207 protein-coding genes, 11 pseudogenes and 7 riboswitches (2 of these 225 cut by a window edge) are annotated in these 227,450 nt (G+C 71.6%); of the genes and pseudogenes, 126 read left to right on the top strand and 92 right to left on the bottom strand.

Going from position 1 to position 227,450, the window contains the following annotated elements:
• Positions 1 to 91 carry the 5' end (the start) of an FKBP-type peptidyl-prolyl cis-trans isomerase gene (locus NMK34_RS02465; RefSeq protein WP_318332040.1) on the bottom strand. It extends 662 nt beyond the left edge of the window, so only the first 91 of its 753 coding nucleotides appear in the window; it begins with the start codon at positions 89 to 91; the stop codon falls past the left edge of the window.
• Between the two features lie 63 nt (positions 92 to 154).
• On the opposite strand from NMK34_RS02465, the gene NMK34_RS02470 reads away from it, so the two are divergent.
• Positions 155 to 547: a PPOX class F420-dependent oxidoreductase gene (locus tag NMK34_RS02470; RefSeq protein WP_318332041.1), complete on the top strand. Its 393-nt coding sequence runs from the start codon at positions 155 to 157 to the stop codon at positions 545 to 547.
• A 48-nt stretch (positions 548 to 595) separates the two neighbouring features.
• Here the strand turns inward: NMK34_RS02470 and NMK34_RS02475 are convergent, their stop codons facing one another.
• Positions 596 to 1,588 carry a Ku protein gene (locus NMK34_RS02475; protein WP_013473609.1) on the bottom strand — a complete coding sequence of 331 codons (993 nt, stop codon included), beginning with the start codon at positions 1,586 to 1,588 and terminating at the stop codon, positions 596 to 598.
• A gap of 86 nt (positions 1,589 to 1,674) precedes the next feature.
• On the opposite strand from NMK34_RS02475, the gene ligD (NMK34_RS02480) reads away from it, so the two are divergent.
• Together ligD (NMK34_RS02480) and ligD (NMK34_RS02485) are read left to right on the top strand one after the other, a co-directional pair.
• Positions 1,675 to 2,613, top strand: a complete 939-nt coding sequence (gene ligD, locus NMK34_RS02480) for a non-homologous end-joining DNA ligase (protein WP_318336256.1) — start codon at positions 1,675 to 1,677, stop codon at positions 2,611 to 2,613.
• A complete protein-coding gene (ligD, locus tag NMK34_RS02485; protein WP_318332042.1) occupies positions 2,603 to 3,511 on the top strand; it encodes a non-homologous end-joining DNA ligase in 909 nt (302 codons plus the stop codon). Before ligD (NMK34_RS02480) ends, ligD (NMK34_RS02485) begins: the two co-directional genes overlap by 11 nt.
• Before the next feature lie 4 nt (positions 3,512 to 3,515).
• On the opposite strand, the gene NMK34_RS02490 is transcribed toward ligD (NMK34_RS02485), so the two are convergent.
• Both NMK34_RS02490 and NMK34_RS02495 read right to left on the bottom strand, forming a co-directional pair.
• Positions 3,516 to 4,538 (bottom strand): hypothetical protein, encoded by a 1,023-nt coding sequence (locus NMK34_RS02490; RefSeq protein ID WP_318332043.1) that lies wholly within the window; start codon positions 4,536 to 4,538, stop codon positions 3,516 to 3,518.
• 95 nt (positions 4,539 to 4,633) lie between these two features.
• Positions 4,634 to 5,008, bottom strand: coding sequence for a DUF4267 domain-containing protein (locus NMK34_RS02495; RefSeq protein WP_318332044.1), 375 nt, complete (start codon positions 5,006 to 5,008; stop codon positions 4,634 to 4,636).
• A gap of 87 nt (positions 5,009 to 5,095) precedes the next feature.
• On the opposite strand from NMK34_RS02495, the gene NMK34_RS02500 reads away from it, so the two are divergent.
• From NMK34_RS02500 to NMK34_RS02525, 6 genes are all read left to right on the top strand, one after another.
• The gene (locus NMK34_RS02500) at positions 5,096 to 5,674 is read left to right on the top strand and encodes a TetR/AcrR family transcriptional regulator (RefSeq protein ID WP_318332045.1); all 579 of its coding nucleotides are present in this window, start codon (positions 5,096 to 5,098) and stop codon (positions 5,672 to 5,674) included.
• 27 nt (positions 5,675 to 5,701) lie between these two features.
• Complete coding sequence (locus NMK34_RS02505) at positions 5,702 to 6,391, top strand: TIGR03089 family protein (protein ID WP_318332046.1); 690 nt, start codon at positions 5,702 to 5,704, stop codon at positions 6,389 to 6,391.
• 401 nt (positions 6,392 to 6,792) lie between these two features.
• Positions 6,793 to 7,650, top strand: coding sequence for a GNAT family N-acetyltransferase (locus NMK34_RS02510; protein ID WP_318332047.1), 858 nt, complete (start codon positions 6,793 to 6,795; stop codon positions 7,648 to 7,650).
• Positions 7,643 to 7,966: a hypothetical protein gene (locus NMK34_RS02515; RefSeq protein ID WP_318332048.1), complete on the top strand. Its 324-nt coding sequence runs from the start codon at positions 7,643 to 7,645 to the stop codon at positions 7,964 to 7,966. Before NMK34_RS02510 ends, NMK34_RS02515 begins: the two co-directional genes overlap by 8 nt.
• A gap of 92 nt (positions 7,967 to 8,058) precedes the next feature.
• Positions 8,059 to 9,015: a zinc metalloprotease gene (locus tag NMK34_RS02520; RefSeq protein ID WP_318332049.1), complete on the top strand. Its 957-nt coding sequence runs from the start codon at positions 8,059 to 8,061 to the stop codon at positions 9,013 to 9,015.
• Between the two features lie 150 nt (positions 9,016 to 9,165).
• Complete coding sequence (locus NMK34_RS02525; RefSeq protein WP_318332050.1) at positions 9,166 to 12,072, top strand: hypothetical protein; 2,907 nt, start codon at positions 9,166 to 9,168, stop codon at positions 12,070 to 12,072.
• A 48-nt stretch (positions 12,073 to 12,120) separates the two neighbouring features.
• On the opposite strand, the gene NMK34_RS02530 is transcribed toward NMK34_RS02525, so the two are convergent.
• A complete protein-coding gene (locus NMK34_RS02530) occupies positions 12,121 to 13,800 on the bottom strand; it encodes a DNA repair helicase XPB (protein ID WP_318332051.1) in 1,680 nt (559 codons plus the stop codon).
• Between the two features lie 216 nt (positions 13,801 to 14,016).
• Here NMK34_RS02530 and NMK34_RS02535 point away from each other — a divergent pair, with 216 nt between their 5' ends.
• Both NMK34_RS02535 and NMK34_RS02540 read left to right on the top strand, forming a co-directional pair.
• Positions 14,017 to 14,892: a L,D-transpeptidase family protein gene (locus tag NMK34_RS02535; protein WP_318332052.1), complete on the top strand. Its 876-nt coding sequence runs from the start codon at positions 14,017 to 14,019 to the stop codon at positions 14,890 to 14,892.
• A gap of 123 nt (positions 14,893 to 15,015) precedes the next feature.
• On the top strand, positions 15,016 to 15,252 hold the full coding sequence (locus NMK34_RS02540) for a hypothetical protein (protein ID WP_262015385.1): 237 nt from the start codon (positions 15,016 to 15,018) through the stop codon (positions 15,250 to 15,252).
• A 1-nt stretch (position 15,253) separates the two neighbouring features.
• Here NMK34_RS02540 and NMK34_RS02545 read toward each other — a convergent pair whose 3' ends face one another.
• Positions 15,254 to 17,716 carry a helicase-associated domain-containing protein gene (locus tag NMK34_RS02545; protein WP_318332053.1) on the bottom strand — a complete coding sequence of 821 codons (2,463 nt, stop codon included), beginning with the start codon at positions 17,714 to 17,716 and terminating at the stop codon, positions 15,254 to 15,256.
• Positions 17,717 to 17,753: 37 nt separating this feature from the next.
• Here NMK34_RS02545 and NMK34_RS02550 point away from each other — a divergent pair, with 37 nt between their 5' ends.
• Both NMK34_RS02550 and NMK34_RS02555 read left to right on the top strand, forming a co-directional pair.
• Entirely contained in the window at positions 17,754 to 18,377 is a 624-nt protein-coding gene (locus NMK34_RS02550) for an HAD family hydrolase (protein WP_318332054.1), read from the top strand.
• Between the two features lie 28 nt (positions 18,378 to 18,405).
• Positions 18,406 to 18,792 carry a cold-shock protein gene (locus tag NMK34_RS02555; RefSeq protein WP_030503574.1) on the top strand — a complete coding sequence of 129 codons (387 nt, stop codon included), beginning with the start codon at positions 18,406 to 18,408 and terminating at the stop codon, positions 18,790 to 18,792.
• On the opposite strand, the gene NMK34_RS02560 is transcribed toward NMK34_RS02555, so the two are convergent.
• Positions 18,753 to 19,583: a 1,4-dihydroxy-6-naphthoate synthase gene (locus NMK34_RS02560; protein WP_318332055.1), complete on the bottom strand. Its 831-nt coding sequence runs from the start codon at positions 19,581 to 19,583 to the stop codon at positions 18,753 to 18,755. The genes NMK34_RS02555 and NMK34_RS02560 overlap by 40 nt on opposite strands.
• Before the next feature lie 34 nt (positions 19,584 to 19,617).
• Entirely contained in the window at positions 19,618 to 20,328 is a 711-nt protein-coding gene (locus NMK34_RS02565; RefSeq protein ID WP_318332056.1) for a TetR/AcrR family transcriptional regulator, read from the bottom strand.
• Positions 20,329 to 20,445: 117 nt separating this feature from the next.
• Here NMK34_RS02565 and NMK34_RS02570 point away from each other — a divergent pair, with 117 nt between their 5' ends.
• Positions 20,446 to 21,429, top strand: a complete 984-nt coding sequence (locus tag NMK34_RS02570; protein ID WP_318332057.1) for an NAD(P)-dependent alcohol dehydrogenase — start codon at positions 20,446 to 20,448, stop codon at positions 21,427 to 21,429.
• A gap of 56 nt (positions 21,430 to 21,485) precedes the next feature.
• Here NMK34_RS02570 and NMK34_RS02575 read toward each other — a convergent pair whose 3' ends face one another.
• Positions 21,486 to 22,181 carry a futalosine hydrolase gene (locus tag NMK34_RS02575; RefSeq protein ID WP_318332058.1) on the bottom strand — a complete coding sequence of 232 codons (696 nt, stop codon included), beginning with the start codon at positions 22,179 to 22,181 and terminating at the stop codon, positions 21,486 to 21,488.
• The gene (locus tag NMK34_RS02580; protein ID WP_318332059.1) at positions 22,178 to 23,794 is read right to left on the bottom strand and encodes an MFS transporter; all 1,617 of its coding nucleotides are present in this window, start codon (positions 23,792 to 23,794) and stop codon (positions 22,178 to 22,180) included. The genes NMK34_RS02575 and NMK34_RS02580 overlap by 4 nt, the downstream gene beginning before the upstream one ends.
• Positions 23,795 to 23,881: 87 nt before the next feature.
• Here NMK34_RS02580 and NMK34_RS02585 point away from each other — a divergent pair, with 87 nt between their 5' ends.
• Positions 23,882 to 24,721: a DUF3027 domain-containing protein gene (locus NMK34_RS02585; protein WP_318332060.1), complete on the top strand. Its 840-nt coding sequence runs from the start codon at positions 23,882 to 23,884 to the stop codon at positions 24,719 to 24,721.
• 4 nt (positions 24,722 to 24,725) lie between these two features.
• On the opposite strand, the gene NMK34_RS02590 is transcribed toward NMK34_RS02585, so the two are convergent.
• A complete protein-coding gene (locus tag NMK34_RS02590; RefSeq protein ID WP_228531417.1) occupies positions 24,726 to 24,944 on the bottom strand; it encodes a DUF2530 domain-containing protein in 219 nt (72 codons plus the stop codon).
• A 134-nt stretch (positions 24,945 to 25,078) separates the two neighbouring features.
• Here NMK34_RS02590 and NMK34_RS02595 point away from each other — a divergent pair, with 134 nt between their 5' ends.
• The 5 genes from NMK34_RS02595 (at position 25,079) to thpR (ending at position 29,579) form a co-directional block, all read left to right on the top strand.
• On the top strand, positions 25,079 to 26,560 hold the full coding sequence (locus NMK34_RS02595; RefSeq protein ID WP_318332061.1) for an NCS2 family permease: 1,482 nt from the start codon (positions 25,079 to 25,081) through the stop codon (positions 26,558 to 26,560).
• A gap of 61 nt (positions 26,561 to 26,621) precedes the next feature.
• Complete coding sequence (locus NMK34_RS02600) at positions 26,622 to 27,071, top strand: MarR family winged helix-turn-helix transcriptional regulator (protein ID WP_030274920.1); 450 nt, start codon at positions 26,622 to 26,624, stop codon at positions 27,069 to 27,071.
• Between the two features lie 68 nt (positions 27,072 to 27,139).
• Positions 27,140 to 28,426 (top strand): MFS transporter, encoded by a 1,287-nt coding sequence (locus tag NMK34_RS02605; protein ID WP_318332062.1) that lies wholly within the window; start codon positions 27,140 to 27,142, stop codon positions 28,424 to 28,426.
• Between the two features lie 75 nt (positions 28,427 to 28,501).
• A complete protein-coding gene (locus tag NMK34_RS02610; protein ID WP_013283716.1) occupies positions 28,502 to 29,011 on the top strand; it encodes a hypothetical protein in 510 nt (169 codons plus the stop codon).
• 4 nt (positions 29,012 to 29,015) lie between these two features.
• Complete coding sequence (thpR, locus tag NMK34_RS02615; RefSeq protein ID WP_318332063.1) at positions 29,016 to 29,579, top strand: RNA 2',3'-cyclic phosphodiesterase; 564 nt, start codon at positions 29,016 to 29,018, stop codon at positions 29,577 to 29,579.
• A gap of 102 nt (positions 29,580 to 29,681) precedes the next feature.
• Here the strand turns inward: thpR and NMK34_RS02620 are convergent, their stop codons facing one another.
• From NMK34_RS02620 to NMK34_RS02635, 4 genes are all read right to left on the bottom strand, one after another.
• The gene (locus NMK34_RS02620) at positions 29,682 to 30,668 is read right to left on the bottom strand and encodes an aldo/keto reductase (RefSeq protein ID WP_318332064.1); all 987 of its coding nucleotides are present in this window, start codon (positions 30,666 to 30,668) and stop codon (positions 29,682 to 29,684) included.
• A gap of 63 nt (positions 30,669 to 30,731) precedes the next feature.
• The gene (gene sepH, locus NMK34_RS02625; RefSeq protein WP_318332065.1) at positions 30,732 to 31,820 is read right to left on the bottom strand and encodes a septation protein SepH; all 1,089 of its coding nucleotides are present in this window, start codon (positions 31,818 to 31,820) and stop codon (positions 30,732 to 30,734) included.
• 191 nt (positions 31,821 to 32,011) lie between these two features.
• Entirely contained in the window at positions 32,012 to 33,139 is a 1,128-nt protein-coding gene (gene serC / locus NMK34_RS02630) for a phosphoserine transaminase (RefSeq protein WP_318332066.1), read from the bottom strand.
• Between the two features lie 282 nt (positions 33,140 to 33,421).
• Positions 33,422 to 34,528, bottom strand: a complete 1,107-nt coding sequence (locus NMK34_RS02635) for a citrate synthase 2 (protein WP_013283721.1) — start codon at positions 34,526 to 34,528, stop codon at positions 33,422 to 33,424.
• A gap of 273 nt (positions 34,529 to 34,801) precedes the next feature.
• On the opposite strand from NMK34_RS02635, the gene pdxH reads away from it, so the two are divergent.
• The 7 genes from pdxH (at position 34,802) to NMK34_RS02670 (ending at position 40,706) form a co-directional block, all read left to right on the top strand.
• Complete coding sequence (gene pdxH / locus NMK34_RS02640; protein ID WP_209310504.1) at positions 34,802 to 35,431, top strand: pyridoxamine 5'-phosphate oxidase; 630 nt, start codon at positions 34,802 to 34,804, stop codon at positions 35,429 to 35,431.
• Positions 35,428 to 36,720, top strand: coding sequence for an MFS transporter (locus NMK34_RS02645; protein ID WP_318332067.1), 1,293 nt, complete (start codon positions 35,428 to 35,430; stop codon positions 36,718 to 36,720). The genes pdxH and NMK34_RS02645 overlap by 4 nt, the downstream gene beginning before the upstream one ends.
• A 16-nt stretch (positions 36,721 to 36,736) precedes the next feature.
• A complete protein-coding gene (locus tag NMK34_RS02650; protein WP_318332068.1) occupies positions 36,737 to 37,663 on the top strand; it encodes an aldose 1-epimerase family protein in 927 nt (308 codons plus the stop codon).
• A gap of 2 nt (positions 37,664 to 37,665) precedes the next feature.
• The gene (locus tag NMK34_RS02655) at positions 37,666 to 38,268 is read left to right on the top strand and encodes a nitroreductase family protein (protein WP_262015400.1); all 603 of its coding nucleotides are present in this window, start codon (positions 37,666 to 37,668) and stop codon (positions 38,266 to 38,268) included.
• Between the two features lie 53 nt (positions 38,269 to 38,321).
• On the top strand, positions 38,322 to 38,627 hold the full coding sequence (locus NMK34_RS02660; RefSeq protein WP_013283726.1) for a type II toxin-antitoxin system VapB family antitoxin: 306 nt from the start codon (positions 38,322 to 38,324) through the stop codon (positions 38,625 to 38,627).
• A 31-nt stretch (positions 38,628 to 38,658) separates the two neighbouring features.
• Entirely contained in the window at positions 38,659 to 39,819 is a 1,161-nt protein-coding gene (locus NMK34_RS02665) for an acyl-CoA dehydrogenase family protein (protein WP_318332069.1), read from the top strand.
• Between the two features lie 116 nt (positions 39,820 to 39,935).
• A complete protein-coding gene (locus tag NMK34_RS02670) occupies positions 39,936 to 40,706 on the top strand; it encodes a DUF4230 domain-containing protein (protein ID WP_318332070.1) in 771 nt (256 codons plus the stop codon).
• 32 nt (positions 40,707 to 40,738) lie between these two features.
• Here the strand turns inward: NMK34_RS02670 and NMK34_RS02675 are convergent, their stop codons facing one another.
• Positions 40,739 to 41,650: a dCTP deaminase domain-containing protein gene (locus NMK34_RS02675; RefSeq protein ID WP_318332071.1), complete on the bottom strand. Its 912-nt coding sequence runs from the start codon at positions 41,648 to 41,650 to the stop codon at positions 40,739 to 40,741.
• 219 nt (positions 41,651 to 41,869) lie between these two features.
• Here NMK34_RS02675 and selD point away from each other — a divergent pair, with 219 nt between their 5' ends.
• Positions 41,870 to 42,946, top strand: coding sequence for a selenide, water dikinase SelD (gene selD, locus NMK34_RS02680; protein WP_318332072.1), 1,077 nt, complete (start codon positions 41,870 to 41,872; stop codon positions 42,944 to 42,946).
• Positions 42,943 to 43,452 (top strand): NUDIX domain-containing protein, encoded by a 510-nt coding sequence (locus tag NMK34_RS02685; protein ID WP_318332073.1) that lies wholly within the window; start codon positions 42,943 to 42,945, stop codon positions 43,450 to 43,452. Before selD ends, NMK34_RS02685 begins: the two co-directional genes overlap by 4 nt.
• 33 nt (positions 43,453 to 43,485) lie before the next feature.
• Here NMK34_RS02685 and NMK34_RS02690 read toward each other — a convergent pair.
• Positions 43,486 to 43,617, bottom strand: a pseudogene (locus NMK34_RS02690) (IS5/IS1182 family transposase); the annotation flags it as partial.
• Positions 43,618 to 43,808: 191 nt separating this feature from the next.
• On the opposite strand from NMK34_RS02690, the gene NMK34_RS02695 reads away from it, so the two are divergent.
• Positions 43,809 to 43,931 (top strand): hypothetical protein, encoded by a 123-nt coding sequence (locus NMK34_RS02695; RefSeq protein WP_255348685.1) that lies wholly within the window; start codon positions 43,809 to 43,811, stop codon positions 43,929 to 43,931.
• A gap of 29 nt (positions 43,932 to 43,960) precedes the next feature.
• Here NMK34_RS02695 and NMK34_RS02700 read toward each other — a convergent pair.
• Positions 43,961 to 44,200 (bottom strand): annotated as a pseudogene (locus NMK34_RS02700) (MFS transporter); the annotation flags it as partial.
• 588 nt (positions 44,201 to 44,788) lie between these two features.
• Positions 44,789 to 44,973, top strand: a riboswitch (cobalamin riboswitch).
• 41 nt (positions 44,974 to 45,014) lie between these two features.
• Here NMK34_RS02700 and NMK34_RS02705 point away from each other — a divergent pair.
• The 6 genes and pseudogenes from NMK34_RS02705 to NMK34_RS02730 all read left to right on the top strand — a co-directional run bounded on the left by NMK34_RS02705 (position 45,015) and on the right by NMK34_RS02730 (position 49,473).
• On the top strand, positions 45,015 to 45,998 hold the full coding sequence (locus NMK34_RS02705) for an ABC transporter substrate-binding protein (protein WP_013476127.1): 984 nt from the start codon (positions 45,015 to 45,017) through the stop codon (positions 45,996 to 45,998).
• 26 nt (positions 45,999 to 46,024) lie between these two features.
• Positions 46,025 to 47,062 (top strand): FecCD family ABC transporter permease, encoded by a 1,038-nt coding sequence (locus NMK34_RS02710; RefSeq protein ID WP_013476128.1) that lies wholly within the window; start codon positions 46,025 to 46,027, stop codon positions 47,060 to 47,062.
• A pseudogene (locus tag NMK34_RS02715) lies at positions 47,062 to 47,569 on the top strand (ABC transporter ATP-binding protein); the annotation flags it as partial. The gene NMK34_RS02710 and the pseudogene NMK34_RS02715, both read left to right, overlap by 1 nt.
• A gap of 484 nt (positions 47,570 to 48,053) precedes the next feature.
• On the top strand, positions 48,054 to 48,461 hold the full coding sequence (locus tag NMK34_RS02720) for a hypothetical protein (protein ID WP_318332074.1): 408 nt from the start codon (positions 48,054 to 48,056) through the stop codon (positions 48,459 to 48,461).
• Positions 48,419 to 48,613 (top strand): annotated as a pseudogene (locus NMK34_RS02725) (cobyric acid synthase CobQ); the annotation flags it as partial. The gene NMK34_RS02720 and the pseudogene NMK34_RS02725, both read left to right, overlap by 43 nt.
• Before the next feature lie 131 nt (positions 48,614 to 48,744).
• Positions 48,745 to 49,473 carry a cobalt-precorrin-6A reductase gene (locus tag NMK34_RS02730; RefSeq protein WP_013476131.1) on the top strand — a complete coding sequence of 243 codons (729 nt, stop codon included), beginning with the start codon at positions 48,745 to 48,747 and terminating at the stop codon, positions 49,471 to 49,473.
• 22 nt (positions 49,474 to 49,495) lie between these two features.
• Here the strand turns inward: NMK34_RS02730 and NMK34_RS02735 are convergent, their stop codons facing one another.
• The 6 genes from NMK34_RS02735 to NMK34_RS02760 form a co-directional block, all read right to left on the bottom strand.
• Entirely contained in the window at positions 49,496 to 50,278 is a 783-nt protein-coding gene (locus tag NMK34_RS02735; RefSeq protein WP_114920800.1) for a CbtA family protein, read from the bottom strand.
• A 111-nt stretch (positions 50,279 to 50,389) separates the two neighbouring features.
• A complete protein-coding gene (locus tag NMK34_RS02740) occupies positions 50,390 to 50,599 on the bottom strand; it encodes a CbtB domain-containing protein (protein WP_013476133.1) in 210 nt (69 codons plus the stop codon).
• Positions 50,598 to 50,738, bottom strand: a riboswitch (adenosylcobalamin (AdoCbl) riboswitch). (Overlaps the previous gene by 2 nt.)
• Positions 50,738 to 51,760, bottom strand: coding sequence for a uroporphyrinogen-III C-methyltransferase (cobA, locus tag NMK34_RS02745; RefSeq protein WP_318332075.1), 1,023 nt, complete (start codon positions 51,758 to 51,760; stop codon positions 50,738 to 50,740). Its footprint overlaps the riboswitch before it by 1 nt.
• Before the next feature lie 13 nt (positions 51,761 to 51,773).
• Positions 51,774 to 53,135 carry a cobyrinate a,c-diamide synthase gene (locus NMK34_RS02750; RefSeq protein WP_030502029.1) on the bottom strand — a complete coding sequence of 454 codons (1,362 nt, stop codon included), beginning with the start codon at positions 53,133 to 53,135 and terminating at the stop codon, positions 51,774 to 51,776.
• Entirely contained in the window at positions 53,129 to 53,743 is a 615-nt protein-coding gene (cobO, locus tag NMK34_RS02755; protein ID WP_030275079.1) for a cob(I)yrinic acid a,c-diamide adenosyltransferase, read from the bottom strand. Before cobO ends, NMK34_RS02750 begins: the two co-directional genes overlap by 7 nt.
• A complete protein-coding gene (locus tag NMK34_RS02760) occupies positions 53,743 to 55,725 on the bottom strand; it encodes a magnesium chelatase subunit D family protein (RefSeq protein WP_187691259.1) in 1,983 nt (660 codons plus the stop codon). Before NMK34_RS02760 ends, cobO begins: the two co-directional genes overlap by 1 nt.
• A 46-nt stretch (positions 55,726 to 55,771) precedes the next feature.
• A riboswitch (cobalamin riboswitch) is annotated at positions 55,772 to 55,916 on the bottom strand.
• A 54-nt stretch (positions 55,917 to 55,970) separates the two neighbouring features.
• Between NMK34_RS02760 and cbiE the strand changes: the two genes are divergently transcribed.
• A complete protein-coding gene (cbiE, locus tag NMK34_RS02765; RefSeq protein ID WP_318332076.1) occupies positions 55,971 to 57,179 on the top strand; it encodes a precorrin-6y C5,15-methyltransferase (decarboxylating) subunit CbiE in 1,209 nt (402 codons plus the stop codon).
• A complete protein-coding gene (locus tag NMK34_RS02770) occupies positions 57,176 to 57,931 on the top strand; it encodes a cobalt-precorrin-4/precorrin-4 C(11)-methyltransferase (protein WP_013476139.1) in 756 nt (251 codons plus the stop codon). Before cbiE ends, NMK34_RS02770 begins: the two co-directional genes overlap by 4 nt.
• On the opposite strand, the gene NMK34_RS02775 is transcribed toward NMK34_RS02770, so the two are convergent.
• The 3 genes from NMK34_RS02775 to NMK34_RS02785 are packed head-to-tail and all read right to left on the bottom strand — an operon-like array spanning position 57,932 to position 60,971.
• Positions 57,932 to 59,434: a precorrin-2 C(20)-methyltransferase gene (locus tag NMK34_RS02775; RefSeq protein WP_318332077.1), complete on the bottom strand. Its 1,503-nt coding sequence runs from the start codon at positions 59,432 to 59,434 to the stop codon at positions 57,932 to 57,934.
• Positions 59,431 to 60,096, bottom strand: coding sequence for a precorrin-8X methylmutase (locus tag NMK34_RS02780; protein ID WP_013476141.1), 666 nt, complete (start codon positions 60,094 to 60,096; stop codon positions 59,431 to 59,433). Before NMK34_RS02780 ends, NMK34_RS02775 begins: the two co-directional genes overlap by 4 nt.
• Positions 60,093 to 60,971 carry a sulfite reductase subunit beta gene (locus NMK34_RS02785; RefSeq protein WP_318332078.1) on the bottom strand — a complete coding sequence of 293 codons (879 nt, stop codon included), beginning with the start codon at positions 60,969 to 60,971 and terminating at the stop codon, positions 60,093 to 60,095. Before NMK34_RS02785 ends, NMK34_RS02780 begins: the two co-directional genes overlap by 4 nt.
• Positions 60,972 to 61,016: 45 nt before the next feature.
• Positions 61,017 to 61,198, top strand: a riboswitch (cobalamin riboswitch).
• Between the two features lie 89 nt (positions 61,199 to 61,287).
• On the opposite strand from NMK34_RS02785, the gene NMK34_RS02790 reads away from it, so the two are divergent.
• The 4 genes from NMK34_RS02790 to NMK34_RS02805 all read left to right on the top strand — a co-directional run bounded on the left by NMK34_RS02790 (position 61,288) and on the right by NMK34_RS02805 (position 66,907).
• Positions 61,288 to 61,932, top strand: coding sequence for a (2Fe-2S) ferredoxin domain-containing protein (locus NMK34_RS02790; protein WP_318332079.1), 645 nt, complete (start codon positions 61,288 to 61,290; stop codon positions 61,930 to 61,932).
• Positions 61,929 to 65,528 carry a cobaltochelatase subunit CobN gene (gene cobN / locus NMK34_RS02795; protein ID WP_318332080.1) on the top strand — a complete coding sequence of 1,200 codons (3,600 nt, stop codon included), beginning with the start codon at positions 61,929 to 61,931 and terminating at the stop codon, positions 65,526 to 65,528. The genes NMK34_RS02790 and cobN overlap by 4 nt, the downstream gene beginning before the upstream one ends.
• Entirely contained in the window at positions 65,525 to 66,304 is a 780-nt protein-coding gene (gene cobF / locus NMK34_RS02800) for a precorrin-6A synthase (deacetylating) (RefSeq protein ID WP_318332081.1), read from the top strand. Before cobN ends, cobF begins: the two co-directional genes overlap by 4 nt.
• Before the next feature lie 219 nt (positions 66,305 to 66,523).
• Positions 66,524 to 66,907, top strand: coding sequence for a hypothetical protein (locus NMK34_RS02805; protein ID WP_318332082.1), 384 nt, complete (start codon positions 66,524 to 66,526; stop codon positions 66,905 to 66,907).
• Between the two features lie 100 nt (positions 66,908 to 67,007).
• Here NMK34_RS02805 and NMK34_RS02810 read toward each other — a convergent pair whose 3' ends face one another.
• From NMK34_RS02810 to NMK34_RS02840, 6 genes and pseudogenes are all read right to left on the bottom strand, one after another.
• The gene (locus tag NMK34_RS02810) at positions 67,008 to 67,814 is read right to left on the bottom strand and encodes a M23 family metallopeptidase (RefSeq protein WP_030502021.1); all 807 of its coding nucleotides are present in this window, start codon (positions 67,812 to 67,814) and stop codon (positions 67,008 to 67,010) included.
• 264 nt (positions 67,815 to 68,078) lie between these two features.
• On the bottom strand, positions 68,079 to 70,109 hold the full coding sequence (locus NMK34_RS02815) for a beta-galactosidase (protein ID WP_047892854.1): 2,031 nt from the start codon (positions 70,107 to 70,109) through the stop codon (positions 68,079 to 68,081).
• Between the two features lie 155 nt (positions 70,110 to 70,264).
• A pseudogene (locus NMK34_RS02820) lies at positions 70,265 to 71,481 on the bottom strand (low temperature requirement protein A).
• A 115-nt stretch (positions 71,482 to 71,596) separates the two neighbouring features.
• Positions 71,597 to 72,601 carry an L-dopachrome tautomerase-related protein gene (locus NMK34_RS02830; protein WP_316250379.1) on the bottom strand — a complete coding sequence of 335 codons (1,005 nt, stop codon included), beginning with the start codon at positions 72,599 to 72,601 and terminating at the stop codon, positions 71,597 to 71,599.
• A 374-nt stretch (positions 72,602 to 72,975) separates the two neighbouring features.
• Positions 72,976 to 73,359, bottom strand: coding sequence for a hypothetical protein (locus NMK34_RS02835; RefSeq protein WP_141722639.1), 384 nt, complete (start codon positions 73,357 to 73,359; stop codon positions 72,976 to 72,978).
• A 337-nt stretch (positions 73,360 to 73,696) separates the two neighbouring features.
• On the bottom strand, positions 73,697 to 74,254 hold the full coding sequence (locus tag NMK34_RS02840; protein WP_318332083.1) for a GNAT family N-acetyltransferase: 558 nt from the start codon (positions 74,252 to 74,254) through the stop codon (positions 73,697 to 73,699).
• Between the two features lie 246 nt (positions 74,255 to 74,500).
• Between NMK34_RS02840 and NMK34_RS02845 the strand changes: the two genes are divergently transcribed.
• The 8 genes from NMK34_RS02845 to NMK34_RS02880 are packed head-to-tail and all read left to right on the top strand — an operon-like array spanning position 74,501 to position 83,806.
• A complete protein-coding gene (locus NMK34_RS02845; protein WP_318332084.1) occupies positions 74,501 to 75,211 on the top strand; it encodes a siderophore-interacting protein in 711 nt (236 codons plus the stop codon).
• The gene (locus NMK34_RS02850) at positions 75,211 to 76,452 is read left to right on the top strand and encodes an MFS transporter (protein ID WP_318332085.1); all 1,242 of its coding nucleotides are present in this window, start codon (positions 75,211 to 75,213) and stop codon (positions 76,450 to 76,452) included. The genes NMK34_RS02845 and NMK34_RS02850 overlap by 1 nt, the downstream gene beginning before the upstream one ends.
• Positions 76,453 to 76,498: 46 nt before the next feature.
• Positions 76,499 to 76,645, top strand: a complete 147-nt coding sequence (locus NMK34_RS02855; RefSeq protein ID WP_167796912.1) for a hypothetical protein — start codon at positions 76,499 to 76,501, stop codon at positions 76,643 to 76,645.
• A gap of 38 nt (positions 76,646 to 76,683) precedes the next feature.
• Positions 76,684 to 78,213 carry an MFS transporter gene (locus NMK34_RS02860; RefSeq protein ID WP_318336258.1) on the top strand — a complete coding sequence of 510 codons (1,530 nt, stop codon included), beginning with the start codon at positions 76,684 to 76,686 and terminating at the stop codon, positions 78,211 to 78,213.
• Positions 78,214 to 78,253: 40 nt separating this feature from the next.
• Positions 78,254 to 79,429, top strand: a complete 1,176-nt coding sequence (locus NMK34_RS02865; RefSeq protein ID WP_030502015.1) for an ATP-grasp domain-containing protein — start codon at positions 78,254 to 78,256, stop codon at positions 79,427 to 79,429.
• Complete coding sequence (locus tag NMK34_RS02870; RefSeq protein ID WP_318332086.1) at positions 79,426 to 81,048, top strand: IucA/IucC family protein; 1,623 nt, start codon at positions 79,426 to 79,428, stop codon at positions 81,046 to 81,048. The genes NMK34_RS02865 and NMK34_RS02870 overlap by 4 nt, the downstream gene beginning before the upstream one ends.
• The gene (locus NMK34_RS02875; protein WP_318332087.1) at positions 81,045 to 82,637 is read left to right on the top strand and encodes an IucA/IucC family protein; all 1,593 of its coding nucleotides are present in this window, start codon (positions 81,045 to 81,047) and stop codon (positions 82,635 to 82,637) included. Before NMK34_RS02870 ends, NMK34_RS02875 begins: the two co-directional genes overlap by 4 nt.
• Positions 82,634 to 83,806 carry an alanine racemase gene (locus NMK34_RS02880; RefSeq protein ID WP_013476163.1) on the top strand — a complete coding sequence of 391 codons (1,173 nt, stop codon included), beginning with the start codon at positions 82,634 to 82,636 and terminating at the stop codon, positions 83,804 to 83,806. The genes NMK34_RS02875 and NMK34_RS02880 overlap by 4 nt, the downstream gene beginning before the upstream one ends.
• A 94-nt stretch (positions 83,807 to 83,900) precedes the next feature.
• Here NMK34_RS02880 and NMK34_RS02885 read toward each other — a convergent pair whose 3' ends face one another.
• Positions 83,901 to 86,333, bottom strand: coding sequence for a low temperature requirement protein A (locus tag NMK34_RS02885; RefSeq protein WP_318332088.1), 2,433 nt, complete (start codon positions 86,331 to 86,333; stop codon positions 83,901 to 83,903).
• Positions 86,334 to 86,946: 613 nt separating this feature from the next.
• Positions 86,947 to 87,167: riboswitch (cobalamin riboswitch) on the top strand.
• A gap of 143 nt (positions 87,168 to 87,310) precedes the next feature.
• On the opposite strand from NMK34_RS02885, the pseudogene NMK34_RS02890 reads away from it, so the two are divergent.
• Both NMK34_RS02890 and NMK34_RS02895 read left to right on the top strand, forming a co-directional pair.
• Positions 87,311 to 87,924, top strand: a pseudogene (locus NMK34_RS02890) (hypothetical protein).
• A gap of 375 nt (positions 87,925 to 88,299) precedes the next feature.
• Positions 88,300 to 90,777: an ATP-dependent Clp protease ATP-binding subunit gene (locus NMK34_RS02895; RefSeq protein WP_047892988.1), complete on the top strand. Its 2,478-nt coding sequence runs from the start codon at positions 88,300 to 88,302 to the stop codon at positions 90,775 to 90,777.
• Between the two features lie 345 nt (positions 90,778 to 91,122).
• On the opposite strand, the gene NMK34_RS02900 is transcribed toward NMK34_RS02895, so the two are convergent.
• The 4 genes from NMK34_RS02900 to NMK34_RS02915 all read right to left on the bottom strand — a co-directional run bounded on the left by NMK34_RS02900 (position 91,123) and on the right by NMK34_RS02915 (position 95,380).
• Entirely contained in the window at positions 91,123 to 91,893 is a 771-nt protein-coding gene (locus NMK34_RS02900; protein ID WP_047892987.1) for a hypothetical protein, read from the bottom strand.
• Positions 91,890 to 92,909: a cytochrome d ubiquinol oxidase subunit II gene (locus tag NMK34_RS02905; protein ID WP_030275000.1), complete on the bottom strand. Its 1,020-nt coding sequence runs from the start codon at positions 92,907 to 92,909 to the stop codon at positions 91,890 to 91,892. Before NMK34_RS02905 ends, NMK34_RS02900 begins: the two co-directional genes overlap by 4 nt.
• Positions 92,906 to 94,276, bottom strand: coding sequence for a cytochrome ubiquinol oxidase subunit I (locus NMK34_RS02910; protein WP_123111532.1), 1,371 nt, complete (start codon positions 94,274 to 94,276; stop codon positions 92,906 to 92,908). The genes NMK34_RS02905 and NMK34_RS02910 overlap by 4 nt, the downstream gene beginning before the upstream one ends.
• Positions 94,277 to 94,369: 93 nt before the next feature.
• Positions 94,370 to 95,380, bottom strand: a complete 1,011-nt coding sequence (locus NMK34_RS02915; protein WP_041784248.1) for a mechanosensitive ion channel family protein — start codon at positions 95,378 to 95,380, stop codon at positions 94,370 to 94,372.
• Between the two features lie 206 nt (positions 95,381 to 95,586).
• On the opposite strand from NMK34_RS02915, the gene NMK34_RS02920 reads away from it, so the two are divergent.
• Positions 95,587 to 95,889, top strand: coding sequence for a nucleotidyltransferase family protein (locus tag NMK34_RS02920; RefSeq protein WP_082931039.1), 303 nt, complete (start codon positions 95,587 to 95,589; stop codon positions 95,887 to 95,889).
• Positions 95,890 to 96,031: 142 nt separating this feature from the next.
• Here NMK34_RS02920 and NMK34_RS02925 read toward each other — a convergent pair whose 3' ends face one another.
• Positions 96,032 to 96,769, bottom strand: a complete 738-nt coding sequence (locus tag NMK34_RS02925) for a response regulator transcription factor (RefSeq protein WP_318332089.1) — start codon at positions 96,767 to 96,769, stop codon at positions 96,032 to 96,034.
• Between the two features lie 275 nt (positions 96,770 to 97,044).
• Here NMK34_RS02925 and NMK34_RS02930 point away from each other — a divergent pair, with 275 nt between their 5' ends.
• The 8 genes and pseudogenes from NMK34_RS02930 to NMK34_RS02965 all read left to right on the top strand — a co-directional run bounded on the left by NMK34_RS02930 (position 97,045) and on the right by NMK34_RS02965 (position 106,363).
• Positions 97,045 to 99,624, top strand: a complete 2,580-nt coding sequence (locus NMK34_RS02930; RefSeq protein ID WP_318332090.1) for a collagenase — start codon at positions 97,045 to 97,047, stop codon at positions 99,622 to 99,624.
• 108 nt (positions 99,625 to 99,732) lie between these two features.
• Positions 99,733 to 100,695 carry a LysR family transcriptional regulator gene (locus NMK34_RS02935; RefSeq protein ID WP_318332091.1) on the top strand — a complete coding sequence of 321 codons (963 nt, stop codon included), beginning with the start codon at positions 99,733 to 99,735 and terminating at the stop codon, positions 100,693 to 100,695.
• A 105-nt stretch (positions 100,696 to 100,800) separates the two neighbouring features.
• A riboswitch (glycine riboswitch) is annotated at positions 100,801 to 100,890 on the top strand.
• A 138-nt stretch (positions 100,891 to 101,028) separates the two neighbouring features.
• The gene (gene gcvT / locus NMK34_RS02940) at positions 101,029 to 102,156 is read left to right on the top strand and encodes a glycine cleavage system aminomethyltransferase GcvT (RefSeq protein WP_318332092.1); all 1,128 of its coding nucleotides are present in this window, start codon (positions 101,029 to 101,031) and stop codon (positions 102,154 to 102,156) included.
• Between the two features lie 31 nt (positions 102,157 to 102,187).
• Positions 102,188 to 102,565 carry a glycine cleavage system protein GcvH gene (gene gcvH / locus NMK34_RS02945; RefSeq protein WP_128138908.1) on the top strand — a complete coding sequence of 126 codons (378 nt, stop codon included), beginning with the start codon at positions 102,188 to 102,190 and terminating at the stop codon, positions 102,563 to 102,565.
• A gap of 6 nt (positions 102,566 to 102,571) precedes the next feature.
• On the top strand, positions 102,572 to 103,840 hold the full coding sequence (glyA, locus tag NMK34_RS02950; RefSeq protein WP_318332093.1) for a serine hydroxymethyltransferase: 1,269 nt from the start codon (positions 102,572 to 102,574) through the stop codon (positions 103,838 to 103,840).
• 92 nt (positions 103,841 to 103,932) lie between these two features.
• On the top strand, positions 103,933 to 104,859 hold the full coding sequence (locus tag NMK34_RS02955; RefSeq protein WP_151012858.1) for a proline dehydrogenase family protein: 927 nt from the start codon (positions 103,933 to 103,935) through the stop codon (positions 104,857 to 104,859).
• 105 nt (positions 104,860 to 104,964) lie between these two features.
• Positions 104,965 to 105,627, top strand: a pseudogene (locus NMK34_RS02960) (serine dehydratase beta chain); the annotation flags it as partial.
• Positions 105,628 to 105,752: 125 nt separating this feature from the next.
• Positions 105,753 to 106,363: pseudogene (locus tag NMK34_RS02965) on the top strand (transposase).
• A gap of 15 nt (positions 106,364 to 106,378) precedes the next feature.
• Here the strand turns inward: NMK34_RS02965 and NMK34_RS02970 are convergent.
• The 3 genes from NMK34_RS02970 to NMK34_RS02980 form a co-directional block, all read right to left on the bottom strand.
• A complete protein-coding gene (locus NMK34_RS02970; protein WP_318332094.1) occupies positions 106,379 to 106,975 on the bottom strand; it encodes a class I SAM-dependent methyltransferase in 597 nt (198 codons plus the stop codon).
• A 22-nt stretch (positions 106,976 to 106,997) separates the two neighbouring features.
• Positions 106,998 to 107,537 carry a nicotinate-nucleotide adenylyltransferase gene (locus tag NMK34_RS02975; RefSeq protein ID WP_318332095.1) on the bottom strand — a complete coding sequence of 180 codons (540 nt, stop codon included), beginning with the start codon at positions 107,535 to 107,537 and terminating at the stop codon, positions 106,998 to 107,000.
• Between the two features lie 252 nt (positions 107,538 to 107,789).
• Positions 107,790 to 107,996, bottom strand: a complete 207-nt coding sequence (locus NMK34_RS02980) for a PspC domain-containing protein (protein ID WP_318332096.1) — start codon at positions 107,994 to 107,996, stop codon at positions 107,790 to 107,792.
• Between the two features lie 617 nt (positions 107,997 to 108,613).
• Here NMK34_RS02980 and NMK34_RS02985 point away from each other — a divergent pair.
• The 6 genes from NMK34_RS02985 to NMK34_RS03010 all read left to right on the top strand — a co-directional run bounded on the left by NMK34_RS02985 (position 108,614) and on the right by NMK34_RS03010 (position 117,284).
• Entirely contained in the window at positions 108,614 to 109,984 is a 1,371-nt protein-coding gene (locus NMK34_RS02985; RefSeq protein WP_318332097.1) for an L-serine ammonia-lyase, read from the top strand.
• Positions 109,985 to 110,050: 66 nt separating this feature from the next.
• Positions 110,051 to 110,878: an ABC transporter permease gene (locus tag NMK34_RS02990; protein ID WP_318332098.1), complete on the top strand. Its 828-nt coding sequence runs from the start codon at positions 110,051 to 110,053 to the stop codon at positions 110,876 to 110,878.
• On the top strand, positions 110,879 to 111,622 hold the full coding sequence (locus tag NMK34_RS02995; RefSeq protein ID WP_013283732.1) for an ABC transporter ATP-binding protein: 744 nt from the start codon (positions 110,879 to 110,881) through the stop codon (positions 111,620 to 111,622).
• Positions 111,619 to 113,613 (top strand): DUF5941 domain-containing protein, encoded by a 1,995-nt coding sequence (locus NMK34_RS03000; RefSeq protein ID WP_412098846.1) that lies wholly within the window; start codon positions 111,619 to 111,621, stop codon positions 113,611 to 113,613. Before NMK34_RS02995 ends, NMK34_RS03000 begins: the two co-directional genes overlap by 4 nt.
• A 16-nt stretch (positions 113,614 to 113,629) precedes the next feature.
• A complete protein-coding gene (locus NMK34_RS03005) occupies positions 113,630 to 115,813 on the top strand; it encodes a bifunctional glycosyltransferase family 2 protein/CDP-glycerol:glycerophosphate glycerophosphotransferase (RefSeq protein ID WP_318332099.1) in 2,184 nt (727 codons plus the stop codon).
• A 157-nt stretch (positions 115,814 to 115,970) separates the two neighbouring features.
• On the top strand, positions 115,971 to 117,284 hold the full coding sequence (locus tag NMK34_RS03010; RefSeq protein WP_318336260.1) for an ABC transporter ATP-binding protein: 1,314 nt from the start codon (positions 115,971 to 115,973) through the stop codon (positions 117,282 to 117,284).
• 47 nt (positions 117,285 to 117,331) lie between these two features.
• Here the strand turns inward: NMK34_RS03010 and NMK34_RS03015 are convergent, their stop codons facing one another.
• Both NMK34_RS03015 and NMK34_RS03020 read right to left on the bottom strand, forming a co-directional pair.
• Positions 117,332 to 117,679, bottom strand: a complete 348-nt coding sequence (locus NMK34_RS03015; RefSeq protein WP_318332100.1) for a hypothetical protein — start codon at positions 117,677 to 117,679, stop codon at positions 117,332 to 117,334.
• Positions 117,676 to 117,975: a hypothetical protein gene (locus tag NMK34_RS03020; RefSeq protein WP_318332101.1), complete on the bottom strand. Its 300-nt coding sequence runs from the start codon at positions 117,973 to 117,975 to the stop codon at positions 117,676 to 117,678. Before NMK34_RS03020 ends, NMK34_RS03015 begins: the two co-directional genes overlap by 4 nt.
• Positions 117,976 to 118,132: 157 nt before the next feature.
• Between NMK34_RS03020 and NMK34_RS03025 the strand changes: the two genes are divergently transcribed.
• Positions 118,133 to 118,933 carry a helix-turn-helix domain-containing protein gene (locus NMK34_RS03025; protein ID WP_151012868.1) on the top strand — a complete coding sequence of 267 codons (801 nt, stop codon included), beginning with the start codon at positions 118,133 to 118,135 and terminating at the stop codon, positions 118,931 to 118,933.
• Positions 118,924 to 119,112: a DUF397 domain-containing protein gene (locus NMK34_RS03030; protein WP_318332102.1), complete on the top strand. Its 189-nt coding sequence runs from the start codon at positions 118,924 to 118,926 to the stop codon at positions 119,110 to 119,112. Before NMK34_RS03025 ends, NMK34_RS03030 begins: the two co-directional genes overlap by 10 nt.
• 16 nt (positions 119,113 to 119,128) lie before the next feature.
• Here NMK34_RS03030 and NMK34_RS03035 read toward each other — a convergent pair whose 3' ends face one another.
• Together NMK34_RS03035 and NMK34_RS03040 are read right to left on the bottom strand one after the other, a co-directional pair.
• Positions 119,129 to 119,512: a nuclear transport factor 2 family protein gene (locus NMK34_RS03035; protein ID WP_318336261.1), complete on the bottom strand. Its 384-nt coding sequence runs from the start codon at positions 119,510 to 119,512 to the stop codon at positions 119,129 to 119,131.
• Between the two features lie 27 nt (positions 119,513 to 119,539).
• Positions 119,540 to 120,246 (bottom strand): annotated as a pseudogene (locus NMK34_RS03040) (hypothetical protein); the annotation flags it as partial.
• Between NMK34_RS03040 and NMK34_RS03045 the strand changes: the two are divergent.
• Positions 120,245 to 121,201, top strand: coding sequence for a sulfotransferase (locus NMK34_RS03045; RefSeq protein WP_318332103.1), 957 nt, complete (start codon positions 120,245 to 120,247; stop codon positions 121,199 to 121,201). The pseudogene NMK34_RS03040 and the gene NMK34_RS03045 overlap by 2 nt on opposite strands.
• Positions 121,198 to 121,677: a hypothetical protein gene (locus tag NMK34_RS03050; protein ID WP_318332104.1), complete on the top strand. Its 480-nt coding sequence runs from the start codon at positions 121,198 to 121,200 to the stop codon at positions 121,675 to 121,677. Before NMK34_RS03045 ends, NMK34_RS03050 begins: the two co-directional genes overlap by 4 nt.
• A 46-nt stretch (positions 121,678 to 121,723) precedes the next feature.
• On the opposite strand, the gene NMK34_RS03055 is transcribed toward NMK34_RS03050, so the two are convergent.
• Both NMK34_RS03055 and NMK34_RS03060 read right to left on the bottom strand, forming a co-directional pair.
• Positions 121,724 to 122,248: a hypothetical protein gene (locus tag NMK34_RS03055; RefSeq protein WP_318332105.1), complete on the bottom strand. Its 525-nt coding sequence runs from the start codon at positions 122,246 to 122,248 to the stop codon at positions 121,724 to 121,726.
• A gap of 87 nt (positions 122,249 to 122,335) precedes the next feature.
• Positions 122,336 to 123,514: a Fic family protein gene (locus NMK34_RS03060; protein ID WP_318332106.1), complete on the bottom strand. Its 1,179-nt coding sequence runs from the start codon at positions 123,512 to 123,514 to the stop codon at positions 122,336 to 122,338.
• A 131-nt stretch (positions 123,515 to 123,645) separates the two neighbouring features.
• Between NMK34_RS03060 and NMK34_RS03065 the strand changes: the two genes are divergently transcribed.
• From NMK34_RS03065 to NMK34_RS03075, 3 genes are read left to right on the top strand one after another with little or no spacing between them, the layout of a single operon-like run.
• Positions 123,646 to 124,113 carry a DUF4442 domain-containing protein gene (locus NMK34_RS03065; protein ID WP_262015889.1) on the top strand — a complete coding sequence of 156 codons (468 nt, stop codon included), beginning with the start codon at positions 123,646 to 123,648 and terminating at the stop codon, positions 124,111 to 124,113.
• Positions 124,114 to 124,160: 47 nt separating this feature from the next.
• Positions 124,161 to 124,913, top strand: a complete 753-nt coding sequence (locus tag NMK34_RS03070) for a beta-phosphoglucomutase family hydrolase (RefSeq protein ID WP_318332107.1) — start codon at positions 124,161 to 124,163, stop codon at positions 124,911 to 124,913.
• The gene (locus NMK34_RS03075) at positions 124,910 to 127,285 is read left to right on the top strand and encodes a glycoside hydrolase family 65 protein (RefSeq protein ID WP_318332108.1); all 2,376 of its coding nucleotides are present in this window, start codon (positions 124,910 to 124,912) and stop codon (positions 127,283 to 127,285) included. The genes NMK34_RS03070 and NMK34_RS03075 overlap by 4 nt, the downstream gene beginning before the upstream one ends.
• A gap of 42 nt (positions 127,286 to 127,327) precedes the next feature.
• On the opposite strand, the gene NMK34_RS03080 is transcribed toward NMK34_RS03075, so the two are convergent.
• The 3 genes from NMK34_RS03080 to NMK34_RS03090 all read right to left on the bottom strand — a co-directional run bounded on the left by NMK34_RS03080 (position 127,328) and on the right by NMK34_RS03090 (position 128,319).
• The gene (locus NMK34_RS03080) at positions 127,328 to 127,507 is read right to left on the bottom strand and encodes a hypothetical protein (RefSeq protein ID WP_071097001.1); all 180 of its coding nucleotides are present in this window, start codon (positions 127,505 to 127,507) and stop codon (positions 127,328 to 127,330) included.
• A gap of 102 nt (positions 127,508 to 127,609) precedes the next feature.
• Complete coding sequence (trxA, locus tag NMK34_RS03085) at positions 127,610 to 127,957, bottom strand: thioredoxin (RefSeq protein WP_318332109.1); 348 nt, start codon at positions 127,955 to 127,957, stop codon at positions 127,610 to 127,612.
• Positions 127,927 to 128,319, bottom strand: coding sequence for a MerR family transcriptional regulator (locus tag NMK34_RS03090; protein WP_318332110.1), 393 nt, complete (start codon positions 128,317 to 128,319; stop codon positions 127,927 to 127,929). Before NMK34_RS03090 ends, trxA begins: the two co-directional genes overlap by 31 nt.
• A gap of 409 nt (positions 128,320 to 128,728) precedes the next feature.
• Between NMK34_RS03090 and NMK34_RS03095 the strand changes: the two genes are divergently transcribed.
• Entirely contained in the window at positions 128,729 to 129,382 is a 654-nt protein-coding gene (locus NMK34_RS03095; RefSeq protein WP_318332111.1) for a dienelactone hydrolase family protein, read from the top strand.
• 9 nt (positions 129,383 to 129,391) lie between these two features.
• Here NMK34_RS03095 and NMK34_RS03100 read toward each other — a convergent pair whose 3' ends face one another.
• Positions 129,392 to 130,543 carry an AI-2E family transporter gene (locus NMK34_RS03100; protein ID WP_318332112.1) on the bottom strand — a complete coding sequence of 384 codons (1,152 nt, stop codon included), beginning with the start codon at positions 130,541 to 130,543 and terminating at the stop codon, positions 129,392 to 129,394.
• Positions 130,544 to 130,673: 130 nt separating this feature from the next.
• Here NMK34_RS03100 and NMK34_RS03105 point away from each other — a divergent pair, with 130 nt between their 5' ends.
• Entirely contained in the window at positions 130,674 to 130,856 is a 183-nt protein-coding gene (locus tag NMK34_RS03105; RefSeq protein WP_043327099.1) for an antitoxin, read from the top strand.
• A 51-nt stretch (positions 130,857 to 130,907) separates the two neighbouring features.
• On the opposite strand, the gene NMK34_RS03110 is transcribed toward NMK34_RS03105, so the two are convergent.
• The 8 genes from NMK34_RS03110 to eccB form a co-directional block, all read right to left on the bottom strand.
• Positions 130,908 to 131,516, bottom strand: coding sequence for a C39 family peptidase (locus NMK34_RS03110; protein WP_318332113.1), 609 nt, complete (start codon positions 131,514 to 131,516; stop codon positions 130,908 to 130,910).
• Positions 131,517 to 131,662: 146 nt separating this feature from the next.
• Positions 131,663 to 132,076 (bottom strand): pyridoxamine 5'-phosphate oxidase family protein, encoded by a 414-nt coding sequence (locus NMK34_RS03115; protein ID WP_318332114.1) that lies wholly within the window; start codon positions 132,074 to 132,076, stop codon positions 131,663 to 131,665.
• 30 nt (positions 132,077 to 132,106) lie between these two features.
• Positions 132,107 to 132,442: a YkvA family protein gene (locus tag NMK34_RS03120; RefSeq protein ID WP_013283759.1), complete on the bottom strand. Its 336-nt coding sequence runs from the start codon at positions 132,440 to 132,442 to the stop codon at positions 132,107 to 132,109.
• Between the two features lie 200 nt (positions 132,443 to 132,642).
• Complete coding sequence (locus NMK34_RS03125; protein ID WP_318332115.1) at positions 132,643 to 133,473, bottom strand: hypothetical protein; 831 nt, start codon at positions 133,471 to 133,473, stop codon at positions 132,643 to 132,645.
• Positions 133,474 to 133,629: 156 nt separating this feature from the next.
• Positions 133,630 to 134,031, bottom strand: a complete 402-nt coding sequence (locus NMK34_RS03130; RefSeq protein ID WP_318332116.1) for a hypothetical protein — start codon at positions 134,029 to 134,031, stop codon at positions 133,630 to 133,632.
• A 160-nt stretch (positions 134,032 to 134,191) separates the two neighbouring features.
• Complete coding sequence (locus NMK34_RS03135; RefSeq protein WP_318332117.1) at positions 134,192 to 135,478, bottom strand: WXG100 family type VII secretion target; 1,287 nt, start codon at positions 135,476 to 135,478, stop codon at positions 134,192 to 134,194.
• Entirely contained in the window at positions 135,471 to 135,842 is a 372-nt protein-coding gene (locus NMK34_RS03140) for a hypothetical protein (protein ID WP_013283763.1), read from the bottom strand. Before NMK34_RS03140 ends, NMK34_RS03135 begins: the two co-directional genes overlap by 8 nt.
• A 116-nt stretch (positions 135,843 to 135,958) precedes the next feature.
• On the bottom strand, positions 135,959 to 137,428 hold the full coding sequence (eccB, locus tag NMK34_RS03145) for a type VII secretion protein EccB (RefSeq protein ID WP_318332118.1): 1,470 nt from the start codon (positions 137,426 to 137,428) through the stop codon (positions 135,959 to 135,961).
• Between the two features lie 162 nt (positions 137,429 to 137,590).
• On the opposite strand from eccB, the gene NMK34_RS03150 reads away from it, so the two are divergent.
• Entirely contained in the window at positions 137,591 to 138,763 is a 1,173-nt protein-coding gene (locus NMK34_RS03150) for a type VII secretion protein EccE (RefSeq protein ID WP_318332119.1), read from the top strand.
• Here NMK34_RS03150 and eccD read toward each other — a convergent pair.
• A complete protein-coding gene (eccD, locus tag NMK34_RS03155; protein ID WP_318332120.1) occupies positions 138,747 to 140,144 on the bottom strand; it encodes a type VII secretion integral membrane protein EccD in 1,398 nt (465 codons plus the stop codon). The two genes, NMK34_RS03150 and eccD, sit on opposite strands and share 17 nt — an antisense overlap.
• 168 nt (positions 140,145 to 140,312) lie before the next feature.
• On the opposite strand from eccD, the gene eccCa reads away from it, so the two are divergent.
• The 7 genes from eccCa (at position 140,313) to NMK34_RS03190 (ending at position 146,948) form a co-directional block, all read left to right on the top strand.
• Positions 140,313 to 144,278 (top strand): type VII secretion protein EccCa, encoded by a 3,966-nt coding sequence (eccCa, locus tag NMK34_RS03160; protein ID WP_318332121.1) that lies wholly within the window; start codon positions 140,313 to 140,315, stop codon positions 144,276 to 144,278.
• Positions 144,279 to 144,351: 73 nt separating this feature from the next.
• Positions 144,352 to 144,762 carry a YbaB/EbfC family nucleoid-associated protein gene (locus NMK34_RS03165; RefSeq protein ID WP_318332122.1) on the top strand — a complete coding sequence of 137 codons (411 nt, stop codon included), beginning with the start codon at positions 144,352 to 144,354 and terminating at the stop codon, positions 144,760 to 144,762.
• A gap of 16 nt (positions 144,763 to 144,778) precedes the next feature.
• Positions 144,779 to 145,072 (top strand): hypothetical protein, encoded by a 294-nt coding sequence (locus NMK34_RS03170; RefSeq protein ID WP_135243013.1) that lies wholly within the window; start codon positions 144,779 to 144,781, stop codon positions 145,070 to 145,072.
• A 31-nt stretch (positions 145,073 to 145,103) separates the two neighbouring features.
• Positions 145,104 to 145,832 (top strand): hypothetical protein, encoded by a 729-nt coding sequence (locus NMK34_RS03175; protein ID WP_318332123.1) that lies wholly within the window; start codon positions 145,104 to 145,106, stop codon positions 145,830 to 145,832.
• Positions 145,833 to 145,844: 12 nt separating this feature from the next.
• The gene (locus NMK34_RS03180; RefSeq protein WP_318332124.1) at positions 145,845 to 146,114 is read left to right on the top strand and encodes a hypothetical protein; all 270 of its coding nucleotides are present in this window, start codon (positions 145,845 to 145,847) and stop codon (positions 146,112 to 146,114) included.
• A gap of 215 nt (positions 146,115 to 146,329) precedes the next feature.
• Positions 146,330 to 146,638: a WXG100 family type VII secretion target gene (locus tag NMK34_RS03185; protein WP_013283772.1), complete on the top strand. Its 309-nt coding sequence runs from the start codon at positions 146,330 to 146,332 to the stop codon at positions 146,636 to 146,638.
• Positions 146,639 to 146,666: 28 nt separating this feature from the next.
• A complete protein-coding gene (locus tag NMK34_RS03190; RefSeq protein ID WP_013283773.1) occupies positions 146,667 to 146,948 on the top strand; it encodes a WXG100 family type VII secretion target in 282 nt (93 codons plus the stop codon).
• Between the two features lie 61 nt (positions 146,949 to 147,009).
• On the opposite strand, the gene mycP is transcribed toward NMK34_RS03190, so the two are convergent.
• On the bottom strand, positions 147,010 to 148,248 hold the full coding sequence (gene mycP, locus NMK34_RS03195) for a type VII secretion-associated serine protease mycosin (RefSeq protein ID WP_318332125.1): 1,239 nt from the start codon (positions 148,246 to 148,248) through the stop codon (positions 147,010 to 147,012).
• A 57-nt stretch (positions 148,249 to 148,305) separates the two neighbouring features.
• Positions 148,306 to 148,647: a helix-turn-helix domain-containing protein gene (locus NMK34_RS03200; protein ID WP_318332126.1), complete on the bottom strand. Its 342-nt coding sequence runs from the start codon at positions 148,645 to 148,647 to the stop codon at positions 148,306 to 148,308.
• Positions 148,648 to 148,814: 167 nt separating this feature from the next.
• Here NMK34_RS03200 and NMK34_RS03205 point away from each other — a divergent pair, with 167 nt between their 5' ends.
• Complete coding sequence (locus NMK34_RS03205) at positions 148,815 to 149,468, top strand: carbonic anhydrase (protein WP_318332127.1); 654 nt, start codon at positions 148,815 to 148,817, stop codon at positions 149,466 to 149,468.
• 55 nt (positions 149,469 to 149,523) lie between these two features.
• Here the strand turns inward: NMK34_RS03205 and NMK34_RS03210 are convergent, their stop codons facing one another.
• The 4 genes from NMK34_RS03210 to NMK34_RS03225 all read right to left on the bottom strand — a co-directional run bounded on the left by NMK34_RS03210 (position 149,524) and on the right by NMK34_RS03225 (position 152,915).
• A complete protein-coding gene (locus NMK34_RS03210; protein WP_318332128.1) occupies positions 149,524 to 150,552 on the bottom strand; it encodes a hypothetical protein in 1,029 nt (342 codons plus the stop codon).
• 3 nt (positions 150,553 to 150,555) lie between these two features.
• Positions 150,556 to 150,687: riboswitch (cyclic di-AMP (ydaO/yuaA leader) on the bottom strand.
• Positions 150,688 to 150,841: 154 nt separating this feature from the next.
• Positions 150,842 to 152,116 carry a YibE/F family protein gene (locus NMK34_RS03215; protein WP_318332129.1) on the bottom strand — a complete coding sequence of 425 codons (1,275 nt, stop codon included), beginning with the start codon at positions 152,114 to 152,116 and terminating at the stop codon, positions 150,842 to 150,844.
• A gap of 163 nt (positions 152,117 to 152,279) precedes the next feature.
• The gene (locus NMK34_RS03220; protein ID WP_030503502.1) at positions 152,280 to 152,489 is read right to left on the bottom strand and encodes an SHOCT domain-containing protein; all 210 of its coding nucleotides are present in this window, start codon (positions 152,487 to 152,489) and stop codon (positions 152,280 to 152,282) included.
• A 126-nt stretch (positions 152,490 to 152,615) separates the two neighbouring features.
• Positions 152,616 to 152,915, bottom strand: a complete 300-nt coding sequence (locus tag NMK34_RS03225) for a metal-sensitive transcriptional regulator (RefSeq protein ID WP_013283780.1) — start codon at positions 152,913 to 152,915, stop codon at positions 152,616 to 152,618.
• 80 nt (positions 152,916 to 152,995) lie between these two features.
• Here NMK34_RS03225 and NMK34_RS03230 point away from each other — a divergent pair, with 80 nt between their 5' ends.
• The 4 genes from NMK34_RS03230 to NMK34_RS03245 all read left to right on the top strand — a co-directional run bounded on the left by NMK34_RS03230 (position 152,996) and on the right by NMK34_RS03245 (position 156,733).
• On the top strand, positions 152,996 to 153,202 hold the full coding sequence (locus tag NMK34_RS03230; protein ID WP_013473785.1) for a heavy-metal-associated domain-containing protein: 207 nt from the start codon (positions 152,996 to 152,998) through the stop codon (positions 153,200 to 153,202).
• Positions 153,203 to 153,238: 36 nt separating this feature from the next.
• A complete protein-coding gene (locus NMK34_RS03235; RefSeq protein ID WP_318332130.1) occupies positions 153,239 to 154,219 on the top strand; it encodes a hypothetical protein in 981 nt (326 codons plus the stop codon).
• Between the two features lie 17 nt (positions 154,220 to 154,236).
• Positions 154,237 to 156,492 carry a heavy metal translocating P-type ATPase gene (locus NMK34_RS03240; RefSeq protein ID WP_318332131.1) on the top strand — a complete coding sequence of 752 codons (2,256 nt, stop codon included), beginning with the start codon at positions 154,237 to 154,239 and terminating at the stop codon, positions 156,490 to 156,492.
• A 67-nt stretch (positions 156,493 to 156,559) separates the two neighbouring features.
• Entirely contained in the window at positions 156,560 to 156,733 is a 174-nt protein-coding gene (locus tag NMK34_RS03245; RefSeq protein WP_281943306.1) for a CsbD family protein, read from the top strand.
• A 66-nt stretch (positions 156,734 to 156,799) separates the two neighbouring features.
• Here the strand turns inward: NMK34_RS03245 and NMK34_RS03250 are convergent, their stop codons facing one another.
• From NMK34_RS03250 to NMK34_RS03260, 3 genes are all read right to left on the bottom strand, one after another.
• Positions 156,800 to 158,050: an RNA polymerase sigma factor gene (locus NMK34_RS03250; protein ID WP_318332132.1), complete on the bottom strand. Its 1,251-nt coding sequence runs from the start codon at positions 158,048 to 158,050 to the stop codon at positions 156,800 to 156,802.
• Entirely contained in the window at positions 158,047 to 158,409 is a 363-nt protein-coding gene (locus NMK34_RS03255; RefSeq protein ID WP_221489463.1) for a YciI family protein, read from the bottom strand. The genes NMK34_RS03250 and NMK34_RS03255 overlap by 4 nt, the downstream gene beginning before the upstream one ends.
• 101 nt (positions 158,410 to 158,510) lie before the next feature.
• Positions 158,511 to 159,701 carry a DUF2786 domain-containing protein gene (locus NMK34_RS03260; protein WP_318332133.1) on the bottom strand — a complete coding sequence of 397 codons (1,191 nt, stop codon included), beginning with the start codon at positions 159,699 to 159,701 and terminating at the stop codon, positions 158,511 to 158,513.
• 203 nt (positions 159,702 to 159,904) lie between these two features.
• Between NMK34_RS03260 and NMK34_RS03265 the strand changes: the two genes are divergently transcribed.
• Positions 159,905 to 160,687 carry a DUF3152 domain-containing protein gene (locus NMK34_RS03265; RefSeq protein WP_318332134.1) on the top strand — a complete coding sequence of 261 codons (783 nt, stop codon included), beginning with the start codon at positions 159,905 to 159,907 and terminating at the stop codon, positions 160,685 to 160,687.
• Positions 160,688 to 160,715: 28 nt separating this feature from the next.
• Here NMK34_RS03265 and NMK34_RS03270 read toward each other — a convergent pair whose 3' ends face one another.
• From NMK34_RS03270 to NMK34_RS03280, 3 genes are all read right to left on the bottom strand, one after another.
• Positions 160,716 to 161,141 carry an ATP-binding protein gene (locus tag NMK34_RS03270; RefSeq protein WP_318332135.1) on the bottom strand — a complete coding sequence of 142 codons (426 nt, stop codon included), beginning with the start codon at positions 161,139 to 161,141 and terminating at the stop codon, positions 160,716 to 160,718.
• A gap of 38 nt (positions 161,142 to 161,179) precedes the next feature.
• Positions 161,180 to 161,935, bottom strand: coding sequence for an SAM-dependent methyltransferase (locus tag NMK34_RS03275; RefSeq protein ID WP_318332136.1), 756 nt, complete (start codon positions 161,933 to 161,935; stop codon positions 161,180 to 161,182).
• 116 nt (positions 161,936 to 162,051) lie between these two features.
• Positions 162,052 to 162,735 carry a hypothetical protein gene (locus NMK34_RS03280; RefSeq protein ID WP_318332137.1) on the bottom strand — a complete coding sequence of 228 codons (684 nt, stop codon included), beginning with the start codon at positions 162,733 to 162,735 and terminating at the stop codon, positions 162,052 to 162,054.
• A gap of 172 nt (positions 162,736 to 162,907) precedes the next feature.
• Here NMK34_RS03280 and NMK34_RS03285 point away from each other — a divergent pair, with 172 nt between their 5' ends.
• The 10 genes from NMK34_RS03285 to NMK34_RS03330 all read left to right on the top strand — a co-directional run bounded on the left by NMK34_RS03285 (position 162,908) and on the right by NMK34_RS03330 (position 174,256).
• On the top strand, positions 162,908 to 163,327 hold the full coding sequence (locus NMK34_RS03285; RefSeq protein WP_318332138.1) for a hypothetical protein: 420 nt from the start codon (positions 162,908 to 162,910) through the stop codon (positions 163,325 to 163,327).
• A gap of 184 nt (positions 163,328 to 163,511) precedes the next feature.
• Positions 163,512 to 163,601 (top strand): K(+)-transporting ATPase subunit F, encoded by a 90-nt coding sequence (gene kdpF, locus NMK34_RS03290; RefSeq protein ID WP_036311210.1) that lies wholly within the window; start codon positions 163,512 to 163,514, stop codon positions 163,599 to 163,601.
• The gene (kdpA, locus tag NMK34_RS03295; protein ID WP_318332139.1) at positions 163,601 to 165,256 is read left to right on the top strand and encodes a potassium-transporting ATPase subunit KdpA; all 1,656 of its coding nucleotides are present in this window, start codon (positions 163,601 to 163,603) and stop codon (positions 165,254 to 165,256) included. Before kdpF ends, kdpA begins: the two co-directional genes overlap by 1 nt.
• Before the next feature lie 20 nt (positions 165,257 to 165,276).
• Positions 165,277 to 167,466 (top strand): potassium-transporting ATPase subunit KdpB, encoded by a 2,190-nt coding sequence (kdpB, locus tag NMK34_RS03300; RefSeq protein WP_318332140.1) that lies wholly within the window; start codon positions 165,277 to 165,279, stop codon positions 167,464 to 167,466.
• Complete coding sequence (locus NMK34_RS03305) at positions 167,466 to 168,347, top strand: potassium-transporting ATPase subunit C (RefSeq protein WP_318332141.1); 882 nt, start codon at positions 167,466 to 167,468, stop codon at positions 168,345 to 168,347. The genes kdpB and NMK34_RS03305 overlap by 1 nt, the downstream gene beginning before the upstream one ends.
• Positions 168,348 to 168,427: 80 nt before the next feature.
• Positions 168,428 to 170,974 (top strand): DUF4118 domain-containing protein, encoded by a 2,547-nt coding sequence (locus NMK34_RS03310; RefSeq protein ID WP_318332142.1) that lies wholly within the window; start codon positions 168,428 to 168,430, stop codon positions 170,972 to 170,974.
• Positions 170,971 to 171,651 carry a response regulator gene (locus NMK34_RS03315; protein WP_114919363.1) on the top strand — a complete coding sequence of 227 codons (681 nt, stop codon included), beginning with the start codon at positions 170,971 to 170,973 and terminating at the stop codon, positions 171,649 to 171,651. Before NMK34_RS03310 ends, NMK34_RS03315 begins: the two co-directional genes overlap by 4 nt.
• A 58-nt stretch (positions 171,652 to 171,709) precedes the next feature.
• A complete protein-coding gene (locus NMK34_RS03320; RefSeq protein WP_091330297.1) occupies positions 171,710 to 172,816 on the top strand; it encodes a magnesium and cobalt transport protein CorA in 1,107 nt (368 codons plus the stop codon).
• A gap of 180 nt (positions 172,817 to 172,996) precedes the next feature.
• Positions 172,997 to 173,875: an ion transporter gene (locus NMK34_RS03325; RefSeq protein ID WP_318336262.1), complete on the top strand. Its 879-nt coding sequence runs from the start codon at positions 172,997 to 172,999 to the stop codon at positions 173,873 to 173,875.
• A 111-nt stretch (positions 173,876 to 173,986) separates the two neighbouring features.
• On the top strand, positions 173,987 to 174,256 hold the full coding sequence (locus tag NMK34_RS03330; RefSeq protein ID WP_184977422.1) for a GlsB/YeaQ/YmgE family stress response membrane protein: 270 nt from the start codon (positions 173,987 to 173,989) through the stop codon (positions 174,254 to 174,256).
• A gap of 60 nt (positions 174,257 to 174,316) precedes the next feature.
• Here NMK34_RS03330 and NMK34_RS03335 read toward each other — a convergent pair whose 3' ends face one another.
• The gene (locus NMK34_RS03335; RefSeq protein WP_318332143.1) at positions 174,317 to 175,903 is read right to left on the bottom strand and encodes a mucoidy inhibitor MuiA family protein; all 1,587 of its coding nucleotides are present in this window, start codon (positions 175,901 to 175,903) and stop codon (positions 174,317 to 174,319) included.
• A gap of 271 nt (positions 175,904 to 176,174) precedes the next feature.
• On the opposite strand from NMK34_RS03335, the gene NMK34_RS03340 reads away from it, so the two are divergent.
• Positions 176,175 to 176,525, top strand: coding sequence for an STAS domain-containing protein (locus NMK34_RS03340; RefSeq protein ID WP_255348693.1), 351 nt, complete (start codon positions 176,175 to 176,177; stop codon positions 176,523 to 176,525).
• Here the strand turns inward: NMK34_RS03340 and NMK34_RS03345 are convergent.
• Complete coding sequence (locus tag NMK34_RS03345; RefSeq protein WP_318332144.1) at positions 176,508 to 177,779, bottom strand: PP2C family protein-serine/threonine phosphatase; 1,272 nt, start codon at positions 177,777 to 177,779, stop codon at positions 176,508 to 176,510. The genes NMK34_RS03340 and NMK34_RS03345 overlap by 18 nt on opposite strands.
• Before the next feature lie 203 nt (positions 177,780 to 177,982).
• Between NMK34_RS03345 and NMK34_RS03350 the strand changes: the two genes are divergently transcribed.
• Genes NMK34_RS03350 through NMK34_RS03370 form a run of 5 tightly spaced genes read left to right on the top strand, consistent with a single transcriptional unit; the run spans position 177,983 to position 183,104 of the window.
• Complete coding sequence (locus NMK34_RS03350; protein WP_318332145.1) at positions 177,983 to 179,578, top strand: ABC transporter substrate-binding protein; 1,596 nt, start codon at positions 177,983 to 177,985, stop codon at positions 179,576 to 179,578.
• Positions 179,575 to 180,579 (top strand): ABC transporter permease, encoded by a 1,005-nt coding sequence (locus tag NMK34_RS03355; protein ID WP_318332146.1) that lies wholly within the window; start codon positions 179,575 to 179,577, stop codon positions 180,577 to 180,579. The genes NMK34_RS03350 and NMK34_RS03355 overlap by 4 nt, the downstream gene beginning before the upstream one ends.
• Complete coding sequence (locus NMK34_RS03360) at positions 180,572 to 181,438, top strand: ABC transporter permease (RefSeq protein ID WP_318332147.1); 867 nt, start codon at positions 180,572 to 180,574, stop codon at positions 181,436 to 181,438. Before NMK34_RS03355 ends, NMK34_RS03360 begins: the two co-directional genes overlap by 8 nt.
• Positions 181,435 to 182,397 (top strand): ABC transporter ATP-binding protein, encoded by a 963-nt coding sequence (locus NMK34_RS03365; protein WP_318332148.1) that lies wholly within the window; start codon positions 181,435 to 181,437, stop codon positions 182,395 to 182,397. The genes NMK34_RS03360 and NMK34_RS03365 overlap by 4 nt, the downstream gene beginning before the upstream one ends.
• The gene (locus NMK34_RS03370; protein WP_318332149.1) at positions 182,394 to 183,104 is read left to right on the top strand and encodes a dipeptide/oligopeptide/nickel ABC transporter ATP-binding protein; all 711 of its coding nucleotides are present in this window, start codon (positions 182,394 to 182,396) and stop codon (positions 183,102 to 183,104) included. Before NMK34_RS03365 ends, NMK34_RS03370 begins: the two co-directional genes overlap by 4 nt.
• 7 nt (positions 183,105 to 183,111) lie before the next feature.
• Here NMK34_RS03370 and NMK34_RS03375 read toward each other — a convergent pair whose 3' ends face one another.
• Both NMK34_RS03375 and NMK34_RS03380 read right to left on the bottom strand, forming a co-directional pair.
• Positions 183,112 to 183,552, bottom strand: coding sequence for a hypothetical protein (locus tag NMK34_RS03375; protein ID WP_318332150.1), 441 nt, complete (start codon positions 183,550 to 183,552; stop codon positions 183,112 to 183,114).
• 84 nt (positions 183,553 to 183,636) lie between these two features.
• Positions 183,637 to 184,794: a peptidoglycan DD-metalloendopeptidase family protein gene (locus NMK34_RS03380; protein ID WP_318332151.1), complete on the bottom strand. Its 1,158-nt coding sequence runs from the start codon at positions 184,792 to 184,794 to the stop codon at positions 183,637 to 183,639.
• A 170-nt stretch (positions 184,795 to 184,964) separates the two neighbouring features.
• Between NMK34_RS03380 and NMK34_RS03385 the strand changes: the two genes are divergently transcribed.
• On the top strand, positions 184,965 to 185,462 hold the full coding sequence (locus tag NMK34_RS03385) for a TspO/MBR family protein (RefSeq protein WP_318332152.1): 498 nt from the start codon (positions 184,965 to 184,967) through the stop codon (positions 185,460 to 185,462).
• A 107-nt stretch (positions 185,463 to 185,569) separates the two neighbouring features.
• The gene (locus NMK34_RS03390; protein ID WP_318332153.1) at positions 185,570 to 186,637 is read left to right on the top strand and encodes a DUF2855 family protein; all 1,068 of its coding nucleotides are present in this window, start codon (positions 185,570 to 185,572) and stop codon (positions 186,635 to 186,637) included.
• 406 nt (positions 186,638 to 187,043) lie between these two features.
• On the opposite strand, the gene NMK34_RS03395 is transcribed toward NMK34_RS03390, so the two are convergent.
• Positions 187,044 to 188,336, bottom strand: a complete 1,293-nt coding sequence (locus NMK34_RS03395) for a GAF domain-containing protein (RefSeq protein ID WP_318332154.1) — start codon at positions 188,334 to 188,336, stop codon at positions 187,044 to 187,046.
• Between the two features lie 156 nt (positions 188,337 to 188,492).
• Between NMK34_RS03395 and NMK34_RS03400 the strand changes: the two genes are divergently transcribed.
• Both NMK34_RS03400 and NMK34_RS03405 read left to right on the top strand, forming a co-directional pair.
• Positions 188,493 to 189,878, top strand: a complete 1,386-nt coding sequence (locus tag NMK34_RS03400; protein ID WP_318332155.1) for a glycoside hydrolase family 6 protein — start codon at positions 188,493 to 188,495, stop codon at positions 189,876 to 189,878.
• Positions 189,879 to 190,608: 730 nt separating this feature from the next.
• Positions 190,609 to 190,931 (top strand): annotated as a pseudogene (locus NMK34_RS03405) (LysR family transcriptional regulator); the annotation flags it as partial.
• 58 nt (positions 190,932 to 190,989) lie between these two features.
• Here NMK34_RS03405 and NMK34_RS03410 read toward each other — a convergent pair.
• Complete coding sequence (locus NMK34_RS03410) at positions 190,990 to 191,667, bottom strand: LysR family substrate-binding domain-containing protein (RefSeq protein WP_318332156.1); 678 nt, start codon at positions 191,665 to 191,667, stop codon at positions 190,990 to 190,992.
• A gap of 124 nt (positions 191,668 to 191,791) precedes the next feature.
• On the opposite strand from NMK34_RS03410, the pseudogene NMK34_RS03415 reads away from it, so the two are divergent.
• A pseudogene (locus NMK34_RS03415) lies at positions 191,792 to 192,038 on the top strand (bacteriocin biosynthesis protein); the annotation flags it as partial.
• 33 nt (positions 192,039 to 192,071) lie between these two features.
• Complete coding sequence (locus NMK34_RS03420) at positions 192,072 to 192,506, top strand: NUDIX hydrolase (protein ID WP_318332157.1); 435 nt, start codon at positions 192,072 to 192,074, stop codon at positions 192,504 to 192,506.
• 194 nt (positions 192,507 to 192,700) lie between these two features.
• Here NMK34_RS03420 and NMK34_RS03425 read toward each other — a convergent pair whose 3' ends face one another.
• The gene (locus NMK34_RS03425; protein WP_318332158.1) at positions 192,701 to 193,963 is read right to left on the bottom strand and encodes an ATP-binding protein; all 1,263 of its coding nucleotides are present in this window, start codon (positions 193,961 to 193,963) and stop codon (positions 192,701 to 192,703) included.
• A gap of 1,015 nt (positions 193,964 to 194,978) precedes the next feature.
• Between NMK34_RS03425 and NMK34_RS03430 the strand changes: the two genes are divergently transcribed.
• Positions 194,979 to 195,641, top strand: a complete 663-nt coding sequence (locus NMK34_RS03430; RefSeq protein ID WP_318332159.1) for a DUF433 domain-containing protein — start codon at positions 194,979 to 194,981, stop codon at positions 195,639 to 195,641.
• On the top strand, positions 195,598 to 196,053 hold the full coding sequence (locus tag NMK34_RS03435; RefSeq protein ID WP_318332160.1) for a hypothetical protein: 456 nt from the start codon (positions 195,598 to 195,600) through the stop codon (positions 196,051 to 196,053). Before NMK34_RS03430 ends, NMK34_RS03435 begins: the two co-directional genes overlap by 44 nt.
• Before the next feature lie 184 nt (positions 196,054 to 196,237).
• Here the strand turns inward: NMK34_RS03435 and NMK34_RS03440 are convergent, their stop codons facing one another.
• Positions 196,238 to 197,425: a PP2C family protein-serine/threonine phosphatase gene (locus NMK34_RS03440; RefSeq protein ID WP_318332161.1), complete on the bottom strand. Its 1,188-nt coding sequence runs from the start codon at positions 197,423 to 197,425 to the stop codon at positions 196,238 to 196,240.
• Positions 197,426 to 197,654: 229 nt separating this feature from the next.
• Here NMK34_RS03440 and NMK34_RS03445 point away from each other — a divergent pair, with 229 nt between their 5' ends.
• The 3 genes from NMK34_RS03445 to NMK34_RS03455 all read left to right on the top strand — a co-directional run bounded on the left by NMK34_RS03445 (position 197,655) and on the right by NMK34_RS03455 (position 200,685).
• Positions 197,655 to 197,999 (top strand): ArsR/SmtB family transcription factor, encoded by a 345-nt coding sequence (locus NMK34_RS03445; protein WP_318332162.1) that lies wholly within the window; start codon positions 197,655 to 197,657, stop codon positions 197,997 to 197,999.
• Positions 197,999 to 198,754, top strand: a complete 756-nt coding sequence (locus NMK34_RS03450) for a cation transporter (protein WP_318332163.1) — start codon at positions 197,999 to 198,001, stop codon at positions 198,752 to 198,754. Before NMK34_RS03445 ends, NMK34_RS03450 begins: the two co-directional genes overlap by 1 nt.
• A 740-nt stretch (positions 198,755 to 199,494) precedes the next feature.
• Positions 199,495 to 200,685, top strand: a complete 1,191-nt coding sequence (locus NMK34_RS03455; protein WP_318332164.1) for an IS110 family transposase — start codon at positions 199,495 to 199,497, stop codon at positions 200,683 to 200,685.
• 289 nt (positions 200,686 to 200,974) lie between these two features.
• On the opposite strand, the gene NMK34_RS03460 is transcribed toward NMK34_RS03455, so the two are convergent.
• The 3 genes from NMK34_RS03460 to NMK34_RS03470 all read right to left on the bottom strand — a co-directional run bounded on the left by NMK34_RS03460 (position 200,975) and on the right by NMK34_RS03470 (position 204,783).
• Entirely contained in the window at positions 200,975 to 201,298 is a 324-nt protein-coding gene (locus NMK34_RS03460) for a hypothetical protein (RefSeq protein WP_318332165.1), read from the bottom strand.
• Positions 201,299 to 201,335: 37 nt separating this feature from the next.
• A complete protein-coding gene (locus tag NMK34_RS03465) occupies positions 201,336 to 202,835 on the bottom strand; it encodes a tyrosine-type recombinase/integrase (protein WP_412098940.1) in 1,500 nt (499 codons plus the stop codon).
• A gap of 475 nt (positions 202,836 to 203,310) precedes the next feature.
• Complete coding sequence (locus NMK34_RS03470) at positions 203,311 to 204,783, bottom strand: CARDB domain-containing protein (protein WP_318332167.1); 1,473 nt, start codon at positions 204,781 to 204,783, stop codon at positions 203,311 to 203,313.
• 682 nt (positions 204,784 to 205,465) lie between these two features.
• Between NMK34_RS03470 and NMK34_RS03475 the strand changes: the two genes are divergently transcribed.
• Both NMK34_RS03475 and NMK34_RS03480 read left to right on the top strand, forming a co-directional pair.
• Positions 205,466 to 206,425 carry a zinc-binding alcohol dehydrogenase family protein gene (locus tag NMK34_RS03475; protein ID WP_318332168.1) on the top strand — a complete coding sequence of 320 codons (960 nt, stop codon included), beginning with the start codon at positions 205,466 to 205,468 and terminating at the stop codon, positions 206,423 to 206,425.
• 222 nt (positions 206,426 to 206,647) lie between these two features.
• Complete coding sequence (locus tag NMK34_RS03480; RefSeq protein ID WP_318332169.1) at positions 206,648 to 208,840, top strand: HelD family protein; 2,193 nt, start codon at positions 206,648 to 206,650, stop codon at positions 208,838 to 208,840.
• A gap of 410 nt (positions 208,841 to 209,250) precedes the next feature.
• On the opposite strand, the gene NMK34_RS03485 is transcribed toward NMK34_RS03480, so the two are convergent.
• The 5 genes from NMK34_RS03485 to NMK34_RS03505 form a co-directional block, all read right to left on the bottom strand.
• Entirely contained in the window at positions 209,251 to 209,805 is a 555-nt protein-coding gene (locus tag NMK34_RS03485; protein ID WP_318332170.1) for a GNAT family N-acetyltransferase, read from the bottom strand.
• Complete coding sequence (locus NMK34_RS03490) at positions 209,802 to 210,086, bottom strand: acyl carrier protein (protein ID WP_318332171.1); 285 nt, start codon at positions 210,084 to 210,086, stop codon at positions 209,802 to 209,804. The genes NMK34_RS03485 and NMK34_RS03490 overlap by 4 nt, the downstream gene beginning before the upstream one ends.
• Positions 210,079 to 211,284 carry an acyl-CoA dehydrogenase family protein gene (locus NMK34_RS03495; protein WP_318332172.1) on the bottom strand — a complete coding sequence of 402 codons (1,206 nt, stop codon included), beginning with the start codon at positions 211,282 to 211,284 and terminating at the stop codon, positions 210,079 to 210,081. Before NMK34_RS03495 ends, NMK34_RS03490 begins: the two co-directional genes overlap by 8 nt.
• A 5-nt stretch (positions 211,285 to 211,289) precedes the next feature.
• Positions 211,290 to 213,050 carry an AMP-binding protein gene (locus NMK34_RS03500; RefSeq protein WP_318332173.1) on the bottom strand — a complete coding sequence of 587 codons (1,761 nt, stop codon included), beginning with the start codon at positions 213,048 to 213,050 and terminating at the stop codon, positions 211,290 to 211,292.
• Between the two features lie 748 nt (positions 213,051 to 213,798).
• Entirely contained in the window at positions 213,799 to 214,581 is a 783-nt protein-coding gene (locus NMK34_RS03505; protein ID WP_318332174.1) for a helix-turn-helix transcriptional regulator, read from the bottom strand.
• 254 nt (positions 214,582 to 214,835) lie between these two features.
• On the opposite strand from NMK34_RS03505, the gene lanL reads away from it, so the two are divergent.
• The 3 genes from lanL to NMK34_RS03520 all read left to right on the top strand — a co-directional run bounded on the left by lanL (position 214,836) and on the right by NMK34_RS03520 (position 221,149).
• The gene (gene lanL / locus NMK34_RS03510; RefSeq protein WP_318332175.1) at positions 214,836 to 217,505 is read left to right on the top strand and encodes a class IV lanthionine synthetase LanL; all 2,670 of its coding nucleotides are present in this window, start codon (positions 214,836 to 214,838) and stop codon (positions 217,503 to 217,505) included.
• A gap of 303 nt (positions 217,506 to 217,808) precedes the next feature.
• Positions 217,809 to 219,395 (top strand): ABC transporter ATP-binding protein, encoded by a 1,587-nt coding sequence (locus NMK34_RS03515; protein ID WP_318332176.1) that lies wholly within the window; start codon positions 217,809 to 217,811, stop codon positions 219,393 to 219,395.
• Entirely contained in the window at positions 219,395 to 221,149 is a 1,755-nt protein-coding gene (locus NMK34_RS03520; RefSeq protein ID WP_318332177.1) for an ABC transporter ATP-binding protein, read from the top strand. Before NMK34_RS03515 ends, NMK34_RS03520 begins: the two co-directional genes overlap by 1 nt.
• Before the next feature lie 171 nt (positions 221,150 to 221,320).
• Here the strand turns inward: NMK34_RS03520 and NMK34_RS03525 are convergent, their stop codons facing one another.
• Both NMK34_RS03525 and NMK34_RS03530 read right to left on the bottom strand, forming a co-directional pair.
• Positions 221,321 to 221,878, bottom strand: coding sequence for an RICIN domain-containing protein (locus NMK34_RS03525; RefSeq protein WP_123111362.1), 558 nt, complete (start codon positions 221,876 to 221,878; stop codon positions 221,321 to 221,323).
• 191 nt (positions 221,879 to 222,069) lie between these two features.
• The gene (locus tag NMK34_RS03530; RefSeq protein ID WP_318332178.1) at positions 222,070 to 222,639 is read right to left on the bottom strand and encodes a hypothetical protein; all 570 of its coding nucleotides are present in this window, start codon (positions 222,637 to 222,639) and stop codon (positions 222,070 to 222,072) included.
• A 280-nt stretch (positions 222,640 to 222,919) separates the two neighbouring features.
• Here NMK34_RS03530 and NMK34_RS03535 point away from each other — a divergent pair, with 280 nt between their 5' ends.
• Positions 222,920 to 223,597, top strand: a complete 678-nt coding sequence (locus tag NMK34_RS03535) for an anti-sigma factor (RefSeq protein WP_318332179.1) — start codon at positions 222,920 to 222,922, stop codon at positions 223,595 to 223,597.
• A gap of 489 nt (positions 223,598 to 224,086) precedes the next feature.
• Complete coding sequence (locus NMK34_RS03540; protein WP_318332180.1) at positions 224,087 to 224,557, top strand: Rieske (2Fe-2S) protein; 471 nt, start codon at positions 224,087 to 224,089, stop codon at positions 224,555 to 224,557.
• Between the two features lie 57 nt (positions 224,558 to 224,614).
• On the opposite strand, the gene NMK34_RS03545 is transcribed toward NMK34_RS03540, so the two are convergent.
• Positions 224,615 to 225,730, bottom strand: a complete 1,116-nt coding sequence (locus NMK34_RS03545; RefSeq protein WP_318332181.1) for an FUSC family protein — start codon at positions 225,728 to 225,730, stop codon at positions 224,615 to 224,617.
• Positions 225,731 to 225,875: 145 nt separating this feature from the next.
• On the opposite strand from NMK34_RS03545, the gene NMK34_RS03550 reads away from it, so the two are divergent.
• Positions 225,876 to 226,265: an SCP2 sterol-binding domain-containing protein gene (locus tag NMK34_RS03550; protein ID WP_318332182.1), complete on the top strand. Its 390-nt coding sequence runs from the start codon at positions 225,876 to 225,878 to the stop codon at positions 226,263 to 226,265.
• 12 nt (positions 226,266 to 226,277) lie between these two features.
• On the top strand, positions 226,278 to 227,450 hold the 5' portion of the coding sequence (locus NMK34_RS03555) for a glycogen debranching N-terminal domain-containing protein (protein WP_318332183.1). Its footprint extends 858 nt past the window's final position; 1,173 of the gene's 2,031 nt are visible here — the first part of the coding sequence; its start codon is at positions 226,278 to 226,280; its stop codon lies off the right edge, out of view.

A 227,450-nucleotide genomic window follows, 5' to 3' on the forward strand; every position in this document is an offset into this window, starting at 1 on the left:
CGACTCCCTGCAGGGTGGGTGGGTGCGCCCCCGGCGGGCCGCCGCCGAGGCCAGCGCACACGGTACCCGCCCGGAGCCCCAGCGTGCCCATACGGCCGCCACGATCAGGACACGATGCCCGATACGGGGGCACCGCACGGGGTACGTTCCGACCATGGCGATCCTCAGCGAAGAAGACCTGACCCTGCTCGGCGAGCCGCAGCTCGCGCACGTGGCGACGATCGAGGCCGACGGCACCCCGCACGTCACCCCGGTCTGGGTCGACACCGACGGCGAGCACATCGTGTTCAACACGGCCAAGGGCCGGCAGAAGTACCTGAACATGTCCCGTAACCCGGTGGTCGCGGTGTCGGTGGCGGACAAGGCCGACGACTTCCGCACGCTCTGGATCAAGGGCACCGTCGAGTTCGTCACCGAGGGCGCCGACGAGCACATCGACCGGATGGCGAAGAAGTACCTCGGCCAGGACACCTACCCCTGGCGCCGGCCCGGCGAGGAGCGCGTCATCGTCCGCGTCACCCCGACCGAGAAGCTCGGCCGCGGCTGAACGGCGGAGCCCCGCCCGCCACCGGGGGCGGGGCGAAAGCCGTACGCGTCAGGCGGTCTTCTTCTTCGCGGGCGTCTTCTTGGCGGCGGTCTTCTTGGCCGGTTCGGCCTTCTTCGCCGCCGTCTTCTTCGCGGGCGCCTTCTTGGCAGTGGTCTTCTTGGCCGGTTCGGCCTTCTTCGCCGGCGCCTTCTTCGCGGCCTTCTTCGCGGAGCGCGCCGACGAGATCGGCGTCGGCTCGGCCCCGCCGCCGGACGGCGCCTCGCCCCGGGCCGCGCGGGCCCGCTCCACCGACGCCTTCAGCGCGGCCATCAGGTCGACGGCGGCGGCCGGTGCCGCCTCTTCCTCCTCCGGCTGCACCACCTCGCGGCCCTCGACCTTCGCGTCGATGACCTCCTGCAACGCGGCCCGGTAGTCGTCGGTGAACGCGTCCGGCTCGAACTCACCGGCCATCGAGTCGATCAGTGAGCTGGCCATGGCCAGCTCGGGCGGGCGTACCTTCAGGTCCTCGTCCAGGAAACCGAAGTCGGGCCGGCGGATCTCGTCCGGCCACAGCATGGTGTTCAGGAGCAGCACGCCCTCGCGGACCCGCAGCGTGGCGAGCTGCTCCCGCTGGCGCAGCGCCACCTTGACGATCGCCACGCGTTCCGAGTCGGACAGCGCGTCGCGCAGCAGCACGTACGGCTTCGTCGCCGAGCCCTCCGGCTCCAGGAAGTACGCCTTGTTGTAGAGGATCGGGTCGACCTGCTCGGCCGGTACGAACTCCAGCACGTCGATCGCGTGCGACGTGCTCAACGGCAGGTCGGCGAAATCCTCGTCGGTGAGGATCACCATCTCGCCGCCGCCGATGTCGTACCCCTTGGCGATGTCGTCGTAGGTGACCTCCTCGCCACAGACCGAGCAGGTGCGCTTGTAGCGGATCCGGCCGCCGTCCTCACGGTGCACCTGGTGGAAACGGATGTCCTTCTCCTCGGTGGCCGAGTAGACCTTCACCCCGATCGACACCAGGCCGAACGACACCGCTCCTTTCCAGATCGCCCGCATTTCGCGCTCCTCTCCCCGGTTGACCACCAGAATCGCAAACGATCGAACGGGACGCACGCGCTTCCGTGCGCAACTACAGTCAGGAGGTGCCCGGCGCGCCGTTGAAGCCGATGCTCGCGACGACCGGGCAGCTCCCGGCCGGCGCCGCCTGGTCGTACGAGTTCAAGTGGGACGGCGTCCGCGCGCTCGCCGACATCTCCCGCGGCGACAGGCACTTCTACGCCCGCTCCGGCGTCGAGATCACCACCGCGTACCCGGAACTGCTCAACCTGGCCGAGCAGGTGGACGATGCGCTGCTCGACGGCGAGGTGGTCCTCTTCACCGACGGGCAGCCCTCGTTCACCGCGCTCGCCGAGCGGATGCACGTCCGCAACCCGGCCAAGGCGGCGCGGCTGGCCGCGACCGTACCCGTCACGTACATGATCTTCGACCTGTTGCGGCTCGACGGAGTCGACCTGACCGCCCGGCCGTGGCGGGAGCGGCGGGCGGCGCTGGAGTCGCTCGGGCTCGGTGCCGCCCGGTGGGCGGTGCCGCCGGTCTTCGGCGACGGCCCGGCCACCTACGCGGCGGCCGGCGAGCACGGACTGGAGGGGGTGATGGCCAAGCGGGTCGACTCGCTCTACCGGCCCGGCGTGCGCTCGCCGGACTGGGTGAAGGTCAAGCTGGAGGTCACCGCCGACTTCGTGGTCGGCGGCTGGCGACCCGGCGCGCGGCGCGTCGGTGGCCTGCTGGTCGGCGTGCCCGGCCCGGACGGGCGGCTCGTCTACCGGGGTCGGGTCGGCGGCGGGATCGGCGCGGCCATCGAACGGGAACTGCTGCGCGAGCTGGAACCGCTGCGCGCCACCGACTCGCCGTTCGCGGCCGGCGTGCCGCGCGAGGATGCCCGGGGCGCGATCTGGGTAACTCCCCGGATCGTGGTGGAGGTCAAGTACGGCCAGCGCACGCCGGACGGCCGGCTGCGCTTCCCGCGCATCCTGCGCCTGCGCCCGGACAAGCCGCCCGAGGAGGTCGACGATGCCGTCTGACCGGCTCAAGGTCGAGGTCGAGGGGCGCTCGCTGGAGCTGTCCAACCTGGACAAGGTGCTGTTCCCGAAGGCCGGCTTCACCAAGGGCGAGGTGATCGACTACTACACCCGGATCGCCCCGGTGTTGCTGCCGCACCTGAGCGATCGGGCGCTGACCCGGATCCGGTTCCCCAACGGCGTCGACGGCGGCTCGTTCTTCGAGAAGAACGCACCCGCCGCGACCCCCGGTTGGGTACGCACCGAGAACCTGCCCGCCCCCGGGTCGACGAAGGGGCGGGAGACCATCGACTACGTGGTCTGCGACGAGCTGCCCACGCTGGTGTGGCTGGCGAATCTCGCCGCGCTGGAGCTGCACACTCCGCAGTGGAAGATCGGCGCGCACCCGGACATGATGGTCGTCGACCTGGACCCGGGCGCCCCGGCCGCGCTCAAGCAGTGCTGCCAGGTGGCGCTGCTGATGCGCGACCGGCTGGCTTCCGACGGCGTCGAGGCGTACCCGAAGACGTCGGGAAAGAAGGGCATGCAGCTCTGCTGCCCGATCGCCGGCACGCAGGACGCCGATTCCGTCTCCGACTACGCCAAGCGGATCGCGCAGGAGCTGGAGCAGGCACACCCGAAGCTGATCGTGTCGAAGATGGCGAAGAACCTGCGCCCCGGCAAGGTCTTCATCGACTGGAGCCAGAACAACGCGGCGAAGACGACAGTGGCGCCGTACTCGCTGCGGGCCCAGCCGGTGCCCTCGGTGTCCACGCCGCTGACCTGGGACGAGGTGGAGGCCGGGGCGGCGGGGAAGCGGCCGTCGACGCGGCCGTACACCGCCGGCGAGGTGCTCAAGCGGGTGGAGAAGCAGGGCGACCTGCTGGCGCCGCTGCTCGACGGCGGTCCCGAACTGCCGTGACCCGTCACCACGCGCCGCCCACCAGCAGCAGCACGATCACGCTGATCGCCACGTCACCCACCAGCGCCGCCGCCGGGCTCGCCGGGGCATAGGTCGGCACGGTGTACGCGAGCGCCGCCGCGACGACCAGGCCTGCCGAACCGGTGGCGAGCACGTGCCGCTGCCCCCAGCCGGGCCGCCGGGACCAGCGCGTCAGCAGGACGGCGGCGATCCCGGCGAGTGCGAGGGCGAGCACCACTCCCGGCCAGCCCGGGGCGATCGTCGATCCCACGTACGCCACCGCCACGACCAGCGCGGGCCAGAGCGGCCGGGGCGGGCCGGCTTCGGTGTGCGGTCGGCCTCCGGGCGTCGGCCCGGTGGACGTCGGCCCGGGCGTCGGTGCGGCGGGCGGTGGCCCGGCGTGCCGGCGGCGGAGCAGGGCGGCGGTGATGAGGACCAGTGCCACGCCGGCGGCGACCGCCAACTGGACCGGCGAGGCCAGGAAGTTCTTGCGGCCACCGTCGTCGGCGAACACCAGCAGGCTGCCGCCGAGCCAGAGCAGCGCCGACGCGGTCAGCCCCGGCCGGCCCAGCCAGGTCCGCGCCCGGCGGCCCGCACCGAGGTACGACTCGACGAGCGCGATCGGCGCGCAGATGGTCAGCACCACGTGGTTGCCCACGTAGTCGACCGCCTGCCGCGCGCTGAACCCGAGGCTGGGCACCAGCGTGGCCTCCGCCGCGGCCCGGGTGCCGGCGAACTCGGTGTCGTCGAGGAAGCCGGGGTTGAACAGCGACTGGTCGACCAGGCCGGCCTGGATCACGCCGAACGCGGCGGCGAGCAGCGCGATCCCCGGCCAGCCGAGCCCGAGCCGCCGGGCCGTCTCGCGGATCAGCAGCGCGGCCCCGCCGTACATCGGGGCGAGCACGAGCACCACGAACGGCATGCCGGTGAGGGTGAAGCCGCCCCAGGAGCACTCGGCGGTCCACGGGGCGAGCAGCAGCAGCGCGATCGCCGGCACCAGCCGCCGGCGCGGGGGTTCGGTCGTCATGCCCGCACCGTCCCGCAGCCACCCGGCCCTTCGATACGGCCGTCGGACGACCGGGCCCGCGACCGAAGTCGACGGTGGCGGGCCGGTGGGCCCGGCTAGAGCGCGAACAGCAGAGCGGCGTCGAGGAGGACGACCACCGCGGTGGCGAAGTGGATGCCGAAGGCGGTCGCCCGGGAGCCGCCGTGCCGCAGCACGACGAGGGTGTCGCCCAGCGGAGCGAGTGCGACCACGAGCATGAACCACGCGACGGCGTCGGCGCTGGTGAAGGCGATCAGCGCGAGGCCGACCAGGCCGTAGGTGAGATCACGCAGCCCTTTGATCGTGAGGTACGCCGGATCTCCCGTCCCCTCCGCGGCCGGGACGCCGTAGCCGGCGGCTGCGGCCTGGGGAGTCAGGAGGAAGCGTGCGCCGATCAGGACGATGAAGAGGCTGAGGACGACGGCGAGCCCGTAGGCGATGGGGGTGAGCATGTCGGCTCCATTTTCTAGCAGTGCTAGGGATTAGAGCGAAGCTAGCAGATCATTGATAGATTGGCTAGCGGTGCTAGAGTGCTGGTCATGTCGATTCGGGCCCGCCGGGAGCGGGAGCGGGCGGACCGCGAACGGGCGATCATCACCGCCGCCCGGGACCTCGCCGAGTCGGAGGGCTGGGACGCGGTCACCACCCGCCGCCTCGCCGCCGAGATCGAGTACAGCCAGCCCGTCCTCTACAGCCACTTCAAGGGCAAGGACGCCATCATGGCGGCCGTCGCCCTGGAGGGCTGCGCCGAACTGGCAGTCGAACTCGCCGCCGCCCGGGCCGCCGCCACCGACCCGCGGGCCGGGGTGGCCGCCATCGCCACGGCGTACGCCGCGTTCGCCGAACGCCGGCCTGCGCTCTACGACGCGATCTTCACCCTCCCCGTCGCCCTCTCCTTCGCCAGCCAGGACACGCCGGTCGAGCTGGTCCGGGCCTTCGCCGAACTGGCCGAGACGCTGCGCCCGTTCGCCGGCGACGACGACCTCGAGACGTTCACCGAGACGTTCTGGAGCGGGCTGCACGGCCAGGTCACGCTGATGCGCGGCGGCCGTCTGCGGCGCGACGAACACGCGCGGCGGCTGGCTCTCCTGGTCGACCGGTTCACCCGGCTAGGGTGAGCTGACCGTCAGGGAGGAGCGCATCCGATGGCCACCCGCACACCCGCCACCATCGCGTCCGACGAGCCGATGCTGACCTACCTCGACGACGCCACGGGCGAGCGCACCGAGCTGACCGGGCCGCAGCTGGGCCAGTGGGCGGCCCGCAGCGCCGGGCTGCTGCGCGACGCATGCGGGCTGCGTCCCGGCGACCGGGTGGCGGTGCTGCTGCCGCCGCACTGGCGTACCGCGGCCGTCCTCATCGGGGCCTGGTCGATCGGGCTCACGGTGTCATTCCGTCCCCGTGCGCTGGCCGGGCTGCCGGTCCTCGAACCCGGCGCGGACCGGCCGTACGACGCGGTGTTCGTGACCCCGGAACGCCTCGACGACTGGCTGGAGGACGTGCCCGAGGGGACGCACCGGTACCTGGTGGGCACCGGGCCGGGGCAGCTGGCCGAGGTGCCACCGGGCTGGCTGGACTGGTCGGCCGAGGTGCTGCGGCACCCCACCGACCCGCCGGACTACGTCGCCGTCGACCCGGCTGGCCCGGCCACGCCCGACGGCACCAGCTTCGGCGCGTGGCGCCGTCTGGCCGCCGAGATCGCCACCCAGATGAACCTGCACCAAGGTGATCGCCTCGTGATCGACCCGACCGAGGACGAGCAGCCCCTGAAGTGGCTGCTGGCCCCCCTCTCGGCAGGCGCCACGATCCTGGTCCACGCCACCCCCACCCCCTAGCCCTTAGCCCCGCCCTCCCCGCCCGCGCCGCGCCTACCGCCCTCGCTCTCGCTCTCGCTCTCGTCGATCTTGCGGTTTCGGCCCTCCTGATGCCCGGGTTGCGACTTTTGTCAGGGCAGCAACTGCATGATCAACGGGGTGATGGGGCTGCTTCCGTCGATCTTGGAGTTGTGGCGCCCAGATGGTCGGATTAGCGGTATTCGTGAGGTGCCACAACTCCAAGATCGCGGAGGGTGCTTCCAAGATCTCGGCGGATCCCGGTCCGTGGGGCGTCTGTCTCAAGGTGGGTGGCCCGGAGGGCCGGGGTGGATGGGGAAAGTGGTTGACCTCGGGGGGAGTGGTGGGGCCTACTGCGTCGGTGTGCTGGACCGTGGGGGTCGGGCGGGGTGGCGGGAGCGGGCGTGGACGGGACGGATGCGTTGGTCTGGCGGGAGTTCGGCGAGGACGACCTGCTCGCCCTGACCGGCCTGGCGCAGGCGTGCCTCGCCACTGACGGCGGGCTGCCGCTGTTCGGGCGTACCCCGTTGGCGCGGGCGCGACTGCTGCAGACGCGTACCCACGGCGCCTGGTCCGGCGGCGACCTGGTCGCGGCCGTCGGGGTCGGCACCGGGCGGACGCCGGCCACCGCCACCGGCCTGGTGCACCCGGCGTGGCGCGGGCGTGGGCTCGGCGGCGCGCTGCTGGACTGGGCGGAGAAGCAGGCGGGCGACGCGGGCCTGCTGGTCACCACGGAGACGTGGACCGCGGGCGGGGAGGAGTTGTTCGCGGCGCGCGGGTACACGCGGACGTTCCTGGAGTGGGTGCTGCGCCACGACCTCGACGTGCTGCCCGAGGTCGCCGCGCCGGACGGCGTGACTGCGGAGCCTGCGACGCCGGGGGCGGAGCTGTTCGCCACCTACCGCGCGTCGTTCGCCGACCGGCCCGGATTCGTGGAGCCGGAGGCGGACGAGTGGCTGGGCGACCTGCGCGACGACGAGGACTTCCGGCCGGAGCTGACGCTGCTCGCACGCGGCCCGGACGGCGCGGCGGCCGGCTTCGTCACAGTGCTCGACAACTGGATCGACCAGGTCGGCGTGGTGCCCGGGTGGCGCGGGCGACGGGTCGGCGCGTACCTGGTGGCGCGCGTGCTGCGCGGCCTCGCCGACGCGGGTGCGGACGCCGGGTGGCTCTGCGTCAACGACGACAACCCGGCCGCCGGGCTGTACCGGCGGCTCGGCTTCCGCGACTTCGGCCGCCGCGCCCGTTATCTGCATGGCTGACCCGACGCGGGAGGCGATTCTGCGGGCCCTCGCCGACCTGTGGGCGAACGGCTGCCCGGTGCCCGCGCCCGAGCTCCACGAACGGCTCGCCGACGTCGGTCTGCGCCGCTGGCGCAGCGTCGCCCGCCGGCACCGGGGGCGGCGGCTCGGCCCGGACGACCGGCTGAGAGATCTGGTACGCGGACTGGTCGCCGCGTTCGAGCCGGACCCCAAGCTGGTCGGGCCGCTGGTGCGCGACTACGAGTGCGTGGCGCGCGCCATCGCCGACGCCATGACATCGACCGAGCCGCCGGGGGCTGTTGCGGATGCGCGGTGACGTGGTCTCATGGCGGGACGACGACGTCATCGACCCGCAGCTTTGACAACCCCGCGTCGGTACTCCTTTCATGCCTCTCGAAAGGTGCAACGATGCACAGGAAACCGACGATCCACCTGGCAGTGCTCGTCGCTGCCGCAGCCACCTTCCTGACCGCGGGCGGAGCCCCCGTCGCGGCCACGGCCGCACCCGTGACCGCCTCTCCCGCCGCCGAGTGCGAGCCGGGCGCCGACACGCACAGCGCCGCCCGGGTACGCGAGGGCGCCACCGCCAAGGAGCCCGAGCTCTACTCGACGAACGAGGCCAAGGCGTACGGCGTCATCAAGGACTCACCACGTCTGGCGAACGGCAGCGTCACCGTGCCGACGATCTTCCACATGATCTCGGACCACGAGCTGAGCGCGGCCGAGAAGGCCCGCTGGAACACGCTCATCTCGGCGCAGATGACGGTGCTCAACGACTCGTTCGCGGGTCGTACCGCGGCCGACGCGTCGGACACGCCGTTCCGGTTCTCGCTCGTGGACACCACCTGGACCGTGAACAGCGCCTGGTACACGGTGGTGCCGGGCAAGAACGAGCGGGACATGAAGAAGGCGCTCTACACCGGTGACTCCCGCACCCTCAACGTCTACGCGGCGAACATCGGTGACGGGCTGCTCGGCTGGGCGTACTTCCCGAAGGGCTACAACAACGGCCGCGACTACATCGACGGCGTGGTGATGCTCGACGAGTCGATGCCGGGCGGTACGGCCGGCAAGTACGCGCTCGGCGACACGCTGACGCACGAGGTGGGCCACTGGCTGATGCTGGAGCACACGTTCGCGCACGGCTGCTCCGCGTCCGGCGACTTCGTGGCCGACACGCCGCGTGAGGCGGCGCCGCAGTTCAACTGCCCGATCGGGGCGGACACCTGCACCGCGCCGGGCCTGGACCCGATCCACAACTTCATGGACTACACGCAGGACTCCTGCATGAACATGTTCACCCCGGGCCAGGCCGACCGGATGAGCGACGCCTGGGTCGCGTTCCGCGCCGGCGGCAAGGGCTGACCGCCGGACCGGGCGGGCCGCGCCGATGCGGTCCGCCCGGTCGGATCAGGCCACCCGAATCGGCGTACGCCTCTGTCGTCCCCCTTCGATACCCTCATGCGACTCGACGGCGATGCACGCCGTTGTCCTACGGGGGGAAGGGGCATCGTCGTGCGCGCACGAAGAATGCTCGCCGCGTCACTGGGCATAGTGCTCGGTGCCGGCCTGATCAGCGTCGGCACCGCTCCGGCGCAGGCCTATGAGCACCGGACCACCGGCAAGTCCGGCTGGGCCTACACGGATTCGCAACAGCCGAGGAAGTCGTTCGTCAACACGGACGGGGACGCGCCGGTCGGCGCCTGGACGGACGCGACCGGCACGAAGCACAAGTCCCGGTCCTACTTCACCTTCGACGTCTCGCGCTTCCGCGGGACCGTCATCCACAAGGCGGACCTGGTCGTCGCGGAGCGCTCCGCGGCGGACTGCTCGATCACCCAGCCGGTCGAGCTGTGGCGTACCGACCCGGTCACCGCGACCACGAGCTGGGCGTCGAGCCCCCGCCGTCGCGAGCTGCTCGGCACGGTCCAGGCCGGCGGGGAGGCGGCCTGCCCCGGCTATCTGGCGTGGGACATCATGCCCGCCCTCCAGAAGCTCGCGGATCAGGGCAAGCAGACGCTCACCGTCGAGATCCGGCTGCCGCACGGCTCCGAGGGCAAGCTCTCCCACGGTCGTAAGCTCCGTCCGTTCCCGGTGATCAACAGTGAGGCGAACCACGCGCCGACGGTCGGGCAGATCGGGATCGACTTCCCGGCCTGGGCCTGCGGGACCAAGACCAAGCCGCAGCCGGTGGGCCCGCGCAACCACGGCCTGATGGTGAAGGGCGCGGACGCGGACAGCAACGACGCCAACTACCGGGGGCAGTTCGCAGCATGGCCGGTCGGCCACGAGGACCAGCGCGCCGAGCAGTTCGGATACAGCTACGGCGGTGCCCTCTCGAAGCTCGACTGGGACATGTCGCAGTACCCGCACGGGTCCGTGGTGGCCTGGACCGCCCGCGCCTACGACGATCACGACTTCTCGCCGTGGGCCGAGCCGTGCTACGTCAAGGTTGACGCGCAGCGACCCGCCGCCCCCGTGGTGACCTCGGAGAAGTACCCGAACGACGGCCTGCCGCACGGTGGGTCGGGGGTGCCGGGGACGTTCACGTTCAAGGCCAACGGCTCGCCGGACGTGGTCGGTTACTACTGGGGCCGCTTCGGCGACGCGTACCACTACATCCCCGCGCCGTCGCCCGGCGCCGACGTGACGCTCGAATACACCCCGACCTCGTTCTCCGACTCGCTGAGCGTGCGCAGCGTGGACAGCGCGTCCAACTCGTCCGAGACGGTCCACTACGAGTTCCGGGTGAAGTCGACCGCGCCGCAGGTCGAGGTGACGATGGCCGGCATCGGGCTGCCCAGCAGGCTGGCCGTCTCCACGAACGTGGAGGGGGTCACCGAGTTCGGGTACCGCATCGGCGACGGCGCCGAGACCCGGGTGCCGGTGAACCCCGACGGCCCGACCGAGATCCCGGTGACGTTCGCCGAGGGGGGCCTCGTCAAGGTCGAGGTCCGCAGCTACGCCGGGAGCGAACTCGTCGGCGGGTACACCGAGAACGTATCGGTCCGCGACCTCCCGACCGTGGAGTCGGACGACTTCGACTTCCCCGAGCACGACGGGGTGGTGGACCGTCCCGGCACCTTCACGTTCCGGCCCGGCCGGACCGGTGTGGTGGCGTACGAGTACACGTTCGGTGGTGGCGACCTGCTGCGCGTCGACGCGGCCGCGGACGGCACGGCGGTGCTGCACTGGACGCCCACCGAGGGTGGCTGGCACGTGCTGAACGTCCGGAGCATCAGTGCCGACGGCACGGTCTCGGAGACCCAGGAGCAGCAGTTCAACGTCATCGACACCAAGCCGTACGTCTCCTCCAGCACCTACTACGAGAACGGCGCCTGGGGCGGCGTGGGCATCCCCGGTGAGTTCAACTTCGACACCGGCATGCCCGACGTCGACGCCTACCTCTACCGCCTCAACGACGGGCCGGAGCAGGTCGTCGACCCGGACTACAGCTGGGCGCGGGTGACGCTCACCCCGGACCGTTCCGGCAGCAACACGCTGACGGTGCGTACCCGGTTCCAGAACGGCTCCTTCTCCCCGGCCCGGACGTACACGTTCGAGGTCAGCGACGCGCCGGTGGTGACGTCCGAGGACTACCCGGCGAACGGTGAGGGCGGCCAGCCCGGGCAGACGGGCCGGTTCACCTTCAACCCGGGCCGCTCCGGCGTGACCGAGTACCGCTACGTGCTGGAGTACACCGGCGAGGAGCAGGTGGTGGCCGCCGGCGCGGACGGCCGGGCCACCGTCGAGATCACGCCGACGCACTCCGGCTACACGCTGCTGACTGTCACCAGCCGGACGGCCGACGGCACGGTCAGCCCGGAACGCCGGTACTACTTCCGGGTCCGCGACGCCCGGGTGAACGTGAGCAGCGCGTACGACGAGTACAGCCCGCGTGGCGGGATCGGATCGGTCGGCACGTTCGGGGTCTACACCGAGATCAGCGAGGTGACGACCTTCGAGTACCAGCTCAACGGCGGCGCCTGGCAGAGCGTGCCGAAGAAGCCCGACGCGTTGGCCACGGACATCACGGTGACCATGGACCGCAACGGCGCGAACCTCATCTCGTTCCGGGGCCGTACCGCCGCGGGGGACTACACGCCGCAGACCGACTACCCGTTCCTGGTCGGCACGGCGCCGCTCGTCAGCTCGGGCACCTACCCGGCCGGTCAGTGGTCCGGCGGCATGGGCGTGGCCGGTGAGTTCACCTTCACCCAGGGCAGCCCGGGTGTGACCGAGTTCGAGTACACCGTCGAGGACGGGCAGCCGGTGACCGTGGCCGCGAACGCCGCCGGAGTCGCCACGGCGACCTTCACGCCGACCTCGGCCGGCTCGTACACCATGCGGGTGCGCGGCCGGACCGCCGACGGCGTGTGGACCGACACGACGAGCTACTACTTCCTGGTCAACTACTCCTGACCCGGTGGTGACGGTGGGCCGCCCGGAAGGGGGCGGCCCACCGGTCGCTCAGTCGACTGTGGGCAGCGACGGCCCGAGCACGTCGTCGGCGTCCACGATGGTGTACGCGTACCCCTGCTCGGCCAGGAACCGCTGCCGGTGCGCGGCGTACTCGGTGTCGATGGTGTCCCGCGAGACCACCGTGTAGAAGTGCGCCTGCCGGCCGTCGGCCTTCGGGCGCAGCACCCGGCCCAGCCGTTGCGCCTCCTCCTGCCGGGAGCCGAACGTGCCGGACACCTGGATCGCCACCGCCGCCTCCGGCAGGTCGATGGAGAAGTTGCCGACCTTCGAGAGCACCAGGGTCCGCAACGAGCCGGAGCGGAACGCGTCGAACAGCCGCTCGCGTTCCTTGTTCGTGGTGGAGCCCTGCACGATCGGCGCGTCCAGGTATTCGCCGAGCTGGTGCAACTGGTCGAGGAACCCACCGATGACGAGGACCTGCTCGTCCGGGTGCCGCTCCACGAGGGCCCGCACCACGGGCAGCTTCGTGCGAGCGGTCGCCGCCATCCGGTAGCGCTCCTCCGCCTCCGCCGTCGCGTACGCGAGTCGTTCGGCGTCGGTGAGCGTCACCCGTACCTCGGTGCACTCCGCCGGGGCGATCCAGCCCTGCTGCTCGATGTCCTTCCACGGCGCGTCGTACCGCTTCGGGCCGATCAGGCTGAACACGTCGCCCTCACGGCCGTCCTCGCGTACCAGAGTCGCGGTGAGGCCGAGCCGGCGGCGGGCCTGGAGGTCCGCCGTGAAGCGGAAGATCGGCGCGGGCAGCAGGTGCACCTCGTCGTAGACGACCAGGCCCCAGTCGCGGGCGCCGAACAGGTCCAGGTGGGTGAACGCGCCGCCGCGCCGCGAGGTGAGCACCTGGTACGTGGCGATGGTGACCGGGCGGATCTCCTTGCGCTCGCCCGAGTACTCGCCGATCTCCTCCTCGGTCAGCGAGGTGCGGGCGATCAGCTCCCGCTTCCACTGCCGTCCCGCCACCGTGTTGGTGACCAGGATCAGCGTGGTCGCCTTCGCCTCGGCCATCGCCGCCGCCCCGACGAGGGTCTTGCCGGCGCCGCAGGGCAGCACCACCACGCCGGACCCGCCGGCCCAGAACGCCTCGACCGCTTCCCGCTGGTACGACCGCAGCGTCCACGGCTTGCCGCCGTCGGAGCCGGACTCGGCCAGCTCGATCGGGTGCGCCTCGCCGTCCACGTACCCGGCCAGGTCTTCCGCTGGCCAGCCCAGCTTGAGCAGCGCCTGCTTGAGCCGGCCCCGCTCGGACGGGTGCACCGCGATCGTGTCGTCGTCGATCCTGGCGCCGAGCATGCCGGCGAGCTTCTTGCTCTTGGCGACCTCGATGAGGACCACCCGGTCCAGCGCGCGCAGCACCAGGCCGTGCACCGGGTCGTTGGCGAGCTGGAGCCGGCCGTACCGGTCCATGGTCTCGGCCACGTCGACGAGCAGCCCGTGTGGCACCGGGTAGCGGGAGTACTTGATCAGCGAGTCCACCACGCCCTCGGCGTCGTGGCCTGCGGCCCGGGCGTTCCACAGGCCCAGCGGCGTGAGCCGGTACGTGTGCACGTGCTCGGGGGAGCGCTCCAGCTCGGCGAAGGGCGCGATCGCCATCCGGCACGCCTGCGCGTCGGGGTGATCCACCTCCAGCAGCAGCGTCTTGTCCGACTGCACGATCAGTGGTCCACCGCTCACGCCAGCGTCCTCTCGCATCGCCCGGAACCCGCTGCCCGGAGACTCGTCGCCCGGAACCCGGTCGCCCGGCATCCCGTCCACACCCCGGCTGACCTGCCGCAGGCCGACCATCCAGTGTTGCACGCCGGAGGGCGCCGCAAAAAAGTCTCGCTGGACAGGCAACGTCATACTCGTCCCACACGTCTAGCAAGCGGGACGACTGTCCAGGGAGGGCCCATGCAGCGTGTCCGGTTTCTCGCACGGGCCACCGCTCTGGCGGTGGTCGTGCTGGTCGGTGTCGGCGCCTGCGCGCTCGATCCGCAGGCGGAAGGCGCCGGGGGCAGCACCCCCGGCCCGGTCGGGCTGACGGAGGGAGCATCGGGGGCGAGCGCGTCGCCCACGCCGGAGCAGCCGGTCACGTCCCCGTCGGCGCAGCCGAGCCGGACAACCTCGCCGAAACCCTCCCGGTCGCCCGAGGCGACGAAGACGACGAAGCCCAAGCCGAAGCCGAGCGCGTCCACCGGGTGCCCGCAGGGGGAGCACCAGCGGGCCGTGGAGACGTACCTGACCCGGCTGGGCGGCTTCGGGACGCTGACCGTGGACGGCGAGCAGTCCGCCGCCGACTGCGCCGCGATCAAGAAGTTCCAGATCCGGTACGGCATCAGCCCGTCCTCCGGTCGCGCGGGCCCCACCACGTACGACGTGGCGAAGCGGCTCGCCGCCACCGACACCGCGCGGTGCAAGGCCGGTTCCCGGCTCACCTTCTGCGTCGACCTGACCCGGCAGACGGTCTGGGCGATGCGCGGCGGGAAGGTCGTAATGGGCCCGACGGTCACCCGCACCGGCATGTCCGGCTACGCCACCCCGGCCGGCACGTACTCGGTGGGCCGGAAGAACCCGCGCGAGTGGTCCAACCCGTACGAGGTGTGGCTGCCGTACTGGCAGCAGTTCAACGGCGGGATCGGCTTCCACGAGACCACCACCTACCTGCACAACGGCGCGATCGGGTCGCACGGCTGCGTGAACCTGCTGCACCGCGACGCGGTACGCCTGTGGGAGCTGGGTTCGGTCGGTACCCGCGTGGTCGTGATCGGCCGCCGCCCCGGCACCTGAGCACGCCGGAACTCGTCCTACCCGTGACCGGACCGCCCGGATCAGGGTTTTAACCCCTGTCCGCGCGGTCCGGTTGGTGTAACCCTGGAAGCCGGGTCCATGCCGGGACGGGGAGGGACTGCCATGACCGTTGACCAGGACGTGCTTCCCGAGGACGAACGGACGCGGCAGCAGGAGGTGCCCACGGCGGTCGTGCTCGCCTACGCGGCCGCCGCCGCGGGGGTGTTCGGCTGGTTCCTGTTCGGGCTGCTGGTGCAGCAGCAGGGCTTCGTCGACTCGGTGGGTGAGGCGGCCGGTACCGCGTTCGCGTTGCTGCTGGCCGTGTCGGTGATCGGCACGCTGCGCCGTAACGGGGAGTAGCTCACTCCTCCGGCACGGCCGCGGTGATCCGGTGCAGCGCGAACGTGTGCAGCATCTCCGTCCGGTCGTCCTCGGCGCGCAGGTAGCCGGCGCCGATCGACACCGGCCGGACCAGCCGGGACGCGGTCGCCCCGTGCGCGTCGACGTAGCCGACCCAGACCAGCGCCTTGTCCCGTACCGCCTGCTGGAGCACCGCCAGCGCGTCGCCGTGTCCGGACACGGGCGCGGGACCGCCCGCCGCCGGGGCGCCGCGGACCACCGCCGGGGCCCGCCGCGCCGCCCGGGCCGCCGCCTCGCCCCGGCGGATCTGCTCGACCACGCCGAGCAGGCGGGGCATCGGCAGCTTCGGCGTGGCGAGCGGGTCGACCGCACGACCGATCGCGGTACGCGCCGGCGCCCGCCGGGTCTTCGGGCGTGCCAGCACCGTCGCGCCACCGGCGTCCTCCGGCACCGGGGCGTACCCGGCGTCGCGCAACGCGGTGAGCATCCGGTTGACCTGGTACGGGGTGACCAGCACCGTGGGCGCGAGCCGGCGGAACGCCAGCGGCTCCAGTCGCCGGTCCGCCTGCACCTCGGTGAGCAGCGCCTCGTCGTCGCTGCGCACGTACGCGCCGGCCGGCCCGACGCGCAGGCCGCCGTGCTTGCGGGCCACGTCGTCGACCAGATAGGTGAGGCCCTGCGGCACCGGGGTACGCGACCGGCGGCGGAACAGCGCGTGCAGGTCGTCGGCGGTGTAGCCGGCGTCGAGCGCCCGCCTGATGCTCCCCGTGGTGACCCGGTGCACGCTGGCTCCGCCCGCCGACTCGTGCTCGGCCACCACGTCCAGTTCGGCGGCGAGCGCCGGGTCGGGCGGGCCGGGCACCACCACCGACAGGTCGGCCTGCACCAGCACGTGGTCGACCGGGGCGGGCAGCAGCCCGTCCAGCGCCCGTACCGTCGTCGAGGCGTCGCCCGACTCGACGTCGGAGCGCAACCCGAGCGGGTCGTCACCGCGCTCGTCGGCCTCGGTCAGCTCGGCGAGCAGCAGCCTCCCGTACGAGGTGAGCGCGCCGAGCCCGGTCACGCCCAGCGTGGCGGCCTCGGCGAGCACCTCCCGGTGCGCCGTCTCCCGTCCCCGGGCCCGCCGGGGCGCGCGCCAGTCCAGCAGTTCCAGCACCTCGTCCGGCGTCGGCGCGGTGCCGGGTGCCAGGTCGGCCAGCACGGCGAGCACCGCACGCCGGGCGGCCGGCGCGCCGGCTCGTTCCGCCTCGGCGGAGAGCACCGAGATGGGCCGGTCCCGGTCGTCGCGCTGCCCGATCAGGCCGGCCTGGCGGGGCATCGACATCCAGGCGCGGGCGAGCTGCTCCCAGCGCTGGGCCAGCGACACCGCGCGCCACACCTCGTACCCGCCGGTGGGCAGGATCTGCTGGTCACCGCCGTACCGGGTGGTGGCAGCGCCGGTCAGCTCCATCTCGCCGGTCAGCCCGGCCGCGTACGCCACCTCGAACAGCAGCGCGGTGGTCGGCTCGTCCAGCCCGATGCCACGGGCGAGCCGCCGCAGGTCGCGGACGCCGACGCCGCCGGAGCGCAGCACCGGTGCCGGTTCCGCGGTCAGCGCCTCCAGCATCGCCTCGGTGTACCGGACCACCTCCATGGTCTGCCCGGCCCCGGCCGAGTCGACGGACTTGACCTCGCGGGGCGGGCCGGACACCACCGGCGGGCTGGTGCGCAGCGGGCCGAGCGGACCGGCGTCACGGCGCAGCACCAGCCCCACCTCGCGGGGCAGCTCGACGGTGCCGTTGCGGCCGCCGGACATCCGGACCAGCAGCCGGTGCTCGACCAGCCAGCGGATCGGCGAGCCGGTCGGCGCGCCGCCGTTCACCAGGTCGGGCGGCAGCACGTCCTCGGCGCCGGTGGCGGGGGCGTCCAGCGCGCCGGGCGCCACGGTCCCGACCGGCGGCCCGGCGGCGAGCCGGTCCAGGACCGCGCGGGCCGAGGGCGGCGCGGACAGCAGTGTCCGCCGCAACTTCGCCGGGTCCGCGCAGAGCGCCGCCGCGCGCGGATCCAGCTCCGCCGCCGGCCGGCCCAGGCCCGCCGGGTACGGGGACACCTCGTCGATGCCGCCGGCCACGCACAGGTCGTGCTCGGGGCCGTACAGCAGGAACCGGGCCCGGAGCCGGTCGACGGCGGCGCGGACCGCCGTCGGCGCGGGCGGGTGCGGCCCGGCGGTGGCCAGGGCGAGGATCTGGTCGATGGAGGTGGCGCCCTCGGGGCCGCGGGTGAGCCGGGCGGCGTCGAGGATCTGGAGGGTGAACTGGTCCAGCCCGTCGAGCGCCCGGGCCACGGAGACCCGGGACTGGGCGCGCAGGGCGAGGGCGGACACGTCGGCCGGCACCGGCACGACGAGGTCCGGCCGCAGTTGGAGCAGCGCGGCGAGGGAGTCGTCGGGGAGGGCCCGCAGGTGGTCGGCGAGTGAGGTGGTCATCGTCGTACCACGCTAGCCCGCTGGGTAGGTTCTCGGCATGTCTCCGCTGATGGTCGGCTTCGACCTCGACATGACACTGGTCGACTCCCGGCCCGGGATCGCCGCCGCCTTCCGGGCGCTCACCGCGCGTACGGGCGTGCACGTAGACGGGGAACTGGCCGTCTCCCGGCTGGGCCCGCCGCTGCGGACCGAGCTGGCGCACTGGTTCCCGCCGGAGCGCGTCGAGGAGGCTGTGACGCTCTACCGGGAGCTGTATCCGGCGTACGCGATCACCCCGACGGTGCCGATGCCCGGTGCGGAGGCCGCGCTGCGCGCGGTGCAGGCGCGCGGTGGCCGGACGATGGTGGTGACCGCGAAGATGGGCCGGCTGGCGAAGCTGCACCTGGACCACCTCGGGCTACCGGCGGACGAGCTGGCCGGGGACGTGTTCGCCGAGCAGAAGGCGGTCGCGTTGCGCGAGCACGGGGCGACGCTCTACGTGGGCGATCACGTGGCCGACATGGCCGCCGCGCGAGCCGCGGGAATCCCGGGCGTGGCAGTGGCGACCGGCCCGTGCTCGGCCGACGAACTGACCGAGGCCGGGGCGTACCTGGTGCTTGATGATCTCGTCGAATTCCCGAGGGCGCTGGACCGGATCATCGGGCTAGCCTTGGAGGGGTAGACGGTTCGAGTGGAGCGGGGTTCAACAGGTGCCGACGGGTCGAGTGAAGTGGTACGACGCCGCCAAGGGGTACGGGTTCGTCACCAGTGACGAGGGTGGCGACGTGTTCCTGCCGAAGGGCGCGCTACCGGCGGGTGTCGCCGACCTGAAGGGTGGCCAGCGGGTCGATTTCAGCGTGGTGGACAGCCGGCGGGGCGCCCAGGCGATGGGGGTCAAGCTGCTGGAGGCACCGCCGTCCGTGGCGGAGCTGCGCCGCCGGCCGGCCGAGGAACTGCACGGCCTGGTGGAAGACATGATCAAGGTGCTGGAGGCGAAGGTCCAGCCGGACCTGCGCCGGGGTCGCTTCCCGGATCGGAAGACCTCCCAGAAGATCGCTCAGCTGGTCCACGCGGTGGCACGCGAGCTGGAGGTCTGAGGGACGAGCCCGGCGTCGGCGGCCCGGCCCAGCAGCGCCTCCACGGCGGCGAAGCCGGCCTCTCCCAGGTCGGCGGTGAACTCGTTGACGTAGAGGCCGATGTGCCGGTCCACCACGTCGGGCTCCATCTCCTGCGCGTGCGCGAGCACGTACTCGCGGCTCGCCGCCGGGTCGGCCCACGCCTGGCGTACCGACTCGCGGATCCAGGCGGCGGCCTCGACCGGGTCGACGGCGCCCCGGCGGGCCAGGATCGCGCCGAGCGGGATCGGCAGCCCGGTGTCGCCCTCCCACCATTCGCCCAGGTCGACCAGGGCGGTCAGCCCGTGCCGCGGGTAGGTGAAGCGCGCCTCGTGGATGACCAGGCCCGCGTCGTACCGGCCGGCGGCCACGCCCGGCATGATCTCGTGGAACGGCACCACCTCGATGCGCGCCGGGGCCTGGCCGGCCGCCCACAGCCGGAACAGCAGGTACGCGGTGGTCCGCTCGCCGGGCACCGCCACCGTCGCGCCGGACAGGTCGGTCCGGTCGCCACGGGTCAGCACCAGCGGGCCGCAGCCCCGGCCCAGCGCGCCGCCGCAGGGCAGCAGGTGGTAGTCGTCGAGCAGCCACGGCAGCGCCGCGTAGCTGACCTTCACCAGGTCGAACGCGCCCCGCTCGGCGGCGGTGTTGGTGACGTCGACGTCCGCGTAGGTCACCTCGACCGCCGGCGCGCTCGGCACCCGGCCGTGTACGAGGGCGTCGAAGACGAACGTGTCGTTGGGGCAGGGGGAGATCGCCAGGGAGAGCGCCACGGTCCCACCGTAACCCCGGCGGCCGGGCGGCCCGTCACCCCGTCCGGTGTGACGTCCAGCCGGTCCGGTGCAGCCGCTCGATGCCGTCGAGCAGCAGGTCCAGCGCGAACTCGAACTCGAACTGGTCGTCGCAGCCCGGCCCGACCACCGAGTCGTCGTCGTGGGACGCGGCGGTGGCGATGGCGGCGAGGTGCGGGAACCGGGCGGCCACCTCCGGTGGCAGATCGGCCGGCACCTCGGGCACCGTCGCGCCGGATCGCCCGGCCTGCCGGGAGGTGTCGAACAGTTCCTGGCTGAAGCCCAGCACGCGGCTGCCCAGCGCGTGCATGACGTGGTGGGCCAGGTCGGTGGAGAACCCGCCCGCCCGCAGCGCGCCCACTGTCGAGTCGAGGTACGCCAGGACGGCCGGCGTGGGCGTGGTCCGGGACTCGATCGCCAGCGACGCCCACGGGTGGCGGAGCAGCATCTGCCGCGCCGACAGGATCCGCCGGCGGATCGCCTGCTTCCAGTCGCCGGTCGTCGGCGGTTCGATCTCCGCGACGACGATGTCGATCATGCCGTCGAGCAGTTCGTCCTTGTTCGCCACGTGCTTGTAGAGGGCCATCGGCACGACGCCCAGATCCTGCGCGAGGTTGCGCATGCTCAGCGACTCGATGCCGGTCCGGTCGGCGAGCACGACTGCGGTACGCAGGACGCGATCCCTGGTCAGGGGTGCCCTTCGCGTCGTCTCCGTCTGCTCCGCCATGTCGTCCCCAGTCCTCCCGAAGGCCGTTGACACAGTAACCGCCTTGACTGGTGTACGGCGTACACCTAACCTTGGTCCATCAAGGTGTACGCCGTACACCTAGGAGGGAGTGGCGACATGAAGGCGATCGTCCAGGACCGGTACGGCCCCCCGGAGACACTCGTGCTCGCCGACGTCGAGACGCCCGCGTCCGGCCCCGGCGACGTCCTCGTCCGGGTCGAGGCCGCCGCGCTGAACGCGTACGACTGGCACGTCATGCGCGGCGACCCTCGGCTGTCGCGGCTGGCGCTCGGCCTCACGCGGCCCCGCGCCCGCATCCGTGGCCGGGACTTCGCCGGCCGGGTCGAGGCCGTCGGCGCCCAGGTGCGGCACGTACGTCCCGGAGACGCCGTCTTCGGCGACCTCGGTGCGGCCGACGGCGCGTTCGCCGAGTACGTCTGCGTGCCCGAGCACCTGGTCGCGCCGCGCCCGGCGAACCTGACCCCGGCACAGGCGGCGGCCCTGCCGCTGGCAGGTGTCACCGCGCTCCAGGGGCTGCGGGACGCCGGGCAGGTCCGGCCCGGCCACCACGTCCTGATCAACGGGGCCTCCGGCGGCGTCGGCACGCTCGCCGTCCAGTTGGCCAAGGCGCTCGGCGCGACGGTGACCGGCGTGTGCCGCACCCGCAACGTCGACCTGGTCCGCTCCCTGGGCGCCGACCACGTGGTCGACTACACCCGCGAGGACTTCACCCGCGACGGCCGCCGCCACGACGTGGTGTTCGACCTGGTCGGCAACCGTTCTCTGACCGCGTTGCGGCGGGCGCTCACGCCGGACGGGACGCTCGTGCTCTCCGGTGGCGGCGTCTACCGGGGCGGCAGCCTGCTCGGCCCGATCGGGCTGCTGGCGCGGGGACGGCTGCTCGCGCCGGTCATCAGCCAGCGCGTCGTCGTCCTCGCCACCTCACCCGGCCGGGCGCACCTCGACGTGCTGCGCGAGCACGCCGAGGCGGGCCGGCTCACCCCCGTCGTCGACCGGACCCATCCGCTGCGCGACGTGCCCGAGGCCGTCCGCTACCTCGAAACCGAGCACGCACGCGCCAAGGTCGTCATCACGGTCTGACGCCGCCGTCCCCAGCCCGCCGACTTCTCCACAGGGTTATCCACAGGTGGACGGGATCAGTGGAGGGCGGCCGCCGCAGCGGTGAGCGCGGTGAACGCCTCGCGCATCCGCCACGCGCTCCGGTCACGCGGGCCGATCGGGTTGGAGACCGTACGCAGCTCGGCGAAGGGCACACCGGCCTGGGCGGCGGCTACTGCCACGCCGTACCCCTCCATCGCCTCGGCCACCGCGTCCGGGTGCCGTTCGGCCAGCGCCGCCGTGCTGGCGGCGGTGCCGGTCACCGTGCTGACGGTGAGCACAGTGCCGACGGTGGCCCCCGGCAGCGCGGCGCGCAGACGGGCCAGCAGGCCCGGATCGGCGGGCACGATCCGGCCGCCGCCCAGCAGCTCGGGAGGCATGCCCAGGTCCTCGACCGGGATGAACCCGGCCGGTGACTCGGCGCCGAGGTCGGCGGCGACGCTGCGATCGGCGAGCACCGTGCCGCCCACCGCGACCCGGCCGACGAACCCTCCGGCGATGCCGGCGCTGACCACCGCCCGGTACGGCCGCCCGGCCGCCTCGGCCAGCGCCAGCAGCCGTGCCGTGGCGGCACCGGCGACGGCCGGGCCGACCCCGACCGGCAGCACCGTCACGTCCGGCGGTGCAGTCACGTCCGACGGCATCGTCCCGTCCGGTGCTGCCGGTGCGGTGAGGCCGGCACGGATCGCCTCGGCCTCGGCCGGCACGGCCGTGACCACGAGCAGACCGGTCACGCCACCGGCCCCCGGGGATCGCGTCGCTCGGTGTCCTCGACGCCGCCCGGCCCGCCCACCGAGGAGGACGGCCGGTAGATGTGGAAGCCGGGCGGGGCCAGCCCGTCGTCGTCCGGCGGCGGGCCGGAGCGCTGGGGCGCCGGTGACGTGGGCGCCGGGTCGTCGAACGAGGTGGCGGCCGGTTCCTCGCCGCGGGTCGCCTGCTCCGCCGCCAGTTCCTCGTCGCCGAGCGGCCGGCCGGCCAGGTGCTCGCCGCGCAGCTTGCCGGCGACGAGCACGCCGCGTACGGCCACCAGCGCGGCCACCGCGGCGGCGACCGTCACGCCGATCAGGCCGGTGAACGGCACCAGCCCGAGCCCGCCGCCGGCCACGAACGCGAGCATCAGCGCAGTCTCCGAGTGCGCGAACGAGCTGGCGCGCAGCCGCTCCGGGATGCGTTCCTGGATCGAGGCGTCCACCGCCAGCTTGGCGATCCCGCTCATCATCGCGGCGACCAGGCAGAGCAGCGCCACCATCGGCAGCGAGAACTTCAGCGCGGCGAGCACCGCCACACCGGCGACCACTATCGTGCCGCTGGACTGGAGCGCTGTCGGCCGGTGGATGCGCAGACGGGTGCCGAGCGCGGTGGCCAGGAACGTGCCGACCGCCAGCGCGCCGCCGACCAGGCCCAGCGCGCCCTGGGCGCCGAGGTCGCGGCCGAAGAAGTCGGTGGTCAGGTCACCGGCCTTGATCGCGAAGGCCAGGAACAGCAGCAGGAAGCCGTACAGCCCGCGTAGCGCCGCCGCGCCGATCAGCGTGGCGATCACCAGCCGGCCGCTGGGACGACCCCGGCCCAGCGGGCGCTCGCCGTCGCGGCGGCGCATCGCCCGCAGCGGGTGCGGCATCCGCTCCGGCGGCTCGGAGTCGGCCTTCGGCGGCAGCCGGAGCGAGATCACCATGCCGATCAGGAAGATCACCGAGGCGACCCGCAGCGGCCACTGCGGCCCGAACCAGAACGCGGCCAGCCCGATCGGCGCGACGAGCGCACCGGCGACCGTGCCGTAGACGCTCGCGCGCGCCCCGACCTGGGACAGCCCGAGCCCTTCGGGGAGCAGCCGGGGGACCGCCGCCGAGCGGGCCACCCCGTACGCCCGGGAGAGCGCGAGCACCCCGAACGCCGCCGGATAGAGCCCGAAGCCGCCCATGTAGTCGGAGATCAACCAGGCCAGGAACGCCCGGCCGAGCATGGTCGTGGCCAGCGCGTACCGCCGGCCGTGGCGGAAGTGGTCGAGCAGCGGGCCGACCACCGGGGCGAGCATGGCGAACGGGACCATGGTGACCAGCAGGTAGAGGGCCACCTTGTTGCGTGCCTCGCCCAGCGGCACGTCGAAGAAGATCGTCCCGGCCAGGCCGATCGCGATGAGCGTGTCACCGGCGCAGGAGAGCGCGTGCAGGTCGAACAGGCGGACCATGCCCACCTCGTTGCCGGCGCTGCGGGCCCGGGCGGTGCCGGCCCGCCGGGTCATCCAGCGCCCGCCGTGCATCGAGCCCCGCAGCAGCAGCCGGGTGGCGCGGATGCCGGTGCCGACGGTCCGCCCGAGGAAGGAGCGGCCGGAGCGGGAGGACAGCGCCATGCGTCCCATCCTCGCCCATCCGCTCCACGTGCGCCGCATCACCCGGAGAGAATGACTCCGGGGAGTGCCTGTCGCCCGTGGACGGGCATGGGGAACAATGGTCAGGTGACCAGGCCCGCCTCCGCCCGCGCTCCCCGGCTCGACCAGGTCTGCGCCGCCGCCGTCGAGGTGGCCCGCGACGCGATCACCGAGGTGGAGCCCACCGACATCGGCGATCATCTCCAGGTGGTCGCCGAGGGCGATCGGGTCGTCACCCACTACTTCGAATGCCGGATGGCCGGTTACCGCGGCTGGCGCTGGGCCGTCACGGTGACCCGGGTGCCGCGCAGCCGGCACGTCACCGTCTGCGAGACGGTGCTGCTGCCCGGCCCGGATGCGCTGCTCGCACCGGGCTGGCTGCCGTGGCAGGAGCGGCTCAAGCCGGGCGACCTGGGCCCCGGTGACCTGCTGCCCACCCCCGCCGACGACGAGCGGCTCGCCCCCGGTTACCTGCTCTCCGACGACCCGGCGGTCGAGGAGACCGCCTGGGAGCTTGGTCTGGGCCGGCCCCGGGTGCTGTCCCGGGAGGGCCGCGCCGAGGCCGCCCAGCGCTGGTACGACGGCGACCACGGCCCGGACGCCGCGATCTCGGTCGCCGCGCCGGCCGCCGCCCGCTGCGGCACCTGCGGTTTCTACCTGCCGCTCGCCGGTTCGCTGCGCCTGGCCTTCGGCGCCTGTGGCAACTTCTTCGCCCCTGACGACGGCCGGGTGGTGAGCGCCGACCACGGGTGCGGTGCGCACTCGGAGACGCTGGTCGAGGCGGCCGAGACGCCCGTCGACGAGCTGCCGACCGTCTACGACGACAGCGCGGTCGAGGCCATGACCGTCAGCCGGGCCCCGGGCTCGGTGGAATCGGCCGAGCCGGCGGAGCCGTACGGCCATCCCTGACGGGTCAGCGCTGCCGCTGCGCGGCGGCAGCGCGTCGGCGACGCCGGTTGGCGTCGTGCCGCATCATCACCGCCAGGCCGGGAAAGCCCCACAGAAAACCGGCCAGGCAGGTCCAGAGCCAGTTCTGACGCCCGGACTCGGTGAGCCAGTCCCGGAAGAAGATCAGTAGCACCAGGCCGGCCACCGCCCAGGCGATCAGCCCGGCGACGGCGAACGGCACCATCGGCGGGTCGAGCGGCTCCGGCCGCGGCTGCTGCTGTGACACCGGCCCAGCCTACGTGATCGTTCTTCCCTGCCTGCCAGGTGATCTGGGACGATGCGCGCGACAAAACCCGGCCGATGACCAGATGAGGAACCATGTCCATTGCCCCGCCGCCGGATCACGGCACTCCGCCCGATCCCGCGCATCCACGTAACGCCTTCGACCGCTACTTCCTGATCTCGGCACGCGGGTCCACGCTGAGCCGGGAGCTGCGAGGCGGCTTCGCCACGTTCTTCACGATGGCGTACATCGTGGTGTTGAACCCGCTGATCCTGGGCAGCGGGAAGGACGGCGACGGCCGTTCGCTTGCGATTCCGGCGCTCGCCGCGGCGACCGCGCTGGTCGCCGGCCTGATGACCATCCTGATGGGCGTGGTGGCCCGGTTCCCGATCGCGCTGGCGGCCGGCCTGGGCGTGAACGCGCTCGTCGCGTACGAGATCGCGCCGCAGATGACCTGGGCGGACGCGATGGGCCTGGTGGTCATCGAGGGTGTGCTGATCGGCATCCTGGTGCTCACCGGCCTGCGTACCGCGGTGTTCCGCTCGGTGCCGACGCAGCTCAAGACCGCGATCGGTGTCGGCATCGGTCTGTTCCTGACCATCATCGGCCTGGTCGACGCCGGTTTCGTCAGGCGCGTGCCGGACGCCGCGAACTCCACGGTGCCGGTCGGGCTGGGCATCAACGGCAAGATCGTCAGCTGGCCGATGCTCGTCTTCGTGGTCGGCCTGCTGATCACGCTGGTCCTGGTGGTTCGCCGGGTGCGCGGCGCGATCCTGATCGGCATCCTGGCCTCGACCGTGCTGGCCATCGTCGTCGAGGCGATCGCCAACGTCGGCCCGTCCTTCGTCGACGGCACGCCGAACCCGAAGGGCTGGGCGCTGAACGTGCCCGAGCTGCCCAAACAGATCGTGGACCTGCCCGACCTGTCGTTGCTGGGTCAGTTCAACGTGCTGAACTCGTGGAGCCGGGTCGGCTGGCTGGTGCCGTTGATGTTCATCTTCACGCTGCTCATCACGGACTTCTTCGACACCATGGGCACGATGGTCGCGATCGGCCAGGAAGGGGACATGCTCGACGAGACGGGCACCCCGCCGAAGGCCAAGGAGATCCTGCTCGTCGACTCGATCGCCGCCGCCGCGGGTGGTGCCGCCTCGGTGTCCAGCAACACGTCGTACATCGAGAGCGCCGCAGGCGTCGCGGAGGGTGCCCGGACCGGCGTGGCCAACCTGGTCACCGGTGCGTTGTTCCTGCTCGCCATGTTCCTGGCGCCGCTGTCGCTGATCGTGCCGTTCGAGGCCGCGTCGACGGCGCTGGTGGTGGTCGGCTTCCTGATGATGACGGCGGTCCGCACGATCGACTGGACCGACTACGAGATCGCCATCCCGGCGTTCCTCACCATCGCGCTGATGCCGTTCACCTATTCGATCTCCAACGGCATCGGGGCCGGCGTGATCAGCTTCGTGCTGCTCAAGGTGGCGAAGGGTAAGGCCCGGGAGGTCCACCCGCTCCTGTACGGCGTCGCCGTGCTGTTCATCGTGTACTTCCTGCGCGGGCCGGTCGAGTCCGTGTTGCTCTGACGCTGGTGAGCCTGGTCATAACGCATGTCGTTAGCCAGGCTCATTAGTTAGGCTAACTAGTGTGACGGAGCGGACGGTGACGGCGAAACGCGTGCCACCGGCGCAGCTGGCTCCTCAGCTGCGAGATGCGATCACCCGGCTCAACCGGCGGGTCCGACAAGCCCGGCCGGTCGGCGACCTCACGGTCACCCAGCTGTCGGCGCTCACCAGCCTCAACCTGGCGGGCGCCCTCACGCCACGGGAACTCGCTGATGTCGAACGGGTGCAGCCGCCCACGATGACGAAGATCGTCGCGAAGTTGGAGGAGCGCGGCCTCGTGCAGCGCACCCCCCATCCGACCGACGGACGGCAGGTCATCCTGGCGGCGACCGAAGGGGGACGGGCCGTACTCGACCAGTTCGAGCGGGCCCGCAACGAGTGGCTGGCCACCCGGCTGGCCGCGCTGACCGAGGACGAACGCGAGACGCTACGGCGAGCAGCGGACATCCTCCAGGGCATCGCTCGCGCCTGACACCGCCGCCCGCGGTTCGCTTCGTCAGCTGTGGATGAAGCGTACCGACGCAAGGAGGCGCACCTAGAGTGCAGGCCAAGCTGAGCACGATGTTCCAGTCCCTACGAGTCCGCAACTATCGACTCTTCGCCACCGGACAGCTGATCAAACTGATCGGCGTCTGGATGATGTTCATCGCCCAGGACTGGCTCGTCCTCGAGCTCAGCGACAACTCCGCGACCGCGCTCGGCGTGGTCACCGCGTTGCAGTTCACCCCCGTACTCCTGCTCACGCTGCTGTCCGGCCGGCTCGCCGACCGCTACGACAAGCGGATGCTGCTCTTCGTCGCCAACGCGTTCTGGACCGTGCTCGCGCTGGCCATGAGCATCCTGGTCCTCACCGGCCTGGTGCAGCTCTGGCACGTCTTCACGTTCGCCGCCCTGCTCGGCGTCTCCAACGCGGTCGAGACGCCGGTCCGCCAGGCGTTCGTCTCCGAGCTGGTCGGCATGCCGCTGCTGCCGAACGCGCTCTCGCTCAACGCAGCAGTGTTCAACTCCGCCCGGATCGTCGGCCCGGCCGTCGCCGGCCTGGCCATCGCCGTCGTCGACGTCGGCCCGGTCTTCCTGGTCACCGCGCTCAGCTCGATCGCCCCGCTCGTCAACGTGGTCCGGATGCGTACCGACGAGCTGCACCGCAAGGACCTGCCGCCGGTCGGTGAGCGGGACCAGGCCCGGGTGGTCGACGGCCTCCGGTACGTGGCACGCCGCCCCGACATCCTGCTGCCGATGGTCCTCATGTCGGTGATCGGGATGAGCCTGTTCAACTTCCAGCTCACCCTCGCCGCGCTGGCGAAGACCGTGTTCAACACCGGCGCCGCCTCGTTCGGCCTGTTCAGCACCGCGCTCGCGGTCGGTGCGCTGGTCGGGGCGCTGGCCGGCACCGGACGGCGCAGCCGGCCCTCGGTCTGGCTCGTGCTCGGTGCCGCGATCGGCTGCGCGGTCTTCGGCACGCTCGTCGGACTCGCCCCGGCGTACTGGCTGGTCGTGACGCTGCTGCTGCCCGCCGGGTTCTTCATGATCTACTTCGCCCAGGCCGCCAACCAGCGGGTGCAGCTCGGTGTCGACGCCTCCTTCCGGGGACGGGTGATGGCGCTGTGGGTGCTGGTGTTCCTGGGCACCAACCCGGTCGGCGCGCCGCTGATCGGCTGGGTCGCCGAGACGTACGGCGCCGGCGCGAGCATCTGGGCCGGCGGCCTGATCTCGCTGACCGCCGCGTTGCTGGCGCTCACCTGGCAGCTGCGCCGCTCCGGTGCCCGCCTGCGGATGCGGGTGCTGCCGATGCCCCGCTTCTACGTGGTGTCGCCCGGGGCGAAGTAGCCCCGATAGCCGGTCGTACCGGTCCGATTACCCAAACGGGTGGCGGGCCGGTGCGGCAGGGCTTAGCGTCGATGTGTGGAAGTGGGGCAGGGACTGCTGCTGGCGCTGGCGATCCTCGCCGTCTGCTGCCTGCCCGCCCTGTTCGCGCTGCTGTTCTGCGCTGACGAGATCATCGACCGGGTCGCGTGCGGGTGGGCCGAGTGGCGGGAGCAGCGCCGGGAACGCCGTACCATCGCGCGGCTCGACCGGGCCATCGAGGCCGAGGCGCTGACCCGCGACATCGACCTCACCGAGTTCGACAAGGACGGCCGCCGCCCGCTGGAACAACTCGCCACCGACCTGCGCCGTCTCGGCGGCCACCGGCTCGCCGCCGCGGACCGCAGCGTGGTGTGGCACGGCGCGGTCATCGAGGCGTACGACGAACGGCTGCGCGCCGCCTGCCACGCGCTCGGCATCGCCGAACACCTGGCCGAGCTCGACGGCGTCGACCGGGAGATCGAACGGGTACGCGTCGAAGGGCTGCTGCACGCCGCCGGGCTGACCCTGCCGGCCGCCCGCGCCGCGCACCACCAGCGGCACCGCTGACCGGGTGCGTCTCTTCGCGGCGATCTACCCGCCTGCCGCGGCCGTCGCCGACCTGACCGCCCGCACGAAGAGCCTGCGGGTCGCGGCCGCCCGCCACGCCCGCCTCGCCGACCCGGCGAACCTGCACCTCACGCTGGCCTTCCTCGGTGAGGTACCGGCCGACCGGCTGGCCGACGTGAAGCATGCGCTCGCCTCGGCCGCCCGGACGGCCCGCTCCCCACTGCTGTGCCTGGCTGGTGGCGGCTGCTTCGGTGCGGGCCGGTCCACAGTGCTCTGGGTCGACGTGCGCGGCGAGGTCGAGGTGCTCGACGCGCTCGCCCGGTCGATCCGTGGCGAGCTGAGTGAGGCCGGGCTGCCCTGCGACGACAAGCCGTTCCGGGCGCATCTGACCATCGCCCGCCCCGGCGACCGGGTGCCCGAGGCCGACGTCCGCTCGGACGTGCACACGCTGCACGACTATGCCGGGCCGCAGTGGGTGGCCGGCGAGTTGCTCCTGATCCGCAGCCACCTGGGCCCTACGCCGCGCTACACCCCCGTCGCCGCGTGGGCGCTTGCAGCGGGGCGTTGATGCGGGCAGGGCGTTGATGCGGGCGGGGCGTTGATGCGGGCGGGGCGTTAAGAAGGGGCCCCTCCTCTACCGGAGGCGTTAAGAAGGGGCCCTTCCTTACACCTACCAGGCCCAGGCTTCGGGGCCGGGGCCGCCGTTGCCGACCGGCGGGAACAGCTCGTCGAGGCGGGTCAGCGTCGACTCGTCCAGCTGGACGTCGAGAGCGCCGAGGTTGCGGTCGAGCTGGTCCATGGTGCGCGGGCCGACGATCGGGGCGGTCACGCCCGGCCGGGACAGCAGCCACGCCAGCGCCACATCCGCCGGGTCGTGGCCGAGGTCGGCGCAGAGCTTCTCGTACGCCTCGATGGTGTTCCGGTGCTCGGCCAGCGCGTCGGCCGAGCGGCCGGTGGTGCCGCGCGCCGCGCTGCCCTCGGCCATCTTGCGGATGATGCCGGACAGCAGCCCGCCGTGCAGCGGCGACCAGGGGATGATGCCGAGCCCGTAGTGCTGGGCGGCCGGCACGACCTCCAGTTCGACGTACCGGGTCAGCAGGTTGTAGATGCACTGCTCGGAAACGAGGCCGAGGAAGTTGCGCTTGCCGGCCGCGGCCTGCGCCTGCGCGATGTGCCAGCCGGCGAAGTTCGACGAGCCGACGTAGATCACCTTGCCCTGGGCGACGAGCGTTTCCATCGCCTGCCAGATCTCCTCCCACGGCGTGGTCCGGGAGATGTGGTGCATCTGGTAGAGGTCGATCGTGTCGGTCTGGAGCCGGCGCAGCGAGTCCTCGCAGGCCCGGATGATGTGCCGGGCGCTCAGGCCCTGCTCGTTGGGCCACTCGCCCATCTTGCCGTACACCTTGGTGGCGAGGACGACCTTGTCGCGGCGCCCGCCGCCCTGCGCGAACCAGCGGCCGACGATCTGCTCGGTGACGCCCTCACCGAGCTTCCAGCCGTAGACGTTCGCGGTGTCGAAGAAGTTGATCCCGTGTTCGAGCGCCCGGTCCATGATGGCGAAACTGTCCGGCTCGTCGGTCTGCGGACCGAAGTTCATCGTGCCGAGGCAGAGTCGGCTCACGGACAGACCGGTGCGTCCCAGGTTCGTGTACTCCATGACTCCACCCTGGCACGCCGGCACTTGGAGTGCCCTCTCGACGAGCCAGGGTGGAGCGGTGGATCAGGAGGATTCGCGGGCCGCCGGGCCGGTGCCGAACAGCACGTCGTCCCAGCTCGGCAGCCGCTTGCGCGGCTTGCCACCGGCCTCGGTGGACTCGGCGGCCGCGCCGCCGGTCGCCGCCGCGGGGCCGGTGCGGCGGGGCCGCAGCACGGCCAGCGAGGGTACGGCGGGGATCTCCTTCGGCGCGTCCGAGTCGTCGTCGAAGGCCGAACCCTGCCCACCACCGAGCAGCGCCGCGGCACCACCGGCGACGGCCCGCTGACGGGGCGCCTCCTGCCCGGCCAGCGCGGCCGGGGAGCGGGTGTCGAGACCACGCCCGGACGTGCCGCCGAGCGGACGGTCCAGCGAGGCGAGCAGCGCGTCCCGGCCGGCGCGGATCGGGTCACGCCCCGGACGGGTGTGCTCGGAGGCGGCCGGCAGGCCGTGCCCACCCCGGCTCGGCTCGCCACGCGACGGACCGGGCAGGGCGTGACCGCCCCGCTCCGGCGCCGGCTCCTGGCCGAGGATCGGCGTGGGCCGCTCGGCGCACAGGTATTGCGCCATGTCGTCGTGCGGGGCGACGTTCTGCCGGGTCTTGTCCAGATCCCACACCGCCTGCGCGGTGGCCTTGCCGGACGGCCAGGTCGCGATGATCCGCCAGGTGCCGTCGTCGCGGCGGTAGGCGTCCCACGAGATCTTCTCGGTGTCGATGCCGTGCTGGGCCAGCCGTCCGTTGACGACCTCGGCCAGCGGGGTCGGCTTCTCCGCGCCCTTGAGCCGGGTGCGGCGGGCGTGCTGGGCGAGCATGGCCCGCTCCTGAAGCACCGGACCGGCGTAGCGCAGCACCCGGTCGACTGGCACGCCGGCGATGCGGGCGACGTCCTCCGCGGACTCGCCGGACCGGATCCGGGCCTGAATGTCCCGTGGGGACAGCGACGGCGTCGGGTCGGTGGCGCTCGGCACCACCGCGAGCGGCGGGGCGCCCGGCTCGGCGTGCAGCGCCGACGCGATCCGCTCGTCGATGGGCAGCGCCAGCAGGCGCCCCACCTCGTCGGCGAGCACCAGGGCCTGGCCGTCCTCGGAGAGGGCGACGAAGCGTACTGGGCGCATGGGCTTGCCTCCGTCCCGCTTCGCTGGCCGTCACGCCACGGGAGCCGGCCACCCGGGCGTCTCGCACCACCGTACGCTCATCTACCCGCCGATGGGGACTGCGACACCCCGGCATGTCGTGACTGAGCTGCGGTAACGATCACGGTGGGTGGCCGCCGGAGCCCCGACGGCCACGCACCGTGACGACGTGATCAGAGTCGCTCTACCACGTAGTCGATGGACGCGGTGAGCGCCTCGACGTCGGCCGGCTCGACGGCCGGGAACAGTGCCACCCGCAGCTGGTTGCGGCCCAGCTTGCGGTACGGCTCGGTGTCGACGATGCCGTTGGCGCGCAGCGCCTTGGCGATCGCCGTGGCGTCCACCTCGTCGGCGAAGTCGATGGTGGCGACCACGTTGGACCGCAGCGCCGGGTCCGACACGAACGGCGTGGCGAACGACGAGCGCTCGGCCCAGCCGTACACGATGCCGGCGCTCTCGGCGGTGCGCTTGGCCGCCCAGGCCAGCCCGCCCTGGGAGTTCATCCAGTCGGTCTGCTCCGCGGCCAGGAAGATGGTCGCCAGCGCCGGGGTGTTGTACGTCTGCTCCAGCCGCGAGTTGTCGATCGCGGTGACCAGGTCGAGGAAGGCCGGGATGTAGCGGCCGGACTCCTTGACCTCGGTGGCCCGGGCCAGCGCGGCCGGCGACATCAGGGCCAGCCAGAGCCCGCCGTCGGAGCCGAAGCACTTCTGCGGCGCGAAGTAGTAGACGTCGGTCTGGGCGACGTCCACGTCCAGGCCGCCCGCGCCGGAGGTGGCGTCGACGAGCAGCAGCGAGCCCTCGTCGGCGCCCGCGACCCGGCTGATCGGCACCGCGACACCGGTGGAGGTCTCGTTGTGCGGGGTGGCGTAGACGTCCACGCCGGCCTCGGCCACCAGCGTCGGGGCGCTGCCCGCGTCGGACTTGCGGACCGTCGGCTCACCGAGGAACGGCGCGTCGGCGACCGACTTGGCGAACTTGGCGCCGAACTCGCCGAAGCTGGCGAACTGCGCCCGGTCGCGGATCAGGCCGAACGTGGCGACCTCCCAGAACGCGGTGGTGCCGCCGTTGCCGAGCACCACCTCGTACCCCTCGGGCAGGGAGAAGAACTCGGCCAGGCCGCGACGCAGCCGCGCCACCTGGTCGCGGACCGTCTTCTGCCGGTGCGACGTGCCCAGGTAGCTGGTGGCGACGTCGGCGAGGGCGGAGACCGCGGCCGGACGGACCTTGGACGGGCCGCAGCCGAATCGTCCGTCGGCGGGCCTGATCTCGTCGGGAATCCGGATGGTCGGTGCGTCAGCCACGGTTGTCTTGATCCTTCCGCGTGGGCGGGACGGGCCCTTGGTGCGGGCGCGGACCGATGGCCGGGCGTGCGCCGGGCGCACGAGGCGGCCGGGGTCCGAACCCGGCCGGCAGCGCTGCCGGCCTTCATCCTCCCACCCGGGCGGGCCGGACCGGCGGCTGGTCCCACTGTCGGCGCTGAGTCGTGCGCCACAGCGGCGCAGCACCTCGTGCGCACGGAGGCGGGCGTTAAGAAGGGGCCCCGCATCTACCGGAGGCGTTAAGCGGGGCCCCTTCCTTACACCTCAGACGCCGTGCGGGATGGCGTCCCAGCCCTCGACCTGCTGCGGCTTGCGCGGGCCGTGGCCGACGTACGTGGCCGACGGCCGGACCAGCCGCTGCAGCTTCTTCTGCTCCAGGATGTGCGCCGACCAGCCGCCCATCCGGGCGCAGGTGAACATCGAGGTGAACATGTGCGCCGGCACCTCGGCGAAGTCCAGCACCACCGCCGACCAGAACTCGACGTTCGTGGCGAGGACGCGGTCCGGGCGGCGGGCCTGCAGCTCGGCCAGCGCGGCCTTCTCCAGCGCCTCGGCGACCTCGAAGCGGGGCGCGCCCAGTTCCTTGGCGGTACGCCGCAGCACGCGGGCGCGCGGGTCCTCGGCCCGGTAGACCCGGTGGCCGAAGCCCATCAGCCGCTCGCCCCGGTCGAGGACGCCCTTGACGTACCCGTCGGCGTCACCGCTGCGCTCGACCGCCTCCAGCATGCTGAGCACGCGGGACGGGGCGCCGCCGTGCAGCGGGCCGGAGAGCGCGCCGATGCCGGAGGAGATGCAGGCCGCGGCGTCCGCGCCGGTGGAGGCGACGATCCGGGCGGTGAAGGTGGAGGCGTTCAGGCCGTGCTCGGCGGCCGAGATGAAGTACGCGTCGACGGCCTTGACGTGCCGCGGGTCGGGCTCGCCCCGCCAGCGCTTCATGAACCGCTCGACGATGGTCTCCGCCTTGTCGATCTCCTTCTGCGGCACGGCCGGCAGGCCCAGGCCGCGCGCCGACTGGGCGACGAAGGACAGCGCGGTGACCGACACCCGGGCCAGGTCCTCGCGGGCCTGCTCGTCGGAGATGTCGAGAAGCTGGTTGAGCCCCCAGTACGGCGCCAGCATGGCGACGGCGGACTGCACGTCGACGCGGATGTCACCGGAGTGCACCGGCACCGGGAACGGCTCGGCCGGCGGCAGGCCCGGGCCGAACCGGCCGTCCACCAGCAGCGCCCAGACGTTGCCGAACGAGACCTGGCCGATCAGGTCCTCGATGTCCACGCCCCGGTAGCGCAGTGAACCCCCCGCGCGGTCGGGTTCGGCGATCTCGGTCTCGAAGGCTACGACGCCCTCCAGGCCCGGTTTGAAATCGGACATGTCGTCTCCTGGCTTCGGCTCGGCGCGCCCGGGCGGGCTGATCGAGCCCCGCAGCTCAGGCGACCCTTCAGGGATGTGGTTCGGAACATCTTGCCCGCTGGGTAACAAGCTGCGCGACCCACAGCCACTGTGCGCCACGCGACATCCCCGCCGCTGGACGTCGGTGAGAGAGGGAGAAGACTGGGTACCGGGGCCTGGCCAGCGTCGGGGGACGCCGGTACGCCCGGGAGAGGGACTACCACAGTGACAGGCGACACACCCGCCCCGGCCGGTATGCGTAACGAGTACGCCGCCGACCTGGGCCTGACCGAGACGGATCTGGCGCCGGACTGGCACACCCAGTTCGCCCGCTGGTTCGCCGACGCGGTGGCCCATCCGCTGCCGGAGCCGAACGCGATGGTGCTCGGCACCGCCGACGACCGGGGCCGGCCCAGCGGGCGCACCGTGCTGCTCAAGGGGTACGACCCGGAGGGCTTCGTCTTCTACACCAACCACGGGTCGCGCAAGGGCACCGAGGTGACCGGGAACCCGTGGGCCAGCCTGGTGTTCCCGTGGTTCCCGATGCAGCGGCAGGTGACGGTGACCGGCCGGGTCGAGCAGGTGGACCGGGCCGAGACCGAGGCGTACTTCGCCGGCCGGCCGCGCGGGTCGCAGCTCGGGGCGTGGGCCAGCGCCCAGTCGGCAGTGGTGCCGGACCGGGCCGCGCTCGACGAGGCGTACCGGGCCGCGGCCGAGCGGTTCGCCGACGTGGACCCGATCCCCGCGCCGCCGCACTGGGGCGGGTTCCGGGTCCGCCCGGAGACCGTCGAGTTCTGGCAGGGCCGGGCCAGCCGGCTGCACGACCGGCTGCGCTTCCGGCGTACCGGGGACGGGGTCTTCGTCGTCGAGCGGCTCGCGCCGTGACCGACGTCACGCAGGCCCGGCGGCGGGGTGCGCGCCGCTGGGCGATCGACCTGCGCCCGCTGCGCGTGCCCGCGTACCGGCGGGTCTGGACCGGCAACGCGATCGCCATGTTCGGCTTCCAGTTCACCGCCGTGGCGGTGCCGGTGGAGATGTTCGACCTGACCGGCGGCTCGCTCTGGGTCGGTCTGCTCGGCATCGCGGGCTTCGTACCGTTGTTGCTCTTCGGGTTGTGGGGCGGCGCGGTCGCCGACGCCCGGGACCGCCGCCGGGTGCTGCTCGTCGGCGGCTGCGTGCTCTGGGCCTCGACGCTCGGGCTGCTGGTGCAGTCGCTGGCCGGCGTGCGCAGCCCGCTGCTGCTCCTGCTGCTCGTCGCCCTCCAGTCGACCGCCTTCGCGATCACCTCGCCGGCCCGCAGCGCGATCCTGCCCCGGCTCGTGCCGGCCGAGCTGGTCCCGGCGGCCACCACGCTGAACTTCACCACGTTCACCGCCGCCGCCGTCTTCGGCCCGCTCGCCGCCGGCCTGATCTTCGCCGCCTGGCAGGTCGAGGTGGCGCTGCCCATCGCGTACGCGGCGGACGCGCTGCTGTACACGGCGGCGCTCTGGGCCACGCTGCGGCTGCCCGCGATGCCGCCCACGCCGGACCCGGACGGCGGCGTCCGCAAGGCCGGCTTCGCCAGCATCGTCGACGGCTTCCGCTACCTGGCCACCACGCGGGTGCTGCTGCTCTCCTTCGCCATCGACCTGATCGCGATGATCCTGGCGATGCCGCGGGCGCTGTTCCCGGAGCTGGCGCAGGAACGCTTCGGCGGCGCGTCGGCGGTGGGCTGGCTCTACAGTTCCATCGCCATCGGCGCGATGCTGGGCGGCCTGACCTCCGGATGGATCGGCCGGGTCCGCCGCCAGGGCCTCGCGCTCACCGTGGCGGTGGTCGGCTGGGGCGTGGCGATCGCGCTCGCCGGGCTGGCCGGCCAGTTGTGGGTGGCGGTGGTGCTGCTGGGCGTCGCCGGCGCCGCCGACCTGGTCAGCGCCACGCTGCGCCAGTCGATGCTGCTGGTCTACGCGCCGGACCGGATGCGGGGCCGCCTCCAGGGCGTGAACACGGTCGTGGTGGCCGGCGGCCCGCGCCTGGGCGACCTGCGCGCCGGTGCGACGGCCGCCGCCTTCGGCACCGGCTTCGCCATGGTCGGTGGCGGTCTGGCCGCCGCCGTACTCGCGGTGCTGCTGGTGGTGGCGTTCCCGGCGTTGCTGCGCTATCGCTCGACCACCCCCGCCGAGGAGCGCCACTGACGGTAGGGTCGCCGACATGGGTATCGACGCGCAGCCACCGTCCGGTGCACAGTGGACAATCGCGGCCGACGGCCACGAGGCCGTCGTGGTCGAGGTGGGCGGCGGGCTGCGGGCCTACCGCTACGACGGCGTGGACCACCTCGACGGGTACGCCGAGGACGAGGTCTGCCCCGGGTCGGCCGGGCAGGTGCTGGCGCCCTGGCCGAACCGCATCCGGGACGGCGTCTACACGGTCGGGGAGCGGTCGTTTCAGCTCGACCTCACCGAGCCGGAGCGGCACAACGCCCTGCACGGCCTGGTGAACTGGGTGCGGTGGCAGCCGATCGAGCAGTCCGCCGACAGCGTGACCATCGGCTACGACCTGCCGCCGAGCCCCGGCTACCCGTGGGCGCTGCGGCTACGGGCCCGGTGGAGCGTCGGCCCGGACGGCCTGCGGGCCGAGCACGAGGCGACGAACCTCGCCGACGAGCCCGCGCCGTTCGGCTTCTCCGTCCACCCCTACCTCCAGCTGCCCAAGGTCGGCGTGGACGAGCTGCGGCTGCGTCTGCCGGCCCGGCGGCGGGTGCTGGTGGACAGCCGCCTGCTGCCGGTCGCCGCCGCCGAGGTGGCCGGCTCCGAGTTCGACTTCACCAGCCCGCGCCCGATCGGCGACCTGGTGCTCGACACCGCGTTCGGTGACGTCGAGCGGGACGCCGACGGCGGCTCGGCGGTGGTGCTCAGCGCGCCGGACGGCTCGTCCGGGCTGCGGATCTGGGCGGACCGCGAGTTCGGCTGGTGGCAGGTGTTCACCGGCGACACCCTCGGCGGGGAACGGCACCGCCGGTCCGTGGCGGTGGAGCCGATGACCTGCCCGCCCGACGCGTTCCGCTCCGGCAAGGATCTGATCATGCTCGAGCCGGGGCAGACCTGGCGGGGCGCCTGGGGCGTCCGCCCGGAGGTCTGAGCGTGGAGTTCGCCGAGGTCGTCCGGCGCCGCCGGATGGTGCGCAACTACGACCCCGACCGGCCGGTGCCGCCGGAGGTCGTGGACCGGCTGCTCGACCACGCCGTCCGGGCCCCGTCGGCCGGGTTCTCGCAGGGCTGGGGCTTCCTGGTGCTGGAGGAACCCGAGGACCGGGAACGGTTCTGGGCTGCCACCACGCCCGGTGGCGGCGGCCGGGAACGCTGGCTGGCCGGGATGCGCCGGGCGCCGCTGATCGTGGTGCCGCACGCCAACCGCGACGCCTACCTGGACCGCTACGCCGAGGCGGACAAGGGCTGGGCGGACCGCGACGAGGACCGCTGGCCGGTGCCCTACTGGTACGTGGACACCGGCTTCGCGGCGCTGCTGATGCTGCTCACCGCCGTCGACGAAGGGCTGGGCGCCTGCTTCTTCGGCATCCCGCCGCAGCGCATCGGGGCGTACCGGGACGCGTTCGGGGTACCGCCGGAACTGCACCCGATCGGTGCGATCACAGTAGGTTACCGAGCTGTCGACCACCGGTCACCGTCGCTGCGCCGAGGGCGTCGTCCGGTGCAGGATGTGGTGCGGCGGGGACGGTGGACCTGAGCGGTTAGGCTGACATCCACATTGTCAGCGTGGCCTGGGGAGGAGAGCACGCCGTGATCTTCAGGGCGGTCCGGGACGGGCGTCCCTACCCGGAGCACAACCTCACGCTGAAGCAGTGGGCCGAGATTCCGCCGCGCCCGCTGCGGCTTGACCAGCTCATCACCACCAAGCGCGAACTCGCGCTGGACAAGCTGCTCGCGGAGGACTCCACCTTCTACGGCGACCTCTTCCCGCACGTCGTCCAGTGGAACGGCGGCCTCTACCTGGAGGACGGCCTGCACCGGGCGCTGCGCGCGGCGCTCCAGCAGCGCAACCAGATCCACGCACGGGTGCTCGTGCTCGGTGACCAGGGCGAGTGACGCCTCCCTGAGTCTTGGTTAAGGTGACGCCATGACTCCTCTCGACCTGCTCGACATCGATGCGTCGCTCAGCGACGAGGAGCGGCAGATCCGCGCCGTCGTGCGCCGGCTCGTGACCGATCGGGTACGCCCGCACGTCGCCGGCTGGTACGAGGACGGCCAGGTGCCGGCCCGGGAACTGGCCCGCGAGTTCGGCAAGCTCGGCCTGCTCGGCATGCACCTGACCGGGTACGGCTGCGCCGGCTCCTCGGCCGTCGCGTACGGGCTGGCCTGCCTGGAACTGGAGGCCGGCGACTCCGGCGTCCGCTCGCTGGTGTCGGTCCAGGGATCGCTGGCCATGTACGCCATCTGGCGCTACGGCAGCGAGGAGCAGAAGCAGCGCTGGCTGCCCGCCATGGCGGCCGGTGAGGCGATCGGCTGTTTCGGGCTCACCGAACCCGACCACGGCTCCGACCCCGCCTCGATGGCGACCCGGGCCCGTCGCGACGGCGACGACTGGATCCTCAACGGCAGCAAACTGTGGATCACCAACGCGCCGATCGCCGACGTGGGCGTGATCTGGGCGCGTACCGACGACGGGGTGCGCGGCTTCGCCGTACCCATGGACACGCCGGGGGTGACGGCGCGCGAGATCCGGCACAAGATGTCGCTGCGCGCGTCAGTGACCGGCGAGATCGCGCTCGACGACGTCCGGCTGCCGGCCGACGCGCGACTGCCCGAGGCGATCGGGCTCAAAGCGCCGCTGGGGTGCCTGACCGAGGCCCGGCACGGCATCGTCTGGGGCGCGCTCGGCGCGGCCCGCGACTGCCTGGAGACCGCCCTGGAGTACGCGACCACGCGCACCCAGTTCGGCCGTCCGCTCGCCGGGTTCCAGCTCACCCAGGCCAAGCTCGCCGACATGGCGGTGGAGTGGAACAAGGGCATGCTGCTCGCGCTGCACCTGGGCCGCCTCGCCGACGCGGGCACGCTGCGGCCCGACCAGGTGAGCGTGGGCAAGCTGAACAACGTCCGCGAGGCGCTCGCCATCGCCCGGCAGTGCCGCACGATCCTCGGCGCCAACGGCGTCTCGGGGGAGTACCCGGTGATGCGGCACGCCAACAACCTGGAGAGCGTACTCACCTACGAGGGCACCTCCGAGATCCACCAGCTCGTCATCGGCCAGCGGCTGACGGGCGTGTCCGCATTCGCCTGACCTGCGGTTTCACCCGATCGAGGCGCTCGGCGAGCGACTGTCGCACGGTGGCCGTACCGTCATTGTCAGTCGATGTGTCGGCTGAGGACATGAGTCGGACGAGGACGGTGAGGGCGATGGCCCGCGACGGTGACATCAACGAGCCCACCCGGGAGTTCCCGGACTACCCCACCAGCGAGTCCCTTCGCGACCGGGCGGAGGGCTCGCCCGATCCGGACCCCGGTCCGGGCGCTCCGGCGTCGGGCGGAGGTGCGGTGCGCGGCCTGCTCTGGGTGCTCGGCGCGGCGGCGCTGGCGGTCGTGGTGCTGCTCGGCGTGCAGGCCACCGGTCTGCTGCCCGACTTCCGCAACCCGTTCGCCAAGGAGCAGACCGACCGCAGCCAGCCGCCGCTGCTCAAGTCGATCCGTGACCTGAGCCGCTACGTCGCCGCCGAGGGCAACTTCCAGGTCGTGGTCGACGTGCAGAACGACCGGCGCAACGTGCCCGACTTCCTGCTCAACGAGCGCACGCTGTTCGTCGGGGCGGGCCGGGTCGAGGCGTACGTCGACTTCGCGAAGATCGCCGACGGCGCGGTGGTGGTCTCCGAGGACGGCAAGTCCGCCGAGATCAAGCTGCCCGCGCCGCAGCTCGGCGAGACCGACCTGGACATGGACAAGAGCTACGTCTTCGCCCAGCAGCGGGGCCTGATCAACCGGCTCAACGACCTGGTCGCCGGCGACCCCAACCGGCAGCAGCAGATCTACAAGCTCGCCGAGGACCGGATCACCGCGGCGGCCCGGGACAGTGGGCTCGCCGCCCGAGCCGAGGAGAACACCCGCAAGATGCTCGAAGGGCTGCTGCGCTCCCTCGGATACGAGAAGGTGACTGTCACCTACACGGCACCCTGAACAGACGTGCCACCCATCCCAGGTCGAGGCACTCAGCGCTGTCGGCGGCTCTCCATGGCTTGCAGCAGCAACGCGCCGCCGGTGCAGACGGCGCTCAACAACAGCAGCAAGACCAAGCTGACACCTTGCCAGTAGGTGATCTTCCCCCCAGAGATGATGTTTCCCGCGATGCCGAATCCGATGGCGGCGAGTGTGCTCAGCGCCAGGATCGCCAGGTCGACGAGTCGCCGGCGCTTGTTGGTCGGTCCGATCGCAGGTAGGGGCGTCCCCTCCGCATCGGTGTTGGACGGGCCGGAGGTGCCCTGCTGGTTGAGGGCGTCGCGGGCGATGATGTGGAAGGTGCGCAGCGTCTCGTGCGGGTTCCGCGCACCAATCGACTGCTTCTCGCGGGCGCTGAACAGTGGTGGCGTCACCGTGTAGGAGTCCTGGAACTTACCCCGGTAACCCACTGGCTCGCCGCGCATCTCGGAGAGGATCAGTTGTGCCACCGAGGTGAAAGGGTAGATCGTCAAGGGTACGCGAGAGATGTTGACTAGCTGTAGCGGAAAGGCCCACTTTATGCCGGGCGGTGACTTGGGCGCGAGGCAGTTGACGAGCAAGCCCAGTCGGGCAAAGCTGCTTCGTGTCACCACCAGACCGAGGAGGTCCGCAGGAAGGCAGATCGCCTCCAGCGACTGCGTGAGCAGCACTTCGTTGGGAGGTAGGACATAGCCGACGGCGGGAATCTCGATGATGTCGTAGAGACTTTCGAGATCGTCAAAGACGTAGTCGATGCTTTCGACGTCCTGTCGAAGGACTAGGCCCGCCGGCGCTAGACGTAGGTCCACCGCGTCTTCCGTCACCTGGTTGTCCACGCTGAAGGGTTCGTCCGGGTCGAGAGATTGGATCTTCAGGTCGCCGACTGAGATGCGCCTTCGGATCTCGATACCGGTCAGGAAACCCAATGCCTTCTCCTCGAACCCGGATGACGCGAGGTTGCCAATCTGAGAAACCTACCACGAATTTGGACGCAACTATCGGCCCTGCTGCCCACGTCCGCTGACAAATTTCTGGCTGCAGCGCGGGAACCGGTGGGCTATGGAGACCCGGCATCGGGGGATTTGTTTCCGTCGCGCCTTTCGCCCGCCAGTCACCAGCGGTACAGTTCACCAATCCTCGCGAAGGTGGTGACGGCCATGCGATCGGCGTCCCTCATGCAGTTCTCGCCAGCGGGCGGCTGCGGCTGCAAAATAGGCCCCGGCCAGCTTTCCCAAGTCCTGTCGACGTTCCTGGCGACTGCGCCGATCGGTTCACGGCAGGAAGAGTCGTCCGCTGATCCGCTTATCGTCGGACTCGCCGAACGAGACGATGCCGCCGTCTATGCGATCTCGGAAGACCTTGCCATCATCTTGACAGTTGATTTCTTCACCCCCATTGATGACGACGCGCGGCGGTGGGGTGCGGTGACAGCCGCGAATGCCCTGTCGGATGTGTATGCCATGGGCGGGACGCCGGTGCTGGCGGCGAACCTCGTGGAGTGGCCCGACGAGACACTGCCGGCGGAGCTGTTGACCGAGGTCCTGCGAGGTGCCGACAGCATTGTCCGGAATGCGGGGGCCCGCATGGTGGGCGGGCACACTCTGCGCGGCGCGGTGCCGAAGTTCGGCATGGCCGTGGTGGGCTTTGTCCGTCCGGACGAGGTGCTCCGGATCAGCGCGGCGGCTCCTGGCGACCGGCTGATTCTGACCAAGCCGTTGGGCACCGGGGTGATATCGACCGCCCTGAAGAACGGCCTCGCTCCCGACTTTGCGAGAGCCGCCAGCTTCAGCTCGATGGTTGACCTGAACGACCGGGCCAGTCGGGTCGCCGTCCAACTCGGAATTCGGGCCGCCACCGATGTGACGGGATTCGGTCTCCTCGGGCATTTGCACGAGGTCTGCGAAGCGTCCCGTGTCTCGGCGGTTCTGACGGTCTCCGATCTTCCCGTTCTCCCAGGTCTGGACGAGTTGGTGAAGCTGGGAATGGTGCCGGGAGGTGCACTGCGCAATTGGGAGCACTACAGCGGTGCCGTACGGGGGCGCGTCCTTACTGACGAGGAACGGGCCGTGATCAGTGACCCGCAGACGTCCGGCGGCCTGCTGCTGGCTGCCGCCGAGGACCGCGTCGGCATGGTACTTTCCGCACTGACAGAGCAGGGCGTGGCTGGACAGGTGATCGGTTCACTGACGCACGGGTCGGATGCCACCATTGAACTGCGATGAACGACCCGAACGGCGTGGCCAGGATGAACGTTGCAAGCGTGCGAGACCCGGGTGAATCGCAGGGTGATCGGCCGATGGACGACTTGGTCCAATTCGCCCAGAAGGCGATCATTATTCACGACGGCAATCTGCTCATGGTCCGCAAGTCAGACGATCACCCTTACCACCCGGGATGTTGGGAGATTCCGGGAGGAAGGCTGCGGTCGGACGAATGCTTGGACGAGGGTCTGCGCCGAGAGGTGCATGAGGAGGTCGCGCTCGATGTCGCGCCTGCTCGGCCCCTGGCCATGTGGATGTGGCGACCGATCGGGGTAGACACGATCATCGTGGTCGTCCGCCAGTGTGCCATCGTCGGCGAGCCCGTCGCCTACCTGACGGCGAACGCGGTGCGTGAGCACATCTCCGATGTTCAATGGGTTCCGCTGGGCGAGGTTGATGGCTACCAGATCAACCGCACGGCGAAGCGCCCGATCCTCGACGCATTGGCACGCGTGACGGCCGGTTAAGGCGTGTTCTGCCGATCATGTAATGAGCCATTTTCATCCTGCGTGGCGGTCGGCTTCGACGCGGTGCAGGACGAGGATGGCCTGCACGATCGCGGTCGCTCGGCGTGGGCAGCAGCGCAGCTTGACCAGGATTTTCCAGGTCTTGAGGGTGGCGATCGCGCGCTCATCGTCTTCACCAAAGGCACCACCAACGACATCTACGTCGCACTCTCCACCGGCACCACATTCGCCCCCAGCACCAAATGGCACGACTACTTCGGCCTCACCAGCGAAACCACACTCTGAGCCCGACGGCGAGCGACGCCGGCCCGGATCGGGACCGGCGTCGCTCGCCGTTTACCTGCCGCTCCACCACGTTGCGCGAGCTGGAGGCAGGCCTGACCGACGGGCTGGCCTTCGCTGCCGCGCGTACGTTGCTGGTCGTGGCGGTTGTCGCGGTGCGGCTGCGGCAGCGGCGTCACCTGCGCCTGGCCACCTGACCGGCGGGGACGTGGGCGGAACCCGGGGAGACGATCGCGGTCAGGCCGGCGGTGGACAGCGTCGCCCCGCCCAGGTCGAGACGCCCACCGGTCGGGTCCCGCGATTCCGGGACCAGTATCCGGCCGGCGAGCAGGCAGATCACCACGATCGGGACGTTCACCAGGAAGATCGCACCCCAGGGCAGGTGAGCCAGGACGAGTCCGCCGATCGGCGGCCCGGCGGCGAAGCCCAGCGCACTGGTCGCCGCCCAGATGCCGATCGCCGGGGACCAGCAACAACATCTTCCCGCTCGTCCCCGGCGTGGACGGCGTGGTACGCGACGAGAAGGGCAACGTCCGCTGCGTGGTCCTGCACGATACGCCCCTTGGAACCTTCGCCGAACGCACCCTGATCGACCCTCGCGCAGCGTGGTTCTACCCGACGGCGTGGACCCGGTGCGGATCGCCACCGCCATGAACCCGGGCGATGTCATCCTGGATCGCGCTGACGCGCCGCATCAACTTCACCGCGGGCCAGCGCGTCCTTGTCCTCGGCGCCGTCGGCAACGCAGGTCGGATGGCGATCCAGATCGCGAAGTACCGTGCTCGCTCGTCGAGCTCTTCGACGTCTGCATCGCCGGCCTCATGCCCACGACCGAGGAGCCGGTCGCTGGCGGACGTGGCCTCGCACCTGCGCTCACGTATTGCTGCTCAGCCTCAGCCACGGCGCTCACTGTCGATCACGTGCCCTCGCCCAGCCACCGCGCACGAGAAAGGAGCCGGATGGGTTGCGGGCCGACAGCCACGCCGAGGCCGGTCCGGCGCGTCGGATTTCCCACAGCGGGTGCCCGGACCGGATCCGCGGCGAGCGCGGGCCGTTATGGTGGGGACGCCGTGGTGTTCGGGAAGCCGGTGTGATGCCGGCGCGGCCCTCGCCACTGTGATCGGGAGACCGTCGGCCCTCGTCGTTTCGCGAGGTCACTGGGCAGAGATGCCTGGGAAGGCCGGCCGGCGGTTGCTTGTCCCGTCAGCCAGGAGACCGGCCACGGCACGTTCGTCCCCGTCCACGAGGTGTTGGAAGGCGGTCCCGCTGTGCGGTTCCCCATGCCCTGGCGCGTTGCCGCGCCGTTGTTGCTGTCCACTGTGCTGCTCACCGGCTGCGGCGCCGATGCCAAGCCTGCTGCCGCACCACCGGCGGTGTCCGCTGGACCGGTCGCGGTGACCAACTGCGGCACCCCGGTGACCATCGCGGCGCCACCGATGCGGGTCGTCACCATGAACCAGGCCGCCACGGAGATCATGCTGGCCCTGGGCCTGCAAGATCGGATGATCGGCACGGCCTACCTCGACGACGCGATCCTGCCCGCCTACGCGGACGCCTACGCTAAGATCCCGGTGCTGGCCAAGGAGTACCCGACCAAGGAGAAGCTGCTCGAGGCTGAACCCGATTTCGTGTACGCGTCGTACAACAGCGCGTTCGGTGACGAGGGGGTCGGTGACCGCGCCGACTGGCAGAAACTCGGCGTCGGCACCTACATCTCCCCTGCCGGGTGCCCGGCGCAGACCCGGCAGGCGAAGCTCGCCATCGGCGACGTGTTCACCGAGATCCGCGAGCTCGCGGCGATCTTCGGGGTGAGCGACCGCGGCGAGAAGCTGATCGCCGACCACGAGGGCCGCATCGCCACGGCCGCAGGCACCGCCCGCAACGTGAAGGTCATGTGGTGGGACGGCGGCAGCGACGCCCCGAGCGTCGGCGCCTGCTGCGGCGCCCCCAACATGATCATGTCGGCGGCCGGGGTCACCAACGCCTTCGCCGACCTCACCGGCAGCTGGGGCGACACAAGCTGGGAGACCGTCACCGACCGCAACCCCGAGGTCATCGTGCTCGTCGACGCGAGCTGGGATCCCGCCGCGCAGAAGAAGACCTTCCTCGCCGGGCACCGCACCCTCAAGGACCTGCCCGCGGTCAAACAGCAGTGGTACGTGGTGATCCCGTTCTCGTCAACCACGGCCGGTGTCCGCAACGTCCTCGGCGTCGAAGCCCTCGCCCAGGGCATCGCCGCGCTGCCGTCCGGGGCCCCGAGCTGACCGCCGTCACCACCCGGCCCGCCCCGGTGCGCACCCACCGCCCGGTGCGGGCGGTCGGCCTGGCCGCGCTCGTGCTGGCTCTGGTCGCCGGTCTGGTGCTGTCGGTGGCCGTCGCGGTCACCATCGGCCCGGCCGACCTGACTGTCGGGACGGTGTGGACGGTCGTCGCCGGCCACCTGGGACTCGCGAACTCGGACGTGCCGCTGCTGCGCGACCACATCGTCTGGGACCTACGTTTGCCCCGGGTTCTCGGCGCCGCCACGGTGGGGGCGGGCCTGGCCGCGGCCGGTGCGGTCATGCAGACCGTCACCCGCAATCCCCTGGCGGACCCGTACCTGCTCGGGGTCTCCTCAGGGGCGTCGCTGGGCGCGGTCCTGGTGGTCGTGGCCGGCATCGGTAGTGGCGTAGCCGCGCTGACCGGCGGCGCCTTCCTCGGCGCCCTTGTCGCGTTCCTGCTGGTCGTGGGCCTGGCCGGGAGGTTCGGGGCATTGTCGCCGACGCGCGTGGTGCTGACCGGGGTCGCGGTGGGACAACTGTGCGCGGCACTGACCTCTTTCGTGATCATCTGGGTGGCCGACCCGCACGCCACGCAGAGCATCACGTTCTGGCTGTCCGGGTCGATGGCCCGCGCCGACTGGACGGCCCTGGGCTGGGCGGTACCGGTGCTGGTCGTGGTGCTGGCGGTGGTCGGCTGGCACGCCCGTACCCTCAACGCCTTCGCCTTCGGTGAGGAGGCCGCCGCGAGCCTCGGCGTCGAGGTGAACCGGCTGCGGTGGCTGCTGCTGGTCGGCACCGCCCTGCTGACCGCCGTGCTGGTCGCGGTCAGCGGCGCGATCGGGTTCGTCGGGCTGATCCTCCCGCACGCCGCCCGCCTGATCACCGGACCGGACCACCGGCGGCTGCTACCGGTCGCCGTGCTCGCCGGCGCCATCTTCCTGACCTGGGTCGACACCGCCGCCCGCACCGTCTTCGAACCGCGTGAGCTGCCGGTCGGGGTGCTGACGGCACTGGTCGGGGTGCCGGCGTTCTTCCTGATCCTGCGCCGCCGGGAGGTACGCGGCTGATGCTTCAGATCTCCGACGTCTCGTGGGCGGTGCCCGCCGCCCGCATCCTCGACCACGTCACCGGCACCGTCCCGGCGGGCAGCCTGGTCGGGCTGCTCGGCCCGAACGGCTCCGGCAAGACCACCCTGCTGCGGGCCGTCGCCGCCCTGGTGCGCCCGGATACCGGCAACATCACACTCGCAGGCGACGACGTGACTCGGCTGCGGCGCCTTGCCCTGGCCCGGCGCATCGCGTTGCTGGCCCAGCACGCCGAGACCGACCTCGACCTGACCGTCCGCGACGTGGTCCTGCTCGGCCGCATCCCGCACCGCCGGACCCGCTGGTCCGACACCGGCTGCGACCATGCCGCCGCGGTCGAGGCACTGGGCCGGGTCGACCTGGCCGGGTTCGCCGACCGTAAGTGGCAGACCCTGTCCGGTGGGGAACGCCAGCGCGTCCAGCTCGCCCGCGCGCTGGCCCAGGAGCCGGAACTGCTGCTGCTCGACGAACCCACCAACCACCTCGACATCGGCCACCAGCTTCAGCTGCTGCACCTGGTCCGCCGATCGCAGGTCACCGCCCTCGCCGCGCTGCACGACCTCAACCTGGCCGTCATGTTCTGCGACACCGTCGTCGTGCTGCACCACGGCCGGGTCGTCGCCGCGGGACCACCCGCACGGGTGCTCACCCCGGCGCTGCTCGCCGACGTGTACGGCGTCGACGCAGACGTGCGGGTTCACGACGGGCGGACCGTCATTGAGTTCCGGCCGCCGTCATGACCCGGCACGTGCTGCCGGTGCCCGGTCGGTCACCCACCACGCTGGCCACGACACGATCCACCAGCTCGCCGAGCAGATGGCCGCGCGTCTGGGCGTATTCGTGCACAGGTGTTTCCTCGACGGCGCGAAACCGTTTGCTGCACGCGGCGCTCGACGCGGCCACCGGTTCACTGGTCGGACGTGACCCGGCGGTTCGACGCGCCCCGCGCCGGCAACCCGATTATCCTGGCACGATGACCGAGGCCGGCGCTGGGCCGGCGTTCCTCGCGGCGCAGCAGGCGGCGGGAGTCATTGCGGCCAGACACCGCGGTGACTTCGCCGGCGCCGAGGAACTGCTGGGCGCCATCGGCGACGAGACCGTGCGCACCCGGGTTTCATGCTGCTCGCCGAACTCGCCCTTGGCCCTGGTCCAGTCACAGACAGGGCAGAGCATGGACGAACTCGTCCATGAGGTCACGTTGCTGATGGCCGAAGTGGTGGGCAGCGTCGGACACCAGCCCGGGCTGGACCTCGCCCACGCCGAGCCCGGCGGTCCGGCGGATGGACAGCAGGCGATACTGGGGCGGTGGAAGGACAGGCTCGCCGAACCGGGCGGCTCATGGTGGCGGGCAGGACGTCGGACGCGGGCAAGAGCCGGGTGACGACCGCGTTGTGCCGGGCGTTCGCACGGCGCGGTGTTCGGGTCGCTCCGTTCAAGGCACGGAACATGGCGAACAATTCGATGGCGTGTGCGGGTGGGCCGGAGATCGGCCATGCTCAGTGGGTGCAGGCGCTGGCGGCGGGCGCAGAGCCGGCCCGGCAGGCCCGGCTGGATCTGCTCGCCGACCTGGCGGAGAAACACCTGGAGGTCGACGCGCTGCTGAACCTAGCCGAGCGGGGCGCTCCCGCGGCGCCGGTGATCGGACCCTACGCGTGAGGATTCTCGTGCTCGGTGGGACGGGCGAGGCCCGCGCGCTGGCGGCCTCGCTCGTCGACGACGGTGCCGTGGTCGTGACCTCACTGGCGGGGCGGGTCGCGCGTCCCCGGCTGCCGGTGGGGCAGGTCCGCGTCGGTGGCTTCGGCGGGATCGCAGGACTGGCCGCGTACCTGGCGGAGACCCGGGTGCGTGCCGTGGTCGACGCGACGCACCCGTTCGCGGAGAAGATCAGCGCCAACGCGGCGGCGGCGTGCCCGGCCGCCGGGGTTCCCCTGCTCCGTTTGGAACGGCCCGGCTGGGCCGCTCGCCCCGAGGCGTCGGCCTGGTACTGGGCCGGTGACCACAGTGAAGCTGCCCGGGTGGCGGCCGGTCTGGGCGACCGGCCGTTCCTCACCGTCGGACGGCAGTCGCTGGCGCACTTCGTCGAACCGTTGCGCCGGCACGCGTGCCTGGTTCGCGTGGTGGACGAGCCCGACATCGTTCTGCCGGTGTCGTGGAAGCTGCTGCGCAGCCGCGGTCCCTACACCCTCGCGCACGAGCGGGAGGTGATGGCGGGCACGGACGTTCTAGTTACCAAGGACTCCGGCGGTGACCACACGGTCGCGAAGCTGGAGGTCGCCGCCGAGCGGGCGATGCCGGTCGTGATCGTGCGCCGCGCCGGGCCGCCGGCCGGAGTGCCGCTGGTCCGTGACGTGGACGCCGCCCTGGCGTGGGTGCGGGCGTTGCCCGCACCCTGACGCGAGGTTCAGCCGGGAAGGTTCAGAGCGTGGCCGCCAGCTCCTGGCGGCGCAGCCGCTCGGCGGCACGGTCCGCGTCGCGTCCGACCAGACCGGTCAGCACTGCACCCAGGACCGCCCAAGTCGCGGCCAGGGTCGTGATCGACGAGATGCGGAAGTACCAGAGTGTGTCGGCCGGGAAACCGCCGACCTCGTTGACCGTCGGCAGCAGAGCCCCGGCGACCACGACGACCACGAGATAGGCGCCGGCACCGGCCAGCACCGCCGAGTATGCGCCCAGCTGGGGCAGCAGACGCCGGGCCAGGACCACGGCGCCGATCGCGGCGGCCAGGCTCAGTGCCCAGAACCCGAAGTACAGCGCGGTCCGCTCGTTGATCGTGGCACCGGAGCCGACCGCCGGTGGTGTGGCGGGGTACTTGAGGAACGGCACGAGGGCGGTGGCGACGAAACCGACGGCGGCGACCACCGCGGTGCTGGCCCGTGCGGACAGGGAGCCCAGACGCCCGGCGGCGAAGGCGGCAGCGAGCGCGGTCGCTCCACCGAGGACGATGCCCACCAGGATGGTGCCCAGTGCCAGGCCCCCGGTGGACTGGGTGCCACGCGAGACCTCGGCCTCCTCCTCATCGTGGCTGTGAGACTGCTCGGCGGTGGCATTGTCGTGCGGGTGCTCGGCGGCACCGGCTTCCTCCAGGGCGATGGCTGCATCGACCTGGGGTTCGGCGACGACGTAGGAGACGAGGAAGGCCGCGAAACCGGCGATGAGCCCGGCCAGCAGCCCGTGAACGAGAAAAGTGCGAGGGGTCATCAAGGGTCCGTTCGAGAGCCGGCCGCGGGCATCACGAAACGCCCGCAGCGCCGGTGACGAGGAAAGACGAAAACTCCGGCCGGGCCGGGCGAACTGCCGCGTGGCGTGGTGTCAGTGGCAGGGGAAGCCCAGCACGTGCCGTGCGTCGTGCGTCAGCTCGTGGATGAAGGTGCCCTCGAAGACGGAGAAAGCTCCCTGCTCGGCGCCCACGAAATACAGGACGACGGCGGTGACCAGCGCGAAGAACAGCGCCCAGGGGGCGAGCGCGCGAACGGGGATGGTGGGAAGAACGGCCGGAATGGCCGTGGTCGCCTGAGGCATGACACTCCTTGGGATGCTGCGTCCCGTCGATGGGTGGTCGACCTGGCTGGAGGGTCTGGCTTCGCCGCGAGCGGCGTCACAGTAGCGCGACTGCGCCGGATTCACACCGGCTTCCTTCAGCAGGGTGGCACGACCATATCAGGTATCGGAGCAACGCGACGCTGTCGCGACTGCCTGCACGGCGGCCGGTCCGAGGGCGACGACGTGGCCGATCACCGTTACGGCGGGCGCGCCGATGCCGGCCTCGGCGGTGTCGGCGACGACGTCGGCGAGGGTACTGCGCAGCACCCGCTGGCCGGCCGAGGCGGCGTCCGCGACGACGGCGCAGGGTGTGTTCCGGTCGAGACCAGCGGCGACGAGCGCGTCGGCGATGGCCGCGAGGTTGCGCATGCCCATCAGCACCACGAGGGTGGTGCCGGTGCGGGCGAGGGCGGCGTAGTCGATCGACGAGTCGGGATGGCCGGGCGGTACGTGGCCGGAGATGACGGTGAAGCCTTGCACGAGTCCGCGGTGGGTGACCGGGATGCCGGCCAGCTCCGGGGCCGCGATGCTGGAGGTCACGCCGGGTATCACGGTGGTGGGGACGCCGGCTTCGGCGCACGCGGTGACTTCCTCGAAGCCGCGGCCGAAGACGTACGAGTCGCCGCCCTTGAACCGCACAACGTGCCGTCCGGCGCGGGCGTGCTCGACGAGCAGCGCGTTGATCTGTTCCTGGCTCGTGCTCCGCCCGTACGGGATCTTGGTGACGTCGATGATCTCGGCGTCCGGGCGCGCCCACTTCAGGGCCTCCCACGGGGCGAGCCGGTCGGTGAGGATCACGTCGGCCTGCTTGACGGCCGCGCGTCCGGCGACGGTGACCAGCCCCGGATCGCCCGGGCCGGCGCCGACCAGCGTGACGCGTCCGGCCGTTCGGACCGCTGCCGCCGACCCGGCCTCCGAGGGTGCGACGGTACGCAGCACGACGTCGAACCGGCTCTCGTCGACCGGGGTGGTGACCCAGGTCAGGCGCCCGCGGAGGGCGAGGTCCTCCAGCGCGGCGCACACGGCCGGCGCGGCGACGGTGACCAGGGCCCGCTTGTGCAGCAGCGCACTGACCGTGACGGCGGCGGGTGCGCTCCCGTCGAGGACGAGCACGCTACGGCCGGTAAGGTTCAGCTGCATGTGACGGTGATTCCTAACGTGCTGAGGAGACAGCCGTCCGGTGTACGGCCTCGGTGAACGACTGGGCCAGATGCGGGTGCCCAGCCCAATGCACGTGCAGATAGGACGCGCTGAGGCTGGGGGAGGCGAATCCGGCATTGCGGCCCTCGATGCGCCAGGCGGGGTGCTCGCCGTGACCGGGTGTGACGGTGGTGCGGTGGAATTCGTGGCCGGTGGCAGCGGTTCCCCGCTCGCCGAGCAGCTGGTCCGAGCCGAGTCCGGCACGGTGGTACGCGAGGGTGAGGCGCGGCGTCATGACTGCTTCGGCGTCGAGCGCCCCGACCATGGGATGGCCGTCGACGGAGCGGCACAGATACAGCAGGCCGGCGCACTCGGCGACGGTGGGGACGCCGTCGAGGACGGCCTGGCGCAGTTCGTGGCGCAGCGTCGTGTTGGCGCTCAGCGTGGACGCGTGTACCTCGGGGAACCCCCCACCGAGGTACAACCCGCGTGTCCCGGCGGGAAGCCGCTGGTCGCGGGCCGGGTCGAACGGAACGACGGTGCAGCCCGCCGCCTGCAGCAGCTCGGTCGTCTCGGCGTACCGGAAGGTGAAGGCACGCCCGGCCGCGACCGCAACCACCGGTGATCCGGCGCCCAGCCGCCGGACGTGCGCGGCGGGGTCCCATGGCTGGGCGTCCAGATCGGGTGCGGTGCGTGCCACCTGCAGCACCGCATCGAGGTCCACGTGGCGGGCGATCTGCTCGGCCAGCACGTCCAGGGCGGCGGCGGCCTCCTCACGTTCGGCTGCCGGCACGAGCCCGAGGTGGCGCGACGGGGCGCTGACACCCTGGTCGCGGTGCAGGATCCCGAGCACCGGTACGCCGGTGGATTCCACCGCCCGGGCCGCCTCGGCGGCGTGGCGGGCGGACCCGGCTTTGTTGAGCACGACACCCGCGACGGTGACGCCGGCCTCGAACGTGCCCATTCCGTGCACGACGGCCCCGACGCTGCGCGAGGTGTGCGAGACGTCCACGACCAGCAGAATCGGGGTGGCGGTCAGGGCCGCGAGGTGCGCGGTGGAGGCGAAACCGTCGCCGCCGATGCGGCCGTCGAACAGGCCCATGACCCCTTCGACGATGGCGATGTCCGCGTCGCGTGCGCCGTGCAGCAGCAGCGGGATCACGAGTGAGGGGTCGGTCAGGTGCGGGTCGAGGTTGCGGCCGGGGCGTCCGGTGGCCAGCGCGTGGTAGCCGGGGTCGATGTAGTCGGGCCCCACCTTGTGCCCCGACACGGTGTGCCTGCGCGCGGCCAGCGCGGCCATGAGCCCGGTCGCGACCGTGGTCTTGCCGTGGCCGGAGGCCGGCGCCGCGACGATCAGCCGCGGAAGGCTCACCATTCGATGCCTCGTTGGCCCTTCTGGCCGACGTCCATCGGGTGCTTGACGTGCTGCATCTCGGTCACCAGATCGGCTGCCTCGATCAGCCGGGGGTCGGCCCGGCGCCCGGTGACGATCACGTGCTGACGGCCGGGACGGTGGACCAGTGTCTCCACGACGTCGCCGACGTCGACCCAGCCCCACTGCATCGGATAGGTGAACTCGTCCAGGATATAGAGCTGGTGCCGTTCCGCCTGGATACGGCGCTTCACCTCCGCCCAGCCCTCGGCGGCGTCCGCGGCGTGGTCCGCCTCGGTGCCGCTCTTACGGCTCCAGGACCATCCGGAGCCCATTTTGTGCCACTCGACTGGCCCGCCTTCGCCGGTCTGCTCGTGCAGCAGCCCGAGCCTCTCCAGGACGGTCTGTTCCCCGATGCGCCACTTGGCCGACTTCACGAACTGGAACACCCCGATGTCCCAGCCCTGGTTCCAGGCGCGCATCGCCATGCCGAAGGCGGCGGTCGACTTGCCCTTGCCGTTTCCGGTGTGGACCATCAGCAGCGGCCGGTTGCGCCGCTGGCGGGTGGTGCTGCCGTCGTCCGGGACGGTGAGCGGCTTACCCTGCGGCATCAGGCCACCCCCGCCCGCGGAGCGGTCGCCGTGCGAACGACCCCTGTGAGCCCGTCGGCGGTCACTTCACCGAGCGGCACGTGCTCGGCCCTCAGATGAGTGGCAAGCCGGGCGGCGAGGCCGAGCCGGAATCGTCCGGTCTCGCAGTCCACGACGACGACCTGGACACCGCTGGTGGCGAGCGCGGCGGCGGCGCGGTGGGCACGACCCAGCGGGTCCGGGCCGGAGGTGGCGCGGCCGTCGGTCACCACGACGAGCAGGGGCCGGCGGGACGGGTCGCGCAGCGCCTCCCGGCGCAGCACCTCGCCACTGCGTTCCAGGCCCTCCGCGAGCGGGGTCCGGCCACCGGCCGGTAGGTCGGCCAGGCGGCGGGAGGCGACGTCGACCGAGCCGGTCGGTGGCAGGACGACCTCGGCGGTGTGCCGGCGGAACGTCACCAGTGCGACCTTGTCCCGGCGGCGGTAGGCGTCCAGCAGCAGCGACAGCACAGCGGTCTTGACCTGCTCCATGCGGCGGCGGGCCGCCATCGAACCGGACGCGTCCACGCACAGCAGCACGAGGTTCGACTCGCGCCCGACGGTCTCGGCCCGGCGCAGGTCGCCGGGCACGAGCGCGAGGCCGCGACCGCCGGTCAAGCCACCCCGGGAATGCTGATGCGGCGCCGCCGCGGTGATGGTGCCCGGCAGGTGCAGCCGGCCGTCGCCGGACGTGCGCCGCCGCTGCCCGGCGACACGGCCCTGCGGTGTTCGTGCCCGGGACCGCCGGCCGGCCTGACCGTCGCCGGTTCCTTTCACGACCAGCAAGCGGGCACGTGCGGGCTCGCCCGCGGATGCCATCGATGTGGCGGCCTGCCGTTCGGGCTCCGGTACGGGCGGGCTCTCGCCGGGAGAGCCGGGCACGTCCCCGGCCGATCTGTCGTGCCCGGTGTCGTCGGGCAGACCGCCGCCGGGACCGTCGGGTCCGGGGTCGGGGTCGTTGTGGCCGAGTAGGTCGTCCAGGCGGTCCTGGTCCAGGCCGGGCTCGTCGAAGGGGTTGCGGCGGCGGCGGTGCGGCAGCGCGAGACGGGCGGCGATGCGGATGTCCTCGAGTGTCACTCGCGTACGTCCCCGCCAGGCCGCGTGCGCCGCGGCGGCGCGAGCGGTGACGAGGTCCGCACGCAGGCCGTCCACGTCGAACGCGGCGCACAGCTCGGCGATCCTGGTCAGCGTCTCGTCGTCGAGCACGACACCGGCCAGCGAGCGCCGGGCGGCGGCCAGCCGGGTGCGCAGGGCTTCCTGCTCGCCGGCCCAGCGTGTGGCGAAGCCCTCCGGGTCGGCGTCGAATGCGAGCCGGCGGCGGACCGCCTGCACCCGCAGGACGGGGTCACGCGGGGCGGCGACCTCGACCGTCAGGCCGAACCGGTCGAGCAGCTGCGGGCGCAGTTCGCCCTCCTCCGGGTTCATCGTGCCGATCAACACGAACCGGGAGGCATGCTCGACCGAGACACCGTCGCGTTCGACGCTGACCCGGCCGGTCGCCGCGGCGTCGAGCAGCAGGTCGACCAGGTGGTCCGGCAGCAGGTTGACCTCGTCGACGTACAGCAGGCCACGATGGGCCCGGGCCAGCAGGCCAGGCTCGAACGCGACGACGCCGTCTCGCAGCGCGGCATCGAGCTTCAGCGATCCGGTCACCCGGTCGTCGCCGGCTCCGACGGGTAGTTCGACGAGGCGTACCGGCCGTTCGACGACGGGCGTGGACACGTCGAACGGCCCGTCGGGGCAGACCGCCGAGGGATCGTCCGGGTCGATGGAGAACCGGTCGCCCGCATAGACCCGTACCGCCGGGAGCACCTCGGCGAGGCCGCGCACGGTAGTGGTCTTGGCAGTGCCCTTCTCCCCGCGGATCAGGACACCGCCGATGAGCGGATCGATCGCGACCAGGGTGAGGGCGAGAGTCATGTCGTCGGCGCCGACGACGGCACAAAAGGGGTACTGCGCTGGCATGTAGGGCTCCCGCTCGATCTGCCATGGCGGTCCACGACGCGGCATGCGCCGTGGATCGGATCGAGGCCGGTCTTCGGACTTCCCAGGTCAATGCCTGGATCACCGCAGCGGGCCCTGTGCCGGATTCTCACCGGCTTCCCAGATTCTCCCCGTGACCACGGTCGTGGGGCACCTCGAACCTGTGCATCACCATAGACGCCCCGGTGGCCGGGGCAAGGGCCGGTGGGCGGCTAGGGTGCATCTCCATGGAGGAGCGGGTGACCGTGGTGGGGGTCGGGGCTGACGGGTGGGTGGGTCTGCCGGAGCCGTCCCGGGCGCTGGTGCGGGCGGCCGCGACGCTGCTCGGCGGGCGGCGGCACCTCGAGGCGGTGCCGCCCGTCGACGGCCAGCAGCGCGTGGCGTGGCCGTCGCCGCTGCGGGACAATTTGCCAGGTGTGCTCGCCTCCGCGCGAGGGCCGGTTGTCGTGCTGGCCTCCGGCGACCCGCTCGTGTCGGGTATCGGCACGACGCTGCTGGACGTCCTGGGCCCGGAGCGCGTGACGATCGTGCCCGGGGTCTCCTCGGTAGCCCTCGCCCGAGCACGTCTCGGATGGCCGGCTGAGTCCGTCACCACGGTCAGCCTGGTCGGCCGGGACCTACGGCTGATCGTGCCTGCGCTCTCGGCCGGGCGCCGGCTGCTCGTGCTGTCCAGCGACGGGACGACACCCGCGGCCGTGGCCGCGGTGCTGACCGGGCTCGGTTGGGGGCAGTCCAGGCTGGTCGTGCTCGGTGACCTCGGTGCCGCCGGTGAGTCGTGTACCGCGACCACCGCGGCCGGGTGGGACCTGAACGACGTGCCGCGGTTGAACGTTCTCGCCGTCGAAGTTCGCGGTGCCGGTCCGGGCTGGGCCGCGGGCGGCGTGTTGCCCGACGACGCGTTCGAGCACGCCGGGCAGATCACCAAACGTGACCTGCGGGCCAGTGCCCTGGCCCGGCTCGCGCCCGCGCCCGGTCAGCTGCTGTGGGACGTCGGCGCCGGCAGCGGCTCGATCGGTGTGGAGTGGATGCGGGCCTGGCCGACGGCACGGACGATCGCGGTGGAGCCCCGCTCCGACCGGGCCGCGCTGGTGCACCGCAACGCCGCTGCTCTCGGCGTGCCGGGTCTGTGTCTGGTCGAGGGTTCGGCGCCCGGGGCCCTGTCCGGCCTGGACCGTCCCGACGCGGTGTTCGTCGGCGGCGGGGCCACCGTCCCCGGCGTGCTGGACACCTGCTGGGATGCGCTCGGCGCCGGTGGACGGCTCGTCGTGCACGGTGTCACCGCCGAGACCGAGGCGGTGCTGCTGGAGCAGCACCGCCGGCGCGGCGGTGAACTCGTCCGCCTGCACGTCGAACGCGCCGAACCGCTCGGCGGCTTCACCGGCTGGACGCCCGCGCGGGCAGTCAGCCAGTGGTCCATCGTCAAGGGAGATTCATGACCGTCCATTTCGTCGGGGCCGGGCCCGGCGCCGCCGACCTGCTCACCCTCCGCGCGGTACGCCTGCTCGAGTCCGCCGACGTGTGCCTGTACCCGGGCACGTACCTCGACGCCGAGGTGCTGGAGCACTGCCGTGACGACGCCCGGCTGATCGACACCCAGCACCTCGACCTGGACCAGATCACCACGCACCTGGTCCAGGCACACGCCGACGGGTCCGAGGTCGTACGGCTGTGCTCCGGTGACCCGTCGCTGTACTCGGCGGTGCACGAGCAGGCCCGCCGGCTCGACGCCGCCCGGGTCCCGTGGGACGTCACGCCCGGCGTGCCGGCCTATGCGGCTGCTGCCGCCGCCGTCGGCGCCGAGCTGACCGTCCCGGAGCTGGCCCAGTCGGTCGTGCTCACCCGCGCGCAGGCCCGGTCCACGGTCATGCCGTCGGGAGAGAAGCTCGCCGCGTTCGCCGCGACCGGCGCGACGCTCGCCCTGCACCTGGCGGTCACGCGTACCCGCGAGCTGGCCGCCGAACTGGCCGGCTACTACGGCCACGACTGCCCCATAGTCGTGGTGCACCGGGTGTCGCAGCCGCAGGAGCTCATCCTGCGCGGCACGCTGGCCGACATCGGCGGCCGGGTCGAGCAGGCCGGTCTGCGACAGGCAGCGGTCATCCTGGTCGGCCCGGCGCTGGCCGGGGACGTCCGTGGCGGCGAGTCGTTCCTCTACTCGGCCGGTCGCGAGCGCCGCGTGCGCGGCTGATCAGGGCACGAAGCGCGGGCTCCAGACACGTCCGGCCGCGGTGACTCGCGTCGCCGAGGCGCCGATGATCAACAGGCATTTCATGTCGATGCTGCCAGGGTCCAGTTCGCCGAGCGAGGTGACGGTGAGACTCTCCCCGGCCCGGCCGATGTCGCGGCCCACGACCACGACCGTCCGGGGGGACTTGTGCTCCAGCAGCACGGCCCGGGCCTGCGCGACCTGTTCGGTGCGTGAGCGTGAGCGCGGGTTGTAGAGGGCCAGCACCAAATCCGCCTCGGCGACAGCGCGCAGCCGCTTGACCACGACCTCCCACGGCTTGAGCCGGTCCGACAGGCTCATCACCGCGAAATCGGCCCCGATCGGCGCGCCCGCGCGCGCCGCGACCGCCTGGACGGCGGAGATCCCGGGTACGACACGGATGGCGACGCCGGCGTAGCGGGGGTCCTCCGCGGCCTCGAACACCGCCGACGCCATGCCGAAGACGCCCGCGTCACCGCCGGAGACGACCGCGACGCGCTCACCGGCGAGCGCCAGTTCGAGCGCCTGCCGGGCCCGCTCGAGCTCGACCGTGTTGCCGGAGGCGTGGCGGACGAGTCCGGGGCGCTGCGCGACGCGCTGGACGTACGGGCCGTAGCCGACGACGTGGCCGACCTCGGCGAGCACCTGCGACGCCTCGGGGGAGAGCCACCGATCGGGACCGGGGCCGAGGCCCACGACGACGACCTCGGCGCCGGGATAAGGTTCGGTGACCCTGGTGGCCGGGAGGTCGTAACGGGCCACTCCGGGCCGGGTGTCGCCGGGGACCAGCACGATCGAGAAGTACGGCACCGTGGCGGGGTCCACGTCGGCGACAGGCAGTACCCGCTCGGCGGTCATCGACGCCCGTTCGACGTACCAGGAGCCCTCGACGCGCCCGGCCTGCTCGAGCGCCGAGCGGACCTTGGTGAACGTCCGGCCCAGCTTCATGATCACCGCCCCGTCGGTGTCGGCGAGACGCCGGGCCAGCTCGGGCTCGGGCAACGTTCCCGGCAGCACGGTCAGCACGTCGGTCTGCCGGACCAGCGGCAGGGCGGTGGTGGCGGTGGCGGCGGCGAAGGCGGGCACACCGGCGACGACCTGCGTGTCGAACTCGTCGGCGAGCCGGTCGTGCAGGTACATGAACGAGCCGTAGAGCATCGGGTCGCCCTCGGCCAGCACGACCACGTCGCGGCCCGCACGAAGGTGGGCCCGCAGCCGCTCGGCGGCTTCGGCGTAGAAGTCGGCCATCGCCCCGGCGTACCCGCCCGGGTGCTCGGTGCTCTGGGTCGTCACCGGATAGACCAGCGCCTCCTCGATCACGTCGTCCGGGAACAGCCCGGCAGCGATGCGGCGCGCGTTGGACTGTTTGCCGACACCCTGGTGGTAGGCGATGACCTGGGCCGCGCCGATCAGCCGGGCGGCTTTGAGCGTGATCAGTTCGGGATCACCCGGGCCGACCCCGACGCCGGACAGCCGCCCGGTCACTCCGCCTCCCGGGCGAGGGCGTTGAGCGCGGAGGCAGCCATCGCCGAGCCGCCCCGGCGCCCGGTCACCACGAGATAGGGCACGTCGAGGCCGGGGGCGTCGGTGGCGAGGTCGATGAGCGCCTGCTTGGACTCGGCGGCGCCGATGAATCCCACCGGCGTACCGATGATCGCAGCCGGTCGTGGCGCGCCGTCGCGCAGCATCTCCAGCAGGTGGAACAGGGCCGTGGGGGCGTTGCCGAAGGCGACGACCGCGCCGGCGAGGTGGTCGGTCCACAGCGACACCGCCGCCGCCGACCTGGTCGTTGCCCACCGGTGGGCAAGCGCCGGGACCTCGGGTTCGTGCAGAAAGCAGCGGACCTCGTTGTCACGGGGCAGGCGGGCGCGGGTAACGCCGGCGGCGACCATGTGCGCGTCGGTCAGGATCGGCGCCCCCGCCTCCAGCGCCCCGCGGGCGGCGGCCACCAGGCCGGGGTGGATCACCAGGTTCCGGGTGAGGTCGGTCTGGCCGCATGCGTGGATCATCCGCACCGCGACCTTCTCGGCGTCGGCCGGCACACCCGAAAGATCGGCCTCGGCACGGATGGTGGCGAACGAGGCGTCGTAGATCGCCGCGCCGTCGGTGACGTAGTCGTAGCGGCGTGCCGGTGTGGTGAGACTCATGCGTTCTCCAGATCGGGGACGAGCAGGGTGCGGTACGGGGTGACGACGATCTCGCCGGCGCCGAGCGCGCGGATCTCCTCCAGCAGGGGAGCGTCCACTCGGCCGCCGGAAGCCGCGAGGTGCGCGGTGACGCGGCCGTCATCCTGAACGATCCTGCCCAGCGCGGGCGGAGGTGTGCTCACCCGGGTCCGCTCGGCACGGTCGAGTACGGTGCCCAGCAGCGCGGCGCCGGCGCCGGACAGCTCGTCGACGTGCCAGGGTGAGTCCGGCCGGTCACCCGCGAGCCCGGCGAAGCGTACGGCGAGCCCGGTCAGCGCCGCGGCGGCCTCGTCCAGCCGGATGACTGGCCCCCACGCCGAGGTTCCGGCACGTAGCTGCGCGGTGTCCGAGTCGAGCGCCACCAACCCCAGGTCCAAGTCACGGCTGACCAGATCACCGCGGCCGTCGTCAAGCACGAACAGGAACCGTCCGGTCAGCGCGGTGAGCCGGGGCTCGGCGCGCAGCCGTGCGTCGAGTCCGGCGACGACCGGGTGTAGATCGGCCCGGCCGCCACTGCGTCCGGTCAGCGGTGAGGCGAGGATGTTGCGGACCAGCTCGTGCGACGTGGACGGTACGAGCCCGGTCGCGATGACGTCGGCGACGACGGTCTCGGGCAGCCGCCCACCGTCGTGCTCGAGACCGCGCACCTGCAGGTTGGCGCGGCTGGTCAGGTGGACCGCGCCATCCCCGTGCGCACGGGCCACCTCCACGAGTGCGCACAGCGCCGCAGTCGGCACGATCCCGCCGGGGACGCGCACCCGCACGAGCGCGCCGTCGTCGGCGATCCATGGGCGCAGCAGGCCGGGACACAGGTCGCGGCGGGTCCTCTCGGTCACGGCGACATGGTGCCAGAGCCCGTCCCCGGCGACACCGGCTGCCGGTGCTACCGTCGTGATGCCAGTCAAACTCAGCCATGAGCCAGGGAACCCGGTGCGAATCCGGGACTGACGCGCAGCGGTGAGGGTGACGGGCGGGGCACGACGCCACTGGACCCACGGTCTGGGAAGGCGCCCCGTCCGGTTGATCCCGAGTCCGAAGACCTGCTGGCCGCAGATCCGTCTGCGACACGTGCCCATCCAGGCCTCGCGCACAGGCCCCGGACGAAAGAAGACCCCGTGTCCCGATCGCACCGGATCACCGGCTCCTGACCCCGTGAGCGTCCTCGTTCACGTCGCGACCGCACTGACGGACGCCGCGTCGCCGGTGCTACGCAGGCAGGCCGAGGCAGCCGGCGCCCGACTGGCCTTCCTGCAAGCCGGCGAGCCCACCCTGACCCATGTGCTCGACCTGCTGCACGCCGAGGGCGCCCGGGAGGTTCGCCTGGAACCGGTGAGCACCGACGACCTGACCTTCGCCCGTTCGTGGGTGGGACGCGTGGCCGGCCACTGGCACCGTCAGCAGATCGACCCGCCGGTCATCCGGTTCGGCGAGCGCGCGATCACCGGGCACGAGGCGCCACTCACCTCACCGGCCTGGGACACCCCGCCGCCGTACCGCCATCATCTACTGCTGTGCCGCGGCCCGCGCTGCAGTGCCCGCGGCGCGGACGAGACCTATCGCACGATCGTGGGCGCGCTCGTCGAGCAGCAGCTCACCGACGCCGACGTCCTCATGGCCCAGACCGGCTGCCTGTTCCCGTGCAACCACGGACCAGTCGCCGTCGTGCACCCCGACGGCACCTGGTACGGGCCGGTGCGACCCGGCGACGCGGCACGCCTCGTCAGCGAGCACCTACGCGCCGGCCGTCCGGTCGGCGACCTGCGCCTCGGCTCCCGTGTCACCGAAGGAGAAACATGACACGCATCGCCCTGCTGTCCACCTCGGACACCGACCTGCTCTCGGCGCGGGCCAGCAACGCGGACTGGTCCTGGGCCAACCCTGCCCGGCTCACCGACGAGCGCCGCGACACCCTGACCACCGAGGCCGACCTGGTCGTTCTGCGGGTGCTCGGCTCGCCCGAGGACGTACGCGACCTCGCCGCGCTGATCCGCGGCACCGGCCGTCCCCTGGTCGTGCTCGGTGGGGAACGGACGCCGAACGCCGCTTTGATGGGGCTGTCGACCGTCCCGATCGGTATCTGCGCCGAGGCGCACCGCTACCTCGCCGAGGGCGGCGCGGAGAACCTGCGCCAACTGCACGCCTTCCTGTCCGACACCGTGCTGCTGACCGGCGAGGGCTTCGAACCGCCGGCGGTGCTGCCCGAGTGGGGAGTCAGCCGGCAGCCGGCCCCGGACGCCCGGCCCCGCGTCGGAGTCCTGTACTACCGGGCCCACGAGGTGAGCGGCAACAACGCGTTCGCCCACGAACTCGCCGATGCCATCGACGCCACCGGCGCGGCCGCCGGCGTACCGATCTACGTCTCGTCACTGCGGGCGGCGCCCGAGGAGTTGTACGCCGAACTCGCCACCCTGGACGCGATCGTCGTCACGGTCCTGGCCGCCGGCGGCGCCCGGCCCGCCGCCGCGAGCGCCGGCGGCGACGACGAGTCCTGGGACGTCGAACGGCTGCGCGCCCTCGACATCCCCGTGCTGCAGGCTCTGGCGCTCACGTCCAGCAGAGCCGAGTGGGAGGCGTCCGACGAAGGCGTCACCCCGCTCGACTCCGCGACCCAGATCGCCATCCCCGAGTTCGACGGCCGCCTCATCACCGTCCCGTTCTCATTCAAGGAGGTCGACGCCGACGGCCTGCCCCGCTACGTGACCGACCCTGAGCGATGCACCCGCGTCGCGGGCATCGCCGTCAACCACGCCCGGCTGCGCTATGTCCCGCCCGCCGAGCGCAAGGTGGCCCTCGTCCTGTCGGCCTACCCGACCAAGCACAGCCGCATCGGCAACGCCGTCGGCCTCGACACGCCCGTGTCGGCGATCCGATTGCTGCGCGCGATGCGAGATGCCGGCTACGACCTCGGCGCACCCGGCGCAATTCCCGGGCTCGACCCGCTGCTCCCGGTCGAGGGAGAGGATGCCGACACGACGGCCGGCAACGCGCTCATCCACGCTTTGATCGCCGCCGGTGGGCAGGACGAGGAGTGGCTCACGCAGGCTCAGCTCAGCGAGTCGCACGTGCGTATCAGCCGGGACGACTACCGGCGCTGGACTGCCGGATTGCCCGCCGCGCTGCGCGACGCCATGGCCGAGACCTGGGGCGAGGCCCCCGGCTCCCTTTTCGTCGACGACGACGGCGACATCGTGCTGGCCACCCTGCGCGCCGGCAACGTCGTCATCCTCATCCAGCCCCCGCGTGGCTTCGGCGAGAACCCGGTCGCGATCTACCACGACCCGGCCATGCCTCCGTCGCACCACTACCTGGCCGCGTACCGCTGGCTCGAACACGGCTTCGGCGCCGACGCGGTGGTGCACCTCGGCAAACACGGCTCGATGGAGTGGCTGCCGGGGAAGAACGCCGCGCTCTCAGCCGCCTGCGCCACGGACGCGGCAATCGGCAGCATGCCGTTGATCTATCCGTTCCTGGTCAACGATCCTGGCGAGGGTGCCCAAGCCAAGCGCCGCGCGCACGCCACCATCGTCGACCACCTGGTGCCGCCGATGGCACGCGCCGAAAGCTACGGCGACATCGCCAAGCTGGAGCAGCTGCTCGACGAGCACGCCAACATCGCCGCGATGGACCCGGCAAAGCTGCCCGCGGTCCGCCAGCAGATCTGGACGCTGATGCAGTCCGCACAAATGCATCGCGACCTCGGCCTGGATGAACGGCCCGGCGACGAGGAGTTCGACGACTTCTTGCTGCACGTCGACGGCTGGCTGTGCGAAATCAAGGACGTACAGATCCGCGACGGATTGCACGTGCTCGGCCAGGCACCGACCGGGCATGCGCGGGTCAACCTGGTGCTCGCGGTGCTCCGCGCGACACAGGTCTGGGGTGGTCAGAACCGGGCACTGCCCGGCCTGCGCGCCGCGCTGGGTCTTGCGGAGGACGCCCCGGCGGCCGACGTCGACGCCGTGGAAGCGCAGGCCCGTGCCCTGATCGAGGCGATGGAGAAGGCCAGCTGGCAGGCTGACGCGATCGACGCGCTGCACGACGACCCGGTGGTACGCGACGTCCTGCGCTTCGCCGCCGAGCAGGTCGTGCCGCGGCTGGCCGCCACCACCGACGAACTGACCAACGTCCTGCACGCGCTCGACGGTGGTTTCGTCCCGGCCGGGCCCTCCGGCTCCCCACTGCGCGGACTGGTCAACGTCCTGCCGACCGGCCGTAACTTCTACACCGTCGACCCGCGGGCCGTTCCGTCCCGTCTGGCCTGGGAAACGGGACAGGCGATGGCCGAGTCCCTGGTCGCGCGGCACCTCGCCGACACCGGCGAGCACCCCCGGTCGGTCGGCCTCTCCGTGTGGGGCACCTCCGCGATGCGCACCTCCGGCGACGACATCGCCGAGGTGCTGGCGCTGCTGGGCGTACGCCCCACCTGGGACACGGCCTCACGCCGGGTCAACGGCCTGGAGGTCATCGGCCTCGACGAACTCGGCCGGCCCCGCATCGACGTTACCGTGCGCATCTCGGGATTCTTCCGCGACGCCTTCCCGCACGTCATCGAACTCCTCGACGACGCCGTGCAGCTCGTCGCCGGGCTCGACGAACCCGATGAGCGCAACTACGTGCGGGCACACACCCGCCACGACCTCGCCGAGCACGGCGACCAGCGGCGGGCCACCACGCGGATCTTCGGTTCGAAGCCCGGATCGTACGGCGCCGGCATCCTCCAGGTCGTCGAGTCCGGCACCTGGCGCGACGACGCCGACCTGGCCGCCGTCTACACCGCCTGGGGCGGCTTCGCCTACGGCCGCGGCCTCGACGGAACCGCGGCAACCGACGACATGCGAACCAACTACCGGCGCATCGCCGTCGCCGCGAAGAACATCGACTCCCGCGAGCACGACATCGCCGACTCCGACGACTACTTCCAATACCACGGCGGCATGATCGCCACGGTCCGCGCGCTGACCGGCGCCGAACCCAGGGCGTACGTCGGTGACTCCACCACGCCCGACGCCGTACGCACCCGCACCCTGCAGGAAGAGACCACCCGCGTCTTCCGCTCGCGGGTGGTCAACCCGCGCTGGATCGCGGCGATGCAGCGACACGGCTACAAAGGCGCCTTCGAGCTCGCCGCCACCGTGGACTACCTCTACGGCTTCGACGCCACAGCCGGGGTCGTCCACGACTGGATGTACGAGTCACTGGCCCGCGAATACGTCCTCGACGAGACGAACCAGCAGTTCATGCGCCGCGCGAACCCCTGGGCACTGCGCGGCATCGTGGAACGCCTGAACGAGGCCGCCGACCGTGGACTGTGGGCCGAACCGGACGCCGAGGTCATGGCGGAGATGGCCCGCGTGTACCTCGAAATCGAGGGAGACCTGGAGGATCAGGCGTGACACGGCGCCTCACCCTGGTCGGCCTCGGCCCGGGCGACCCCGAACTGGTCACGGCCCAGGCCGTCCGGGCACTCAACGAGGCCGACTACTTCCTCGTCGCCGACAAGACCGGACAGCACCCGGGCACGGCCGACCTCATCGCGATGCGCGAGGCGATCTGCGCCCGGCACGTCACCGGCGCCTGGCGGCTCGTGCACGTACCCGACCCGGAACGCGACCGTGCCGACCCGGCCGACTACACCGGCGCGGTACGCGACTGGCACGAGGCACGGGCCAAGGCGTTCGAGCAGGCATTACTGGACAACCCGGGAGACGCCGCAGTGCTCGTCTGGGGCGATCCGGCCCTGTACGACTCGGCGATCCGTGTGGCCGACCGCATCGCCGAACGCGCACGGGTCGACATCACCGTGGACGTCGTACCCGGCCTCAGCAGCATCCAACTACTGGCGGCACACCACCGGCTCGTCCTCAACACAATCGGCGGCCCGATCACCATCACGACCGGCCGCCGCCTGCTCCACGACGCGGCGACACACGACAACCTCGTCGTCCTGCTCGACGGGGCATTGACCTGTCGCCAGCTCCCCGAACTGTCGGCCTGGCAGATCTGGTGGGGCGCGAACCTCGGCTCGTCCGACGAGCAACTGGTGGCCGGCAACCTTGACGAGGTCGCCGACCGAATCTGGTCCCGGCGGACGGCGGCGAAACAGAGCCGCGGCTGGGTCATGGACACGTATTTGTTGCGCCGGGCCGGCAGCCTCGAGCGGCGATCCTGAGAATCACATCCTTTGACCCACCGATGATCACCCAGCCGTGAACGCACTCCTGCGATCGCTGGCCGCAACCCGTTACCGTGCGTGCCGCTCTAGCTGTAATGCCCATGAGGGTTGTTGACGGCGTGGCGGCTTGAGACGAGGCGAGACCTCCGGCGAGGTGTGAGGTGCTGACGCCCACACGGAACCGGAGGTCTCCAGGGGCCGCATGACGCGGGCCGGATGGGTGGCCGGTCGCCGCAGGATGGTGCGGCCGGCGATCAGCCCCCGGCCGGTATGGATCGACCCGGCGCCGGGCAGTTCCCGGACGGCGGCGACGGTGAGGGGGGCCGGGCGCGGGGGATGATGAGCGGGCACAAGCTCAAGGAACGCTTCCTCGCCAGCGCGGCCTTCAAGACGGTGTACGAGGATGCCTATCGCGAGCTGTACCAGAAGATCTACGCGCAGAACGGCGCGCAGAAGGCGCTCGACGAGATCGTCGCCGTGCTGCCGACGGTCGGCGGCTACCAGGCGCAGACCACCGACACGGCAGTCGAGCAGCTCCGCGCTCTGATCGGGCGGCGCGGCGACCACCTCGCGACCGATGCGGTGATCACTTCCGGATGAGGCGTCCGGGCATGAACGAGCCGGTCGGCGGCGTGCGTGGAGGCATGTCGCCGATCGGCTCCGCCGGGTTCCGGCGGTGCCGGCACCTGCGGGGGCCGGATCAGGCCGGCACGTTACCGTTGAGGTAAGCGTTGATCTGGTCGATCTCCAACGCGTTGAAGATCTCGGGTTGATCCGCAGCCTGGTTGGAGTTGATGATCCGCTTGAACAGGTTGTAGTGGGCCATCGACCGCAGGCCGATGACGCGGTTGGGGGTTACCAGGTAGCCGGTACCGCCGGTGCTCCAGATCAGATACATCAGTCCGTCCTTGGTGACAATCTCGGGTGGAGTTCCGGGCGCCCCGGCATACGGGGCGCCCTTGAGAACCGACTCGGGGTCAACTCGCTGTCCGTTCGGCTGGAATATTTCAAGGTGCAGGTGCGGGCCGGTCGAGTGACCGGTGGATCCCACATTGCCGATGTGCTGGCCGGCAGCGACCTGCGTGCCTGTCCCGACCCTGGGAGTCTCCCGCATGTGCCCGTAGACACTCCGCCAACCATCGGCGTGGGTGATGACGGCGTGGTGACCGAGGCCGCTCGCGCTGTACGAAACACCGGTCACCGTACCCGCCGCAATCGAGCGGATGGGATAACCGAGGATTCCCGAGTAGCTGTAGTCGGTTCCGTTGTGCATCCTGGACACGCCGGTGATGGGGTCCGTGCGTGGTCCGAACGTGGACGTGATGGGCACCCACTTGTCGAACGGCCGGTTCCACCTCGGAGTAGCGCCGTAGGCGGCCTCCGCGAGCCATGCCTCCGGAATGACGCCGGCGGCGAGCGCCGCAGTGACCAGGCCGAGCAGGCGACGGCGGTTGACGCCACGGGACGCCAGGTCGTCCCCCGGGCATGGTTCGTCGATTGCCTGCATCCGGCTCCCTGCTCCCGCTATCAGTCGACATCTAAGGACATGGATCTTAGGGGGCTCGGCTCGGCGGCTGTCAAGAGCCGGTCGGGCCGTCGCAAGCCGGAGTGGCACCGGTCGTCGGGTCGTCCACGTCCCACCGGGTCTCGTGCGCGTTGGACCGCGTGTGCGGCAGGCTGTCCGATTCGGCCATGGTGTGCGACAGGGCGCTCTGCCCGAATATCCTCCGGTCCACCCCGACGCCGTTGACGGCTGCCCGCGCTGCGACGTTCACTCGTCCTCCCGCAGCACCACCACCCCCCGGGCCGAAAGCCGCAGCGGCGCGCCGGGGTCGACCCGGTCTCCGGTGAGCAGGTCGACCCCGCCGGAGCGGGCGGCCACCTCGACCGGCTCGGACCGGTGGTTGAGCAGGAACAGCAGCCGGGCTCCGTCGGGGGTGACCCGAGTGGCCGACTCCAGACCCGGCAGGTCCGAAGCGGGGCCGAGCAGGTCGTGGCGGGCCAGCACCTGGCGCACCACCCAGGACACGCCGGTCCCGTCCAGGCCTGCGCCTACGTACCATCCGTGCCCGGCACCGAAGGTGTTGCGCGTCACTGCGGGGGTGCCGGCGTAGAAGTCGGCCCGGTAGGTGCCGATCACCTCCGCGCTCTGCGGAACGATTAGTTCGAACAGCAACCGGGCCTCGACCTCGAGCCGATCGTCGCTGCCGAGACGGACCGGGTTGACCACGTCGGGGCCGCGGGCGTCCCACTCGTCGACCCGTATCCCCATCAGCTCGCCGAGTGGCCCGGGTACGTCGGCCAGGAACGCGTTGTCGTTCTCGTCCACCCGGCCCGACAGGAACGTGGTCAGCACCGACCCGCCGCGGGCAGCGACCGCCTCCAGCCGGCGCGGCAGATCGCCCTTGAGCATGTGCAGCACCGGCGCGACGACGACGTCGTAGCGGGACAGGTCCGCGGTCACCGGGACGACGTCGAGGTCTGCCCCTGCGTCCCACAGCGCACGGTGGTACCGCTGCACCACCTCCAGGTACCGGACGAGTCGCGACGGCCCGTCGGAGATCTCCAGCGCCCACCAGCTGTCCCAGTCGAACAGCAACGCGACCCGGGCCGGGGTCCGGGCGCCCAGCGAGGCCGCGCCGAGCCGGTCCAGTTCGGCGCCCAGCTCGGCGACCTCGCGAAACACCCGGGTGTCCGAGCGGCCGGCGTGGCCGATGACCGCGCCGTGGTACTTCTCGCAGGCACCCCGCGCGGCGCGGAGCTGGAAGAACAGCACCGCGTCGGCGCCGTGGGCCACCGCCTGCCAGCTCCACAACCGCAGCAGGCCGGGTCGCTTCAGCGGATTGACGTCCCGGCAGGCGGTGCTGCTCGGCGTTTGTTCCATCAGCCAGAACGGCTGGCCGTCCTTGAGTCCACGCATGAGGTCGTGTGCCAGTGCCATCCGGGCGGCCGAGTCGTCGTCGGGCGGGTAGTTGTCCCAGGAGGCGAAGTCCAGTTCCGGCGCCCAGCGGTGATAGTCGATCGGGCGGTACAGGCCCATGAAGTTGGTGGTGACCGGGATGTCCGGGCTGTACTCCCGGATGGCGGATTTCTCGTCGCGGAAGTTGGCCAGCATCGCGTCGGAGGTGAACCGCAGATAGTCCAGCGTGATGCCGGCGAAGGCGGTGTGGTCCGGCCCGCGCCAGTGCTCGGTCAGCGCCGACGGCGCCTCGATCTGGTCCCAGTCGGTGAAGGTGTGCGACCAGAAGGTGGTGTACCAGGCGGAGTTCAACTCGTCGATCGTTCGGTAGCGCTGGCGTAACCAGCTGCGGAAGCCGGCCGCGCAGAGGTCGCAGTAGCAGGCGCCGCCGTATTCGTTTCCCACGTGCCAGGCGGCGATCGCCGGGTTGCCGGCGTAGCGACGGGCGATCCGGCGGGCCAGCTCGGCGGAGAGACGGCGGAACACGGGGGAACTGGGGCAGGAGTTGTGCCGCTGCCCGAACCGGTGGCGGCGGCCCTCGAAGTCGGTGCGGGTCACCTCCGGGTGTGCCCTGGCCAGCCAGGGCGGATGCGCCGCTGTCCCGGTGGCCAGGCAGATGCTCCGCCCCTCGGCGGAGGCCCGGTCGACTATCCGGTCCAGCAGCGTGAAGTCGTAGACGTCCTCGGCCGGCTGGACGAGCGCCCAGTCGAACACCCCCAGCGTGACGAGGTCGATCCGGGCGGCGTCGAACAGCCGGTAATCCTGCTGCCACACGTCCTCGGGCCACTGCTCGGGGTTGTAGTCTCCACCAAAGAGAATCTTGCGGGTGACGGGAAGGCTCATGGGGTGAATCCGTCCGTCGATAACTTCCGGTAAGCGCGTGCCATCTTTCCGAAAAGTCATGAGCATCGCTACCGGGGTGCCCGTGAACCGATCGGTCATTTCCTGGCGCGGCCCGGCCCACGGAAGGGTCGGGAAGTGCCTGTACCGGGCGGGAGTCAGTATGGGGGGGCGGGCGGGTTCGGCCGGGTGTCCGCGCGACCGGCGTGCGTCGGCGGTGGCTGCGGCGGAGAGGATGGCCACCGCCGCGACCGCGGCGGCGAGCGGCGACATGTGTATCGCGACGGGATAGCACAGCAGCAATGCCGCAAGGGCCACGTAGCGTGAGGGGGAGACGCGGGCGACACATGGTATTCGAGCCGCGCCCGGCCGGCGATGAAGAGGGCGGGGCCGAGCAGGATGGGCGCGATCCAGGTTGCCGGGGCGTGACCGAGGGGCTGTTCGATGGTGATCTCGTAGCCGAGAGCCGTGGTCACGACACCGACGATCATGATGAGGTGCGTGTCGGCGGCAGACCGGCCGATGACCGACGGCGCTCGGGAACGTGCGATCGCCTCGGCGAGAATGTGCCCCGCCCGGTAGTAGTACAGGCGCCACAACGCCGCCGAGGTGAGCGCGGCGACGACGAAGGCGAGGGTGTGGTCGCGGTCGAACGGTCCGGTGCTGTAGGTGAAGCCGATCACCAGGATCGTCTCACCGAGCGCGATGAGGAAGAACTGCTGGTACCTCTCGGCGAGGTGCTCCGCGGTGATGTCCCAGCGTTCTGGTTCGGAATGCCCCAGGCCCGGCAGGGGCCATCCGGTCCGCGCCGCAGCATACTCCACGGCGAGGGCGGCTGCCCAGGCCGGCACGAGGACTGGACCGTCCACGAAGGCTCCGATGATCCACAGCGCGCCGGTGACGCCGTACGTGATCAACATGCGGCCTTTGAGCAGCCGGCGATCCCGGTCGTGGATCACGAGCATCAGGATCAAGGGACGGGCGAGTTGCCCAGCCGCGTAGGCGATGGCGAATGCCTCGGCATAGCCGTCGAAGGCGCGCGGGACCGTTACCCCCATCACCAGCCCGGCGCCAACGCCACGGCGACCACGGTCTGCAGGGCCAACGAATCCGGGTGGTAGCGGCTGGTGGTCCAGGCGGTTCCCTGCCAGAGGCCGAACAGTGCCAACAACAACAGCAGGGTCAGAAACGCCTGCCAGAGCGCCTGCGGCCAGGCTCGCCCGTCCGGCTCGATGACCATGTGATCGTAGACGCGGGACACGATTCGGGTCAGCGCGAAGACGAACACCAGGTCGAAGAACAGCTCGAGAAAGGTCGCCCGCGATTGGCGAGTCTGTGCTGGCGACGTCGGCTCCGCCGGATGGTGCTGCCACACGAATCCTCACCCCCGAAGAGGTCATAGCACGCGTCCGGCATGGAATTCGTCGAATAGTCCTGACTCGTCTTGCGGTAGAGACACCGTCGACCTGCCGACGTGGTGCTGTGCGCCCTCAGGCGTGGTCGTTCGGGGCTGGGCCGACGTCGATGGGCGCCTTGTAGATGTGGACCGGGTACTCGACGGCGGCGGCGCCGGTCAGCCCGGCGGTGCGGTTGAGCTGGGCCGCGGGCATCCACAGGTGCCGTCCGCTGTCGATCCAAAGGGCGTCGCACCAGACGAGCCGCGGATCGGTGAGGAATGGGCTCATCCGCCGGTCCGGAGCGATGGTCAGGAGTCGGCGGTTCTCCACATCGCTGAGGTAGATGGTGCCGGCCGCGTCGATGGCGGTGCCGCCGGTGGTCGGGGTGTCGGCCCAGTGCTGGACTTGATCGCCCAGCCTCTGCGCGGATGTGGCCGGATTGTCGAGGTAACGGGTCTCGACCCGGGACATCGGTCCGGACAGCGGTTGGAAGTACAGGTAGCGCCCGTCCGGTGACACCTCGATCTGGTCGCAGTGCACCCGCAGCTCGGCGCCGTGCGCGTCGCGCAGGACCTGCCCGTCGGCGTAGAGCGGACCCTGGTTGACGGTCGCGGGGTGGTTGTCCAGCACCCGGCGGGACCGGCCGCTGTCCAGGTCGACGACGATCAGGCCGGCGGCACCGGAGTCGCTCACGTAGGCCAATCGGCCGTTGAACCGCACATCGTCGATGTAGCTGTGCTCGTACGTCGCCGGACCGAGGTCGTAGCTACGATGGACCTGGTCGCGGTCGAGGTCGACCGAGATCAGCCGGGCGCCCCCGGGTACCTGCGGCTGGCCGAGGCCGGCGGCCCCGGCGTCGACGATCCACAACTGCCCGTCCGGCCCGACGCGTAGCGCGTTGACATGCACGAACCGTCCCCGCGGGTCGTGTTCGGCGCGCACCTCGTTCCACCTCGCATCCGGGTACGGCGCGAACCGGCCACCCGTCAACGCCTCGGCCACCTGGACACCGGGTCCGTCCGTGGACGGGTAGCTGACGAACAGTCTGCCGGAGGTGGTCGTCGTGACACCGGTCCAGACCCGGTCGCCCGAAAGCACAGGTATCAGGCGAGGATCCTCCCGGCCGGGCATCGTGGCCATATGGGTGAGTCCTTCCTTCGTCCGGCGGGACCCTGGTCACCTGCTGTCGAGGCGGCCCTGGTCCGACCGGTTTCGACGTGCGCCGCGTACCCCTGGGGCGCAAGGTCAACCGCGCCGGCCGACAACGTGCTGATCCGCCGCGACCTCGTCGTCGCCGGGGACTGAGGATCCGGCTCACCTGCTGGCTCCGAGGAGGTCGTCCGCGATGGGTGTCCAGTAGGGCAAGGAAGCCGCCATGTGTTCGCGGGTTCTCGGTGGGCGTCTGCCGTGCCTGCCCGCCTGTGCCACGAGCGCGCCACTATGTCCGATCGGCAGCAGCGCGATGGTGAGCGTCATGGCGACGACCAGTCCGATCTGCCACGCACCGTAGCGGATGACATGAAGCGCGGAGTCGCCGACGACGAGACCGAGCCCGACCCGAGCAGCGTCTCGGCGGTTCGCCGGGCACGTTGACCGATCGCCGGCGCGATCGTGCCGGCCGTAGCGCTGGGAGCGAACACCGGCATGGGGTTGTGCAGGAAATCCCGGGCAATCACCCAGGACAGCGCGGCGGCCAGACCCGCCTGGGTGGCGATCAGCACGATGACCGAACTGCCGGCGGAGGATCCGTGCGCCGGTTCCGACCCGGTCGGGCACGTCGACGGTGGCGCGTTCGGCGAGATCGGCTGCCATCTCGGGAAATGGGGACAGCACCGATCGTCGTTGCCCTTGACCATGCACGCTCTTACCCGCCCCGCCTCACCGTGAACCTGCCCGCGCCGACAGCGACACCGAGCCGGCTCCCCTCCGCGCTTCGAGGGAGCATTGCCGCGTTCGCCACGTAGACGCACCTGCCGACCTCGCCCGTCAGCGTGGCGTGCGGTCTGTTCACCGACAACGGTCGGCGGGTGATCGCGGCCCAGGCACGGTTCTGCCGGACGTGGCGGACTCCGGGCGTCCGCGGCGGCCTCCGACGGTGCCGTGCGCTGAGCGCTTTCGGTCGTTCGACGCGACAAGGCGCCCTCGACAAGTGCGCCTGCGGGTGCGACCGTGAGTCTGGCCGGGGCGCCTGGATCAGGCCTGCTGGTGGTTCGCTTCGAACCGCTCGCGGGTCAGGAACGCCAGTTGTGCCCGCTTGTCCGGCATGTCGATCTCGGAGGCGAATGTGAAGCCCTCGGTTCGTAGGCGTCGCAGCGCGGCCTCGTTGCGCACGTCCGGCTCGACCACGATGCGCTGCGCGGCGGGATCTCGTAGGAGGAAGCGGGCCAGGGTCGGGCCGACGGCGGTGGTGAGGCCGCGGGCGTAGCGCCGGGGCGGGTTGAGGAGCAGGTGCATCCCGACGTCGCCGGGCTGGACTGGGTAGCGTTCACCGACCGGGTCCGCCTCGGGCTGGTAGGTCTGGAACAGCCCGACCGGTTCGCCGTCGAGCAGGACCAGGTACGCGTGATGGGTGTCCAGCCCGTCGAGGAACGTGTAGATCTCGCGCACGTCGTCGAGGCTGTATCCACCCATTCCCCAGAACGCGTTGCGGGGCAGGGTGACCCAGCCGTGCAGCAGTACGGCGTGCTGGTCGGGGCGCACCGGCTCCAGCGTCAGGTCGCCGAGGTCGGGAATCTGTTCCTGGTAGATCACGATCGTGTCCTCCTTCGGGGTTTCGGCGAGGGCGGGTGGGCAGAGCGGGATCAGGTCGCCGACGGCCCAGTCGGCCAGACACTGCTGTTGCCAGCGGGCGTCGGAGACGCCCTGGACGCTGCGGGTATTCAGCCCTCGCAGCCGTATCGGCGAGGATCACCCGCCAGCCCTGGAGTGGCAGTTCCCTCAAGTGGTCAATTTAGGTTACCCTCACCTAACTAAGGTGGACCTTACATGGAGGGGCTCGTGAAACGGAACTGGGAGGGCCTGGTGCTCAAGGCCATGGGGGGCCGGGACTTCCGGCTCACCGTGCTGGACACCGAGTCGGTCGATGGGCACTACCAGCGCCTGCTCCTTGATGACGGCGGGCTGCTGGCGGCCTGCGGCACGCACCCGACGATGTGGATCCGGCTCTGGTTCGACAACGACGGACGGGCCCACCAACGGGCCTACACGCTCGTCGATCCTGACCCGGCCACCGGGCGGTTCACCCTCGAGTTCGCCGTGCATGAGGGATGCGCCGCCCGCTGGGCGACCACCGCGCGGGTGGGCGACACCATCGACGCGACCGTGCAGGGCAGTGCGTTCGCGCTGCCCGACCCGGTGCCCGAACACCTCTACCTGGTCGGCGACGCGGCCTCGCTGCCGGCGGTCAACAGCCTCCTCGACGCCGGCGCGGACATCCCGGCAACGGTCTGGCTCGAGTACGCCCACGAGGGCGAGAAGGCGCTGACCCTGCGCGCCCGCGCCCACCACGACGTGACGTGGGTGCCCCGCCGCGACGACGGCCGGCACCTGGTCGACACCGTCTGCACCGCGCTGCCCGCCGTAGGGACCGCGCACTACTGGGTGGCCTGTGAGGCGGCCAGCACTCGCGGCATCACCCGGCACCTGCGGCGCACGCTCGGTGTCGGCAAGCACCAGCTCACCGCGCTCGCGTACTGGCGTGCCGCCTGATGGGCCGCCTCGGGACGCTCACCGCGCTCTACGTCACGCAGTATCTCGGTATCGGCTTCATCACGGTGGGGCTGACCGCGATCCTGCGCGACGGCGGCACCTCGCTGGACACCCTGGCGCTGCTGCAGGTGGTCGGCCTGATCTGGCCCGTCAAGTTCCTCTGGGCGCCGCTCCTCGACCGCTACGGCTCCCGGCGCCGCGGCCACTACCGCTCCTGGCTGCTGGTGCTCCAGGCCGTGCTGGTGCTGACCCTGCTGGCGCTGCTGCCCTTCTCCCGGCCCGCGGACCAGCTGGGCCCGGTCATCGCCGTCTGCGCCGCGTTCGTGTTCTTCTCCGCGACCCAGGACATCGCCGTCGATGCGGTCGCGGTGCGGCTGCTGGCCGCGTCGGAGCGGGGCACCGGCAACGGCATCCAGGTGGCGGCCAGCTACCTGGGTAACCTGCTCGGCGGCGGCGTCTGCGTGCTGGTGTACGACCGCTTCGGCTGGGCTGCGGCGGTCGGCCTGCTGGCCGCGCTGACCGCGATCGGGCTGCTTGTGGTGTGGCGGTTCCGGGAACCGGAGCGCACCGACCGGATCGTGCGCATCGGCACGGCCTACCGGGCGCTGGTGTCGGTGTTCGGGCAGCCCGGCTGCCGCTGGTGGACCTTCGGCGTCGTGCCGCTGGTGTACGTGGGCGCCGGGATGGCTCACGCTCTGGTGACGCCAGCACTGGTGGACGCCGGCTGGTCGCTGGGCCGGATCGGCGTGGTCACCGGCGTGGTGACCAGCGTGCCGGCGATCGCGGCCGGCCTGATCGCCGGTCTCGGGATCGGCCGCTTCGGGCGTGCCGGCGTGCTGGTGGCCGGCGGGGTCACTCTGGCTCTATCCACAGTGGCGTTGCTGCCGCTGATGAACGGCCGCGCGCCGCTAGGCGGCACGGTCGCCGCGCTCTGCTTCTTCCTGGCCGCGTACACGATAGCCAACGTGGTGCTCTACACGGTCAACATGGACTACTCCCGGCCAGGCAGCGGCGGCACCGACTTCACCGTGCTGTCGTCGTTCGGGCTGGTCTGCTCGTTCGTGGCCGCCTCACTCGGCCTCGCCGCCGCCGACCGTTTCGGCTACCCGGCCGTTGCCCTGGCGTCGCTGGTGCTTGTCGCCGCCGGGGTGGCGGTGGGCGTGACGCACCAGCGCCGGTTCCCGCCCTCCGGGTCGACGATCCGTGTGGCTCACTCCCAGACAGACTTGCTCGTCAGGTGAGGCCTCAGTCGCCGCGCATCCTGTCCGTACTACCGCTGGAAGCCGCATGAGTTCGATCGGAAGCCCGACCGGCACCGCGCCCGCCGCCACCGGCCGAGCCGCCACCGACGCCGCGTCTGCGGCGACGCGGGCCGCCGGCACCTCGGCCGAACCGCTCGGCCGTCTCGGATCGGCGCTGGTGCCGACACCGTGACGCTCGACCCCACGAGCGTCGGCCCGGCACCCGGCGCTCTGCCGACCGCGAGCGCAGACGGGGCCGCCACGCCACCAGCCGCCGTCCCGCACCGCTGGCTGATCCTGGCGGTGCTCTGCCTGGCCCAGCTCGTGGTGGTGCTGGACAACACGGTGCTGACCGTGGCCGTGCCGGTGCTCACGGTCGAGCTGGACGCGGGCACGGCCGACGTCCAGTGGATGATCAACGCGTACGCGCTGATGCTGTCCGGGCTGCTGCTGAGCGCCGGCAGCGCCGTCGACCGGTACGGGCGGCGACGGATGCTGCTGGTCGGGCTGGCGCTGTTCGGTCTCGGCTCCACGGCGGCCGGGCTCGCCCGCACTGCCGAGCAGTTGATCGCCGCCCGCGCCGGCATGGGAGTGGGCGGTGCGCTGCTCGCCACCGCCACCCTGGCCGTTGCCATGCAGGTCTTCGACGCCGCCGAGCGATCCCGGGCGATCGGCATCTGGGCGGCGACCAGCGCGCTGGGCTTCGCCGCCGGGCCACCAATCGGCGGACTCGTCCTGGCTCACCTGCCCTGGGGTGCGATCTTCCTGGTGAACGTCCCGATCGTGGTGGTCTGCCTGCTCGCCGGCCGGATACTGGTCCCGGAATCGCGGGACCCGACCGGTGGACGCCTCGACCTGGGCGGGGTGACGCTGTCCACCGCCGGCCTGACCGCGATCGTCTGGGCGATCATCTCCGGTCCCGAGCGTGGATGGGCGTCGGCGCCGGTGCTCGGCGTGGGCACAGCAGGAGTGTTCCTGCTGGCGCTGTTCGTCGGCTGGGAGCGGCGGTGCGCCCACCCCATGCTGGATATGCACTTCTTCCGGGACCGCCGCTTCGTCGGCGCGGTCTGCGGCGTCGTGCTGATCACGTTCGGCGCCACCGGGGCACTGTTCCTGCTCACCCAGCAGCTTCAGTTCGTCCGCGGCTACCCGGCCTGGGAGGCGGGGCTGCGGATGGCACCGTTCGCGTTGTCCATCGTGGCGCTCAACGTCGGCGGCGTGGCCGCGCTGGCGATCCGCCGGCTCGGCCTGCCGACTGCCATCGCGGTCGGCATGACCCTGCTGGCCGCCGGACTTGCGCTGGTCACGCACGGTCCGTCCGAGGGCTACGCCACACTGCTGGCAGGGCTGCTGGTCATGGGTACGGGATGCGCCCTGGCGAACCCGGCCATCGTGGAGGCGGTGATGAGCGCGATCCCCACCCACAAAGCCGGTGCCGGAGCCGGTGTGGACGGCACCATGACCGAGGTCGGCAGCAGTCTGGGGGTGGCGGTGCTGGGCGCGGTGCTCAACGCCCGGTTCGGCGCGCTGCTGCCGGCTGCGCTGGCCGGCGCCGGCTCGTTCCCGGCCACGCTGGCCGCCGCCGGCCCGGACCGGGAGGCGGTGACAACCGCCTTCGCCGAGGCGTTGCGGACCGGTCAGACGGTGGGCGCGGTCGCTGTCCTGGTCGGTGGTCTGGTTGCCGCCGCACTGCTGTGGCGTGCCGATCGGTTGGCGGCCGAGGGCCGGCGTCCATCAATCTCCACAAAGCCACACATTTAGGGTAGGCTGCCCTAAATGCCGGTTCGGTCTAGGAGGTTCGATGCACCTTTACCTGACCGCGCTGAACCCCACCGACGCCGTCCTGGAGGGCTTCCTCCCGGCAGCGAACGCGCTCGGCCTTCCGGCCACGGTGCTGACCGACCGGCCCGCCGAATGGCCAGCCGACGTGCCGGTGCGGCACTGCGCGGTCCGCGACCCGGCGGCGATCGTCGCGGCCACGACCGCCGAATCGCCCGCCGCGCTGCTGTCCAACAGCGACCACCTTCAGGAGGCGACCGCTGTCGCCGCCGGCAAGCTCGGCCTGCCGGGCAAGGACCCGGAGGCGGCTCGGCGCTGCAAGGACAAGGCCACCATGCGCCGCGCGCTCGCCGCAGCCGGACTGGACCCGGTCCGAGCGGTCACCGTCGACCCGGGTGCCACCCCTACGGTTCCGGCCGACCTCTTTCCCGCCGTACTCAAGCCCCGCGACGGCGTGGCCAGCGAGGACGCCTACCTCGTGACCGACCGGCGCGAGCTGGCCGCACAGGTCACCGCGATCCGGCGGCGGCGGCCCGAGGTGGCGCTCATCGTCGAGGAGTACCTGGCCGGCGAGCTGCGCACCTACGACACGCTGGGCGACAGCGGATCGCTGACGGTGCTCGGCGGCTGGCGCACCGGCCTCGGCCCACCACCGACCTTCACCGAGGTGAGCCTCGACTGGGCGCCTCCACCTCCCGCCCACGATGCCAGGCTCCGCGCGCTGCTCGACGCGCTCGGCGTCGGCTTCGGCGCCTGCCACACCGAGTACGTCGTGCGGCCGGACGGAATCCGGCTGATCGAGGTGAACGACCGGCTCATCGGTGACCGGATGGACCTGATCCTCACCGGCCTGCTCGGCGTGCCCCTGTTCGCCCACGTCATCCGGCTGCACCTCGGCGAGCCACTGGCCGCGCTGGACCTGCCCGACCCGGCCGCCCTGAACAGGTACGCCCGGGTCGAGTACGTCTGCGCCGACCAGTCCGGCCGGCTCACGGCGGCGCCCGGGCCCGTGGACACCGTCCACAACGGAGTGCGGCTGTCGTGCCGTCCGATGCGGGAGGTGGGCCGGGTCGCCGAGCGCACCGGCACCAACCGCGACTACCTCGCCGCGCTGCACGGCATCGGACCCGACCCCGACACCGTCCGGGCCGCGCTCACCGCGTTCCGGGACGACCTGAGCTGGACGATCACCGGATGACCGACCACAGCGAGCAGCAGGTCTTCGTCCGGGTGCTCGACGCGCTGCTGCGCGAGGACCACATCGGCCTGCTCCGGCGCGGCCGGCTCACCGTGACCGGCCGGTGGGAGGTACCGCACGCCGGCGGCTTGCTGCGCATCCCGGTCCGCACCGACGGTTTCCAGGCGATGCTGCGCTGCGCGACCGCCATGCTTGACGTCCGCGACGCCGAGGGCCGCGAACGCCGGGTGGACACCCTCGACGCTCTGCTCGCGGTACTCGCCCCGGTCGACGACCCGGAGGCCGAGGCCGGCTGGCAGACGTTCATCGCCGAGTGCCACGCCGACCTGCGGGCCCGTCGGCTCGCCACCCGGTCCCGGCCGGCGGTGTCCACCGCCGTGGCCGCCGAACGGGTGACCACGCCGGCCGGCATGCCGGCGGCACTGCTCGACGACGTGCTCGCCGCGCACGCCGGTCATCCGGTCTACCCGACCGACCGCTGCCGGCACGGTCTCGGCGACGACGACCTGACCCAGTACGCCCCGGAGCACGCACCCCGCTTCGCGCTGCGCTGGCACGTCGCCCCCCGGACGGCGGTACGGCTCACCGGTCCGCTGCCGGCGTGGTGGCCGGCCGCGGACCGGGCCGGCGACGTGCTGCTGCCGGTGCACCCGCTCACCGCGGCGCGGCACGCGCTGCCGGTGACCGACCGGCCGGTGGTGACAGTGCGGCCCACACTCTCCATGCGCACGGTGGCGCTCGCAGACGACCCGTACACGCACCTGAAGCTACCGCTGCCCACCGCCACGCTGGGCGCGCGCAACCGGCGCGGCCTGCGGCCGGCCACGCTGGCCGACGGCGCGGCGGTGGCCGGGCTGCTCGACCGGACCGCTGCGGCCGAACCCGCTTTCGCGGGCCGGATCCGGCATGCCGACGAGCGCACCTTCGGTCACGTCGGCGACGACGACCGGCGGGCTTTCCTGCTCCGCCGGTTCCCCCGGGACCTGGCCAGCACCCGGGTGGTGCCGGTGGCGGCCCTCGCCGCGCCGGACCCGGAGTCCGGCACGGTGCTGGAGCGCATCGGCGGCGGCCGTCCACAGGCCGTGCTCGACGCCTACCTGGACCTGCTGCTCGACTGGCACGTCTGCCTGTGGCTCCGGTACGGCGTGGCGCTGGAGGCCCACCCGCAGAACATCCACCTGCTCCTCGCGCCGGACGGGACGATCGGCCTGCTCTACAAGGACGACGACGGTGCCCGCCTCGACCCGCGCCACCGCGGCGCGGTGACACTGCGGGACGCACGGATGTGGGTCACTGACCCCGGCGAACTGGCCGACGTGTTCGTCACCATCACCCTTCACCTGGCCGCCGCTGCGCCGCTGCTGGCGCTGGCCGCCCGCGGGGTCCCGGTGCCGACGCCGGCCGCCGCGCTGACCCCGCGACTCATAGCGGCCCGGGACCGGTGGGGCGATGGCCCGGCGGCGCGGGAGTTCACCGAACGGGTGCTGCGCGCCGAACGGCTTCCGGTCAAGGCGATGGTCACCGCCGGCACCCTGCTACCGAAGCAGCGGCTCGGATGCGCCGACGTGAACAAGTTCTACCGGCACACCGGTCCGAACTATCTGCGGGAGACGCGATGACCAGCACCGGACTGCGCCCCCGGGCAGCCTGGCACACCCACCCTGCGGACCTGGCCGCCGCTCACGCCGTGTTCGGCTGCCTGGCCCGCGAGGTCGCCACCCCCGCCGACGTCACCATCACCGGCGACGTGGTGCAGGTCTGGCTGCCGTCCACCGGGGTGACACTACGCTGCACGGCGGCCCGGCTGTCCCCGGTCGGCACGCATCGCTACACCGGTCCGGTGCGCCACCGGCCCGACGGCGGCCCGTGGCGCGACCTGGACGCCGAAGGGCTGGCCAGTCTGGTCGCCGCGGAGCTGACCGCGCGCACCGGCCACGACAACCCCGAGTTTTTCGACCAGGTACGGGCCAGCCGCGACACGGTGGCCTACCTTCTGGCCGGGCGGCCGGCCGCCGACCCCACGCCCACGAGCGACCCGGCGATCGACGCCTACGTGGCGTCCGAGCAGTCGCTCGTCCTCGGCCACCCGCACCACCCCACCCCCAAGTGGCGCAGTGGCGACCCGGACGAATGGCAGGCGTACGCGCCGGAACTGCGCACCGAGTTCCGGCTGCACTGGCTGGCCGTGCCGGACGACCTGGTGGCCGAGGCCGGGCCGGTGGACCCGATGCTGGCCGCCCTGGAACCGCCGCGCCCACCGGCCGGGCACCGGGTGCTGCCGGTACACCCGTGGCAGGTGACGCTGGTGCCGCCGACGCATCCCCGGGTGCGCCGGCTCGGCCTGGCCGGGGCGCCGGTCCGCCCGACCGCGAGCGTCCGCACGCTCTACTCTCCCGACGCCGACCTGTTCGTCAAGACCAGCCTGCACGTGCGGATCACCAACTGCCTGCGCAAGAACGCCCGGTACGAGCTGACCGCCGCAGTCGCGCTGACCAGGCTGCTCGCCGGGATCCCGCTGTCCGACGGCGTGGCGATGCTCGCCGAACCCGCGTACCGGACCATCGACGCGGCCGGCGCGGACGAGGCGTACGGGACGATCCTGCGCACCGGCTTGCGCGCCCATCTGCGGCCCCAGCAGACCGCGGTGCTAGCGGCGGCGCTGGCCGCCGCGCCGCTATCCGCGGCAGACCCGGTGGCGTGGTGGCGGCGCTACGTCGGGCTGCTGGTGCCGGCCGTGCTGGATGCGTGGTTGCGGCACGGCGTGGTGCACGAGCCGCACCTCCAGAACGTCCTCGTGGTGCGCGACGCCGACGGCTGCCCGGTGCGAATGCTGCTGCGCGACCTGGAGGGGGTGAAGCTGGACATTAGCCGATGGACGAGCTGGCCACCGGGGTTGCCCCGGCAGGTCGGGTACGACGCCCTCCAGGCCCGCCAGCGCGTCGTCTACTGCCTGTTCGTCAACCACCTGGCCGGGATCAGCGGCGCTCTCGCCGACGCCCGGCCGGGCATCGAACCGGCCCTGTGGCGGGAGGTGCGGGACGTGGTCGCCGCGGTAGCCGCCGACCTGGGCGAGCCGCCCGAGCTGCGTGCCCTGCTGGCCGGTGAGCCGCTGGTGGCCAAGGCGAACCTGCTGGTGCGATGGCGGAGAGATGCGGACCGGGCAGCGCCGTTCGTGCCGGTGCCGAACCCTCTCGGCGGTCGCGCGTGACCCGGCCGGTCTATGTCCACGACCTCGACGCGCTGGCCGGGCACGCCCGGGCGATCCGCGCCGCCTTGCCGCCGGAGGTCGAGCTGCTGTACGCGGTGAAGGCGAACCCGGAGCCGGACGTGCTGCGCACGCTGGCACCGGTCGTCGACGGCTTCGAGACCGCCAGCCGGGGCGAGTTGCGACGCCTCGCCCAGGTGCTGCCCGAGCGGGCGGCTGCCGCGTACGCCGGTCCGGGCAAGACCGACGCGGATCTGGCCGCGGCACTCGCCGCCGGGGTGGCCCGGATCCACGTGGAGTCCCCGGCCGAGCTGCGCCGCCTTGGCGCGCTGGCGGTCTCCGCCGGGGTGCGGGCGCGGGTGCTGCTGCGGGTGAACCTGCCACTGGAGGCGCCCGGGGCGAGCCTGGTGATGGGCGGGCGTCCCAGCCCGTTCGGAATGGACCCGGCTGAGGCGGTGGCCTGCGCCCGCCGTCCACCGGCCGGGGTCGAGGTGCGAGGCGTGCACGTCCACCTGGCCAGCGGACTGGACGCGCCGCTCGCCGCCATGGTGGCGGAAGCCGTGGTCCGCTGGTCGGTCAGCGAGGTCGGGGCCCGGGAGGTAGACGTCGGCGGTGGCATGGCAGTCGACTACGTGGACCCGGCAGCCCGCTTCGACTGGGCCAGCTACGGGCGGGCACTGGCCGGCGTGTGCGACGCGTATCCGGGGGTGCGGCTTCGCGTCGAGCCGGGCCGGTCGGTCACCGCCTACTGCGGGGCGTACCTGACCGAGGTGATCGACGTGAAACGCTCCTACGGCGAGTGGTTCGCAGTGGTCGCGGGCGGCACCCACCACCTTCGTACACCGGCGGCCAAGGGCCATGCGCAGCCGTTCACCGTGCACCAGCGGTACAGCGGTGACGGGCCGTGCACCGACGGCGGGCCGGTCACTGTAGTCGGGCAACTGTGCACACCGAAGGACGTGCTGTCCCGCACGACGCACGCCGGGCCGGTGGGCGTCCGCGACGTGCTGGTGTTCGCCATGGCCGGCGCGTACGCCTGGAACATCAGCCACCGCGACTTCCTGCTCCACGAGCCGCCGGATTTCCGTACCGGCGACCCGCACCGCGTCGCCGCCGAGTGGGGCGGCCGGCCGATGACAGGTCAGGACTTGGCGCGGTCATTCCGCCAGTAGCTTATAGACGCCAACCCGGCCGGCGGCACCCGGCGATCCGCGGCTTGGTGGAAGATGCGCGGGCTACTGCGATCACGGGCAGCGAATTTCGCGCTCACGTGCCGCGGGCGGGGTGACTGCCGGGCCGCGGTCTGGTCGTGCGGGCGAGCAGGTGCACGGACGACAGACTTAGGATGAGCAGGATCAGCGCCTCCCGCACCGGCAGCAGGATGGTCAGCGGAGCAAGCGCGGCGACCAACAGGGTCAGGGCCCGGGGGCGGGTCACGGTACGGCGTGCGCGCCGCCACACGAGGTGGTCGGTCAGCAGGAAGACGATTAGGCCGCACACGAGAATGACTTGCCCGGCCGGCGTCGCCGGGCCGAGCTGTCCGGGTATGGCCAACGATGTGCGCAGGCCGAAGGCGACCAGGACGAGGCCGACGACCAGGAACAGGTGCAGGTACGTGTAGGCGTCCCGGGCCAGAGCTCCACGTTGCCGCGGCGTGGTCAGCTCGGTGAACCGTTCGCCGATGACGACGTCGGTGCCGACGTAGGTCCACCAGAGGGCGGACAGCAGGAGAGCGCCGAGTGCTACGCAGAGGAGCGCGGGTCCGGAGGCGGGCAGGCCGGCGACGGCCATTCCGGTGGAGATCACCGCTTGGCCGAGCGCGATGAGGATGATCAGGTTGTAGCGGCCCATCCACCGGCTCACCTGACCGAGCTGCCAGTTGCGGGCTCCGGTGAGATAGCCGCTGCTCAGGTCGACGGCGATGCCGGCCACCCAGAGCGCTGTGCTCAGGGGTGTCGCCGGGCCGGTGGCCCCGCCGGCGAGCACGGCGCCCACCAGCAGTACGGCGGCGACACACGTCGGCGCGGCGGCTCGTATCACGGCCGTGGGCAGCGCGGTGTCTCGCCGGAGCGGGATCCAGAGCGCGGCGAGTTGCAGGACGCGCACCGCCACGTACGTGAGGACGACGATCGCGGGACCGGGCAACCCTCCGGGCACGTGACTGAACGCCTGTGGCGTGGCGATCCCGAGCATCAGGGTCAGGGTCACCTCAGTGAGCACGATCAACCGCCGGACGTTCGCCGACCCGCGCACCACAGTCGTGTACCAGGTGTGGTTGATCCAGGACCACCAGAGCAGGGCGAGGACGGCCAGCCCGTGGAACACGCCGGTCGCCCCCGGGTGCCGGGTCATGAGGACAGTGACCTGGATGAACGCGTACACGAACACGAGGTCCAGGAACAGGTCTTCCGGGGTGGCCTCGACCTCGCGCCCGGCCGTCACGGCGACCACCCGGTGCAGGCCGCGGTGACGCTTCCGGAGCACCGTCACATGCGCGAGCACCACGCAGACCAGGGCCCCGGCGAGGATCCCGAGCGATGCCACGGCCTCCACCGTGCGGGCCACCGGCGCCAGCAGCGCGACCAGGACGATGCCGAGTAGCGGACCCCGGCCGATTCGCCGGACCATGCGCCACTCGAACGCCACCAACCCGAGCAGGTACAGGACGACCCCGCCGTAGAGACTGAACAGAGCCGGGGCGTCCCACTTCTTTGCGGTGTCGATCTCGGTGGCGCCCAGCGCGTGCTTGAGCCCGAACGCCACCAGGATGAGCCCGGCGATCATCGGCAGGTGCAGGAGGGTGTACGCGTCGCGGGCCAGCCGGGACCGGGCGTGGTGGGGGACGGACTCCAGCGTCTGTTCCGCGTCGAGCGCCGCGATGTCGAAGTACGCCCACCAGAGGAACGCCACGACGAGGAGCGCGAGCCCGGAGCCGGCGAGCACGGACCAGGTGATCGCGGGTGTGCCGGCGAACCCCCGGCTCGTGCCGATCGAGATGATCGTCTCGCCCAAGGCGATCAGCATGATCAGGTTGTGCCGCTCTGCCCAGTGCCGCACCGACCTGAGCTGCCAACTGCCGGTGCCTGGAGCGCGCAGCCCGACGTAGTCGACGGCGGTCGCCACCGCGAAGAGCAGGATCTGCAGCAGCCCGGCGCTGCGTCCGGGTGCGAGGTGGCTGGGCAGCAGCGCCCCGCACAGCAGCAGGACGGCGCTGGCGGCCAGGGGTAGCCAGGCCTGCCGGGCGGGTGCGATCGACTGCTGCGTCGAGCGTCGCCGGCTCCGCATGATGATCAACAGCGACACGGCTCGGATGCTCAGAAAGCCGACGACGAAGACGAGAGGTGCGGAGAGCTCGGCGCGCCGGTCGACGAACACATCCGGAATCGCGACGGCGACCAGCAGGAGCGCGGTCGCAACCATGAACATGACGATTGGCAGGATCCCGCGGTCGAGCCGGACCAGGTTTCCGACCCAGGCGTACCCGGCCCAACTGCGCCACAGCAGCAGGAGCACGAGCCCGCCTTGGACCAGCGCGTCGAAGGCCGACCGCGCGGCCATGAGGCCGGCGACGTTCATGAAGGCGAAGACAAACACGAGATCGAGGAAGAGCTCGGCTCGCGTCACCCCGCCGTGCGTCGCGACCAGGGTTCGCCGGACGCCCAGCCCGGCTCCGGCCACCTCATCCTCTCCGCTGGTCACCCGACCACTGTTGCAACCTCTCATGCCGCCGACAGGTGAATCCGCGACCGTGCGACGACCTCGGCGTGGAACGAGCCCGGCCGGTCCGCGATCGCCGATGCCGACATCGCCCACGCCACGTGCGGCGGGGGCGATGACTCACGGCGCCGCCGACGCCTGGCCGCACTCCCCCCGGGGCAGAGGCAGGTGCCCTCGTGGTGATTCATCCCGTACGGCCAGCCGGTACGGCCTCGTCTGCCCCCGCGCTCGCGCGGTGGCCCAGTACGACAAGCGCTACGGCGAAGGCAGGTGCCCGTCCGGCTGGCCGACCTGCCGGACCAGCGGCCGGGCAGGTGCAGAGCCCTCGGTCCGTGCGTTCCGCGCCGCGCCGGTAGGGGCCAGGGCCAGCCGTCGGCGCCGGAGAGAGGCGACTACCTCGTCGGCGGCACCGACCATTCCACCCGGGGCGGTTCAGACCGGGTTCGGCGGCGCGCATCCGCCGACCACGACTACCGCGACCCGGCCCATCTTCTAGCCCCTCGTCACCCTCTCGTCGCACGCAAGCACTCCGCTGCCGCGACGGCTTGCTGTCCCGCAGGGCGGACACACCGACCACGTCGGCCCACCGCCCCATACGATGGACAACGGCGCTGGTGCGCCCCCCCGCCGCGCGAGTGGGGCGCCGTAAGAGGGAACCCGGTGCGAATCCGGGACTGCCCCGCAGCGGTGAGTGGGAACGACAGCCGTCAACGAAGCACTGGACCGCGAGGTCTGGGAAGCGACGGCCAGTAGGTGACCGGGTGGATCCGGTCGTGCCCGCGAGTCCGAAGACCTGCCCGCACTGCGCGTACCGCCGGTGCGCGCCGTCGGCGGCCTCTCGGGAGGGCCAGGGCGGAAAGCCGGTACGCGACAGCCGTCCCCCGCCTTCCCCTTCCCCCGTGGCCGCCAGGCACCTCGAGGGAAGGACCACAGTGACAACCTCATTCGGGCAGAGCACAGTGCTCGGCTACCCCCACATCGGCGCGCACCGCGAGTTGAAGAAGGCGGTCGAGGCCTACTGGGCGGGCCGGATCGACGCCGAGAAGTTGGCGGCGACCGCTGCCGCACTACGGGAGGAGGTCTGGCGGACGCTGCGCGACGCGCGCCTGGATGCGATCCCGTCGAACACGTTCTCCTACTACGACCAGTGCTCGACACGGCCGTCGCTGTCGGCGCGATCCCGCACCGGTTCGCCCGCCTCGGCTTCGGCGATCTCGACACCTACTTCGCGATGGCCCGGGGCGTCGATGCCGAGCCGGCGCTCGAACTGACGAAGTGGTTCGACACCAACTACCACTATCTGGTCCCCGAGATCGGCTCCGACACCACCTTCGCGGCGAATCCCGACAAGGCGCTGCGCGAGTACCGTGAGGTCCGCGATCTGGGAATCGACAGCCATCACCGGATCGGGGCGCATCGAGGGTGGGGCGGGGTGGCCGGTGTGCTGCGGGGAGGGTTCCTCATCCGCGACCGCAAGTACACCGCCGCCTTTCGATCACGTCTTCGCCGCCCGAACTCGGCGGAGATGTCTGGGGCGCAAGACGGCGGAGAGCGTGGTGCTGTCGAACACTGAGCGCAATTCGGTCCCCCGCCGATGGCCAAACTCGGACGCCTGCCGGACGCCTGGGTCAAGTCCACCGGTAACAACGCAGCGCTCGTGAGGGCAGACCGCAGGGTCCGCGGGTACCGGGGTCCCGCGCCTCCCGGCCTGCCGGTCAAGGCGCCGATCTGATGGTGGGCAGGCCGCAGGCGCCGACGGGGCCCAGCGCCTGGGACGCTCCGGTGCGACCTCCGCGACAACCACCCTCAGTGGCTGCCCTGCACCCGCAGCGAGTACAAACCCTGGCCTCCCCATAAACCCACAAAGGCCAACTCTGTGGGCGAAAGGTGCGTAGCGTTCAGGTGGGCCTGTGCCGAGGGCCCACCCCACCGGCAGAAAGGGTATGAGATGTCGCTCGACGCGTTCCGCATCCCCGGCGGCTCCTTGGACGACTTGATCAGTCGGTTCTTCGGGGGAGATCCGTTCGCGGGACGTCCGGTGGAGCGGGTCGACCTGTCCCGGCTGCTCTCCACCGAGTCGCGGCAACTCCTGCAACGGGCAGCCGAGCAGGCTACGGAGTGGGGCAGCCCGTACCTCAATGTCGAGCACCTGCTGTGGGCCGCAGCCCAGGCGGACCCCACCCGCCGGATGCTCGGCGCGAGCGGCGCCGACCCCGACGACCTGGCCCGCCAGATAGAGTCGGCCGTCCCCAAGGGCAGGCCACGCGAGGACACGCCTCCGCTCGCGCCGGCGGCGAAGCGCGCCCTGCTCGACGCGCACCGCGAGTCGCGACGGTCCGGCGCGTCGTACATCGGCCCCGAACACCTCCTGCTCGGCATCGCCGCGAACCCGGAGACGACCGCGGGCCGGGCGTTGCGGGCGCTCGGTGGGGCCGTCACCGGGCCCACGCCGCCGGCGGGCGGTGCCGACGGGCGCGGGGCCAGCAGCACCCCCACCCTGGACCAGTACGGGCGGGACCTCACCGAGGACGCCCGGGCCGGTCGGCTCGATCCGGTCGTCGGCCGTGATGACGAGATCGACGACACGATCGAAGTGCTCTCCCGGCGTACGAAGAACAATCCGGTGCTCACCGGCGAGCCGGGCGTCGGCAAGACGGCGATCGTCGAGGGCATCGCGCAGCGCATCGTCAACGACGAGGTGCCCGAAACCCTGGCCAACCGGCGTGTGGTCGCACTCGACCTGTCCGGGATGGTGGCGGGCACCAAGTACCGCGGTGAGTTCGAAGAGCGCCTGAAGAACGTGATCCAGGAGGTGACGTCGGGCGAGGACGGGCTGATCCTCTTCATCGACGAACTGCACACCGTTGTCGGCGCGGGCGGCGGTGGCGAGGGGGCGATGGATGCCGGCAACATGCTCAAGCCCGCCCTGGCCCGCGGCGAACTGCACGTGGTCGGTGCGACGACACTGAACGAGTACCGTCGCTACATCGAGAAGGATCCTGCGCTGGAGCGCCGGTTCCAGCCGATCCTGGTGTCGGAGCCGAGCGTGGAGGACACCGTCGCGATCCTCAAGGGCATACGTGACCGGTACGAGGCGCACCATCAGGTGCGCTACACGGACGAAGCGCTGGACGCCGCGGCTGAACTGTCCCACCGCTACATCACCGACCGGTTTCTGCCGGACAAGGCCATCGACCTGCTCGACCAGGCGGGGGCCCGGGTCCGGCTTCGTTCCCGCACCCCGGCTCCGGACAAGAAGGAGATCGAGAAGCGGCTGTCCCAGCTGCGCCGGGAGAAGGACAGCGCGGTGGCGAACGAGGATTATCAACGCGCGGGTGCGCTGAAAGCCGAGATCGGTGCGGCCGAGCGGGATCTGGCGGCGGCGCAGGAGGGCACGCCTCCGGTGCCCGAGGTGCATATGAGCGACATCGCCGAGGTGGTCAGCCGCCGTACCGGTGTTCCCGTCACCCAGCTCACGGAGGTGGAGAAGCAGAGGCTGAGGCGCATCGAGGAGCAACTGCACGAGCGCGTGGTCGGCCAGCACGAGGCCGTACGGGCTGTGGCGGCTGCCGTACGCCGATCGCGTTCCGGGCTGAGTGACCCCCAGCGACCCGACGGGTCGTTCCTCTTCCTCGGCCCCACCGGCGTCGGCAAGACTGAACTGGCCAGAGCCCTCGCCGCGGCGCTCTTCGGCGACGAGTCCAGCATGATCCGCTTCGACATGAGCGAGTTCCAGGAGCAGCACACGGTCAGCCGGCTGGTCGGAGCGCCCCCGGGCTACGTCGGGTACGAGGAGGCCGGTCAGCTCACCGAGGCGGTCCGGCGCCGGCCATACTCGGTGCTGCTCTTCGACGAGGTGGAGAAGGCGCATGCGGATGTGTTCAACGCGCTGCTGCAGGTGCTCGACGACGGTCGCCTCACCGACGCGCAGGGTCGCACGGTCGATTTCAGCAACACCATCCTGATCATGACGAGCAACATCGGCGCGGACCGCATTCTGGCCGCGCAGGCGGCAGGGCGTCCGGTCAACGACCAGCGCGAGGAACTGATGGGGCTGCTGGGGCAGCGGTTCCGGCCGGAGTTCCTCAACCGGATCGACGAGATCATCGTCTTCACCGGCCTGGACCGGGACCAGCTCCTTGAGATCACCGGCCTGCTGCTGGACCGCACCCGCCGTCGGTTGCACGCACAGGACATCGACCTCGAGGTCAGCCCGGACGCCGTGCAGTGGCTGGCCAACCGGGGCTACCAGCCCGAGTACGGGGCGCGGCCACTGCGGCGCAGCATCCAGCGCGAGTTGGAAGACCGGCTGTCGACCCTGCTGCTCGATGACGGGGCGAATCCGGGCGACACCATCGAGGTCAATGTCGTCGGCGGCGAGCTCGACCTCTCGGTCCGGCCCGCCGCCGTACCGGCTGGCACGTGACACCCGACGAGCAGCTCGGCGAGCCGTCGCGGTGTGTCCCGGGGGCTCCACCCCGGCGAGTTGTTGCAGCAGATCATCCAAACCGCGGCCGTGCTGGGAGGGCTTGACGACGACGCCGGCGCAGGCCGGTCAGCCTGCGGGACAACCGCCCGGCCAACCCCCTGTGCCTGAAGGACGTCGCCATCGGCCCCCAATGCGTAGAAGGCCCTGCGCCGCACGGGCGGCATCCGCTGCACCCCACTGAATGACGGCACCGTGAGCGCCGGACCGGTCGACGTGACGGTCAGTCGCTGACAACCGGCCGCCATCACCGGCTGGCCGTCTGGAGGCGGCCGGTGATCGTCCTCAGGCAGCGCCGACGTCGGTGGTGAAGGTCGCGAAGGCGAGCAGGCCGGAGTAGGCGGCCAGGCCGATGGTGAACCAGGTGAAGCTGGAGTGCCTTTCGGGGGCCAGTTCGTCGACGAAAATGTTGAGCAGGATCCCGCCACCCAGGAAGGCGGTGAGCACGTTCATCAGCACGCCGGTGGGCTGGACGGCGACCGCGGTCACCCAGCCGCCGGCGGCGCCGGCGACCAGGACGAGGCGCCACCCGGTGGTGAGGCTGACCGGGAAGTGCTCGGCCAGGACGCCGTCGGTGGCCAGCACGTGCAGCCCCATGGCGACGGCGAACAGCACCGCCGGCCCGAGCCCCGCGTCCAGCTTAGTCGCCAGGGTGTACGTGATCAGGCCGCTGTACAGGGCGAAGAAGCCGAGCTGGAACCCGAAGACCAGCCGGGTGGGCTCTTGCCGGCGCTGCTGCGAGCGGTGGGTGACACGTTCCAGGGCGTAGAACGTGAAGAAGCCGACCAGCGCGACGAGGAACAGCACGAATCCGCGGGCCGGGGTGGGCCTGATCTCCTCCTCCAGGACGTGGGCCACCGCCTGGTTGCCCTCCGCGAGGCGCGGCAGCAGATAGAGGAACACGTACGCGGCGGCGATGCCGCCACCGAGGGACGTCGCCGCGTGGGTGGGCACCGGCAGTCTCCGGCGGATGGCCGGCGCGAGAAGGTGCAGGGCTCCCAGCGCCACCGCCGCCGCCAGCGCCGCCCACAGGCCGCCCGCCCGAGTGAGCGTCACCGGGGCGGTGGGTTGCCGGCGGCCGGCTTGGAGCGCTGGAAGATGCCGAACAGCCAGAGCAGGGAGGGCGCCAGCAGCAGCGCTCCGACCGCGAGGACGGCGAGCACCGTGGCGAGCACGGTGGGATCACCGGCCGCCTCGGTGACGGTCAGGTCGGGCGGCAGCAGGTCTGGGTACTGGGCGGCGCCCCAGGCCCAGAGGACGGCCGCGACCGCGAGGGCCGCGGTCACCCGCACCGCCCGGTAGCGGCCGGTGGCGATCAGCACCAGCGACCCGAGCCCCGCGGCGAACGAGAGCAGCACCAAGGCGAGCGCCCGGCCCCGAAGATCGGCGAAAAGGTCCGGCGCGTCGGCGGCGACGACGGCCAGCCCGGCCGCCGCGCCGACGCCCACCACTATGCCGGTGACCAGGGCGCGGCGGCGGAACTGGGCCACCAGGTCGGCGGCACCGGCGCGGCGCGCGTCGTGGATGAGGTAGACCGCGGCGAGGTACGCGCACACGCCGATCGCGAGCAGTCCGCCGTAGATGGAGGTGGGATTGAGCCAGCTGCGCCAGATGTCACCCTCGGCGATGCCGGGTGGGACGCGACCGGAGGCGACTGCGCCGACGATCGAGCCGAGGAAGAACGGGGTGGCCACCGAGGAGAGCGCGAAGGTGGCGCCGTAGAGGCGTTGCTCGGTGAGGGTGTGACTGGCCTTGCGGAAGGCGAAGGCCGCGCCACGACCGATGATGCCCAGCGCGGCCAGGGTCAGCGGGATGTAAAGGGTGGAGGCGAACGCGGCGAACGCGGGCGGAAAGGTGGTCCAGAACAGGGTGATCACCAGGATCAGCCAGACGTGGTTGGCCTCCCACACCGGGCCGATCGAGTGCGCGATCAGTTCCCGGCGGGCTGCGCCGCGGCGCGCCCCGCCGGCGAGGAGGTCCCAGATCCCGGCGCCGAAGTCCGCGCCGGCGAGCAGGGTGTAGAGCGTCAGACCGGCCAGCAGCACCCCGAGCAGGACGTCGACGACGGTCATCGGCCGCTGTCCACCGGTTCGGGTACGCCCTCCTGCGGAGCGACCGGCTCGTCGCGGTGGCAGGCCATCCGCCACAGAACCGCGACGGTGGCGACGGTGAGCACCGCGTAGACGGCGGCGACCAGGGCCAGGCCGGTGGCCAGGCCCGGCGCCGGATTTACCGCCTCGGCGGTGCGCAGCACGCCGTACACGATCCAGGGTTGCCGCCCGACCTCGGTGACGACCCAGCCGGCCTCGACCGCGACGGCGGCGGCGACCCCGGACAGGGCGGCGGCCCGCAGGAACCACGGCGAGCGCGGCGGACCCCGACGCCGCCACCACGCAAGCGCCCACCAGGCGGAAAGCGCCACCAGCCCGAAGCCGATGGCCACCATCAGCTGGAACGCCCACTTGACCACCGTCACCGGTGGCTCCTGATCGTCGGGCACCTGGTCCAGGCCCATGACCACGGCGTCCGGATCCCACCTGGCCAGCAGCGACAGGGCGTTGGGCACCTCGACTGCGTACCGCAGTTCCCCGTCGACGTAGACGCCGCCGAGCGAGAGCGGCGCGCCGGCCTCGGTGCGGGCCAGCCCCTCCATCGCGGCGAGCTTGGTGGGCTGGTACTCCGCGACGAAGTGCGCCGCCCAGTCGCCGACCACGACCTGCACCGGGGAGAGCACCGCAGCAACGGTGAACGGGATGGCGAAGCCGAGCCGGTGGTAGCGGTCCCGGCGGCCGCGCAGCAGGGCCACCGCGTAGACGCTGGCGATGCCGAAGCCGGTCACCATGAACGCCGCGACGATCATGTGCAGGGTCTGCGGCGGCGTCGCCGGGTTGAACATCGCCTGCCACGGCCTGACGTCGGTGACCTCGCCGGAGACCAGGTCGAAGCCGCGGGGCTGGTTCATCCAGGCGTTTGCCGACACCACGAAGAACGCGGACGCCACGCCCGCGACACAGACCGGCAGTCCGGAGAGCAGGTGCACCCGGGGTGGCACCCGGTCCCAGGCGTACAGGTAGATCCCGACGAAGATGGCCTCGACGAAGAACGCGATGCCCTCCATCGCGAACGGCAGGCCGATCACGTCGCCGAAGCGGCCCATCAGGCCGGGCCAGAGCAGCCCCATCTCGAACGACAGGATGGTCCCCGACACCGCGCCGACCGCGAACAGCACGCCCATCGCCTTGGCCCAGCGGCGCGCCAGCCGGGTGAAGGTCGGGTCCCCGGTGCGCAGACCGCGCCACTCGGCGAAGACGGTGACCGCCGGCATGCCGACGCCGAACGAGGCGATCACGATGTGCCAGCCCAGGGACAGGGCCATCTGCACCCGCGCCGCCATGAGGTCTCCCGGGGCAGCGTCCTGGGCGAGCAGGTCAACCAGCATCGGGTTCCCCACCTTCGTTGCGTGTCAGCCCTATGGTGGTCTAACGGCCCGGCTGCTGGTCGGCAACGCGAATGCCGCATCCCGGGCGCGGAATCAGGGCTTGTACTCGCTGCGGGTGCGGGGCAGCCACTGCGGGTGCTTCTCCCGCAGGTAGCGAACCATCGCCTCGCGCAGGTCGCAGCGGAGGTCCCAGGCGCTCGGCCCGTCGGCGGCGGACGCCTGGATCTGGATGACGACGGTCTGCGGGTTGGCATCGACCATCTGAAGCACCCACTGGTGCCGGTCCCACAGCGGCGACGCCTCGATCAGGCGCTGCGCCTCGACGCGCAGGTCGTCCAGGTTGGCGGTGTGGTCGACGTGGATCTGGACCTTGCCGACCACCCGGGTCTCGTGTCGCGTCCAGTTCTGGAACGGGCGCTCGGTGAAGTAGGTCGTGGGCAGGATGAGCCGGCGGTCGTCCCAGAGCCGGATCACCACGTTAGTCAATTTCACCTCCTCGACGCGACCCCACTCGCCGTCGATGACGAGCACGTCACCGATGTAGAGGCCGTCCGCGAAGGCGACCTGGATGCCGGCGAAGGCGTTGCCCAGCGCGGTCCGGGCGGACAGGCCGATCACGGCGCCGATCACACCGGCCGAGGTGAGCACCGAGATGCCGAACAGGCGTATCGGCTCGAAGGTGGTCATGATCAGACCGATCGCGACGATCGTGACCGCCGTCGAGGTCAACCGTCGCACCGGCCGGATCTGGGTGCGAGTGCGGCGGATCCGACGGTCGGCCACCACCCCGGCCGGCAGCCGGCTGAACGCCACGATCTCGGCGACGTGCAGCCCCCTGACCACCAGCAAGGCGACGCTGCCGATCAGCAGCAACAGGATGGCGTGCCGGCCCTCGCGCAGCCACCGGCCCGGCCCTCCCGGCAGCGCGGCGTAGAGGCCAGCGAGTAGCAGAACGGCGGTCGTCGGGCGGCGGCAGGCCTGGCGCAGCGGCGCCAGCAGCCATTTGTAGCGACCATGGGCGATCCGGTTGACGAGTACGCCGCTGAGCACGTCCACCAGCACGGCCGCCGCCACCGCGGCCAGCATGATCACCGCTCGGCCCATCAGTTGCCGTTCACCGCGATACCGATGGTCATTACTTCCGCTCCCGTCCGGGTCGTCCCCACGGCAGCGTGTCACGAGACGGCCGATCGCCGGGCGTACATCGCGACCGGCCGAAGTCCCCCGGCGGCCGCGGCACGCGGCGCCGCCGCCCGGGGCTCGGGTGGCGAGGAGGTCGCCCGTGATCATCCGCGCTAGCCGAATCCGCCGTGGGAGGCAAAAACCAGGCCGCGGTGCACACCTGGTACCCGGCCAAGTTCGGCGGAGGTCCGGTGGCGCCGTTGCGGACCGTCGCCGATGCCATTGCCACCTGGCCCGAGTACGCCACCGCCGTGGCCGTACGCCTCGACGCGCATGACCAGATCACGGTATGCGCGCCCCACGGCCCCGACGATCTGCTCGATGGGGTGTGGCGGCGCAACCCGGCCAGGGCCAGCGCGGAGATCTCCCGGCGGCGACTCGCCCGCCACCGCCCCACCGAACGCTGGCCTGGTGTCCGCGTCGTGATGTGACCCGGCGCTCGAAGCCCGCTGCCCGAGTCGACCTGCTAATCGCTGCTTCGTCTGGTAACGGCCCGCCGGACCACGTCCCTTGCCGCAACGCATCGCGGTCCTCCATGAAGTGCGCCGCGGCGCGGCCCAGAACGATCGGCGATCAACGCGCCGCATCGCTCCCGGATGTCTGCGTGATCTGCTCCCGCGCGGGAACCGGTCGCAGTGAGACTCCCCGCCCCCGAGCGGTGTGCAGGTATTTCGTGCCTGTCGAGCGCTCGCCGAGCTTGCGCCGCAGACGGCACAGCAAGGCGTCGAGGGACGCCGCCGACGGCAGACCCTCTGCGCGGATCCTCGTCCGTAGCTGCGACCGTGGCACCACCCGGCCGGGGTGCTCCGCCAGATAGGCGAGAAGCTCGAACTCGGTACGCGTCAGCGCCACGGGCCGCCCGTCCACGGTGACGCTGCGACCTGCCACATCGATGCGAAGAGCGCCGACCTCGGACGGCGCCGGAGGCGGTGCCGGCGGAACCCGGCGAAGCAGAGCGCCGACGCAGGCGTCAACCACCGTGGGCGGACACGGCTTCGGCAGGAATCCGTCTGCGCCGGCGCGTAGCATGCGGACGACGTCGTCGTCGATGCCCCTGATGCTGTGTGCCAGAACCGGGCGGCGGGACGCGACACACAGCAGGCGCATCAGCAGCAGCCCGTCCACCGCCGGCACGACCGGGTCTACGATCACGACATCCGGCCTCCGGTGGGTGTGGCAGGTCAGGTCGGACAGCGTCCGCCCGCTCTCATGGAGGGCGATCTCGGTGACCAGATGACCGAAGCGCGTCAACTGATCGCCGAGTAGCCGCCGATAGCGATGGTCTTCGTCGATGAGCAAGATGGTCGCCATGGTTGCCGTCCGGTGTCTGAATCGTGAACACCTGGACGATCGCACGACCGGACCGCCCGCTTTCATGTCATGTGTCCATCACGTCGCCTGATCGATCCGACGACCCTCGACGCATCGCTCACAGGTTCCGGTAAGGCCCAGGCGGGCCACCCTGACCGCCCGCTGTGGACTCGTTGTGGCCGCCGGAGCCGCCTGGCTAGCGTCCACCCCCCAAGCATCCATCGAAGTGCGTCAGCGCCTTTGCTGGATCACACCCTCGCCCATGAGGAGAGAGCATGTCTGGACACCCATTGCGGCGAAGACTAGGTCAGCTGTTCGGCGCGCTCACCGCGCTGACGCTCGCCTGCGGCATCATCGCGCCGCCGGCCGCCGCGAACTCGGCGCGGCCCGTGCCACCCGGGCAGCAGGCCAGAAAGACCGATGCGGCACCGCCGGCAGCGGGCGATGCGACTGTTCGGGGCAAGGACCGGGTAGACCATGTGAGCGAGCAGGCGCTCCCCGTACACAAGCGCCCGCCGCAGCCGGCCGCGAAGGACGCCGCCCGCGTCGACTACGACCGCCCCGCAACCGCGAAGCGACGCGCTCGGCCGTCGGACGCCGGGTCTCGCGCTGCCGCTGCCGCCTGCAGCCCCGCAGACTTCACCGGCCGAACGGGATCGGCACTGGTCAGCCAGATCAAGGGATCCACTGTCGACTGCATCAACAGCCTGTTCAGCCTCTCCGGCAGCGATGCCTACAACGCCTTCCGCGAGGCGCAGATGGCAAGCGTCGCGTACGCCGTGCGGGACGGCTCGCCCGGCTACCCGGGTAACCCCTCCACCGGCATGCCCCAGCTCGTTCTCTACCTGCGGGCCGGCTACTACGTGCAGTGGTACGACACGAGCGTCGGAACGTACGGGCCGGCACTGCAGACCGCGATCCGCTCAGCGCTCGACGCCTTCTTCGCGAACGCACGCGCCTGGGACGTGACCGACGCCAACGGTGAAACCCTGGCGGAGGCGGTGACGCTCATCGACAGCGCACAGGAGAACGCCCGATACCTGTTCGTGGTGAACCGGCTCCTGACCGGCTTCAACTCGTCGTACACCTCGTCCTGGTACATGCTCAACGCGGTCAACAACGTCTACACGGTGCTGTTCCGAGGCCACCAGGTGCCCGCGTTCGTCTCCGCCGTGCAGGGCGACCGCACCGTGCTCGACAACCTGTACAACTTCGCCAACACCCACGCCGGTCTCCTCGGCACCGACAACGGCTACCTCACGTCGAACGCGGGCCGGGAACTCGGACGATTCCTGCAGCACGCCCCGCTCAAGCCCATCGCGCGGCCGATGGCGTCGGCGCTTCTCTCGCGAAGCAACATGACCGGCCCGACCGCGCCGCTCTGGGTCGGCGTCGCCGAGATGACCCAGGCATACGACGTCGCCAACTGCTCCTACTACACCACCTGCAACCTCTCCGCCCAGCTGACCAGCTCTGTCCTGACGATCAACTACACATGCAGCCCATCGATCAAGATCGTCGCGCAGGACATGACCTCGGCTGAACTGAGCCAGTCCTGCACCAGCCTGAAGGGCCAGGACGCCTACTTCCACAGCCTGGTCGGGGACAGCGGGCCGGTGGCAGGCGATGTCAACACCGACATCGAGGTTGTCGTCTTCAACTCGAGCACCGACTACCAGACCTACGCGGGCGCCATCTACGGCATCGATACGAACAACGGTGGTATGTACCTGGAGGGCAACCCGTCGGACCCCAGCAACCAGGCAAGGTTCATCGCCTACGAAGCCGAGTGGGTCCGGCCGGCCTTCCAGATCTGGAACCTCAACCACGAGTACACCCACTACCTCGATGGCCGGTTCAACATGTACGGCGACTTCAGCGCCAACATCACCACACCTACCATCTGGTGGATCGAAGGCTTCGCCGAGTACGTCTCCTACTCCTACCGGAACGTCACCTACACCAGCGCCCAGAACCAGGCGGGCAACCACACCTATGCGCTGCGCACGCTGTTCGACACCACCTACAACAACGACCAGACGCGCATCTACAACTGGGGCTACCTGGCCGTGCGGTACATGATGCAGTCCCATCGGCCGGACATGACGACAGTGCTCGGATACTACCGATCGGGGGCATTCAACGCCGCCCGCACGTACCTCACCAGCACCATCGGCTCGCGCTACGACGCCGACTTCGACGCCTGGCTGACGCGCTGCGCGGCAGGGGATTGCGGCGGGGGCACCACGCCGCCCCCGACCAACCAGCCGCCGTCCGCCTCGTTCATCGTGGCGACCAGTGGGCTCACCGCCACCTTCACCGACCGGTCCACGGACGCCGACGGCAGCATCGCCTCACGGCAGTGGGCCTTCGGGGACGGGAGCACCTCGTCGACCGTCAACCCCAGCAAGACCTACGCTGCGGCCGGCACCTACACCGTCTCGCTGACGGTCACCGACAACCAGGGAGCGACCGCGAGATCGTCCCAGACCATCTCGGTCACGACGGGCGGCGGCACCACCATGCCGGAATGCGGTGGCACTGACACGCGTACCCTCGACCGCGACTGCCAGCGCAGCGGACGCTCCGCGACCGCGGGCAACTACGACTACCTGTACATCTACCTGCCCGCCGGCGTCAGCACCCTCACCATTGCCGCAGCCGGCGGCACAGGCAACTGCGATCTCTACTACAGTCCGTCGAGTTGGGCCACCACCAGCAACGCCACCCGCTCCTCTGCCGGGGCCGGCAACACCGAGTCGCTGGCCATCCCCAGCCCGGCCGCCGGGTACCACTACATCAGCCTCTACGGGAAGACCGCCTGCTCCGGCGCCACGGTGAGCACGCGCTACTGAACCCCATGTGATGGGTATGAGCGCGCCGCCCGGCGGGAGTCGCCGGGCGGCGCGCCCGCCTGGCCTGTGGCCACCGGGCCGCCTGCGGTCGCGTGCATAATCTCGGTCATGGGCATCGATGTGCGCCACCTGCGGGCGATCAGTGCCATCGCCGAGGCCGGAAGCGTGACCGGCGCCGCCGCCCGCCTGGGTCTGTCGCAGCCCGCGCTGACGGCCCAGGTGCATCGGATCGAGAAGATGGTCGGTGGGCCGCTGTTCGTCCGAAGCCGTACCGGTATGCAACCGACCGAACTCGGCAAGCAGGTGCTCCAGCGCGCCCGCGTCGTGCTGGCCGAGGTCGACGCGCTCGTCGAGGACTTCGGCGACCGGCACCCCAATCCGGGCCTGCTCCGACTCGGCACCGTCCACATCGCCTGCGCGGGCAGTATCGTACGTCATGTCGCGGAAGCGTTCCCGGATCCGGAGATCGCGCTGCAGATCGAGCCGTCCTCGCGCCTGTTGGTGGAGGCACTCACCCGGGGCCAGTTGGATGCCGCGTTGCTGGGCATCCTTGAGGGCTTCGAGATGCCGATCGGTCCCACGCTCACCAGCCGGCCACTGATCCCCCGTTACCCGATCTTCGTCGCCATGTCCGCCTCCCACCCGCAGTCCCACCACGAGCAGGTGCGGCTGGCCGACCTGAGAAACGAATCGTGGGTGTGCCCGCCGGGGCCGGACGACGGCTCACTTGCCTCGCTGCGACGGGCCTGCCGCGCTGCAGGTTTCGAGCCGAAGATCCGGTACGAAGCGCCGAGTGGCGCCGCGCACCCACTGGTGGCCGCCGGAGACGGTGTCCGGCTGGTCGACCCGACCTGGGCCCCGGCCGCCGGGACTCGGGTGCTGCCGCTGCGCGGGGAGCCGCAGTTGCTGGCCAGGCTGATGGTCGTCTGGCGGCGCGATGCGCTGACCTCTGCACAGAGCAGCATCCTGTTCCAGGCCATCACCCGGGCCTACCTGGATCACGTCAACGACAACGCTGCCTTCGCCCGATGGTGGCGGGCCAACCCCCACGCCCATCCCGCAGCGTCGTAGCGATCCGACGGCGATATATAGGCATCAGCTATGGGCAGGATGATGTTGACGCGGTATATGCCGTCATCTAACCTGCGAATGGCCCACAACTACATAGACACCATTCGAACCTGCACGGGAGAGACTCCGTTCATTCGGAGCGCCGAAGGAGCAAACTCCCAAGAAACTCTCAGGCCCCATTACCGTGCAGGCGAGGTGACTCTGGAAAGCAGACGACCGTCGTCTCACCCACGGTGCAAGCCGCTGACGCAGCGGTGAAGCTCTCAGGTCAATGACAGAGCGGGAGGCAACCGACCGTTCGACGCCGCGTGCGTCGGGACGAGGAGCGCCCCCGTGCACCAGGATCCTGCGGCTCTGCTCCGCTCACCTCTGCATGCATCGCACATAGGACACGGAGCTCGATTCACCGACTTCAGCGGCTGGCGGATGCCCCTTCGCTACGGAAGTGAGCTCGCTGAGCACCGCGCCGTACGCGAACAGGCCGGCCTCTTCGATCTCAGCCACATGGGTCAGCTCGAGGTGTCGGGGCCGGAGGCCCCGGCAGCACTGGACTACGCTCTGGTCGGGCACCTGTCCGCCGTACCGATCGGCGGCGCGCGCTACACCATGCTCTGCGACGCCGCCGGCGGGGTGCTGGACGACCTCGTTGCCTATCGCCTCGCATCGCACCGGTACCTGCTGGTCGTCAACGCCATCAACACACGCGTCGTACATGAGGCCATCAGGACCCGTTGTGCGGACTACGCGGCCTGGGCCGCCGACCGCACGAACGAGCGGGCGATCATCGCGGTGCAGGGGCCGCGCGCCGCCCCCATCGTGGAAGCCCTGACCGGTACGGGACTCACCCGGCTCCGCTACTACACCGTAGCGCTACTGAACATCGACGGTCGGCCAGCCGTCGTGGCTCGTACCGGCTACACCGGCGAAGACGGCTTCGAACTGCTCGTACACGCCGAAGACGCGGTCCGCACGTGGGAAGCAGCGCTTGTGGCCGGTCGGCGTCACGGCTTGACGCCCACGGGGCTGGCGTGCCGCGACACCCTCCGCATCGAGGCTGGGATGCCGTTGTACGGCGCAGAGATCGGCCGTGACGTCACCCCGTTCGATGCCGGGCTGGGGCGGGTGGTGTCCTTCGTCAAACCAGGCGACTTCGTCGGACGAGCCGCGCTGGCCGAGGCCCACAAGAGCGGCGTCACCCGTCGGCTCGTCGGCCTCGTCGCGTCCGGGCAGAGAATTCCCCGAGCGGGCCAGCAGGTGGTGACGCTGACCGACGACGGCCATGGTGCTGATCCGGTCGGCCTCATCACAAGCGGCGCCCCGTCACCCACATTCAAACGACCGATCGCGATGGCCGGCATCCGTGCCGGCACCGGCGACAGCATCCGGCTGGCCGTGCAGATCCGGGGGACCACCGAGCCCGTCGAGATCGTCCCTCTTCCGTTCTACCGTCGTCCGCGGTGATCGCGGCCATTCCTTGCGAGGGTTCAGCGTCATGAACGTACCGGAACACCTGAAGTACAGCCTCAACCACGAGTGGGTCAACGACTCGGTTCAGCCGGCCGAAGTGGGCATCACCGCTTTCGCCGCCGAAGCGCTCGGTGATGTCATCTATGTGCAACTGCCCGAGCCGGGGAGCCACCTGACTGCCGGTGACGTGTGTGGAGAGGTCGAGTCCACGAAGTCGGTCGCGGAGCTGTACCTCCCGGTCAGCGGAGAGGTCGTCGCCGTCAACGAGGCGGTCATCGCCGATCCGGGCCTGATCGGCGTCGATCCGTACGGCAAAGGCTGGCTTCTGCGGGTCCGGTTGGCGCAGGTGCCTTCCCTGATGTCGCCGGACGAGTACCGCGCCTTCTCCAACGAGTCGCGGTAGGCCCCGATGGCAGCCTTCGACGATGATCTGGCCGACCTCGACCCCGTCGTCGCCGAGGCGATCGGCCGGGAGCTACGCCGCCAACACGAGACCTTGGGCATGATCGCCTCCGAGAATCTCGCGCCCCGAGCCGTGCTTCAGGCGCAGGGATCGGCCCTCACCAACAAGTACGCGGAGGGCTACCCGGGGCGGCGCTACTACAGCGGATGCGAGCATGTCGACGACATCGAGTGCCTGGCGATCGACCGGGCCAAGCGGCTGTTCGGTGCCACGTACGCGAACGTGCAGCCGCATTCCGGATCGCAGGCGAACGCCGCCGTGATGGCTGCTCTGCTCCAGCCGGGTGACACCATCCTCGGGCTCGACCTCGCTCACGGCGGTCATCTGACCCATGGCATGCGCATCAACTACTCGGGGCGGCTGTACCGGGCCGTGAGCTATCGCGTAGGCGCCGAAAACCACCTGATCGACATGGACGAGGTCGAAGAGCTGGCGCGCGAGCATCGGCCGAAGCTGCTCATCGCCGGCTGGTCGGCCTACCCTCGGACGCTCGATTTCGCCCGGTTCCGGCGGATCGCCGATCAGGTGGATGCATACCTGCTCGTGGACATGGCACATTTCGCCGGGTTGGTCGCGGCCGGTCTGCATCCCAACCCGGTGCCTCACGCCCATGTCGTCACCCTGACCACGCACAAGACCCTCGGCGGCCCCCGGGGCGGCACCATCCTCAGCGCGTACACCGATCTCGCGCGGAGGCTGGACTCTGCGGTCTTCCCGGGCCAGCAAGGTGGTCCGCTGGCGCATGTCGTGGCCGCGAAGGCGGTGGCCTTTCGGATCGCCGGAGAACCGCGGTTCCAGGATCAGCAGCGGCGTGCCCTGACCGGCGCGAAGATCGTTGCCGATCGTCTCGGCGCCGCCGAGGTCGCGAAGGCCGGCATCCGGGTGGTCAGCGGAGGCACCGACGTGCACCTGGTGCTGGTCGACCTGAGTCACGCGGATCTCGATGGCGCGCAGGCGGAGCGGCTGCTGCAAGGCGTCGGCATCACCGTCAACCGTAATGCCGTGCCGTTCGACCCCCGCCCGCCGATGGTGACCTCCGGGCTACGGATCGGCACCTCCGGTCTCGCCACCCGAGGATTCTCCGAAGCGGAGTTCATGGAGGTGGCCGACATCATCGCCGGTGCTCTGACTGGCAAGGAGGCTGACACGTCGCTACGCACGCGGGTGGCTCGCCTCGTCGATCGGTACCCCCTCCATCCCGGCCACACCTCCTGACCGTACGGGGAACCCGAGCTTCCGCGGGTGCTAGATCACTTCGTCACGCTCTGCTTCCTGAGGGCGACAACAGCCCCGAGAAAGGACCCCAATTGCCGAACAAGCTGTTGCTGATGGCGGCCGGCAGTCACCGACTCCGGAGAATCGTGGCCGGATCCCCCCTGACCCGGGGCGTGGTGCAACGATTCGTTGCCGGCGAGGTGAATGACGAGGCGATCGCAGTGGCGCGGCGCATCGTCGATTCCGGGATGCGGGTGACGATCGACCATCTCGGCGAAGGAACGACGACAGTCGAGCAGGCTGCCGCTGTACGGGACGCGTATCTCAGCCTGCTCTCCGCGATGCGGATGCCCGGTATGGCCGAGGTGTCGGTGAAACTGTCGGCGCTCGGTAGCGCGCTGCCCCACAACGGTCGCCGACACGCCTATCGGCTGACACGCGACATCTGTGCCGCTGCGGCTGCCGCCGACGCCACGGTGACCCTCGACATGGAGGATCACACCACGGTTGACCTGACGCTGGCCGTACTGGACGAACTGCGTACCGAATTTCCCTGGGTGGGCGTGGCGCTGCAGGCGTGCCTGCACCGTACCCCGGCGGACTGCCAGCGCCTCGCGTACGCAGGGAGCCGGGTGCGCCTGGTCAAGGGAGCCTACGCGGAGCCGGCGTCGGTGGCCTTTACGCGACGGCGTCAGATCGACGAGGCATTCGACAGGTGCCTGCGGATCCTGATGCAGGGCCAGGGCTATCCCATGGTGGCGACCCACGACCCCCGCCTGATCGACAGCGCCATCGGACTCGCCCGCGCCGGTGGCCGGAGCACCACCGACTTCGAGGTCCAGATGCTGTACGGCATCCGCGCGAACGAGCAGACGCGGCTTGCGGGGGAGGGGTACCGCGTACGGGTTTATCTGCCGTATGGACAGGACTGGTACGCGTATTTCACCCGCAGGCTTGCCGAGAAGCCCGCGAACCTGCTCCTCCTGGCTCGATCCTTCAAGCCGGGCGCCGCCGACTGAGCGCGACGCGGAGCTTCCGGCATCGTTCGCCGCGGACCAGGCAGCCATGGGCGGTCACGCGGAACCGAAGACCGTCGTCCGTGGCGATGACAGGAGCATTGCGCCGTGATCAGTGTTTTCGATCTTTTCAGCGTCGGTATCGGGCCGTCCAGCTCGCACACCGTCGGGCCGATGCGGGCCGCTCGTACGTTCGTGGCGGGCCTGAAGGCCGACGGGCAGCTCGCCGGTGTGGCGCGCGTACGGGCGGAGTTGTTCGGCTCGCTCGGGGCGACCGGGCACGGGCACGGCAGTGACCGGGCGGTGCTGCTGGGGCTGGAGGGCGAGGTCCCGGAGACTGTCGACACCGACTCGGTCGGGCCTCGGGTGGAGCGGATCCGCACGCAGCGGCGGCTCGACCTGTTCGGTAGCCAGGGGATCGACTTCGACCCGGACGCGGATCTGGTGCTGCATCGCCGGCGCTCGTTGCCGTATCACCCGAACGGGATGACGTTCGCGGCGTACGACGCGGCCGGGAACGAGGTGCGGACGCGCACGTACTACTCGGTGGGCGGCGGGTTCGTGGTGGACGAGGCGGCGGCCGGGGCGGACCGGATCAAGGCGGACACGACCCGGGTACGGCATCCGTTCCTGACCGGCGCGGAACTGCTGACCGTCACGTCCGAGACGGGTCTGTCGATCAGTGAGGTGATGCTCGCCAACGAGCTGGCCTGGCGTAGCGAGGCGGACGTGCGGGCGGGGCTGTTGGAGATCTGGCGGGTGATGCGCGAGTCTTGGTCGATTGCTGTCTTACCGGGAGCCTCGTCCTACCTGGACACCGGCCTCCCACACCGCCCGTGACCTGCGCCGTCACGATGAAAATGGCTCAATGGCTGATCGTTGACGATGTGCCGGCGGTGCGTCGTGGTGAGCTGACCGATGAGGCGTCGGCGGTGATCGCGCCGCTGCTACCGGAACCTGGCGGAGCTCGGGGGCGGTGGCGGAATCACCGCCAGGTCATCAACGGGATCTTGTGGAAGCTACGCACGGGTGCGCCGCTGGACCGCTGACGGGACATCGGATCCTGGCCGGGGCACAGGTGCATGACGACGGCACACCGGTGCAGTGGACGATCGGCATCGACTCGTCGATCGTGCGGACGCACCAGCATGCCGCTGGCGCCCGCCACAAGAGGGCTCCCCGACAAGTGCGGCCCCGCAAGCGACCGGAGGTGCTGATCGCGGACAAGGGCTATGCACATGACTCGACCCGCCGAGCCCTGCGACAACGCGGGATCCGGCACGTCATCCCGGAACGCAGCGACCAGGTCGCTCGCCGGGCCGCCAAGGGCAGCCACGGCGGGCGACCACCGGCCTTCGACAAGGTGATCTACAAGAAGCGCAACGTCGTGGAACGCTGCTTCAACCGGCTCAAGCAGTGGCGTGACCTGGCAACGCGATACGCCAAACGCGCATCCCTCTACCGAGCCGGCCTCGTCCTGATCGCTGCCGTCATCTGGCTCCCATGATCGACAGGACACGCCTTAGCCCGCTCGGCGCGCGCATACCTCGATGAAGTGCTTGCCGCGGACGTCAACGGTCCGCCGCTCATCGATCACCTCGAAGTCATGGGTCGCGAGGGCTCCGCGCAACTCCTCCCGTCGCCAGAACTTCTTGAAGCGCGGGGCAGAAAGGTGGTAGTCGTCCTTGACGCTCCAGCCTTGGGTGCTGACGGCCGATACGTTCGTGCAGACGGACAGGACGCCGCCGGGAGGGACGACGGCGCGGAATCTGCCGAAGAGGGCGCCTGCCTGAGCGGCGGGAAAGAGATGGATGAAGGCCTGCGCGAGAACGAGGTCGTACGTGTGCGGGAGCGGTAGGTCCAGGAAGTCCCCGACCAGCACCGTGCTCGACGGATTCCGCGCTTGCGCACGGCGTGCCATCTCCGGCGACAGGTCGAGCCCCGTCACGTCGAAACCCAGGCGGCGGAACTCGGCCATCGTCAGCCCCACACCGCATCCCACGTCCAGGATGCGGGAGCCCGGTGGTACGAGTGTGGCCAGGTGGCCGGCTCGCCGCACCGCCGACGGGGTGCGGACTTCGCTTCTGGACTCGTACTGGCCAGCCAGCGAGTCGTACACGTGTCGACTGCTCTCCCTGACCTCACGGTAATCGGACATGAGCCGTCCCTCCGGGTACCGCGACCGGCTGCAACCGCGCTGCTATGCCGAGGCTGATCAGATAGTCCCGGCAGGCCGCAGGCACCAGCGTGGTCCATGCCTCGTCGCCCGTCCTGATCAGGTGCCGGACCGCCGAGCCGGTGATGCGCTGGCGGTCGCGACGGAACAACACCTGGACGTTATAGCCAAGACTACGCAGAACTTCGATCTTGCGTACGTTCCAGTCGTCGCAGATCGTGGTGAAGGCGGTGACGGTGAAGGGTATGAAGCGGGCGAGCACCTCGGGCTGCTCGATCGGGAAAGGGTGCACCGCGAACGTCGTCCTGTCGATGCCCGCGGCGAGCAGCACCCGAGTGACGAGTTCCTTGCGTTCGGCGTACGTCAGGGGGTTGGCGGCGGGATCATGGCGATGGCTCCCCGCCCCGCTGGAGGGTTTCAGGCCATCGACATCCGGTTGGGTGATGCCCACGTGCAGGAAGTCGCACCGCTCGGCGGCCGCGAGCAGGTATTCCAGGTGCTCCATGTGGAGCACCTGGAATCGACCGTGGGCGAAACCCTCTCGATGCCGTTCCAGCTCGCGAGAGGGAACGACGCCCACTTCATCGGTAACCGCCACCGCCACCGCCGTGATCCAGATGACTCGCCAGGCGACCTACCGGAAGCCTTCGCCCGACGACGGAGGCTCATTTTGTGGGCGATCGATGCCGTGAGCAACCGTCGTGTCTGAAATCTGCGGCCACAAGCCCGACGGCGTTCCTCCCGGCCGGCGACGCCGTCAGGATCGGGTGGCGAGGTAGCGGTCCTCGTTCGGCATCAGAATCCACAGGACCAGGTAGACGATCACCTGCGTGCCGGGCAGCAGCAGCGACAGCAGGAACAGCAGCCGGACCATGCCGGCCGACATGCCGAACCGCTGCCCCAGGCCGGCGCAGACACCGGCGATCATGCGCCCCTGGCGGGGCCGGACCAGTTTGCGACTCATCGTCGTCTCCCACTTCTGCGGCGATCCGCCGCGCTGAATTCCACGGTAGAAAGGGGTACGCGCCGCGCCCTCAGCCCCGAGGAGGATCGGCGACCCGGGCACCCGTAGGTGCTTACCCCGGCCCCTCCCCACCAACGCACCCCGCTCCTGTTGCCTCCTCCCCGCTTCCTGCTCCGCTTACGCGATCTTGCAGTTGCTGCCCATGTTCTGCCCCATTCACACCCTTTCTGGGGGCCATAACTGCAAGATCGCGGGATTGGTGGGGTGGCGGGGCGTTCGGCTGGACTGCTGCGTCGAGCGCGTTCCGCCTTGCGAGACAGGTGTTCCGTGGAGTGGGATCAGTGGAGATCTTGGTACGAAAGGGCCCCTATGGGGGTCATTTGCTACCAAGATCTCGCCGGGGTCAGGCCTTAGCGCGTGAGAGCGGGGCGGGAGGGGGCGGACGGGGTGCCGGGTCGGGTATGTGGCGGAGTGGGGGCGGGTATTCACGGGGGCGAGGTAGGCTCGCCGGTCGGGCGCCCCCACCCCGGGCGCCGGCCGCCCACCCGCCCGGCGGGCGCGGCACCTACGCACCGGCTCGGATCCGCACAACGGGGACGACGGCGAGGAAACAGCAAATGATCAGTGTTTTCGATCTTTTCAGCGTCGGTATCGGGCCGTCCAGCTCGCACACCGTCGGGCCGATGCGGGCCGCTCGTACGTTCGTGGCGGGTCTGAAGGCCGACGGGCAGCTCGCTGACGTGGCGCGCGTACGGGCGGAGTTGTTCGGCTCGCTCGGGGCGACCGGTCACGGGCACGGCAGTGACCGGGCGGTGCTGCTGGGGCTGGAGGGCGAGGTCCCGGAGACTGTCGACACCGACTCGGTCGGGCCGCGCGTGGAGCGGATCCGCACCCAGCGGCGGCTCGACCTGTTCGGCAGCCAGGGGATCGACTTCGACCCGGACACGGATCTGGTGCTGCATCGCCGGCGCTCGTTGCCGTACCACCCGAACGGGATGACGTTCGCGGCGTACGACGCGGCCGGGAACGAGGTGCGGTCGCGCACGTACTACTCGGTGGGCGGCGGGTTCGTGGTGGACGAGGCGGCCGCCGGGGCGGACCGGATCAAGGCGGACACGACGCGGGTACGGCACCCGTTCCTCACCGGCGCGGAACTGCTCACTGTCACCTCGGAGACCGGTCTGTCGATCAGTGAGGTGATGCTCGCCAACGAGCTGGCCTGGCGTAGCGAGGCGGACGTGCGGGCGGGGCTGTTGGAGATCTGGCGGGTGATGCGCGAGTGCGTGGAGAGCGGCTGCACCCGTGACGGCGTACTGCCGGGTGGGTTGAAGGTCCGGCGGCGCGCGGCGGAGATGCGGCGCGGCCTGGAGGCGGAGACCGGCAGCGGGGATCCGTTGCGCGCGATGGACTGGGTGACGTTGTTCGCGCTGGCGGTCAACGAGGAGAACGCGGCCGGCGGGCGGGTGGTCACCGCGCCGACGAACGGGGCTGCCGGGATCATTCCGGCGGTGCTGCACTACTACACCCGGTTCGTGCCGGGTGCCTCCGAGGAGGGCGTGGTCCGGTTCCTGCTGGCGGCGGGCGCGATCGGTGTGCTGTTCAAGGAGAATGCGTCGATCTCCGGGGCCGAGGTGGGCTGTCAGGGCGAGGTGGGCTCGGCGTGCTCGATGGCCGCGGCCGGGCTGGCCGAGGCGCTCGGCGGTACGCCGGAGCAGGTGGAGAACGCCGCCGAGATCGGCATGGAGCACAACCTGGGGCTGACCTGCGATCCGGTGGGCGGCCTGGTGCAGATCCCGTGCATCGAGCGCAACGCGGTGGCGAGCATCAAGGCGATCACCGCGGCGCGGCTGGCGTTGCGGGGCGACGGGGTGCACCACGTGTCGCTGGACAAGGTCATCAAGACCATGCGGGAGACCGGCGCGGACATGAAGGTCAAGTACAAGGAGACCGCGCGGGGCGGGCTCGCCGTCAACGTGATCGAGTGCTGACCCCGTTGGGGTGATCCCGGCCCGCACCCGGCCCGGGAGCGCTACTGACAAAGCGACCATCATGCGGTGACGTCAGGCGTCGCGGCGCTCTGGTCCGCCCGCACCTCGCTGCGCATCCTGGTCCGCCGGGATCTCGCGGTAAAGTACCAGCAGTCGGTGCTGGGCTACTTCTGGTCGCTGATCGAGCCGCTCGGCATGGGCCTGATCTACTGGTTCGTCTTCGGCGTGCTCTACTCCGGCGCGACCCGGCGGCACCTGGGCGAGGCGGCCGGGTCGTACCCGCTGTTCCTGATCACCGGCATCTTCGCCTGGATGTGGGCGAGTTCGGCGCTGACCGAGGCCGCGAACGCGCTCACCGGGCAGTCCCGGCTGATCACCACGATGAACCTGCCCCGGCCGATCTTCCCGATCGGGCGGGTCGCCGGCCGGTTCGCCGAGTACCTGGCCGGGTTGCCGATCCTGGCCGCCGTCGCGGCGATCTACGCGAGCCAGGGGAGGATCCGCCCAGGCTGGAGCCTGCTCGCCCTGCCGCTGGCGGTGGCGGTGCAGTTCGTGCTGCTGGTGGGCCTGGCGCTGCTGCTGTCGGCGGGCAACGTGCTGATGCGCGACATCGAACGCACCATGCGGTTGGTCATCCGGCTGCTGTTCTATGCGACGCCGATCATCTACCCGCTCGATCTGATGCGGGAGTCGGGCATGCCGGGCTGGCTCAAGATCGGATACGAGCTGAACCCGCTGGTCGGGATCTTCCAGCTGCACCACGCGGTCTGGTATCCGGACGAGTTCCCCGACGCCCGGCTGCTCACGATCACGGTGTCCGGCAGCGTGCTGGTGCTGGCGCTGGGCTGGTGGGCGTTCCACCGCCTCGAACCGGCAGTGCTGAAGGAACTCTGAATGGCGCCGATCATCGAGGCGGACGGGCTCGGCATCCGGTTCGTCCGCAACCGGCGCCGTCAGCTGCGGCTGCGGGAGCTGATCGTGCACCGGGGTGCCCGCGACCCGGACGCGGGCCGGTTCTGGCCTTTGCGTGACCTGTCGTTCCGGGTCGAGCCGGGCGAGACGGTGGGCGTGGTGGGCCGCAACGGCACCGGCAAGAGCACGCTTCTGCGGCTGATCGCGGGTGTGCTCATCCCGGACGAGGGCTCGATCCGGGTGCACGGCCGGGTGGCGCCACTGCTCGAACTGTCCGCCGGGTTCTCCGGTGACCTGACCGGCCGGGAGAACCTCTACCTGGTGGGCGGGCTGCACGGGCTGTCGTCGGCGTACCTGCGGGAACACTTCGACGAGATCGTCTCGTTCGCCGGTGAGCAGGTGGAACGCGCCATCGACACGTCGGTGCGGCACTACTCGTCGGGGATGAAGGTACGGCTGGGCTTCGCGGTGATCGCGCACCTGCCGCACCCGGTGCTGCTTGTGGACGAGGTGACAGCGGTCGGGGACGCGGAGTTCCGCGCGAAGTGCTATGCGACCATCGAGCGACTTCTCGCGGAAGGGCGCACGCTGGTGCTGGTGTCACACAACGACAAGGACCTCACCCGGTTCTGCCGTCGGGGGCTGTACCTCGACGCCGGACGGCTGATCGTCGACGGGACGATCGACGAGGCGCTGGCCGCCTACGCCGACGCGGCGAAGCGGTGACGCTCGCGATCGTGCTCGCCGCCGAACCGGCGGCGGGCCACCTCACCGAACCCGGCCGACCTGCCGGGGAACCACTCACCGAGCGCCTGGCCGCGCAGTGGCGCCGGGCCGGGGCGGACGACGTGCGCATCGCCGCCGACCTTACCGAGCTGGCCGACCTGGTGGCCGGCGCGACCGGCCCGGTGCTGGTGAGCGGCGCTGACCTGGTGGCGCACACCGCCGTACTCAAGCACCTCGCGACCAGCCCGGTGGGGCCGACGGTGGCGCTGGTGCTCACCGATCCGCCCGCTGCCGGGCAGGCCACGGTGCGTGAGGAGCGCGGGCAGGTGGTCGAGGTCGGCGCCGCCGACGCGAGCGGCGTGTTCGGCGGCGCGCTGCGGGTCGGCGCGGCCGACCTGCCCGCGCTCGCCGACGCCGCCCGCCGCGCCGCGGGTGCCGTCCCCGACGTGCCGCCGTCCGACCTGGCCGCCCCGGCCGCGCCCGGCACCGCCGGGGGTGGGCCGCTGGGCGCGGTGGACCGGCTCGTGGCCGGCCTCGCCGCCCGCGGCACGCTGATCTTCGCCCATCGGGTACGTCTGCTCGTGGCGCACCGGGTCGGCGACGAGGCGCAGCGGGTGGCGGCCGAGTCGGCGGTGGCCGCCGTCGACGAGGACCGGGCCGAGTTGAAGCTGTCGGTGAAGGAGCGGGACGACTTCTTCACCACGTTCTTCGTCAGCACCTGGTCCCCCTACGTCACGAAGGCGGCGGCCCGGATCGGGATCGGCCCGACCGGGGTCACCATGGTCTCGGTGGCGTTCGCGGTGGCCGCGGCGGTGCTGTTCGGCGCCGGTGGGCGGCCCGCGCTGGTGGCCGGCGCGGTCCTGCTCTACCTGGGCTTCGTGCTGGACTGCGTGGACGGGCAGTTGGCCCGCTACACCCGGCACTTCAGCGCCTGGGGCGGCTGGCTGGACACGATGGCCGACCGGTTCAAGGAGTACGTGGTCTACGCCGGTCTCGGCTTCGGCGCCACGCACGCCGGATTCCGGTACGGCTGGGCGCTGGCGCTGGCCGCGATGACGTTGCAGACCGTGCGGCACATGACCGACACGTGGTACGGCGCGCTGCACGACGAGGCGGCCCGGCGGCCGAAGGTGGTGAGCGCCGACGCGGGCGGCATCGGCGGGAAGCTGAACGCCGCGTCGACGCGGGTGCAGGCGGACACCGGCTCGGTGTCGTACTGGCTGAAGCGCACTGTGGTGTTCCCGATCGGTGAGCGGTGGGCGCTGATCGCGATCGCCGCCGCGCTGTTCGGGCCGCTGGCGGCGCTGGTCGCGGTGCTGGTCTGGGGGACGCTGGCGTTCGCGTACACCGGGGGGTTGCGGACCTTGCGGGCGCGGTGGATGCGGGTGCCGGTGCTTACTACTGTGGACGCGGGTCTGCACCGCGACGACGGCCTGCTGGCGCGGACGCTGCCGACCGCGCGACGGCCGCTGCTGCTGGCGGTGCTCGGCGCGCTCGGCGCGGCGGGGACGCTGGTGTGGGCGTTGCTCGCGGTGCACGGCGGCGGCGACCTGCCGGTCTGGGTGCCGGTGCTCGCGCTGGTGCTGCTGCTGGGTGCCGCGCAGGCGTCGCGGTCGCCGCACGACGGGTCGCTGGACTGGCTGGTGCCTGCCGCGTTGCGGGCCGCCGAGTACCTGTTCGCCATCGCGGTCGGCGTGGCGGGCCGGGTGCCGGCCTGGCTGATCTTCGGGTACGTCCTGGTGCTCACGCTGCTGCACTACGACCTGACGGCCCGGCTGGAGAAGCGGCAGTCGGGGCCGCCGCTGCACGCGGCCACGCTCGGCTGGCCGGGGCGGTCGCTGCTGCTGGCAATCGGGCTGATCGCCGGATATGCGAGTATCGCTCTGGCTACACTCGGTGCGTACCTTCTCGTGGTTTTTGTCGCGAGCGTGGTCCTCGCCTGGGTGGTCCTGCCGGCCCGCGCCCGTGGGGGTGTGCGCTCGCCGGGCTGACGGAGGGCGGGCCGGGGTGACCTTGATCAGCTTCGTCGTGCCGGCCTTCAAGGTGCAGGGCTACCTGCGGGAATGTCTCGACTCGATCCTCGACCAGCCGTTCGGCGACATCGAGGTGATCGGGGTCGACGACGCCTCCCCGGACGACAGCGGCGAGATCCTGGCCGAGTACGCGCTGCGCGACCCCCGGGTCCGCCCGGTACGCCTCGCCGAGAACGTCGGGCTCGGTCCGGCCCGCAACATCGGGCTGGACCGGGCCGTCGGCGAATACGTGTGGTTCGTCGACGGGGACGACTGGCTGGTGCCCGGCTGCCTGCCGCACGTCGCGGACCGGCTCCGCGACACCGCGCCGGACGTGCTGATCGTCGACCACGTCCGGGCGCACTGGAACAACATCGGCACCCGCAGCGCGATGCGTGACGTGTTCCCCGACCCGCCCGGCGCCACGACGTTCACGCTGCGGGACCGGCCGGAGACGCTGAAGCTGCTGCACACCGCGTGGAACCGGGTGGTGCGCCGGGAGTTCCTGCTCGAACGCGGGCTGCGTTTCGAGCCGGGCTGGTACGAGGACGTCTCGTTCAGCTATCCGGCGCTGATGGCGGCCGGGCGGATCGGCGTACTCGACCGGATCTGCCTGAACTACCGGCAGCGCCGCACCGGCGCGATCACGAAGACCCGGGGGGACCGGCACTTCGAGGTCTTCGCCCAGTGGCACCGCGTGTTCGGGCTGATGGACCGCTGGCACGTGACCGGGCTGCGACCGGCCGTCTTCGAGCGGATGATCTGGCACTACCTCACGGTGCTCGGCAACGGCGCCCGGATCGCGCCCGAGCTGCGGGCACCGTTCTTCGCCCAGATGCACGCCGACTACGTGCGGTTCCTGCCGCCCGAGGGCTACCCGGTCCCGCCCGGCCCGGAAGGGCTCAAGCACCGGCTGGTGGCGGCCGGGCGCTGGCGGACGTTCAGCGCGTTGCGCGAGGCGCACCAGGCGGGGGAGACGGCCCGGCGTACCGCGCGGCGGGCGCGGCGACGGGTGACGCCGGTGGTGCGGCGTACCGCCCGGCGGGCCCGTGACCTGGCACTGGGCGAGTACTACCGGGCCGAGCTGCACCGGCCGATCGACCCGACGCTCGCCGTGTACGCGGCCTACTGGTACCGGGGCTACTCGTGCAACCCGGCGGCGATCTACGAGGCGGCCCGACGGCTCGCGCCGCAGGTGCGCGGCGTGTGGATCGTCCGCCGCGACCGGGTGGCCACGTTGCCACCGGGCGTCGAGTACGTGGTGGCCGGCAGCCGCGAGTACCACCGCGTGCTGGCCCGCGCCCGCTGGCTCGTCAACAACGTCAACTTCCCGGACTTCGTCCGCAAGCGGCCCGGCTCGGTGCACGTGCAGACCCACCACGGCACGCCGGTGAAGGTGATGGGCCTGGACCAGCAGCGCTACCCGGTGGGCGCGATGGGGATGAACTTCGCCGGCCTGCTGCGCCGCGTCGACCGCTGGGACTACAGCATCACCTCGAACAGCTTCTCCACGCAGATGTGGGAGCGGGCGTACCCGGCGGACTACACCACGCTCGAGGTCGGCTACCCGCGCAACGACCGGCTGGCACTGGCCACCGCCGAGGACCGCGGCCAGGTCCGCGCCGCGCTGGGCATCGCACCCGACGAGTACGTGGTGCTCTACGCGCCGACGCACCGCGAGCACCTGCCCGGGTGGCGGCCGCCGTTCGACCCGGACCGGATGCTCGACGTGCTCGGGCCCCGGGGCCGGCTGCTGATGCGCAGCCACTACTTCCACGACCGGGAGCGGCATCCCCGGGGACCGGCGGCGGGCGGCGTGCTGGACGTGAGCGCGTACGAGCGGGTGGAGGACCTCTACCTGGCGGCGGACGTGCTGGTCACCGACTATTCCTCGGCGATGTTCGACTACGCGGTGCTGGACCGGCCGATAGTGGTCTACGCGCCGGACTGGGACGCCTACCGGGTGGCCCGGGGCGTCTACTTCGACCTCCTGGCCGAGCCGCCGGGCACCGTCGCGCTGGACTTCCCCGGGCTGCTCGACGTGTTCCGTTCCGGCGCGGTCGACGACGAGGCGGCCGAGTCGGCCCGGGCGGCGTTCCGGTCGCGGTTCTGCACGCTCGACGACGGGCACGCCGCCGAGCGCGTGGTACGCCGGGTGTTCCTCGGCGAAACGCCGTAAAAGTGGTTACCGGCAGGTCACTTAACTGCGGGGCCCGGCGAATACCGCTTAATAGGACTGTCACGAGCCGAACATGGCACGTTTACCCGATGTGCGAATCAGATGATCCTGGTCACAGTCATTCCCGGGTTTGGGGCGAGGAACTGGGGAGGTGACGGTGGCGACCGTCGCGCTCAAGGATGTCACCAAGGTGTTCCCGGACGGAACAGTCGCGGTCGACACCATCAATCTGGACGTCAACGACGGCGAGTTCATGGTGCTGCTCGGCCCGTCGGGCTGCGGGAAATCGACAGTGCTGCGCATGGTCGCCGGGCTGGAGGATCCGTCCTCCGGCGCGATCATGCTCGGCGGTGAGCTGGCGAACGACCTGCCACCGCGCGACCGGAAGATCGCCATGGTCTTCCAGGACTTCGCGCTCTATCCGCACATGACTGTCGGTGACAACATCGGCTTCCCGCTGCGCCTGAGCGGCGTCGAGCCCGGCCCGCGCGGCGAGCGGATCCAGGACGTGGCGAGCGCGCTCGGCATCGGCGACGTGCTGGGGCGCAAGCCCAGCCAGCTCTCCGGCGGCCAGCGGCAGCGGGTCGCGATGGGGCGGGCGATAGTGCGCCGGCCCGGCCTGTTCCTGATGGACGAGCCACTGTCGAACCTGGACAGCGGGCTGCGCGCCGAGCTGCGGGCGGAGATCTCCGGCCTCACCCGCGAACTGGGCGTCACCACCATCTACGTGACCCACGACCAGGCCGAGGCGCTGACCATGGCCGACCGGGTCGCCATCATGCGCAAGGGCGTGCTCCAGGATGTGGGCACCCCCACCCAGGTGTACGGCCGGCCCGCGACGCTCTACGTCGCCGCGTTCCTGGGCAGCCCCCGGATGAACCTTCTGGAGGCGTCGGTCTACGTCCACCTCGACCGGTACGTCGCGCTGAACCTCGGTGAGCAGTCGCTCTACCTGCCCTGGGATGACATCCGCAGCCGGGCGGTGGCGCACTACCACGGTGAGCGGATCGTGGTCGGCATGCGCGCCGAGGCGCTCACCCCGGTCGCCCCGGACACCGCCGGTGACGTGCTGCACGGGCGTATCCGCTACCTGGAGCACCACGGTCACGAGTCGCTCGCGTTCCTCGACATCGGCGCGACCGCGATCGTGGTGGACGAGATGGGCACGCCGGTCGAGCAGGCCGCACCGGGCCAGCGCGGCCTGCGCCGGTTCAACCAGGTGATGCAGCGGCTCACCGGCCGCGCGACGGAGTCGTCGGCTCCGTCCCCGGAGGCGGGCGGGGGCGGCGGCAACCGCACGAGCGTGCTGCCCGACCCGGGCCGCCACCACCGTCGTCCGGCGGAACTGGCGGTACGGCTCGCGCCGTACCCGCAGGTGTCGCCCGGGCACCCGCTCGCCGTGCAGGTACGGATGGACGCGCTGCACTTCTTCGACGAGCGAGGCGACCGCATCGACGTGGGCTGGCGGTGAAAGGAGGGGCACCCTATTAACGCCTCCGGTAGAGCAAGGGCCCCTTATTAACAGTCACCGCCCGGAGGGACGGGCGGGTGACGGCGGTACGGGCCCCAGCCGACGAAGCGAGCGAACATGTCGGCCGGGGCCGGCGCGTCGTTCGGGTTCAGCCGGTAGAGGTCGCGCGTGGCCTCGTACAGCAGCCCGCACAGGTAGATGGACAACCCGATCCGGTTGTCCTCGTACTCGCTGCGCAGCAGCAGGCGGGCCATCGGGCACGGCCACGGCTGGCCGCAGGCCCGACAGCACCACATCGGACGCAGCGGCGTGTGCGGGGTGGCGTGCAACGGGTACGGCCGGGGGCGATCCGGCGTGGGCCCGTCCGGCGGCTGCCCGAGCTGGTGGCTGATCACCGGCGCTCCTCGTGGTGGCCGCCGTTCCCGCGCTGCTCGGGGTGACAGTCGTCGGCGGGCCGCTGCTCGGAGGCGGGCCACCGGCCGGCGCCGTTCCCGCGCTGCTCCGGTACGGACCAGCGACCGCCGTTCGCCCGCCACTGCTGGGCCGGGGTGAGGTTGCCGACCCGGCCGGGGCCCATCGTCGGCAGTGGACGCGTGGGCTGCCGCATCCACTCCGGCAGGTTGTCGCCCCGTACCCGGTGGGGCAGTGTCGGTGCCGACGCACCCCGGCAGCGGAACCAGCGCAGTCGCACGGCGCAACTCCTCTCGGTAGCGGGAACCGGACGAATTCGGCTCCACTGCGTGACAGTCTCGTCACCGCGCCGCTAGGGTCGGAAGGCGTTCCGCCCCCACCTTCCCGGCCGTCCGACCGGCCGATTTCCGTGTGCAGCCGTGTGCAGAGGTGTGCAGATGATCCGTGTGCCGTTGTGGGAACTGTTCGCCGGTGAGCTGCGCCGGTTACGTACCGATGCCGGGCTGACCCAGGAGGCGCTGGGTGAGCGGGTGAGCTATTCGGCGTCGCTGGTGGCGGCCGTCGAGCAGTGCCGCCGGGCGCCGCGCGCCGAGTTCACCGAGCGCTGCGACGAGGTGCTGAACGGCGGCGGCCTGCTGGTGCGGATCCGGGACGCGCTGATGCAGGAGGCGCTGATGCCGTGGTTCCGCGAGTGGGTGAGCATCGAGCAGGAGGCTGCCTCACTGCGTAGCTTCGAGCCGCTTGTTGTTCCGGGGTTGTTGCAGACCGAGGAGTACATCCGTGCGCTGCACGAGGGCGCGAGCCCACTCGTCGGTGAAGCGATGGAGCAGCAGGTGGCCGCGCGCCTGGCCCGCCAGCCGGTGCTGGACCGCCCCGCGCCGCCCCAATTCGTGGCGGTGCTCGACCATTCGGTCCTGAGCCGTGCGGTCGGCGGGCCGAAGGTGATGCGGGAGCAGTTGGAGCATCTGGTCGAGATGGGCCGCCGACCGCGGGTGCACCTGCACCTGGTGCCGGAGACGGTCGGTGCCTATCCGGGGCTCAACGGCGCTTTCGTGCTCGCCACCCCGGCCGACGGCGACGACGTGGGCTACCTCGATAACCAGTTGCACGGCACGATTGTGGAGCGGACGGTGGACGTAAACTCGCTGCGGCAGACCTGGGAGTCCGTCCGCGCGGAGGCGATGCCGCACGGGGCGACCCTGGCGGCGATCTCGGAGGCGGCGAAGCGATGGAGTTGACCGGCGCGATCTGGCGCAAGAGCACCCGCAGCAGCGGCAATTCCGGCAATTGCGTCGAGGTGGCGGACAACCTGCCCGGCGTGGTTGGGGTGCGGGACAGCAAGGACCGGCAGGGGCCGGCGCTGACGTTCACGCCGTCGAGCTGGGCGGCGTTCGTCGCGTACACCAAGCGGGCTTAGGCAACGGCGCCCGGCGTCACCCGGCGGTGGCGGCCCGCTTCTCCGGCGCGAACGGCCACTCCTCGAACGACAGGCACCGGCCGTCCTCGGCGAACCGCATGATCCAGAGATCGCGCCACTCCTGGTGGACGGGGTCGCCGTACCGGACCTGCACGCGTGCCACAGCGGTGTCGCCATCGACCGCGACGATCTCCGATGTCATCTCGAAGACCTCGTCGGGTCCGTCGCGCTCGCCGTCCCACATGCGGGTGATGGCGGGCAGGCCGACGACCGGATCCCGGTACGGCCCCTGCCGATAGGTCGCGTCGGCCGTGAACATCGTGCCCAGCGCCGCCGTTCCCGGTGTGCGCCACGCCTGCTCGTACGCCGCGATCCAGGCGGCCACCCGATTCCTGTCCATGATTGCCAGCCTGCCACCCGGGTGGGTCCGGGTCTCCCAGATCGGCTGCCGGGGATCGTCGTTGTGCACGACGACATGGGCGTGCTCGGCCGGACGGGCCGTGGCGAAGTAGAGCCGCTGGGCGGGCAGGTAACGCTCCCGCCAGCGCCGTTCCACGTCGGCTCTCGTTGACACGCGCGGCTCTCGCGGATCACGGCACGATCCACCGTCTTGTCGAGCGCGGTGGACACGAAGACGCGCAGCTCCCACCGGTCGAGCAGTTCCGGGCGCAGGAGGAAGACGCCGTCGAACACCAGCACGGCGTCGGCGGGAGCGGTGGTGAGCGGCGGGGACAGCACCTCGTCGGTGGCGTGGTCGTAGACCGTGTGCCGGAAGCGCCGGTCGCCGCCCGGGCCGAGCGGATCGAGCAGCACCCGCTTGAGCGTCCCGTGGTCGTGGGTGTCGACGTAGCAGCCCTCGGCCGAGAACTCGCCGCGTCGGTAGCGCCGTGCCCGGGGGAAGAGGAAGTCGTCGACCGTCGCCCGAATGACGTACCGGCCGCGGGCGCGCAGGACGGCGGCCAGCTCGTCGGCGAGCGTGGTCTTTCCGGCCGCGGGCGGCCCGTCGACGGCGACCCGCGTCGGGTGCGCGACGGCGACGGACCCGACCGCGTCGGCCAGGAGGCCGATCAGGTGATCCCGGCGGGGATAATTGGATTGCCCCTGCGCCGGGCCGGGAGTTTGACTGCCGTCCATGCCGTCCCCCTCACCGGTCTTCGTCGCGGGCACGGGCCGTTCGGGCACGTCGCGGATCGCCGACCTCATCGGCCAGCATCCGCTGATCCACCGGATCCCGATGGAGACCAAGTTCCTCGTCGAACCGGGCGGTCTGCGGGACCTGGCCGACGCGCTCACCGACCGGTACGACCCCATCGTCGGTGAGGACGCGCTGCACCGGCTGAGCGACTTCCTCACCGTACGCGTGCCCGGGCGGCGTGACGATCGTGGCAAGACCGTGCCCGAGCTGGTCGGCGAGCGGCGCTACCGGGATGCTGTACACCGGCTCTGGCCGCAGGTCATCGCGCACGCCTTCGAAGAGCCCGCGCCCGCGGAGGGCTTCGGCGACGGCGACCGGCCCGCCGGGCCGTTCGGGCCGGCCAGCCGACGGCGGGTCGTCCCGAGGTACTTCCGTGACCGGAGCGAACTGATCGGCGTCCTGCGGGGCCTGGTCGACACCCTGTTCGGCGGGGCGGCGGCCGACGCGGGCAAGCCGACCTGGTGCGAGAAGACGCCGTTCAACCTGTTCTCCATGGACTTCCTGTGGGAATTGTCGCCCGAGGCGACGATCGTGCACATCAAGCGTCACCCGCTCTCGGTGCTCGCCTCCCACCTGGCCCAGCCGTGGGCGCCGTCCACGGTCGACGGTGCGCTGGCCTACCTGCTGCCGGTCTATGACAGGTGGCTGGCCTGGAGGAACGCGGCCGACCTGACGGACCGGCGATACATCGAGGTCAAGGCGGAGGACCTGGCGGCCGACTGGCCCGGGCAGCGGCGGGCCCTGTTCGAGCGGCTCGGCGTCGAGGACGCCGTCACCGCGTCGACGTTCCAGGCGGACAAGCTCGCGCACCGCGACGACCAGTTCGACGCGGACACGCGCGCGTACGTCGAGCGGGAACTGGGAGAGATCATCCCCGCGATGGGATACGAGTGACGGCCACGATGTCGGGGGCCGGCCCGGCACGGGTCCGCGACGACGGAGAGGTGTCCGGCACCCCGCGCTGGTCGATGCGAAGTTGGATCGACGCGATCGACCGGCCGGAGATCGTCGACGACGCTCTGCGCCGGGATGATCCGTACGCCGGGGTGGCGCTTCTGACCCTCGTGCTCAACCATCCCGAACCCGACGTCGTGCTGCCCCGGATCAAGCGGGCGCTCACGTCGGTGAGCGCGCAGACCCGCGCCAACGCACTACAGTCCCTCGGCCACTACGCCCGTCTGCACGGCCGGATCGATGCGGACTCGGTCGCTCACCTGCGCCGGGCCCTGGAGGACCGTACGGTCCTGCACGGGTACGAGATACGCGGATACGCGGGGGACGCCGCCAGTGACGTGGCGATCTTCGCCCCGCGGCGTCGCCTGCCCCGGTGGCTGCGCCGGCGCTTCGCGGGCCCCGCTCCCCGGAGCTGACGGGTTCGACGGGTCGACGGGAACCGGCTGCTCAGGCGGCCCCGGATCACGTCTTGTGACGCAGTTCGCGGAGCACGCCGTGCCGGCGGAGCGCCCACCCCAGGCGCCGTGCGCTGGGGTGCCTGACGAACAGCACCGCCGCCCGGCGGATCAGCCCGAACCGGTTGTCGCTCACCTGGTCGTCGACCGCTCGCCAGATCAGCTCGCGTACGCCGGCGCTGTCCAGCATCGCCCGTACCTCGTGGCGTACCCGGGGATCCTCGGCCGCGGACGTGACGGCGGTGACCAGGCCGGGCCGGTCGGCGAGCGGCTCCACCGCCGCGGCGACGAGCGGCCGGCGTACGGTGTCCCGCTCCAGCAACAGCAACACCGCCTCCCGGACCTCGGTGCTGTCGAGTCCGGACCGCAGCAGGCCCAGCGCGCTCCGCTCGACCTCGCGGTCGCGGTCCGGAAGGGACAGCGCGGCCAGCAGCATTGTCACCTCATCGAGGTCGACGAGGTGACGCAGCCCGTCGCGGAACTCCGGCAGCGCCCACGCCACCGTCAGCCCGCGCGCGAGATCGCGGTTCATGGGCCACTCGCTACCCGGAGTCGGCAGCCTCCGAAACGCCGCTGAGCTGATCCACCGGGCCGGACAGCGCGGTGACATGGACCTCGGTTACAACCGCTCACCTGAGCTGGTCGAATTGGCAGCCTCGGTCGCGAGAACGACCGGCATGGCCGGATAGGGGTCGCTGATCGGCTTGCGCTGAGCGTGGACCCGTTCCCGCACCACGACCAGCATGGGGCCGGCGACGTAATGCCTTCCCCGCCGCTCACCGCGTGCTTCCAGCAGGCCCTGCTCGACAAGGTTGGCCAGATCCCGAGTTGCGGTCCTGTCCTCGACATCGGCGAGTTTGACGTACCCGGAGCGACGGATGCGGTAGCCCAGGACTGCCTCGTAGAGCAGATCGGTCACCCGCTCAGGGAGCCTCTTCTCGGCAACGATCGCGTCCAACTCCGACCAGATGCCGGACGCCTCATCGAAGCGGCGCGCGACGGTCTGCGCCTGCATGTGATGGGCGCGCAGGTTGAACGACACCCAGAGGTGCGCCGAACCCTCAGGGTTCCAGCGGCCACGCCCGGTGACCGCCAGCACTCGATAGTAGTCCTCGGTGTTGCTGCCCAGCCATTCCTCGATGCTGGAGAAGGCCGGCTCGACGATCGCGCGGCGGGAGAGCACCAGCGTCTGAAGGGCGCGTGCCATCCGTCCGTTGCCGTCACGGAACGGATGGATCATCACCAGGTTCAGATGCGCCATGGCTGCCTTGACGAGCGGGGAGGCGGTGACGTCCGACCGTAGATCTTCGGTCAGTTCCTCCATGAGGTGAGGCACGTGGTCGGCGTCCGCGCCCTCGTACACCCGCTCATCGGTCCGCTCATCGTGCACGTAGATCGGGCCCTTGCGATATTGCCCCGGGCTCTTGCCCAGATCGTGCGAGAGCATCATGTAGTGCATGCTGCGGATCACCGACGTCTCGAAGCGGAAGTGCGGATCCCCGGCGGTTTGCAGCACGTATCCCAGGGCCTGCCGATAACCCCGGATCTCGGCGAAGGTTCTGTCGTCGGCGCTCAGCGGCTCCTCGCCGTCCAGCGCGGCGGCGGCGTCGTCCTCGGCGACCACGTAGCCCTCGATGCTGTTGGAGCCGAGAATCGCGCGGGCCAACATCGTGCGCCGGAGGCCACCGGTCCACCGGCGAGGACTGCGCAGGACATCGGCGAGCACGCGACGCATGTCGTGCACCTCGGCCAGCACGGTCTCGTCGTGGCCGCTGAGTTCTGGGGTGGCGTAGATCATCTCATGTCCCATTGTCTCTTAATAAGAGACAAGCCTAGCGGCAGGAGGCGTGGATGTCGCTTAGTTAGTGACATTAGGCCAGCGCGGCTCGGCGTCTTGCCGGGGTTGTTACTGGCGAGTAGCGTTCGGGCATGAGCATCGACTCTCGCCAGGTGGCGGCCGGTCTCCTCGACGCCGTGCCGTTCGCCCGCACGCTCGGAATCGAGTTCGTCGAGGTGGCGCCCGAGGCCGAGGGCGGGGTCCGGGCCGTGGTCCGGCTCCCCGACGACCCGGCGCACCACAACCACGTGGGCGGCCCGCACGCCGGGGCCATGTTCACGCTGGGGGAGACCGCCTCGGGTGCGGTTGTGCTGGCCGCGTTCGGGCAGGTGCTCGACCGGGCCGTACCCCTGGCCGTGACCGCGACCATCCGCTACCTCAAGGTGGCGATGGGGCCGGTGCTGGCGACGGCGCGGCTCGGCGGCGTACCCGCCGAGGTACTGGCCGAGCTGGACGCCGGACGGCGGCCGGAGTTCCCGGTCGAGGTGGAGGTCCACACCGAGGACGGCACGCTCACCTCCTCGCTCACCGTCATCTGGACGCTCCGCCCGAACCGCTGAGCCCCGAACGGGGTTTGCCCGGAGCGAGCGCTGGATAGATTCAAGCGATGCTGGGCCTCCCCGCGCACGTGAGCGCGTGTCTCTTCGATCTGGACGGTGTGCTGACGCAGACCGCCAAGGTGCACAACGCCGCCTGGGCGGAGACGTTCGACGCGTATCTGCGGCGGCGGTCGGCGGAAACCGGCGAGCCGTTCCACCCGTTCGACCCCGGACCGGACTACAACCGGTACGTGGACGGCAGACCGCGCGCCGACGGGGTGCGCACATTCCTGGCCTCGCGCGGCATCACGCTGCCCGAGGGATCGCCGGACGACCCGCCCGAGGCGGACACCGTCAACGGCCTCGGCAACCGCAAGAACGTCGTCCTGCTCCAGCGGATCGAGCACCACGGCGTCGAGGCGTACGAGGGTTCGGTGCGCTACCTGGAGGCGGCCACCACGGCCGGACTACGCCGCGCTGTCGTCTCGGCCAGCGCCAACTGCGCCGCCGTGGTGCACGCCGCCGGACTGGACCGCTGGCTGGAGGCACGGGTGGACGGCGTGGTCGCGCGCGCGAACGGGCTGCGCGGCAAACCGGCCCCGGACACGTTCCTGGAAGGCGCCCGGCTGCTCGGCGTCGAACCGTCGCAGGCCGCCGTCTTCGAGGACGCCCTCGCCGGCGTCGCCGCCGGTCGGGCCGGCGGATTCGGGTACGTGGTGGGCGTCGACCGGGTCGGCCAAGCCGACGAGCTGCTGGCGCACGGCGCCGACGTGGTGGTCACCGACCTCGCCGACCTGCTCGCGGCGGAGCCGGCCGCGTGATCCGGGAACGGGCGTACCCGGTCGAGCCCTGGCACGTCCGGGAGATGCAGCTCGACATGGACGTACTGGCCCAGTCCGAGTCGGTGTTCGCGCTGTCCAACGGGCACATCGGGCTGCGCGGCAACCTCGACGAGGGCGAGCCGCACGGACTGCCCGGCACCTACCTGAACTCGTTCTACGAGTTGCGCCCGCTGCCGTACGCGGAAGCCGGCTTCGGGTTCCCCGAATCCGGGCAGACCATCGTCAACGTCACGAACGGCAAACTGATCCGGCTGCTCGTCGACGACGAGCCGCTCGACGTGCGCTACGGCGAACTCCTCGCCCACGAGCGGGTCCTCGACATGCGCGCCGGCACGCTCCAGCGGGACCTGCACTGGCGCTCCCCGGCCGGCCGCGAGGTCAAGGTCCGCACCACCCGCCTCGTGTCGTTCACCCAGCGCTCGGTGGCGGCGATCCACTACGAGGTCGAGCCGGTCGACGGGCCGCTGCGGCTGATCCTCCAGTCCGAGCTGGTCGCCAACGAGTCGCTGCCGCCGCAGAGCCGCGACCCCCGGGTCGCCGCCGTCCTGGAGTCGCCGTTGCAGGCCGAGGAGGAGCTGACCACCGACGACGGCGGCCAGCTCATCCACCGCACCAAGGTCAGCGGGCTGCGGGTCGCCGCCGCGATGGGCCACGACGTGGACGGGCCCGAACGCACCACGATCGAGAGCGAGGGGTACGAGGACTGGGTCCGCACCACCATCGGCTGCGTGCTCAAGCCCGGCCAGACGCTCCGGGTGGTCAAGTACCTCACGTACGGCTGGTCCAGCCGCCGGTCTCTCCCGGCGCTGCGCGACCAGGTCGGCGCGGCGCTCGCCGCAGCCCGCCTCGACGGCTGGGACGGCCTGCGCCGGGCCCAGCGCGAATACCTGGACGCGTTCTGGGACGCCGCCGACGTGCGCGTCGAAGGCGACCCCGAGGTGCAGCAGGCCGTCCGGTTCGGCCTCTTCCACGTCCTCCAGGCCGGCGCCCGCGCGGAACGGCGGCCGATCTCGGCCAAGGGCCTGACCGGCCCGGGGTACGACGGCCACGCGTTCTGGGACACCGAGATGTTCGTGCTGCCGGTGCTCACCTACACCCAGCCCAGCGCGGTCCGCGACGCGTTGCAGTGGCGGTACGACACGATGGCCCAGGCCCAGGAACGCGCTCGCACGCTGAACCTCGAAGGTGCCGCCTTCCCGTGGCGCACCATCGAGGGGCCGGAGTCGTCGGCGTACTGGCCCGCCGGCACCGCCGCGTTCCACATCGCCGCCGACGTCGCCGACGCGCTGCGCCGCTACGTGCTCGTCACCGGCGACGAGGCGCTGGAACGGGAGATCGGGCTGGAACTGCTCGTCGAGACCGCCCGGCTGTGGCGCTCGCTTGGCCACCACGACCGCGCCGGCCGGTTCCACATCGACGGCGTCACCGGCCCGGACGAGTACACGGCGGTGAAGAACGACAACGTCTACACCAACCTGATGGCCCAGCGGAACCTGCGTACCGCCGCGGACTGCGCGATGCGCTACCGGGACCAGGCGCTCGACCTCGGCGTCACCGAGGAGGAAGCCGCCGCCTGGCGGGACGCCGCAAACGACATGCACGTCCCGTACGACGCGGAGACCGACGTGCACGAGCAGGTGGAGGGATTCACCCGCTTCCAGGAGTGGGACTTCGAGCACACGCCGCCGGAGAAGTACCCGCTGCTGCTGCACTACCCGTACTTCGACCTCTACCGCAAGCAGGTCGTCAAGCAGGCCGACCTGGTGCTCGCCATGCACTGGCGGGGCGACGCGTTCAGCGCCGCCGAGAAACTACGCAACTTCGTCTACTACGAGCGGCGCACCGTACGCGACTCTTCGCTGAGCGCCTGCACCCAGGCGGTGCTGGCGGCCGAGGTCGGCTACCTCGAACTGGCCCACCGCTACATGCGCGAGGCCGCGCTGATGGACCTGCACGACCTCAACGAGAACACCCGCGACGGCGTGCACATGGCGTCACTCGCAGGGGCCTGGATCGCGCTCGTCGCCGGGTTCGGCGGGCTGCGGGACCACGACGGGATGCTCTCCTTCGCACCCCGGCTCTCCAGCCGCCTCAGCCGCCTGGAGTTCTCGCTCCAGTGGCACGGGATGCGGCTGCGCGTCGACGTCCGGCCGCACCAGACGACGTACTCGCTGCGCAACGGCGGGCCGGACACCGTCGTCGAGCTGCGGCACCACGGTGAGCCGCTGCGGGTCACCTCCGCGCGGCCGGTCACCGTGGCGGTGCCGCCGCCGGCACACCCGAGCGGGCCGCAGCCGGAGCAGCCGCAGGGCCGCGCGCCGCTGATGCACCTGCCGGAACGCACGGACTGAGCGGCCCCGCCACGAAGGGCGGGACCGCTCGGTACGCGTACCTCAGAACTGGCGGCCGTTCGACGGACGCCCGCCGGCGTCGCGCGGCGCCGTGGCCCGCGGATCGTCGGACGTCCGCGCCGTCGAGGCGCGGTCGGCCCAGTCCGGCGAGTCCTTCAGCTCCTGCTTGCGGCGTTCCTGGTCGGTGAGTTCCTGTTCCCGGGACCTGTCCTGTTTCGCCATGACGATCCTCGCGATCGGTCGGGGTCCGTGGTCACCCCGCCGCGTTCCCGCCCGGCGGCGGCTCAACCGTCCGGGCGAGGGCTCAGCCGTCCGGGCGAGGGCTCAGCGGTCCACGTGCTGGGCGAAGCTGCGCCGCAGGTGATCCTTGGGGCGGGAGCCGACGATCGAGCCGACCACCTCGCCGCCCCGGAACACCAGCATGGTCGGCGCGGACATGATCCGGTGCGCGCGTGCGGTGGCCGGGTTCTCGTCGGTGTTGAGGGTGACGAAGCGCAGCGCGTCGCCGAACTCCTCGGCCAGCTCTGCCAGGTGCTTCGACACCACCCGGCACGGCGGGCACCACTCGGCCCAGAAGTCCACCACCACCGGCCGGTCGGCGGCCAGCACGGTGGCCGCGAAGGTGTCGTCGGTGACCGGATTCAGCCGGCCGGTCCCCGTGTCCTGAGACATGTTTCCTCCCGTTGGGCGATCGCGTGGGCGAGCTGGTCGTGCAGCCGGCGGCGGACGTCGCCCAGCCGGTCGAGGTAGTCGTCCACCTCGGCGAGCTTGCGCCGCAGCACCACCACCGAATCGGGGCAGACGTCACCGGAGTCGTTTCCGGCGCGCAGGCAGGCCACGAACGGGCGGATGTCGTCCAGGCCGAAGCCGATCGCCAGCAGGGACCGGATCTCGCGGACGACACGGAGTTCCGCCTCGTCGTAGACCCGGTATCCGTTGGCGGACCGGCTCGGCCGGACCAGGCCGTGGGCCTCGTAGTAGCGCAGGGTGCGAGTGCTCGTACCGGCCCGCTGCGCCAGCTCCCCGATCCGCATCCGCCGCCCCCGTCCCTCACTGCCAGGCTGACGCTAAACCTTGCCGCCGACGTCAACGCAACCCCGCACGCGTCGGCCTCCCCGCGCGGGGGTCCCCGCCGGGTCCCCGCTTGCTGTCCCCGTCGATCATGAAGTTGACGGCGTTGTGGATCTCCAAATCTGCGGCCAACCTCATGATCAACCCCGTCAGGGGCGGGGTCCGGCGGGGCTGGGGCGGCGTCCCTCGCGGGTCTTGGTACGAAACGGCCCCTCCAGGGGTCCCTCCAGGGGTCATTTCGTACCAAGATCTCCCCGTGGTCTTGCCCGGATGGCGTGATCATGAAGTTGGCGGGGTGGGGAAGCGCTTTCTGGGCCGTCAACTTCATGATCGTTCGGCTGGGGGGTATCAGGTGGGCGGGGGTGGAGGGATATGCGTGAGGTTTCGGTGCCTGTGGTGGACGGAGGGCTCGTCGGGGATGTCAGCGTGCCCGGCAACGCCGGTGGGGTGGTGCTGTTCGCACACGGGAGCGGCAGCTCGCGGCACAGCCCGCGCAACATGGCCGTCGGGCGCGCGCTCAACGAGCGCGGGCTCGCCACGATGCTCGTCGACCTGCTGACCGCCGACGAGGAGGCCCGGGACGAGATCACCGCCGAACTGCGCTTCGACATCGGCATGCTGGCCGAGCGCCTCGCCGGGATCGTCGACTGGATGGGCGCCGACCCGGAGCTGGGACGGCTCCCGATCGGACTGTTCGGCGCCAGCACCGGCGCCGCCGCCGCGCTGGTCGCCGCCGCGGCCCGGCCGGACCGGGTGGGCGCTGTGGTGTCCCGGGGCGGCCGGCCCGATCTGGCGGGCAGCTCACTGACCGCGGTACGCGCACCGACGCTGCTGCTCGTCGGCGGCCTGGACGAGCAGGTGATCGCACTCAACGAGCAGGCCCGGGACGCGCTGGGCGAGGTCGCCGAGCTGCGGATCGTGCCCGGTGCCACACACCTGTTCGAGGAGCCCGGCACGCTGGAGCAGGTGGCCGACCAGGCCGGTACGTGGTTCACCACGCACCTGCGCCAGCCACACCCCGCCTGACCGGCGCCGTCAGCCCGCTGCCTCGGCGGCGCGGCCCGGGTCGGCGGTCGGTGCGGGAACGTCGGAGCCGCTCCGCTCGGCGGCGCGGTGCCGCTGCACGGTGTCCAGCACCCGCCACAGCACCGCCGCGATCGGCACCGACACGAACGCCCCGGCGACCCCGGCCACCAGCGTGCCGGCCGTGACCACCACCAGGATGACCGCCGGGTGCAGCTGCACCTGCCGACGCATCACCAGTGGTTCCAGCAGGTTGCCCTCGATCTGCTGGACGGCGATCACGGCGGCCAGCGTCAGCAGCGCGGTGGTGGGACCGTTCGCGGCGAGCGCGACGAGCACCGCCACCGCACCGGCCACCGTGGCACCGATGATCGGTACGAACCCGCCGAGGAACGTGATCAGGGCGAGCGGCAGGGCCAGCGGGACACGCAACACGACCAGGGCCAGCCCGATGCCGATGGCGTCGATGGCCGCGATGATCATCGTGCCCCGGCTGTACGCGCCGAGCGTCCGCCAGCCCGCCCGACCCGCCTCGGCGGTCAGCTCCCGGCGCGGGCCGGTCAGCCGGCGCAACACCCAGCGCCACATCGAGCGGCCGTCCTTGAGCAGGAAGAACAGCAGCACCAGGGCGAGCAGCACCGCGCCCGCGACCTCGGCGACCTTGCGCGCACCGGCGACCGGGTCGGGCGCGCCGCTGCTCAGGCCCTGCCGGATCTGCTCGACGAGCCGGTCGAGCTGCTGGTCGGTGACCGGCAGGCTGGACGTGACGAAGTCCCGGGTGCGCTGCAAACCCTCGTCGAGTTGCTGGCTCAACTCGCCGAACTGGCTCGCGGTGAGGTTCCAGACCAGGACGCCGGCACCGCCCAGGATGCCGAGCAGCAGCAGGATGCTCAGCAGCGCGGCGAGTCCGGCCGGTACCCGCAACCGGCGCAGGCGTACCAGGATCGGGTCGAGGAGCGCGGCGAGGAAGAGCGTGCCGGCCAGCGCCACCGCCAGCGGCGCCAGCAGTACGGCGATCTGCCCCAGCAGCCACAGCCCGGCGGTCACCACCAGCAGGCAGGCGCTCCAGGTGACCGCCGTCCGTACCGGCCAGGGAAGTCCCGCCCAGGTCTGCCGCGGTCCGGCGGTCGGTGCCCGCCCGGTTATGCCAGCGTCGTCGTCCACGTCGCCCTCCTCGATCCGGGCCGTTGGTACCCGACGCGGGTCGATCCGACACCAGGGACGTAACCGCCCACCCGGTGTTTGTGCCCCCGGCCTCCGGGAAGGCATTCACCGTATCGAAGGGAGATCGGGCATGAGCGACTTCATGGACAAGGCCAAGGACTTCGCCGACAAGCACGACAAGCAGGTCGACCAGGGCATCGAGAAGGCCGGTGACGCGGCGGACAAGCGCACCGGCGGCAAGTACGACGCGCAGATCGACAAGGGCGTCGACATGGCGCAGCAGCGCACCGGCGAAGGCGACACCGGCCGCTGACGTACCACTTCTGGCGGGCCGGCCCCCCAGCAGGGGACCGGCCCGTGCGGGTCAGGAGCTGTAGCCGCGTCCGGCGATCCAGTTGGCCAGCTCGGTCACGTCCATCCAGTACGTGGGCTCGTCCGGCCGGGCCGGGTCGGCGATCAGCACCCGGTCGCCGTCGCCCTCGTACCGCACCACGGTCACGTAGTGGCCGGGGTAGCTGTGCTCCACTCCGTCGATGTCCCGGGCACCGCCCAGGATGTTCGCCACCACCGGACGGTCGTCGTCCACAGCGGTACGGATGTCCGCGCGCAGACGCTCGACCTGGTCCCGGGTGGCCACGTCGTCGCGGATCTCGGTGGTCTTGTACTTGCCACCCGTGTACTCGTTGAGCACGCGGGTGATGTCGATGGCCGAGTCGGTGCCGTTCTCGGTGGTGCCGAGCTTCGTCGCCAGCTCGTCCTGGCTCACGTCCCTGCCCTCGGCCGACAGCGCGATCCGGGTCGAGGCGGGACCGCAGTAGAAGTAGTTCGGCTGTGCCTGGTACTCGTAGTCGGCGGCACGGTCGCCCTTGCCCTTGACCGGGGCGGCGTGGGCGGCGACCGGACCGGCCACGGCACCGCCGGCCGCGGCCAGACCGGCGACGGACAGCACACACTTACGGATGATCGGGTTCATGGTCGAGGCTCCATTCGGGGGTCGACGGCTCCGTGCGGGAGACGCGGCACCAGGAGTGGCGCTCGGCGTACGGAGAGTTCAACCACCCTGCCGCTGCGGCCCATTTCCGGCCGTGACCGGGGCCACCGCGGAACCGGACAGACGCCTCAGCCGGGGAGACTTCCCAGGAGCCGGTTCACCGCGATCTCGATGACCACCCGTTCCGGATTCGGGCGCGGCGTGCGATACCGCTCGGCGTACCGCCGCTCGGCCTCGGCCACCGACTCCGGGTCACGGCGCAGCACCGCCCGGCCCTCCACCGTCAGCCACCAGCGGCCGTCGACCTGGCACACCGCCACCGGGACGCCGTCCGGCCCGGCCGCCGCGACGTGCCGGGCCTTCGCCGACCCGGCGGAGGTGATCACCCGGGCCAGCCGGGCCGCGGGATCGAAGGTCACCCCCACGGGTACGACGTGCGGGGTGCCGTCGGCACGCGGTGTGGTGAGCGTGGCGAGGTGCCGGTCCGCGAAGAAGCGGGCCACCCGCTCGTCGCCCGGATCCAGCCGATGCCGTCCCGCCATGTCGTCTCCTCGTTCGGTGCCGGTGACGTCTCAGCGGCGGGGCGCCGCGCCCGGCGGCAACGTCGCCACCGGGGACTCCCCGGCGGCCCGCTGCTCGGCGCGGTGCTTGGCGACCAGCCGGCCCAGGTAGAAGAGCGCGCCGGCCAGCACGCCCATGTCGTCCAGGTAGATCGGGTCGGGCAGTAGGTCCACCGGCAGGATCGTGTAGATCAGCGCGCCGTAGAACGCGACCTTGCCGCCGGCGCCGAGCGCGCCGAGCATCCGGCGGGTGCGGACCACCCGGATGGCGAGCAGTACCGCCCCGGCCAGCATGGCCGCCGCGAGGACGGCGGCGAGGACGACCAGCACCCAGGCTTCACGGGACACGCCACCACGCTAGCCGAGCCGGGCCCGGGCCGCGCGGTGTCGGAGCTCCGAGCCTTCCCGTCCTCGGCGGTGTCCGCTACTTCCGGTAGCCGCCGCCGACAGACGACTCCGACGGAACGCGTATGACTGAGAGGCATGAATATGCCTCTCAGTCATAGTGCTCGGAAGTAATCCATCCGGGAGCCCGGGCCACGGTGTTCTCAGGCCACGACCGCCGCCCGGCCCCGGGCCACCGGGGTCGGCTCGCGAGTGGTCTCCACGCCCGCCGCGGTCGGCAGTTCCCGGGTGGCCTCGGGTCCGGCGAACCCGACGATGGAGAGTTCCGTCTGCGGCTCGGCGACCGGGTGCAGGGCCGCGAACGCCTCGTCACGCAGGCTCTGCGCCGCCGCTGCGGCCAGCTCGGCCGCCTGCCAGGCGGCCTGCTCCCGGTGCATGGCGGCCCGGTGCCGGGCCGCCATGTTGTCCCGGACCAGCCGGCGCAGCAGCAGCTCCTGCTCGACCGGGTGCCGGCTCGGATCCCAGCCGTTGCCGCCGAGGATGTCGCTGAGCTGTCGCACCGTGATCTCGTTCCGCCACTGGGCGTCCATCGCGGCCCGGTGCAGCCAGCGCTCCCGGTCCGCGTACTCGGCCGGGGTCCGGGCGGTCCGGGGCAGCGGCAGCGCTGCGGCGGCGGTCAGACGACGGACGTCCTCCTCGGCTGTCTGGTACGCCTGCCAGGCGGCCTCGGCCTCCTCCTGGGCGGTCAGCCACTCGGCCCGGCTCCGCTCGGCGGTCGCCGTGGCACGGGACGCGGCCACCGCCACCTCGTCGGCGTAGCGGATCTGCTCCTGGTCCCGTACGCGGGCCCGCTCGGCCCGATCGATGCTGCTCGGCCGGGCGGCGTCGCTGATCCGGTCGACCAGTTCCGAGCGGAACCGGGACGGGCGGACGATCAGCGCGGTGACCACTGTCGCGGCCACGGCGAGCAGGACCAGCCAGATCACGGCGACCGCGGGCATGTCGGGCAGGACGGAGGAGAAGACGGTCTGCATCACCAGCACCTCGTGGTGGAACGAAGGACGATAAACGGTCGTGGCCCGGACATCCGGGCGGGTGCGCGTCGTGACTCGGGCGCGACGGGACGCGCGCAGGGCGCGAGGCGTGCGGCCGGTGGGGCCGCGCCGGGGCGTACCGGAAGGGGTGCCCGGTCAGGCGCGCGGCGGACCGCGACGGGCGATGTCCGCCCGGCCGGGGTCGGCGGCGGCGACGACCTCGACGCCGGGGACGCGCCCGGCGGAGTCGGCGGAGAGGACTTCCGTGACGGCCGGGCCGGTGCCGGGACCGGTGGTCCGCAGGGCGGCGGTCGTCGCGTCGGCGGCCGGGAGGTCGGCGGAACGCGCGGCGCCGGTCGTGACCGCCTGCCGAGCCGCGACGTGCTCGATCGCGACGGCGTGCGAGGCGACTGTGGCGTGCGAGGCTGCGGCGGCGTGAGCGGGTGCGGCGGCGATGCCCTGGAGGCCGACGATGATCACCAGGCCGGCCACAGCCGTGCGGGCGATCCGGCGCAGCGTCGCCGTCCAGGTGGACGGGGTGAACGCTACGGGCAGCACCTGTTCAACCTATCCGTCGACGGACGATCCCGCAGCTCAAGGATCTTGCGGGTTACGTGAGCCACCCCACGGGTCGGTGTGGACGGACACTCACGCAGGCCGGACGCGCAACGGCGCGGCGCCCCTGCCGGGGTGCCGCGCCGTCTCGTGAAGGCCGGACTCAGTTGCCGCCGAGCACCGGCGGCGGGGCGGCGTCGCCGTCGCTCCAGACCATCTCGTCCTCGGTGAGCCAGGTCAGCCGGCCGTCGGACTCGTCGTCGCCGTGGCCGCCGCGCCCGCCCAGCACGCCGCTGCGGCCGGCCATCGCGGGTCGCCCGGTGGCGCCGCCGGTGCGCTCGGCGGACTTGCTCCCGGCGTCGACCACCAGGCCACGGCCGGAGGTGAGCCGGCCGGTGCCGGCCGCCGAGCGGTTCTCCGCGCCGGACATGCCGCCGAAGCGGGCCGAGGACGCCGCGTTGGTGCCGGTGCCCGCGAGCGAGCCGGTGCTCAGCACACCGGGGGCGCCGTAGAGCCCGCCACCCGGTCCGCCGGCGCTCATCGTCGTCGGGCCGGCGCCGCCGGGACCGAAGCCCGGGCCGCCGCCGATCGTCGGACCGCCGACGGTGCTGGTCAGCGGAGCGGCACCGGCCAGCGAGGTGCCGCCCGGGTCGATGGTGCCGCTGGTCGGCACCGAACCCGGAGCCCCGGCGCCGGGCTGGCCGCCCGGAGTGCCCGCGCCGGGCGTGCCCTCGCCCGGCGTGCCGCCGGTCGGGGCCGTGTGGTGCACGCCCGACGTGGTGGCGGTGGCGTTGGCGCCCGGGCCGAAGCTGCCCAGGCTCGGGCCGGACGACGGCGTCTTCACCGACGGGCCGTTCTGCAGCGTCGGGTCGCCGTTGCTGGTGTGGCCGGGCATCTCGGTCTCCGGCGGGTCCGGCACGACGATGCGGCCGTACGCCGAGAAGTCGTAGCCCTCGGCGAGCTTCGCCACGACCTGCACCATCCGCTGGTGCGCCTTCTCCTGCTCGGCCTTGTCCTGCTGGTGGCCGACGATCCCGCCGATCACCGCGCCCGGGGCGCCGCCGATCAGGAAGCCCTTGCCGGCGCCGGAGAGCAGCTTGTCGTTGTCGTCGGTCTTCTCCGGGCTCTCCGCCTTGGACTGCGCGGCCCGCAGCTCGCTGGACATCATGTCCAGGCCCTGCCGGATGCCGGTCATGCCCTCGGACAGGTTGCCGGAGTAGCGGACGACCATGTCCAGCCGGCGGTGGAACTCCCGCGCGGCGTCGCCGGTCCAGGACTTCGCCAGCGCCTCCAGGTCGGCGGTCAGATCGCGGCCGAGGTCGTCGAGCGTGCCCTTCAGGGAGGTCCACTGGGCGCTGAGCGCCTCGATCTGCTTCGGGTCGCCGGCGTTGACGCCCTGGTAGAGCTCCTCGTGGCTGACGTGCTCGTAGCGCCGGGTGTACTCAGACACGCGGGTCCTCCTTCGGCTGCTTCATCGCCTCGTTGAGCCCGGAGAGGGCGGCGGCGATGTCGGCCGCGGCGGCGGCGTTGCGGGCCTCGGCGGTCTTGTAGTTCGTCATGATCTTGTGGGTCGCCTCGCGGGCGGCCAGGATCGCCCGGCGCAGCCGGTCGACGTGGTTGACGTAGCTCTGGTGCGTCTCGGAGTAGCGACGTGCGTTGTCGGTCGCGTCGGTGAACGTGCCGAGCGCCGGCGGGCGGCACTGCATCTGGGTGTTGAGCTTGCGCAACACCGACTCCGCCTCGTGCAGGCGCCGCTCGAGCCGCTGGTGAAAGTCCTCCAAGGACAGTACGTCTACCGTCGTGCGCCCCGTCATGGCTGCATCCCCGTAGTCATCGTCGATAACCGTTCGCCGTACTCAGGTTAGTCGAAGCGAGCCAACCCGGGCGACCCGTGACGGGGTTCCTCCACCTCGGATCCGCAGGCGACTGCTCAACCGCCCTGGACCTGCGCCGCCGCGCCACCAGACGAGGGTGTCGCGGTGGCACCCGGGGGTGCCGACGCATCGAAGTAGGTCATCGCGTCCTCACGGGACAGCGTCGGGCCGGTCGGCACCAGCGCCAGCAGTGAGGCCGGTACGGCCAGTGGCGTTACGTCGCCGTACCCGAGCGCGCTCCTGGCGTCGCCCCCGGCGGTGCCGAGCGGATAGCGGATGCCCTGGGCGGTGATCAGGTAGACCGTGGAGCCGGCCGCCGCCTTGCCGCTCTCCCCGGCCGCGGCCTGCACCAGCACGCCCTTGCCGCCCGGTAGCAGCACGTTCTCGGCGGTGCGTACCGCGTCACGGGCGCCCTGGCGGGCCGGCATCGCGGTCGCCGAGGTCAGCTCGGCCGGCGGGGAGTCGAAGACCTCCAGCGTGGTGGTCGGCGGCTGACCGGCCGGGCCGGGCCGGTAGGTGGCGCACAGCACCGTCCGTCCCGGCCGGACCTCGTGCAGCGTCGGCAGCCGGGCGGGCAGGCCGTCGGCGTCCAGCCGCTGGTCGGTGAGGAGCCGGCCCGCCTCGTCCGGGGTGATCTGCGTCACCTCACCGCCGCTGCCGAGCAGCAGCAGCGCGGTGACCTCGCGGACTGTGGCCAGGCCCTGCCGGGTGAGCACGTAGTACTGGCCGGCGGCCTGGTAGACCTGGCCGATCCGGGCCGGCCGGTCGGCCACTGTGAGCCCGCTCGCGCTGCCGTCCCCGGCGATCGCCGGCTTGCGCAGCACCGGGCCGACAGGCACCGCGTTCAGCAGTTGCTGCCCGACCGTCAGGTTCGTCGCGCCGGCCATCTTCAACGCCACCAGCGCCTGCTCGTCGCCGGCGACCTGAAGCCGGGAACCGCCGGTGAGCAGGTAACGGGCGTCGCTGGTCCGCACCACCACGGCCCGGTCGGTCAGCGCCGTGCCGCCGGGCAGCGCGCGGTCGATCACCAGGTGCGTGGTGGAGCGCTGCGGGTCGTTCGGATCCGGTACGTCGCACACCGACCAGGGCAGCCCGACCAGGGACTTGCGGTCGGGCAGGTCGTCCGGGGCGCCCACGATGCCGACCAGCCGCCCGCGTGGACGGTCCTTGATCGACGCCTGGGACATGGTGCGCGGCTGCGCCGCCGCGTCGTTGACGATCAGCCGCGCCGAGGCGTAGTTGAGCGTCGGGCGCAGCACCTGGTCCTCGCCGAAGTAGTACGTCGCGCCGGTCTCCCGCTCGATCACCAGCGTGTTCGGCTCCAGCGGCGCGGAGTTGCTGGTGAGCTGCCCGTACGCGCCCACGCCGCCGAGCACCACGGCGGCCGCGATGACGCTGCCGAACACCGCCATGCCGAGGCGGCGCATCGGCAGGTCGTTCGTCTCCGGATCGCCGGAGAGCAGCGCCGAGACGATGCGGCGGGTGACGAAGCGGTACGCCTGCACCTGATCGCGGCGGGTCCGCATGACTAACCTCCGGCGGGGGTGGGTCCGCGGCGACAGGTCCGAACAGCGCCGCGGGCTTCCCTACGATAAGGGGCCGTCGGGGGTGCGCCGGACCCCGTCCGCCGTCCGAACGACCGCACCCGCCCGGCGGATGCCCAGGATGTCCAGAAGGGACGCACACCGATGACGCAGCTCCAGGCGCCACCCGGTCGTACCGCCACCGCTGCCGCCGTACCGCCGGACCGGCCGGTCACCCCGGCCGACAAGCGCCGCCGGGGACGCCTCGGCCCGGTCGTGGTCGGGCAGCTCGTGGTGGTGGAGTGCGCGGCGCTCGCCGTCTGGTTCGCCACCGCCGGCCCGGCGTGGCTGCTCGCGGTGGTCGGCGTCCTGGCGCTGCTGGCGGTGGTCGCGGCGTTCGCGCGCCGGGGCGGCCGCTGGTGGTACGAGGACCTGATGCTCCGCCGCCGGCTGCGCCGGCGCCGCGACCGGGCCCGGGGCGCGGCGCCCGGCGGTGACCCGCGGCTCGCCGCGCTCGCCCCCGAACTGACGGTGGTGGAGCTGACCGAGCGCGGCACCCGGCTCGGCATCGGGCAGGACGACCGGGGCTGGTTCGCCGCGCTGGCGCTGACCGGCCGTCCCGGCGCGCCCGCCGGTTCGATCGAGGCGGCGGTGGTCGACCGGGTGCTCGCGGTGCTCGCCGACTTCTCCGGCCCGGTCACCCAGACCCAGGTCGTCTCGCACACCCTGGTCTGGTACCCGGCACCCGGCGCGCCGCCGTCCGCGTACCGGACCGTGTGGGTGGCGCTGCGCCTGTCGGTGTCCGACGCGCGGGCCGAGGCGGTGAGCCGGGGCGGCGGCCTGCGCGGCGTGCACCGCACGGTGGCGGCCGGGGTGGGCCGGCTCGGCAAGGCGCTCAACGCCGCCGGCCTCGGTCACCGGGTGCTCGACCGCAACGAGCTGCACGCGGCGGTGGTGTCCGGCGCCGGGCTCGACCTGGCGCCGGAGTCCCCGGTGGAGGCGTGGACCAGCCTGCGCGGAGGCGGCTGGACGCAGCGCTGCCTGGCCCTGCGGGTACGCCCCAACGGCTCACTCGGCGCACTGGTGGACGCGGTCACCTCCACCTCCGCGCCCTCGCACACGGTCGCCGCCGTGGTGCTCCCGGGCGGCCGGCGGGTGCCGCCGCTGCTGCGGGTGGCGGCCATGGACGGGCACGCCGAGGCCCTCGTGAAGGCGGTCCGGGAGATGGCCCGGCGCGCGGGCGTGCCGGCCCGCCCACTGGACGGCCAGCACGGTCCCGGCGTCTACGCCACCGCGCCGGTCGGCACCGCGATGGGGACCGTCACGGTCGAAGGTTGACGATCCAGCCGTACGCGCCGCACACCCAGACGGCCAGCGGCACGAGCGCGATGATCAGCAGGATCTCGACGATGTCCAGGGTCCGGCCCCAGACCGGGGAGATCCGCTTGCCGGCCACGGTCAGGCCGTAGACCAGGCTGATCACGGCCACCACGGCCAGGCCGCCGAGGATCAGGCCGAGCCGTACCGCCAGTGAGCCGGCGGCGAAGGTGGCGGCGGCGACCAGCCCGAGGCCGACGGTGCCGGCCAGCAGCACCGGCGTGCGCTGGGCACGGCTGAGGAACGGGCGGGCCCGCAGCAGCGACAGCAGCGCCAGCACCAGGCAGAGCAGGACCGCCGGGAGCCGGCCGTCCTCGGCCAGCACCACCTCACCGCCGAGCACCAGCAGTGAGACGGTCCACAGCAGACCGGTGAGGAACGCGTCCGCGCGCTCGCTGTTGCGCAGCACCGACGGCCCGTCCACCGACTCGGTGTCGGTCTTGAGGTCGTCCGGGCCGGTGGGGATGGACGGCACCGGCAGCCGGGCCAGGCGGTAGGCGAGCATCGGCAGCGCGGGCAGCGCGCCGAACGCGACGGTCGCCACCACCGCAGCCGAGGCCGCCGCGCCGATGTCGAAGGCCAGGCTGAGCACCGCGCCGAGGCCGACCGCGCCGCCCACGCCGACCGCGCCGAGGAACAGCGGCAGGCGGTCGCCGACCGCCAGCGCGGCGATCGCGGCGAAGACCACCACTGCGGTGCCGGCCAGCAGGACGTGCGGGCCGGCCAGCTCGCCGAGCGTCCGCTCACCGGCGAGCACCAGCAGGCCGCCGACGCCCGCGTACCCGATCCCGACCAGGGCCAGCACCGCGCCGGTGCGGCTGTCGCCGGCGGCGCGGGACAGCACCGCGGCGCCGACCAGCAGCGCCACCGCGACCACGAACGCGGTCGCCGCGCCGGGTAGCTGCGGCGGGCCGGTGAGCAGTGCCGCCACCGCGCCCGCGGCCAGCGCCGAGGCGGCCAGCAGGACCGCGAACGCCCGCGTGGTGCCCACCTGCCAGGCGCCCGCCCGCTGGGTGGTGGAGGTGGCGACCGCGTCCACCACGTCGTCGAAGACGATCTCGGGGGCGGTCGCGGCGCGCGGGTTGAAGTAGAGCACCTCGCCGTCGCGGACACCGAGCTGCGCGGCGGTGCGGCCACCGTCGAGCGGTTGACCGCCGAGCCGGGACAGGGCCCAGCCGCCGTGCCGTACGCCCTCGTCGGCCAGGTCCTCGCCCGCGTACCGCAGCAGCGTGGGGAGCAGGTCGGCGAGCGGCACGTCGGACGGCAGCGCCAGGTCCATCCTGGTACGCGGCGCCACGATGGTGATCCGGCTCAGTCCACCGGTCGCCGTCTTCGTCGCCACAGTGGCCTCCTCGTGCTCGCATACGATCCGCTGGGCCGTCGGCGTCGCCCCACGGGTCCACGACGCCTGACGGAGATTACCTACGATGGCGGTCGCACAGGTTGCCCACCCGACGCTCACCGGCGGTGGCAGACCACGATCAGGGCCGCTTCTGGGGAGGGGAGAGCCGTGAGTACGGTGGTGTTCCGCCGACTTCCGCGTCAACCGGGGCCCGCGCTGCCGCGCGGCGAGGTGCTGCTGGAATCCCCGCCCGAGCTGCCGGAGCCGCAGGCCAAGGGCATGGGCCAGGTGCTGATGATCCTGCCGATGCTCTGCGGCGTGGGCGCGATGGCGTTCCTCTACGCCGGCCGGGGCGGCGGCATGATGACGTACGTCGCGGGTGGCCTGTTCGGTGTGTCCATGTTGGGCATGGCGATCGGCACGCTCGGCAACGGCGGCAAGGACAAGGCCGAGCTGAACGCCCAGCGGCGCGACTACATGCGTTACCTCGCGCAGATGCGCAAGCGCACCCGGCGGGCGGCCGAGCAGCAGCGCGCCGCGATGACCTGGCGGCACCCGGAACCGGACGCGCTCTGGTCGATCGCCGCCTCGCGCCGGCTCTGGGAGCGGCGGATCACCGAGGACGACTTCGGCGAGGTACGGATCGCGCTGGGCCCGCAGCGGCTGGCGGTGGAGATCGTGCCGCCGGAGACCAAGCCGGTGGAGGACCTGGAACCGATGAGCGCGATCGCGCTGCGCCGGTTCGTCCGGGCCCACTCCAGCGTGCCGGATCTGCCGACCGCGCTGTCGTTGCGCGCGTTCAGCCGGATCGCGTTGCGCGGCGACCGGGAGCCGGTGCTGGACCTGGCCCGGGCCGCGCTGGGTCAGCTGGTCACGTTCCACGCCCCGGAGGACCTCCTGGTGGTCGTGGTCGCCGCGCCGGATCGGCAGGCCGCCTGGGACTGGGTGAAGTGGCTGCCGCACGCCCAGCACCCGGGGCGTACGGACGCGGCGGGCGCACGCCGGATGGTGTTCGCCGCGCTGGACGAGGCGGAGACCGCGCTGGCCCAGGACCTGGGCGGACGGCCCCGGTTCGCGCCGGAGGCGAAGCCGCTGACCACCGCGCCGCACGTGGTGGTGGTGCTGGACGGCGGCGAGGTCTCGGCGACCTGCGCGCTGACCGGGCCGGGCCTGCTCGGCACGACCGTGTTCGACCTGTCCGGCGCGGTCCCGCGCGACGCCGGCCGCTGGCTGCTCTGCCTGGACGCCGGCGACGGCACCGGGCTGGACCTGGTGCGCGGCACCGCCACGTCGCGGCTCGGCCGGCCGGACCGGCTGTCCCTGAGCGCGGCCGAGGGGCTGGCCCGGCAGATCGCCCCGTTCCGGCTCTCCCAGCAGCAGGGCGCCAGCACCGAGGAGCCGCTGGCCCGCAGCATGGAGCTGCCCGACCTGCTCGGCGTCGGCGACGCGGCGACTGTGGACACCCGGCAGACCTGGCGTCCGCGCAGCCACCGCGACCGGCTGCGCATCCCGCTCGGCCTGGGACCGGACGGCAACGTGGTGGAGCTGGACTTCAAGGAGTCCGCGCACGAGGGCATGGGCCCGCACGGCCTGGTGATCGGCGCCACCGGTTCCGGTAAGAGCGAACTGCTGCGGACGGTGGTCGCGGCGCTCGCGGTGACGCACTCGTCGGAGGAGCTGAACTTCGTCCTCGTCGACTTCAAGGGTGGCGCCACGTTCGCCTCCCTGGACGCGTTGCCGCACACCAGCGCGGTGATCACCAACCTGTCCGACGAGCTGCCGCTGGTCGACCGCATGCGGGACGCGCTCGCCGGTGAGATGAACCGCCGGCAGGAGGTGCTGCGGGCGGCGGGCAACTACGTCTCCCGGTACGACTACGAGAAGGCGCGGGCCGCCGGTGAGCCGCTGGAGCCGATGCCCAGCCTGCTGATCATCTGTGACGAGTTCTCCGAGCTGCTCGCCGCCAAGCCGGACTTCATCGACCTGTTCGTGATGATCGGCCGCCTCGGCCGGTCGCTCGGCGTGCACCTGCTGCTCGCCTCGCAGCGGCTGGAGGAGGGCAAGCTGCGCGGCCTGGACACGCACCTGTCGTACCGGATCGGTCTGCGCACGTTCTCGGCGGTGGAGAGCCGGATCGTGCTCGGCGTGCCGGACGCGTACGAGCTGCCCAGCGCCCCCGGTCACGGCTACCTGAAGACCGACACCGCGACCATGCTGCGGTTCCGCGCCGCCTACGTGTCCGGCCCGTACCGGGCGCCCGGACAGGTGCAGCGCTCCACCCGGGCACAGGTGCAGCGCCGGATCGTCCCGTACGGCATCGACTACGTGCCGGTGCCGGCGGCGCCGAGCCCGGCGGAGGCCGCGCCGGAGCCGGAGCAGAGCGGCGACGGCAAGGCCGTGGCGATGCTGGACGTGCTGATCGACCAGCTCAAGGGCCGCGGCAAGCCGGCGCACCAGGTGTGGCTGCCGCCGCTGGCCGAGCCGTCCGGGCTGGCCGAGCTGCTGCCGAAGCTGAGCGTGCATCCGACGTACGGCCTGACCACCGCCGACTGGCCGGGCCGTGGCCGGCTCGCCGTGCCGGTCGGCATCGTGGACCGTCCGTACGAGCAGCGCCGCGATCCGATGATGGTCGACCTCGCCGGGGCCGGCGGCAACGTGGTGATCGTCGGTGCGTCGCTGAGCGGCAAGAGCACCATGCTGCGCTCGATGCTGGCCTCGCTGGCGCTCACCCACACGCCGCGCGAGGTGCAGTTCTTCTGCCTCGACTTCGGCGGCGGCGCGCTGCGCAGCCTGGACGGGCTGCCGCACACCTCGGGTGTGGCGGGGCGGCGCGACGTCGAGGCGGTCCGGCGGACGGTGGCCGAGGTGGTCGCCGTGATCGACGAGCGGGAGAACCGGTTCACCCAGCACGGCATCGACTCGGTCGCGAGCTACCGGCGCCGCCGGGCGGCTGGTGAGTTCGCGGACGACCCGTTCGGTGACGTCTTCCTCGTCGTGGACGGCTGGAACACGCTGCGCCAGGAGTACGAGGAGCTGGAGCAGACGATCACCAACCTGGCGAACCGGGGCCTCGGCTTCGGCGTCCACGTGGTGATCACGGCGGTGCGCTGGGCGGAGATCCGGATCAACATGCGGGACCTGCTCGGCACCAAGCTGGAGCTGCGGCTCGGTGACCCGTCGGAGTCGGAGATCGACAGGCGGGCCGCGCAGAACGTGCCGGTGGGCGCGCCCGGCCGTGGTCTGACCCGGGACAAGCTGCACTTCCTGACCGCGATCTCGCGGATCGACGGCAAGCGCGACATCGAGGATCTGACCGAGGCGTCGGTGGCGCTCGCCGGTCACGTCGCGGCGAACTGGCCGGGGCAGCCGGCGCCGAAGGTCCGGCTGCTGCCGCGCAAGCTGGCGGTCACCGAACTGGCGAAGGTCGTCGACAGGTCCGCCCCGGGCATCCCGATCGGCGTCAACGAGTCGGCGCTCGCCCCGGTCTACCTGGACCTGGCGGGCGAGCCGCACCTGACCGTGTTCGGCGACGCCGAGTGCGGCAAGACGAACCTGCTGCGGCTGATAGCCCGGGGGATCGCCGAGCGGTACACCCCGGCCCAGGCGCGGCTGGTCATCGCCGACTACCGGCGTGGTCTGCTGGGTGCGGTCGAGGGGGACCACCTGCTCGACTACGCGCCGTCGAACCAGGTGTTCAGCCAGGGCCTCGGCTCGATCCGCAGCGCGTTGCAGAACCGGCTGCCCGGCCCGGACGTGACCACCGCCCAGTTGCGTGACCGGAGCTGGTGGAAGGGTCCGGACCTGTACATCCTGGTGGACGACTACGACCTGGTCGCCTCCGGTGGCAGCAACCCGCTCAGCGCGCTGCACGAGCTGCTGCCGCAGGCGCGGGACATCGGCCTGCACCTGATCATCACGCGCCGGGTCGGCGGTGTGGCCCGGGCGCTGTACGAGCCGGTGCTGCAACGCCTGCGCGAGCTGGACTCGCCGGGCCTGCTGATGTCCGGCAGCCGGGAGGAGGGCGCGGTGCTCGGCAACCTGCGGCCGACTCCGCAGCCGCCGGGCCGGGGCACGCTCGTCCGCCGCCGCGACGGCCAGCAGCTGATCCAGACCGCGTGGACGGAACCGGCCTGACGGGACGGACGGCGGGCCGCCGGTCCGGTAGCGTCGGCCCGATTGACAGCCGCGAGTGGGAAGGGGCGCGTCCGTGAGCAGCCCGTCGGGTTTCGGTGCCGCCGTGGAGGGTCTGCTGCGGCAGGCGCAGGAGCAGCAGCGCCGGCTGGCCGAGGTCCAGCGGCAGCGCGCCGAGCTGCGGGTGACCGGCGAGAGCCCGGACGGGCTGGTGCGGGTGACAGTGGACGGCGACATGAAGGTCGGCGACGTCGAGCTGAACGCGCGGGCGATGCGGCTGGACAGCTTCTCCCTGGCCGAGGCGATGCAGGCGGCGATCGACGCGGCCTACGCCGCCTTCGAGGAGCGGCAGCGGGAGTTGCTGGGCGAGATGCTCGGCGACTCCGAGATGGTCCGCCGGGCGCAGGACGGCACGCTCACCCCGGAGGACTGGTTCCGCCAGTTCGGGGTGCACCTGTCCGACCCGACCCGCAATCTGCGGCGCTGAGCGAGAGGAGCCGACGATGCCGAACACGGTCGACGTCGACGCGATCCGGAAGGCGGGCCGGCGGCTCGACGCCCCGGACGGCCCGATCCAATACCTCCGCAACGTCGAGACGTTGCTGGCCGAGGTGAAGCTGCCCGGTGGGGCGTTGAGCTGGTTCGGCACCGGCGCGGTGGAGCGGCACAACGCGGCGGTGGACGGGCACCTGGACAACGTCCGCACCGGCGTGGAGCATCTGCGCAGGGCCGCCGCGCAGCTCGAACAGAGCGCGAAGAACTGGGAGAAGTCGGATCAGCCCTGGGTGGTCAAGTGATCGGCCGGGTCCGCCACGGGAAGGGCGCCTGATGCCACCGGAGATCCTCATCGCCAACGCGTCCGGGACGGTGACCGGCTCGGTGTCGGTCGCGCAGACCACGGCGCCGGTCCGCTCGGCGGCGGCCATCGCCAAGGGCAACCTGGTCTGGATCGCCGCCTCGGCGGCGCTGATCGGCACGATCCTCTACCTGGAGTCGTTCGACAACCAGGAGGTGAACGAGTCCATCAAGAAGTGGGACGAGGCGGCCCGCCTGCTCGGCGCGGACCAGTTCGGCGCGGCGATGGCGGCGGTCCCGCCGGACGCGGCGGAGTGGGACTTCGACGACCGGGACGCGTTCGACCTGTTCCTGCGCAAGCTCGGTGCGGAGATCAACTCGCTGGCCGAGGCGTTCGCCGCCAACCGGGACACGCTCACCGCCGCCCGGGACGCGTACAACGACGCGGTCTCCGGCCTGGCTCAGGCGCTCATGCCGATCCTGGTCGCGGTAATCGCCTCGATCGCGCTTCAGTTCTTCCCCGCGACGACCGCGCTGGCGCAGGCCATCGGCATCGCCGGCCTGGCCGCCACCGCCGCCATCCTGGTCCTGGTCTTCGGCGAGATCAGCGCGCTGCTGCACGCGCTGATGGCCGCCTTCCACACCGACAGCCGGTTCACGTTCACCGCGGACTCGCGTCCCGGCTGGGCGCCGACCGGCTCCGACCCGGACATCAAGGACGTCAAGATCGACTGGGTGCGGGACTCCAAGTTCTACGGGTGACGGGAGCGACGCGTGGACACCCTGCTCTTCTCACTGCTGCTGTACGTCCTGCTGACCATCCCGGTCTTCGTGGTCCTGATGCTGGTCGCCGGGCTGAACCGTTCGGCGCGGCTGCGCCGGGCCGCCGAGGTGGTGGCGCTGAGCACCTGCGCGGCGCTGCTGGTGCTGTCGTTCCAGCGCGCGTTCGAGAAGCCGGTGCTGTGGGTCGTGGTGGTGATGCTGGTCGCGGTGCTCGCATTCGGCGTGTCGACGTTCGTCAAATCCTCGCGCGATCGGTCCTGACCTCGGCCCCGACCGTCCACCTGGTACGGAGGGGTCGCGGTCCGCGTCTGTCGACAGTGGTGTGTCGGAATACGACGATGGGTCAGCAGGGCTGCGCGGGTTGGACGTCGTCCGCTACGGTTCGGATGAAGTGTCCGTCGGTGGGGTGTGTACGCCTTGCCGCGGGGGAGGGCGCGGCGGAACCGCCGCCACAAGATGACGGAAGGGTGTGAAGCATGGCGTTCGAGGTCAGTGCAGCGACTCTGCACACCGCCGCGAGTGACGTGCGGTCCACGCGCAGCGACGTCGACGGCGAGCTCAAGAAGCTGTGGAACGTGGTCGACGACCTGGCGATGGCCTGGAAGGGCCAGGCGTCCACGGGCTTCCAGAGCCTGATGACTCGCTGGAACGAGGACACGACGAAGCTGCTGACCGCGATGGACAACATCGCGGACCTGCTCGACAAGTCGGGCACCACGCACCAGGTCAACGACGAAGAGCAGCAGCAGATGCTGGACAAGTTCCACGCTGCGCTCAACCCGTGATCCGCGAAGACAGGCAGAGGAGGAATCGATGAGCATCAAGGTTGATTACGCTGTTCTGGAGAGCAGCAACCAGCAGATGCAGGCCATCTCGCGGACCATCGACGAGAAGCTCGACACGCTGCGGGCGATGCTGACCAAGCTCGAGTGGGAGGGCCAGGACCGGGCCGCCTACCAGCAGCACCAGGCTCAGTGGGACGCCGCCGTGCGGGACATCAACAAGGTTCTGAACGAGATCGGTGGCGCGGTGGGCATCGCGCGCGAGAACTACATGACCACGGAGATGAGCAACTCCAAGGTCTGGGGCAACTGACCCCCGACCGGTCCACAGCGGCTCCGCTACGGCTCGCGCCGGGCGGAGCCGTCGTGCATCGTCAGGCGTCCTGCGGGACGTCACGCCGGCCCGGCCGCCACCCGCGCCGCCGTCCGCGTACCAGGATGGGCCGCAGCGTCAGCAGGACACCGGCCAGCAGTGCGCCGACGACGGCGACCCAGATCGCGACGGTGCGCTGCCCGGCCAGCGGGTCGGCCGGCGGCGCCGGCGGCGGCATCGCGCCCAGCGGCGGGTCGCTGCGGGTGCCCAGCAGGCTGGTGACGGCCCGGTACGGGTTGACCATCCCGTAGCCCACCTCGGCGTTGTGCCCGTCCGGCGGGCTGTCGGCGGTGCGGGTCAGCCGGTAGGCGACCTCGTCGGCGCTGATGTCCGGGTGCGCGGCCCGCACCAGCGCGGCCACCCCGGAGACGTACGCGGTGGCGAAGCTCGTCCCGCCCTGCGGCTCACCCCGGTAGCCCGGCCCCTGCGGCGCGGGCCCGACGATGTTCAGGCCGGGGCCGGCGATGTCCACGTAGTCCCCGCTGACCGAGCTGCCGACGTGCCCGCCCTGCTCGTCGATCCCGGCGACGGCGACGACACCCTCGTACGCCGCCGGATAGGCGGGCCGGTCCTCGCGGTTCTCCTGCCGGTTTCCGGCGGACGCGACGATCACCACGTCCTTGCCGAGCGCGTACTGCACGGCGGACTTCAGCGCCGGGTCGTCGAGCGTGACCAGGGACAGGTTGATCACGTCGGCGTCGTGGTCGACGGCCCAACGGATCGCCTTGCCGATCTCGGCCGGCACGTCCGGGTCGAAGTTCTCCTTGTTCTCGGCCAGCACCCGCAGCGGCAGGATCTTCGCCTCCGGCGCGATGCCGGTGTACGGCGTGCCGGTGCCCTCCCGGCCGGCGATGATGCCCGCGACCATGGTGCCGTGGCCGACCAGGTCGCACTGCCCCTTCAGGCGGACGAGCTGGTTGAAGTCCTCACCCGGCAGCACCCGCCCGCGCAGCAGGGGATGGGTCGGCGAGACCCCGGAGTCGATCACCGCGACGGTGATCCCGGCGCCCTTGCCGAGCCGCCAGGCGGCGGCCGGGTCGAGGCGGCTCAGCGCCCACGGCACCTCGGTGGGTGCGGGGCCGCCGGCCGGTCCGCACTTCGGGGCGGCCAGCGCGGGCGCGGGCACCGCCAGCGCGCCGCCGAGCAGGGCGGTCACCGCCGCTCCGGAGAGGACGGACCTGATCCGGTGTCCGGCCCGGACGCGTCCCGTGGTCGCGCCCGGCCGCAAGCTGTCGCGCACGCGGTGAGATTACCCGCCACACCCGCACGCGCGGGGCACCCGTGGTGCCGGCCCGGGTCACCGGCCGGTGGAGGCGTCCCCGGTGGGCTCGGCGGCGAACAGGGCCAGTAGCGCGCCGACCTGCTGGTCGGCCTCGGCCGGGTGCCGGAAGCGGCCCTTCGGGTTGACCGTGTACTCGTTGCGCCGTCCCACCCGCGTGCGCCGCAGGTAACCCCCTGCTTCCAGGTCGGCCACGATGGCCTGGGCCGCCCGCTCGGTCACGCCCACCTCGTCCGCCACGTCGCGCAGCCGGGCGGTGGGGTTGCGTGCGATAGCCAGCAGCACGTGGCCGTGGTTGGTGAGGAAGGTCCAGTTACGGCGGCTCCCGTCCTCAACTGGTGTGGTCGCCATGGTGGTCATGCTATGGCCACGTTCGCCACCTGCCGAATCGGCGCGGTCCGGGGCGGGGCGGCGACGGGAAAGTATGAAATGCGTATCACGAATCTTGACGGACCCCGAGGGGCGTGTGACCGTGGGTCGCGAGGCCGTTCGGCCTGGTGGTTCCCCAGGTAGACGAGGTGAGGGACATGACGCCGAGCACCCCGGAGCAGGCACTGACCGAGCTGCGTGCCGGTAATCACCGGTTCGTCACGGGCGTCCCGCAGCATCCGAATCAGGACGCCGGGCACCGGGCGGCGGTGGCCGACGGCCAGCATCCGTTCGCGGTGATCGTCGGCTGCTCCGACTCGCGGCTCGCCGCCGAGATCATCTTCGACCGCGGTCTCGGTGACCTCTTCGTGGTGCGTACCGCCGGACACACCGCCGGGCCGGAGGTGCTCGGCAGCGTCGAGTACGCCGTCACGGTGCTGGGCACGCCGCTCGTGGTGGTGCTCGGGCACGACTCGTGCGGCGCGGTCCAGGCCGCCCGGGAGGGGGTCCGGACCGGTGCCGCCCCGGCCGGGCACCTGGGCGCGGTGGTGGACGCGGTCTCGCCGAGCCTGCTGCGCGCCGCCCGCCAGGGCGTCGAGGACCTGGACGGCATCATCGACGTCCACATCGCGCAGACGGTGGAGACGCTGCTGGCCCGGTCCGCCGTGCTGGCCGAGCGGGTGGCCGCCGGGCGGTGCACGGTGGTGGGCATGTCGTACCGGCTCGCCGGTGGCGAGGTGCGGACCGTGGCGCAGGCCCCGGCCCCGCTGCCCGCCCCGGCCGCGCCCGCCGACCCGGCGCTGGCGAGCTGACCCGTACGGACGAGAAGGGGCCGCCCGAGGGCGGCCCCTTCTCGTGGTGTCCGGGTCAGAGCAGCGACATGTGGACGTGGTCGGTGTGGTTCGACGGTCCGCTGTACGAACTCCAGCCGGTGGCCGGGAACCAGATCTGCCGGTTCCAGATGACGTAGTAGATGCCCAGCCGGTCGGCGTTGCGGATGAGGAAGGCGGCCACCTCGTTGCCGTACCGGCGGGTGTCGTTGTTGTGCCAGGGCGCGAAGCCGCTGTTCTGGAGCGACCAGTCGCACGCCTTGCCCTTGGGGTGCTCCCACGGCCCGCCGGGCCGGTAGCAGCCCACGAAGCGCTTGAAGCCGGCGCGCCGGACCTCCTTGTACGCGTGCAGCGTGCGCGGCGTGACGCAGCCCGAGGTGGTCGGGTCGTCCTCGCTGCACGACTCGGCCTTCCACCCGCCGTCGGAAGTGCGGCCGGGGGCGATCTTGGCGACCGGTGAGGTGGCGGAGACCAGGCCACCGGTGAAGCCGAGACCGCCGACGAGCTTCAGCGCGCGCTCGGCCTGCACCTTCTCGCGCTCCATCGCGTTCTTCTGCTTCTCCTGCTCGCGCACCTCGGCGTCGAGCGCGATCTTGGCCTGCTCGGCGCGGGTCTTGACCGCGTTGATGGCGGCCAGGCGCTGCGCGTTGAGGAGGTTCAGCTCGTCCAGGGCGTTGACCCGGCGGACGAACGAGTCGGGGGAGTTGCTCTCCAGCAGCATCGCCATCGCGCCCATCCGGCCGGTCCGGTAGGACTGGGCGGCGAGCTGGTTGACCTGCGGGCTGAGCGCGTCGAGTTCGGCCTGTGCCGTCTTCACCTCGGCCGCCAGCCGCCGCTGGCGGTCCTGGGACTTGGCGAGCTTCGCCTTGGCCTGGAGGAAGTTCCGGTTGGCGGAGTCGATCGCCTCGGTGATGAGTGGCGGGTCGCCGTCCTCCTCGTGGCCCGAGGGGTTGCCGGGGGCCGCCGCGGCGGGGGCCGCGGTCGCCGGGTTCGGGCCGGCGAGCACTGCCAGCGAGGCCAGCACGGCCACCACGGGTGTCAGCCAGCGGCGCAGGGGTGCCGTCACAGTGTTCCCTTCCGTCGGCCGCCGACCGGGTTAGCTGACGGGTTCGGGACGGAAGTGGCCCCTACCGCTGTCGCGGATTCACCCCATGTACCTGGTTCCCCGGTTCGCCCGCGGGCGATTGGGCGGCGGCACCGCTGGCGCCGGTGCGCGCCTTCGGCGGTGACCGGCAGCGAGGTTACCTGACAGCACTCGTGAGGATCTACGTCCGGAAGCCGACCAATAGCGAGATTTCGCCGTGGCACACCGTGACCAGCGTCGCGTTTGAATTCGATGGTCACGCTGCGGAGTGTCACCATGCGGCCTCCGTACTCCTTCCGCCGCCGAGGGCCTCCAGCGCGTCGTCCCGTCCGGCCGGCGGCGGGGGCGCGGCGGGCGCCGGCTCCGCGCCGGGCGAGCGCCGCCCGGCGGTGGTCACGATCGCGGCCAGTCCGGTCGTCAGCGGTACGGCGGCGATCAGGCCGAGCGTCGCCACCGCGCTACGGACGATCTCCTGGGCGAGGAACTCACTGGTGAGGATCTCGCTGACCGGGCGGGAGTCGGCGACCAGCAGGAGCAGCAGCGGCAGCGAGGCGCCCGCGTACGCCAGCACGATGGTGTTGACGGTGGACGCGATGTGGGCCCGGCCGACCCGGGTCGCCGCCCGGTAGAGCTGCCGCCGGGACAGTCCGGGGTTGGCGTGCGCCAGTTCGGTTACGGTGGCCGCCTGGGTGACCGTCACGTCGTCCAGCACGCCCAGCGAGCCGATGATGATGCCGGCCAGCAGCAGCCCGTGCAGGTCCACGTCGCCCTGGAACATGGACAGCGTGGTGGCGTCCTCGCTGCCGAAGCCGGTCAGGTGGGTGGCGGACGTGGCGAGCAGGCCGAGCACGCCGGTGACCACCAGGCTGCCGAGCGTGCCGAGCACCGCGACCGACGTCTGCGCGGTGATCCCGTGCGTCAGGTAGAGCACCACGAACATGATCAACGCGGCGCCGACGATCGCCACGAGCAGCGGCGGCTGACCGGCACCGATACCAGGCAGCACGAAGCCCAGGAGGATGGCGAAGCTGGCCACCAGGCCGCCGAGCGCGGCCAGCCCGCGCCACCGGCCGAACGCCACGATCGCGGCGGCGAACAGCACCATCAGCCAGATCAGCGGCGTGCCGCGCTGGTGCTCGGCGATGTTGTAGGACTTCACCGCCGGGTCGGCCGGGTCGGTCAGCTCGACCAGGACGACCTCGTCGCCGACCGCGACCCGGGAAGCGCCCGGCCCGGCCGGGATCGGCGTCTCGACCTGCCGGCCCGCGTCCGGGCCCTGCTCTGCGGTGACCGTCACGGTGCCGCAGGGGCCACCCCCGCCCTCCGGGGCCTCCGGCGTCGGCGGGCAGGGCTCGGTGACCACCCGGGTCACCGTGCCGTGGTAGCGGGGGACGTCAGCGCCGCCGACCGGCTCCCGGTCCTGCCCGGGCCAGAGCACCAGTGCCGCGATCACGGTGAGCGCGAACAGCGGCACCACCACGGCGACGAGCAGCCGTCGTACGCCCGGCGGCGGGGCGGGTGCGGGGCGGGTGTGGTCGGCACCCATGACGTCTCTCCCAAGGGTCTCGGCGACGCCTGGTCCGCCGGACCGGTCTGGTCACCCGGCCGGCGCGGACGTGTCGACCACGTCCGGGTCGTCGCCCGGCCATGGTAGGCAGCCCGGCCGGCCACTCCCGCACAGCGTGGCCGGTGACGCGCGCCCCGCGCCGTCAGGCCAGGCCGGCCCGGCGCCGCCGGTACTCGTCCTCGTCGATCTCGCCGCGGGCGTACCGCTCGTCCAGGATGCGCCTTGCCGTCGTCGGGCCCAGGTACTGCGGGCCGGTCCACCGCACGGCCGCCCAGACGAGCCCCGCCAGCACGGCGAGCACCAGCAGGGACCAGATCCACATCCAGCCCATCATCGGGCTCTGCCACATCATCGGGCCGCCCTCCGTCCGTCACCGCGGGTCCGCCGGGCCGGCCTGCCCGCCACTTCGACGGTACGTCCGCCCGGGTGCGCCGGCACGGGTCGATGTGCCCTGGCCGGACGGGTCGGAGGGCCCTGCTCAGCCGCGCTTCATCAGGCGGCCGACGGCGGCCATCATCTCGGTCGCCATCTCGTCGGCCCGGCCCTCGGCGGCGCCCTCGTGCATGCAGTGCCGGGCGTGGCCGTCGAGCAGGCCCAGGCCCACCTTGTCCAGCGCCGCCTGGATGGCCGAGATCTGGGTCAGCACGTCGATGCAGTAACGGTCGTCCTCGACCATCTTCTCGATGCCACGGACCTGGCCCTCGATCCGGCGGAGCCGGGCGAGGAGTTGGTCCTTGCTGGCGGTGTAGCCCCGGGTCGGGCTGGACGGCGCGGTCATGAAACCGAGGATAGCGTACCCCTCGGGGGTATGCTAACGTTCCGAGTGTACCCCTGGGGGGTATCAGATCGGAGGGCGAGATGGAGACCACCTACCAGGTGAACGGCATGACCTGCGGGCACTGCGTCAACTCGGTGAGCACCGAGCTGAGCGCACTTCCGGGCGTCACCGACGTCCAGGTCGACCTGGCCGGCGGCCGGGTCACCGTCACCAGTCAGAACCCGCTGGACGTGGACGCGGTCCGCGCGGCGGTCGACGAGGCCGGCTACGACCTCGTCGGTGCGTGACGGGTCCGGCGGACCCGCGACAACCGAGGAGACACCATGAACACGGCGACGAAGCTCAGCGGCTTCGCGCTCGGCCTCGTGGCGGTGTTCGGCGCGGCGTACGGGATCGGCAACCTGGCCGATCCCGTCGCCCCGGCCGCCGAGACCCGACACGACGACAGCGACAGCGACCACGGGGCCGGTGACACCGGCCACGGTGACGAGAGCCGGGCAGGCGGCGCCTCCGCGCACCTGCCCGGCGGGCTGCTCGTCTCCGAGCGCGGCTACACGTTCCAGCCCGCCGACGCCCCGGCCGGGCAGTTCGCCTTCCGGATCACCGGCCCGGACGGCGCACCGGTCACCCGCTTCGAGGTGGCCCACGACAAGCGCATGCACCTGATCGTCGCCCGCCGGGACCTGTCCGGGTTCCGGCACGTCCACCCGGAGATGGCCGGCGACGGCACCTGGCGGGTCACCTCACCGCTCGGCGGTCCCGGCGTCTGGCGGGCGTTCGCCGACTTCACCCCCGAAGGCGGCGAGCCGCTGACGCTCGGCCTGGACGTCACGGTCCCCGGCGAGCTGACCGCTCGGCCGCTGCCGGCACCGGCGACCAGCACCACCGTCGACGGCTACACGGTCACCCTGACCGGCACCCCGGAGCCGGGCCGGACCAGCCGGCTCGCGCTGTCCGTCAGCCGCGACGGGCGGCCGGTCACCGACCTTGCGCCCTACCTCGGCGCGTACGGGCACCTGGTGGCGCTGCGGCAGGGCGACCTGGCGTACCTGCACGTGCACCCGGAGGGCGTGCCCGGCGACGGGCGCACACCTGCGGGTCCGGCGATCACGTTCGCCGCCGAGGTGCCCTCGGCCGGGGCGTACCGTCTCTACCTGGACTTCCGGCACGGCGACGCGGTGCACACCGCCGAGTTCACCGTCCTCGCCGGCGACCGGACCGCGCCGCCGCCCGCCGCGCCGGCATCCACCACCGCACCGACCCCGGACGCCGGACACGGCACCCCGGGGCACGGGCACAGTTGAGCGCCGGAGGTGCCGCGATGACTGCCACGGGAAAGGCGCTGCCCACCGCGCCGAACCTCATCGAACTGGCGATCGGCGGGATGACCTGCGCGTCCTGCGCCGCCCGGATCGAGAAGAAGCTCAACCGGATGGACGGCGTCGAGGCGACGGTGAACTACGCCACCGAGAAGGCCACCGTCCGGTACGCCGACGACATCGCGCCGGCCGACCTGATCGCCACCGTCGAGAAGACCGGCTACACCGCCGTGGTGCCGCCGCCGCCCGAGCAGGCGGAGGCGGCAGCGGCCGGGGAGCCGGTGGACGAGCTGCGCACCGCGCGTACCCGGCTCTGGGTCTCCGCCGTGCTCACCCTGCCGGTGATCGTTCTCGCCATGGTTCCGGCCTGGCAGTTCGACTACTGGCAGTGGGCCTCGCTCACCCTGGCCGCCCCGGTGGTGGTCTGGGGCGGGCTGCCGTTCCACCGCGCCGCGCTGATCAACCTGCGGCACGGCGCGGCGACCATGGACACGCTCGTGTCGCTCGGCACGCTTGCCGCGTTCGGTTGGTCGCTCTGGGCGCTGTTCCTCGGCGACGCCGGCATGCCCGGGATGAAGCACCCGTTCAGCCTCGACATCGCCCGCGGCGACGGCGCCGGCAACATCTACCTGGAGGCCGCCGCCGGCGTGACCGTGTTCATCCTGGCCGGGCGGTACTTCGAGGCGCGCTCCAAGCGCACCGCCGGGTCGGCGCTGCGCGCCCTGCTCGAACTCGGCGCCAAGGACGTGGCGGTGCTGCGCGACGGGCAGGAGACCCGGATCCCGGTCGGCCGGCTCGCGGTCGGTGACCGGTTCGTGGTCCGGCCCGGCGAGAAGATCGCCACCGACGGTGTGGTCGAGGAGGGCACGTCCGCAGTCGACGCCAGCATGCTCACCGGCGAGTCGGTGCCGGTCGAGGTGGGCCAGGGCGACGCCGTGGTCGGCGCCACGGTGAACGCCGGCGGCCGGCTGGTGGTCCGCGCCACCCGGGTCGGCGGGGACACCCAGCTCGCCCAGATGGCGCGACTCGTCGAGCAGGCGCAGACCGGCAAGGCGGCGGTGCAGCGGCTCGCCGACCGGATCTCCGGCGTCTTCGTGCCGATCGTGATCGCGCTGGCCGCCGGCACGCTCGGCTGGTGGCTCGGCACCGGCTCCGGGCCGACCGCCGCGTTCACCGCCGCGGTGGCCGTCCTGATCATCGCCTGCCCGTGCGCGCTCGGCCTGGCCACCCCGACCGCGCTGCTCGTCGGCACCGGGCGCGGCGCGCAGCTCGGCGTGCTGATCAAGGGGCCGGAGGTGCTGGAGTCCACCCGCCGGGTCGACACCGTGGTGCTCGACAAGACCGGCACCGTCACCACCGGCCGGATGGCGCTGGCCGAGGTGCTGCCCGCCGGCGGCGAGGACGCCGCCGAACTGCTCCGGGTGGCCGGCGCGCTGGAGGCCGCCTCCGAGCACCCGATCGCGCGGGCCGTCGCCGAGGCCGCGGCCGAGGCCGGGCCGCTGCCGCCGGTCGGCGAGTTCGCCAACGCCGAAGGGCTGGGCGTGACCGGCACCGTCGACGGCCGGACCGTGGTGGTCGGCCGGGCCCGGCTGCTGCGAGAGCGGGGTCTCGACGTACCCGAGGAGGTCGTTCGGGCCGCGACCGGCGCGGAGGCCGCCGGACGGACGGCGATCCTGGCCGGCTGGGACGGGCGGGCCCGGGGCGTGCTCGCGGTGGCCGACGCGGTGAAGCCGACCAGCCGGGCGGCCGTCGCGCGGCTGCGTGAGCTGGGCCTGAAGCCGGTGCTGCTCACCGGCGACAACACCACGGTGGCGAAGGCGGTGGCGGCCGAGGTCGGCATCGACGAGGTGATCGCGGAGGTGCTGCCCGCCGACAAGGTCGACGTGGTCGAGCGGCTCCAGCGCGAGGGCCGCGTGGTCGCCATGGTCGGCGACGGGGTGAACGACGCCGCCGCGCTGGCCCGCGCCGACCTCGGGCTGGCCATGGGCACCGGCACCGACGCGGCCATCGAGGCGGCCGACCTGACGCTGGTCCGGGGCGACCTGATGGCCGCCGCGGACGCCATCCGGCTCTCCCGGCGGACGCTGGCGATCATCAAGGGCAACCTGTTCTGGGCGTTCGCCTACAACGTCGCGGCGCTGCCGCTGGCGGCGGCCGGACTGCTCAACCCGATGCTCGCCGGAGCGGCCATGGCGTTCTCGTCGGTGTTCGTGGTGGGCAACAGCCTGCGGTTGCGCAGCTTCCGCCCGATCGGGTGAGGGGATTGAGCCGACGACCGACGGGGTAACCAGTTGTCGTCAGGCAACCGCTTCAGTGGAGGTCATCATGGGTCTGGACGACAAGATCGACAACGCTTCCCAGGACACCGCGGGCAAGGTCAAGGAGGGCATCGGCCGGGCGACCGACAACGAGCGCCTCGAGGCCGAGGGCCGCAACGACCAGGCGGGCGCCAAGCTCAAGCAGGCCGGCGAGAAGATCAAGGACGCCTTCAAGAGCTGAGTACGCGACGCACACACACCACCGGGTCGGCCCACGGGCCGGCCCGGAGTGCTGTCCGGGCGCGGGTCAGCGCGGCCGGTCACCGGCCAGGCGCGCGGCGCGTACCTCCAGATAACGCCGCTCCGGCAGGCTCGTGGTGGCCCGCGCGGCGGCCAGGTACGCGGCCCGGGCCTCCGCACGGTCACCGGCCAGGTCGAGCAGGTGCGCGCGGACGGCGGCCAGCCTGTGGTGCCCCGCAGTCCGGTCGTCGCCGTCGAGCGTGGCCAGCAGTGCCAGCCCGGCACGCGGGCCGTCGACCATTGCCACCGCGACGGCCTGGTTGAGCGTGACCATCGGGTTCGGCGCGACACGTGCCAGCACCCGGTAGAGCGCGACGATCTGCCGCCAGTCGGTGTCCGCGGCGGTGGGCGCCTCCGCGTGCACAGCGGCGATCGCCGCCTGCACCTGGTACGGCCCCGGCGCCGACCAGGTGAGCGCCTCGGTCACCAGCGCCACCCCCTCCGCGACGGCGTCCCGGTCCCACCGGCTGCGATCCTGCTCGGCCAGCGGCACCAGCTCGCCGTCCGGCCCGGTACGGGCGGCCCGGTGCGCGTCGGTGAGCAGCATCAGCGCCAGCAACCCGGCCACCTCGCCGTCGTCCGGGAGCAGCCGGCGCAGCTCCCGGGTGAGCCGGATCGCCTCCCCGGTCAGCTCGGCCCGGTGCAGCGCCTCGCCGCTGGACGCGGTGTAGCCCTCGTTGAAGATCAGGTAGAGCACGCGCAGCACCGCGCCCAGCCGCTCGTCCCGGTCGGCCGGGGACGGCAGCGTGAAACGCGCGCCGGACGCCTCGATCCGCTGCTTCGCGCGGCGGATCCGCTGGCTCATCGTCGCCTCCGGCACCAGGTACGCGCGGGCGATCTCGGCGGTGCTTAACCCGCCCACGGCGCGCAGTGTGAGCGCCACCTGCCCGCTCACCGGCAGCGCCGGATGGCAGCAGAGGAACAACAGCTTCAGCGTGTCGTCGCCGCTGGGCGGCTCCTCGTCGGCGGGCGGCGCGACAGCCGCGTACGCGGGCTGCCGGACCGCGACAGCCACCTCGCGTTCCCGGCGGGCGTGCTCGCTGCGCCACTCGTCGGTGAGCCGCCGGGTGGCGACGGTGACCAGCCACGAGCGGGGATGGCCGGGCAGGCCCTGTTCCGGCCACTGCACGGCGGCGGCGAGCAGCGCCTCCTGGACGGCGTCCTCGCAGGCGGAGAACTGGCCGTGCCGGCGGACGAGCACGCCGAGGACCTGCGGCGCGAGCGTACGCAGCAGGTCCTCGACCACAGGTGATGTCACATCTCCGTCCCGGCCTGCTCCATCACCGCGCGCACCTCCAGCACACCGAAGCCGTGCCGTACGTCCGGCCAGCGCGCGGCGATCTCGGCCGCCCGCTCCGGGGTCTCGCAGTCGACCGTCAGGTAGCCGGCGAACTGCTCCTTGCTCTCCATGAACGGCCCGTCGGTGACCTCGACGCCGCCACCGGCGGCCGGACGGGCCGTACGGGTCTGCGAGGGGTGAGCGAGCGCCTCGCCGCCGACCAGCTCGCCGGACTCGGTCAGCTCCTTCATGATCTCGTCGACCTCACCGAAGACGGCTGTGCGTTCCGCCTCGGACAGCTCCTCCACGAAGCCGGGCCGGTTCCAGATCAGCAGCATGTACTTCACGGTGCACTCCTCGGGTGCGGGCCACCGGCGGTGGCGCCTCGCAGACGGGTCGGAGCCGGTCCGCCCGATCCGACATCATCCCCCGGGAGAGGTCAGCGGCCCCCGCGCAGCGGACGGCGTGCCGGGCGGCCCGGGTCGAGCGAGGCCCGGTCGGCCGCGCTGGTGCCGGAGACCCAGCCCTGCTCGTCCCGCACCTGGAGGCGGTGCCGGGTGGTGCCCGGAAAGAGCTGGTCGACGCGTTCCCGGACGGCGTCGGAGCGGGCCGCGAGCACCGGCAGCAGCCGGTCGTCGTCGAGTTCCTCGGCGGCCGCCGCGCTCGCCGACCGCAGCCGGTCGCCGACGCGTAGCGCGAACGCGTTGAGGAACGACTCGTCGTAGCCCTTGGTACGCCGCCCGCCGGCCCTGCCGCGCTCGCCCCGGCCGCGCAGCATCGCGGCGGTGGCCTGCACGAGCAGCGAGGTGTGCAGCAGTTCGACAGCCGCCAGGTCGGCCGGGAAGCCGAGCACGGTGGCGAAGCCCAGGTCGTCGGACCAGACCGACTCGCACCGGTTCGCCGCCGCGACCTCCTGAATCAGCAGCGCCTTCGCGGCCGCGTACGGGGCGTCGACGCCGATCCGCACCCCACCCGGGCCGCCGGTCCGGTCGGCCCCCGCGTCGAGCAGCGCCGCGTCGATGCTGTGCCGGGCCATCAGCTCCTGCGCCTTAGCGGTGAACGCCTCCGCCTCGGCCGGGTAGCCGGTCGACTCGGCCTTCGCCAGCAGCGCGCGTACCCGGTCGAGCATCCGGGAACCGCTCGGTGTCGCGGCGGCCAGGGCGATACCGGCCGAGCCGGGCGGCGGCCGGAGCGCCGCGATCGGCGGCAACCCCGCCACCAGGACGATCGCGTCCACCGCGTCCCGCAGCGCGGTGATCCGGTCCCCGTCGGCGCGCCGGTCCAGCCAGCCCGCGTCGTCGTCCCAGCGGGCACCCGTCTCGGTGAGCTGTTCGTCGAACCAGGCCGGGACCGGCGCGGGCAGCGTACGCCGCTGTGCGGCCATCGCGTCGCGCAGCAGCCGGGCGCCGCGGGGAGTGAGCCGCCGCGTGGCGAGCCGATCCAGGTCGGCGGGCTGCCAGCCACGCGGCCAGAGCCGGCCCACGTCCCGCGTGAGCCGGGCGAGCAGCGCCGCGTCCACCGCCGCGCCGTCGGCCACCACGAGCCCGTCGAGGGCTCGCTCGGCAGCACGTACGTCGGTGCCGCGCGCGGACGTGACGGCGGCGTCGAGCAGTCGCTCGGCTGGTGACACGGGTGGCTCTCCCTGAACTCCGACAGGCGGCAGGTCGCCCACCCCGGCACCGACGGTACCCGGCCGCCCGTTCAACCGTCCGGGCCCGGCGTCCGTACTCCTGCCCGGAGCGGGGCGGCGCGACGGACGGAGATCACGTGGGCGGGCATGACCGGGGGCTGCACCGGCGACGACGGCGGCCGCGATCACCACGGGTCCTGGCGGTGGTCCTGGCCGGGGCCGCGCTCGCCGCCGCCGGGTACGCCGCCCGGCATCCGGACCTGCTGGACCGCATCGAGGTCCGGCGGACCGTGCAGGCGGCGGCACCGAGCGCGCCCGCACCGGACGCGCGCCCCACGCCGACGGCCGCGCCGACACCGGTCCCGGCGGCCGGCCGGGTGGCCCCCGGCATCGGCTACCCGGCCCGGGGCGACGGCACGTTCCGCACCGCCGGCACGGTCGGCGCGGTCGCCGGTAGCTCCGGTGAGCTGCTGCGCTACCGGGTCGCGGTCGAGGACGGCATCCGCAACGTGGACGTGGAGGGGTTTGCCCGGGACGTCGCCGCCACCCTCGCCGACCGGCGCGGCTGGACCGGCGACGGCCGGTGGCGGCTGCAACGGGTGGGCCGCGACGACCGCGCCGACTTCACCGTGCTGCTCACCACGCCCGTCACCCGGGGGCGGCTGTGCGGCGACCCGAGCGACCGCTACACGTCCTGCCGCAACGGCGACCAGGTGGTGATCAACGTGGCCCGCTGGGTGTACGGGGTGCCGCACGTGACCGACCTCTCCCGCTACCGGCAGTACCTGCTCAACCACGAGGTCGGCCACCGGCTGGGCCGCGGCCACGAGCGCTGCCCCCGAGCCGGCGGCCCGGCGCCGGTCATGGTGCAGCAGACGCTCGGCCTGCACGGCTGCACCCCGAACCCGTGGCCGCTGGTGGGCGGCGAACCGCTGTCCGGGCCGCCCGGCCAGTACGACGACCCGATCCCGGCCGGGGACCGCTGAGCCCTCGCCCGGGCGGCCGCCCCGGCCGTCACCGGGAGAACGACGCCCAGATGTTCTTGGTCTTCTCGGTGGCGTACCAGCCCACGTCGAGCGAGACCGACTGGGCCAGGAACAGACCCCGCCCACCCGAGTCGGTCGGACTGATGTCGGTCAGCTCCGGCACCGAACTGACGTCGTGGTCGGCCACGTCGAGCAGGAACCGGTCGTCGGTGGTGAGCAGCGTGACGATGGTGGGCGGCCGGCCGTGCCGCAGCGCGTTGCTCGCCAGCTCGGTGGCGACGAGCACGACCAGGTGTGGCACCTCGTCCAGATTCTCGCCCTGCACCAGTCCGTGCCGGTTCAGCGCGTCACGCAGCGAGGCGCGCAGGCCGCGCAGATCCTCGGGACTGTCGAGCACCCACTGCTCCAGCTCGGTGGCCTGTGGCGGCGGAGGCGAGGTGCGGAACTGTCCCATGATCTGCCTTTACCCTGCGTAGCCGTTCGTTAAGCAGATCAGCGCCGCAGCAGCGCGAACACGCCCCACCCCAGGTACTCGCGCTGGAAACGGACGTACCGCACCGGATCCTCGGTCAGCTCCCGCCGCAGCTCCGGGGCCAGTTCGTCGTCCGGGTCGGCGTCCAGCCAGCGGCGTAGGTTCAGCCAGTGCGCGGCGGCGTACCGGTCCCAGCTGTCCTGGTCGGCGAGGACCATCTCGACCAGGTCCCAGCCGCACTCGCCGAACTGCTCGACCAGACCGGGCAGGTCGCGGAACTCGTCACGGGACCGGGCGTGCGAGCCGGTGACCGCCTCGTCGTCCGGCGGGTCGCGCCGCCAGTAGGGCTCGCCGACGAGCGCCATGCCGCCCGGCCGCAACGCCCGGTCGAGCAGTTCCAGCGTTCCGGGCACCCCGCCGCCGATCCAGGTCGCGCCGACGCAGGCGGCCACGTCGACCGGCCGCTCCGGGGCGTACGCCGCCGCGTCGCCGTGCACGAAACGTACCCGGTCGGCCACGCCGAGTCCGGCGGCGCGTTCCCGGGCGGCGGCGGTGAAGACGGTGCTGATGTCGACCCCGGTGCCGGTGATCCCGTGGTCACGGGCCCAGGTGCAGAGCAGTTCGCCCTTTCCGCTGCACAGGTCGAGCAGCTCGTCGCCGGGCCGCAGCCGGATCGCCCGGCCCAGCGTGGCCAGCTTGACGTCGTCGAACGGGTTGAGGATGCGCAGCTCGCCTTCGCGAATGGTGAACTGGCGCGGAAGGTCCGGTGAGGTCATCCGTGGAGGGTGCCGCCGCCCGGTCACGCGGAGCAACGGAATTCCGGTCTGGGCCCGTCCGGGTCTCCTGGGGTACGGTCACCGCATGGTGGTCGAGGAACACTGGTGGAACGGCGTCAGCAACCCTCGCGGACGGCGCGACGTCTACATCCGCACCGACGGAAGCCAGTGGCAGGTCCAGGCGCAGATCGGCGGGGCGAGCGGCCGGTCCCGGATTCAGCAGTGCCCGAGTCGTGGCTCAGCGACGATCCTGGCCGGGGCGTGGCGCGCGAGCGGCTCCGGCTGGCGCGAGATGCCGCGCTGATCTCACGCTCAGTCACGAGGTCTGTGCACCGCGCGATCGACGGGTGACCCGGCGGCGTGAAACCGTCGAATTCGCAGGCCCAGGCGAGGTACGCCGCCAGCACCCGCTCGTCCTCGCCGGCCTCGGCGCGGCGGGCGGCGCCAGACTCCCGCACCGGCAGCGCGTCCCTGCCGAGCACCCGGTCCGCCGCCGCGGCGTGCCGCAGCACCGCCGCCGCGTCCACCTGCGCGTCGGTGAGCGCCAGCCGGTAACCCGTGGCGGTCCGGACGATCAGGTCGGCGCCCAGCTCGGCGCGGGCCCGGGAGACCAGGATCTGCAACGCCTTCACCGGATGCCGGGGCGGATCGTCCGGCCAGAGCGCGTCAACGAGCGCGCCGGTGCCGCAGCCGGGCCCGAGCCGGCCGGCCAGGAGGGCCAGCAACCCGCGCAGCCGGGCGCCGCCCACCGGCACACCTCGGCAGACCACGTCCGACAGCACTGTCAGTTCGGTGGTCACCGGGCCAGCGTAGGCGGCGGACCGGCCCGTCACCGTCCCCGCGCCGGGCGGTCCGTGAAGGCCGCGTGAAAAGCGGCCGGTGACCCGTACCGGATCCGTCAAAGCCGTCGACCGTACGCACCCGGCACGGCTGGTATGGCCCGCGAAGGACGTACCGACGCGGGAGGCGGACATGGGACGAGATCGGGCGGACGGGTGCACCGGATTCCGGGTGGCCGCCGGCGCCGCAGTGGTGGTCGGCGCGGCGCTCGTCGCGGCCGGGGTGTTCGGGCCGGACGAGCGGCCCGGGCGGGTCCTGGTGATGGCGGGCGTCGTCGGGGCGTACGCCGCTGTGGTGGCCGACCTGCGCGCGGTCGCGGCGGTGGCGGCGCTGGGTGCGGCGGTCTTCGTCGGGTTCCTCGCCCACCGCTACGGCGAGCTGACCGGCCCGGGTGACGCCTGGTCCCAGGCCATGCCGATCGGGTTCGCCGCGGTGCTCGGCGCCGGCTACCGGCATCTCCGGTCGATCGGCGCCGAGGCCCGGCCGGTGACCCGGATCACCGGCCACGGAGACGGCGTGAAAAGCGCGTCAAGAAACCGCGGCCGCGCGTGATGGTCGCGTCAAGACCCCTGTCCGTCCGGCGGATACGGCGCTGTGATTGCCCGGCGCGGCCGGGAGGCGGTCGCGAGGACATCTTCCGCTAGGAGAGATCAGCCGTGTCTGACGTGCTGTTCGTGTTGCTGACGGTGGGGCTGTTCGCGGCTCTCGCCCTCGTGGTGAGGGGCGTGGAGAAGCTGTGAACGCCGTCAACGCCGTCGGCCTGGTGCTGGCGATCGGCCTGGGCGTGTTCCTGGTCGCCGCCCTGCTGTTCCCGGAGCGCTTCTGATGAGCATGACGACAGCCGGCGTGCTCTTCGTCCTGTCGCTGGTGGCGGCGCTCGTCGCCGTGCACCGGCCGTTCGGCGACTACATGCACCGTGTGGTCGCCGGCACCCGGTCGTCCCGGGTCGAGCGGGGGATCTACCGCCTGGTCGGGGTCGACCCGGCCGCCGAGCAGACCTGGGGCGTGTACGCCCGCTCGGTGCTGGCCTTCTCGGCCGTCTCCCTGCTGTTCCTGTACGCGTTCCAGCGCCTGCAGAACCACCTGTGGCTCTCGCTGGGATTCGACCCGGTGGTGCCGCACGGCGCGTGGAACACCGCTGTGTCGTTCGTGACCAACACGAACTGGCAGTGGTACTCGGGTGAGTCGACGATGGGCCACCTGGTGCAGATGGCCGGCCTGGCGGTGCAGAACTTCGTCTCGGCCGCCGTCGGCATCGCCGTGGCGGTGGCGCTGGTCCGGGGTTTCGCCCGCAGCCGCACCGGCGAGCTGGGCAACTTCTGGGTCGACCTGACCCGGGTCACGCTGCGGATCCTGCTGCCGATCGCGGTGCTCGGCGCGCTCGCGCTGATGCTCGGCGGCGTGGTGCAGAACCTGTCCGGCGGCACCGACGTGACCACGCTGACCGGCGGCACCCAGACCGTCACCGGCGGGCCGGTGGCGAGCCAGGAGGTCATCAAGGAGCTGGGCACCAACGGCGGCGGCTTCTACAACGTCAACAGCGCCCACCCGTTCGAGAACCCGACCGCGTGGACGAACTGGCTGGAGATCTTCCTGATCCTGGTGATCCCTTTCAGCCTGCCCCGGGTCTTCGGCCGGATGGTGGGGCAGAAGCGGCAGGGCTACGCGATCGTCGCCGTCATGGCGATCCTGGCGCTCGCCAGCATCACCCTCACAAACGTCTTCGAGCTGACCGGCGACGGCACGGTGCCGCAGGCGGTCGGCGCGGCGCTGGAGGGCAAGGAGGTGCGCTTCGACGTGTCGAACTCGGCCACGTTCGCGGCGGCCACCACGCTCACCTCGACCGGCGCCGTCAACTCGTTCCACGACTCGTACACCGCGTTGGGCGGCATGATGACGCTGGGCAACATGATGCTCGGCGAGGTCGCCCCCGGTGGCGTCGGCGCCGGCCTGTACGGGCTGCTGATCCTCGCGGTGATCACGGTGTTCGTGGCGGGCCTGATGGTCGGGCGCACCCCGGAGTACCTGGGCAAGAAGATCGGCTCGCGCGAGATCAAGTTCGCCTCGATGTACTTCCTGATCACCCCGGCGCTGGTGCTCACCGGCACCGCCGCGGCGTTCGCCACCGGCAACGCCTCGACAGCGCTGAACGTCGGGCCGCACGGGCTGTCCGAAGTGCTCTACGCGTTCACCTCGGCCAGCAACAACAACGGCTCCGCGTTCGCCGGCATCACCGTGAACACGCCGTGGTGGAACACCGCGCTCGGGCTCTGCATGCTGCTCGGCCGGTTCCTGCCGATCATCTTCGTGCTCGCGCTGGCCGGCTCACTGGCCCGCCAGCAACCCACACCCGCCTCCGAGGGCACCCTGCCGACCCACCGGCCGTTGTTCGTCGGCATGGTCGTCGGCGTCACGGTGGTCCTCGTCGCGCTCACCTTCCTTCCCGCACTCGCGCTCGGCCCGCTGGCCGAAGGGCTGTGACCACCATGAGAGACAAGGACATGACAGCACCTGTGCAGACCGCCGACGGGCCGGCCCTCGACACACCGGTCACCGGCGACCACGCCATCCGGGGCGACCGGGTCGGCGGCGGACTGCTCGACCCGCGCCAGTTGCTCCGGTCGCTGCCGGACGCACTGCGCAAGCTCGACCCGCGCACCCTGTGGCGCAACCCGGTGATGCTGATCGTGGAGATCGGCGCGCTGTTCACCACAGTGCTCGCGGTGGCCGACCCGTCCGTCTTCGCGATCGCGATCACCGTCTGGCTCTGGCTCACCGTGATCTTCGCGAACCTGGCCGAGGCGGTCGCCGAGGGGCGCGGCAAGGCGCAGGCCGACACGCTGCGCCGGGCCAAGCAGGACACCGTCGCCACCCGGCTGGTCGGCTGGACGCCGGGTGCCGCCGCGAACGCGTACCGGGACGAGGCGGTGCCCGCGCCGCAACTGCGGCAGGGCGACGTCGTCCTGGTCGAAGCCGGCCAGGTCATCCCCGGCGACGGCGACGTGGTGGAGGGCATCGCCAGCGTCGACGAGTCGGCGATCACCGGCGAGTCCGCCCCGGTGATCCGGGAGTCCGGCGGCGACCGCAGCGCGGTCACCGGCGGCACCCGGGTCCTCTCCGACCGGATCGTCGTCCGGATCACCCAGAAGCCGGGCGAGAGCTTCATCGACCGGATGATCGCGCTGGTCGAGGGCGCCAACCGGCAGAAGACGCCGAACGAGATCGCGCTGAACATCCTGCTGGCCGCGCTGACGATCATCTTCCTGCTCGCCGTCGTCACGCTCCAGCCCATGGCGATCTTCGCGAAGGGCTACCAGGCCGCCGCGCCCGACACCGCGGCGATCACCGACTCCGGCGTCACCGGCGTCGTCCTCGTGTCCCTGCTGGTCTGTCTCATCCCGACCACCATCGGCGCGCTGCTGTCCGCGATCGGCATCGCCGGCATGGACCGGCTCGTGCAGCGCAACGTCCTGGCGATGAGCGGCCGGGCGGTCGAGGCGGCCGGCGACGTCAACACGCTGCTGCTGGACAAGACCGGCACGATCACGCTCGGCAACCGGCAGGCCGCCGAGTTCCTGCCGGTGACCGGGGTGGACGCGGCCACGCTCGCCGACGCGGCGCAGTTGTCCAGCCTGGCCGACGAGACCCCCGAGGGCCGCTCGGTGGTGGTGCTCGCGAAGAACGAGTACGGGCTGCGCGAGCGCGAACCCGGCCTCATCCCGCACGCCACGTTCGTGCCGTTCACCGCGCAGACCCGGATGAGCGGCGTCGACCTCGACGCCGACGGGGGCGTCCGGCACGTCCGCAAGGGCGCGGCCGCCGCGGTGATGAAGTGGGTACGCGACAACGGCGGCCACCCGACCGAACAGGTCGGTGAACTGGTCGACGCGATCAGCGGCACCGGCGGCACGCCGCTCGTGGTGGCCGAGCACGTGGCCGGCGAACCGGCCCGGGCGCTGGGCGTCATCCACCTCAAGGACGTGGTGAAGGCCGGGATGCGGGAGCGCTTCGACGAGATGCGCCGGATGGGCATCCGGACCGTGATGATCACCGGCGACAACCCGCGTACCGCGAAGGCGATCGCCGACGAGGCCGGCGTGGACGACTTCCTCGCCGAGGCGACGCCGGAGGACAAGCTCGCGCTGATCAAGAAGGAGCAGGAGGGCGGCCGGCTCGTCGCCATGACCGGCGACGGCACGAACGACGCGCCCGCGCTGGCCCAGGCGGACGTCGGCGTCGCCATGAACACCGGCACGTCGGCCGCGAAGGAGGCCGGCAACATGGTCGACCTCGACTCCGACCCGACCAAGCTGATCGAGATCGTGGAGATCGGCAAGCAGTTGCTGATCACCCGGGGTGCGCTGACGACGTTCAGCATCGCCAACGACATCGCGAAGTACTTCGCGATCATCCCGGCCATGTTCGCCGGCATCTACCCGTCGCTGGACCGGCTCAACATCATGCGCCTGGCCAGTCCCGAGTCGGCGATCCTCTCCGCCGTCGTCTTCAACGCGATAGTCATCGTGGCGTTGATCCCGCTGGCCCTGCGCGGCGTGCGCTACCGCCCGGCCAGCGCCTCGACGCTGCTGCGCCGCAACCTGTGGCTCTACGGCCTCGGCGGCATCGTGGTGCCGTTCGTCGGCATCAAGCTCATCGACCTGCTCGTCCAGTTCGTCCCGGGGATCTCGTGATGCGCCTTCCCAGTTGGCTCTCCCAGCACCTGGCCGCCCTGCGCGCGGTGCTCGTCTTCACCGTGCTGCTCGGCCTCGTCTACCCGCTCGCCCTGGTCGCCGTGGGCCGGCTCCCGGGCCTCGACGGCAGGGCGGACGGCTCACTGCTCACCGTCGGCGGCCGGACCGTCGGCAGCTCGCTGATCGGCCAGTCGTTCACCGACGCGGACGGCAACCCCGTCCCGCGCTACTTCCAGTCCCGCCCGTCGGCCGCCGGGGACGGCTACGACCCGACCGCCACCGCGGCGAGCAACCTCGGCCCGGAGAGCGTGGTGGACACGCTCGCCGCCGACCCCGCCGACTCCACGCCGAGCCTGCTCACCCAGGTCTGCGCGCGCAGCAAGGCGGTCGGCGACCTCGACGGTGTGGACGGGCGGCGCCCGTACTGCACCCCGGACGGGGTGGGCGCGGTGCTCGCCGTGTTCCGCGCCGACGGGCTCACCGGCCGGATCACCCGCGTGGTGAGCGTCAACCAGGCCGCGCCCGCGACGCCGTTCGTCGCCAGCTACCAGGGCGTGCCGGTGGAACTGGCGAAGCCGGGTGAGGACTACGTCGCCGCCGGCGGACTGGTCACTCCGATCCGTGGCGACGCCCCCGCCGAACCGGCGGTGCCGGCCGACGCGGTCACCGCCAGCGGCAGCGGCCTCGACCCGCACATCTCCCCGGCGTACGCCCGGATCCAGGTGGCCCGGGTGGCGCGGGAGCGCGGCGCGGACCCGGCGGCGGTACGGCGGCTGGTCGCGGAGCACACCACCGGCCGGGCGCTGGGCTTCATGGGCGAGCCCGGTGTGAACGTGCTGGAACTCAACCTGGCGCTGGACGAGGCGTTCCCGGCGCGCTGACGGAGGCGTTAAGAAGGGCCCCCTTCACCTCGCGAGGCGTTAACAGGGGGCCCTTCCTTGCACTCGGGGAGGATGGGGGCGTGGGCAGGGGTGAACTGCGGATCTATCTCGGTGCCGCTCCGGGCGTCGGGAAGACGTACGCCGTGCTCGAAGAGGCCCAGCGCCGGGCCGAGCGCGGCACCGACGTGGTGATCGGCCTGGTCGAGACGCACGGCCGCCGGCACACCGCCGAGATGATCGGTGACCTGGAGGTGGTGCCGCGCCGGTCGATGACGTACCGGGGCGTCGGGTTCACCGAGATGGATCTGGACGCGGTGCTGGCCCGGCGGCCCGAGGTCGTCGTGGTGGACGAGCTGGCCCACACGAACGTGCCCGGCTCCCGTCACGAGAAGCGCTGGCAGGACGTGCAGGAGCTGCTCGACGCCGGGATCAGCGTGCTCTCGACCGTCAACGTGCAGCACCTGGAGTCACTGAACGACGTGGTCGCGCAGATCACCGGCACCACCCAGCGGGAGACGGTGCCGGACCAGGTGGTCCGGGCCGCCGAGCAGGTCGAGCTGGTGGACATGACGCCGGAGGCGCTGCGCCGCCGGATGGCGCACGGCAACATCTACCGGCCCGACAAGATCGACGCCGCGCTCGGCAACTACTTCCGGGTCGGCAACCTCACCGCGCTGCGCGAACTGGCGCTGCTCTGGCTGGCCGACAAGGTCGACGAGCAGCTCGACGCGTACCGGGCCCAGCAGGGCATCTCCGACACCTGGGAGGCGCGGGAACGGGTCGTCGTCGCGCTGACCGGCGGGCCGGAGGGCGAGACGCTGATCCGCCGGGCCGCCCGGATCGCCGCCCGCAGCAAGGGCGCCGACCTGCTCGCCGTGCACGTGGCCCGCAGCGACGGGCTCGCCGGCGCCGACCCGGCCCAGCTCGCCCGGCAGCGGGTGCTGGTGGAGAGCCTCGGCGGCACGTACCACCAGGTGCTCGGCACCGACATCCCGGCGGCGCTGCTGGACTTCGCCCGGGGCGTCAACGCCACCCAGCTCGTGCTCGGCGCGAGCCGCCGGGGCCGGTTCGCGCAGGTGTTCGCCAGGGGCGTCGGGGTGACCACCACCGCGCTGTCCGGCCCGATCGACGTGCACCTGGTCACCCACCCCGAGGCGGGCCGCGGGCGCCGGGGCACGTCGGTGCCCGCCGCGCTGTCGCGACGCCGGCGACTGATCGGGTACGCGCTCGCGGTGCTCGGCATGCCGCTGCTCACGCTCGTGCTGCGGACGCTGCCCGACCTCACCCTGACCAACGACATCCTGCTGTTCCTCGCCGGTGTGGTGGGCGTGGCGCTGGTCGGCGGTCTGTGGCCCGCGCTGGTCGCCGCGCTCGGCGGCTCGCTGCTGCTCAACTGGTTCTTCACCCCGCCGTACCGGACGCTCACCATCGCCGAGGCGGACAACCTGCTCGCCCTGGGCGTGTTCGTCGGCGTCGCCATCGCGGTGAGCTGGGTGGTCGACGTGGCCGCCCGGCGTACCCGGGAGGCGGCCCGGGCCTCCGCCGACGCGCAGACCCTGGCCACCGTGGCGGGCAGCGTGCTGCGCGGCGAGCGACCGCTGCCCGCGCTGCTGGACCGGCTGCGGGAGACGTTCGGGCTGCGCGCGGTGAGCGTGCTGGAGCTGACCGACGAGGCCGGCGGACGCCCGGCGCGCGCCCGGGGCGCGGACGCCTGGCGGGTGGTGGCGAGCGTCGGCGAGCGACCGCCCGGTAGCCCTGGAGCGGGCGAGACGGTGGTGCCGGTGGACGACCGGCTCAGCGTGGTGCTCGCCGGCCGGCGGCTGGAGGCGGCCGACCGTCGGGTGGTCGAGGCGTTCGCCGCGCAGGCCGCCGTCGCGCTGCGCCAGGAGCGGCTGGCCGAGGAGGCCGCCACCGCCCGTCCGCTCGCCGCCGCCGACCGGATGCGGACCGCGCTGCTCGCGGCGGTCAGCCACGACCTGCGTACGCCACTGGCGTCGGCCAAGGCGGCGGTGAGCAGCCTGCGCAGCCACGACGTCGAGTTCGACGCGGACGACCGGGAGGAACTGCTCGCCACCGCCGACGAGTCGCTGGACCGGCTGGGCCGGCTGGTGGCGAACCTGCTCGACATGAGCCGGTTGCAGGCCGGGGCGCTGGGCGTGAGCGCCACCGCGATCGGGCTGGAGGACGCCGTACCCCTGGCCCTCGACGAACTGGGCCCGGCGGCGGCCGAGGTGACCACGGACATCCCGGCCGACCTGCCGGCGGCGCTCGCCGACCCGGGCCTGCTGGAGCGGGTGCTCGTCAACATCGTGGCGAACGCGCTGCGGCACAGCCCGCCCGGCCGACCGCCGACGATCACCGGCAGCGCGCACGCCGGACAGGTCGAGCTGCGGGTGATCGACACCGGGCCGGGCATCCCGGAGGACCAGTGGGAGCACGTCTTCCTGCCGTTCCAGCGTCTCGGCGACCGGGACAACCAGACCGGGGTGGGCCTGGGGCTGGCGCTGTCCCGGGGACTGGCCGAGGCGATGGGTGGCAGCATCACCCCGGAGACCACGCCCGGTGGCGGTCTCACCATGGTGCTGCGGCTGCCGGCCGCCACCCAGCCGGAGGGGCCGCAGGAATGACCCGGATCCTGGTCGTCGACGACGAGCCGCAGATCCTGCGCGCGCTGCGGATCAACCTGCGCGCCCGGGGCTACGACGTCGAGGTCGCAGGCAGCGGCGCTACCGCGCTCAAGGCCGCCGCCGCCCACCCGCCGGACCTGGTGGTGCTCGACCTCGGCCTGCCCGACCTGGACGGCACCGAGGTCATCCGGGGCCTGCGCGGCTGGACCGCCGTGCCGATCATCGTGCTGTCCGGGCGGGCCGGCAGCGAGGACAAGGTGTCCGCGCTCGACGCGGGCGCCGACGACTACGTGACGAAGCCGTTCGGCGTGGACGAGCTGCTCGCCCGCATCCGGGCGGTGACCCGGCGGCTCGCCCCGGCCACGCCCGCCGTACCGGCGCTGCGGATCGGCCGCAACACCGTCGACCTGGCCGACCGGACCGTCACCCGGGACGACGGCGTCGAGGTCAAGCTCACCCCCACCCAGTGGGCCATGCTGGAGAAGCTGCTGCGCAACCCCGGCAAGCTGGTCAGCCAGCGCCAGTTGCTGCACGACGTGTGGGGACCGGAGTACCACCACGAGACGAACTACCTGCGGCAGTACATGGCCCAGCTGCGGCGCAAGCTGGAGGACGACCCGGCCCGGCCCCGGCACCTGATCACCGAACCGGGCATGGGCTACCGCTACCGCCCCTGACGTTTGCGCGAGCGCGGGCGGGGGACTCGGCGACCCGGCCGAGCAGCGGGGGAGGGGCATGGCGGACAACCGGTCCTCGGAGGGGTTCGGCCGCCGCCTGGACGAGCACGCCATCGACGCGGGCGCGGCCGAGCCGGAGCGACCCGACGGGCTGGTCGACAGCGGCGTCTACGTCGGCGGCGTACGCCGGGCGTCGCCTGTCACCCTCGCCGACACGTTCCGCTGCCTGCAACACCTCGACGACGCGATGGCCTGGATCGGGCTGCGCCGGCCGGGCCGGGCGGAGGTGGCCTCGCTCGCCGCCGAGTTCCAGCTCCCCGACCTGGCCGTCGAGGACGCGATCAACGCCCACCAGCGCCCCAAGCTGGAACGCTACGGCGACACCCTGTTCGTGGTGCTGCGCGCCGCCCGCTACCTGGACGCCCGGGAGGCGGTCGAGTTCGCCGAGCTGCACCTGTTCCTCGGTCCTGGTTTCGTGATCACCGTGCGGCACGGCGGCACGCCCGACCTGGCCGGCGTACGGCGGCGGCTGGAGGCGGAACCCGAGGTGCTCGCGCTCGGCCCGGAAGCCGTGCTCTACGCCGTACTCGACCGGGTGGTGGACGGCTACGCGCCGGTGGTGGCCGGGCTGGAGAACGACATCGACGAGATCGAGACCGAGGTGTTCGGCGGCGACCCGAACGCCAGCCGCCGCATCTACGAGCTGAGCCGCGAGGTGATCCAGTTCCAGCGGGCCGCCCGGCCGCTGTTGAAGGTGGTCGACGCGCTCACGCACGGCTTCGACAGGTACGGCACGGACGAGGAACTACGCCGCCGGCTGCGCGACGTGGCCGACCACCTGACCCAGGTGGTGGAGCGGGTGGACGGGTTCCGGCACCTGCTCCAGAACATCCTCACCGTCAACGCCACGCTGGTGTCGCAGGCGCAGAACGAGGAGATGCGCAGCCTGACCGCTGCCAGCTTCGAGCAGAACGAGGAGATCAAACGGGTCTCCGCGTGGGCGGCCATCCTGTTCGCGCCCACCCTGATCGGCACCGTCTACGGGATGAACTTCACCCACATGCCGGAGCTGGACTGGCGGTACGGCTACCTGTTCGCGGTCACCCTGATGCTCGCCGTCTGCGGCGCGCTCTACCTGCTGTTCAAGCGCCGCGGCTGGCTCTGAGCCGGGCCGGGCGCGCCTCGGCCCCGGCAGCCCGCCCTCGTTGATCCACTAAAGTGTCCGGGTGGCTACCCCCTGTCGTGCGCGCGTCGCCCGGTTCCGGCGCTCCGGAGGGGAACGCTGATCGGGGACACGGTTCCGGCACCACGCGGCGGGCGCCGGACCGGTGACGGAAAGCGTGGGCTGGCCGGCCACTGTGCCCGGATCGTCGCGTCCCGGCCGTTCGAGGTGGCCATCGTGGTGCTCATCATGGCCAACGGCGTGGTGCTGGGCATCGAGACGTACCCGAACCTCGGCGCGGCCGGGCCGGTGCTGCGGTGGACGGAGTGGATGTTCCGGGCGGTCTTCGTCGTGGAGATCTCCATCCGGGTGCTCGCGTACGGCCGCCGCCCGCAGGACTTCTTCCGGCACGGCTGGAACGTCTTCGATCTGCTGGTGACGGCGGCCATATTCGTCCCGGGCCTGCACGGCGATTCGGCGGTGCTGCGGTTCATCCGGGTCGCCCGGGTACTGCGCCTGGTGCGCTTCTCACCCGGCCTGCGGACCATCGTCGCGGCGCTGTGGCGCAGCCTCCCGGGTGTCGCGGGGTTCCTCGCGCTCGCCGCCGTCACGCTCTACGTGTACGGCATGGCCGGCTGGCTGATCTTCGGCGACCGCTACCCCGAGGAGTACGGCGACATCGGCCGCTCGCTCGTCACGCTGTTCGTGCTGCTGTCCCTGGAGACGCTGCCGGACCTGCTGGAACAGGGTCTGGAGGTGTCGCCGTGGACGCTGCTCTACTACGTCAGCTTCGTGATGATCGCGGTGAACCTCCTGCTGAACATCCTCATCGCCGTCATCGTCAACTCGATGGAGGAGGCGCGCCGGCTGGAGATGACCGAAGGGCTGGCCGCCGACTACGACTCCGACGGGGACGGGATTCCGGACGAGGTGGACCGGATCGCGATCAGCCAGCGCCTGGACGACCTGCGCATGGTGATCGCCGAGTTGGAGCGGGAACTGCGCATCGACAGGGAGGAGCCGCCCGGCGCGCCGCGCCGCCGGCAGCCCTCGGACCACTGATCAGGGACGGTCATGACAGTTCCGTGACGAAAGCGGCTCCCGGGTTTGGCCGACTGGTTGATCGGGGCAACCAGGCAGGCGCCAACACATTTGAGGGAAGGGACGCCTCTCGTGGAGATCACGGGCTTCTTCACCGCGCTCATCATCGGCCTCGTCATCGGTGCGCTCGGGCGCCTGGTGGTGCCGGGCAAGCAGAACATCCCGATCTGGCTGACCCTGCTCATCGGTGTGGTCGCCGCGTTCGTCGGCACGCTGGTGGCCGGCGCGTTCGGCGTCGACGACACCCCCGGCATCGACTGGATCGAGCTGGCGCTCCAGGTCGGCTTCGCCGCCATCGGCGTCGCCGTCTTCGCCGGCCTCTACGGCCGCCGCCGCATCTGAGAACCGAAGGAAGGGCCCCTTCTTAACGCCTCGTGCATAAGAAGGGGCCCTTCCTAACGCCTACTCCCGCCAGCCGGTCAGCTCGACGCCCTTCGCCAGCTCCACCCGGAAGCCCAGGGCGATCTCGCCGCTCTCACCCGGCGCCAGCGACAGCCGCCAGGTCAGCTCGCCCAGCTCCGTACGCTCGGCCGGCGGCGGCGTCAGCACCGTCTCGCGTACCACCACGGACTCGTCGCGGGACACCGGTAGCTGATCCCGCAGCTCCACAGTGGCCGGCCGGGGCGTGTGGTTCGCCACGGTGATGCGGTACTCCACCTCCCGTCGCCGCGTCGACCCGAGCGTGGCCTTGCTCTCGATGCGCCGGGACAGCTTCCGCTCCACCCGCAGCCGATCGTCCACCCCGAGCGCCAGCTCGGTCTCCTCGCCCGGTGCCCACGTCTTCAGCCGCGTCGCCGCCACGAAATCAGCGCCGTGGAAGACCGACGCCGGGCCGGGCAGCAGCGTGTGGTCCGACGTGTTGCGGACCGTGGCCCGCAGGTGCGCCTCGGCGGCGCGCACCGGCACGCTCACGTGGTCCAGCCGGGCCGGCAGCTCCAGCACCGCGATCGTCACCCGGTGCGCGCTGCCGTCCGCCGGCACCGCCACCGGACGCGCGGGCCGGTAGGTAGCAGCCGTCACGCCCTGCTCCACCTCGGCGACGCTCTCCCGCACCGCCGGCGCTGCGGCCCGCGCCGCGCGGGGACGGCCCGCCGCCGGCGCCGCGCCGGGCGCCGGGGGCGGCACCACGCCGCCGAACGACGCGGCCGACACGGCCATCGGCGGCTGCCGCCGGAACCGGTCGAGATACCAGGGCGACAATTCGGGTACGCCGCTCGCCGCCGCCGGGCGGGCCGTGGAGAGCTGGAGTTCGCACTCCGGCCAGTCCTCCCCGGTGCCCTGGCTGACCAGCCCGAACCAGGTGACAGTCATGGTGTCCTCGACCAGCCGCAGGTCGTAGGAGGGGGTCCAGCGGGCGCCGTCCACCAGGTACGTCAGCTCCAGCTCCACCTCGGTCTCGTCGGCCTCCACCGAGACGGACACCTCGGCGGCCAGCCGGTCCGGCTCCCGCTTGCCGCGCGCCGCGTCCAGTTCCCGGTCGACGGCGGCCAGTTCCTCGGCCAGCTCGATGCGCCGCCGGGCCAGCCCGCGCCGCCGGGCCCGCGACTCGGCGAGCTGACCGGCCACCGAGTCGGTGAAGGCCGCGACGTCGGCCGGGGCCGCGTCGCCCGCGGCCAGCGCCCGGGCGTACGTGCCACCCGCGCGCTCGGCAAGCCGGGTGAGGAACTCGCCGCGCTGGTCCTCGATCGCGTCGGTGTCACCGACCTCGGCCAGCTCGTCGGCCAGGTCGCGCCGCCGCTGTTCCAGCTCGATGACCTGGGCGTCGGTGCTGCGGGCCTGCCGCCACGCGGCCACGTCCACCCCGAGCACCGTCACCGCGCCCCGGCCACCCACCCGGATCGAGTCGCGGCGCAGGCCCAGCGGGAGTGGGGCGACGCGTACCCGGTGGTCGCCGGCGGCCAGCCGGACGCGGCCGCGGCGGGTGACCCGGGCGCGGTCCGGGTAGACGGTCACGCCGACGACAGGCGCATCGATCTCCAGAGTGTCCACGGCGGCGAGGGTAGTTCAGCCGCGCCCGCGACGGCGCTACCGCAGATGGAGCCGTTGGTCGACGGTGACAGCGGCCAGGTCGCGCGGCCTGCTCGTACCGGGTGCCCGCCCGAGCGGTGCGGATCCCCGCTCCGGTGCGGCGGACCGGCACCGAGGTGTCGTCCACCACTTCCCGGGAAGACCGCTGAGCCGGCGCTTGCCCACGGGAGGCGGCAGCGCCCGACTTCTGGCACGGTGTCGGGTAGCGAGGTGCGCGGTTGAGGGGGGAGTGGTGGAGTTCTCGGCGACGAGCAGGCGGGGGCGTGTCGGCACGGTGATCGAAGTCGCCGGCGACCTGGACATGAGCACCACCCCGCAGCTGCGCGACCGGCTGTACGAGCTGACGGAGGCCGGCGCCCGGGTCGTCGTCGTCGATCTGGCCGGGGTCGGGTTCATGGACTCCAGCGGCCTGGGCGCGCTCGTGGTCGGCTACAAGAGCCTGCGGGAGCGGGACGGCTGGCTCGGCCTGGCCGGCGTCCGTGCGTCAGTGCGCCGGGTCTTCTCGATCACCTCGGTGGACCGGGTGATCCCGCTGTTCGACACGGTGGCGGCGGCGGAGGACGCGTCACCGCTGGTGCCGTGAGCGCTCCTCACCGGATCGACCGCTCGCGCGGGCGAGGTCGGCGCCGGCGGTGCTGCGCCGGGGCCCGTGGTCGCCGTACCAGTCGATGACGAGCAGTGTGGCGTCGTCGGCCAGCGCCGGCCCGGCGATCTCCAGCACCGCGTCGGACAGCGCCCGGACCGCCTCGCGGGGATGCAGGTGGGCGATGCCCAGCAGGGTGCCGGGCAGGTCGAGGTCGGCGGCGTTGCGTTCGCGCATGCCGTCGGTGACCACCACCAGCCGGTCGCCGGGCCGCAGCGGCAGGCCCCCGCTGCGGTAGCCCTCGTCGGGGAACATGCCGAGCGGGAAGTTGCCCGGCAGGTCCACCGGTGCGACCCGGCCGTCCCGGACCAGCATCGGCGGGACGTGCCCGGCGTTTAGCAGCTCGCACCGCCCGGTGGCGAGGTCGATGCGGCCCAGCACGGCGGTGACGTACGCGCCGCGTACGTTCGCGTGCTCCGCGACGGCCCGGTTGGCCTCCTCGGCCTGGGCGACGAGACTTCCGCCGCGGCGGCGGGTGTTGCGCAGGCTGCCCACGCCGAGGGTGGCGGTGAGCGCGCTCGCCACGCCGTGGCCCATCGCGTCGGTGACGCTGAGGTGCAGCAGGTCGCGGGCGAGGCTGTAGTCGAAGGTGTCGCCGCCGACGCTCGCCGCCGGTTCCAGCCAGCCGGAGAGGGCGAAGGCGCCGGCCTCGCAGGTGAACGAGGCGGGCAGCAGGCGGCGCTGGATCTCGGCGGAGAGGGTGAACGGGGTGGTGCGCTGGCCCCACTCGAACAGGTCGGTGTGCCGGCGGTTGGCGATGACCACGAACGCCAGCGCGTGCGCGGTACGGGCGACCCAGTTCACCACCTCGCCGTCCGGCTCGTCGGGCAGGTCGATCTCCAGCAGGCCGATCGCCTCGCCGCGGTCGGTGACCGGCGCCAGTACGGTCCAGGCGTCGTCGCCGGGGACGACCACCGGGGCCTGCCGGCGGAGGGCCTGCTCGTAGGGGCCGCCGTCGAAGGGGAGAACCTCGGCGTCCTCCTCGTCGTGGCGCCGGCCGGGACCGCCACGGGCCGGCTGGTGGGTCAGCCGGACCAGCGCACGGCCGCTGAGGTCGGCGATCAGCAGCGAGACGCCGCGCGCGTTCAGCGCCGTGGCGATGACGCCGGTGACGGCCTCGACCGCCTGCACCGGGGCGGCGTCCTCGGCCGACTGCAACATCCCGGCCAGCAGCGCCTGCTCGCTGTCCTCCACCCTCTGAGCATATTCAGCGCGCCGGGCGTCCGCCTCGCGAGCGACACCGGGGGTGGCGGGTCGCCGTCATCGACCGGAGGTTATTGCATATAGTTGGCAACTACCGAATAGTGGCGGTAGCGGGCGCTCCGGCACGCGATGATCGATCCTCGCCGGAGCGCCCGCCCGCTGCCACCCGCAGACGAGTGTTCGAGGGGTTGCCGGTGGCGATCAAGCCCAAGCCCGTACGCGTGGCAGCGGTGCTCGCCGCCGCCCTGCTCGCCACCGCGTGCTCGTCGCCCACGGCGCCGACAGGAGGCCCGAACGGCGCGGGCACGCTCGTGGTCGCCACCGCGGGCGAGCCGGACACGCTCAACCCGGTGCTCAACTACGGCGTCGACGGCGCGTCGCTGATCTTCGACGGGCTGGTCGCCCGGGACGCCCGCAACGAGCTGGTGCCCGCACTGGCCCGCGAGCTGCCCACCGTCTCGGCGGACGGGAAGACGGTCACCGCGAAGCTGCGCGAGGGCGTGCTGTTCCACGACGGCAGCCCGCTGACCGCTCAGGACGTGGTGTTCACCTACCAGGCGGTGCTCGACCCGAGAGTCGACTCGACGCTGCGGTCCGATCTGGACATGCTCGCCTCCGTCGCCGCGCCCGATCCGGCGACTGTGGTGTTCACGCTGAAGTACGCGTACGCGCCGTTCCTGCAACGGCTGGCGCTGGGTATCGTCCCGGCCAAGGCGTTCGCCGGGCAGGACGTCAACAAGGCCGCGTTCAACCGCAAGCCGGTCGGCACCGGCCCGTACCGGTTCACCTCCTGGACCCCGGGTGACCGGCTCGTGCTCGCGGCGAACGAGACGTACTGGGACGACAAGCCGGCGAACTCCGGCGTGGTGGTGGCGTTCGTCGCCGACGACAACGTCCGGGCCCAGCGGATGCGGGCCGGTGAGTTCGACGCGGCGGAGCTGGCGCCGAAGCTCGCCTCCGGGTTCGAGAACCGGGACGGCTACCGCGTGCACCGGGTGCCGACCGCCGACTACCGGGGCGTCATGCTGCCGATGGGCAACCCGGTCACCGGCGACCTCGCGATCCGGAAGGCGCTGAACCTCGCCGTGGACCGGCAGGCCATGGTGACGGGTGTGCTCGGCGGTGCGGGCGAGCCCGCGTTCGGGCCGGTGCCGCCCACGTCGGAATACGCCGAGCCGTCGATCACCGGCAGGCCCGCCGCCGACACCGCCGCGGCGACCGCCGCGCTGGACGCCGCCGGGTGGAAGCCCGGCCCGGACGGCATCCGCGTCAAGGACGGGCGTACGGCCGCGTTCGCGCTCCTGTACCCGGCCACCGACAGCCTGCGCAAGGAACTGGCGCTGGCCGTCACCGCCGACGCGAAGAAGGTCGGCATCAATGTCACGCCGGAGGGCCTGACCTGGGACGCGATCACGCCGCGGATGAAGAACGACGCGCTGATCATGGGCTACGGCACGCCGTACGACCCGGACTTCGTCTCCTACAAGCTGTTCAGCTCGGCCTTCGCCGGGCAGGGCTTCTTCAACCCCGGTTCGTACCGCTCGGCGGTCACCGACGCCGCGTTGCGGGACGGCCGGGACAACACCGACCCGGCCGCCCGCAAGGCCGCGTACGCCACGTTCCAGAAGCAGCTCGCCGCCGACGTGCCGTGGGTGTTCCTCACCTACCTCCAGCACACCTACGTGCTGAAGGACGCGGTGACCGGCGTGACACCGCGGGTCGAGCCGCATGAGCACGACGTCGCCAACAGCATCTGGTGGAACGTGCACACCTGGACGAAGAAGTCGTGACGGCGCCCGCGACCGGCCGGCGGCGACTGGCCGGGGCGGGTGCCGTGGTCCGGCGGCGGCTGCTGGTCGCCGTACCGGTGCTGGCGGCCACCAGCATGGGCATGTTCGCCCTCGGCGCCGCCTCCCCGATCGACCCGGCCCAGCAGTACGCGGGCGCGGCGGCGTTCACCACGAGCGAGGAGAACCTCGCGCAGATCCGCGCCAACTGGGGCGTCGACGACCCGCTGCCGGTGCAGTACGCCCGCTGGATCGGCAACCTGCTGCGCGGCGACCTGGGCTGGTCGACGAGCCGGCACGAGCCGGTCACGTCGGTGCTGGCCGCCCGGGCCGGCTGGACGCTGCTGCTGGTCGGCAGCGCGCTCGCCCTGGTGCTGGTGGCGAGCGTGCTGCTGGGCACGCTGGCCGCGTACCGGCGGGGTGGCTGGTTCGACAGGGCGCTGCGCGCCGTCGCGTACGCCGTGCAGTCCATGCCGGTGTTCTGGATCGGTCTCGCGGCGATCGCCGTGTTCGCGCTCAGCCTCGGCTGGCTGCCCGCCGGTGGGCTCACCGACATCACCGCCACCGGCACCGACCCGGCCGACGTGGCCCGGCACCTGGTGCTCCCGGTGACGGTGCTGGCGATCTCCCAGGCGCCGTGGTTCGTGCTGTTCGTCCGCGACGCGGTCGCCGAGAGCCTGCGCGACGACCACGTCCTGGCCGCCCGCGCCCGAGGGCTCCCCGGCTGGGTCGTCCTGTTCGGACACGCGCTGCGGACCGCGCTGCTGCCGTTCCTCACCCTGGTCGGCACGCACCTGCCCGAACTCGTCGGCGGCGCGGTCCTGGTGGAGACCGTGTTCTCCCTGCCCGGCCTGGGCGCGGTCACCGTCGAGGCCGCGCTGGGCGCCGACTTCCCGCTGCTCGCGGCCACGACCCTGGTGACCACCGTCGTGGTGCTGACCGCGAATCTGGTCACCGACCTCGCCTACGCCGCCGCCGACCCCCGGGTACGCCTCGATGACTGACCTCGCCCTCCCCACGCGCGTCCGGCGCCTGCGGCGTTCCGGCAGCGCGGGCACGACAGTCGCCGTCGTCGTGCTCGCCGGTGTCGTCGCCGCCGCGCTGCTCGCCCCGGTCCTGTGGCCGCTCGACCAGAGCGCCGTCGACCTGTCCCGTACCCGCCTCGCGCCCTCGCCGGAGCACCTGGCCGGCACCGACGACCTCGGCCGCGACGTGGCTCTGCGCAGCCTCTACGGCCTGCGCGTCTCGCTGCTCGTCGGCGCGGTCGCCGCGCTCGTCGCGGCCGTCATCGGCGGCCTGGTCGGCGCCGTCGCCGGCAGCGTCGGCGGCTGGGTCGACCGGGCGCTCATGCGCGTCGTGGACACCGTCGCCGCGCTGCCGCACCTGCTGCTGGGCATCTTCATCGTGGCGATGCTGCGTCCCAGCCTCGGCGCGGTGATCGCGTCCATCGCGCTGACGCACTGGCTGTCCACCGCCCGGATCGTCCGCTCCGAGCTGCTCAGCCTGCGCAACCGGCCGTTCGTGGACGCCGCGATCTCCGGTGGTGCCGGGCGCATCCGGGTGCTCACCCGGCACCTGCTGCCGCACGTGCTGCCGCGCCTGGCGCTGGCGACCACGCTCATGGTGCCGCACGCCGTCTGGCACGAGACCGCGCTGTCGTTCCTCGGCCTCGGCCTGCCGCCGCACCTCGCCTCGATCGGCAACATGATCAACGACGGGCAGCGGTCGCTGCTCACCGGCGCCTGGTGGGCCAGCATCGTCCCCGGCCTCCTGCTGGTGGCGGCCACGCTGGCGCTCGCCGTGCTCACCGGCCGGTGGCGTGACCGCCTCGACCCGCGCGTACGGGCGGAGCTGCACCTGTGACCGCCCCGGCGCTGCTGACCGTCGACGGGCTGACCGTCCGCTTCCGGCTGCGCGACGCCGTCGTGCACGCCGTCACCGACCTGAGCCTCACGCTGCGGCCCGGCGAGCTGCTGGCGGTGGTCGGCGAGTCCGGGTGCGGCAAGTCCGTGCTCGCGCACGCCCTGCTCGGCCTGCTGCCGCGCAACGCCGCCGTCACCGGGCACGCCCGCCTGCACGCGCCGGGCCGCGAGGCTGTCGACCTGATCGGCGCGGGGGAGCGCCACCTCGCCCGGCACGTACGCGGCCGGGGCGTCGGCCTGGTCCCGCAGAGCCCCGCCACCGCGCTCACCCCGGTCCGTACCGGGCGGAAGCTGCTGGAGGAGACGCTGCGCGCCCACGGGCACACCCGCCGGGACGCGCCGGCCGCCGCCGACCGGATCGCCGCCGACGTCGGCCTCGACCCGGCCGACCTGGACCGGTACCCGCACGAGCTGTCCGGCGGCATGGCTCAGCGGCTCGCCACCGCGCTGGCTCTCGCACCCGACCCGCCGGTGCTGCTCGCCGACGAACCCACCACCGGCCTCGACCGGCCGCTCGTCGACCACACGCTGGACCTGCTGCGCCGCCGCTGCGACACCGGTGCGGCCGTCCTGCTCATCACGCACGACCTGACCGCCGCACGCCGCGTCGCGGACACCGTCGCCGTGATGTACGCCAGCCGCATCGTCGAACACCGCCCCACCGAGGCGCTGTTCGACGACCCGGCCCACCCGTACACGGCCGGGCTGCTCGACGCGCTGCCCGATCGCGCATTCGTCCCGGTACCCGGCCACCCGCCGGCGCTCACCGACCTGCCCGCCGGCTGCGCCTTCGCGCCGCGCTGCGCCCGCGCCACCGACACCTGCGCGACAGTGCCCCGCCTCGCCGCCGCGAGCCGGGTCGCCTGTCACCACCCGCTGCGCGAGGAGGTACCGGCATGACGCTCACGGTTCCGGACGCCACCGACGCCGCCGCCGAGGGCGCCGCGCCGGCCGCCGGGCTCGCCGCGCACCAGGTCTCCGTCGCGTACGGCAGGCAGCGCGTCCTCGACCGGGTCGACCTGCGCATCGCCCCGGGTGAGACGGTCGGGCTGCGCGGCCCGTCGGGCAGCGGCAAGTCCACACTCGCCCGCGTCCTCGCCCTGCTGCACGCCCCGGACGGCGGTCACGTCACGATCGACGGGCAACCACTCGGCGGCGTCCGCCATCGCCTGCCGGCGCACGTGCGTACCCGCGTCGCGATCCTGTTCCAGAGCCCGCGCGCCGCCACCGACCCGCGGCTCAGCCTCGCCGACATCATCGCCGAGCCGCTCCGCGCCACCGGCACATCCCGCGAGCAGGCCGCCGCCCGTACGGCGGAACTGGCCGACCTGGTCGGACTGACGCCCGACCTGCTGACCCGCCGCCCGCACGCGGTGAGCGACGGGCAACTGCAACGCGCCTGCCTGGCCCGAGCCCTGGTGCACCGGCCGGACTACCTGCTCTGCGACGAGGCCACCGCGATGCTCGACGCCTCCACCCAGGCGCACGTCGCCGCCGTCATCGGCGACTACCAGCGCCGGCAGGGCGCCGGGGTCCTGGTCATCACCCACGACCCGGCGCTGATGGCCCGCTGGGCCAGCCGGGTGGTGGACCTGCCGGCGGCGTGACGTCGCGTCACTCCTCGACCGGGCGGCGTACGGCGCCCAGCGCCCCGGCGACGACGGCCCCGAATCCGACGGCCATGAGCGGCAGTCCCATCTCGAAGGGCAGCTCACCGACCCAGTTGATGCTGTCGCGCTCCGGCAGCGCGCCCAGGCTCACCGCGACCACCGCACCGGCGAGGAACATCCCGGCCACCGCCGCGCCGACCGCCAGCTTGGCGCACGCCGTGCTCCGCCCGGCCCAGAGGCCGGCCAGGACGGCGATCACCAGGGACACCACGACCAGCCAGGTCCAGCCGCCCTCGGTCTCCAGGTAGGCCCAGCCCGAGTACGACCACTGGTGGAGGCGGCTGGCGCGGAACCACGGGATCAGGTAGCCGAGCAGTGCGGTGGCGCTGCCGACCGTGAGCAGCAGGTCGGGGGCCGGGCGGTACCAGCGAGGGAAGTCGTCCATGCGTCCGGAAGGTAGCAGTCACAGCTGTCCGCGGGCACGGCCGGCGAGGCCGGGCCGCGCGCGGTCACGCACGGCCCGGAGTGGTCAGCACCAGCCGTTAATCGGCCCGTTCACGCCGGTGGACAGGTAGGCGTCGGACACCCAGCTGCCGTCGCTGAGCCGGTCCCACAACGCGGTGGTGCCGTACCGGCCGGTGTGCGAGGTGCCGTTGGCGGAGCAGGAGACGGTGACCGTGGCGCCGTCCGCGAGCGATCCGAGGACGCCGTACCCCGTTCCGGGACCGGAGCGCCGGGTCAGCGTGCCGCCGCCGTTGGCGTCGACGACTCCCTGGTTGAAGCCGAGCGCGCCGTAGTTGTAGACGGCGCCGCCCACGCCGGCGAAGGCGGATCCGTGCCGGGCCCCGCCCTGGTACTCGCCGGCACCGCTGACGAAGTCCCACTTGCCGATGCCGTGCCCGGCGATCGGGACGTAGACCGAGTTCTGCCGCAGCCCAAAGTGCACGTGCCGGCCGGTGGCGGAGCCGCCGCAGGTGACGTCGGTGCCGGTGTAGCCGAGGTACGCGCCCTGCCCGACGGCGGCCCCGTTGACCGAGATGCTGCTCCACAGGTGGTAGTAGTCGGTCGAGTAGCCCCGGTCGTGGATGACCCGGATCCACCCGGTGCACATCGTGTACGCGGTTCCGGCCCGCGCGGCCCGGACCACCTGGTCGCCACCGGCGAGGTCGACGGAACTCCACGGCGCGCCGCCGCCCCAGCCGTGCGGCCCGCCGGTGAGCGTCCACGTCTGCCCGACCGCGAACGGCAGCGCCATGCCGGTACGGAAGTCGCTCCCCGCGTACATCGGTGCGACGGGCGCGGTGAACACCGCCTTCTCGTCCTTGTTCACCAGCGGTGACGTGGCGGCCAGGTCACCGAACGACGCCTCGCCGTCGAAGGCGACGGTCCAGCCCTTGCCGTCTGACCGTGCGAGGAAGACCGACCCGATGGGGTGCGCGTCCCGGGACCGGCCCGCCAGCAGCACCGCGGTGCCGAAGGCCCATCCGCCGCTCGCCCGGGTGACTGTGACCCGGGTCCGCTGCGGCCCGGCGGTCCGGGTCGCGGCGTCGGACTGGCCGAGGAGTTTCGCTGTCACCGCGTCGGTGACGGGCGCGGGTGCCGGGCGGGGCGCGGCCGAGGCCGGGGCCGGCACCACGGCCCAGGCGCCGATCGCCGCCAGCGTGAAGGAGAGCACGAGCCGTCGCATGGGGGTCTCCTATCGACCAGCATCACTGAATGGCGAGGCTATCGAAGGGCATGGAAGTTGTCTACGAGTTCCGCATGCTCCGGTGAAGGATCTGTGCGTCGGGGCGTACCCGGAGGTGGATCTTTCAGTGGCGCGGGTTTATTCGCCGCCGGCCGGGTAGCTGACCTGGTATGCGAGTACCGACCCTGGTCAAGACCGCGGCGGCAGTCACCGCGACCGCCGCCGCGGGCGCCGTCGCCACCTCCACCGGCACCTCGTCGCGCTGGTACCGCCGCCTGCGCAAGCCCGCCTGGCAGCCGCCGTCGGCCGCGTTCCCCGTGGTCTGGACCCCGCTGTACGGGCTGATCGCGGTCGCCGGTGCGCGGGCGCTGGACCGCTCCGAGGGGCCCGAGCGCGCCGCCTTCGCCCGCGGGTACGCGCTCAACCTGGCGCTCAACGCCGGCTGGACCGCCCTGTTCTTCGGCGCCCGCAGGCCCGGCGCCGCGCTGGCCGAGATCGCCGCGCTCAACGCGTCCAACCTGGTGCTGCTGCGCCGCGCCGCGCGCACCGACCGTACCGCCGGGGCGGCGCTCGCCCCGTACGTCGCGTGGACCCTCTTCGCCGCCGCCCTCAACGGCGCGATCGTCGGCCTCAACCGGGGCGGTGCTGGGCTGCGGTGGCGGAGCTGACCGGTGTTCGTCACCTCTGAACCGGTGGCGCGCAACGGTCCGGTCGAGTGGGATTTTGCACTCCCAGTGCACTTGTCTGGAGTTTCGCGTCTGCCTAGCGTCAGGCCATGGCTGACTCGTGGACGTTCGCTGTGGCCCGTGACGACCTCGCTCGCACCACACTCGTCGGCGGGGCCGTGCCCGACCTCGCCGACGGGGAGGCGCTCCTGCGCGTGGACCGCGTCGGCCTGACCGCCAACAACGTCACCTACGCGGTGCTCGGTGAGGCGATGCGCTACTGGGAGTTCTTCCCGCCGCAGCCCCGAGGGCTCGACGGTGGGTGGGGCCTCCCACCACTGTGGGGCTTCGCCGAGGTGGTCGCCTCCACAGTGGCCGGCGTCGAGCCGGGAGGCCGGGTCTACGGCTACCTGCCGCCCGCCGGCCACCTGGTGGTACGCCCGGACCGGGTGGACGAGTCCGGGTTCCGCGACGCCAGCGCGCACCGGGCCGGCCTGCCCTCGCCGTACAACTCCTACCGGTCCACCGGCGGCGACCCCGCGTACCGGGCGGAGCAGGAGGATCTGCTGATCCTGTTCCGGCCGCTGTTCTTCACCTCGTTCATGCTCGCCGACCAGGTGATCGACGAGGACGCCTACGGTGCGCGTTCGCTGGTGCTGTCGTCCGCGTCGAGCAAGACGGCGTACGCCACCGCGTTCGAACTGCACGGCCGCGGCCCGCGCCTGATCGGGCTCACCTCGCGGGGCAACCTCGCCTTCACCAGGTCGCTCGGCTGCTACGACGAGGTCCTCTCCTACGACGACATCGGCACGCTCGACGGCGTACCGACCGTCTACCTCGACCTCTCCGGCTCACCCACCACCCGCGCCGCCCTGCGCGCGCACCTCGGCGACCTGCTGGTCCGGGACATCGCCGTCGGCCTCACCCAGCAGACACCCAACGCGGGTGCCGCCGGGGAGGTCTTCTTCGCGCCGGTGCGCATCCGCAAGCGGAGCCAGGACTGGGGTCGCGACGGCCTCGACGAGCGGTTCGCCGACGCCTGGCAGCGGTTCTCCCGGGTGGTGAGCGGATGGCTCGACGTGCGGGTCGGCGCCGGTCCGGAGGCACTGCGGGACGCGTGGCTCGACGTCCTCGCGGGCCGTACGCCACCCCGGGTGGGCCACGTCGTCCAGCTCTGAGCACGTCGCCGATTCCGGCCGTGGCGCGCCCGCCCGGCCGATGCGCGCTAGGCTGACGACGCGGGGTACCGATGACTGATCGCCGCCGCTTGCTTCTCCCACGGTTTCCCAGCCGCGACGACTGAGTCGAGCGCTGCCGTGCAGATTCCCTTGGAGCACTTCGTGCCCGACGACACGTTCGCCCTGAACCCCTTCCGTGTGGAGGGGGTCGGAGCCACAGACGACGAGCGCAGTCCGATCGCGGACGTCAGCGCCGAATCCATGACCCGCCTGCGGAGCCCGTTCACCGCGGCGCACCCCGCTCGTGAGCCGGCCGGCGCGCCCGACCGGCGCTAGACCGTCGCCCGGGGGTGACGGCCGCGCGCGCAGCGGTCCCTTGACGGTGCCGCCGGGCGCGGTCGAGTGGTCAGCGGTTGACGTAGGCGGCCAGGCCGCCGAGTTCCTCGTTGGCGATGAAGACCGAACGCACGTTGATGATTGCCTCCTCGACGTGGAGCGGGCAGCCCCACGCCGAGTCGCCCCACGAGTCAGCGATCTTGATCTCGGCGGGTGCGGCGCAGCCGTCGCCTCCGCCGAGCTGACACCGATCGGGGCGGGGAGTGGCGGCCTGCGCCGCGGCGGCGGCGCGCAGCCGGGCGGTGAGTTCCGCGGCGGCGGCAGCGCGCTGTTCCGCCTCGGCTCGTAGTTCCCGCTCCGCCTGCACCACCCGGGCCAGCTCGTCGTGGGCGGCCCGGGCGCGCGCGTCCGCGTCGGCCTTCGCCTGTTCGATGTGGTGACGTTCGATGGCCAGCGCGGCGGTGCCGGTGAATACCCGGGCGAGCGCCAGGTCGGTGTCGCGCGGGACACGCGGGGTGCGGTGGTACATGGCGAACGTGCCTAGCAGGCTGCCGTCGCGGGCCAGGATCGGCGTGGACCAGCAGGCGGCGAGCCCGGCCCGCTCGGCCAGGTCGCGGAAGTCGGCCCAGAACGGGTCGGTGGCGATGTCGGTGACGATGACCGGTTCCCGCCGGTGCGCGGCGGTGCCGCACGAGCCGACACCCTCGCCGGTGGCGATCCCGTCGATGGCCTGGTTGTAGAAGTCGGGCAGGCTGGGCGCGGCGCCGTGGCGTAGGTGCCGGCCGTCGGCGTCGGCGAGCAGGACGGAGACGAGCACCTCCTGGGGCGCGAGGTTCTCGATGCAGCGGGCCATCCCGTCGAGCACCTCGGCCAGCGGCGCCTGCCGCGCGATCTGCTCCAGCATCGCGCGGTGCTCGGCCATCAGCCGTTGCGCGTGCTTGACCTGCGTGGTCTCCACCCCGATCACGCGGATCCCGGTCACCGTGCCGTCGGCGTCGCGGCGTGCCTCGTAGGTGAAGTCGAAGAACGTCTCCCGCGCCTGCGATCCGCTGCCGAGCATGATCCGGGCGTCGTGCCCGGTGTACGACTCGCCCGTGCGGTAGACCTGGTCGAGCAGCGCGATGAAGCCCTGGCCGTCCAGCTCCGGCATCAACTCGGCGAGCGGGACCCCGGTGCGCGCGCGTTCCTCGCCGATGGCGGTGAAGAACGCCGGGTTCGCCGCCTCCACCACGTGCGTCGGTCCGGCGAGCGCCGCGAAGACGGCGATGGACTGCCCGAACAGCGTCCGCAGATCCTCGTCCGCCGGCCGTCCGGCGACCGGCGAACTCGCCGTGGTCGGACGCTGGCCTGGTAACGCCGTCATGCCTGGTCTTCCTCCCGCGCCCGCTTCGTCGACCGGTGCCAGATTACGGGGCAGTGGCGGTCGTTCACATCTTGGCATCGACGCGTGCCTCCGTTACCGTCGTGGGAACGCTCCCACGAACTTAGATACGTCTATGTGATCAGGAGGAAACACGACGTGGCTATCCTCTCGTCCCGCCGCAGATCAGCGGCCATCAGCATGGCGGCCGTCGCGGGCCTCGCCGCGGCCGGCGTCGGCTTCGCCGTCGGTGGCGCGTCCGCCGGCACCGTGTCCGGATCGCTCTACCGCGACCCGTCCTCGGCAGTCGTCCGCTGGGTCGCCGCCAACCCCGGCGACTCCCGCGCCGCCGTCATCCGCGACAAGATCGCCAGCCAGCCGCAGGCCCGCTGGTACGCCAACTTCAACCCGTCGACCATCCAGTCCGAGGTCTCCGCGTTCGTCGGCGCCGCCAACTCGGCGCAGCAGATCCCGGTGCTGTCGGTCTACGAGATCCCCAACCGGGACTGCGGCGGCGCCAGCGCCGGTGGGGCGCCGGACCTCAACCAGTACCAGACCTGGGTGTCCAACTTCGCCAGAGGACTCGGCAACCAGACCGTCCTGATCATCCTGGAGACCGACTCGCTCGCGCTCCAGACCTGCCTGAGCCCCAGCGAGCTCAGCGCGCGCAACCAGGCGCTCACGACGGCGACCCAGACCATCAAGTCGGCGAACCCGAACGCCAAGGTGTACCTCGACGGCGGTCACTCCACCTGGAACAGCGCCAACGACACGGCCAACCGGCTCCGGGCGGCCGGCGTGCAGTACGCCGACGGCTTCTTCACCAACGTGTCGAACTTCAACCCCACCTCCAGCGAGGCGAACTTCGGCCGGGCCGTCATCTCCGCGCTCAACGGCATGGGCATCTCCGGCAAGCGGCAGGTCATCGACACCAGCCGCAACGGCGGAGCCGCCGGTGACTGGTGCGCCGACGACAACACCGACCGGCGCATCGGGCAGTACCCGACGACGAACACCGGCGACGCCAACATCGACGCGTACCTCTGGGTGAAGCCCCCGGGCGAGGCGGACGGCTGCCGCTACACGGCCGGTTCGTTCCAGCCGGACCTGGCCTTCAGCCTCGCGAACGGCGCGCCGAACCCGCCGACCACCGCGCCGCCGACGACCAACCCGCCGACGACCGCGCCGCCGACCACGGCTCCGCCGACGACTGCGCCGCCCACCACGGCGCCGCCGACCACGCCGCCGCCGGCCGGTAACGGCTGCTCCGCGGCGGTCGCGATCAACCAGTGGAACGGCGGTTTCACCGCGAGCGTGAACGTCACCGCGGGCTCCGCGGCCATCAACGGCTGGACCGTGACCGTCGCGCTGCCGGGCGGCGCCGCGATCACCGGCACCTGGAACGCCCAGGCCAGCGGCACCAGCGGCACCGTCCGGTTCACGAACGTGGGCTACAACGGGCAGGTCGGCGCCGGCCAGACGACCAACTTCGGTTTCCAGGGCACCGGCACCGGCCAGGGCGCGACCGCCACCTGCGCCGCCTGACCGGACCGGACGCCAGGGCCCGGCGCGGAGGATCGCTCTCCGCGCCGGGCCCTCGACGTCCGTGCCCGAACAGCCGACCGCGTACGCCTCGATCGAAGCTTGCCTGGGGGTGAGCGCCGGCAACCTGACCGCGGGCCGGTGCGGTTGGTTCCGGCAGCTGAACCGGCTTCCTCGTTCAGCGATCTGCCGGCGGCGAGTCCTGGATCACCGCACCACCCGGTGAGGCGGCCGGCGATGTCAGCGGGCGGACCCGTCGTCCCGCTGTGCGTCGTCAGCACCATCCGTAGTGACCCGGCGTGCGTGACGACACCCAGAATCCGCTCGTCGCGGACCTGCGTCGTCATCGTCGGTCCCCAGATCGCCTCCGCGGCGCCTGCGGGTTCGAGCGAAGCCGGCATCAGCGCGGCGTCTCGGGCGGCGTCCCGTGCCGCTCGCAGTTGCGCCGTCGCATCCTGCGCAAGCGACCAGAGCGTGCTGTCCGCAGGTGCGTGCAGCATCACTGTCGTGGCCGTGGAGCGGTTCACGACGTCGTCCCGAGACCCAGCGCCGAGCGGAGGTCGATGGGGACGTTGATCCGGATGCTCTCGTTCCCGGTGAGCGCGGAGAGTGCCTGGGTGGCGGCGCAGGGTGCACCTTGGACCGTCGACTCGTGGGCACCGGCGGTGGAGCGAAGGTGTTCGGTCGTCGCACTGCCGAGCTCGGCGATCTCGACAGCGGGTGCGGTGGCATCTGCCCACCGCGCCGCCTCGCCGACCTGGTCGTGGCAGCACGGCGGCAGCAAGTCCAGATGGAGGTACGGCCGGCCCGCAGGAGCGCGCCCGGCTCTGCCGGACCCTGGAGGTGGGGGCCGGAGTCGTGGCGGTTCCGGCGGCGTCGGCGGCCTGGCGGGTGCCGCTCGGGCTGGCCGCCCGGACCCCGTTCCCGGCGCCGGCGGTGTTCCTGAAGACTTTGCGCAGCGGCCGGGCCCGCACGCAGGCACGCCGGCTGATCCTGATCCAGCCCGAGGACGACCACGCGCACCTGCGGGATCCACTGACCCGTGCCGGCGTGTCCCGGCTCCGGCTCCAGCCGGTGAGCACTCGGCACAGTTCTGTCCCCGGCCCGACCTCGCCTACGCGCCGATGTCCGACGCTCCGCCGGTGCGAGAGGCGCCGGCGTGGCTGCCGGGCGACGAGGGCGGTCTGGTCCGCGCCTCCGCGGCGGCCTGGACGAAGGCGCGGATCAGGGGAGTCTCCCCGCCGCTGCGCCACACCGGTGCGTAGTGCAGCACCGGTCCGTCGGTGATGGGCAGGAAGACGATGTCGCCTCGCTGCCGGGTGGATGCCGCGTCGGATCCGATCGGGGACACGACGCCGCCGTCGGCGATCGCCCGGAAGGCCTCCTCAAGTGTGCCGATGCCCAGTCCGCGCCGGATGGGCCGTCCGGCCGGTGTGGTGGACGGGGTGTGTGCCTCCCAGACGTAGTCGGGGATGGGGCCCTCAGGGTGGACGACCGGATGATCGCCGAGATCTTCCAGCTCGACCTCGTGCCGGCCGGCCAGCGGGTGCCCGGCGGCGACGGCCAGGACCAGATCCTCGCGGTGCAGGACCGGCCCGACCACGAGGTCGGGTTCGCGGACGGGTAGCCAGAGGATCCCGATGTCGATCGAACCGGCCCTCAGCGGCCCGAACGGGTCGACCGGCAGGACCTCGCGCATGCGCAGCTCACACTGCGGATATCGCTGCCGGAACAGGTCGAGGACGGTCCTTATCGACTGGTACTGGGTGGTGGCGGTCGACTGCGTCCTCAACGCCCCGACCGCATGAGCGGCATCCCAGGGACTGCACCGATAACCACTCCGCCTGCAGCCCTTGGTTTTCTCCTGTGGAGCCGGCTCGGATCCCCCATGATCCGCTGCCCGGAGACGTTCGAGCCTGCTGCTCGGCGCACCTCGCACCCCCGGCGACTGGCACACCGCATTCGCACGCGCCGGCGCAGCTCCGCGTCGCCGACGGGAAAGGGGGCACCCTCATCCGTGGTCTGCGGGCAGTAATCGCCTTGCACGTGATCTTCCACTGGAACAGGCTCGGACTGCCCGCCACCACACAGGCCACCCTCGCCCGAGCGGCCCAGGAAGCCATCTTCGGCCTGCCCGATACACACCTGCCAGACCCCGGTTAGACGCACCAGAGGAAAGGAGTGGGGGAAGGCGCCGTGCCCGAGAAGGTGATCACCAGCAAGGTTCTCTGCTATGTCGTGCGGGAAGGTCACTTGCTCGTCTTCCGCCACACCGACTTCAGCTACGAGGAGGTGGGCATCCAGGTGCCCGGCGGCAGCGTCCGCCCCGGTGAGGATCCGGCGGACGCGGCGCTGCGCGAGGCTCGCGAAGAGACCGGACTGACCGGCTTCAGCGTCGTGCGCAAGCTGGGGGCGATCGAGTACGACATCAGCCCGCTCCGCTTCGAGATCCAACGTCGGCACGTTTTCGAGTTGGCGCTGCACGGGCCGACGCCCGAGCGGTGGGCGAGCCAGGAAGACCACGACGGCGAGCAGCAGCCCACCCGGTTCGAGTGCTTCTGGATACCGATACGGGCCGCGCACGTCCTGCAGTCCGGCCAAGGCGCCCTCGTGGGCCGGCTGTTCGACTGACCGGAATCCCACCCGGGAACCAGAGGAACCAATCGGGAAGAGTGTCTCCGCAGGCTGACAACCTGCGGCTTTCACTTTTGGTCTCGTCTGCCGGTCGCTGCGCGGTCCTGGTGCGATCGCTTGCTGAAGATCAGCAGACCAGGCCGTCGGTCCTCGGCGGCTCTGACCAGCTGAAGAGTGACCTGCGGCCGAGGTCAATCTGCTGTCGAGGCTGCAACCTGCCACAGGGCGCTGACCGGGAGGGCGCGGAGTTTGTCGCCGAACGGCAGCGTGGAGGTGCCGGTGTAGAGGACGATGCCAGCGATGAAGTCATTGCCGAGGCGGTCGGCGAGTCGGCGTAGCCCGCGGAAGTCGTCGGCTCCGACGGTGGTGGCTGCCTTGACTTCGATCCCGATCACCTGACCAGCTCGGTTCTCGAGCACCGCGTCGACTTCGTACCTGCTCTGGTCGCGGTAGTGGGACAGGTCGACGGACTGCGTGGACCAGGTGAGTTGCCGGGACAGCTCGGACAGGACGAATGACTCGAGCAGCGGGCCGAACGGTGCGCCTGGCCGGAGCAGTGCACGAGCGTCGGTCACGGTCTCGTTGGCGGCGATGCCGGAGTCGACGAAGATCAGTTTCGGTGCGGCGGTGGTGCGGGTGCCCAGGTTGCGGGACCAGCCGGGGATCCGCTTGATCAGGAAGATCTCCTCCAGGGCCTGGAGGTAGCGGGCGATCGTCGGCCGGCTCAGTCCGAGTGCGGATTCGAGGGAGTTGGCGGCGATGATGGTCGCGGATCTGGCCGCGAGGAGGCGTACCAGCTTGCGGAGTTCGCCCTTGTGCTGGATGTCGGACAGTTGTCGGACATCGCGGTCGATGAGTGCTTGGACGTAGGCGTCGAGGAACCGTTGGCGGCGGCGCGGGTCGGTGCGGGTGGTGGCCTCGGGTAGACCGCCGCGCACGATCCTGGCCGCGTAGTCGGCGCGGGTCACGTGCGACTCGTGTCGCAGGTTCGGACCGAGCGCGAAGACGGCGTCGATGAATCCGTCCGGTGCTGCGTCGAGTTCGCCTTGGGACAACGGCCAGAGCTCGACGGTTTCCATCCGGCCGGGTAGCGCGTCCGGGGCAGCCACCATGCCGAAGAGGCGAGACGAGCCGGTGAGTAGATACCGGCCGGGACGGGGGTCCTCGTCGACGGTGGTCTTGATGGCCAACAGGAGTTCCGGAGCGCGCTGGATCTCGTCGATGACCAGGAGTTCGGAGGAGTCCACGAAGCCGACCGGGTCGGCGATCGCCGCTGCCCGGTCCTGTGCCCGGTCGAGATCCCGGCGTTCGGCGAGACGATCGCCGGCGACGATGCGGACCAGCGTGCTCTTGCCTGTCTGGCGTGCTCCGCTGATCAGCACGACGCGGGTGTCGGTCAGCGCGGCGTCGACCTGCGCGGCGGCCCGGCGTGGAATCAGGTGCGGTGTCGGCACGACATCAGGATAGCCAGCACGGTTTCGATCTGCGAGGGCATTCACATTCGATTTGCGGCATGGCTGCGTTCGAAATGCGGCCCCCTTGTTGTTCGATTCGCGGGAACTCTGAGGCGTTTCGCAAGGGTTCTGGCTCCGCACAACCCGACACCGGTCCGCTACCATCCGCCGACGCAATGAAGGGGACCGCCGCCCTGGAGGCGATGCCCGAGAAAGCCTCGTGGGGACGCTGAGGGCTCGCGTTCAGCTCTCGCACCTACGGGTCGGGAGGGGGGCTGTCTCGCACATCGCATCCGAGGTGCCGGCCGGTGACGCGGCAGGATCGGGGCTGCCGTGCCCGCGGGGACCGGGAGTGGGGATGGCTGCCGGCGAACCCGAACCCACAGACGACGGCCCGACAGAGATAACTCTTCAACGAAGGGATGCGCGAGGGTGGCGAAGCTGTGGATCGGCGTGGACATCGGCACGACCCACCACCACGTCGCCGCCCTCGATGGCGACGTCGGCTGGTCTACTCCCGCCGGGTCGCCAACGACGAGTCCGCCCTCCTGGCCGCCATGGCCCTGCCTGCCAAGATCGCGCGGAGTCACATGGAGATTCCGGGTATGGGCCTGGGCTGGGACAACGGCGGTCCGGGGAACGTGGGTGAACGCCTGCCACTCCCTGCCACCCCAGGTGAACCCCCAGGTCGCTAGACTGTGCCCTCGCGCCCTCGTAGCTCAGGGGATAGAGCATCGGTTTCCTAACCCGACGCTCCGCGTGTGTCCGCAGGCTGATGACCTGCGGCTTCTCTCTATTCGGGCTACGTGCCCCGGTCGCTCGTGCACGCCGCTGCGATCGCCTGCTGAAGATCAGCAGAGCTGCATAAGTCCTGCTCAGTGGCACTTTCCGTGTTCACCGCGTGCTCCGGGACCTCGCAGCAAGAGCGCGACACTCCTGCGGTGGTGCACTCAGCGCGTCGCCTATGCAATGCTGCTGACAAGGTGTTCCGGTGGCGTGTGGAGAGGGGGAAGAAATGGGCGATGTCCGCTTTACGGAAGGAATCCTCAATCTCGCTCAAGCCGGACGTCATCTCCGCGTGCCGCAGCAGACCTTCCACCGGTGGGCGCGCGGCTACCAGCGCGGCGGCCCGCTGCTACACGTCGCCGACGGCCGTCCGGACGTCCTGCCGGTCACGTTCATCGCTTTGGCTGAGGCGCACGTGCTGGAGGCGTTGCGCACCGCCGGGGTGCGCCCGCAGAAGATCCGGCCCGCTCTGACGGAACTCCAGCGGGAGTTCGGCCGTGAGTACGTCCTGGTTGCCCCCGAGCTGGCCACCGACGGCATCGACGTGCTGTGGGACTTCAGCAAAACCCGCTCCGGGGAGGGACTGATCGTCGGCGGCACCAACCAGCATGTGATCAAGGAAATCGTGGCCGATCACATGGAATACATCGCCTTCGACAGCGAGGGGATCCCCGAGCAGCTGACGCTGTCCAACTGGCAACCGGCCAAGGTGATCGTCAACATGCGGCGATCGTTCGGGCAGCCGATCTTCGCTGCGACGGGAACTCGAGTGGCGGACGTCGCCGGCATGATGAAGGCGGGTGAGAGCGCTGAGACAGTCGCGGATGAGTTCGGGATTGACATCCACGATGCCCGAGCTGCCGCACGCATCCTCCTGGGCCGCGCCGCCTGAGTTCTACATCGACGAGAACATGCACGGCCGGTCGCTGCGTCGGTGCATCGTCGAGCTCGGCTACCAGGTCCACAGCCCCGCCTCGGTGTTCACCCGGGAGCGTCTGGAGCAGGGTCTGACGGACGAGGACTGGCTGCCGGTGATGGGCGAGAAGGGCTGGGTCGTGTTCGGCCGCGATCAGAACATTCTCAAACGAGAGCTGGAGCTGCAGGCCTTCCTCAAGGCCAAGGTGCACATGTTTCTGTTTCCCGGCGACGCGACACGCGACCACATCATCGAGCTGGTGCGGCTGAACCTGGCCCAAATCTGTGCGCTCGCGTCGGCCCGTCGGCCAAACGTCTACTGGCTCCGGCGTGACAGCGTGATCAGCTACGAAGAACGTCGAGCCGAGATCCACCGCCGCCGCCCGTAGACATCACGACCCGGACGGATCTTCCCCCGTCGTCCGGCTACCCCGTTTGACCGCCTCGGCGACGTCCTGGACCGCCGCGACGGGCCATGCCTGTCTCGCACATCGTGTCCGAGGGTGCGGGCCGGTGACGGCGGCAGGCTGGCGTGGGGCGCCTCGACCAGATGTTGCAGTTGCGTCGGAGGTGTCAGTGTCCGGGGCCGTTCCAGCGGAGCATGAGCAGGGTGGCGTCGTCGGTGAGGGTGTCGTCCTGCCAGGCGAGGATGGCGTGCACGAGCCGGCGTGCGGTCTCGGGCAGGGGAAGCTCGTCGGCCAGCGCCCGAAGGGTGAAATCGGTCAGCCGATCGGCGCCGAACGGCTCACCCCGGCTGGATCGGGCGTCGGTGATGCCGTCGGTGTAGAGCAGGACGTGATCGCCGGGCTCCAGTGCCTCCTCCACCACCACCGGCGGGCGGAAGTCCCCCATCGTGACCGGCAAGGCGGTGGGTGTGGGCAGCACAGTGGCGACTCTGCCGCCTCGGATGATCAGTCCGTTGGGGTGCCCTGCGGAGATCACCCGGAGCCGGCCTGTGGGCTGGTGGAGTTCGGCCAGGATGCCGGTGATGAGTCCCTGGCGGTCGTGGGCTCGGACCGTCTGGTCGATGTGGTGGTAGATCCCGACCAGGTCCTGGCCGGCGCGTCGGGCGTTGCGGTAGGCCCCGAGGGCGAGGCCGGCGAGCATGACGGCCCGCATGCCGCCGCTGGACCCGTGTCCGACGGCGTCGAACAGGGCCAGGTGCGCGGTGTCGCCGTTGATGGCGTAGTCGAAGGCGTCACCCCCGACGTCGTAACTGGGCTCGAGGATGCCGCTGATGATGGTCGTGCCGGTGGAGAACGTCAGGGGCGGCAACTGGGCGCGTAACACCTCAGCCGCCATCCGCATCGGCGCGCGTCGGCGGACCTGTTCGATCGTGTCGCTGTAGTGCGAACAGGTGACGACGACATCGGCCAGCAGCGCGCACGCCGCCACGAAATCGGGCACACGGGCGGGGGCGATCGGCGTGGGCGAGGTGACCCCGACCACCCCGAGGCGCTCCATCCCATTGAGCAGCGGCACCCACAGCCGCACGTCGCTGTCCCTGCCGTCGGCCGGACACGCCGACATCGTGCAGTAGGCCCGTCCGGCCAGCGTTCCGTCGATGCCCAGCGCCCCGCCGGCCCCGACGGCAGACGTCCGCAGCGGCAGCAGTTCCCGCTGCTCGTGGTCGACCAGGTACAGCTGCATGCCGGTCGCGCCGAGCCCACGAGCGGCCTCGTCGGCGAGAGCGGGCAGATCCTCGCTGGCCGCGTGCCGTGCCCTCTGCACAATGTCCCGCAGCACCGTCCGCTCGCGCACCCGACCTCCGTGTCAGTCTGGTCGGCCCGGCCCCACATCGCCGGTCCGCCCAGCAAGGCTACGACCGCCATCCGAGAACCGGCCACACGCCGCAGTGTGAGCGTGACCAGGACCATCAGCCGCGTGGTGACCTTCCCCGCCGGGCGGGACACGGTGTCACGTACGCCGGCCGCTTCGCGCCCGTCGCCGGTCGCGGCTGTGAGTCCGCCGCCGTTTGATACAGCAAGCGATGTACTATCCCCGGGTGGAGACGTTGACGCATGGTCAGGTACTGGCCCGCTTCGGCCACGCCCTGTCCGACCCGACACGGGCGCGGCTGCTGCTGGCGCTGCGCGACGGGCCTGGTTATCCGGCGGAGCTGGCCGAGTTGCTGGGCACGACCCGGCAGAACCTGTCGAACCACCTGTCCTGCCTGCGCGGCTGCGGCCTGGTGGTCGCCGTGCCGCAGGGTCGCCGTACCCGCTACGAGCTGGCCGACGCCCGCCTGGCGCACGCCTTGGCCGACCTGCTCGGCCTGGTCCTGGCCGTGGACCCGGCCGCGTGCCCGGACGCTGCCGAGAAGGGCTGCTGCTGATGACCCTGCCGCTGGTCACCCTCACGCCTGCCGGGCCGTCGCCGGCCCGCCGCCGGGTGCTCGCCCGTCGGGTACGGCTACTCGTCGCCGCCACGATCACCTATAACGTCGTCGAGGCGGTGGTGGCGATCACCGCCGGCGCCATGGCCTCGTCGACCGCGTTGATCGGCTTCGGCCTCGACTCGGTCATCGAGGTGTCCTCGGCCGCGGCAGTGGCGTGGCAGTTCGCCGCCCCCGACCCGCAGGCCCGGGAGAAGGTCGCGCTGCGGGTCATCGCGGTGTCGTTTTTCGCCCTCGCCGCCTACGTCACCGTCGAGTCGGTCCGCGCACTGCTGGACGGCGCCGACGCTGATCACTCCAGCGTCGGCCTGGTGCTCGCGGCGTTGTCGCTGGCGATCATGCCGGTGTTGTCGTCCGCGCAGCGCCGCGCCGGGCGGGAACTCGGCTCCCGTTCCGCGGTTGCCGACTCCAAGCAGACGCTGCTGTGCACGTACCTGTCAGCGGTCCTGCTCGTCGGCCTCGGGGTGAACAGCCTGTTCGGCTGGTCCTGGGCCGACCCGATCGCCGCCCTGGTCATCGCCGCCGTCGCAGTCAAGGAGGGCCGCGATGCGTGGCGCGGCGACGCCTGCTGCGCCGTCCCACCGACCGCCTCCCTCACCAGCAACCTCACCCCCGCCGGTGAACCCGCCGCCGGCGGAAGCGACGCCTGCGGATGCCGCCCCGGCTGCTCCTGCTGCACCCCGGACGCGACATGACCACGTAGATCCAGGGGCGGCGGATACCGCACGCGATGCAGGCTGCGTTCGACACCGAACTGGCCACCGCCCGCACCGCGACCGACCCGGCGACCGCGTAGCGGGCCGCCGAACGCGTGCACCTCCTGTCCCAGCCCATGTCGCTGCCCGACGACCTCGCCGCACTACTCGCTACCGCGGTGGCCCCCGACACCGCTCGGTAAGCCGGCCCGCCTCGCGTCAGGCCCGTCCGGTCACCGACCAGCCGACCGCACGGGCATTACACCGTCACCGTCGGGCCGCAACAGACCCTCGACCGTGACGTCACTCCTCCCGATCCGGTCACGTGGTCCTCGCACATCGCGTCCGGGGTACCGGCCGGCGACGGCGGCAGGCTCAGGGTTGCCGCGCCCGCGGGGCCGGGGGGTGGGGATGGCTGAAGTGTGTTCCGCCGTGACGATGGCTGAGCCTCGAGGTGCCGCCCACTTCTCGCTCCGCGGGCGGGCCGGGTTGAACGGGCGCGGCTCCGGTGGCCGTAGACCCTGATGCCCGGGAGCGGTGGGTATGGCTGCGTGTGTTTCGTCGAGATCGCTTGGCTCACGGTAGGAGATGCCACCCGCCGCTTCGTCGTCTGCGAGATTCGGTAGACCGCTGATGGAGATCCGCGACCTGCGTTCGCCCCTTGAGAAGGTGCCGGCAAATCCGAGATCCACAGACGACGGACCGACCGAGAAGACCCAACCAAGTGAAGGAGCGCGAGGGTGGCGAAGCTGTGGATCGGCGTGGACATCGGCAAAACCCACCACCACATCGCCGCCGTCGACGGCGACGGCCGGCTGGTCTACTCCCGCAGGGTCGCCAACGACGAAACCGCCCTCCTCACCGTCATGGCCGAGGTGTCGACGCACGGCCGACCGGTCTGCTGGGCGGTCGACGTCACCACCGGCCTGTCCGCCCTGCTACTGACCCTGCTCTGGCGGCGCCAGGTCCAAGTCCGCTACGTCTCCGGGACCGTCGCGTTCCACATGGCCGCTGCGTTCGCCGGGGAGAACAAGACCGACGCCCGCGACGCGGTCGTCATCGCCCAGACCATCCGCATGCGCCCCGACATCCCGATCCTGGAACCCACCGACCGGCTCCTAGCCGAACTCACCGTACTGACCAGCTACCGCGCCGACCTCGTCGGGCAGCGCGTCGCCACCCTGTTCCGCTTGCAGGAACTCCTCACCGGGATCAGCCCCGCCCTCGAACGGGCCGTGGACCTGAACCGGAAGGCCCCGATGATGGTCCTCGCGTGCTGGCAGACACCGGCCGCGATCCGGCACGCCGGCGTCGACCGGATCACCGCCCTGCTCCGACGCGGGCACGTCAAGAACGCCGTGCAGGTCGCCGAGGCGATGGTGGCAGCCGCCCGGCAGCAGACCGTGAACCTGCCCGGGCAACGCGCCGCCGCCGTGGTCGTCGGGCAGATGGCCACCGAGATCCTCGCCCTCGAACAACGCATCGCCGCCGTCGACGACCTCATCGCCGAACAGCTCGACCAGCACCCACTCGCTCCGATCATCGGCAGTCTGCCCGGCATGGGACCCCTGCTCACCGCCGAACTGCTCGTCCACACCGCCGGCATGACCGAGTACGACAGCCCCACCAAACTCGCGGCTCATGCCGGCCTGGCACCCGTTTCCCGCGACTCCGGAACGGTGTCCGGCAACCACCGGCAGCCCCGCCGATACCACCGGAGACTGCGGCACATTCTGTGGATGGCCGCGTTCACCGCCGCCAGGGAATGCCCTGCCTCCCGCGCCTACTACGAGAAGAAACGCGCCGAAGGGAAGAACCACCGGCAAGCCATTCTCGCCCTCGCGCGACGACGCGTCGACGTCCTCTGGGCACTCATCCGCGACCGCAAAACCTTCACCCGACCGGCGCCGCTGATCCGCGCGGAAGCCTGAACCAGAAGGCTCCCCGTCGGCGAGACCGTGATCCCGCCGGCCGCTTCACCCTGCCCACCAAGATCAACCGGAGTCACATGGAGACTCCTAAGACGACGCTCGATCTGTATCCCGAGGCTGACTACCTGCCGGTTCCGATTTTGTTTTCGTGTTAGTGGGTCGCACATGTGCGTTGCTGTGCTCGCTTGCCAAAGATCAGCAGAACAGGCGTAAGTCCTGCTCAGGCCATGCTTCGGTCGCTTCGAGGCGTCCTCACCGAGATCCGGTGAAGGTGCCGTGCCGCGTCAGTTTACGGTGCCGCGAGAGCGTGGGCCAGCAGCGTAGCGAGTTTGGCTGCGCGTGCCGGGTGGTGATGGCCGACCCAGAGAACTCGTCCGATGAGGTATTGAGCGAAGTCGGGGTGGCCGTTCCGGTTCTGAGCGGCGAGGCCGGTGCGGGCAGCTTTGTGGAGGTTGGCGCGGAGCTGGTCGTATTCGTCGCGTGGTGTGGCGGGGTGTTGGTTGACGACGAGTCCGGCGAGGAGTTGCCGGTCGGCCCGGCCACGGACGCGGGTCTTGGCTGGACGGACTCGGAACCCCTCGTCGCGGGCGATGTCGGTGACGACGGCGATCAAGTCGTCGATGCGGCGGGTGGTGAGGGCGCCGGTGAGGTCAGAAGGTTAGGGGTTCGAGTCCCTTCGGGCGCACAAGATCATGAAGGGCCTGGGCTGCGGAAACGCGGTTCAGGCCCTTCATGCTGTCCGGCCTGCGTGAATGGTGGGTGTCACGTGGGTGCGATGTGGGTGCAGGCCCGGAAGCGGACTTCTCGCGGGTGTGCCGGGACGTGACCTGCGGCTTTGCGGCCTGCTTGCGCTGCAGTGGGGCCGGATCACCTGTTTTCGGTTTCGTCGGCGCGGGGGTGCTGGCTTTGGGGCCGCGGTCGGGCCGGTTCTTGCGGGCGCTGGCTTTGATCTTTTTGCGGGTGCGGCGGGCGGCGTTGAGGACCAGTTGGGCGGTGGCGTCGGCGCAGCGGCGTTGGATCTGCGGTAGGACGCTGGTGTAGGTGTCGGCGGTGACCACGATGCTGGAGTGCCCAAGGAGGTCCTGCAGGGTCTTCAGGTCGGCGCCGGCTTCGTGGGCCAGCGACGCGGCGCCGTGGCGCAGGTCGTGCAGCCGTACTGGGGGCAGCCCGGCTCGGCGGACGAGGATCCGGAAGCGGGTGGTGGCGTAGTTCGGGTTGATCGGTTTGCCGTCTGGCCGGGTGAAGACGTATCCGCTGTCGGTCCAGGGCGTGCCGTTCTCTGCCGCATCCGCCTTTCGGTCCTGCTCGTAGCGGCGGTGTACGCGCAGAATCTGCACGCTGCGTTTGTCGAGGGCGACCGTCCGCCGCCCGGCCGGGGTTTTCGGTTGGCCTTCGACGATCTGGTAGCCGGCGGTGGTGCGGTTGCGTTCGATGGTCAGGGTGCCGTGGTCGAGGTCGATGTCGGACCACCGCAGCCCGCACAGCTCACCGCGGCGCAGCCCGCGTAGGCCGGCGAGCCACCAGAGGGCGAACAGGGGGTCGTCGTTGACGGCGCTGAGGAACTCGGCGAGGTGGTCGGCGGTCCAGACCGCCAACTGCGGGCGGGCGCCGGTCTGTTCCCAGGACTGCACGCGGGCGTCGGTCCAGACTGTGGCGTGGGGTTGCTGGTAGCCGGTGATCTCGATGTGCCGGGCCGGGTTGCAGTCCAGGATTCCTTCCTTGACGGCGAGGTTGAGGGCGGCCCGCAGGGTGGTGCGCAGGTGGTGCATCGCCGAGGCAGACTGCGGACGGCCCTTGCTGTTTCTCGTCGCTGCTATCTGAGCGAACACGGTGCGCAGGAGCGGGGCGTCGAGGTCGGCCAGGCGGTAGCGGCCGAGCTGCGGAATGAGGACGGTGTCGACGTCGCGGGTGTAGTGAAAGCGCGTGGTGGGTCGGATCTTCGTGCGGTTGTCGAGCCAGTGCCGCAGCCACCGCTCGACCGTCCAGCCCTGTGCCGTCCGGTCCGCCTGCGTGGTGGTCAGCCATTCGTCGCGGGCGTGGCGGGCGGCGGCCTGCGAGGGGTAGCCGCCGTGACGGACCCGCTCAGAGCGGCCGAGCAGGTTCGTGGCTGAGCAGTGGAAGTACCAGGTGCCGTGGCCCCGTTCGCCCAATCGGGGGCAGGACTGCTCCAATCGCCGCCGCTGGTCGTCCCGGCACCCGCACCGTTTGAAGATCACACCTGACGTCACCATGACCGTGCCCTTTCGATGGACTCACCCGTTCCACCGACGCCGACCGACCTGCCGTTACGGGCCCATCGACCGGCGCTCGCCACCTGTGCCTTCCGACGGTCCATCCACCGGCGGGGCGGCGGCCAACGCGAGAGCTGGGTGGTGACTCTCGTCGAAGGCCGGTGGCAAGGCGTGCCGTGGGGCAGCGGTATCGCCAGAGACAGGATCTGACAATCTTGAGTCCAGCTGACCGCACCACTCCCCACCAAGTCTTAAGGTCGATCGCGCCAGCCGGGTCATGGAGTGCGGTGTGCCAGAGGGTGCTCTGCGGAGGGGCGGATGGGGCGGCCGCCAATGCGGCCGCCCCATCCGTCACCTCTGCAGCCGGAGCCGACAGCAGTCGGCTGACCGCGAGTCAGTAGACGAAGTAGTTGTGGTACTCGTTGTTTTCCTCGTTGCTCTCGGTGACCGTGCTGCCGGTGTCGAGGTTGAACGCGATGCGGTAGTTGACCCCATGCTGCAGAGTCGCGCCGACGTCGAAGACAACGGTGCGCTGTCCACCCGCCTCGACGCTGTCGTAGGGAAGGTCCGCGGCCGCGATGTAGCTGATGTTGGGAGGCGCTACGTACACGTTCACCCGGAACGGGCCAGCTTTGGCGGTGCCTTGGTTCTTGAAGGTGTAGGTGAGGGTTTCCTTCTCAGCGTCCCAGGTGGGTGTGCCGATCCAGGTCAGATCCGGCTTGCCCGGGGGGGCGGTGCCTCCTCCGCCGCCACCAGGGTTACCGCCTCCGGGGGTGCCGCCGCTGGGCGTGACGACGCTGCCCGGAACGAGGTTCCAGTGGTTGGGTTGGTTGGGGATCTGAGCCCCACCGCTGAACTGTTCGACGTACAACGAGTTGCCGCTGGCGCCCACGACATAGACCTGCGACAGACTGCTTGCGGGTGCCCGGTTGGTTTTGCCGTTCCCGGGTACGTCCTGCCACTTCGCATTCCAGGTGCCATTCGGCAACAGTGTTTGGAACACGATGTCGCCGGTCAGGTCCCGGGCGTACACGGCGCCGCCGGTGACCCCCAGGTTGAGCGCCGGCGCGTGGAAGGTGACCATCGACGGACCCGGCAGCTTCTTCATCTGGGTGTTGGAGGAGGCCGATGCGCCGGTGGTGCTACCCCATGTGCCACTGGCCATCATCTCGAAGGATTTAGCAGTGTAGATCTGGGTGTCGTCGCCGCGCGCAGCCACGACTAGCTGCGGTGAAAAGCTACCCACGACGTCGACCGCTGGGGCTTTCGAGGTCGTGAAGTTTCCCGGCATCGACCGCCAACCGCGCGGGTCCCAGCCGTGGCGGTACTGGTGGTAGTAGAGCCGATGGTCGAGGCCGACGCCCACAACCGTGACGGAGTCGGCCAATCCGTTGGCGATGGCCGGCGCCTCGCTGAGGCGTCCGCCGCCCGGCACCTCCAACCAGTTCGGCTGCCACTTGTAGTCGTCGTCCATGTACTGGGTGTAGACGCGACCGTCGGTGCCGGTGACCGCGACGCTGACGCCACCGTCCGCTCGCGTGGTGATCGCGGGTGCGTACGGACTGCGGCCGGCACCGGGAATCTCCTGCCAGCCGAAACGGCTGGCGTGGACATCGTTTCCGTTGTTGACGTCGACTTCGTTCCAGAACAGTCGGTTGTCCTGGGTGCGGACCACGACGACATCGCCGGCGCAGTTCTTACAGATCGGGGCGGCTGCGACGTCGGTTGCCTTCGAGGGCAGTGCTGCCGGTGGCGGATCTCCCGGTCCGGCGCTCGCCGGCGAGGTCATGGTGCCGGCCCATAGGCCGGTGGCGGTGAGGGCGAGTGCCGTCGCCGCGCCGAGACGTCTCAGATGGATGTGGAGCACCTTTCTCCTCTTCGTCGGTGTCTATCGAGCCCCGGCCGACCCGAGTCGTCGAGCAGATGGATTGACGAGGGCCCGCGTCGTTGAGCAGTACGGGCGGTTGTTTGATTGCGGTTCCCTGCCTGCCTTTGACCGCGCCGACCGCCAGTGCCGCATCGCCGCCTTGCTCGCCTGCGTTTGAACGGGCGTGCCATCGAAGCCGAGCTACCGTGGTCGGTCCTGGGGCCATCCGCGCAGCCCGGCCCACGCATCCAGAACGGCGGTGATCGTGGCGCTGGCTGTGACGGATCTCGGCGTGTCGTCCTCGTGACGGGAGGGCCGGTCGTCGGCGATGGATGGCGGGCCGACCGGGGCGGGGTTCATCGCACCCGGCTGCCGGTCGGCCCTGAGCAGGGCCGAACGCGACCCGAGGACGGGGAACGTCGGGTCAGGCTCTGGCCCTGCGTTCCGCTGATCGGGGATCCGGTTCACGCAACCCCTCCCCACGGCGGTCCGAAGACCGCCGGCGTGCGCCGGACGACGCGGAACACCCACTACTACGCCGCTTGGTTGTCTCCGGTTCCCTCTCGTCATCGTCGGCTTCTCCTCGAACCATCCGTGTTGAGGGAACCGGAAGCTCTTGCGGGGCCGTAGTCCCTCGTAAGCGCCACCGGGCTTGCGCGTGGCCAAGTGTGAGGGAGACGCGATGAGGCCGATCTGGCAGCATCCGTGTGCCACGGCGGTGGGCGCCTCGGCGCGCGCGGCTGCTGTTCCTGAGCCGCGTGCCCATCAGGTGTTGGTGCGGGTGGAGGCGGTGGGGGTGAGGCGAATCGACGTCGTCCCGCTAACCGGTGACGTCGGGATCTGGCCCGTCTCGTCGGCCGGCTCTGTCTCTGGCGATGTCGTCGGGCAGGTCGTTGCCGTCGGGGCGCAGGTCACTGGGGTGCGGGCGGGGTGTCGTGTGGTCGGGGAGGCTCGTGGCGGAGTGGCGGAGTTCGCGCTGATCGACTCTCGCTGGCTTGCGCATGTCCCGCAGGGTGTGGATCCTGCGCCGGCCACGTGCCTGGCCTCGAATGCGCCAACCGCCCTGCGGATGCTGAGGAAGGCGAAGGTTCGCGCGGGGGAGAGAGTGCTTGTGCTGTCCGCCGCGGGTGCCGTTGGGCATCTACTCGTTCAACTGAGCGAGATCGCCGGTGCCGACACGCTCGCGGTCGCCGCGACGGAGATGCAGGTGAACTTCGCCGAGATGCTCGGTGCACGTGTTGTGGCCGACAGCAGTCAGCCCGATTGGCTTCGGACGGCGCGTGCTGCCGCCCCGTCGGGGGTGGATGTGCTCGTCGACGCGACTGGCGCGGTCCTCGACGAAAGCGTGGTCGATCTGTTGGCGGCGGACGGCCGCTTGGTGACCTGCTTGCCAGCGTACGGTCGAGCGGCCTCATTCCCTCGGCTTGTCGGGTGTCAGACATCGGTCCGGGTTTCCTTGGCGCAGTGGCGGAGCGGGCATCCGGTCGGTGCGCGCGCCGAGATTCGTGAGGTGACGCGGTTGTGGCGCGCGGGAACGCTGCTTTCGGCGGTCTACTGTCGTCTCCCGTTTACTCGCCTGCGCTTTGCGCAGCGAATCGTCGCCTCGGGCATCAGCACGGGCAGCGTGGTCCTCTTTCCGTAGGCCGGTTGGCGACTGCTCGGCGACAGCGACGAGCTTCACTTCGTAGTCCTTGTGCGCCGCGCGAACCGTTTTGTCGCGGATAGCCGTACTGCTTACCGGGCCCAACTCCAAGATGATTCAGGTATGTAACGAGCAAAGGGTGCTATCCGGACCAAGGTTGTTGCGTACGCCCGAGGGTCACTGCCTCGTGGCTTCATGATTTGTTTCCGACCGGTGGGGGATATGGTTGACGACCGCTTGCTCCGACAGGAGATCGCAGGCGAGCAGGAGCATGTGAGCCGGGTCTATGAACGGCTGGCTGCGCTGCGGGCGGCGGCGGAGTCGGCTGAGGCCGAGGGCTATAAAGTCGCTCAAGTCGGTAATTCCGGAGCACTCGTTGAGCGGGATGCGTTGGTCTACCACGCGGCGCGCAGACGACATGTCTTCGACGCCGAGCATGAGGGCTTGGTCTTCGGTCGGCTGGACCTGAGGCCTGACCACGATGTCGATGGCCCGTCGTCCGGGGCGGCTGATGCGTCCGGCTCTCCTCGCTACATCGGTCGGCTGGGGATGCGGGGCGAGGATGCCCGACCTCTGTTGATCGATTGGCGGGCGCCTGCGGCGGCGGGGTTCTACCGGGCGACCGCGGCGCAGCCGCTCGGGGTCGTGCGGCGGCGGCTGATCACCTCTTTCGGTGAGAGGGTCACCGGCCTGGAAGACGATCTGCTCGATCCGGCTCATGCCCCCCGGGGCATGACGATCGTGGGCGACGGAGCGCTGATCTCTGCGTTGAGCCGGTCCAAGGGGGCTGGCATGCGCGACATCGTGGCAACGATTCAGCAGGAACAGGACCTCGCGATCCGCTCACCGGCCTCGGGGGTGACCCTGGTGGAGGGAGGGCCGGGCACGGGCAAGACCGCGGTAGCGTTGCATCGAGCTGCGTATCTGCTCTATAGCGATCGGGCGCGCTTCGCCGGGGGTGGGGTGCTCGTCGTCGGTCCCTCGCCGGTTTTCGTCGCGTACATCGCCGCCGTGCTGCCGGGCCTCGGTGAGGACTCGGCGACGCTGAGGGCTGTCGGCCAGCTCGTTGTCGGCGTCGACGCCTCCCGCCAGGAGGCGGCAGCAGTCCGGGCGGTCAAGGGCTCCTTGCGCATGTGTCGAGTGTTGCGACGCGCGGCCGAAGACGAACCGCCGGGCGCGTCGGGGGATCTGCGGATCCGCTATCGGCGTGAGTGGGTCGAGCTCAGCCACGTCGAGGCGGAGAGCGTCCGCCGCAAGATCGGGAAGGGCCGTCGGCGCAACGAGATCCGTGCGGAGGCGTTTCGTGCCCTTCTCGATCTGCTGTGGCATCGGAATCGGCGCCGTCTGGCGCCGCTGAGCCGCGAGCAGTTCGATGACGACCTGGCCGACCACGAGGGTTTTCGGCACTACCTGCGCGCGTGGTGGCCGATCGTGACCCCGTCGGACATCCTGGGCTGGCTCGCCGACGAGACTCGGCTCGCACGCTACGGTGACGGCATCCTCGCCCCGCTCGAACAGGAGTTGCTCGTCGAGTCGATGGCCGTGACGCGTCTACGCGGGCCGAGCGTCGACGACGCCGCCTTGATCGACGAACTCGAGGGGTACGTGGGGCACAAGCCGCGACCCAAACGACCGGAGGCAGACCCGTTCACGGTCGCCGGCAAGAGGGAGTTGTCCACGACCTTCGAGCGCGAGCGGGCCAGGCGCGAGCGACAACGGCCCGCCGACTACCGCGACTACGCCCACATCGTCGTGGACGAGGCTCAGGACATCACACCCCTACAATGGCGGATGTTGGGCCGGCGAGGGCAGTTGGCGAGTTGGACCCTGGTCGGCGACCCCGTCCAGTCGGCGTGGATCGGTGACACCGCCGAGCAGGCCGACGCCCGAGCCGACGCGCTCGGCGGTAAGAAGGTCCGGCGGTACGTGCTGCAGACCAACTACCGGAACTCGACCGAGATCTTCGCGGCGGCAGCGGAGGTCATCGGGCGGGCTCTTCCCACGGCGAGGCTGCCTCGGGCGGTCAGGAGCACCGGAGTGTGGCCGGTACATCTGGTGGTCGATCCCTCGCAGATGCCGGCTGCGGTCAGCAAGGCCGTCACGGACACGATGGATGCGGTACCCGGATCCGTGGGCCTGATCCTGCCCGACGCTGACTGCCGTGCGCAGGCCGACACCTGGCTGAGCGCCGGTGCTCGCGCGGCGCCCCGACTGCGGCTGGTGACGGCCATTGAGGCCAAGGGAATGGAGTACGACGCGGTGGTGCTGGTGGAGCCCGGCCTGATCGAGGGGGCGTCCGTGGAAGGGTGGCGGACGCTGTATGTCGCGTTAAGTCGGGCGACGCAACGTCTGGTCACCGTCGCGACCGCACCCTGGCGGGCAGAAGGTGCTCCCCCCGGGCAGCAACGGTCGTGAGAAGCCCGCGCGGCGCGGCGACGATCGCGTACGTTTCGTCCCGATCGCACCGTCGACTGCAATGGGCGAGGGGAGGGAGCCGCAGCCGCCCGTAGGGCCCGGTGCGCGAGCGACGCAGTGTTCAGTCGCGCGCACCGGGCCGTCGGGAAGGTCGGGATCGGGCCTTATCTACGCGCTGTTGAAGCCGGGGTCTCAACCGGGGTGACATCAGACAGGCAGGTGTCGCAGCCATCGCCTTCCGGCATGATCGCCATAGGCCGAACGGCGGCGGTGGTGGGGGTGAGGAGGAAGCTCGCCGCGACGATCCCGGTGATCAGTGCGGCGCGTGGATGTCTTCTCGTGGCTGCCATGAGTTTCTCCTTGAGAGTGATCGTGTGCCGGGTTCGGGGGTGGAAGGTCGACGGGCCGTGTCAGACCGGTGCGGCGAGGTCGCGGTGGATGAGGAACAGTGGGATGCCCGATACGGTGCTGCGTGTCGGGACGAAGGGGGTGGGGCGGACCGCGAAGCCGAGCCGGCGGTAGAAGACGGTGACGGGTTGGCGGCAGAAGCCGAAGACCCGTCGACAGGCGGTGTTGTGGGCCATCCAGGCGGTGGCGAGTCGCATGATCGCTTGCCCGGCGAGAAGCCCTCTGCCCGGGTCCGCCACGAGGCCGCCGATCTCCATGAAGGAGTTGTCCACGCCGATGTCGGCCACGGGTGCATCGATCTCAAGCGACCTGGCGGCGCCGGTGGCGAAGGGGATGGCCCGCCCGGTGGCGACGAGGTCTCCGTCGCGTTCGGCGATCCAGACGTAGGAAACGGCGTCGCGCAGAGCGTCGCCGTCGGGATCGTAGAAGGCGTCGTGGCGGCGGAGCCGGCGCCGGAGGGCGACGACCGCCTGTAGGTCGTCAGATGTGGTGGCGAGCCGCACGGTGAATCCGGCCCAGGTGCCGGCCAGGGTCGCGGCGTGGTCGGTGGTGATCACGCGGCTTCAGCCCTCTCTTCGAGTTGCTGGGCGACGAGGTGATGGAGTTCGGAGACGCTCTCGACGCGGGCGACCTCTTCGTTGTCGACGAGGCGGATCCGGTAGTGCTCCTCGAGTGCGACCAGGATCTCCATGAGGTGCAGCGAGTCGATGCGCAGGTCCTGAAGCCGATCGGTTGGCGCGACGCTGCGGTCGATTCGAGTGACGGATCGATAGCAGGTCTGGAAGACCTCGACGAAGTTTGCGACAGTGAGCAGCGGGTGAGTGGGGTGCTCAGGCATTGATGGCTCCTAGGTTAGGCGGAGTCAGGTCGACCTCGCGGCGGTACGATTCGAAGTCGGGTTGGATGCCGCCGGCGACGAGTTCCCACATGGTCTCGTCGGTGCCGGCTCCGATCCGGCCGAGACGGGCCTCCTGCCAGAGGCGGGCCATCGGCGTTTCGTCGGTGAGGTAGCCGGCCCCGCCGAACATGTGCATGCACTCCTGCGTGACCTGCTCGACCATGCGGGTGGCGGTGACCTTGAGCGCGGCGGCGTCGCGCACGGCGAGCGCGCCGTCGCCGGTGGCGGCGGCCCCGTAGACGCCGTATCGAAGCGTGGTCAATTGGGCGGCGAGGTCGGCCAGCCGTAGCCGCAGCGCCTGGTGTTGAACCAGCGGACGCCCGAACTGCTGCCGGCGGTGCAGGTGGGCTGCGGTGAGGCCGATAGCGCGGGCACCGAGACCGAGCACCTGCGCGGCGATGGCATAGCGTTCATGGGTGAGGCCGTGGCCGATGATTGGTAGGCCGAGCCCGACCCGGCCGACGACTGCGTCGTCCGGCACCCAGGTGTCGCAGCGCATCCAGGTGGTGTCGAGTGACGAGGTCGCGATCTTCGATAGGGGCTTGACGATTCGCAGGGCGTCACGAGGGACCATCACCAGTGTCAACGGCCGCGCGGCGTGCGGGTCGTCGTCGCTGTCCTGCGCACCACACAGCAGGAGCGCGAAGTCGCAGACCTGCCCGAGTGACAGAAACTTTTTCTCGGCCCGTACCTGCCAACCGTCGCTGTCCCGACGGATCGTGCTGCGCATTCCGAGCAGGTCGGAGCCGCCCGTCGGTTCCGAAGCACCGAGGCATCCAACGAGCCGACCGTCGAGCAGGCCGTCCAGCGCCTGCATCTGCGCGGGGCCTCGGGCGAAGCGACGGAGGATGCCGGTGACGGTCTCCAGGGTCAGGCTGATTCCGACAGCGACACCGCCGCAACCGGCAGCGGCCAGTTCCTCGTGGAGGAGAGCCGCTCTGCCCCGATCCCCATGGTGGCCCCGCCACCGGTCGCGGATGATGTCGGCCGCACCCAGGTGGGTCATCACCTCACGAGGGAACAGGCCGGCGTTCTCGGCGTGGGTGAGTGTTGGCCGGATGTGGGTGTCGATGAGCGTGCGCAGAAGGTCGCGGTGCTCGGACACCTCCGGGGTGTCGACGCCGTTGTCGAACAGCATGCCGCTCACCGCTGGCTGCCAGTGAGCGCGATGTGGCGACCGGGCAGGCCGGTCTCTGCCGTCTCGACCCCAGTGGCGTGGTGAACGGCCAGGGTGGTGACGGTGACGTCGCCCTCGGTACGGGCACGCCAGATCGACGCGCGACGCGGCTTGCCGCTGGAGGTGAACTGAAGCAGGTCGCGGGGAACGACGTCGACCGCCAGGTCGACGTCGGAGCCGACGTGCCTGATCAGGGTGTCGAGCATCGCGGTGGCGACGTCGACACCGACGCTTTGGGTGGTGAGGACCGTGACCTGCGGATTTCCATCTCGGTAGCCGGCGACGACGACGCTACGCCGGGCCGACGAGGGAAAGGCGGTGAACAGGGAGTCCTCCACCTCCTCGACGAAGACGTTGCGTCCTCTGACCTGGATGCAGTCGCCCATGCGGCCGAGCACGAACAGGTCACCGTCCATGACGAAGCCGGCGTCGCCGGTCAGGAGTGTGTCCTTGGTGATGCGGGTGGTTCCCGTGGTGCGCTGGTCCAGGTAGCCGTGCACGACGCAGGGGCCCGCCACGGCGATCTCCCCCACATGGCCGTCCGGGAGGGCCGCGAGGTGCTCGTCCACGATGCGTACGGCCGTGCCCGGGGAGGGCTGCCCGCAGCTGAGGTGCCAGACCAACGGCTCGTCTGTGCCGTTGGGGAGATGGGCGAGTTCGGATGCCTCGCGGACGTCCCCGACCTCCACGGCCTGACCGAAGCGCTCCCCGGTGCGTTTGACGCCGACCATGCGGGGCACCCGGCGGGCCTGAGCACCGGTCACCGCGAGTGTTGCCTCTGCCAGGCCGTACATGGGCCGTAGTGTCTCCCAGCGGAGTCCGATCGGTGCCAGTAGGCGGTAGAACGAGGCGACGCTACTGGGGCGGACCCGCTCGGCGGCGGTGATCACCGTACGGACGCCGGTGAGGTCCATCCCCTCCAGGTCGGCGGGGCGGATTCTCTTCACGACGTAGTCCATGCCGAAGTTGGGCATGGCCATCACCTGTCCCGTGCCGCGGCCGTACTGCGCGAGCCAGCGGATGGGTGCCGAGATGAACTGGCCGGGCCGCATCATCTGGTGCGGCATCTGAAGCACGACAGGAAGCAGGAAACCGCCAACCAGCCCCATGTCGTGATACAGCGGAAGCCAACTCGTCCCGACGGTGTCGAAGTGGCCCAGCATGCGGTGGATCATGTGGATGTTGGTCTCGAGGTTGGCGGCGGAAACCGGAACTCCGCGTGCTGCGGCGCGGGAACCGGAGGTGAATTGGATCAATGCGGTCTCGGCCACGTCCTGCGGCCCGCCGGCTGCCGGGGCCGTGGGAGGCGCGGTCAGGATGCCGCTGTGGTGCCCGGCTTCCTGCGAGGCGGCCTCGAGCAGTTGTCGGTACGGCTCCGCGGTCAGGATCAGCGCGGGCCGGACCGTCTGGATGACGTGCGCGGCGTGACTGACCCAGCGAGCCGTGCCGCCGAGTGCCTGCGGCGGGCTCAGCGGCACCGGAGTGCAGCCGGCTGCGAGCGTGCCGAAGAAGGCGGTGACGAAGTCCGGCCCGGTCGGGTGGGTGATCAGGACACGTTGACCTGGTCCCGTGCACTGCAGAAGTTCACCGCCACGGGCAAGCGCGGCATGAGCCAAGCGATGGTAGGCCGTCCAGGCCCAGTTCCCGTTGTCGTCTAGGAAACTCACGCCGTGCTCGGGCGAGGGATGGCGCAGCCAGTCGAGCAGTCCTGGTTCTCGCGATCGCATGATGATCGGCAGCCTTCTGTGAGGGGCGTGGGGGATCAGACGGATGAGCGCCCGCGCGGGCGGTGGCGGTGGCCGGTGGACCGACATCGTCGGCCCGACCGTCGGTGACCTCCGCAATTCCGACGGAGTGAGGTGTCAAGGCGTCACGGCAGGTCAGGTGCTGCGCGGATCTTGATTGGACTGGTCAGCTCTTGCCCGATCCGTGCGGGACGGGAGGCGTGCGAGACGTATCTCGCCAGGCTGATCAGGAAGGGCGGACAGAGGGCTCGGCGGTAATCGACCGGTCACCGCCTCGGGCGGCCGGCGGCAGTAGATTCCCTCATCTGGATGCCTTCATCCATTAGGGATAACCCTCAACCTCGGTCGACGTCGGGCAGCGTCGGCCGCGGATGACGGTTCGCCTGCTTCCGCCCTCGCAGCAGAACACACCCTGTGTCAGGGCTCTCGGGGCCAGGCGCTCGCACCACTGTCATGTCGAGGGCGACGGTGGCGGCCCTCGGGCTGGCGGCGGCTCTGAGCAGGATCTTCACCGGCATGTCCCGGCGGTCGATCCCGCCAACGATGGCCGCGGCGCGGAGTCACATCGCCGCGACGGTCGAGCTGGCCGCCCGCCAATAAGCCGAGCGACCATCATCGATGGCGAGTGGTTGTGCGTGCGGGGTGTTGCATGGAACACATCGACACCGGCGAACTAGCGAGAGCAGGAACGTCACCTCCGGCCATGCGCCCCAGCGACGTCAGTGCTGCCCTATGTGCGGTCGGTCCGAGCGGGATGCCCGTCCTCACGACCCACCATCGCGGCGAGCGCGGCTCGGGAGTGCAGGCCCAGCTTGTCGAAGATGCGGCTGAGGTGTCGCTCGACGGTCTTCACGCTCAGGAACAGTTCCTCGGCGATGGCCTTGTTCGTCGAACCGCGCGCCACCAGGTCGGCGACCTGTCGTTCCCGGCCGCTGAGGTCGGTCAAGGTCCCTGGCTCGCCGACACCAGACCTTTGGCCAACTCGCCGTTGCTTCGGCAGGGGACGCCGCTCTGCCGCACGCGCCGGCGAAACTACGTCCTCGCGCCGCCCGCCGACGGCGAGTACGCGATCGGCGGACGTGGCTAGGCGGCGGGCCCGCACAGCGTCGTGCTCGAAGCCGTCGTTCTGCAGCAGACCGGCGGCGGCCCACGCCTGCCGCTCACTCTCGGCGGCCCTGCCCAGCCGCAGAGCCACCTGCGCCGCCGCGAGCAGCGCGAATCCCTCGGCCCGGGGTGTCGGAACCGTCCGCCTAGCCTCTTGTGCACGGTGGGCCCAGTCCCGCGCGGCGGAAACGTCGTCCGCAGCCAGCGCGATCCGGGTGAGCAACTCGTACCAGGCGGGCCGATGGCGGCGGTCGACGCGCGTGAGTGCCGCGCCTCCGGCAAGGACGGTGGCCATACGCTCATCCACGACCAGCGGAGTCATGCCCGTCGGGTCCGCGTCCGCGTCGGCGGACAACTCCTGCAACGACGCGAGAAGCACCACGCGCACGGCTTTCACCCCCTCGGCCACCTGCAAAACGGACACATGCCTGGTCAGTACGGGCTGGGAGCCGAGACTGGTTCCCTGGCTCGTCGTGTGTGCCACGGTCCGCCGCATGGCCCGCGCGACTGCGCTGATCGCGGCCGACGACGGGAACCGTTCGGCCGACAGTTGCGTACAGGCGCAGGAAGGGGTCAGCGCGCCATTGAGGGTTTACACCGATTCGCGATGAAGATCGGGTTTGGCAAGATCGTTCCGACTCGAGCGGATGGAGGCGTGGCACCATGGTGGTCGCAGCGGACGACGAAATCCTCAACGCCATCGCCACCTCGATGCTCGGCATGACATGGTGGCGGCTGGAGCACACGAAACTGTGGTGCCATGCCCGGCCCGCACATGCCACAGCCCGATTGCAGGGCTGGAAGCTGCACCTGTCGGCAACACCGCAATCGGCGCCCGTGGTCCTGGCCCGAGCGATCCACATCCTGCGAGCCGATCCCGCCGCGTTCAAGTTCGCGCGCACCACGCGACTGCTCGCCGACCTGATCGACGCGCGTCAGGATCGTGGCTCGGGCGGCAAGTTTCTGACCATCTATCCCGTGGACGACGAGCAGTGCCGACGCCTCGCGCACGCATTGGACGAGGCGACCCACGGGCTACCTGGTCCGGGTGTCCTGTCAGACCAGCGACTACGCCCAGGCAGCCTGGTCCACCTTCGCTACGGCGCTTTTCGAGGCGTGCGCACGCTGAGCAACGACGGTGAGGTCACCGCCATGCTCATGGCCCCGGACGGCCGGCTCGAACAGGACCATCGCGGGGCCTCCTTCAGGCCGCCCGCCTGGGCGCCGCCTGTTCCCGTTGCCGTCAACCGTCCGCGATCGCCCCGTCCCGCCACCGTGCTGCTCAACGACCGCTACCTGGTCACCAAGGCCATCCGACACCGCTACAAGGGTGGCGTCTACCGGGCCACCGACCGCCGGAGCGGTGAACGCGTCGTCATCAAGCAGGCGCGCCCGCACGTCTCCGCCGACCTCTACGGGCGTGACGTCCGCGACGCCCTGCGCAACGAGCACGACGCGCTACAAGCGTTGCGCGACACCGGACTCGTGCCGGAGGCCGTCGACCTTTTCGAGCAGGAGGGAGATCTCTTCCTCGTGCAGCAGGAAGTGGCCGGTGTGGTCCTCGCGCAGTGGCTACGTGAGCAGCTCGCGGCCTGCGACGGGCCGCTGACCCTGCACACCGCCGTTCCCGTCGCGCTATCGCTGGTCGACGCCGTGGCGGCCGTGCACGAACGCGGTTACGTCCTACGCGATCTCTCCGTCAACAACGTCATGCTCGGTGAGTCCGGCCCACGGCTGGTGGACCTCGAGTACCTGGCCCGTCCCGGACAGACCGTCCGACGTGTGTTCACGCCGGGCCACGTCGCCCCCGAGCAACGCCGCAGCGCCTACCACGGCCCGGCACCCGAGCTCAGCGCCGACCGGCACAGCCTCGGCGCCATCCTGTTCTGCCTCGTCACCGGCACGGCACCGGTCTTCGCCCCCAACCACGCCACCACCCGGCAGCGCCTGCTCACCTGGATCGGCACCAGCGTCGGCACTCATCCCATCGCCGGGCTCGGCGAGATCGCTGTCGACCTCATGGCCGAGAGCCCCGACGCGCGCCCCACACTCGACCAGGCGCGACACCGCATCGAGCGTCTCCTCACCGCCGCCTCCGCACCAGCGCTCACGCACGTGCCGGCACCCACTCCGAGGCGGATGGCCAGAGACACCGTGCGATACCTGCTGGGAAGCCGGCACACCGACGATGCCGAGCATCTCTTTCCCGTCGGTGCCACCCTGACACGCGCCGACCCGCTGGCCGTTCAGGCAGGCGCCGCCGGGATCCTGGCGACCCTGACCCGGGCAGCCCACCACGGCCTGGACGTGCCACCGCACACGATCGCGGACATCGCCGGATGGATATCGTCGCGGCTGACCACCCAGCCCCGCGTGCTCCCCGGCCTCTACTTCGGCCGAGCCGGCACGGCGTGGGCTCTGCTCGACGCCGCCATCCACCTCAACGACCCGCAACTGCGTACCCGCGCAGTCGAGGCACTACTCGACCTGCCCACGCAATGTCCGAACCCGGACCAGTGCCACGGCATCAGCGGCGCCGGGACGGCGTTGCTGCACGCCTGGCAGGTCACCGGCGACGCCGAACTGCTCACCCGGGCCGTGGCCTGTGCCGAGCAGATCGCCGCCGCCGCCCACATCGACGCAGACGACGTCACCTGGCCCATCTCGGCCGCCTTCGACAGCGCACTGCGAGGAAGCGCCCACTACGGATACGGTCACGGCCTGGCCGGGATCGCGACGTTCCTCCTCGCCGTCGGCCGAGCGGCCAACGACACGACATGGCTGACGCTCGCCGAGCAGGCCGGACGAACCCTGCGCCGGGCCGCCCACCTGGACAACGGCGCCGCCTATTTTCCCATCGACCGTCGCCGCGACGAGCCCAGCAGACTGACCCATTGGTGCAGCGGATCGTCGGGCATCGGCACCTTCCTGATCCGCCTATGGCACCACAACGAGGACCCCGAGATCCTCAGGCTCTGCGAAGCCGCCGCAGTCGCCGTCTGGCGCGCCCGCTGGGGTGCCGCGACATCAGCCTGTCACGGTCTGGCCGGCGACGGCGAGTTTCTGCTGGACATGGCCGACTTCACCACCCAGGAACGGTTCCGCCACTGGGCCACCGATCTCGCCTCCGGCCTCGCCGTCCGTGCCGGGGGAGACGACGGACTGTTCGTTCCCCCCGGAGAGGACGGCGAGGCACGGCACGCCGACTACGGCACCGGCGCCGCCGGCGCCGCCGCGTTCTTCCTACGCCTGCACCACGGCGGCGACCGCCTCTGGGTGCCTGGACCAACGGCGCCCAACACCGCCGTCCGGCCTACCGACGAAGGGAGGTGACCACATGATCGACATCAACGACCTGCAGACTCTCGACGCCGAGGAGGAGACCTCGGCGCACTGCGGCGGCATCACGTGCATCGGCACGACCGAGTCCGTCGACCAGTAAGGGAAACGGGTGGCGGCACACCACAACGGCCAGATAACGGGTGCCGCCACCCGTCCGCACCCGCAGAACCGGACCCTGACATGCCGAGGCGAACGACCGCCCGTGACCTGTTCCGCACCGCTCTGGGCGCAACCGCGTGGCAGAACACCCTGCTGGTCGCCGGCGCACTAGGCGCCACCGCCACGGCGCTGACGGTGCCTCCGCACATCGCAGCAGCCGTACAAGCGGCGATCGACGGCACACGCGGCCGGGCACTGGCCGTCGCAGCGACGCTGCTGACAGTGGACACGCTCTGCTCCCTGACCGTCGTGTGGGCCTCGTCGATGATCAGCGCCACCGCCAGCGCGGCCCTGCGCCGCCGAATGGCTCGTCATCTGCTTGACCGCGAACCGCATCAGCTCCACGCGTTCTCCGGCGGGGACCTCGTCAGCCGGTTCGTCGCCGACACCGCCACCATCGGCGCCGCGGTCCCCGCGGCCGTCTCCGGCGCCGCCGGCCTCATCACCGCCGCCGGTGGGCTTGTCGGCCTGACACTGCTCGACCCCAGGCTGCTCGCCGTCAGCCTCGTCGCCGTCCCGGCCGGAATCCACCTCGCACACCGCAACCTCAGCGACCTGCACGCCACCACCCTCGCCTACCGACGCAGCCAGTCCGAGCTGTCCACAAACCTCGTGGACGCACTGCGAGGGGCCGCCACCATCCGCGCCTCACATACCCTGCGGCAAGAAACCACCCGAGTCCTGCGGCCCCTGCACGACATGCATCAGGCCGGCGTCCGCTTCTGGCTCGCCCAGGCCCGCTACGGCTGGCAGAACGCAACGCTGGTCGGCGCCGTCGAGGTCTGTGTCCTGATCGCCGCGGGGATAGGCGTGTCCGCGGGGAGGCTTCACGCCACCGACCTCATCACCGCCGCCGGCTACAGCGCCCTGGCCAGCCAGCTACTGCGTCGAACCGACCTGCTCGGCGTCCTCGCCGCAGCCCACGCCGCAGCCCGTCGAATCGACGAGATCACCCCACCGGTCCCGCACAACCCGACCAGCCCGCCGCACCACGACCACGCACCCACCCGTTCGTCGGGCCAGATCCGCCTACGTGAGGTCACCGTCACCGCCGGCAACGGACCGTCGTTGGCCGACATCACCCTCGACATCCCGGCCGGCAGCCGCGTCGCCCTGGTCGGCACCACCGGGTCCGGTCGAAGCACCCTCGCCGCGGCCCTCGGCGGCTTGATCTACGCCGACCGCGGCACGGTCCAGATCGACGGCCTCGACCTGCGGCACCTCCACGAGGCGCAACGCGCGCGCCTGGCCGCGTACGCGTTCGAGGATCCGCGGCTGTTGGGCTCCACCATCGCCGAAGCCATCGCCTACGGCTGCCCCCGCGAAGCCAGCCGATCCCACGTCGAGCGGGCAGCCCGCATCGCCGCCGCCGCCGATTTCATCCGGCACCTGCCCGACGGCTACGACACGCCGTTGGACGCCCTGGTGCTGTCTGGGGGTGAACGTCAACGCCTCGGCATCGCCCGGGCGGTCGCCCAGAACACACCAGTACTCATCATCGACGACGCCACCACAGGCCTGGACAGCCTCACCGAAGCCCGCATCCTAGAAACGATCACCACGGAACTCGACCAACGGACACTCATCGTGATCACGCACCGGCAGAGCACGGCAGCCCACGCCGACCTCGTAGTCTGGCTCGATCGCGGCCAGGTCCGCGGCGTCGGTAGCCACGCCCGGCTCACCGACGACCCCGACTACCGCCGCCTCTACACCGGCTGATGGCCGGAATCACCACGCGGCTCATCGCCGCCCAGGTGCGGCGGCGACCGGCCGACGCGATCCTTGTAGCAGTTCTCTCCTGTATTGAGGCACTGCCGGCTCTGCTGTCCGGACTCCTCCTCGCTCGCGCGCTCGACCGAGGCTTCCTCGCCGACCGGCCCTTTCTCGGCGTGGCGCTTCTCAGCGTGCAACTCGTCACGCTCGCCGCGGCGGCGGCCGCGATGCGTGCCTCCTCAGCACCCATGGCTCGCCTCATCGAACCGTTACGCGACGAACTGGTAACCCGCATGGTCACCCTGCTTCTGGCGGCTGCGGTGCGGGGGCGCACCGTCGCGCCCGGAGCGGCAGCCGCCCGCCTGGACACCCAGGTCGAGCCGGTTCGGCTGCTGTGCAACGCGCTGCTAAGGGGACTGCGGCCGGTGCTGTTCCGGCTGGCCGCAGCACTGCTCGGCCTCGCGGCACTCGATGCCGGTGTGGCGGCTGCCGCGCTGGTGCCCGTCGGCGCCGCCGCGGTGGTCTTCCACCTCATGGTCCGTCGGGTGGCCGACGCCCACGGGGCCGACCTGGACACGGCGGAAGCACTCGCCACGGCCGTCGAGACAACGGTCGACAGCATCCGTGACATCCACGCCTGCGGGGCACGCGGCCGCGCCGGCCACCTCCTCGACAGCGCGATATCCGCCGCCCGCGTCGCCGCGCTACGCCATGCGCGACTCACGGCACTACGGACGCTGGTGCCCCTGATCGCCGTGCACCTGCCGATCATCGGGCTGCTGATCACCGCTCCCTGGCTGATCGCCAGCGGACAGCTCAGCACGTCGGAGTTGGCCGGCGCGGTCGCCGTCCTCGTCACCGGGGTGGCCCCCGCGGTACGCGCGACCGTCGGCACCGTCGGCACGTGGGGAGTCGAACTGCGGGTTGTCTCCGCCAGACTCGCCGACTTCGGCGCCGACCTACCTGCGCCGCCGTCCTCCCGAGACCGCACCCCCACTAGCACCGATGTCGCGGCGATCAACGTGAGCTACCGCCACTCCCGTCGCGCCGCGCCCATTATTACCAACCTGACGATGCGGCTCCCCGCTGACGCCCATCTCGCCATTGTCGGTGAGAGCGGCACCGGCAAGTCGACCCTCGCCGCCATCATCGCCGGTCTGACACCGCCCGACACCGGAGCGGTCACTGTCGGAGGCCAGCCGGTCCGGGGCTCGTCCTCGTGCGGCAACGCCCTCCTGTTGGTGCCGCAACACCCCTACGTCCTGCGCGGCAGTCTCCGCACGAACCTGACCTACCTTGCCCCGCAGGCAACCGACGCCGACGTCGATGCCGCCATCGACGCCCTCGGCGCTGGCCTTCTGCGCCAGCGTCTCGGCGGCTTCGACGCGGAAGTGCAGGTCGACCTGATCAGCCACAGCGACAAACAGTTGATCTGCCTGATCCGCGCCTACCTGTCCGACGCCGCGGTGATCATCCTCGACGAGGCCACCGCCTACCTCGATTCCGCAGCGGCCGCACGCGCGGAGACGGCATTTCGTCAGCGCCACGGAACCCTGATCGTGGTGGCGCACCACGTCAGCTCCGCCCTCCGAGCCGACGTGGTGCTCCTGCTACAGGACGGTCACTCTCATCTCGGTACCGTGAGGGAGGTGGCGCGCCACTCGGCCCGCTTCGCCGAGGTGCTGCGGTACTGGTCGGAGCCCCCGGGCACCCGATGGGCGGAGGGCTCCGGGCTCGGTGACGCGCCAGCGCAGGTCTGACTGTGCTCCCGCCCCACCTGCCCAGCGGGTGCGGCGATGGCGAGCCGCGGCCGCCGTCCCGGTCGACATTCTGCGTACCGACGCCGCAGCGCGAAGCCCTGCCGAAAAGGCGCGGGCACGGCTCGCGGTGACACCGCGAGCCGTGCCCGTTGGCCGCCGGCGGCCCCGGTGTCAGCCGAAGGCCAGACCGGACTTGACGAAGTCCTGGGTGAGCTCGAAGGTGCTGTTCTGGATGGCGGCGGTGAACTCCGTACGGCCGGAGACGTCGAGGCTCATCTGCGACAGCCGGTTCTCCAGGTTGAACGCCGGCGACCCATTGACGTCGAACCGCTTCCACTTCTGCGAGTTGGTGCCGTCGCAGGGCCGCACCACCACCTTGGCGCCGGACTGCTGCTGCGGCGCGAGCACGTCGGTCGGCAGATCGAGGCAGCCCGAGACCAGCTTCGTGCCGTTCTTGATCTGCGAGCGCAGCACGAAGGTGTGCAGACCGTCGCTGCCGACCTTGTCGTTCCACTGCTGCTGCAGATCACCGCTGTTGAGCTTGCGCTGGATCACCACGCTGCCGGAGACCAAGCCCGCGGGAGCGAGCGCGAGGTTGGTGCTGTTGTTCTTCAGCTGAGTGAAGGTCGCGGCCTGAGCGGGGGCGCTGACACCGAGAACGGTGGTGATCCCCGCCGTCAGCGTCACCGCCGCGACCGTCGCCCTGCGCAGCGTCGAGGAGAGCTTCATGAATTGCCTGCCTTTGCGATGGGGTTGCTTCTGGCAGTCAGTACGGGACGACACGTGTCACTGGTTCCCTAGGGTTGCGCCCATCACCAACCGCCGCTACGGAGGCAGAGCCGCCGCTCACCCGCACATACGGCGGTGCCGGGCAGCGGTGGTCGCTACCCGGCACCGAGAGAAGGCGGTCGTCAGGATTCTCAGGCTTGGCCGGACTTGACGATCACCGGCTTGCCGTCGGGCTTCACTGTGGACCAGTTGCCGCCGACGCCCTCCCCGAGGATGTCCGTCGGTGCCTTGTCGTCCACGAACTTGTACAGCGGCCAGCCCAGCAGCGTGACCTGCCGCAGTCCGTCCGCCCGCGTGACCGTGCCGACCAGCGAGGGATCGATCCCGGACACCTTGACCTCGCTGCCGTCGGTGAGTGCGGGCGGCCAGGTCACCAGACAGTCGTCGAGACAGTTGACCTTGGAAGGCTTGTTCTCGTCAGCCTCGAACCGGTACGCGGTGAAGCCGTTGATCGTGACGATGGTCGCTTCAACCCCCTTCACCGTCGTCTTGCGGACGGCCAGACTGATCGGCTCCGGCGTCACCGTCGGCGACGGGATGGGATCCAGAGACGCCAGCCCGGAGGGCAGCGGCGCCGCCTGGCTACTCGACGTGGCCGGGGCGGTCGTGGCACCGGCGGCATCCGACGTCGTCGAGCTGTCACAAGCGGCTAGCGTGAGAGCCACCGACGCGGCGGCCAGAGCAATGGGCAGCTTCTTCACAGCGTTCTTCCGTTCCTCGACGGGCGGGACGCGCGTCGCCCGCACGGCCCGCTGGCCGCCCGCGCGGCCGTGCGACAGTACGCAACGGGTGGGCCGCCGGTTCCCGAGCGTGGAGGATGATCCGTTCGCGCCGCCGAGCGCGTATGTCCGGTGACGGCGCGCCGAGACGGGTCAGCGCGGGCCGGGCTCGATTCTGCTGGTTTGGGCAAGAACCGATCCCGTCGCGTCTGACGTACACCTTCGGGGCGAGAGCTCACATCTGACCGAGGAGCGAAGCAAAGTGACCCACGACGGCGACGGCGACGGCGCGCAGCCAGGGCGGCTGCCCGAAGGGGCGGACTTCGATCCGCTTGAGTCCGGAGGCATCGCGGCGATACTTCGTCGGGAAGCGGTCTGGGCGGCCGTACCACCGGATCTCGCAACCCGGATTCTTGCCGACGTCGGGGCCGCAGCGGCCCAGCCTGGTGCTCGCACGTCCGATCAGCCCACGCCCATGCGGCGCGGGCAGGCGCGGCGCAGCGTGCCGGCGCTGCGTCGGCACCGCTTCGCGTTGGCCGCGGCTGCCGCTGCGGTGGTCGGTGTCGGCGGCGCGCTCGCGGTGACCGTGGCGCAGACCGACGCGCCGCCGACCGAGGTCGCCCTCGTGGGCACCGACCTCGCGCAGCAGAGCCGCGGTGAGGCGCGAGTCGAGGACACCCCGTCCGGTGTGAAGATCAGCATCGACGTCTCAGGGCTTCCGCCCGCGGCGGCCGGCACCTACTACGAGGGCTGGGTATCCGGCGATCGTGGCTCGGTGGCGATCGGCACCTTCCACCTGAGGAAGGGCTCCGACGGGGTGGTGCTCTGGTCCGGCGTGGACATGCGCGCCTACCCGACGATCAAGGTGACGTTGCAGCAGGAGGGCCGCGGTCCCGCTTCGTCCGGTCAGGTGCTGCTGGCCGGCTCGCTAGCCGGCTGATGGCCCTCAGTCCGCGGATCGTCGACAGACTGACGACACGAGCTGCCGCACTCTCACGACAGGCTGTTCGAACACTGACGGGCGTGAGCGCCGAGACATTGGCCGCCGAGACTTCGAAGGCGCGCGCCGAGCACCACGCGTGTGTCGAAGAGGCGAGGCATGCACGCGGTGCCCACCGGTTCGGCGCCTGCGCGAGGTGGTCCCGCTACCCGGACGTGACGCCACCGATGTCGCCCTCCCCGCTGCGCCCACTGCCGGCCGTCGTGCGGCTACGCCGACCAGCGGGTCGCCGGGGTTGAGCGTCCGCACGATCCGACCCGGAGACGGCTGTGGGATCGCCGACCGGTGTCGCTGCGACCGCACGCCGCCGTGCGCAGCCATGCCGGCGCGCCGCTGGTCGCGCCGGCCCGAAAACCTGAACGCATCGACCCGCTCCGTCGGCACGGCCGCGCGGCGGGGTGAACGACCGAATTCGAACAGGAGTGGGGGATGGACCAAGAGCATGGCTCGACGGCTGCGCCGGGTCACGTCGGTTCGCGTCGCCGCTTGGTGCAGTTCGGCTGCCTGGTCGTTGGCGCACGAACGCTGGCCGCGTGCCTGCCGCAGCCGGAGACGGATGCCGGCGCCACCTCCGCGCCGACCGATCCGCGAGGCGGTGACAGTTCGCCTGGCACAGCGCCGCTCGCGCGACTGAGCGATATCCCAGTCGAAGGCGGGTTGGTACTGCGAGACCGCAATATCGTGATCACCCGGGGCTCGGCGGCCGGGATCGTCGCCTTCACCGCCGTCTGCAGTCACCAGGGCTGCCAGGTGACCTCTGTCGTCGGTGGGCTGATCCGATGCCCCTGTCACCGCAGCAGGTTCGACGCGGGCACGGGCCAACCGGTGGCCGGGCCAGCAACGCAACCACTGACTCCGGTAGCGATCAAGCTCGTCGGCGACATGGTCGTCACCGCCTGACCGGCGACTTTGGTGTCCGGGATGCCTGTCTCCGCTGCCGGAGACACGATCCGTGCGCTATTCGGGGAACGCTCCGCGGACCATGGCGTTCGCGTCGTTCTGGGGCAGACCGGAGGCCACCAGAAGGTCACTGGCGGTCGTGCGGACCTGCGCGACGACGACGCTGCCGGAGAACCCCACGCCCTGCCGGTACGCCTGACCGGCGCGGTGCACCGCCTCCAGGCTGAGGATCCGTGCGTGCTCAGGATCGCGGCCGCCGGCGAACTCACGACGCAGCAGACGCACCGCCTCGGCCAGGAGCGCCACCGCATCGGGTAGCGGCTCCGGTACCGGTTCGGCATCCTCGATCATCGTCACGGAACGGCGGATCAGAGTTCCGGTGTTGCGCATGGCCCGGTCGATGGGTTCCGCCGCTGCGGCGTAGTGACTGAGCACGCCCCGCCGCCGGCGCCACGAGTACGGCGACAGGGTGGTGGCCTCGCGCGCGCCCTCGACAGCATCGGTGAGCGCCTGAACCTCCGCCTTGTTGCGGCGTAGTCGCCGCATCGCCAGCTCCGCGTGTCCAGGATCGCGGTCGACAAGCGCCCGGGAGGTACTCTGCAGTTGCTCGGCCAGCATGTCCAGCGCGGGGCGCGCCGCGCGGTTGATCACCCTCAGCGGGTTCAGCGGCAGCAGCACGGACGTCACAACGAGCGCCGACCCGCCGCCGACGAAGGCGTCGACGAAGCGAGGAACCTCAAGGTTTCGCACCGTGGGGCTCAGTGTCGCGATCAGTACGGCGGTGGCGGCGGCTTGAAGCACCACGCTGGGACTGCCGCCGAAGACCAGCGCCGCCATGATCGCCAAGAACACCACCACTCCCAACTGCCAAGGGCCTGTTCCGACGAAGTAGAGCAACACGTCACCGACAAGGATCCCCACGGCGATGCCGACCACGAGTTCCACGACGCGCCGCACCCGCTGCCCGACCGAAGCGGCCAGGGTGCCGACCGCCACCAGAGGCGCGAACACCGGGTCCGGATTGTCGAGTGCCAGCCGCGCGAGCAGCCAGGCGAGGACAGCCGCCAGACCGGCCTGCGCGGCGAGGATGGCTCCCACCCGCACCCGCTGCACCCGATCGCGAGCAGTCGTGGCGCACCACCCGACGAACGATCCCTTCGATGCCTGCGCCATCGACCTCCACCGTTCGTGAACAGTGCGGACCACACCGCATGTTCCGCAGCGGTTACCCCACCAACACCAGGTTGAACGGCCCGGATGGCCAAGATGATCAGCGGCGGGACAGCATGGTAGGGCGCGAAGGGGGTACCCAGCGGGCGTGTCCGAGGAGAGCCGACGGCAGTTCTTCGCCTGCCTCGTGAGCCGCGCGGATCGCTATGTCCCGCCGCGTGTCGACGGCGCCGTTCGAATCGAACTGGCCACCGACCGTGGCCCCGAACGGTGGACAGTGATCATGCGGGGAGCCGAGGTGACCGTCACCCGCGCCGAAACCGACGTCGACGCCGAGATGTTGCTGTCGGCGGCTCTGTTCGACCGGCTGACCCGCGGAGAGTCCTCCGCGCTGTCGGCGGCCCTGCGCAACGAGATCACCTTCGCAGGCGACCTTGAGCTGCTACGCGTGTTCAGCCGGTTCTTCCCGTCGCCCCCCGGCGTCATCGACACTCGCACGGCCTATCGGCGCCCATTGACGGACGCACCCTCCTCGTAGCCGGAGGCCACGGTGGAACTGGTCAGCATTCTGGACGGAAACACCTTCTTGGTCAGCAGCCGCGACGGCGACATAGACCCGGCACCGGACTACCCGTCGGGCTTGTTCTCCAACGACACACGGTTTCTGTCGACCTGGCAGTTGACCCTCGACGGAGAGCGACTACACGCGCTGTCGGTCGACGAGCAGGAATATTTCATGGCCCGCTTTTTCGTCGTGCCCGGCCGGCCGACGCAATACATCGACGCGAAGATCTCCGCCATCCGCCGCCGGACGATCGGCGGTAGCTTCACCGAAGACCTGGCCATCCTCAACCACACCCAGGAGGAGGCGCATCTGACGGTGCGGATGGAGATGGGCAGCGACTTCGCCGACATCTTCGACGTCAAAAACCCCCAGCAGCCCCAGGGCCAGATGACAGCCACCGTTGACGACGGCTGCCTGCGGCTGGCCTACCAGCGGGACACCTTCCACCGCGAGACGGTCATCACCAGCAGCGAGCCGGCGCAGGTCGACGAACGCGGCATGACCTTCGACATCCGGGTCCCACCCCACGGCGAATGGAACACCCAGTTCCACGTCGAACTCGTCCTCGGCCCACGCAGGCCCGAGTTCCAAAAGCGGATCCAGGCGCCGCGCGCACGCCCCGTCGACCGCCTACGCGAGGACCTGCAACGGTGGATCGACGGCGCCCCACAGCTGGGCGACGGCAGCCCGCCCGCGCTCGTGGACGCCTACCAGCGCAGCCTGGTGGACTTGGCGGCGCTGCGGTACACCTCCATCACCATGGTCGCCGACCTGGTCGCGGCCGGGCTGCCCTGGTTCGTCGCACTGTTCGGCCGGGACAGCATCTTCACCTGCCTGCAGATCATGCCAGTTGCCCCGCAGCTCAGCGCACCGACGGTCGGCATTCTGGCCCGTACCCAGGGAAGCCGGCTCAACGACTTCCGCGACGAGGAGCCCGGCAAGATCCTGCACGAGGCACGCACCGGCGAGTCGGCTGCCTTCGAGGAGCAACCACACTCGCCGTACTACGGTTCGGCCGACTCCACCCCGCTGTTCATCGTCCTGCTCGACGAATACGAACGGTGGACGGGCGACGCCGCGACGGTACGCGCGTTCGAATTCGAGGCGCGAGCCGCGCTGAGCTGGCTCGACACCTACGCCGACCTGCTTGGCAACGGC

Source organism: Micromonospora sp. BRA006-A (assembly GCF_033433935.1).
GTDB lineage: Bacteria > Actinomycetota > Actinomycetes > Mycobacteriales > Micromonosporaceae > Micromonospora > Micromonospora aurantiaca.

Excerpts from the sequence above, each read along its gene's own strand:
- NMK34_RS02470 (WP_318332041.1), top strand. The coding sequence starts at position 155 with ATGGCGATCCTCAGCGAAGAAGACCTGACCCTGCTCGGCGAGCCGCAG.
- NMK34_RS02475 (WP_013473609.1), bottom strand. The coding sequence starts at position 1,588 with ATGCGGGCGATCTGGAAAGGAGCGGTGTCGTTCGGCCTGGTGTCGATC.
- ligD (WP_318332042.1), top strand. The coding sequence starts at position 2,603 with ATGCCGTCTGACCGGCTCAAGGTCGAGGTCGAGGGGCGCTCGCTGGAG.
- NMK34_RS02490 (WP_318332043.1), bottom strand. The coding sequence starts at position 4,538 with ATGACGACCGAACCCCCGCGCCGGCGGCTGGTGCCGGCGATCGCGCTG.
- NMK34_RS02495 (WP_318332044.1), bottom strand. The coding sequence starts at position 5,008 with ATGCTCACCCCCATCGCCTACGGGCTCGCCGTCGTCCTCAGCCTCTTC.
- NMK34_RS02500 (WP_318332045.1), top strand. The coding sequence starts at position 5,096 with ATGTCGATTCGGGCCCGCCGGGAGCGGGAGCGGGCGGACCGCGAACGG.
- NMK34_RS02505 (WP_318332046.1), top strand. The coding sequence starts at position 5,702 with ATGGCCACCCGCACACCCGCCACCATCGCGTCCGACGAGCCGATGCTG.
- NMK34_RS02515 (WP_318332048.1), top strand. The coding sequence starts at position 7,643 with ATGGCTGACCCGACGCGGGAGGCGATTCTGCGGGCCCTCGCCGACCTG.
- NMK34_RS02520 (WP_318332049.1), top strand. The coding sequence starts at position 8,059 with ATGCACAGGAAACCGACGATCCACCTGGCAGTGCTCGTCGCTGCCGCA.
- NMK34_RS02535 (WP_318332052.1), top strand. The coding sequence starts at position 14,017 with ATGCAGCGTGTCCGGTTTCTCGCACGGGCCACCGCTCTGGCGGTGGTC.
- NMK34_RS02540 (WP_262015385.1), top strand. The coding sequence starts at position 15,016 with ATGACCGTTGACCAGGACGTGCTTCCCGAGGACGAACGGACGCGGCAG.
- NMK34_RS02545 (WP_318332053.1), bottom strand. The coding sequence starts at position 17,716 with ATGACCACCTCACTCGCCGACCACCTGCGGGCCCTCCCCGACGACTCC.
- NMK34_RS02550 (WP_318332054.1), top strand. The coding sequence starts at position 17,754 with ATGTCTCCGCTGATGGTCGGCTTCGACCTCGACATGACACTGGTCGAC.
- NMK34_RS02565 (WP_318332056.1), bottom strand. The coding sequence starts at position 20,328 with ATGGCGGAGCAGACGGAGACGACGCGAAGGGCACCCCTGACCAGGGAT.
- NMK34_RS02570 (WP_318332057.1), top strand. The coding sequence starts at position 20,446 with ATGAAGGCGATCGTCCAGGACCGGTACGGCCCCCCGGAGACACTCGTG.
- NMK34_RS02580 (WP_318332059.1), bottom strand. The coding sequence starts at position 23,794 with ATGGCGCTGTCCTCCCGCTCCGGCCGCTCCTTCCTCGGGCGGACCGTC.
- NMK34_RS02585 (WP_318332060.1), top strand. The coding sequence starts at position 23,882 with ATGGGGAACAATGGTCAGGTGACCAGGCCCGCCTCCGCCCGCGCTCCC.
- NMK34_RS02590 (WP_228531417.1), bottom strand. The coding sequence starts at position 24,944 with ATGGTGCCGTTCGCCGTCGCCGGGCTGATCGCCTGGGCGGTGGCCGGC.
- NMK34_RS02595 (WP_318332061.1), top strand. The coding sequence starts at position 25,079 with ATGTCCATTGCCCCGCCGCCGGATCACGGCACTCCGCCCGATCCCGCG.
- NMK34_RS02620 (WP_318332064.1), bottom strand. The coding sequence starts at position 30,668 with ATGGAGTACACGAACCTGGGACGCACCGGTCTGTCCGTGAGCCGACTC.
- sepH (WP_318332065.1), bottom strand. The coding sequence starts at position 31,820 with ATGCGCCCAGTACGCTTCGTCGCCCTCTCCGAGGACGGCCAGGCCCTG.
- NMK34_RS02635 (WP_013283721.1), bottom strand. The coding sequence starts at position 34,528 with ATGTCCGATTTCAAACCGGGCCTGGAGGGCGTCGTAGCCTTCGAGACC.
- pdxH (WP_209310504.1), top strand. The coding sequence starts at position 34,802 with ATGCGTAACGAGTACGCCGCCGACCTGGGCCTGACCGAGACGGATCTG.
- NMK34_RS02650 (WP_318332068.1), top strand. The coding sequence starts at position 36,737 with ATGGGTATCGACGCGCAGCCACCGTCCGGTGCACAGTGGACAATCGCG.
- NMK34_RS02665 (WP_318332069.1), top strand. The coding sequence starts at position 38,659 with ATGACTCCTCTCGACCTGCTCGACATCGATGCGTCGCTCAGCGACGAG.
- NMK34_RS02670 (WP_318332070.1), top strand. The coding sequence starts at position 39,936 with ATGGCCCGCGACGGTGACATCAACGAGCCCACCCGGGAGTTCCCGGAC.
- NMK34_RS02685 (WP_318332073.1), top strand. The coding sequence starts at position 42,943 with ATGAACGACCCGAACGGCGTGGCCAGGATGAACGTTGCAAGCGTGCGA.
- NMK34_RS02705 (WP_013476127.1), top strand. The coding sequence starts at position 45,015 with ATGCCCTGGCGCGTTGCCGCGCCGTTGTTGCTGTCCACTGTGCTGCTC.
- NMK34_RS02720 (WP_318332074.1), top strand. The coding sequence starts at position 48,054 with ATGACCGAGGCCGGCGCTGGGCCGGCGTTCCTCGCGGCGCAGCAGGCG.
- NMK34_RS02735 (WP_114920800.1), bottom strand. The coding sequence starts at position 50,278 with ATGACCCCTCGCACTTTTCTCGTTCACGGGCTGCTGGCCGGGCTCATC.
- NMK34_RS02740 (WP_013476133.1), bottom strand. The coding sequence starts at position 50,599 with ATGCCTCAGGCGACCACGGCCATTCCGGCCGTTCTTCCCACCATCCCC.
- cobA (WP_318332075.1), bottom strand. The coding sequence starts at position 51,760 with ATGCAGCTGAACCTTACCGGCCGTAGCGTGCTCGTCCTCGACGGGAGC.
- NMK34_RS02750 (WP_030502029.1), bottom strand. The coding sequence starts at position 53,135 with ATGGTGAGCCTTCCGCGGCTGATCGTCGCGGCGCCGGCCTCCGGCCAC.
- cobO (WP_030275079.1), bottom strand. The coding sequence starts at position 53,743 with ATGCCGCAGGGTAAGCCGCTCACCGTCCCGGACGACGGCAGCACCACC.
- NMK34_RS02760 (WP_187691259.1), bottom strand. The coding sequence starts at position 55,725 with ATGCCAGCGCAGTACCCCTTTTGTGCCGTCGTCGGCGCCGACGACATG.
- cbiE (WP_318332076.1), top strand. The coding sequence starts at position 55,971 with ATGGAGGAGCGGGTGACCGTGGTGGGGGTCGGGGCTGACGGGTGGGTG.
- NMK34_RS02770 (WP_013476139.1), top strand. The coding sequence starts at position 57,176 with ATGACCGTCCATTTCGTCGGGGCCGGGCCCGGCGCCGCCGACCTGCTC.
- NMK34_RS02780 (WP_013476141.1), bottom strand. The coding sequence starts at position 60,096 with ATGAGTCTCACCACACCGGCACGCCGCTACGACTACGTCACCGACGGC.
- cobN (WP_318332080.1), top strand. The coding sequence starts at position 61,929 with ATGACACGCATCGCCCTGCTGTCCACCTCGGACACCGACCTGCTCTCG.
- NMK34_RS02805 (WP_318332082.1), top strand. The coding sequence starts at position 66,524 with ATGGGTGGCCGGTCGCCGCAGGATGGTGCGGCCGGCGATCAGCCCCCG.
- NMK34_RS02810 (WP_030502021.1), bottom strand. The coding sequence starts at position 67,814 with ATGCAGGCAATCGACGAACCATGCCCGGGGGACGACCTGGCGTCCCGT.
- NMK34_RS02815 (WP_047892854.1), bottom strand. The coding sequence starts at position 70,109 with ATGAGCCTTCCCGTCACCCGCAAGATTCTCTTTGGTGGAGACTACAAC.
- NMK34_RS02835 (WP_141722639.1), bottom strand. The coding sequence starts at position 73,359 with ATGGTCAAGGGCAACGACGATCGGTGCTGTCCCCATTTCCCGAGATGG.
- NMK34_RS02850 (WP_318332085.1), top strand. The coding sequence starts at position 75,211 with ATGGGCCGCCTCGGGACGCTCACCGCGCTCTACGTCACGCAGTATCTC.
- NMK34_RS02855 (WP_167796912.1), top strand. The coding sequence starts at position 76,499 with ATGAGTTCGATCGGAAGCCCGACCGGCACCGCGCCCGCCGCCACCGGC.
- NMK34_RS02865 (WP_030502015.1), top strand. The coding sequence starts at position 78,254 with ATGCACCTTTACCTGACCGCGCTGAACCCCACCGACGCCGTCCTGGAG.
- NMK34_RS02870 (WP_318332086.1), top strand. The coding sequence starts at position 79,426 with ATGACCGACCACAGCGAGCAGCAGGTCTTCGTCCGGGTGCTCGACGCG.
- NMK34_RS02875 (WP_318332087.1), top strand. The coding sequence starts at position 81,045 with ATGACCAGCACCGGACTGCGCCCCCGGGCAGCCTGGCACACCCACCCT.
- NMK34_RS02895 (WP_047892988.1), top strand. The coding sequence starts at position 88,300 with ATGTCGCTCGACGCGTTCCGCATCCCCGGCGGCTCCTTGGACGACTTG.
- NMK34_RS02905 (WP_030275000.1), bottom strand. The coding sequence starts at position 92,909 with ATGACCGTCGTCGACGTCCTGCTCGGGGTGCTGCTGGCCGGTCTGACG.
- NMK34_RS02910 (WP_123111532.1), bottom strand. The coding sequence starts at position 94,276 with ATGCTGGTTGACCTGCTCGCCCAGGACGCTGCCCCGGGAGACCTCATG.
- NMK34_RS02915 (WP_041784248.1), bottom strand. The coding sequence starts at position 95,380 with ATGGGCCGAGCGGTGATCATGCTGGCCGCGGTGGCGGCGGCCGTGCTG.
- NMK34_RS02925 (WP_318332089.1), bottom strand. The coding sequence starts at position 96,769 with ATGGCGACCATCTTGCTCATCGACGAAGACCATCGCTATCGGCGGCTA.
- NMK34_RS02930 (WP_318332090.1), top strand. The coding sequence starts at position 97,045 with ATGTCTGGACACCCATTGCGGCGAAGACTAGGTCAGCTGTTCGGCGCG.
- NMK34_RS02935 (WP_318332091.1), top strand. The coding sequence starts at position 99,733 with ATGGGCATCGATGTGCGCCACCTGCGGGCGATCAGTGCCATCGCCGAG.
- gcvH (WP_128138908.1), top strand. The coding sequence starts at position 102,188 with ATGAACGTACCGGAACACCTGAAGTACAGCCTCAACCACGAGTGGGTC.
- glyA (WP_318332093.1), top strand. The coding sequence starts at position 102,572 with ATGGCAGCCTTCGACGATGATCTGGCCGACCTCGACCCCGTCGTCGCC.
- NMK34_RS02975 (WP_318332095.1), bottom strand. The coding sequence starts at position 107,537 with ATGGAGCACCTGGAATACCTGCTCGCGGCCGCCGAGCGGTGCGACTTC.
- NMK34_RS02980 (WP_318332096.1), bottom strand. The coding sequence starts at position 107,996 with ATGAGTCGCAAACTGGTCCGGCCCCGCCAGGGGCGCATGATCGCCGGT.
- NMK34_RS02985 (WP_318332097.1), top strand. The coding sequence starts at position 108,614 with ATGATCAGTGTTTTCGATCTTTTCAGCGTCGGTATCGGGCCGTCCAGC.
- NMK34_RS02995 (WP_013283732.1), top strand. The coding sequence starts at position 110,879 with ATGGCGCCGATCATCGAGGCGGACGGGCTCGGCATCCGGTTCGTCCGC.
- NMK34_RS03025 (WP_151012868.1), top strand. The coding sequence starts at position 118,133 with ATGATCCGTGTGCCGTTGTGGGAACTGTTCGCCGGTGAGCTGCGCCGG.
- NMK34_RS03030 (WP_318332102.1), top strand. The coding sequence starts at position 118,924 with ATGGAGTTGACCGGCGCGATCTGGCGCAAGAGCACCCGCAGCAGCGGC.
- NMK34_RS03035 (WP_318336261.1), bottom strand. The coding sequence starts at position 119,512 with ATGGACAGGAATCGGGTGGCCGCCTGGATCGCGGCGTACGAGCAGGCG.
- NMK34_RS03045 (WP_318332103.1), top strand. The coding sequence starts at position 120,245 with ATGCCGTCCCCCTCACCGGTCTTCGTCGCGGGCACGGGCCGTTCGGGC.
- NMK34_RS03055 (WP_318332105.1), bottom strand. The coding sequence starts at position 122,248 with ATGAACCGCGATCTCGCGCGCGGGCTGACGGTGGCGTGGGCGCTGCCG.
- NMK34_RS03060 (WP_318332106.1), bottom strand. The coding sequence starts at position 123,514 with ATGATCTACGCCACCCCAGAACTCAGCGGCCACGACGAGACCGTGCTG.
- NMK34_RS03065 (WP_262015889.1), top strand. The coding sequence starts at position 123,646 with ATGAGCATCGACTCTCGCCAGGTGGCGGCCGGTCTCCTCGACGCCGTG.
- NMK34_RS03070 (WP_318332107.1), top strand. The coding sequence starts at position 124,161 with ATGCTGGGCCTCCCCGCGCACGTGAGCGCGTGTCTCTTCGATCTGGAC.
- NMK34_RS03080 (WP_071097001.1), bottom strand. The coding sequence starts at position 127,507 with ATGGCGAAACAGGACAGGTCCCGGGAACAGGAACTCACCGACCAGGAA.
- trxA (WP_318332109.1), bottom strand. The coding sequence starts at position 127,957 with ATGTCTCAGGACACGGGGACCGGCCGGCTGAATCCGGTCACCGACGAC.
- NMK34_RS03090 (WP_318332110.1), bottom strand. The coding sequence starts at position 128,319 with ATGCGGATCGGGGAGCTGGCGCAGCGGGCCGGTACGAGCACTCGCACC.
- NMK34_RS03095 (WP_318332111.1), top strand. The coding sequence starts at position 128,729 with ATGCGTGAGGTTTCGGTGCCTGTGGTGGACGGAGGGCTCGTCGGGGAT.
- NMK34_RS03105 (WP_043327099.1), top strand. The coding sequence starts at position 130,674 with ATGAGCGACTTCATGGACAAGGCCAAGGACTTCGCCGACAAGCACGAC.
- NMK34_RS03110 (WP_318332113.1), bottom strand. The coding sequence starts at position 131,516 with ATGAACCCGATCATCCGTAAGTGTGTGCTGTCCGTCGCCGGTCTGGCC.
- NMK34_RS03115 (WP_318332114.1), bottom strand. The coding sequence starts at position 132,076 with ATGGCGGGACGGCATCGGCTGGATCCGGGCGACGAGCGGGTGGCCCGC.
- NMK34_RS03125 (WP_318332115.1), bottom strand. The coding sequence starts at position 133,473 with ATGCAGACCGTCTTCTCCTCCGTCCTGCCCGACATGCCCGCGGTCGCC.
- NMK34_RS03140 (WP_013283763.1), bottom strand. The coding sequence starts at position 135,842 with ATGACGGGGCGCACGACGGTAGACGTACTGTCCTTGGAGGACTTTCAC.
- eccB (WP_318332118.1), bottom strand. The coding sequence starts at position 137,428 with ATGCGGACCCGCCGCGATCAGGTGCAGGCGTACCGCTTCGTCACCCGC.
- NMK34_RS03150 (WP_318332119.1), top strand. The coding sequence starts at position 137,591 with ATGACGCAGCTCCAGGCGCCACCCGGTCGTACCGCCACCGCTGCCGCC.
- NMK34_RS03170 (WP_135243013.1), top strand. The coding sequence starts at position 144,779 with ATGCCGAACACGGTCGACGTCGACGCGATCCGGAAGGCGGGCCGGCGG.
- NMK34_RS03175 (WP_318332123.1), top strand. The coding sequence starts at position 145,104 with ATGCCACCGGAGATCCTCATCGCCAACGCGTCCGGGACGGTGACCGGC.
- NMK34_RS03185 (WP_013283772.1), top strand. The coding sequence starts at position 146,330 with ATGGCGTTCGAGGTCAGTGCAGCGACTCTGCACACCGCCGCGAGTGAC.
- NMK34_RS03190 (WP_013283773.1), top strand. The coding sequence starts at position 146,667 with ATGAGCATCAAGGTTGATTACGCTGTTCTGGAGAGCAGCAACCAGCAG.
- NMK34_RS03200 (WP_318332126.1), bottom strand. The coding sequence starts at position 148,647 with ATGACCACCATGGCGACCACACCAGTTGAGGACGGGAGCCGCCGTAAC.
- NMK34_RS03205 (WP_318332127.1), top strand. The coding sequence starts at position 148,815 with ATGACGCCGAGCACCCCGGAGCAGGCACTGACCGAGCTGCGTGCCGGT.
- NMK34_RS03215 (WP_318332129.1), bottom strand. The coding sequence starts at position 152,116 with ATGGGTGCCGACCACACCCGCCCCGCACCCGCCCCGCCGCCGGGCGTA.
- NMK34_RS03220 (WP_030503502.1), bottom strand. The coding sequence starts at position 152,489 with ATGATGTGGCAGAGCCCGATGATGGGCTGGATGTGGATCTGGTCCCTG.
- NMK34_RS03225 (WP_013283780.1), bottom strand. The coding sequence starts at position 152,915 with ATGACCGCGCCGTCCAGCCCGACCCGGGGCTACACCGCCAGCAAGGAC.
- NMK34_RS03230 (WP_013473785.1), top strand. The coding sequence starts at position 152,996 with ATGGAGACCACCTACCAGGTGAACGGCATGACCTGCGGGCACTGCGTC.
- NMK34_RS03235 (WP_318332130.1), top strand. The coding sequence starts at position 153,239 with ATGAACACGGCGACGAAGCTCAGCGGCTTCGCGCTCGGCCTCGTGGCG.
- NMK34_RS03240 (WP_318332131.1), top strand. The coding sequence starts at position 154,237 with ATGACTGCCACGGGAAAGGCGCTGCCCACCGCGCCGAACCTCATCGAA.
- NMK34_RS03245 (WP_281943306.1), top strand. The coding sequence starts at position 156,560 with ATGGGTCTGGACGACAAGATCGACAACGCTTCCCAGGACACCGCGGGC.
- NMK34_RS03255 (WP_221489463.1), bottom strand. The coding sequence starts at position 158,409 with ATGCTGCTGATCTGGAACCGGCCCGGCTTCGTGGAGGAGCTGTCCGAG.
- NMK34_RS03270 (WP_318332135.1), bottom strand. The coding sequence starts at position 161,141 with ATGGGACAGTTCCGCACCTCGCCTCCGCCGCCACAGGCCACCGAGCTG.
- NMK34_RS03275 (WP_318332136.1), bottom strand. The coding sequence starts at position 161,935 with ATGACCTCACCGGACCTTCCGCGCCAGTTCACCATTCGCGAAGGCGAG.
- NMK34_RS03285 (WP_318332138.1), top strand. The coding sequence starts at position 162,908 with ATGGGACGAGATCGGGCGGACGGGTGCACCGGATTCCGGGTGGCCGCC.
- kdpA (WP_318332139.1), top strand. The coding sequence starts at position 163,601 with ATGAGCATGACGACAGCCGGCGTGCTCTTCGTCCTGTCGCTGGTGGCG.
- kdpB (WP_318332140.1), top strand. The coding sequence starts at position 165,277 with ATGACAGCACCTGTGCAGACCGCCGACGGGCCGGCCCTCGACACACCG.
- NMK34_RS03305 (WP_318332141.1), top strand. The coding sequence starts at position 167,466 with ATGCGCCTTCCCAGTTGGCTCTCCCAGCACCTGGCCGCCCTGCGCGCG.
- NMK34_RS03315 (WP_114919363.1), top strand. The coding sequence starts at position 170,971 with ATGACCCGGATCCTGGTCGTCGACGACGAGCCGCAGATCCTGCGCGCG.
- NMK34_RS03320 (WP_091330297.1), top strand. The coding sequence starts at position 171,710 with ATGGCGGACAACCGGTCCTCGGAGGGGTTCGGCCGCCGCCTGGACGAG.
- NMK34_RS03360 (WP_318332147.1), top strand. The coding sequence starts at position 180,572 with ATGACTGACCTCGCCCTCCCCACGCGCGTCCGGCGCCTGCGGCGTTCC.
- NMK34_RS03370 (WP_318332149.1), top strand. The coding sequence starts at position 182,394 with ATGACGCTCACGGTTCCGGACGCCACCGACGCCGCCGCCGAGGGCGCC.
- NMK34_RS03375 (WP_318332150.1), bottom strand. The coding sequence starts at position 183,552 with ATGGACGACTTCCCTCGCTGGTACCGCCCGGCCCCCGACCTGCTGCTC.
- NMK34_RS03380 (WP_318332151.1), bottom strand. The coding sequence starts at position 184,794 with ATGCGACGGCTCGTGCTCTCCTTCACGCTGGCGGCGATCGGCGCCTGG.
- NMK34_RS03385 (WP_318332152.1), top strand. The coding sequence starts at position 184,965 with ATGCGAGTACCGACCCTGGTCAAGACCGCGGCGGCAGTCACCGCGACC.
- NMK34_RS03390 (WP_318332153.1), top strand. The coding sequence starts at position 185,570 with ATGGCTGACTCGTGGACGTTCGCTGTGGCCCGTGACGACCTCGCTCGC.
- NMK34_RS03395 (WP_318332154.1), bottom strand. The coding sequence starts at position 188,336 with ATGACGGCGTTACCAGGCCAGCGTCCGACCACGGCGAGTTCGCCGGTC.
- NMK34_RS03430 (WP_318332159.1), top strand. The coding sequence starts at position 194,979 with ATGGGCGATGTCCGCTTTACGGAAGGAATCCTCAATCTCGCTCAAGCC.
- NMK34_RS03435 (WP_318332160.1), top strand. The coding sequence starts at position 195,598 with ATGCCCGAGCTGCCGCACGCATCCTCCTGGGCCGCGCCGCCTGAGTTC.
- NMK34_RS03445 (WP_318332162.1), top strand. The coding sequence starts at position 197,655 with ATGTACTATCCCCGGGTGGAGACGTTGACGCATGGTCAGGTACTGGCC.
- NMK34_RS03450 (WP_318332163.1), top strand. The coding sequence starts at position 197,999 with ATGACCCTGCCGCTGGTCACCCTCACGCCTGCCGGGCCGTCGCCGGCC.
- NMK34_RS03475 (WP_318332168.1), top strand. The coding sequence starts at position 205,466 with ATGAGGCCGATCTGGCAGCATCCGTGTGCCACGGCGGTGGGCGCCTCG.
- NMK34_RS03480 (WP_318332169.1), top strand. The coding sequence starts at position 206,648 with ATGGTTGACGACCGCTTGCTCCGACAGGAGATCGCAGGCGAGCAGGAG.
- NMK34_RS03490 (WP_318332171.1), bottom strand. The coding sequence starts at position 210,086 with ATGCCTGAGCACCCCACTCACCCGCTGCTCACTGTCGCAAACTTCGTC.
- NMK34_RS03495 (WP_318332172.1), bottom strand. The coding sequence starts at position 211,284 with ATGCTGTTCGACAACGGCGTCGACACCCCGGAGGTGTCCGAGCACCGC.
- NMK34_RS03500 (WP_318332173.1), bottom strand. The coding sequence starts at position 213,050 with ATGCGATCGCGAGAACCAGGACTGCTCGACTGGCTGCGCCATCCCTCG.
- lanL (WP_318332175.1), top strand. The coding sequence starts at position 214,836 with ATGGTGGTCGCAGCGGACGACGAAATCCTCAACGCCATCGCCACCTCG.
- NMK34_RS03520 (WP_318332177.1), top strand. The coding sequence starts at position 219,395 with ATGGCCGGAATCACCACGCGGCTCATCGCCGCCCAGGTGCGGCGGCGA.
- NMK34_RS03525 (WP_123111362.1), bottom strand. The coding sequence starts at position 221,878 with ATGAAGCTCTCCTCGACGCTGCGCAGGGCGACGGTCGCGGCGGTGACG.
- NMK34_RS03540 (WP_318332180.1), top strand. The coding sequence starts at position 224,087 with ATGGACCAAGAGCATGGCTCGACGGCTGCGCCGGGTCACGTCGGTTCG.
- NMK34_RS03545 (WP_318332181.1), bottom strand. The coding sequence starts at position 225,730 with ATGGCGCAGGCATCGAAGGGATCGTTCGTCGGGTGGTGCGCCACGACT.